This window comes from Pseudomonas sp. PB3P13 (assembly GCF_054897735.1).
On sequence record NZ_CM142702.1, the window covers coordinates 1,490,460 to 1,716,441 of the forward strand.

The 225,982-nt window shown below is 58.1% G+C and carries 209 protein-coding genes, 6 tRNA genes, 7 pseudogenes and 1 riboswitch (2 of these 223 only partly in view); of the genes and pseudogenes, 127 read left to right on the top strand and 95 right to left on the bottom strand.

Going from position 1 to position 225,982, the window contains the following annotated elements:
* On the bottom strand, positions 1-382 hold the 5' portion of the coding sequence (locus tag ACYZT1_RS06645; RefSeq protein WP_462018225.1) for a short chain dehydrogenase. Its footprint begins 218 nt before the window's first position; only the first 382 of its 600 coding nucleotides appear in the window; it begins with the start codon at positions 380-382; the stop codon falls past the left edge of the window.
* A gap of 106 nt (positions 383-488) precedes the next feature.
* Here ACYZT1_RS06645 and ACYZT1_RS06650 point away from each other — a divergent pair, with 106 nt between their 5' ends.
* Complete coding sequence (locus tag ACYZT1_RS06650) at positions 489-1,403, top strand: LysR family transcriptional regulator (protein WP_462018226.1); 915 nt, start codon at positions 489-491, stop codon at positions 1,401-1,403.
* 205 nt (positions 1,404-1,608) lie between these two features.
* Here ACYZT1_RS06650 and ACYZT1_RS06655 read toward each other — a convergent pair whose 3' ends face one another.
* The 5 genes from ACYZT1_RS06655 to ACYZT1_RS06675 all read right to left on the bottom strand — a co-directional run bounded on the left by ACYZT1_RS06655 (position 1,609) and on the right by ACYZT1_RS06675 (position 6,610).
* Positions 1,609-2,310, bottom strand: a complete 702-nt coding sequence (locus ACYZT1_RS06655) for an ABC transporter ATP-binding protein (RefSeq protein WP_462018227.1) — start codon at positions 2,308-2,310, stop codon at positions 1,609-1,611.
* Positions 2,311-3,078: a high-affinity branched-chain amino acid ABC transporter ATP-binding protein LivG gene (livG, locus tag ACYZT1_RS06660; RefSeq protein ID WP_462018228.1), complete on the bottom strand. Its 768-nt coding sequence runs from the start codon at positions 3,076-3,078 to the stop codon at positions 2,311-2,313.
* Positions 3,075-4,331: a high-affinity branched-chain amino acid ABC transporter permease LivM gene (locus tag ACYZT1_RS06665; protein ID WP_462018229.1), complete on the bottom strand. Its 1,257-nt coding sequence runs from the start codon at positions 4,329-4,331 to the stop codon at positions 3,075-3,077. Before ACYZT1_RS06665 ends, livG begins: the two co-directional genes overlap by 4 nt.
* Positions 4,328-5,251 carry a high-affinity branched-chain amino acid ABC transporter permease LivH gene (gene livH / locus ACYZT1_RS06670; protein WP_462018230.1) on the bottom strand — a complete coding sequence of 308 codons (924 nt, stop codon included), beginning with the start codon at positions 5,249-5,251 and terminating at the stop codon, positions 4,328-4,330. The genes ACYZT1_RS06665 and livH overlap by 4 nt, the downstream gene beginning before the upstream one ends.
* 231 nt (positions 5,252-5,482) lie before the next feature.
* Positions 5,483-6,610 carry a branched-chain amino acid ABC transporter substrate-binding protein gene (locus tag ACYZT1_RS06675; protein WP_462018231.1) on the bottom strand — a complete coding sequence of 376 codons (1,128 nt, stop codon included), beginning with the start codon at positions 6,608-6,610 and terminating at the stop codon, positions 5,483-5,485.
* Positions 6,611-6,948: 338 nt separating this feature from the next.
* Between ACYZT1_RS06675 and ACYZT1_RS06680 the strand changes: the two genes are divergently transcribed.
* Positions 6,949-7,254, top strand: a complete 306-nt coding sequence (locus tag ACYZT1_RS06680) for a DUF2288 domain-containing protein (protein ID WP_462018232.1) — start codon at positions 6,949-6,951, stop codon at positions 7,252-7,254.
* Between the two features lie 298 nt (positions 7,255-7,552).
* Here ACYZT1_RS06680 and ACYZT1_RS06685 read toward each other — a convergent pair whose 3' ends face one another.
* The gene (locus ACYZT1_RS06685) at positions 7,553-9,754 is read right to left on the bottom strand and encodes a hypothetical protein (RefSeq protein ID WP_462018233.1); all 2,202 of its coding nucleotides are present in this window, start codon (positions 9,752-9,754) and stop codon (positions 7,553-7,555) included.
* Between the two features lie 193 nt (positions 9,755-9,947).
* Here ACYZT1_RS06685 and ACYZT1_RS06690 point away from each other — a divergent pair, with 193 nt between their 5' ends.
* Complete coding sequence (locus ACYZT1_RS06690; RefSeq protein ID WP_462018234.1) at positions 9,948-10,844, top strand: NAD(P)-dependent oxidoreductase; 897 nt, start codon at positions 9,948-9,950, stop codon at positions 10,842-10,844.
* Here the strand turns inward: ACYZT1_RS06690 and ACYZT1_RS06695 are convergent.
* Complete coding sequence (locus tag ACYZT1_RS06695) at positions 10,735-13,017, bottom strand: putative bifunctional diguanylate cyclase/phosphodiesterase (RefSeq protein ID WP_462019200.1); 2,283 nt, start codon at positions 13,015-13,017, stop codon at positions 10,735-10,737. The genes ACYZT1_RS06690 and ACYZT1_RS06695 overlap by 110 nt on opposite strands.
* A gap of 281 nt (positions 13,018-13,298) precedes the next feature.
* Between ACYZT1_RS06695 and ACYZT1_RS06700 the strand changes: the two genes are divergently transcribed.
* On the top strand, positions 13,299-14,648 hold the full coding sequence (locus tag ACYZT1_RS06700; RefSeq protein WP_462018235.1) for a spinster family MFS transporter: 1,350 nt from the start codon (positions 13,299-13,301) through the stop codon (positions 14,646-14,648).
* 167 nt (positions 14,649-14,815) lie between these two features.
* On the opposite strand, the gene rapA is transcribed toward ACYZT1_RS06700, so the two are convergent.
* Positions 14,816-17,662, bottom strand: a complete 2,847-nt coding sequence (gene rapA / locus ACYZT1_RS06705; RefSeq protein WP_462018236.1) for an RNA polymerase-associated protein RapA — start codon at positions 17,660-17,662, stop codon at positions 14,816-14,818.
* Between the two features lie 229 nt (positions 17,663-17,891).
* Here rapA and ACYZT1_RS06710 point away from each other — a divergent pair, with 229 nt between their 5' ends.
* The 3 genes from ACYZT1_RS06710 to ccoM all read left to right on the top strand — a co-directional run bounded on the left by ACYZT1_RS06710 (position 17,892) and on the right by ccoM (position 18,722).
* A complete protein-coding gene (locus tag ACYZT1_RS06710; protein WP_462018237.1) occupies positions 17,892-18,233 on the top strand; it encodes an aspartate-semialdehyde dehydrogenase in 342 nt (113 codons plus the stop codon).
* 69 nt (positions 18,234-18,302) lie between these two features.
* A complete protein-coding gene (locus ACYZT1_RS06715) occupies positions 18,303-18,464 on the top strand; it encodes a hypothetical protein (RefSeq protein ID WP_462018238.1) in 162 nt (53 codons plus the stop codon).
* A 144-nt stretch (positions 18,465-18,608) separates the two neighbouring features.
* Positions 18,609-18,722, top strand: coding sequence for a cytochrome c oxidase subunit CcoM (gene ccoM, locus ACYZT1_RS06720; RefSeq protein ID WP_462018239.1), 114 nt, complete (start codon positions 18,609-18,611; stop codon positions 18,720-18,722).
* Positions 18,723-18,973: 251 nt separating this feature from the next.
* Here the strand turns inward: ccoM and ACYZT1_RS06725 are convergent, their stop codons facing one another.
* Together ACYZT1_RS06725 and ACYZT1_RS06730 are read right to left on the bottom strand one after the other, a co-directional pair.
* Positions 18,974-20,449 (bottom strand): inorganic phosphate transporter, encoded by a 1,476-nt coding sequence (locus ACYZT1_RS06725; RefSeq protein WP_462018240.1) that lies wholly within the window; start codon positions 20,447-20,449, stop codon positions 18,974-18,976.
* Between the two features lie 376 nt (positions 20,450-20,825).
* Positions 20,826-21,026 carry a hypothetical protein gene (locus ACYZT1_RS06730; protein ID WP_084321752.1) on the bottom strand — a complete coding sequence of 67 codons (201 nt, stop codon included), beginning with the start codon at positions 21,024-21,026 and terminating at the stop codon, positions 20,826-20,828.
* Between the two features lie 640 nt (positions 21,027-21,666).
* On the opposite strand from ACYZT1_RS06730, the gene pcaR reads away from it, so the two are divergent.
* The 10 genes from pcaR to pcaC all read left to right on the top strand — a co-directional run bounded on the left by pcaR (position 21,667) and on the right by pcaC (position 31,411).
* On the top strand, positions 21,667-22,509 hold the full coding sequence (gene pcaR / locus ACYZT1_RS06735; protein ID WP_462018241.1) for a pca regulon transcriptional regulator PcaR: 843 nt from the start codon (positions 21,667-21,669) through the stop codon (positions 22,507-22,509).
* A 126-nt stretch (positions 22,510-22,635) separates the two neighbouring features.
* The gene (locus ACYZT1_RS06740; RefSeq protein WP_462018242.1) at positions 22,636-23,982 is read left to right on the top strand and encodes an aromatic acid/H+ symport family MFS transporter; all 1,347 of its coding nucleotides are present in this window, start codon (positions 22,636-22,638) and stop codon (positions 23,980-23,982) included.
* A gap of 265 nt (positions 23,983-24,247) precedes the next feature.
* Positions 24,248-25,105 (top strand): CoA transferase subunit A, encoded by an 858-nt coding sequence (locus ACYZT1_RS06745; protein ID WP_462018243.1) that lies wholly within the window; start codon positions 24,248-24,250, stop codon positions 25,103-25,105.
* Positions 25,105-25,884 carry a CoA-transferase subunit beta gene (locus tag ACYZT1_RS06750; RefSeq protein WP_462018244.1) on the top strand — a complete coding sequence of 260 codons (780 nt, stop codon included), beginning with the start codon at positions 25,105-25,107 and terminating at the stop codon, positions 25,882-25,884. Before ACYZT1_RS06745 ends, ACYZT1_RS06750 begins: the two co-directional genes overlap by 1 nt.
* A complete protein-coding gene (pcaF, locus tag ACYZT1_RS06755; protein WP_462018245.1) occupies positions 25,881-27,086 on the top strand; it encodes a 3-oxoadipyl-CoA thiolase in 1,206 nt (401 codons plus the stop codon). Before ACYZT1_RS06750 ends, pcaF begins: the two co-directional genes overlap by 4 nt.
* 36 nt (positions 27,087-27,122) lie before the next feature.
* Entirely contained in the window at positions 27,123-27,827 is a 705-nt protein-coding gene (pcaH, locus tag ACYZT1_RS06760) for a protocatechuate 3,4-dioxygenase subunit beta (protein WP_462018246.1), read from the top strand.
* A 1-nt stretch (position 27,828) separates the two neighbouring features.
* Complete coding sequence (pcaG, locus tag ACYZT1_RS06765) at positions 27,829-28,395, top strand: protocatechuate 3,4-dioxygenase subunit alpha (protein WP_462018247.1); 567 nt, start codon at positions 27,829-27,831, stop codon at positions 28,393-28,395.
* Positions 28,396-28,855: 460 nt separating this feature from the next.
* Positions 28,856-30,205: a 3-carboxy-cis,cis-muconate cycloisomerase gene (locus ACYZT1_RS06770; RefSeq protein WP_462018248.1), complete on the top strand. Its 1,350-nt coding sequence runs from the start codon at positions 28,856-28,858 to the stop codon at positions 30,203-30,205.
* Between the two features lie 11 nt (positions 30,206-30,216).
* On the top strand, positions 30,217-31,008 hold the full coding sequence (gene pcaD, locus ACYZT1_RS06775; RefSeq protein WP_462018249.1) for a 3-oxoadipate enol-lactonase: 792 nt from the start codon (positions 30,217-30,219) through the stop codon (positions 31,006-31,008).
* A gap of 10 nt (positions 31,009-31,018) precedes the next feature.
* Positions 31,019-31,411, top strand: coding sequence for a 4-carboxymuconolactone decarboxylase (gene pcaC / locus ACYZT1_RS06780; protein ID WP_462018250.1), 393 nt, complete (start codon positions 31,019-31,021; stop codon positions 31,409-31,411).
* Between the two features lie 139 nt (positions 31,412-31,550).
* Here pcaC and ACYZT1_RS06785 read toward each other — a convergent pair whose 3' ends face one another.
* The 4 genes from ACYZT1_RS06785 to ACYZT1_RS06800 all read right to left on the bottom strand — a co-directional run bounded on the left by ACYZT1_RS06785 (position 31,551) and on the right by ACYZT1_RS06800 (position 38,918).
* The gene (locus ACYZT1_RS06785; protein WP_462018251.1) at positions 31,551-32,828 is read right to left on the bottom strand and encodes an OprD family porin; all 1,278 of its coding nucleotides are present in this window, start codon (positions 32,826-32,828) and stop codon (positions 31,551-31,553) included.
* A gap of 307 nt (positions 32,829-33,135) precedes the next feature.
* The gene (gene emhC, locus ACYZT1_RS06790) at positions 33,136-34,596 is read right to left on the bottom strand and encodes an efflux RND transporter outer membrane subunit EmhC (RefSeq protein WP_462018252.1); all 1,461 of its coding nucleotides are present in this window, start codon (positions 34,594-34,596) and stop codon (positions 33,136-33,138) included.
* Positions 34,593-37,757, bottom strand: a complete 3,165-nt coding sequence (emhB, locus tag ACYZT1_RS06795; RefSeq protein ID WP_462018253.1) for an efflux RND transporter permease subunit EmhB — start codon at positions 37,755-37,757, stop codon at positions 34,593-34,595. Before emhB ends, emhC begins: the two co-directional genes overlap by 4 nt.
* A 3-nt stretch (positions 37,758-37,760) precedes the next feature.
* The gene (locus ACYZT1_RS06800) at positions 37,761-38,918 is read right to left on the bottom strand and encodes an efflux RND transporter periplasmic adaptor subunit (RefSeq protein ID WP_462018254.1); all 1,158 of its coding nucleotides are present in this window, start codon (positions 38,916-38,918) and stop codon (positions 37,761-37,763) included.
* Positions 38,919-39,182: 264 nt separating this feature from the next.
* Here ACYZT1_RS06800 and emhR point away from each other — a divergent pair, with 264 nt between their 5' ends.
* Positions 39,183-39,824, top strand: coding sequence for an efflux system transcriptional repressor EmhR (emhR, locus tag ACYZT1_RS06805; RefSeq protein ID WP_462018255.1), 642 nt, complete (start codon positions 39,183-39,185; stop codon positions 39,822-39,824).
* Positions 39,825-39,947: 123 nt separating this feature from the next.
* Here emhR and ACYZT1_RS06810 read toward each other — a convergent pair whose 3' ends face one another.
* Complete coding sequence (locus tag ACYZT1_RS06810) at positions 39,948-40,433, bottom strand: GNAT family N-acetyltransferase (protein WP_462018256.1); 486 nt, start codon at positions 40,431-40,433, stop codon at positions 39,948-39,950.
* A 139-nt stretch (positions 40,434-40,572) separates the two neighbouring features.
* On the opposite strand from ACYZT1_RS06810, the gene ACYZT1_RS06815 reads away from it, so the two are divergent.
* From ACYZT1_RS06815 to ACYZT1_RS06830, 4 genes are all read left to right on the top strand, one after another.
* Positions 40,573-40,998, top strand: a complete 426-nt coding sequence (locus tag ACYZT1_RS06815) for a YybH family protein (protein WP_462018257.1) — start codon at positions 40,573-40,575, stop codon at positions 40,996-40,998.
* A gap of 71 nt (positions 40,999-41,069) precedes the next feature.
* Complete coding sequence (locus tag ACYZT1_RS06820; RefSeq protein WP_462018258.1) at positions 41,070-41,414, top strand: YciI family protein; 345 nt, start codon at positions 41,070-41,072, stop codon at positions 41,412-41,414.
* A gap of 27 nt (positions 41,415-41,441) precedes the next feature.
* On the top strand, positions 41,442-41,930 hold the full coding sequence (locus ACYZT1_RS06825; protein ID WP_462018259.1) for an SRPBCC family protein: 489 nt from the start codon (positions 41,442-41,444) through the stop codon (positions 41,928-41,930).
* Positions 41,930-43,165, top strand: a complete 1,236-nt coding sequence (locus ACYZT1_RS06830; protein ID WP_462018260.1) for an RNA polymerase sigma factor — start codon at positions 41,930-41,932, stop codon at positions 43,163-43,165. Before ACYZT1_RS06825 ends, ACYZT1_RS06830 begins: the two co-directional genes overlap by 1 nt.
* Positions 43,166-43,344: 179 nt before the next feature.
* Here the strand turns inward: ACYZT1_RS06830 and ACYZT1_RS06835 are convergent, their stop codons facing one another.
* Complete coding sequence (locus ACYZT1_RS06835) at positions 43,345-44,367, bottom strand: transporter (RefSeq protein WP_462018261.1); 1,023 nt, start codon at positions 44,365-44,367, stop codon at positions 43,345-43,347.
* 289 nt (positions 44,368-44,656) lie between these two features.
* Here ACYZT1_RS06835 and ACYZT1_RS06840 point away from each other — a divergent pair, with 289 nt between their 5' ends.
* Positions 44,657-46,282, top strand: coding sequence for a methyl-accepting chemotaxis protein (locus ACYZT1_RS06840; RefSeq protein ID WP_462018262.1), 1,626 nt, complete (start codon positions 44,657-44,659; stop codon positions 46,280-46,282).
* Between the two features lie 83 nt (positions 46,283-46,365).
* Here the strand turns inward: ACYZT1_RS06840 and ACYZT1_RS06845 are convergent, their stop codons facing one another.
* The 4 genes from ACYZT1_RS06845 to ACYZT1_RS06860 all read right to left on the bottom strand — a co-directional run bounded on the left by ACYZT1_RS06845 (position 46,366) and on the right by ACYZT1_RS06860 (position 49,226).
* On the bottom strand, positions 46,366-46,671 hold the full coding sequence (locus ACYZT1_RS06845; RefSeq protein ID WP_462018263.1) for a PepSY domain-containing protein: 306 nt from the start codon (positions 46,669-46,671) through the stop codon (positions 46,366-46,368).
* 155 nt (positions 46,672-46,826) lie between these two features.
* Positions 46,827-47,132 carry a PepSY domain-containing protein gene (locus ACYZT1_RS06850; protein ID WP_462018264.1) on the bottom strand — a complete coding sequence of 102 codons (306 nt, stop codon included), beginning with the start codon at positions 47,130-47,132 and terminating at the stop codon, positions 46,827-46,829.
* 134 nt (positions 47,133-47,266) lie between these two features.
* Positions 47,267-48,394: a glycerophosphodiester phosphodiesterase gene (locus tag ACYZT1_RS06855; protein WP_462018265.1), complete on the bottom strand. Its 1,128-nt coding sequence runs from the start codon at positions 48,392-48,394 to the stop codon at positions 47,267-47,269.
* A gap of 223 nt (positions 48,395-48,617) precedes the next feature.
* Complete coding sequence (locus ACYZT1_RS06860) at positions 48,618-49,226, bottom strand: TetR/AcrR family transcriptional regulator (protein WP_462018266.1); 609 nt, start codon at positions 49,224-49,226, stop codon at positions 48,618-48,620.
* A 214-nt stretch (positions 49,227-49,440) separates the two neighbouring features.
* Between ACYZT1_RS06860 and ACYZT1_RS06865 the strand changes: the two genes are divergently transcribed.
* Entirely contained in the window at positions 49,441-50,487 is a 1,047-nt protein-coding gene (locus ACYZT1_RS06865; protein ID WP_462018267.1) for an MBL fold metallo-hydrolase, read from the top strand.
* Positions 50,488-50,532: 45 nt separating this feature from the next.
* On the opposite strand, the gene ACYZT1_RS06870 is transcribed toward ACYZT1_RS06865, so the two are convergent.
* Positions 50,533-50,850: a helix-turn-helix domain-containing protein gene (locus ACYZT1_RS06870; protein WP_462018268.1), complete on the bottom strand. Its 318-nt coding sequence runs from the start codon at positions 50,848-50,850 to the stop codon at positions 50,533-50,535.
* A gap of 173 nt (positions 50,851-51,023) precedes the next feature.
* Complete coding sequence (locus ACYZT1_RS06875) at positions 51,024-51,998, bottom strand: hypothetical protein (protein ID WP_462018269.1); 975 nt, start codon at positions 51,996-51,998, stop codon at positions 51,024-51,026.
* 400 nt (positions 51,999-52,398) lie between these two features.
* Between ACYZT1_RS06875 and bglX the strand changes: the two genes are divergently transcribed.
* Positions 52,399-54,645 carry a beta-glucosidase BglX gene (gene bglX, locus ACYZT1_RS06880; RefSeq protein ID WP_462019201.1) on the top strand — a complete coding sequence of 749 codons (2,247 nt, stop codon included), beginning with the start codon at positions 52,399-52,401 and terminating at the stop codon, positions 54,643-54,645.
* Between the two features lie 197 nt (positions 54,646-54,842).
* Entirely contained in the window at positions 54,843-55,046 is a 204-nt protein-coding gene (locus ACYZT1_RS06885) for a type II toxin-antitoxin system Phd/YefM family antitoxin (protein ID WP_462018270.1), read from the top strand.
* A 133-nt stretch (positions 55,047-55,179) separates the two neighbouring features.
* On the opposite strand, the gene ACYZT1_RS06890 is transcribed toward ACYZT1_RS06885, so the two are convergent.
* Positions 55,180-55,689 carry a BRO-N domain-containing protein gene (locus tag ACYZT1_RS06890; protein WP_462018271.1) on the bottom strand — a complete coding sequence of 170 codons (510 nt, stop codon included), beginning with the start codon at positions 55,687-55,689 and terminating at the stop codon, positions 55,180-55,182.
* A 575-nt stretch (positions 55,690-56,264) separates the two neighbouring features.
* Here ACYZT1_RS06890 and dcm point away from each other — a divergent pair.
* From dcm to ACYZT1_RS06905, 3 genes are all read left to right on the top strand, one after another.
* Complete coding sequence (gene dcm / locus ACYZT1_RS06895) at positions 56,265-57,701, top strand: DNA (cytosine-5-)-methyltransferase (RefSeq protein ID WP_462018272.1); 1,437 nt, start codon at positions 56,265-56,267, stop codon at positions 57,699-57,701.
* Positions 57,702-57,785: 84 nt separating this feature from the next.
* Positions 57,786-59,099, top strand: coding sequence for an MvaI/BcnI family restriction endonuclease (locus ACYZT1_RS06900; RefSeq protein ID WP_462018273.1), 1,314 nt, complete (start codon positions 57,786-57,788; stop codon positions 59,097-59,099).
* Positions 59,100-59,124: 25 nt separating this feature from the next.
* A complete protein-coding gene (locus ACYZT1_RS06905; protein WP_462018274.1) occupies positions 59,125-59,583 on the top strand; it encodes a very short patch repair endonuclease in 459 nt (152 codons plus the stop codon).
* A gap of 34 nt (positions 59,584-59,617) precedes the next feature.
* On the opposite strand, the gene ACYZT1_RS06910 is transcribed toward ACYZT1_RS06905, so the two are convergent.
* The 3 genes from ACYZT1_RS06910 to ACYZT1_RS06920 form a co-directional block, all read right to left on the bottom strand.
* On the bottom strand, positions 59,618-60,610 hold the full coding sequence (locus ACYZT1_RS06910; RefSeq protein ID WP_462018275.1) for a DUF4062 domain-containing protein: 993 nt from the start codon (positions 60,608-60,610) through the stop codon (positions 59,618-59,620).
* Between the two features lie 249 nt (positions 60,611-60,859).
* Complete coding sequence (locus tag ACYZT1_RS06915; protein WP_028622416.1) at positions 60,860-62,110, bottom strand: ribonucleotide-diphosphate reductase subunit beta; 1,251 nt, start codon at positions 62,108-62,110, stop codon at positions 60,860-60,862.
* Between the two features lie 531 nt (positions 62,111-62,641).
* Complete coding sequence (locus ACYZT1_RS06920) at positions 62,642-62,905, bottom strand: DUF2790 domain-containing protein (RefSeq protein ID WP_462018276.1); 264 nt, start codon at positions 62,903-62,905, stop codon at positions 62,642-62,644.
* A 371-nt stretch (positions 62,906-63,276) separates the two neighbouring features.
* On the opposite strand from ACYZT1_RS06920, the gene acs reads away from it, so the two are divergent.
* From acs to ACYZT1_RS06955, 7 genes are all read left to right on the top strand, one after another.
* On the top strand, positions 63,277-65,232 hold the full coding sequence (gene acs, locus ACYZT1_RS06925) for an acetate--CoA ligase (protein WP_462018277.1): 1,956 nt from the start codon (positions 63,277-63,279) through the stop codon (positions 65,230-65,232).
* Positions 65,233-65,931: 699 nt separating this feature from the next.
* A complete protein-coding gene (locus tag ACYZT1_RS06930; RefSeq protein WP_462018278.1) occupies positions 65,932-66,705 on the top strand; it encodes an ABC transporter substrate-binding protein in 774 nt (257 codons plus the stop codon).
* 91 nt (positions 66,706-66,796) lie between these two features.
* On the top strand, positions 66,797-67,486 hold the full coding sequence (locus tag ACYZT1_RS06935) for an ABC transporter permease (protein WP_462018279.1): 690 nt from the start codon (positions 66,797-66,799) through the stop codon (positions 67,484-67,486).
* Complete coding sequence (locus tag ACYZT1_RS06940) at positions 67,483-68,181, top strand: ABC transporter permease (RefSeq protein WP_462018280.1); 699 nt, start codon at positions 67,483-67,485, stop codon at positions 68,179-68,181. The genes ACYZT1_RS06935 and ACYZT1_RS06940 overlap by 4 nt, the downstream gene beginning before the upstream one ends.
* A gap of 1 nt (position 68,182) precedes the next feature.
* Complete coding sequence (locus ACYZT1_RS06945; RefSeq protein ID WP_462018281.1) at positions 68,183-69,295, top strand: succinylglutamate desuccinylase/aspartoacylase family protein; 1,113 nt, start codon at positions 68,183-68,185, stop codon at positions 69,293-69,295.
* A 27-nt stretch (positions 69,296-69,322) separates the two neighbouring features.
* Positions 69,323-70,087 (top strand): ABC transporter ATP-binding protein, encoded by a 765-nt coding sequence (locus ACYZT1_RS06950; RefSeq protein ID WP_053156092.1) that lies wholly within the window; start codon positions 69,323-69,325, stop codon positions 70,085-70,087.
* Between the two features lie 245 nt (positions 70,088-70,332).
* A complete protein-coding gene (locus ACYZT1_RS06955; RefSeq protein ID WP_462018282.1) occupies positions 70,333-71,313 on the top strand; it encodes a GlxA family transcriptional regulator in 981 nt (326 codons plus the stop codon).
* Between the two features lies 1 nt (position 71,314).
* Here the strand turns inward: ACYZT1_RS06955 and ACYZT1_RS06960 are convergent, their stop codons facing one another.
* Positions 71,315-76,027: a dermonecrotic toxin domain-containing protein gene (locus ACYZT1_RS06960; protein WP_462018283.1), complete on the bottom strand. Its 4,713-nt coding sequence runs from the start codon at positions 76,025-76,027 to the stop codon at positions 71,315-71,317.
* A gap of 286 nt (positions 76,028-76,313) precedes the next feature.
* Between ACYZT1_RS06960 and ACYZT1_RS06965 the strand changes: the two genes are divergently transcribed.
* From ACYZT1_RS06965 to astE, 7 genes are all read left to right on the top strand, one after another.
* A complete protein-coding gene (locus ACYZT1_RS06965; protein ID WP_462018284.1) occupies positions 76,314-77,534 on the top strand; it encodes an aspartate aminotransferase family protein in 1,221 nt (406 codons plus the stop codon).
* A gap of 193 nt (positions 77,535-77,727) precedes the next feature.
* Positions 77,728-78,747, top strand: coding sequence for an arginine/ornithine succinyltransferase subunit alpha (gene aruF, locus ACYZT1_RS06970; RefSeq protein ID WP_028620568.1), 1,020 nt, complete (start codon positions 77,728-77,730; stop codon positions 78,745-78,747).
* Positions 78,748-78,819: 72 nt separating this feature from the next.
* The gene (gene astA / locus ACYZT1_RS06975; protein ID WP_461993325.1) at positions 78,820-79,845 is read left to right on the top strand and encodes an arginine N-succinyltransferase; all 1,026 of its coding nucleotides are present in this window, start codon (positions 78,820-78,822) and stop codon (positions 79,843-79,845) included.
* Complete coding sequence (gene astD / locus ACYZT1_RS06980; protein WP_462019202.1) at positions 79,842-81,311, top strand: succinylglutamate-semialdehyde dehydrogenase; 1,470 nt, start codon at positions 79,842-79,844, stop codon at positions 81,309-81,311. The genes astA and astD overlap by 4 nt, the downstream gene beginning before the upstream one ends.
* A 159-nt stretch (positions 81,312-81,470) precedes the next feature.
* Positions 81,471-82,817 (top strand): N-succinylarginine dihydrolase, encoded by a 1,347-nt coding sequence (gene astB / locus ACYZT1_RS06985; RefSeq protein WP_462018285.1) that lies wholly within the window; start codon positions 81,471-81,473, stop codon positions 82,815-82,817.
* 59 nt (positions 82,818-82,876) lie between these two features.
* Entirely contained in the window at positions 82,877-83,167 is a 291-nt protein-coding gene (locus ACYZT1_RS06990; protein WP_018926388.1) for a hypothetical protein, read from the top strand.
* Between the two features lie 11 nt (positions 83,168-83,178).
* Positions 83,179-84,186 carry a succinylglutamate desuccinylase gene (gene astE / locus ACYZT1_RS06995; protein WP_462018286.1) on the top strand — a complete coding sequence of 336 codons (1,008 nt, stop codon included), beginning with the start codon at positions 83,179-83,181 and terminating at the stop codon, positions 84,184-84,186.
* Between the two features lie 39 nt (positions 84,187-84,225).
* On the opposite strand, the gene ACYZT1_RS07000 is transcribed toward astE, so the two are convergent.
* Together ACYZT1_RS07000 and ACYZT1_RS07005 are read right to left on the bottom strand one after the other, a co-directional pair.
* A complete protein-coding gene (locus tag ACYZT1_RS07000) occupies positions 84,226-85,176 on the bottom strand; it encodes an IS110 family RNA-guided transposase (RefSeq protein ID WP_462015984.1) in 951 nt (316 codons plus the stop codon).
* A 299-nt stretch (positions 85,177-85,475) separates the two neighbouring features.
* Positions 85,476-85,985 carry a 6,7-dimethyl-8-ribityllumazine synthase gene (locus ACYZT1_RS07005; RefSeq protein WP_462018287.1) on the bottom strand — a complete coding sequence of 170 codons (510 nt, stop codon included), beginning with the start codon at positions 85,983-85,985 and terminating at the stop codon, positions 85,476-85,478.
* Between the two features lie 103 nt (positions 85,986-86,088).
* A riboswitch (FMN riboswitch) is annotated at positions 86,089-86,259 on the bottom strand.
* Between the two features lie 197 nt (positions 86,260-86,456).
* On the opposite strand from ACYZT1_RS07005, the gene ltaE reads away from it, so the two are divergent.
* The 7 genes from ltaE to ACYZT1_RS07040 all read left to right on the top strand — a co-directional run bounded on the left by ltaE (position 86,457) and on the right by ACYZT1_RS07040 (position 92,417).
* Positions 86,457-87,461, top strand: a complete 1,005-nt coding sequence (ltaE, locus tag ACYZT1_RS07010; RefSeq protein ID WP_462018288.1) for a low-specificity L-threonine aldolase — start codon at positions 86,457-86,459, stop codon at positions 87,459-87,461.
* Positions 87,462-87,606: 145 nt separating this feature from the next.
* Positions 87,607-90,228, top strand: coding sequence for an alanine--tRNA ligase (gene alaS, locus ACYZT1_RS07015; RefSeq protein WP_462018289.1), 2,622 nt, complete (start codon positions 87,607-87,609; stop codon positions 90,226-90,228).
* A gap of 90 nt (positions 90,229-90,318) precedes the next feature.
* On the top strand, positions 90,319-91,560 hold the full coding sequence (locus ACYZT1_RS07020) for an aspartate kinase (RefSeq protein WP_462018290.1): 1,242 nt from the start codon (positions 90,319-90,321) through the stop codon (positions 91,558-91,560).
* A 183-nt stretch (positions 91,561-91,743) separates the two neighbouring features.
* Positions 91,744-91,932, top strand: coding sequence for a carbon storage regulator CsrA (gene csrA, locus ACYZT1_RS07025; RefSeq protein ID WP_002554426.1), 189 nt, complete (start codon positions 91,744-91,746; stop codon positions 91,930-91,932).
* A gap of 62 nt (positions 91,933-91,994) precedes the next feature.
* Positions 91,995-92,085 (top strand) — tRNA-Ser (locus ACYZT1_RS07030).
* 107 nt (positions 92,086-92,192) lie between these two features.
* Positions 92,193-92,269 (top strand) — tRNA-Arg (locus ACYZT1_RS07035).
* A gap of 71 nt (positions 92,270-92,340) precedes the next feature.
* Positions 92,341-92,417: transfer RNA gene (locus ACYZT1_RS07040), tRNA-Arg, on the top strand.
* Positions 92,418-92,436: 19 nt separating this feature from the next.
* Here the strand turns inward: ACYZT1_RS07040 and ACYZT1_RS07045 are convergent.
* Entirely contained in the window at positions 92,437-92,955 is a 519-nt protein-coding gene (locus tag ACYZT1_RS07045; RefSeq protein WP_462019203.1) for a cell envelope protein SmpA, read from the bottom strand.
* 322 nt (positions 92,956-93,277) lie between these two features.
* On the opposite strand from ACYZT1_RS07045, the gene mgtE reads away from it, so the two are divergent.
* A complete protein-coding gene (mgtE, locus tag ACYZT1_RS07050) occupies positions 93,278-94,720 on the top strand; it encodes a magnesium transporter (protein WP_462018291.1) in 1,443 nt (480 codons plus the stop codon).
* A 101-nt stretch (positions 94,721-94,821) separates the two neighbouring features.
* Here the strand turns inward: mgtE and ACYZT1_RS07055 are convergent, their stop codons facing one another.
* The 3 genes from ACYZT1_RS07055 to ACYZT1_RS07065 all read right to left on the bottom strand — a co-directional run bounded on the left by ACYZT1_RS07055 (position 94,822) and on the right by ACYZT1_RS07065 (position 96,024).
* Entirely contained in the window at positions 94,822-95,148 is a 327-nt protein-coding gene (locus ACYZT1_RS07055) for an Arc family DNA-binding protein (protein WP_462018292.1), read from the bottom strand.
* Between the two features lie 440 nt (positions 95,149-95,588).
* Positions 95,589-95,768: a PA3371 family protein gene (locus ACYZT1_RS07060; protein WP_462018293.1), complete on the bottom strand. Its 180-nt coding sequence runs from the start codon at positions 95,766-95,768 to the stop codon at positions 95,589-95,591.
* A 22-nt stretch (positions 95,769-95,790) separates the two neighbouring features.
* Positions 95,791-96,024 carry a hypothetical protein gene (locus tag ACYZT1_RS07065; RefSeq protein WP_462018294.1) on the bottom strand — a complete coding sequence of 78 codons (234 nt, stop codon included), beginning with the start codon at positions 96,022-96,024 and terminating at the stop codon, positions 95,791-95,793.
* Between the two features lie 292 nt (positions 96,025-96,316).
* Here ACYZT1_RS07065 and ACYZT1_RS07070 point away from each other — a divergent pair.
* From ACYZT1_RS07070 to ACYZT1_RS07090, 5 genes are all read left to right on the top strand, one after another.
* Positions 96,317-96,393, top strand: a tRNA-Arg gene (locus tag ACYZT1_RS07070).
* Between the two features lie 207 nt (positions 96,394-96,600).
* The gene (locus ACYZT1_RS07075) at positions 96,601-98,205 is read left to right on the top strand and encodes a response regulator (RefSeq protein ID WP_462018295.1); all 1,605 of its coding nucleotides are present in this window, start codon (positions 96,601-96,603) and stop codon (positions 98,203-98,205) included.
* Positions 98,202-98,894 carry a sensor histidine kinase gene (locus tag ACYZT1_RS07080; RefSeq protein WP_462018296.1) on the top strand — a complete coding sequence of 231 codons (693 nt, stop codon included), beginning with the start codon at positions 98,202-98,204 and terminating at the stop codon, positions 98,892-98,894. Before ACYZT1_RS07075 ends, ACYZT1_RS07080 begins: the two co-directional genes overlap by 4 nt.
* 199 nt (positions 98,895-99,093) lie before the next feature.
* Positions 99,094-100,335, top strand: coding sequence for a glutamine synthetase family protein (locus tag ACYZT1_RS07085; protein WP_462019204.1), 1,242 nt, complete (start codon positions 99,094-99,096; stop codon positions 100,333-100,335).
* Between the two features lie 70 nt (positions 100,336-100,405).
* A complete protein-coding gene (locus ACYZT1_RS07090) occupies positions 100,406-101,770 on the top strand; it encodes an MFS transporter (RefSeq protein ID WP_462018297.1) in 1,365 nt (454 codons plus the stop codon).
* A 75-nt stretch (positions 101,771-101,845) separates the two neighbouring features.
* Here ACYZT1_RS07090 and ACYZT1_RS07095 read toward each other — a convergent pair whose 3' ends face one another.
* The 4 genes from ACYZT1_RS07095 to flgA all read right to left on the bottom strand — a co-directional run bounded on the left by ACYZT1_RS07095 (position 101,846) and on the right by flgA (position 104,452).
* Positions 101,846-102,592, bottom strand: a complete 747-nt coding sequence (locus ACYZT1_RS07095; RefSeq protein ID WP_462018298.1) for a flagellar brake protein — start codon at positions 102,590-102,592, stop codon at positions 101,846-101,848.
* Between the two features lie 92 nt (positions 102,593-102,684).
* Positions 102,685-103,152 carry a flagella synthesis protein FlgN gene (locus ACYZT1_RS07100; RefSeq protein ID WP_462018299.1) on the bottom strand — a complete coding sequence of 156 codons (468 nt, stop codon included), beginning with the start codon at positions 103,150-103,152 and terminating at the stop codon, positions 102,685-102,687.
* Positions 103,153-103,200: 48 nt separating this feature from the next.
* Positions 103,201-103,527, bottom strand: coding sequence for a flagellar biosynthesis anti-sigma factor FlgM (flgM, locus tag ACYZT1_RS07105; RefSeq protein WP_462018300.1), 327 nt, complete (start codon positions 103,525-103,527; stop codon positions 103,201-103,203).
* A 169-nt stretch (positions 103,528-103,696) separates the two neighbouring features.
* The gene (gene flgA, locus ACYZT1_RS07110; RefSeq protein ID WP_462018301.1) at positions 103,697-104,452 is read right to left on the bottom strand and encodes a flagellar basal body P-ring formation chaperone FlgA; all 756 of its coding nucleotides are present in this window, start codon (positions 104,450-104,452) and stop codon (positions 103,697-103,699) included.
* 83 nt (positions 104,453-104,535) lie between these two features.
* On the opposite strand from flgA, the gene ACYZT1_RS07115 reads away from it, so the two are divergent.
* The 6 genes from ACYZT1_RS07115 (at position 104,536) to flgE (ending at position 109,701) form a co-directional block, all read left to right on the top strand.
* A complete protein-coding gene (locus ACYZT1_RS07115; protein WP_462018302.1) occupies positions 104,536-105,468 on the top strand; it encodes a chemotaxis protein CheV in 933 nt (310 codons plus the stop codon).
* 47 nt (positions 105,469-105,515) lie between these two features.
* A complete protein-coding gene (cheR, locus tag ACYZT1_RS07120) occupies positions 105,516-106,343 on the top strand; it encodes a protein-glutamate O-methyltransferase CheR (protein ID WP_462018303.1) in 828 nt (275 codons plus the stop codon).
* Between the two features lie 417 nt (positions 106,344-106,760).
* Positions 106,761-107,168: a flagellar basal body rod protein FlgB gene (gene flgB / locus ACYZT1_RS07125; RefSeq protein ID WP_150579815.1), complete on the top strand. Its 408-nt coding sequence runs from the start codon at positions 106,761-106,763 to the stop codon at positions 107,166-107,168.
* Positions 107,169-107,171: 3 nt separating this feature from the next.
* Positions 107,172-107,615: a flagellar basal body rod protein FlgC gene (gene flgC / locus ACYZT1_RS07130; protein ID WP_150579816.1), complete on the top strand. Its 444-nt coding sequence runs from the start codon at positions 107,172-107,174 to the stop codon at positions 107,613-107,615.
* Between the two features lie 15 nt (positions 107,616-107,630).
* Positions 107,631-108,353, top strand: a complete 723-nt coding sequence (gene flgD, locus ACYZT1_RS07135; protein WP_462018304.1) for a flagellar hook assembly protein FlgD — start codon at positions 107,631-107,633, stop codon at positions 108,351-108,353.
* Between the two features lie 31 nt (positions 108,354-108,384).
* Entirely contained in the window at positions 108,385-109,701 is a 1,317-nt protein-coding gene (gene flgE, locus ACYZT1_RS07140) for a flagellar hook protein FlgE (protein ID WP_462018305.1), read from the top strand.
* A 311-nt stretch (positions 109,702-110,012) separates the two neighbouring features.
* Here flgE and ACYZT1_RS07145 read toward each other — a convergent pair whose 3' ends face one another.
* Positions 110,013-112,907, bottom strand: a complete 2,895-nt coding sequence (locus ACYZT1_RS07145; RefSeq protein ID WP_462018306.1) for a ribonucleoside-diphosphate reductase subunit alpha — start codon at positions 112,905-112,907, stop codon at positions 110,013-110,015.
* Between the two features lie 730 nt (positions 112,908-113,637).
* Here ACYZT1_RS07145 and ACYZT1_RS07150 point away from each other — a divergent pair.
* On the top strand, positions 113,638-114,360 hold the full coding sequence (locus tag ACYZT1_RS07150) for a response regulator (RefSeq protein WP_462018307.1): 723 nt from the start codon (positions 113,638-113,640) through the stop codon (positions 114,358-114,360).
* Complete coding sequence (locus ACYZT1_RS07155) at positions 114,357-115,967, top strand: ATP-binding protein (protein WP_462018308.1); 1,611 nt, start codon at positions 114,357-114,359, stop codon at positions 115,965-115,967. The genes ACYZT1_RS07150 and ACYZT1_RS07155 overlap by 4 nt, the downstream gene beginning before the upstream one ends.
* A gap of 94 nt (positions 115,968-116,061) precedes the next feature.
* Here the strand turns inward: ACYZT1_RS07155 and ACYZT1_RS07160 are convergent, their stop codons facing one another.
* Together ACYZT1_RS07160 and ACYZT1_RS07165 are read right to left on the bottom strand one after the other, a co-directional pair.
* On the bottom strand, positions 116,062-116,949 hold the full coding sequence (locus ACYZT1_RS07160) for a dihydrodipicolinate synthase family protein (RefSeq protein WP_462018309.1): 888 nt from the start codon (positions 116,947-116,949) through the stop codon (positions 116,062-116,064).
* A 27-nt stretch (positions 116,950-116,976) separates the two neighbouring features.
* Positions 116,977-117,759, bottom strand: coding sequence for an aldolase (locus ACYZT1_RS07165; RefSeq protein ID WP_462018310.1), 783 nt, complete (start codon positions 117,757-117,759; stop codon positions 116,977-116,979).
* Between the two features lie 159 nt (positions 117,760-117,918).
* Here ACYZT1_RS07165 and ACYZT1_RS07170 point away from each other — a divergent pair, with 159 nt between their 5' ends.
* Positions 117,919-118,461 carry a helix-turn-helix domain-containing protein gene (locus ACYZT1_RS07170; RefSeq protein WP_462018311.1) on the top strand — a complete coding sequence of 181 codons (543 nt, stop codon included), beginning with the start codon at positions 117,919-117,921 and terminating at the stop codon, positions 118,459-118,461.
* A gap of 121 nt (positions 118,462-118,582) precedes the next feature.
* Positions 118,583-119,833, top strand: coding sequence for an IS256 family transposase (locus tag ACYZT1_RS07175; protein WP_462015873.1), 1,251 nt, complete (start codon positions 118,583-118,585; stop codon positions 119,831-119,833).
* A gap of 211 nt (positions 119,834-120,044) precedes the next feature.
* On the opposite strand, the gene ACYZT1_RS07180 is transcribed toward ACYZT1_RS07175, so the two are convergent.
* Entirely contained in the window at positions 120,045-121,064 is a 1,020-nt protein-coding gene (locus tag ACYZT1_RS07180; protein ID WP_462018312.1) for a DUF4917 family protein, read from the bottom strand.
* Between the two features lie 87 nt (positions 121,065-121,151).
* On the opposite strand from ACYZT1_RS07180, the pseudogene ACYZT1_RS07185 reads away from it, so the two are divergent.
* Positions 121,152-121,536 (top strand): annotated as a pseudogene (locus ACYZT1_RS07185) (iron-containing alcohol dehydrogenase); the annotation flags it as partial.
* A 63-nt stretch (positions 121,537-121,599) separates the two neighbouring features.
* On the opposite strand, the gene ACYZT1_RS07190 reads toward ACYZT1_RS07185, so the two are convergent.
* The 4 genes from ACYZT1_RS07190 to ACYZT1_RS07205 all read right to left on the bottom strand — a co-directional run bounded on the left by ACYZT1_RS07190 (position 121,600) and on the right by ACYZT1_RS07205 (position 124,196).
* The gene (locus tag ACYZT1_RS07190) at positions 121,600-122,766 is read right to left on the bottom strand and encodes an MFS transporter (protein WP_462018313.1); all 1,167 of its coding nucleotides are present in this window, start codon (positions 122,764-122,766) and stop codon (positions 121,600-121,602) included.
* Positions 122,767-123,152: 386 nt separating this feature from the next.
* Positions 123,153-123,611, bottom strand: a complete 459-nt coding sequence (locus ACYZT1_RS07195) for a DMT family transporter (RefSeq protein WP_462018314.1) — start codon at positions 123,609-123,611, stop codon at positions 123,153-123,155.
* A 71-nt stretch (positions 123,612-123,682) separates the two neighbouring features.
* Positions 123,683-123,967, bottom strand: coding sequence for a type II toxin-antitoxin system RelE/ParE family toxin (locus ACYZT1_RS07200; protein ID WP_462018315.1), 285 nt, complete (start codon positions 123,965-123,967; stop codon positions 123,683-123,685).
* The gene (locus ACYZT1_RS07205; protein WP_462018316.1) at positions 123,957-124,196 is read right to left on the bottom strand and encodes a CopG family ribbon-helix-helix protein; all 240 of its coding nucleotides are present in this window, start codon (positions 124,194-124,196) and stop codon (positions 123,957-123,959) included. Before ACYZT1_RS07205 ends, ACYZT1_RS07200 begins: the two co-directional genes overlap by 11 nt.
* A 189-nt stretch (positions 124,197-124,385) precedes the next feature.
* Between ACYZT1_RS07205 and ACYZT1_RS07210 the strand changes: the two genes are divergently transcribed.
* Together ACYZT1_RS07210 and ACYZT1_RS07215 are read left to right on the top strand one after the other, a co-directional pair.
* On the top strand, positions 124,386-125,024 hold the full coding sequence (locus ACYZT1_RS07210; RefSeq protein WP_462018317.1) for a LysE family translocator: 639 nt from the start codon (positions 124,386-124,388) through the stop codon (positions 125,022-125,024).
* A gap of 117 nt (positions 125,025-125,141) precedes the next feature.
* A complete protein-coding gene (locus ACYZT1_RS07215) occupies positions 125,142-125,645 on the top strand; it encodes a DUF4142 domain-containing protein (RefSeq protein WP_462018318.1) in 504 nt (167 codons plus the stop codon).
* A gap of 49 nt (positions 125,646-125,694) precedes the next feature.
* Here the strand turns inward: ACYZT1_RS07215 and ACYZT1_RS07220 are convergent, their stop codons facing one another.
* The gene (locus ACYZT1_RS07220) at positions 125,695-126,105 is read right to left on the bottom strand and encodes a low affinity iron permease family protein (protein WP_462018319.1); all 411 of its coding nucleotides are present in this window, start codon (positions 126,103-126,105) and stop codon (positions 125,695-125,697) included.
* A 171-nt stretch (positions 126,106-126,276) separates the two neighbouring features.
* On the opposite strand from ACYZT1_RS07220, the gene ACYZT1_RS07225 reads away from it, so the two are divergent.
* Together ACYZT1_RS07225 and tam are read left to right on the top strand one after the other, a co-directional pair.
* Positions 126,277-126,423: a hypothetical protein gene (locus ACYZT1_RS07225; RefSeq protein WP_177326958.1), complete on the top strand. Its 147-nt coding sequence runs from the start codon at positions 126,277-126,279 to the stop codon at positions 126,421-126,423.
* Between the two features lie 60 nt (positions 126,424-126,483).
* Positions 126,484-127,299 (top strand): trans-aconitate 2-methyltransferase, encoded by an 816-nt coding sequence (gene tam / locus ACYZT1_RS07230; protein WP_462018320.1) that lies wholly within the window; start codon positions 126,484-126,486, stop codon positions 127,297-127,299.
* 153 nt (positions 127,300-127,452) lie between these two features.
* Here the strand turns inward: tam and ACYZT1_RS07235 are convergent.
* From ACYZT1_RS07235 to ACYZT1_RS07255, 5 genes and pseudogenes are all read right to left on the bottom strand, one after another.
* A pseudogene (locus ACYZT1_RS07235) lies at positions 127,453-128,733 on the bottom strand (Fic family protein); the annotation flags it as partial.
* A gap of 352 nt (positions 128,734-129,085) precedes the next feature.
* A tRNA-Gly gene (locus ACYZT1_RS07240) sits at positions 129,086-129,159 on the bottom strand.
* Between the two features lie 189 nt (positions 129,160-129,348).
* Positions 129,349-130,233, bottom strand: coding sequence for an alpha/beta fold hydrolase (locus ACYZT1_RS07245; RefSeq protein WP_462018321.1), 885 nt, complete (start codon positions 130,231-130,233; stop codon positions 129,349-129,351).
* Between the two features lie 312 nt (positions 130,234-130,545).
* Complete coding sequence (locus ACYZT1_RS07250) at positions 130,546-131,238, bottom strand: pseudouridine synthase (protein ID WP_462018322.1); 693 nt, start codon at positions 131,236-131,238, stop codon at positions 130,546-130,548.
* 32 nt (positions 131,239-131,270) lie between these two features.
* On the bottom strand, positions 131,271-131,489 hold the full coding sequence (locus tag ACYZT1_RS07255) for a cysteine-rich CWC family protein (protein ID WP_462018323.1): 219 nt from the start codon (positions 131,487-131,489) through the stop codon (positions 131,271-131,273).
* Between the two features lie 220 nt (positions 131,490-131,709).
* On the opposite strand from ACYZT1_RS07255, the gene ACYZT1_RS07260 reads away from it, so the two are divergent.
* Positions 131,710-132,156, top strand: a complete 447-nt coding sequence (locus ACYZT1_RS07260; RefSeq protein WP_462018324.1) for a hypothetical protein — start codon at positions 131,710-131,712, stop codon at positions 132,154-132,156.
* A 48-nt stretch (positions 132,157-132,204) separates the two neighbouring features.
* Here ACYZT1_RS07260 and ACYZT1_RS07265 read toward each other — a convergent pair whose 3' ends face one another.
* The gene (locus ACYZT1_RS07265; RefSeq protein ID WP_462018325.1) at positions 132,205-133,317 is read right to left on the bottom strand and encodes an enoyl-CoA hydratase/isomerase family protein; all 1,113 of its coding nucleotides are present in this window, start codon (positions 133,315-133,317) and stop codon (positions 132,205-132,207) included.
* Between the two features lie 132 nt (positions 133,318-133,449).
* Between ACYZT1_RS07265 and ung the strand changes: the two genes are divergently transcribed.
* Positions 133,450-134,142, top strand: coding sequence for a uracil-DNA glycosylase (gene ung, locus ACYZT1_RS07270; protein ID WP_462018326.1), 693 nt, complete (start codon positions 133,450-133,452; stop codon positions 134,140-134,142).
* Between the two features lie 101 nt (positions 134,143-134,243).
* Here the strand turns inward: ung and ACYZT1_RS07275 are convergent, their stop codons facing one another.
* From ACYZT1_RS07275 to ACYZT1_RS07290, 4 genes are read right to left on the bottom strand one after another with little or no spacing between them, the layout of a single operon-like run.
* Positions 134,244-135,278 (bottom strand): AbrB family transcriptional regulator, encoded by a 1,035-nt coding sequence (locus tag ACYZT1_RS07275; protein WP_462018327.1) that lies wholly within the window; start codon positions 135,276-135,278, stop codon positions 134,244-134,246.
* Positions 135,271-136,785: a tripartite tricarboxylate transporter permease gene (locus tag ACYZT1_RS07280; RefSeq protein ID WP_462018328.1), complete on the bottom strand. Its 1,515-nt coding sequence runs from the start codon at positions 136,783-136,785 to the stop codon at positions 135,271-135,273. The genes ACYZT1_RS07275 and ACYZT1_RS07280 overlap by 8 nt, the downstream gene beginning before the upstream one ends.
* 1 nt (position 136,786) lies before the next feature.
* Entirely contained in the window at positions 136,787-137,245 is a 459-nt protein-coding gene (locus ACYZT1_RS07285; RefSeq protein ID WP_462018329.1) for a tripartite tricarboxylate transporter TctB family protein, read from the bottom strand.
* A gap of 59 nt (positions 137,246-137,304) precedes the next feature.
* Positions 137,305-138,282: a Bug family tripartite tricarboxylate transporter substrate binding protein gene (locus ACYZT1_RS07290; RefSeq protein ID WP_462018330.1), complete on the bottom strand. Its 978-nt coding sequence runs from the start codon at positions 138,280-138,282 to the stop codon at positions 137,305-137,307.
* A gap of 399 nt (positions 138,283-138,681) precedes the next feature.
* Here ACYZT1_RS07290 and ACYZT1_RS07295 point away from each other — a divergent pair, with 399 nt between their 5' ends.
* Complete coding sequence (locus tag ACYZT1_RS07295) at positions 138,682-139,353, top strand: response regulator (RefSeq protein WP_028622230.1); 672 nt, start codon at positions 138,682-138,684, stop codon at positions 139,351-139,353.
* A complete protein-coding gene (locus ACYZT1_RS07300) occupies positions 139,346-140,734 on the top strand; it encodes a sensor histidine kinase (protein WP_462018331.1) in 1,389 nt (462 codons plus the stop codon). The genes ACYZT1_RS07295 and ACYZT1_RS07300 overlap by 8 nt, the downstream gene beginning before the upstream one ends.
* A gap of 179 nt (positions 140,735-140,913) precedes the next feature.
* On the opposite strand, the gene ACYZT1_RS07305 is transcribed toward ACYZT1_RS07300, so the two are convergent.
* Entirely contained in the window at positions 140,914-141,735 is an 822-nt protein-coding gene (locus tag ACYZT1_RS07305) for an HDOD domain-containing protein (RefSeq protein WP_462018332.1), read from the bottom strand.
* 33 nt (positions 141,736-141,768) lie between these two features.
* Positions 141,769-142,710, bottom strand: a complete 942-nt coding sequence (gene ygfZ / locus ACYZT1_RS07310; RefSeq protein WP_462018333.1) for a CAF17-like 4Fe-4S cluster assembly/insertion protein YgfZ — start codon at positions 142,708-142,710, stop codon at positions 141,769-141,771.
* A gap of 149 nt (positions 142,711-142,859) precedes the next feature.
* On the opposite strand from ygfZ, the gene ACYZT1_RS07315 reads away from it, so the two are divergent.
* Together ACYZT1_RS07315 and ACYZT1_RS07320 are read left to right on the top strand one after the other, a co-directional pair.
* Positions 142,860-143,114 (top strand): FAD assembly factor SdhE, encoded by a 255-nt coding sequence (locus ACYZT1_RS07315; RefSeq protein ID WP_028624454.1) that lies wholly within the window; start codon positions 142,860-142,862, stop codon positions 143,112-143,114.
* Positions 143,098-143,550 (top strand): protein YgfX, encoded by a 453-nt coding sequence (locus tag ACYZT1_RS07320; RefSeq protein WP_462018334.1) that lies wholly within the window; start codon positions 143,098-143,100, stop codon positions 143,548-143,550. Before ACYZT1_RS07315 ends, ACYZT1_RS07320 begins: the two co-directional genes overlap by 17 nt.
* Here ACYZT1_RS07320 and nadB read toward each other — a convergent pair.
* Entirely contained in the window at positions 143,519-145,135 is a 1,617-nt protein-coding gene (gene nadB / locus ACYZT1_RS07325; RefSeq protein WP_462018335.1) for an L-aspartate oxidase, read from the bottom strand. The genes ACYZT1_RS07320 and nadB overlap by 32 nt on opposite strands.
* Before the next feature lie 556 nt (positions 145,136-145,691).
* Between nadB and rpoE the strand changes: the two genes are divergently transcribed.
* From rpoE to ACYZT1_RS07345, 4 genes are all read left to right on the top strand, one after another.
* Positions 145,692-146,273, top strand: coding sequence for an RNA polymerase sigma factor RpoE (rpoE, locus tag ACYZT1_RS07330; protein WP_003172477.1), 582 nt, complete (start codon positions 145,692-145,694; stop codon positions 146,271-146,273).
* Positions 146,274-146,303: 30 nt separating this feature from the next.
* Complete coding sequence (locus tag ACYZT1_RS07335) at positions 146,304-146,891, top strand: sigma-E factor negative regulatory protein (RefSeq protein ID WP_462018336.1); 588 nt, start codon at positions 146,304-146,306, stop codon at positions 146,889-146,891.
* 8 nt (positions 146,892-146,899) lie between these two features.
* The gene (locus ACYZT1_RS07340; RefSeq protein ID WP_462018337.1) at positions 146,900-147,859 is read left to right on the top strand and encodes a MucB/RseB C-terminal domain-containing protein; all 960 of its coding nucleotides are present in this window, start codon (positions 146,900-146,902) and stop codon (positions 147,857-147,859) included.
* A gap of 178 nt (positions 147,860-148,037) precedes the next feature.
* Positions 148,038-149,465, top strand: a complete 1,428-nt coding sequence (locus ACYZT1_RS07345; protein ID WP_462018338.1) for a DegQ family serine endoprotease — start codon at positions 148,038-148,040, stop codon at positions 149,463-149,465.
* A 63-nt stretch (positions 149,466-149,528) separates the two neighbouring features.
* On the opposite strand, the gene ACYZT1_RS07350 is transcribed toward ACYZT1_RS07345, so the two are convergent.
* Positions 149,529-150,962, bottom strand: a complete 1,434-nt coding sequence (locus ACYZT1_RS07350; protein ID WP_462018339.1) for a M48 family metalloprotease — start codon at positions 150,960-150,962, stop codon at positions 149,529-149,531.
* Positions 150,963-151,059: 97 nt separating this feature from the next.
* On the opposite strand from ACYZT1_RS07350, the gene ACYZT1_RS07355 reads away from it, so the two are divergent.
* The gene (locus tag ACYZT1_RS07355; protein ID WP_028621876.1) at positions 151,060-151,299 is read left to right on the top strand and encodes a sulfurtransferase TusA family protein; all 240 of its coding nucleotides are present in this window, start codon (positions 151,060-151,062) and stop codon (positions 151,297-151,299) included.
* A 10-nt stretch (positions 151,300-151,309) separates the two neighbouring features.
* Here the strand turns inward: ACYZT1_RS07355 and ACYZT1_RS07360 are convergent, their stop codons facing one another.
* Together ACYZT1_RS07360 and ACYZT1_RS07365 are read right to left on the bottom strand one after the other, a co-directional pair.
* On the bottom strand, positions 151,310-151,783 hold the full coding sequence (locus tag ACYZT1_RS07360; protein ID WP_462018340.1) for a peroxiredoxin: 474 nt from the start codon (positions 151,781-151,783) through the stop codon (positions 151,310-151,312).
* 9 nt (positions 151,784-151,792) lie between these two features.
* The gene (locus ACYZT1_RS07365; protein WP_150579860.1) at positions 151,793-152,353 is read right to left on the bottom strand and encodes a glycine cleavage system transcriptional repressor; all 561 of its coding nucleotides are present in this window, start codon (positions 152,351-152,353) and stop codon (positions 151,793-151,795) included.
* A gap of 324 nt (positions 152,354-152,677) precedes the next feature.
* Between ACYZT1_RS07365 and dapA the strand changes: the two genes are divergently transcribed.
* The 5 genes from dapA (at position 152,678) to ACYZT1_RS07390 (ending at position 156,367) form a co-directional block, all read left to right on the top strand.
* Positions 152,678-153,556, top strand: coding sequence for a 4-hydroxy-tetrahydrodipicolinate synthase (gene dapA, locus ACYZT1_RS07370; protein ID WP_462018341.1), 879 nt, complete (start codon positions 152,678-152,680; stop codon positions 153,554-153,556).
* Positions 153,557-153,573: 17 nt separating this feature from the next.
* Complete coding sequence (gene bamC, locus ACYZT1_RS07375; RefSeq protein ID WP_462018342.1) at positions 153,574-154,689, top strand: outer membrane protein assembly factor BamC; 1,116 nt, start codon at positions 153,574-153,576, stop codon at positions 154,687-154,689.
* 4 nt (positions 154,690-154,693) lie between these two features.
* On the top strand, positions 154,694-155,452 hold the full coding sequence (locus ACYZT1_RS07380) for an MBL fold metallo-hydrolase (protein ID WP_462018343.1): 759 nt from the start codon (positions 154,694-154,696) through the stop codon (positions 155,450-155,452).
* Positions 155,453-155,480: 28 nt separating this feature from the next.
* A complete protein-coding gene (purC, locus tag ACYZT1_RS07385; RefSeq protein WP_462018344.1) occupies positions 155,481-156,194 on the top strand; it encodes a phosphoribosylaminoimidazolesuccinocarboxamide synthase in 714 nt (237 codons plus the stop codon).
* Between the two features lie 83 nt (positions 156,195-156,277).
* Positions 156,278-156,367, top strand: a tRNA-Ser gene (locus tag ACYZT1_RS07390).
* Between the two features lie 118 nt (positions 156,368-156,485).
* On the opposite strand, the gene copD is transcribed toward ACYZT1_RS07390, so the two are convergent.
* The 4 genes from copD to ACYZT1_RS07410 are packed head-to-tail and all read right to left on the bottom strand — an operon-like array spanning position 156,486 to position 160,508.
* A complete protein-coding gene (gene copD, locus ACYZT1_RS07395) occupies positions 156,486-157,421 on the bottom strand; it encodes a copper homeostasis membrane protein CopD (protein ID WP_462018345.1) in 936 nt (311 codons plus the stop codon).
* A 3-nt stretch (positions 157,422-157,424) separates the two neighbouring features.
* Positions 157,425-157,808, bottom strand: a complete 384-nt coding sequence (copC, locus tag ACYZT1_RS07400) for a copper homeostasis periplasmic binding protein CopC (protein WP_462018346.1) — start codon at positions 157,806-157,808, stop codon at positions 157,425-157,427.
* Positions 157,809-157,864: 56 nt separating this feature from the next.
* A complete protein-coding gene (locus ACYZT1_RS07405) occupies positions 157,865-158,728 on the bottom strand; it encodes a copper resistance protein B (protein ID WP_462018347.1) in 864 nt (287 codons plus the stop codon).
* 10 nt (positions 158,729-158,738) lie between these two features.
* Positions 158,739-160,508, bottom strand: a complete 1,770-nt coding sequence (locus tag ACYZT1_RS07410; protein WP_462018348.1) for a copper resistance system multicopper oxidase — start codon at positions 160,506-160,508, stop codon at positions 158,739-158,741.
* Positions 160,509-161,009: 501 nt separating this feature from the next.
* Between ACYZT1_RS07410 and ACYZT1_RS07415 the strand changes: the two genes are divergently transcribed.
* From ACYZT1_RS07415 to ACYZT1_RS07455, 9 genes and pseudogenes are all read left to right on the top strand, one after another.
* Complete coding sequence (locus ACYZT1_RS07415) at positions 161,010-161,201, top strand: YegP family protein (protein ID WP_462018349.1); 192 nt, start codon at positions 161,010-161,012, stop codon at positions 161,199-161,201.
* Positions 161,202-161,342: 141 nt separating this feature from the next.
* A complete protein-coding gene (locus ACYZT1_RS07420; RefSeq protein WP_462018350.1) occupies positions 161,343-162,269 on the top strand; it encodes a LysR substrate-binding domain-containing protein in 927 nt (308 codons plus the stop codon).
* Between the two features lie 57 nt (positions 162,270-162,326).
* Positions 162,327-162,692: a 5-carboxymethyl-2-hydroxymuconate Delta-isomerase gene (locus ACYZT1_RS07425; protein WP_028621862.1), complete on the top strand. Its 366-nt coding sequence runs from the start codon at positions 162,327-162,329 to the stop codon at positions 162,690-162,692.
* Positions 162,693-162,739: 47 nt separating this feature from the next.
* Positions 162,740-163,105: pseudogene (locus tag ACYZT1_RS07430) on the top strand (glutamine synthetase family protein); the annotation flags it as partial.
* 163 nt (positions 163,106-163,268) lie between these two features.
* Positions 163,269-164,918 (top strand): phosphoethanolamine transferase, encoded by a 1,650-nt coding sequence (locus tag ACYZT1_RS07435; protein ID WP_462018351.1) that lies wholly within the window; start codon positions 163,269-163,271, stop codon positions 164,916-164,918.
* 67 nt (positions 164,919-164,985) lie between these two features.
* Positions 164,986-166,119 (top strand): ribonuclease D, encoded by a 1,134-nt coding sequence (rnd, locus tag ACYZT1_RS07440; protein WP_462018352.1) that lies wholly within the window; start codon positions 164,986-164,988, stop codon positions 166,117-166,119.
* Positions 166,116-166,409 carry a YcgL domain-containing protein gene (locus ACYZT1_RS07445; protein ID WP_007898694.1) on the top strand — a complete coding sequence of 98 codons (294 nt, stop codon included), beginning with the start codon at positions 166,116-166,118 and terminating at the stop codon, positions 166,407-166,409. Before rnd ends, ACYZT1_RS07445 begins: the two co-directional genes overlap by 4 nt.
* Positions 166,410-166,529: 120 nt before the next feature.
* Complete coding sequence (locus ACYZT1_RS07450; protein WP_462018353.1) at positions 166,530-167,462, top strand: D-2-hydroxyacid dehydrogenase; 933 nt, start codon at positions 166,530-166,532, stop codon at positions 167,460-167,462.
* A gap of 109 nt (positions 167,463-167,571) precedes the next feature.
* Positions 167,572-168,021, top strand: coding sequence for a YcgN family cysteine cluster protein (locus ACYZT1_RS07455; RefSeq protein ID WP_462018354.1), 450 nt, complete (start codon positions 167,572-167,574; stop codon positions 168,019-168,021).
* Between the two features lie 169 nt (positions 168,022-168,190).
* Here ACYZT1_RS07455 and ACYZT1_RS07460 read toward each other — a convergent pair whose 3' ends face one another.
* The 4 genes from ACYZT1_RS07460 to ACYZT1_RS07475 all read right to left on the bottom strand — a co-directional run bounded on the left by ACYZT1_RS07460 (position 168,191) and on the right by ACYZT1_RS07475 (position 170,447).
* Positions 168,191-168,568 carry a YgaP family membrane protein gene (locus tag ACYZT1_RS07460; RefSeq protein ID WP_462018355.1) on the bottom strand — a complete coding sequence of 126 codons (378 nt, stop codon included), beginning with the start codon at positions 168,566-168,568 and terminating at the stop codon, positions 168,191-168,193.
* 90 nt (positions 168,569-168,658) lie between these two features.
* Positions 168,659-169,129: an RNA methyltransferase gene (locus ACYZT1_RS07465; protein ID WP_095171660.1), complete on the bottom strand. Its 471-nt coding sequence runs from the start codon at positions 169,127-169,129 to the stop codon at positions 168,659-168,661.
* A 210-nt stretch (positions 169,130-169,339) separates the two neighbouring features.
* The gene (locus ACYZT1_RS07470; protein WP_007898702.1) at positions 169,340-169,711 is read right to left on the bottom strand and encodes a YajD family HNH nuclease; all 372 of its coding nucleotides are present in this window, start codon (positions 169,709-169,711) and stop codon (positions 169,340-169,342) included.
* Between the two features lie 49 nt (positions 169,712-169,760).
* Positions 169,761-170,447: a spermidine synthase gene (locus ACYZT1_RS07475; RefSeq protein ID WP_462018356.1), complete on the bottom strand. Its 687-nt coding sequence runs from the start codon at positions 170,445-170,447 to the stop codon at positions 169,761-169,763.
* Positions 170,448-170,540: 93 nt separating this feature from the next.
* On the opposite strand from ACYZT1_RS07475, the gene ACYZT1_RS07480 reads away from it, so the two are divergent.
* Complete coding sequence (locus ACYZT1_RS07480; RefSeq protein WP_462018357.1) at positions 170,541-170,831, top strand: hypothetical protein; 291 nt, start codon at positions 170,541-170,543, stop codon at positions 170,829-170,831.
* Here ACYZT1_RS07480 and ACYZT1_RS07485 read toward each other — a convergent pair.
* Both ACYZT1_RS07485 and ACYZT1_RS07490 read right to left on the bottom strand, forming a co-directional pair.
* Positions 170,828-171,301, bottom strand: a complete 474-nt coding sequence (locus tag ACYZT1_RS07485; RefSeq protein WP_462018358.1) for a Crp/Fnr family transcriptional regulator — start codon at positions 171,299-171,301, stop codon at positions 170,828-170,830. The two genes, ACYZT1_RS07480 and ACYZT1_RS07485, sit on opposite strands and share 4 nt — an antisense overlap.
* Positions 171,302-171,516: 215 nt before the next feature.
* Positions 171,517-173,571 carry a S9 family peptidase gene (locus tag ACYZT1_RS07490; RefSeq protein ID WP_462018359.1) on the bottom strand — a complete coding sequence of 685 codons (2,055 nt, stop codon included), beginning with the start codon at positions 173,569-173,571 and terminating at the stop codon, positions 171,517-171,519.
* Positions 173,572-173,840: 269 nt separating this feature from the next.
* Between ACYZT1_RS07490 and ACYZT1_RS07495 the strand changes: the two genes are divergently transcribed.
* The 6 genes from ACYZT1_RS07495 (at position 173,841) to ACYZT1_RS07520 (ending at position 178,406) form a co-directional block, all read left to right on the top strand.
* Positions 173,841-174,338: an MFS transporter gene (locus ACYZT1_RS07495; RefSeq protein WP_462018360.1), complete on the top strand. Its 498-nt coding sequence runs from the start codon at positions 173,841-173,843 to the stop codon at positions 174,336-174,338.
* Positions 174,339-174,364: 26 nt separating this feature from the next.
* Positions 174,365-175,141 carry a class II glutamine amidotransferase gene (locus tag ACYZT1_RS07500; RefSeq protein WP_462018361.1) on the top strand — a complete coding sequence of 259 codons (777 nt, stop codon included), beginning with the start codon at positions 174,365-174,367 and terminating at the stop codon, positions 175,139-175,141.
* A gap of 12 nt (positions 175,142-175,153) precedes the next feature.
* On the top strand, positions 175,154-175,696 hold the full coding sequence (locus ACYZT1_RS07505; RefSeq protein ID WP_462018362.1) for a DUF2937 family protein: 543 nt from the start codon (positions 175,154-175,156) through the stop codon (positions 175,694-175,696).
* Positions 175,697-176,029: 333 nt separating this feature from the next.
* Complete coding sequence (locus ACYZT1_RS07510; RefSeq protein ID WP_462018363.1) at positions 176,030-176,782, top strand: 5-oxoprolinase subunit PxpA; 753 nt, start codon at positions 176,030-176,032, stop codon at positions 176,780-176,782.
* Entirely contained in the window at positions 176,779-177,483 is a 705-nt protein-coding gene (gene pxpB, locus ACYZT1_RS07515; RefSeq protein ID WP_462018364.1) for a 5-oxoprolinase subunit PxpB, read from the top strand. The genes ACYZT1_RS07510 and pxpB overlap by 4 nt, the downstream gene beginning before the upstream one ends.
* The gene (locus ACYZT1_RS07520; RefSeq protein WP_462018365.1) at positions 177,480-178,406 is read left to right on the top strand and encodes a 5-oxoprolinase subunit C family protein; all 927 of its coding nucleotides are present in this window, start codon (positions 177,480-177,482) and stop codon (positions 178,404-178,406) included. The genes pxpB and ACYZT1_RS07520 overlap by 4 nt, the downstream gene beginning before the upstream one ends.
* Positions 178,407-178,521: 115 nt before the next feature.
* Here the strand turns inward: ACYZT1_RS07520 and ACYZT1_RS07525 are convergent, their stop codons facing one another.
* From ACYZT1_RS07525 to ACYZT1_RS07535, 3 genes are all read right to left on the bottom strand, one after another.
* Entirely contained in the window at positions 178,522-179,835 is a 1,314-nt protein-coding gene (locus ACYZT1_RS07525) for an IS4 family transposase (RefSeq protein WP_462015893.1), read from the bottom strand.
* Positions 179,836-179,954: 119 nt separating this feature from the next.
* The gene (locus ACYZT1_RS07530) at positions 179,955-181,133 is read right to left on the bottom strand and encodes a vWA domain-containing protein (protein WP_462018366.1); all 1,179 of its coding nucleotides are present in this window, start codon (positions 181,131-181,133) and stop codon (positions 179,955-179,957) included.
* An 18-nt stretch (positions 181,134-181,151) separates the two neighbouring features.
* The gene (locus ACYZT1_RS07535) at positions 181,152-181,997 is read right to left on the bottom strand and encodes an AAA family ATPase (RefSeq protein WP_028620815.1); all 846 of its coding nucleotides are present in this window, start codon (positions 181,995-181,997) and stop codon (positions 181,152-181,154) included.
* 200 nt (positions 181,998-182,197) lie between these two features.
* Between ACYZT1_RS07535 and ACYZT1_RS07540 the strand changes: the two genes are divergently transcribed.
* The gene (locus tag ACYZT1_RS07540; protein WP_462018367.1) at positions 182,198-182,428 is read left to right on the top strand and encodes a DUF4160 domain-containing protein; all 231 of its coding nucleotides are present in this window, start codon (positions 182,198-182,200) and stop codon (positions 182,426-182,428) included.
* Positions 182,416-182,919, top strand: a complete 504-nt coding sequence (locus tag ACYZT1_RS07545) for a DUF2442 domain-containing protein (protein ID WP_462018368.1) — start codon at positions 182,416-182,418, stop codon at positions 182,917-182,919. Before ACYZT1_RS07540 ends, ACYZT1_RS07545 begins: the two co-directional genes overlap by 13 nt.
* On the opposite strand, the gene ACYZT1_RS07550 is transcribed toward ACYZT1_RS07545, so the two are convergent.
* On the bottom strand, positions 182,916-183,992 hold the full coding sequence (locus ACYZT1_RS07550; protein WP_462018369.1) for a DUF748 domain-containing protein: 1,077 nt from the start codon (positions 183,990-183,992) through the stop codon (positions 182,916-182,918). The genes ACYZT1_RS07545 and ACYZT1_RS07550 overlap by 4 nt on opposite strands.
* 126 nt (positions 183,993-184,118) lie before the next feature.
* Between ACYZT1_RS07550 and cysK the strand changes: the two genes are divergently transcribed.
* Both cysK and ACYZT1_RS07560 read left to right on the top strand, forming a co-directional pair.
* Positions 184,119-185,096: a cysteine synthase A gene (gene cysK, locus ACYZT1_RS07555; RefSeq protein ID WP_462018370.1), complete on the top strand. Its 978-nt coding sequence runs from the start codon at positions 184,119-184,121 to the stop codon at positions 185,094-185,096.
* Positions 185,097-185,300: 204 nt separating this feature from the next.
* Entirely contained in the window at positions 185,301-186,239 is a 939-nt protein-coding gene (locus ACYZT1_RS07560; RefSeq protein ID WP_462018371.1) for an aspartyl/asparaginyl beta-hydroxylase domain-containing protein, read from the top strand.
* Positions 186,240-186,484: 245 nt separating this feature from the next.
* Here ACYZT1_RS07560 and ACYZT1_RS07565 read toward each other — a convergent pair whose 3' ends face one another.
* On the bottom strand, positions 186,485-186,862 hold the full coding sequence (locus tag ACYZT1_RS07565; RefSeq protein WP_462018372.1) for a hypothetical protein: 378 nt from the start codon (positions 186,860-186,862) through the stop codon (positions 186,485-186,487).
* Positions 186,863-187,457: 595 nt separating this feature from the next.
* On the opposite strand from ACYZT1_RS07565, the gene ACYZT1_RS07570 reads away from it, so the two are divergent.
* Positions 187,458-188,321 carry a DMT family transporter gene (locus ACYZT1_RS07570; RefSeq protein ID WP_462018373.1) on the top strand — a complete coding sequence of 288 codons (864 nt, stop codon included), beginning with the start codon at positions 187,458-187,460 and terminating at the stop codon, positions 188,319-188,321.
* 45 nt (positions 188,322-188,366) lie between these two features.
* Here ACYZT1_RS07570 and ACYZT1_RS07575 read toward each other — a convergent pair whose 3' ends face one another.
* From ACYZT1_RS07575 to ACYZT1_RS07590, 4 genes are all read right to left on the bottom strand, one after another.
* Positions 188,367-189,308 (bottom strand): LysR family transcriptional regulator, encoded by a 942-nt coding sequence (locus ACYZT1_RS07575; protein ID WP_462018374.1) that lies wholly within the window; start codon positions 189,306-189,308, stop codon positions 188,367-188,369.
* A 69-nt stretch (positions 189,309-189,377) separates the two neighbouring features.
* Positions 189,378-190,907, bottom strand: coding sequence for a tripartite tricarboxylate transporter permease (locus ACYZT1_RS07580; RefSeq protein ID WP_462018375.1), 1,530 nt, complete (start codon positions 190,905-190,907; stop codon positions 189,378-189,380).
* On the bottom strand, positions 190,904-191,437 hold the full coding sequence (locus ACYZT1_RS07585) for a tripartite tricarboxylate transporter TctB family protein (RefSeq protein ID WP_462018376.1): 534 nt from the start codon (positions 191,435-191,437) through the stop codon (positions 190,904-190,906). The genes ACYZT1_RS07580 and ACYZT1_RS07585 overlap by 4 nt, the downstream gene beginning before the upstream one ends.
* Positions 191,438-191,489: 52 nt before the next feature.
* Positions 191,490-192,506, bottom strand: coding sequence for a tripartite tricarboxylate transporter substrate binding protein (locus tag ACYZT1_RS07590; RefSeq protein ID WP_462018377.1), 1,017 nt, complete (start codon positions 192,504-192,506; stop codon positions 191,490-191,492).
* Positions 192,507-192,932: 426 nt separating this feature from the next.
* On the opposite strand from ACYZT1_RS07590, the gene ACYZT1_RS07595 reads away from it, so the two are divergent.
* The 3 genes from ACYZT1_RS07595 (at position 192,933) to araD1 (ending at position 196,431) form a co-directional block, all read left to right on the top strand.
* A complete protein-coding gene (locus ACYZT1_RS07595; RefSeq protein ID WP_462018378.1) occupies positions 192,933-193,937 on the top strand; it encodes a 4-hydroxythreonine-4-phosphate dehydrogenase PdxA in 1,005 nt (334 codons plus the stop codon).
* A 272-nt stretch (positions 193,938-194,209) separates the two neighbouring features.
* Positions 194,210-195,385, top strand: a complete 1,176-nt coding sequence (locus ACYZT1_RS07600) for an L-rhamnonate dehydratase (protein WP_462018379.1) — start codon at positions 194,210-194,212, stop codon at positions 195,383-195,385.
* 50 nt (positions 195,386-195,435) lie between these two features.
* Positions 195,436-196,431, top strand: coding sequence for an AraD1 family protein (gene araD1, locus ACYZT1_RS07605; protein WP_462018380.1), 996 nt, complete (start codon positions 195,436-195,438; stop codon positions 196,429-196,431).
* 142 nt (positions 196,432-196,573) lie between these two features.
* Here the strand turns inward: araD1 and ACYZT1_RS07610 are convergent, their stop codons facing one another.
* Entirely contained in the window at positions 196,574-197,482 is a 909-nt protein-coding gene (locus tag ACYZT1_RS07610) for a DMT family transporter (protein ID WP_462018381.1), read from the bottom strand.
* A gap of 179 nt (positions 197,483-197,661) precedes the next feature.
* On the opposite strand from ACYZT1_RS07610, the gene aceK reads away from it, so the two are divergent.
* Both aceK and hrpA read left to right on the top strand, forming a co-directional pair.
* Positions 197,662-199,383, top strand: coding sequence for a bifunctional isocitrate dehydrogenase kinase/phosphatase (aceK, locus tag ACYZT1_RS07615; protein ID WP_462018382.1), 1,722 nt, complete (start codon positions 197,662-197,664; stop codon positions 199,381-199,383).
* Between the two features lie 187 nt (positions 199,384-199,570).
* A complete protein-coding gene (gene hrpA / locus ACYZT1_RS07620; protein ID WP_462018383.1) occupies positions 199,571-203,482 on the top strand; it encodes an ATP-dependent RNA helicase HrpA in 3,912 nt (1,303 codons plus the stop codon).
* A gap of 138 nt (positions 203,483-203,620) precedes the next feature.
* On the opposite strand, the gene ACYZT1_RS07625 is transcribed toward hrpA, so the two are convergent.
* The gene (locus tag ACYZT1_RS07625) at positions 203,621-204,463 is read right to left on the bottom strand and encodes an IS3 family transposase (RefSeq protein WP_462019180.1); all 843 of its coding nucleotides are present in this window, start codon (positions 204,461-204,463) and stop codon (positions 203,621-203,623) included.
* The gene (locus ACYZT1_RS07630) at positions 204,460-204,768 is read right to left on the bottom strand and encodes a transposase (protein ID WP_462016930.1); all 309 of its coding nucleotides are present in this window, start codon (positions 204,766-204,768) and stop codon (positions 204,460-204,462) included. The genes ACYZT1_RS07625 and ACYZT1_RS07630 overlap by 4 nt, the downstream gene beginning before the upstream one ends.
* 279 nt (positions 204,769-205,047) lie before the next feature.
* Between ACYZT1_RS07630 and ACYZT1_RS07635 the strand changes: the two genes are divergently transcribed.
* Positions 205,048-206,169: a beta-ketoacyl-ACP synthase III gene (locus ACYZT1_RS07635; protein WP_462018384.1), complete on the top strand. Its 1,122-nt coding sequence runs from the start codon at positions 205,048-205,050 to the stop codon at positions 206,167-206,169.
* 325 nt (positions 206,170-206,494) lie between these two features.
* Here ACYZT1_RS07635 and ACYZT1_RS07640 read toward each other — a convergent pair whose 3' ends face one another.
* Positions 206,495-207,811 carry a putative porin gene (locus ACYZT1_RS07640; RefSeq protein WP_462018385.1) on the bottom strand — a complete coding sequence of 439 codons (1,317 nt, stop codon included), beginning with the start codon at positions 207,809-207,811 and terminating at the stop codon, positions 206,495-206,497.
* A gap of 280 nt (positions 207,812-208,091) precedes the next feature.
* Here ACYZT1_RS07640 and ACYZT1_RS07645 point away from each other — a divergent pair, with 280 nt between their 5' ends.
* Positions 208,092-209,216 carry a GNAT family N-acetyltransferase gene (locus tag ACYZT1_RS07645; RefSeq protein ID WP_462018386.1) on the top strand — a complete coding sequence of 375 codons (1,125 nt, stop codon included), beginning with the start codon at positions 208,092-208,094 and terminating at the stop codon, positions 209,214-209,216.
* 14 nt (positions 209,217-209,230) lie between these two features.
* On the opposite strand, the gene aqpZ is transcribed toward ACYZT1_RS07645, so the two are convergent.
* The 5 genes and pseudogenes from aqpZ to ACYZT1_RS07670 form a co-directional block, all read right to left on the bottom strand.
* On the bottom strand, positions 209,231-209,926 hold the full coding sequence (gene aqpZ / locus ACYZT1_RS07650; RefSeq protein WP_462018387.1) for an aquaporin Z: 696 nt from the start codon (positions 209,924-209,926) through the stop codon (positions 209,231-209,233).
* Between the two features lie 161 nt (positions 209,927-210,087).
* Positions 210,088-211,920, bottom strand: coding sequence for an ABC transporter ATP-binding protein (locus ACYZT1_RS07655; RefSeq protein WP_462018388.1), 1,833 nt, complete (start codon positions 211,918-211,920; stop codon positions 210,088-210,090).
* 84 nt (positions 211,921-212,004) lie between these two features.
* Positions 212,005-212,562, bottom strand: coding sequence for a peptidylprolyl isomerase (locus tag ACYZT1_RS07660; RefSeq protein ID WP_462018389.1), 558 nt, complete (start codon positions 212,560-212,562; stop codon positions 212,005-212,007).
* Positions 212,563-212,565: 3 nt separating this feature from the next.
* Positions 212,566-213,371 (bottom strand): annotated as a pseudogene (locus ACYZT1_RS07665) (alpha/beta fold hydrolase).
* A 14-nt stretch (positions 213,372-213,385) separates the two neighbouring features.
* On the bottom strand, positions 213,386-214,309 hold the full coding sequence (locus ACYZT1_RS07670; protein ID WP_462018390.1) for a LysR family transcriptional regulator: 924 nt from the start codon (positions 214,307-214,309) through the stop codon (positions 213,386-213,388).
* A gap of 48 nt (positions 214,310-214,357) precedes the next feature.
* On the opposite strand from ACYZT1_RS07670, the gene ACYZT1_RS07675 reads away from it, so the two are divergent.
* The 3 genes from ACYZT1_RS07675 to ACYZT1_RS07685 all read left to right on the top strand — a co-directional run bounded on the left by ACYZT1_RS07675 (position 214,358) and on the right by ACYZT1_RS07685 (position 216,648).
* The gene (locus ACYZT1_RS07675; RefSeq protein WP_462018391.1) at positions 214,358-214,672 is read left to right on the top strand and encodes a 3-phosphoglycerate kinase; all 315 of its coding nucleotides are present in this window, start codon (positions 214,358-214,360) and stop codon (positions 214,670-214,672) included.
* Between the two features lie 166 nt (positions 214,673-214,838).
* Positions 214,839-215,438, top strand: a complete 600-nt coding sequence (locus ACYZT1_RS07680; RefSeq protein WP_462018392.1) for an FMN-dependent NADH-azoreductase — start codon at positions 214,839-214,841, stop codon at positions 215,436-215,438.
* 343 nt (positions 215,439-215,781) lie between these two features.
* Complete coding sequence (locus tag ACYZT1_RS07685; protein ID WP_462018393.1) at positions 215,782-216,648, top strand: carboxylate/amino acid/amine transporter; 867 nt, start codon at positions 215,782-215,784, stop codon at positions 216,646-216,648.
* 107 nt (positions 216,649-216,755) lie between these two features.
* Here the strand turns inward: ACYZT1_RS07685 and ACYZT1_RS07690 are convergent.
* A pseudogene (locus ACYZT1_RS07690) lies at positions 216,756-217,364 on the bottom strand (mechanosensitive ion channel family protein); the annotation flags it as partial.
* 349 nt (positions 217,365-217,713) lie between these two features.
* Positions 217,714-218,223 (bottom strand): helix-turn-helix domain-containing protein, encoded by a 510-nt coding sequence (locus tag ACYZT1_RS07695; protein WP_462018394.1) that lies wholly within the window; start codon positions 218,221-218,223, stop codon positions 217,714-217,716.
* A gap of 820 nt (positions 218,224-219,043) precedes the next feature.
* Between ACYZT1_RS07695 and ACYZT1_RS07700 the strand changes: the two are divergent.
* From ACYZT1_RS07700 to ACYZT1_RS07710, 3 genes and pseudogenes are all read left to right on the top strand, one after another.
* Positions 219,044-219,770: pseudogene (locus ACYZT1_RS07700) on the top strand (metallophosphoesterase family protein).
* A 64-nt stretch (positions 219,771-219,834) separates the two neighbouring features.
* A complete protein-coding gene (locus ACYZT1_RS07705; RefSeq protein ID WP_462018395.1) occupies positions 219,835-220,239 on the top strand; it encodes a DUF6957 family protein in 405 nt (134 codons plus the stop codon).
* Positions 220,240-220,288: 49 nt separating this feature from the next.
* Positions 220,289-220,645, top strand: coding sequence for a hypothetical protein (locus ACYZT1_RS07710; protein ID WP_462018396.1), 357 nt, complete (start codon positions 220,289-220,291; stop codon positions 220,643-220,645).
* Positions 220,646-220,748: 103 nt separating this feature from the next.
* Here ACYZT1_RS07710 and ACYZT1_RS07715 read toward each other — a convergent pair whose 3' ends face one another.
* Positions 220,749-221,048, bottom strand: a complete 300-nt coding sequence (locus ACYZT1_RS07715) for a hypothetical protein (protein WP_462018397.1) — start codon at positions 221,046-221,048, stop codon at positions 220,749-220,751.
* 160 nt (positions 221,049-221,208) lie between these two features.
* On the opposite strand from ACYZT1_RS07715, the gene ACYZT1_RS07720 reads away from it, so the two are divergent.
* Positions 221,209-221,544: a hypothetical protein gene (locus ACYZT1_RS07720; RefSeq protein ID WP_462018398.1), complete on the top strand. Its 336-nt coding sequence runs from the start codon at positions 221,209-221,211 to the stop codon at positions 221,542-221,544.
* Positions 221,545-221,830: 286 nt separating this feature from the next.
* Here the strand turns inward: ACYZT1_RS07720 and ACYZT1_RS07725 are convergent, their stop codons facing one another.
* A complete protein-coding gene (locus ACYZT1_RS07725; protein ID WP_462018399.1) occupies positions 221,831-222,325 on the bottom strand; it encodes a GNAT family N-acetyltransferase in 495 nt (164 codons plus the stop codon).
* Positions 222,326-222,508: 183 nt separating this feature from the next.
* Between ACYZT1_RS07725 and ACYZT1_RS07730 the strand changes: the two are divergent.
* The 5 genes and pseudogenes from ACYZT1_RS07730 to ACYZT1_RS07750 all read left to right on the top strand — a co-directional run.
* Positions 222,509-222,775: pseudogene (locus tag ACYZT1_RS07730) on the top strand (DNA polymerase V subunit UmuC); the annotation flags it as partial.
* A gap of 315 nt (positions 222,776-223,090) precedes the next feature.
* Positions 223,091-223,261, top strand: a complete 171-nt coding sequence (locus tag ACYZT1_RS07735; RefSeq protein WP_462019205.1) for a type II toxin-antitoxin system PrlF family antitoxin — start codon at positions 223,091-223,093, stop codon at positions 223,259-223,261.
* Positions 223,262-223,397: 136 nt separating this feature from the next.
* Entirely contained in the window at positions 223,398-223,763 is a 366-nt protein-coding gene (locus ACYZT1_RS07740; protein ID WP_462018400.1) for a histone-like nucleoid-structuring protein, MvaT/MvaU family, read from the top strand.
* Between the two features lie 338 nt (positions 223,764-224,101).
* Entirely contained in the window at positions 224,102-225,118 is a 1,017-nt protein-coding gene (locus ACYZT1_RS07745) for an AraC family transcriptional regulator (protein ID WP_462018401.1), read from the top strand.
* A gap of 380 nt (positions 225,119-225,498) precedes the next feature.
* On the top strand, positions 225,499-225,982 hold the 5' portion of the coding sequence (locus ACYZT1_RS07750; RefSeq protein WP_462018402.1) for an MFS transporter. The gene runs 695 nt beyond the window's last position; only the first 484 of its 1,179 coding nucleotides appear in the window; its start codon is at positions 225,499-225,501; its stop codon lies off the right edge, out of view.

The following is a 225,982-nucleotide window of genomic DNA, read 5'->3' on the forward strand; positions in this document are numbered from 1 at the left end:
CCAGCGCTGCCGATGCGCCGCTGCGGATCGGATCGTGGCTTAGCACGCCCGTGGTGAAGGTGAACGAAGCGCCGTCGTTGGCGAAATCGCGACCGGTCAGCAGCAGGTTGACCTGGCCCATCAGCTTGTCCTTCAGCCCCAGCGCAAAACTGTCTTCATTCATTTCACCAAGCGGCGCGAAGGTCACGTTGCCGGCAGCGCAGACCAGCGCATCGAACTTGCCGGTTCGCTCGAACAGCCTGCCAATCGAAGCGCTGTCGCTGATATCGACCTGAAGGTCACCGCCGTTGCGGCCAACGCGGATAATTTCGTGGCGCTCTGACAACTCTTTGGCGATTGCAGAACCGATGGTGCCGCTGGCGCCTATCAATACAATTTTCATTAACGTTGTTCCTTGAGCTAGTTGAACGAGATCTCAGTCTAGGGTGTTTTTTTTCGCGGATAAGCGCACTAATGGGCAACCTTTGGTTTTCAAATGGAAACAATCCATGAGCGAGATGGATGATCTGGCAGCGTTCGCGGTGTTGATTGAAGCAGGCAGTTTCACCCAGGCGGCCCAGCAATTGGGTTGCAGCAAAGGTCAGTTGTCCAAGCGAATCAGTTCGCTGGAGGCGCAGTTCTCGGTGGTGTTGCTGCAACGGACCACGCGTCGTTTGAGCTTGACGGCGGCGGGCGCTGCGTTGTTGCCGCAGGCTCAGGCGCTGGTGGCCCAGGTGGAAAGGGCGCGTCAGGCTTTGGCTCGACTCAAAGACGACATGGCCGGGCCGGTGCGTATGACGGTTCCGGTATCGCTGGGGGAAACGTTTTTCGACGGCTTGTTGCTGGAATTTTCCCGGCAATATCCCGACGTGCAGATCGAACTCGACCTGGGCAATGCCTTTCGTGATTTGTCCCGCGACGGCTTCGATCTGGCGGTTCGCTCCGAGGTCGGCAATGACGAGCGCCTCGTCGCTCGCCCCCTGTTGGCCTGGCACGAGATGACCTGCGCCAGCCCGGCGTATCTCGAGCAGTACGCAGAGCCAGCCACCCCGCAGGACCTGGCTCAACACCGTTGCCTGCTCAATAGCCATTACAGCGGGCGGGAAGAGTGGCTGTATCACCAGCAACACGAGTTGATGCGGGTGCAAGTGTCGGGGCCGTTTGCGAGCAACCATTACAGTCTGCTGAAAAAAGCTGCATTGGCCGGAGCAGGCATTGCGCGTCTGCCGTCCTACTTGCTGCAAACGGAATTGGCTGACGGACGTTTACGCTGGCTCCTGCGCGACTTTCAGACGCGGACCATGCCGATGTACCTGGTGCACCCGTATCAGGGTGGTTTGCCCAAACGCACGCAGGTATTGGCGGATTATTTGATTGGATGGTTCAAGCGCAGTGGGGAGGCTTTGGATCGGCTACAGCAATAGTGCCTGCCGTGAATCAAAACCTGTGGGAGCGAGCTTGCTCGCGACGACTGAGGGGCAGTCGACATTGGTTTGGACTCTGACACGGCTATCGCGAGCAAGCTCGCTGCCACTGTGATCTCCTTTCCCACGGCAATCTCTTTTGTCATTCAATTTGTGACACGCATAAAAAACGGCCCGAAGGCCGTTTTATGTTTACCGCACTGACTCAACCGCCGAGGTACGCTTCGCGCACTTTCGGATCAGTCAGCAGCGACTCACCCGTACCCTGCATCACTACGCGGCCGTTCTCGAGGACGTACGCGCGGTCGGCGATTTTCAACGCCTGGTTGGCGTTCTGCTCGACCAGAAACACCGTCACACCGTCCTTGCGCAGCTGTTCGATGATGTCGAAAATCTGCTGGATGATGATCGGCGCCAGGCCTAGTGAAGGCTCGTCGAGCAGCAGCAGCTTCGGCTTGCTCATCAGCGCACGGCCGATGGCAAGCATTTGCTGTTCGCCACCGGACATCGTGCCGCCGCGTTGGGCAAAGCGTTCTTTCAGGCGCGGGAAAAGTTCGAGAACCTTGTCCATCTGTTCCTGATAATCGCCCTTGTCAGTGAAAAATCCCCCCATGGCGAGGTTTTCTTCGACGGTCAGGCGAGCGAACACCCGGCGACCTTCCGGCACGACCGCAATGCTTTTGCGCATGATCTGCGACGAATCCTGGCCGACGAGCTCTTCACCCATGTAGCGGATGCTGCCGCTGTGGGCTTGCGGCGAACCGCAAAGCGTCATCAACAGCGTCGACTTGCCAGCACCATTGGCGCCGATCAGCGTGACGATTTCGCCCTGACGGATTTCGACGTTGACACTGTGCAAGGCCTGGATCTTGCCGTAGAAGGTGGAAACGTTTTCGAATTGCAGCATTTACGCTTCCCCCAGGTAGGCTTTGATCACTTCAGGATTATCGCGGATCTGTTCCGGTGTGCCATCCGCCAGCGGGGTGCCCTGATTGATCACGACAATGTGGTCGGAAATGCTCATGACCAGCTTCATGTCGTGTTCGATCAGCAGCACGGTGACGTTGTGCTCTTCACGCAGCATGCTGATCAGCGCTTTCAGGTCCTCGGTTTCCTTCGGGTTCAGGCCGGCGGCCGGTTCGTCGAGCATGAGGATCCGCGGGCGGGTCATCATGCAGCGAGCGATTTCCAGGCGACGTTGCTGACCGTAGGCGAGCGTGCCGGCAGGGCGATTGGCGAATTCCGTCAGGTGCACCTTATCGAGCCAGTACTCGGCGAATTCCATCGCCTCGCGCTCGCTCTTGCGGAAACCGGGCGTCTTGAACAGACCGGACAGGAAGTTGGTATTCAAGTGACGGTGCTGCGCGATCAACAGGTTCTCGACGGCAGTCATGTCCTTGAACAACCGCACGTTCTGGAACGTACGCACCACGCCTTTGAGGGCAATTTTGTGGCCAGGCAGGCCCTGGATCGGCTCGCCGTCCAACAGGATGCTGCCGCCGCTCGGCTTGTAAAAACCGGTCAGGCAGTTGAACACGGTGGTCTTGCCGGCGCCGTTGGGGCCGATCAGTGCAACAACCTGTTTTTCCTTGACGGTCAGGGCGACGCCGTTGACCGCCAGCAAGCCGCCGAAGCGCATGCTCAGATTTTCGACTTTAAGGATCTCGCGACTCATTTACGCAGCTCCATGTGAGGACGTTGCATAGGCAGCAGGCCTTGAGGACGCCAGATCATCATCAGCACCATCAGGGCGCCGAACATCAACATGCGGTACTCACTGAACTCACGCATCATTTCAGGCAGAAGGATCATCACCACGGCCGCCAGGATCACGCCCAGTTGCGAGCCCATGCCACCCAGTACGACGATGGCGAGGATGATCGCAGACTCGATGAAGGTGAAGGACTCCGGCGTGACCAGACCCTGACGGGCGGCGAAGAAGCTGCCGGCGAAACCGGCGAAGGCGGCGCCCAGGGTGAAGGCCGACAGCTTGATGACCGTAGGATTGAGACCCAGCGCACGGCAGGCGATCTCGTCTTCACGCAATGCTTCCCACGCGCGGCCGATGGGCATGCGCAGCAAACGGTTGATCACGAACAGTGCAGCCAGGGCCAGCAACAGGGCAACCAGGTACAGGAAAATCACCTTGTTGATCGAGTTATAGGCCAGGCCGAAGTACTCGTGAAACGTCTGCATACCTTCTGCCGCTTTGCGCTCGAAGGTGAGCCCGAAGAACGTCGGTTTCTCGATGTTGCTGATGCCGTTCGGGCCGCCGGTGATATCGGTGAGGTTACGCAGGAACAGACGGATGATTTCACCGAAGCCCAGGGTCACGATGGCCAGGTAGTCGCCGCGCAGACGCAATACCGGGAAGCCGAGCAGGAAGCCGAAAGTGGCCGCCATCAGGCCGGCGATCGGCAGGCAAATCCAGAAGCCCAGACCCAGATAGTGCGACAACAACGCGTAGCTGTATGCCCCGACGGCGTAGAAGCCGACGTAACCCAGGTCGAGCAGGCCGGCCAGGCCGACCACGATGTTCAGGCCAAGGCCAAGCATCACGTAGATCAACACCAGCGTCGCGATATCCACCGCACCGCGAGAGCCGAAGAACGGCCAGACCAGAGCACCTACGATCAACGCGATGATGATCCAGCGCTGGGTGGTCGGCAGGGTCAGGAAGTGGCTGGTCTTGGCCGGGATCAACGGCATGTTGGGTGAGGAACGCCAGGCCGAGCTGATCTGCTGGTCAAACAGCACCCGCAAGAACATCAGCACCGAACACACCGCAATAGTGATCAGTGTGGCACTGCTGGTGCCGTGCACTTCGAGGTGGATGCCGACGATGGTCAGTTTCAGACCCAGTACCGGGTAAGCCACAGCCCACACCAGCAAGGCACTGAACAGTGCCTGTTTAAGATTCCTAGTCATACTTTTTCAACCTCCGGACGGCCCAGGATGCCGGTCGGCCGGAACAACAGAACCAGAACCAACAAGCCGAAAGCCACGACGTCCTTGTACTGGTCGCCGAAGATATCGGCACCAAAGGCTTCCGCCACCCCTAATACCAGCCCGCCGAGCATGGCGCCGGGGATGCTGCCGATACCGCCCAATACCGCTGCGGTGAACGCCTTGAGGCCAACGAGGAACCCGGCGTTCGGGTTGATCACCCCGTATTGCATGCTCAACAGGACGGCCGCGATGGCTGCCAATGCGGCACCGATGACGAAGGTCAGGGCGATGATGTTGTTGGTATTGATACCCAGCAGGTTGGCCATCTTGATGTCTTCGGCACAGGCGCGGCAGGCACGTCCGAGGCGAGAGCGGGAGATGAACAGTGTCAAGCCGAGCATGGCGACAAAGGTCACCACGAATACCACGATTTGCATGTAGGAAATCAGCACTTCCTGTGCACCACCTGGCCCGAAGGTAAAGTTGCCCGGGATCAGGTTGGCGATGGATTTGTCCTTGGAGTCTTGCGCCAGCAGAACCGTGTTCTGCAGGAAAATCGACATGCCGATGGCGGAAATCAGCGGGATCAGACGGTTGCTGCCGCGCAAGGGGCGGTAAGCGACGCGTTCGATGCTGTAGCCGTAGGCACTGGTCACGACGATGGTCGCGATGAAAGCCGCGGTAATCAACAACGGCACGCTGTCGAGTCCCAGCATGGCCAGCCCGGCGATGGCGATGAACGCCACGTAAGAGCCGATCATGTACACCTCGCCGTGGGCGAAGTTGATCATTCCAATGATGCCGTAAACCATCGTATAGCCGATGGCAATCAGGGCATACGTGCTGCCAATGGTCAGGCCATTAACCAGCTGTTGGAGGAAGTGATAGATGTCAGGCATTACAGCGCTCCTAAAAACCTGATACGCATTTCACTGGTGGAGTCATTTTCCCGCTCGAGCCCCGTGGATCTGCACCCACTTCGAACGCGAGGATTGCCAGCGAACCGCTGATGACGGTTTTGAGATTTTCAGGTGGGGAGACTGGCGGATCACGCCAGCACGGCCCAATACATTCGTAAAACAAAGCCCACGGCACGCCGTGGGCTTTATTGGCAGTCAGTCGGCAAGGCCTTACTGAGGTTTTGCTTCAGTTTTTGGTTTGCCGAAGTGCCACTCGTAAACCACAAATTTGAAGTCTTTCAGGTCGCCCTTGGCGTCGAAGCTCAGGTCGCCAGTCGGGGTTTTGAAATTGCCTGCGTGGATGGCTTCAGCCACTTTGGCACTGTCTTCGCTCTTCGCCGCTTTGATGCCTTCTGCAATCACCGTTACCGCCGAGTAGGACGGGAACACGAACGGACCGCTCGGGTCTTCTTTCTTGGCTTTGAATGCGTCAGCCAGGGCAATGTTGGCCGGATCCTGGTCGAAGGATTTCGGCAGGGTCACCAGCAGACCTTCGGAGGCCTTCTGAGCGATCTGCGAGATCGAGTCGTTCCCCACGCCTTCCGGGCCCATGAATTTGGCTTTCAGGCCTTTTTCATCAGCCTGACGCAGGATCAGACCCAGCTCAGGGTGGTAGCCGCCGTAGTACACGAAGTCAACGTTGGCTTGCTTGAGTTTCTGGATGATCGAAGAGAAATCCTTGTCGCCAGCGTTGATGCCTTCAAACACGGCAACCTTGGTGCCTTTGGTCTCGAGCGTTTGCTTGACGGCGGTAGCGATGCCTTCGCCGTATTGTTGCTTGTCGTGCAGCACGGCAACGATTTTCGGTTTGACGTGATCGGCAATGTAGTTACCGGCGGCAGGGCCCTGGGCGCTGTCCAGACCGATGGTACGGAAGACCATTTTGTAACCACGGGAAGTGATGTCCGGGCTGGTCGCAGCCGGGGTGATCATGATCACGCCTTCGTCTTCGTAGATGTCCGAAGCCGGTTGAGTGGAGCTGGAGCACAGGTGCCCGACCACGAACTTGACGCCATCGTTGACGACCTTGTTCGCTACAGCCACGGCTTGTTTAGGATCGCAGGCATCATCGTATTCAACGGCTTCGAGTTTTTTGCCGTCGACGCCGCCCTTGGCGTTGATTTGTTCGATGGCCATTTTTGCGCCACTGAACTGCATGTCGCCATATTGGGCTACAGGACCGGTCTTGGGGCCGGCGATGCCGATCTTGATGGTGTCAGCTGCGAACGAATGGCTGGCAACGCCTGCCAGAACCATAGCGGCAAACAGTTTGGAAATCTGCTTAGTAGCCTTAGTCATAGTGCTCCACTCTTACTGTTGTAGTTTTTATAGTCCTGGCGCCGTAGCAGCAGAACCGGGTCGGATATTGTGGATATCCTCCGGAAAATGCCCCCGGCAACTGTACCGGTACAGTGTAGAGCGCCGATTGTCAGCCTGGGAAGCTGGCGTCGGGGGGCAAAATCAGAGGGTGTCGCTTATTTGAAAGAAAAAGACAGAATCGCGGCGGGGGTTATAGCTGCCTGTCAGCAATCCTTGGCTCTCCTGCGTTTTTCATTCGGTCACTCAATTGCATCCGGGTTTTTCTGGCGGACCACCGACGCTATCATTCACGTCGATTTCTTCTCCGGACAGGACCCATGACTCAAGAACCTAGCACCCTCTATGCCAAGCTGCTTGGTGAGACCGCATCGATTACCTGGAAAGAGCTCGAACCGTTCTTCGCCAAAGGTGCCCTGTTATGGGTCGATTCTGCACTCGATTTGATTGCGGCGGCTGAAGCCGTAGCCACGGACGACGATCAGAAAGTCGCTGCCTGGCTGGCTGCCGATGAAGTTGCCAAGCTGTCTGAAACACGGGCGCTGGATCTTTTCGAGCGCGATCCCGAGTTGTGGGCGGTGGTGGTTTCCCCCTGGATCCTGATTCAGGAAAGGGCGACGAACTGACTGCGCGCACCGCTTTGGTGCTCGCTGCCCGCAGAAGAAAGTGTGTAGGCGAGTAGCGTGATGGCATGTTGCCGTGGAGAAAGGCCACAGGGGCTATTGGCATAACGGTGACGTAAACGTAACGGGAACAGTTGATGAGGTAACCTATAAGGTGCTTAATTGTTTCTGGATATTAAAGTTTACGTGCTATGCGCTGTCCCCATCGCGAGCAGGCTCTCTCCTACATTGGATCGCCTCCTTCCTGAAGAAATGCGATCCCTGTGGGAGCGAGCCTGCTCGCGATTCGGGCAACAGTGTTTCAGGCCGAAAACGACTTACCCGTATGGTTGTTCAACGAAATCACCTTGGTCTTGCCAATCCGGTGACGGTAAATCTCGCGCAGATACTTGATCGATTTTTTCACGCAGTCACGCGACAAGCGAATGTCGTTGATGGAGACGAACTTGTCCTTGTCGTTGATCAACTCGCGGTACTTTTTCTCGTACATCGGCTTGATCGCATACCAGTTGGTATCAAGAATCTTTGCCGGGTTTTCGAACTCGTTCAGAAGCTCGTCGATGCGGTCTTCATCGAAGTCTTCATTAATGATGAAGTCGAGAATCGAGTTGTCCAGCGTATCGTCAAATCGGTACGGCGTTTTAGCGAAGCAGCGCTTGATGAATGCCACGATCAGCGTCAGGAAATCGTCTGACAGGCATGGGCTCTTGGCAATCAACGTGGTCAGCGACAAGTTGGCCGACGCGCCGATCACCAGCGCATAACGCTTGAGCGTGGTATTCGGGAACAGGCTGTTGAGGTGCGTCTTCAACCGGTTCAAGTCCATGTAGGACAGTTTGTAATCTTTGGGTAGCGACACGATCGACACCACCGACGAGCAGTTTTTAAAGAAATGCAGGTCGTGCAACGCGGCCGCGTCATAACCGGAATTCTTGTACTGCTCCAGCGAAGCGCGATAACGCTTGGATTCAATCGGTAACAGGCTGATGCCTTCGATCGCCTGAGTCACTTTGTTGAAGTGCGGCAAGTCGATCGAGCGGAAGAACAGATCATCGATGTTCAAGCGCTGCGGCTCTTTCTCGAAGACCTTGAACTTGTCGTTGCTCGGCGGCGGTGTTTCTGGCACGACGGACTCGGCGTAGGCAATCGCCACTGGCCCCGCCAGGCTCATGAACAGATCGTTGGCGTCGAGGCGGATGGTTTCGCCAATGTCGATACCGGCGCGACGGAAGTAGTTCTGGTCGTAGTCCGTCGTCACCGCCTGCGCAGTCAGAATGTTGAAAATCTGTTGCGAGATGTATTGGTTGGCATGCTTTTCCATCGCGTTGACGTCGATGTTCTGGATGTTGCCGTCATCGCTTTCTTCGGCGTAACGCATGATGTCGTTGGAGATCAGCATCATCGCGTTCCAAGGGCGGATGCGACCCATGACGCTGGCTTCGCTGCTGTCTTCGTTGGCAAAGTTGTAAGAGAAGTCCCACTCTTCTGACAGGTATTTACACAGCAGGCGCCCGGCGTTGATGTGCAGCGCCTCGGACATTTCGCTGCGGTGATCGGAAATGTTCGGCAGTACGCAGATGCCGCTGGTGAAGATCGGCTCGAAGACGAAGGAGTGCCCGCTCTTGCTGTCGTGCTCATCCATCGGTTTGGTGTCGAACGTTTTGTTCATGTAGGAATGCTGCTGAGCCAGGCCGAACTCCGAAGCCATGCCCGAACCCGTACCGCCACCGGCACTGAAAATCGAAAAATACAGGCGCGACTGGTTGGCCTTGATACCGCAGCTGTCGATCAGGTATGAGTGAATCATTTTCCAGTCCGGGCTGGAAAAACGCTGGGTGTCCTTGTTCAGGATAATCTTCGCCAGGTACTGGCCAAGGATCGGCGCGTTACCGGCGCCACCGGCGTGGACTTCCGACAAGTCCATGATTTTCATCTTACTGTAGTCGCGCAGAAAACCGCTTTTCTCGCCCTTGCGAGAGAAACGAATGCGCCCGGCAATGTCTTTGTCGAGGTCGCCGAGCATCACCAGCGGCTCCACCAGAAATACCGGTTTGGCCGCTTTGCCCGAACCCAGGCGCAAGTTGTTGCGAATCCACTGGGCCGGGCTATAGCCCTTTTCGGCGTAGCGTTTGTCTGGCGAAGGGCGGTCTTCGTTATTGAATTCGTTGAGGTAGAACTTGCGGGCGTTGTACACCAGCTCGGCGACGTCCAGCGCAATGTTCGAACCGCAGCGACCCAGGCCGATCAGGCACACCGACGGGAATTCCTGATCACTGTGCGGTTCGCTGTCGCCTTCCAGATGCGCAGGGCGCGGGAACACCATGTCGCGCAGCCCGTCGAGGTTGTCGAGGATGCGGTCGGTGTTGGTTTCGGTGAAGTACAGGTATTGCTGGCTGGCCAGAGGTCGCGCCGGGCTCGTCGGTTTCAGGGACGAGGGACTGTTTGCCGCAGGGCTGAGTGTCAGGTCGGATATCGCGGTGGCCGGATTATTTTTGGAGGTCATTGTGCGCCATGTACCTGGACTAGTCGGTCGGCGACAGTGTCGTCGAACCGTCACGGATTGGGTCTCGCGTCTGTTTTCAGCGAGTGTTTGGCCCAAGCGTCAGGTTGTGAGCCTGAGCATCACTGGGGGAATCCTTTCCTTGGTCTGGATGAATCGGCCACTATTCAGCGATCTTTAATCAAAAGGAGGCGAAATGATGTCAACCATCCCTTCGTTGGGTTTTGCCGGAATCGGCCTCATGGGGCTGCCGATGTGCCGGCGATTGCTGGCTGCGGGGTATTCATTGACGGTATGGAATCGCAACCCGGACAAATGCGCACCGTTGGTTGAAGCGGGGGCGCGCCAGGTCGGCACGCCGGCGGAACTGTGCGAGCACGCCGACGTGGTGATGTTGTGCCTAGCGGACACTTCGGTGGTGCGTGAAGTGGTGTTCGGCTCGGGCGGGATTGCCGACGGTGCGAAAAGCGGCCAGTTGCTGGTGGACTTTTCCAGCCTGGAGCCCACCGCCACGCGGGAAATGTCCGCGCAGCTTGTCAGTCAAACCGGCATGACCTGGCTCGATGCGCCGGTGTCTGGCGGAGTGGTTGGCGCCGAGGCGGGTAGCCTGGCCATCATGGTCGGTGGCGAAACGGCTGATCTGGAGCGTGTGCGGCCGGCATTACTGACCTTGGGTCAGCGCGTAACGCACATGGGCGGCGTCGGCGCTGGCCAGGTGACCAAGGCTTGCAATCAGATGATCGTTGCCTGCAATGCCCTGGTGATTGCTGAAGTGGTGGCATTGGCCGAACGTTCCGGAGTTGACGCCGGGCTGATCGCCGAAGCGCTGGCGGGTGGCTTTGCGGATTCCAGACCCTTGCAGATCCTGGCTCCGCAGATGGCACACAGTGAGTTCGAACCGGTGAAATGGCACGTGCGCACGTTGCTCAAAGACCTCGATACGGCGGTCAAATTTTCCCGTGAACAAGGCTCCGCCACCCCGATCAGCGGATTGGCCGCACAACTGATGCGCCTGCATGGGGCGCAGGGTTATCTGCAAAAGGACCCGTCAACGTTAGTGCGGCTGTACCGCCAGCCAGACTCAGCGGATTGACTCGGCGCAAAGATTTGCGCAGATCGATGTCGATCAGTGTCGAGCGTACTTCCCCCAGTGGCACGGGTCGACCGAGCAGGTAGCCCTGGACGAAGTCGCAGCCGTTGCGTTCGAGAAACTCGAATTGCTCGACGGTTTCGACACCTTCGGTGACCACTCTCAAATTGAGGGTGTGGGCCATGGCGATAATTGCCTGGACGATTTCCATGTCCTGAGTTGCACGGGGGATGTCCTGGATGAACGAGCGATCGATCTTCAGCGTGTTCAGTGGCAGGCGTTTGAGGTAAGCAAGTGAGGAATATCCGGTGCCGAAATCGTCGATCGACAACGAAACGCCGAGGGCGCGAATTTGCCGCAACAACACCAGGGTGTTGGCGATGTTGCCCATCAGCGCGTGCTCGGTGACCTCCAGTTCCAGGCGATGCGGCGGCATCCCGGTGCGTCGCAGCGCCTGCTCGATTTCCCCGGGCAGGTCTTCCCTGGCCAGACTCAGCGGTGAACAATTGACCGCAATGATCAGGTCGTCGCACTCCTGATGCGACAGTTGCGCAAGGTCTTCGCAGGCTTGGCGCAGCACCCAATTGTCCAGTTCGGCAATCAGGCCATTGGCCTCGGCGATGGCGATGAAGCGGTCCGGCATGAGCAGCCCGTGCACCGGATGTTGCCAGCGAACCAGCGCCTCGATTTTGCCGACCCGTGCGGTTTTCAGGTCGTAAATCGGTTGGTAACAGAGCATCAGGCCACTGTTTTCGCGCAAGGCGTGGCGCAGTTCTTCTTCGAGTTGCAGCTCTAGGCTGGCGCGTGTTTTCAGGCCGGCGTTAAAAAAATTCAAACTGTTGCGGCCGCAGCCTTTGGATTGATACAGCGCCAGATCGGCGTGCTTGAGCAATTCCTCGCAGGTGGTCCCGTCTTCTGGAAACAGGCTGATGCCGATGCTGGTGGTCATGACCATGCGCCGCCCGGCCAGCTCGATCGGCTCCTTCAGATTCGACATGATGCGCTGCGCCAGGTAGCGTGCTTCTTCAGGCTCGTGCAGGCCGATCAGCAGGCAGAATTCGTCACCGCCGAATCGCGCCACCACATCCTCTTGACTGCGCATCGAAGCCTTGATGTGGCTGGCCAGAGCCTTGAGCAATTCATCGCCGGCGTCATGCCCGAGACTGTCGTTGATTCGCTTGAAATGGTCGATGTCGAGAAACATCACCGCCAATCTGCCGCCGTCCCGGGTTTTCTCGCTGAGCTTTTCGGCAAAGATCTGGTTGAAACCGCGGCGGTTGAAAAGGTTGGTGAGGGCGTCGTAATGCGCCACATGTTGCAGTGACAGGCGTGCCTGATCGAGTTGCTCCAGCAGGGCATTGACGCGCTGCAGATCGCGTTCCTTGTGCTGCAGTTTCTTGTCTGCCAGTGCCGCACTGATGCTGCTGCCGATAATCAGGAGCGTCATCGTTGCCACGGTCAACCCCAGTTGCAGATGATTATTGTCGCCGGGCAGCGTCTGCAGACTGCCGGTTGGCATGACCAGACTGAGCGCGGCCATGCCGGTGAAGTGCATGCTGATGATGCCGGCTCCGAGGATCAGGCTGGCGCTGTATTTGAGCAGTTGATGAACAAGGCCGCTGCCGTTACGCAAATGGCTCGACACCACTAGCGCCGCCAGGCTGGCGCCGATGGCAATCGCGATGGACAGCGCAAATAATCCGGGGTGGTAATAGGCCTGCGCATTCGAACGCATCGCCGCCATGCCCACGTAATGCATGGTGGCAATGCCCAACCCGATGCATATCGCCGCCTGGACGTATTGCCACAGGTTGAGATGAGGATGACTGAGCGTGTGCATCGCCAGCCATGAAGCCAGCAGCGCGATCAATAGTGAAAGCAGGGTGATGGGCAGTTCGTAGTGGATTTCAATGGGCGCCTCAAACGCCAGCATGCCGATAAAATGCATCGCCCAGATTCCGCCCGCCAGGCACGCCGATCCGACGCCGCGCCAGAGCCATTGCGAGGCGGGCTTGTCCGAATGCCGCAGCCGTTCTGCCATGTCCAGCGTGGCAAAACCACCCGCGCACGCCACCAGATAGGCCAGGAGCACGAGAAAAAAGTCATGTGTGCAATTGAGTATTACCTGCCCGTCGCTCGGTAGCTCGGTAATAAAATGAAAACCAAGCCACTCCATAGCAATCCCCGTCGCCATCTTCGCGTTTACATTGCGCCAGCCAATAATCTCCTCGGAGTATAGAAGCGAGTTCAAGCAGTGATGGCACTTTGTTGGCATTTATTTTGGAATGAGGATTAGCACGATACGAAATAAATTGTTGCGTTGCCCGTTTGTAAAGCCATGGTCGGGTATCAGCTTTACGAATAATTACAGACAGCTTGAACGCGCGTGACTAGATTGCATGCTCCGGGCTCGATGCATCGGCAGTGAAGCCCCACTAACAATAAAGAGACGGACCCATGCAGAACTCGACCCAAGCGGCGAATGCCTGGCGCATTCTGTTCCTGCTGTTCCTGGCCAACCTGTTCAATTTTTTCGACCGCACCATTCCGGCCATCATCATCGAGCCGATTCGCATGGAATGGTCCCTCAGCGACTTTCAGCTAGGGATCATCGGCACCGCATTCACTATCGTTTACGCCATCGCAGGCCTGCCCCTGGGGCGCATGGCTGATACCGGCTCGCGCGCCAAACTGATGGGCTGGGGCCTGGCGGCATGGAGCGGGCTGACAGCGGTCAACGGACTGGTGGGCAGTTTCTGGACCTTCCTGATCGTGCGCATGGGCATCGGCATTGGCGAAGCCAGCTACGCACCGGCCGCCAACTCGCTGATCGGCGATCTGTTCCCGGCCCACCGTCGCGCACGTGCGATGGGCATCTTCATGCTCGGTCTGCCGCTGGGTCTGTTGCTGGCGTTCTTCACCATCGGCTGGATGGTCAAGGCGTTCGACAGCTGGCGCGCACCGTTCTTCATCGCCGCGGTGCCTGGGCTGATCCTGGCGGTCTTCATGTTCTTCATCAAAGAACCCAAGCGCGGCGCTGCGGAAGCGGTGCAGGTATCACAGGAGCGCGTCGACCGGCCGATCCGTCGGGTGCTGGCGGTGCCGACGTTCCTGTGGCTGGTGATGGCGGGGCTGTGCTTCAACTTCGCCACCTATGCCTGCAACTCGTTTCTGGTTCCCATGCTGCAACGCTACTTCCTGATGCCGTTGCATGAAGCAGCGGTAGCGACCGGCATTATTGTCGGCGTAACCGGCCTGTTCGGATTGACGCTGGGTGGCTGGGTCGCGGACAAGATTCATCAGCGGGTTGCCAATGGCCGACTGCTGTTCGCCGCGTTCAGTCTGATCATCTCGACCGTCTGCACCGGTTGGGCGCTGCATGCCGGGCGCATCGAAATCGGCCTGTTTGTCGGTGTGTTCAGCCTGGGCTGGTTGTTCGCTTACAACTTCTACACCTGCGTTTACACGGCGATTCAAGACGTGGTCGAACCGCGCTTGCGCGCCACGGCCGTGGCGTTGTTTTTCGCCGGGCTGTATTTACTGGGCGGTGGTTTGGGCCCGGTGGTGGTGGGTGGTTTGTCCGATCACTTCGCGCACACGGCGATGCTGGCGGCCGGTGCCGGGCAAATGACTGAAGCGTTCAAAGCGGTCGGGCTGCACGACGCGATGTACCTGATCCCGGTCGCACTGCTGCTGACCATGGTATTTCTGTTCATGGCATCGCGCAGTTTTGTGCGCGATGCCCAGCGGATGAAGGATGGGTTGGTGGCGGTGGTAGAGCCCGGGGCTGCTGCGGCGACTGCTTGATCGCCATCGCGAGCAAGCTTGTCCCCCAGGGATTCTGTAATGCTCACCATCCTGTGGGAGCGAGGCTTGCCCGCGAAGAGGCCATCAGCAGCACAGGTGCAGTCAGTCCATGATAAAAAAGGCCCGCATCGCTGCGGGCCTTCTTTTTCACCGGTGGAGCAGGGCGCTTAACCCGCGACCAATACCCGAATCGCTTCCAGTCGCAACGCCGCTTTATCCAGCATCGCCAGACCTTGCTCGCGCTGTTGGCGCAGGGCAACCAGCTCGCTGTCGCGTACTGTCGGGTTGACGGCTTGCAACGCGGTCAGACGCGCCAGTTCTTCATCGGTGTCGGCGGCCAGACGACGCTGCGCTTCAGCCACACGTTCAGCGTGACGCGGGAAGATTTTCTGTTCGCCGGCATTGATCCGCGGCGTCAGCTGATCGCGCTGGGCCTGGATGAACTTGTTGGCGCTGGCACGCGGCACGCTTTCCAGCTGCTCGTTCAGCGTCTCGAACGCTACGCGCGCCGACAAGTCATTGCCGTTGGCATCCAGCAGGCAACGCAGGGCGGCCGGCGGCAAGTAACGCCCCAGCTGCAGTGAACGCGGTGCAACCACTTCGCTGACGTAAAGCAGTTCGAGCAACACGGTTCCCGGTTTCAGTGCCTTGTTCTTGATCAGCGCCACGGCGGTATTGCCCATCGAGCCCGACAGGACCAGGTCCATGCCGCCCTGAACCATCGGGTGCTCCCAGGTGATGAACTGCATGTCTTCGCGAGACAGCGCCTGGTTGCGGTCGTAGGTGATGGTCACGCCTTCGTCGTCGCCCAGCGGGAAACTGGCATCGAGCATCTTTTCACTCGGCTTGAGGATCAGGGCGTTTTCCGAATGATCTTCGCTGTCGATGCCAAACGCGTCGAACAGGGTTTCCATATAGATTGGCAGGGCGAACTGGTCGTCTTGCTCAAGAATGTCCTCGACCAGCGCATCGCCTTCACCCGCGCCGCCGGAATTGAGTTCCAGCAAACGGTCGCGGCCGGTGTGAAGCTCGGCTTCCAGACGCACGCGTTCGTCGCGGGCTTCGTCGATCAGCGCTTGCCACTCGCCGTCATCGGCGCTTTCCAGCAGCGGCAGCAGGCGTGCGCCGAACTGATGTTGAAGCGCGTTGCCGGTCGGACAGGTATTGAGGAAGGCGTTCAGCGCTTCGTGGTACCACTGGAACAGGCGCTCTTGCGGGCTGGTTTCCAGGTACGGCACGTGCAGCTCGATGATGTGCTTCTGGCCGATGCGATCGAGACGGCCGATGCGCTGTTCCAGCAGGTCCGGATGCGACGGCAGATCGAACAATACCAGGTGATGCGAGAACTGGAAGTTGCGGCCTTCACTGCCGATTTCCGAGCAGATCAGCACCTGCGCGCCAAATTCTTCGTCGGCGAAGTAAGCGGCAGCGCGGTCACGCTCCAGGATGTTCATGCCTTCATGGAACACCGTGGCCGGGATGCCGGAACGTACGCGCAGGGCGTCTTCCAGGTCCATGGCGGTTTCGGCGTGGGCACAGATCACCAGCACTTTGGTGCGTTTGAGCATTTTCAGTGTGTCGATCAGCCATTCGACGCGAGGGTCGAATTTCCACCAGCGCTCTTCTTCGTTGACATCCGGCTGTGCCTGGAAGCTGACTTCCGGGTAGAGCTCGGCGTGCTCACCCAGCGGCAATTCGAGGTATTCGTCCGGGCAGGGCAGCGGGTAGGGGTGCAGTTTGCGTTCCGGGAAACCCTGCACCGCCGCGCGAGTGTTGCGGAATAACACGCGGCCGGTGCCGTGACGGTCCAGCAATTCACGCACCAGACGCGCGCTGGCTTCGGTGTCGCCATCGTTGACGGCGGTCAGCAGCGCCTCGCCTTCATTACCCAGGAAACCGTGAATGGTCTTGTGCGCTTCGGGGGACAGACGCCCCTTGTCCATCAGCTCCTGAACGGCCTCGGCCACCGGGCGATAGTTTTCGCTCTCGGCGCGAAAGGCGTGCAGGTCATGGAAACGGTTCGGGTCAAGCAGGCGCAGACGGGCGAAGTGGCTGTCCTGGCCGAGCTGTTCCGGAGTGGCGGTCAGCAGCAGGACGCCAGGAATCACTTCGGCGAGTTGTTCGACCAGCGAATATTCTTTACTGGCTTTCTCTTCGTGCCAGACCAGATGATGGGCTTCGTCAACGACCATCAGGTCCCAACCGGCGGCGAACAGCGCGTCTTGCGCCTTCTCGTCTTCGACCAGCCACTCGAGCGCAACCAGGGCGAGCTGAGTGTCTTCGAACGGGTTGGTGGCATCGCTTTCGATGAAGCGTTCTTCGTCGAACAGCGCAACCTGCAGGTTAAAGCGGCGGCGCATCTCTACCAGCCACTGGTGCTGGAGGTTTTCCGGAACCAGAATCAGCACGCGGCTCGCACGGCCCGAGAGCAGTTGGCGGTGGATCACCAGGCCGGCTTCGATGGTTTTGCCCAGGCCCACTTCGTCCGCCAGCAACACCCGTGGCGCGATGCGGTCGGCGACTTCACGGGCGATGTGCAATTGGTGCGCGATGGGTTGCGCACGCACGCCACCCAGGCCCCAGAGCGAGGACTGCAATTGGCGGCTGGTGTGTTCCAGCGTGTGGTAGCGCAGGGAAAACCAGGCCAGCGGGTCGATCTGCCCGGCGAACAGACGATCGCTGGCCAGACGGAACTGGATAAAGTTCGACAGTTGGGTTTCGGGCAGCGTAACGACTTCGTTCTGTGCGTTGAGGCCGTGATAAACCAGCAGACCATCGACGTCGTCGACTTCCTGGACGGTCAGCTTCCAGCCTTCGAAATGCGTGATCGAATCGCCCGGCGAGAACCGCACGCGGGTGAGGGGCGCATTCCGTAGCGCGTACTGGCGAGTGTCGCCAGTAGCCGGATAGAGCACGGTCAACAAGCGGCCGTCCTGTGCCAGAACGGTGCCCAAACCCAGCTCGGCTTCGCTGTCACTGATCCAGCGTTGCCCCGGTTGATACTGCTGCGCCATGCTGCCTGACTCCCACCTTGAAAAAGCGGGCTATCTTAACGGAATGCAGGCTTCAGGGCCAAAGGAATAGGTGCAACGGCAAGCTTTAAGCGGCAAGCTGCAAGGAAAGGCTGACCCAGATATCGATCGAAAAATGCACCAATGAGTGCCAATCAGGTCACAGTTTGCGACCGATGGCTCAAGTCGCCATCCGCGCAGCCGACAGACTGCTGACAGGAGACCCATAATCATGTTGCCACCCATGCTCCCTCTGAGCGCCGTGCCCATTACTTCCCAACAGGATCCGGTGCGTCAGCGCCCGGAGATACCGCCCGTCGTGCCGGTGCAGGAAAGCTCCAACGAAAGCACCATCGACCTGCAACAACGCGATGCGGAAGAAGCGGCCTACCAATTGCGCGAGGAACAGCGGCGCAAGCAGGAGCGCGACAAGCGTCGCCGTGAAGCCGATGAAGATCCGGAACAACATCTGCCGATTCCGGGCCACGTTCTCAATGCCGACAATACGGTGCCGGTCGCGCCGCTGATTGACAATGAAGAACGCCAGGGCCTCTGGGTTGATATACAGGTTTGAGCCTGTGGCTGGTCAGCGCAGTCGCCGTGCCGCATTATTGTAAAAAACCCAAGCGATGCACTGAACGCCATGAGCCAAGATGACAAACTGATCGACCTCAATTCCGAACGCGCCAAGCGAGTTCATGACCTCAACGAAAAACGCCTGAACGAAGTACGCCAGGCTTTTGAGCAGGCCATGCCATTGGGCAAAGCCAAGAAAAAAAACAAGAACAAACCGAAAAAGCGTTGAAACACCCTGCATGAATTGATGCAGGTCAGTTTTACCCCCTCCTTTACGTTCATTATCGAGCGACATTGACCCCGGTCAATTTTCTTTCCTGCCTGATTGGTTAACCTGGCCCTATCGCAACAGGGCAAGTGCTGGAGGCCAGTCATGTTTTTCGACAATGTGGTGATCGCCGGAGTGCTGACCGTCAGCCTCATGGTTGTATTCTTCGCAGGATTTGGATTTTTTATCTGGAAAGATTCGCACAAGCGCAAGCTGTAGAGCTTTCGGGATGTATTGAGCACGCAAGGCATTTTGGGCAACTTCGGTTGCCCTTTTTTTATCTTGGATTCTTGGTAGGAGCGAAGCTTGCTCGCGAAGGCGGCGTGTCAGCCGTTGTCGATGGTGAATGTAAAACCGTCTTCGCGAGCACGCTTTACTCCTACAACAAGCGGGCGGTGTCTGCGATATTTGTGCAGGCACAAAAAAGGCGCGGACCTCACGGAACGCGCCTTTCTCGTTGCGGCGATGGATCAGCTGCCCAGGGCCTTCGACGCCAGCCAGAACAGGCCGGCCGACAGCCCTACGGTCGCTGGCAGGGTCAGGACCCAGGCCAACAGGATGGTCTTCACCGTGCCGCCTTGCAGGCCGCTTTTGTTAGCGACCATGGTGCCGGCCACGCCTGACGACAGCACGTGGGTAGTGGACACCGGCAAGCTGAAGATGTTGGCCATACCGATCAGGCTGGCGGTGGTGATCTGCGCCGACATGCCTTGGGAATACGTCATGCCTTGTTTGCCGATTTTCTCGCCAATGGTCAGCACCACGCGTTTCCAGCCGACCATGGTGCCCAGGCCCAAGGCCAGTGCCACCGCCAGAATGACCCAAAACGGCGCGTATTCAGTGGTGGCCGTCAGGTCTTTGCGCAGCTTGTCCAGGTCCGCTTTTTCGCGAGCCGCCAAAGTAGGCAGCTTGCCGACTTTCTTCGCGGTGTCGTCCAGGCAGAGCAGGTAACGACGTACCTCAATGCGGCTGTCGGGCGGCAGCGAGTGGTAATCCGCAACGCCTTTGAGCGTCTCCAGCAGGGCGGCAATGGTCGGTTCTGTCTGTTGCGGGTTGCAACGGAATTTCTCCGGCAAGTCGCCTTCGACGCTTTTGCCAAGGGCCAGGTATTCACCCAGCGTGTCGGCATTGCGCTTGTAGAACTGACTCAGGTGCAGGGTCGCATCGCGGGTCCGTTCAATCTGGTAAGTCGAGCTGCCCAGGTCCAGTACGAACTGCGCGGGAACAATGCCGATCAGCACCAGCATGATCAGGCCGATACCTTTCTGACCGTCGTTGGAGCCGTGCACGAAGCTGACGGCCATGGCCGAGATCACCAATACCAGGCGATTCCAGAATGGTGGATGCTTTTTGTCGTCGATCTTGCGGCGTTGTTCCGGCGTCTTGTGCATTTTTGACAGCGGACGCCACCACTTAAGCCCGATCAGAATCAGCGCAGCGACCAGGAAACCGGCCATCGGCGAGAATACAAGAGAGGCGCCGATATCAATCGCCTTCTGCCAGTTCACACCATCGGCCAACGGAATGTCGTTGATCAACGCATTGGCCAGGCCGACACCGAGGATCGAACCGATCAGCGTGTGAGAGCTGGAGGCCGGGATACCGAAGTACCAGGTGCCCAGGTTCCAGGTGATGGCGGCGGCGAGCAGCGAGAAAACCATGGCCAGTCCGTGACCGGTATTCACATTGATCAGCAGTTCTACCGGCAGCAGATGGACGATGGCATAGGCCACGCCGACGCCGCCCAACAGCACGCCGAGAAAGTTGAACACACCGGAAGAGAACACGGCCAGATGCGGCGGCATGGCTTTGGTGTAAATAACGGTGGCCACCGCGTTAGCAGTGTCATGAAAGCCGTTGATGAACTCGAAGGCGAGGACAAAGGCGAGGGCGAGCAAGAGGCTCACAAGCACCCAAGCATCCAGTCCGCTGAATAAATCGATCATGAAGGTTTTCTGACCCGGTCGTAAGGGGGCGCGATTATGCCAGAAAAGTGTGAAAATCGATGCACTGAGTGCTCGTCGGTAACATTCTTCAACGAATTAATTTGCAACACCACCCTGTGACCCCAGGGTTTGGCTGGCCTTGCAAGTGGTTGAATTTATTTCAAAAGCAAACAGGCAACAGTGTTTTGCTCGCGTCTGCGAGAAGCTAACAGCGCGTGAGAAATTTCTGAGAAGCGGGCCGGAAATGGGCCGTCGGCCTCATTCGATAGATGAGGTCGCCGCTGCCCGCTCGTAGCTGGCAGCGTCGGGCTGCGCTGTTGCTTCCCGCTTTCAACGAGGGCAAACAGCGGCTCCGTCAGGAAGTCAGACCGAGGCTTCAAGGCTCTTCGGCTTTGAGTTCCTTTTCCATCTTCTGTAATTCCTGGGTAAAAGCCTGATCCTGAACGGTGGCGCGTTTACGCCAGGGTTTGCGTTCCGGTTCGGGCTGAGCGGCGTAGGTGGTGACTTCCCCGCCGTAAACTTCCTTGTAACGTTGTTCCTGGCGCTCAAGTTCCGCGCGCAGTTCTTCTTTCGTCACAGTGCTACCTGATAGGTTGAGATTAAATTCTGGTTATACGCGCTGCATCAAACGTATCGGCCGCATTCGCCGAAGGTCGACGTCCATAACGACATCGATCAACAGTAATACGATCAAATACTTCCATGTTGCAGGCGGCCACGGCACCAGAGTAAACAGCTGACGTAGCATCAGTATCCTGTTTCAGCGCGCGCAGTGATGCAGGTAAAAGGACAACAAGGCGCGAGCTGAAGGCAGCGGCGATGGACCATCGCGCTACCCGCGGCAGGACCGGCAAATAGAAACCGGGCCACCACTGAATTGCATTATAGCGGTCGATTGGGAGAACACTATCTCCAATCAGTTAAAAATAGATCTTGATGTGTGATTGATACCTTACTTGCAAGTTTCGCAATACGATGACTTTTTGGCGTCATTAAGTCGAACCAACTTGCGTGATAAATGGGGGCGCTTATTTCTGTTTTCAAGCCTGCGCAAAAACCTGGATGGCTTCAGCGCAAACGGCGATGTTCATCGTAGCCTGCACGGGTGATCGTTTGCGATAATCGGCCAGGAGTTCGATAATCGCCCGTACGTCGGCGGCGTTGCCGCACTACGCCCAATTCACCTGCAATCGATTTCTTTCGGAAAAGGACCTGGCATGAACGACCAGATGCGCAATTCCTTCGCTTCAGTGGCGCCACCCATTGTCGCGTCGCCGGCCAAGCGGATTCAGGCCCTGACCGGTGATCCGGATTTCATGACGTCCCTGGCCCGTGGCCTTGCCGTGGTGCAAGCGTTCCAGGAGCGCAAGCGGCACCTGACGATTGCGCAGATCAGTCATCGCACGGAAATCCCCCGCGCAGCAGTTCGCCGTTGCCTGCACACCTTGATCAAGCTGGGCTACGCCACCACCGACGGCCGTACCTATTCTTTATTGCCCAAAGTGTTGACGCTCGGCCATGCGTATCTGTCCTCGACGCCGCTGGCGGTTTCTGCCCAGCCGTATCTCGACCGCATGAGCGAGCAGTTGCACGAGGCCTGCAACATGGCCACCCTCGAAGGCGATGACATTCTCTATATCGCGCGCTCGGCGACGACTCAGCGCCTGATTTCGGTCGATTTGTCGGTGGGTGGGCGTCTGCCGGCCTATTGCACGTCAATGGGCAGGATTCTTCTTGCCGCGCTGGACGATACTACTTTGCGCGAATACCTCGATCATGCCGATCTGCAAGCCAAAACGAGCCGCACCCTGCACACACCAGAAGCCTTGCTCCAATGCCTGCAAGAAGTGCGTCAGCAAGGCTGGTGCATCGTCGATCAGGAACTGGAGCAAGGCCTGCGTTCGATTGCCGTTCCGGTGTACGACGCTTCCGGGCAAGTCGTCGCGGCGCTGAATGTCAGTACCCACGCCGGTCGTGTCAGTCGCAATGAGCTTGAACAGCGCTTCCTGCCCGGGCTGCTGGACGCCAGTCGTAACCTCAGTTCGCAGCTGTTTGCTTAAGCTGTTCGATAATCGCACAGACTTGCGTTTATCGAATTGAGGTCTTTCCCCAGGATCACTAATGTCGCGGCAGCGTCAGCCCAGGCTGACACCGTCCCGACTGCGTACTTGCGTGGAATAAAAATAATGAACCAACCTCAGTCTGCTGTAGGAAGCTGCCTCGACGTGCAGTCCTTCATCAATGCTCAACCCATTTCGCGCTACCAATGGCGGGTGGTGATCCTTTGTTTTTTGATTGTCTTCCTTGACGGCCTCGACACCGCGGCAATGGGCTTCATAGCCCCGGCGTTGTCCCAGGACTGGGGCATTGACCGCGCCAGCCTCGGTCCGGTGATGAGTGCAGCGCTGATAGGCATGGTGTTCGGCGCGCTGGGCTCCGGCCCTCTGGCTGACCGCTTCGGTCGAAAAATCGTACTGGTGGGCGCGGTGTTGTTGTTCGGCGCGTTCAGCCTGGCATCGGCCTATGCGACCAATGTCGATCAATTGCTGCTGCTGCGTTTCCTCACCGGCCTGGGCCTTGGCGCCGGCATGCCCAATGCCACCACGCTGTTATCGGAATACACCCCGGAGCGCAAAAAGTCGCTGCTGGTGACCAGCATGTTCTGCGGCTTCAACCTTGGTATGGCTGGGGGCGGATTCATTTCGGCCAAGCTGATTCCTGCATACGGCTGGCATAGTTTGCTGCTGATCGGTGGGATTCTGCCGTTGATCCTTGCGGTTGTACTGCTCTTCTGGTTGCCGGAATCGGCGCGCTACCTTGTAGTCCGAAACCGCGGCACCGACAAAGTGCGCAAAACCCTATCGCCGATTGATCCGACCGTCGTCGCTCAGGCATCCAGCTTCAGCGTCCCGGAACAGACATCCGTGAAGGCACGCAACGTCTTCGCCGTGATCTTCTCCGGCACCTACAGCGCCGGCACCTTGCTGTTGTGGCTGACCTATTTCATGGGGCTGGTGATTGTTTACTTGCTGACCAGCTGGTTGCCGACGCTGATGCGTGACAGCGGCGCGAGCATGGAGCAGTCCGCGTTCATCGGCGCGTTGTTCCAGTTTGGCGGTGTGTTGAGTGCGGTCGGGGTGGGATGGGCGATGGACCGGTTCAATCCGCACAAGGTCATCGGCATTTTCTACTTGCTGGCGGGGGTGTTTGCCTACGCGGTGGGGCAGAGTCTGGGCAACATCACGCTGTTGGCGACCTTGGTGTTGGTAGCGGGGATGTGTGTCAACGGCGCGCAATCGGCGATGCCTTCTCTGGCGGCGCGGTTTTATCCGACGCAGGGCAGGGCGACCGGTGTTTCGTGGATGCTTGGGATCGGAAGGTTCGGCGCGATACTCGGTGCGTGGATGGGCGCGACGCTGCTGGGGTTGGGTTGGAATTTCGAACAGGTGCTGACGGCTCTGGTGATTCCGGCAGCGCTGGCAACCACGGCGGTGGTGATCAAAGGCATGGTCAGTCATGCGGATGCAACCTGATCACTGAGCAGGTATCTCAGCGAATATGAGGGCCTCTTCGCGGGCAAGCCACGCTCCCGCACGAGTTCGACTCATCTGTAGGGGCGAGGCTTGTCCGCGAAGCTTTTATGATCTTCAGCTAGCAACAATATGTTCGATAAACGAACGGTTAGTCGATTATCGGATTGTTTGGCGATTTTCAGAGGCTTAACCTCCATTCATTCCGGCGCCGAACCTCGCGCCCTTTTTATCCATTGTCGGTTAGTCAAAAACGGGAGCCTGCCCCATGGCTGAAATCATCTCGCTGCACGATGCGGTGAAGCAATTCGTAAACGACGGCGACACCGTTGCCCTCGAAGGCTTTACCCATTTGATTCCTACGGCCGCAGGGCATGAAATCATTCGACAGGGCAAGAAAGATCTGACGCTGGTGCGGATGACGCCTGACCTGATCTACGACCAATTGATCGGCGCCGGTTGTGCTCGCAAGTTGATTTTTTCCTGGGGCGGCAATCCGGGCGTCGGCTCCCTGCACCGTTTGCGTGACGCGGTCGAGAAACAGTGGCCGCACGCGCTGGAGATTGAAGAGCACAGTCACGCTGACCTGGCGAATGCCTACGTCGCTGGCGCTTCCGGCCTACCGTTCGCAGTGCTGCGTGCCTACGCCGGCTCGGACCTGCCGAAGGTCAACCCGCTGATCAAGACGGTCACTTGCCCGTTCACCGGCGAAGTATTGGCTGCCGTGCCTTCGGTGCGTCCAGACATCACCGTGATTCACGCACAAAAGGCCGATCGCAAGGGCAACGTTCTGCTGTGGGGCATTCTCGGCGTGCAGAAAGAAGCGGCGCTGGCAGCCAAACGCTGCATCGTCACCGTTGAAGAAATCGTCGACGATCTCAACGCGCCGATGAATGCCTGCGTGCTGCCGACATGGGCCTTGAGCGCGGTCTGCCACGTCCCGGGCGGTGCACATCCGTCCTACGCGCACGGTTACACCGAGCGTGATAACCGTTTCTATCAAGCCTGGGATCCGATTGCCCGCGATCGTGAAACCTTCACCGCATGGATCGAAGAATACATCCATGGCTGCGCTGACTTCAGCGAGTTTCAGGCCAAGCTGGCTACCGCTTCGGAGGCGAAGTAATGACGTACACCACCAATGAAATGATGACCGTCGCCGCCGCTCGCCGTCTGAAAAATGGTTCCGTGTGCTTTGTCGGCATCGGCCTGCCGTCGAAAGCGGCCAATCTGGCGCGGCTGACGTCGTCGCCGGATGTAGTCCTTATCTATGAATCAGGTCCGATCGGTGCCAAGCCGAGCGTACTGCCGCTGTCGATTGGTGACGGTGAACTGGCCGAGACTGCAGACACTGTTGTTCCGACCGGTGAGATTTTTCGCTACTGGTTGCAGGGCGGACGCATTGACGTCGGCTTCCTCGGCGCTGCGCAGGTTGACCGCTTTGGCAATATCAACACCACCGTTGTCGGTGATTATCACCAGCCGAAAGTGCGGCTGCCCGGTGCCGGTGGCGCGCCGGAAATTGCCGGATCGGCGAAAAGCGTGCTGATCATCCTCAAACAGTCGGCGCGCTCGTTTGTCGACAAACTCGACTTCATCACTTCGGTGGGGCATGGCGAGGGCGGCGATTCGCGCCAGCGCCTCGGGCTCCCGGGCGCCGGCCCGGTCGGCATCATTACCGACCTGTGCATCATGGAACCGGAAGTCGATACCCATGAATTTGTGGTCACTGCGCTGCACCCCGGCGTGACCCGTGAGCACGTGGTGGCAGCCACCGGTTGGGCGATCCGTTTCGCCGAGCAGGTAGAACACACGGCCGAGCCGAGCGAGGTTGAACTGAAAGCGCTGAGGGATCTGGAAGCCCGCACAGCCGCGGCCCATGGCCAAGCACCCGGAGAAGCGTGATGCGTGAGGTTTATATCTGCGACGCCATACGCACACCGATCGGCCGCTTCGGCGGTGGCCTGGCGGCCGTCCGCGCCGACGATCTTGCCGCGGTGCCCCTCAAGGCGTTGATGGCGCGCAACCCGTCGGTCGACTGGAACGCGGTGGACGAAGTGTTCTTCGGTTGCGCCAACCAGGCCGGTGAAGACAACCGTAACGTGGCGCGCATGGCGCTGTTGCTGGCGGGCCTGCCGGAAACCATTCCAGGGGTGACGCTCAATCGCCTCTGCGCCTCAGGCATGGATGCCATCGGGACCGCCTTCCGTGCCATCGCCAGCGGTGAAATGGAACTGGCAATTGCCGGCGGCGTCGAGTCGATGTCCCGCGCGCCGTTCGTCATGGGCAAGGCTGATGCGGCGTTCTCGCGCAGCATGAAACTTGAAGACACTACCATTGGCTGGCGTTTCATCAACCCGTTGATGAAGGCGCAGTATGGCGTCGACGCGATGCCGCAGACCGCCGATAACGTGGCGGACGATTACGAAATATCCCGCGAAGATCAGGACGCTTTCGCACTGCGCAGTCAGCAACGTACTGCTGCGGCGCAAGCGGCAGGATATTTCGCTGAAGAAATCGTAGAAGTGCGGATTGCCCACAAAAAAGGTGAAACGGTGGTCAGCCAGGACGAGCATCCTCGCGCCGATACATCGCTTGAAACCCTGGCCAGACTCAAACCGGTCAACGGTTCGGACAAAACCGTTACTGCCGGCAACGCCTCGGGCGTCAACGACGGCGCCGCAGCACTGATTCTGGCCTCCGCCGAAGCGGTGAAAAAGCACGGTCTGACCGCTCGCGCGAAAGTGTTGGGCATGGCCAGCGCCGGTGTTGCGCCGCGTGTGATGGGCATCGGCCCGGTGCCGGCGGTGCGCAAACTGACCGAGCGTCTTGGCCTGGCGGTGAGCGATTTCGACGTGATTGAACTCAACGAAGCGTTCGCCAGCCAGGGTTTGGCGGTACTTCGCGAACTCGGCCTGGCGGACGACGCGGCTCAGGTCAACCCGAACGGCGGTGCGATTGCCTTGGGTCATCCGTTGGGCATGAGCGGAGCACGTCTGGTGCTGACGGCCCTGCACCATCTGGAAAAAACCGGCGGCAAGAAAGGTCTGGCGACCATGTGCGTCGGCGTTGGTCAGGGTCTGGCCCTGGCAATCGAGCGCGTCTGACGTGCAGCTGTGACAATAAGAACAGAGGAAAGCGAAATGACTGACAAGCCTGGTTATCGTCGCCCGCAAGAGGGCACCCAGCCGGACTACCTGCACCCGGCCTATCAATCGACCAACCGGCGCTCGCCGTCGAAGCCGTTGGTGTTTTTGCCGCATTCGTTGTCGGAGATTACTGGCCCTACCATTGGCGCCGATCGTATCGATGAGAAAGACAGCGACCTGACGGCGCAGCACAAAGGCCAGCCGCAGGGTGAGCGAATCATCGTCCACGGCCGCGTGCTGGATGAAGACGGTTTGCCGGTCCCGGGAATTCTGGTGGAGATCTGGCAAGCCAACGCCGCCGGCCGCTACAACCATGATCGCGATCAGCACGATGCGCCACTCGATCCGAACTTCACGGGCACCGGCCGCACCGTGACGGACGCCGATGGCTGGTATCAATTCCAGACCATCAAACCCGGCGCCTATCCGTGGGGCAATCACCACAATGCCTGGCGTCCGGCGCACATCCATTTTTCGTTGTTCGGGCCGAGCATCCTGACGCGGCTGGTCACGCAGATGTATTTCCCCGGCGATCAATTGCTGGCCTACGACCCGATCTACAACTGCGTGCCGGACACCCGTGCCAAGGAACGTCTGATCGCCACGTTCGACCTGGAAAAAACCGTCCCTTCCTACGCCCTCGGTTATCGCTGGGACATCGTCTTGCGGGGCCGCGACGCCACGCCGATGGAGAAATAAGATGACGCTGAACGCGACCACGTCCCACACCGTCGGGCCGTATTACCACATCGGCCTGACCTGGCTGAACCGCGAAAACCTGACCGTAGAACAAACCGTTGGCGAGCGCGTGTCGATCACCGGGCAAGTTGTCGACGGTAACGGCGATTTCGTCAACGATGCGATGCTCGAAGTCTGGCAGGCCAACGCTGCCGGCAAATACGACCATCCCGAAGACGATCAGGACAAGCCGCTGGACCCCAACTTCGAAGGTTTTGGCCGTGTACCGGTGGACGCCGAAGGGCGCTTCCGTTTCACCACAATCAAACCGGGCACCGTGCAAGGCCTCAAAGGCACGACCCAAGCGCCGCATCTGGTGGTGCTGGTGTTTGCGCGCGGGCTGGTCAAGCACTTGCTGACGCGTATTTATTTCGACGGGGAGGCCGCCAATGTGGGGGATTCGCTGCTGGAATGCGTACCGGCCGAACGACGTCAAACCTTGCTGGCGAAGCAGGATGCGTCCGGTGTTTATCAGTGGAATGTGATCCTGCAGGGCACTGATGCCGAGACAGTGTTTTTTGATTATTGATTGAGCACCGTGCCTCTGTGGTGAGGAAACTCCTGTGGCAAGCGGGCTTCGGTGGCAAGAGAGGTTCTGTGGCAAGCGGGCTTCGGTGGCAAGAGAGCTTATGTGGCGAGGGGGCTTGCCCCCGTTCGGCTGCGCAGCAGTCGTCGGCTGCCAGGGCGGCTCCATCTGCCCAGTCAACTTTGCCAGGATGGGGCTGGTTCGCAACCCGGCGGGGGCAAGCCCCCTCGCCAAAGCGTGAGAGGCTTCTGTGGGAGCGGGAATGTTGCAAAGCGTGGCTAGACTCTCACCGGTCCCCAAAGAGTGAAAATCCATGACAACCTTACCTCCCACTACACGGGCGATGAACGCCAACAGCGCATCTTCGCGATTGTCGGTGCTTCGTCGGGCAACCTTGTCGAACTGCACCACGACCTGATCCACCCACGTGGGCCGCACCGGCCCACGCTTGCAAGGATTGTTTATGAACCAGCTGTTCGATACCTACTTCACTGCCCGTGATATGCGTGAGGTGTTCTGCGATCACGGTCGGGTTCAGGCCATGCTCGATTTCGAGGCCGCGCTGGCCAGGGCAGAGGCTCGGGTCGGGTTGATTCCGCAAAGCGCCGTCGCGCCTATCGAAGCGGCGTGCCGGGCCGAGCACTACGACTTTGTGGCACTCGGTGAAGCGATTGCCACAGCGGGCAACTCGGCGATTCCACTGGTCAAGGCCTTGGGCAAACAGCTCGCGGCAACCGATGCCGAATCCGAGCGTTACGTTCATCTGGGCGCGACCAGCCAGGATGTGATGGACACCGGCCTGGTGCTGCAAATGCGTCGGGCGTTGGCGTTGATTGAACAGGACCTGGCGCAGCTCGGCGAAATTCTGGCGCACCAGGCCGTACGCTATGTCGCCACGCCGCTGGCCGGGCGTACCTGGTTGCAACACGCGACGCCGGTCACGCTGGGCATGAAAATCGCTGGCTGGCTGGGTGCGGTGACCCGCAGTCGGCAACGCCTGCAACAACTCAAACCGCGCGTGCTGGTGCTGCAATTTGGCGGCGCTTCCGGGACCCTCGCGGCATTGGGCGACAAGGCCATGCCGATTGCCGAAGCGCTGGCGCAGGAGTTGCAGCTGACGTTGCCCGATCAGCCGTGGCACACCCAGCGCGATCGTCTGGTGGAATTCGCTTCGGTGCTTGGATTGATTGCCGGCAGCCTCGGCAAACTCGGTCGCGACATCAGCCTGTTGATGCAGACCGAGGCAGGCGAAGTATTTGAACCTGCGGCGCCGGGCAAAGGCGGCTCCTCGACCATGCCGCACAAACGCAATCCGGTGGGCGCGGCGGTGTTGATCGGCGCGGCGACACGGGTGCCGGGTCTGCTGTCGACGCTGTTCAGCGCGATGCCGCAAGAGCACGAGCGCAGCCTCGGTCTGTGGCATGCCGAGTGGGAAACCCTGCCGGAGATTTGCTGCCTTGTGTCCGGTGCATTGCAGCAAGCGCTGCTGGTCGCTGAAGGGTTGGAGGTCGACGCCGAGCGCATGGCCCGTAATCTCGACCTGACCCAAGGCCTGGTGCTGGCCGAAGCGGTGAGCATCGTCCTCGCACAACGGGTCGGCCGTGACACCACGCATCATTTGCTCGAGCAATGCTGTAAACGCGCCGTGGCCGAGCAGCGGCATTTGCGTGCGGTCCTCGGCGACGAGCCGAAGGTCACTGCCGAACTGTCTGCCGATGAACTCGATCGTTTGCTGGACCCCGCCCATTACCTCGGCCAGGCGCACACTTGGGTCGAGCGGGCGGTGGCTGAACATTCTGCATTCACTGCCTGAAGGAGATTGCTGTGGCTTTCGTACAACTCGCCGAGGGCGAACTGCACTTCCAAATCGATGGGCCGGCCGGCGCGCCGGTGTTGGTGCTGTCCAACTCTCTGGGCACCAACCTGCACATGTGGGATGCACAAATGGCCGCGTTCACCGAGCATTTTCGCGTGCTGCGTTTTGACACCCGCGGGCATGGTCAGTCGCTGGTGACGCCGGGGCCGTACAGCATCGAGCAGTTGGGGCGCGATGTCCTGGCCTTGCTCGATGCCTTGCATATCGACCGGGCGCACTTCTGCGGTCTGTCCATGGGCGGCTTGATCGGCCAATGGTTGGGAATCAACGCCGGTGATCGTTTGAACAAACTTGTGGTGTGCAATACCGCGGCGAAAATCGGCGATGCATCGGTGTGGGACCCGCGCATTGAAACTGTCCTGCGTGACGGTTCGGCGGCCATGGTCGCGCTGCGCGATGCATCGATTGCGCGCTGGTTCACTGCGGATTTCGCTCAAGCCAATCCTGCGGCGGCGAAGCAGATCACTGACATGCTGGCGGCAACGTCTCCTGAAGGTTACGCGGCCAATTGCGCGGCGGTACGCGATGCCGATTTGCGTGATCAGCTGGATTCGATCAAGGTGCCCTTGCTTGTGATCGCTGGCAGCGAGGATGCCGTTACGCCGCCGTCGGGTGGACATTTCATTCAGGAGCACGTGCAGGGCGCCGAGTACGCCGAATTCTACGCCGCGCATTTGTCCAACGTGCAGGCGAGCAAAGCGTTCAGCGAGCGTGTTGTGGCATTCCTTTTGGCCCGTTGAGGATTTTTCCGTGGACGAGAAACAGCGTTACGAAGAAGGCATGACCGTGCGCCGCGCAGTGCTCGGCGACGCTCATGTCGACCGCAGCCTGAATGCGCTGACCGAGTTCAACTCGGAATTTCAGGAAATGATCACCCGCCACGCCTGGGGTGACATCTGGACCCGCCCGGGCCTGCCGCGCCACACCCGCAGTCTGATCACCATCGCCATGCTGATCGGCATGAACCGCGGTGAAGAACTCAAACTGCACCTGCGCGCCGCCGCCAACAACGGAGTCAGCCGCAGCGAGATCAAGGAAGTGATCATGCAAAGCGCGATCTACTGCGGCATTCCGGCGGCCAACGCCACATTTCATCTGGCAGAGTCTGTGTGGGATGAGTTGGGAGTTGAATCGCGGGAATAACGTTCGGGATTTGTACTGTTTGAACTGACGCCAATCGCGAGCAGGCTCGCTCCCACAGGGTCATGATGCGAACGCAGGTTTTGCATTCGCCGAACATCCCCTGTGGGAGCGAGCCTGCTCGCGATGGCGTCTTTGCGTCTTACAGCAAACTGACCGGATAGCTGACGATCAGCCGGTTCTCGTCGAATTCGTTGTTGCTGAAGTCCCGGCGCATCGTCGAGTTGCGCCATTTGACGTTGAGATCCTTGAGGGCGCCGCTCTGCAACGTGTAGCCCAGCTCGCTTTCCCGGCCCCATTCCTTGCCGTCAGTGACGGTGCCGGTGTGTACGTTATCGCCGCTGATGTAGCGGTTCATCAACGTCAGGCCGGGGATGCCGACGGCGACAAAATTGTAGTCGTGGCGCAATTGCCAGGACCTTTCCTGCGCATTGTCGTAGCTGGCGTTATAACTGTCGTTGGCCAGCGTGCCGCCGCTGGTGCCGTTGACCCGCATCCACGCGCTGTCGCCAGTGAGTTTCTGCAGCCCGACGTAGAAGGTGTGGCCGCCATACCTGGCCGAGAGCAGGCCTGACCAGGTCTTGTTTTCCATATCGCCGGCGCGGGCGCTGCCGTCTTCTGTGCCATAAAAGAACCCGAGGTTGGCACCGAGCGTCCAGTCACCGACAGGCTGGCTGTGAATCAGGTTGAAGTATTGCTGACTGTAGATGTCCTTGAGCTGCGCATTCCACACACCAATCTGCGTGCGCTTTTCGTTGAACGCGTATTCGCCGCCCTGAAAGTTGAAACGGTCGGAGGTGAACGTCGTCCGGCCGGTCATCGACATGTCGCTCATGCTGCTGTCGTCGCGGGGGCTGTTGGCGCGGAACTGACCGCCGTAAAGCGTCAGCCCGGCGATTTCCTTCGAAGTGATCTGACCGCCACGGAAGGTTTGCGGCAACGAACGACCATCGTCCGAGCGGAGGATCGGCAGCACCGGCATCCACTCGCCGACCTTCACTTCGGTCTGCGACAGCTTCGCCTTGAACGCCACGTTGGTGCGACCGAAGTTATCCGCCGGGCGACCGTCGCTGTCCAGCGGCAGCAGTTGTGTCCCGCCGGTACCTTGGCCACCGTCGAGCTTCACGGAGTACAGCCCGAGCACGTCCATGCCGAAACCGACTGTGCCTTGGGTGAAACCGGATTTGGCATCGAGGATAAAACTCTGCGTCCACTCTTCAGCCTTGCCCTGAGCCTTGGTCGGGTTGGTGAAATTGCGGTTGATGTAGAAATTGCGCAGGTTGAGATTGACCTTGGCGTCTTCGACAAATCCCGATTCTTCGGCGGTGGCGGGCAGCGCCGCAGCGCACAGCGCGAGCGTCATCAGGCTGGGGAAAAGGCAGGGCGGAGTGGGACGCGATGGGGAAGGGCGTTTGGGCATGGAGTCGAACCTGGTGTTATTGATTTTGTGCGGGAATGGTCGACGAATGTACTGGACGGTTCAATTAGTGGTGGCTGGTTTTGGGCGGTTATCGAACACAAGATGAGTCGCCAATTTATGCCGCTCATGCGGGTCTCATCGCGGGCAAGCCTGCTTTCAGAGGTTCAGCGCTGCCCGGAAATTCTGTGCGCAAACGCCGACCTTGTGGGAGCGCGCTTGCCCGCGATGAGGACAGTCCGGTCAACGGACCTTTCCCCGCAGCAAAAACAAAGCCCACCAAAAGGTGGGCTTCGTGTTCACAGCAGCATCAGAACAATTTCAGTTCCGGCGCTTGTTCTTTCTGTCGCTGGACCTGGGCCGTCTGATCATTCCAGCCGCCGCCCAGCGCCTTGTACAAATTGACGGCACTGTTGAGCTGCGCCAGGCGATCGGTGATCAGTGACTGTTGAGCACTGAACAGCTGGCGCTGGGCATCGAGGAAGGTCAGGTTGCTGTCGACACCGATGCGATAACGACGCTCGGCCAGACGGTAGTAATCCTGGTTGGCCTGGACGAAATCACGCTGAGCCTGCAACTGCTCGGTGTAGGTCTGGCGGGCGGCGAGACCATCGGCGACTTCCTGGAAGGCCGTCTGAATGGACTTCTCGTAGTTCGCCACGCTGATCTCTTTCTGGATTTTCGAGTAATCCAGGCTGGCGCGCAGGCTGCCGGCGTTGAAGATCGGCAGGTTGATCTGCGGCTGGAACAGCCAGGTACCCGACCCCCCCTTGAACAGGCCGGACAGGTCCGGGCTGAGCGTGCCGGCATTGGCGGTGAGGCTGATGCTCGGGAAGAATGCCGCCCGTGCCGCACCGATGTTGGCGTTGGCCGCTTTCAGGTTGTATTCGGCCTGAAGAATGTCTGGACGACGCTGCAGCAGATCCGATGGCAGGCCGGGCGGTACTTCGCTCAGCAAGTCATCGGACAGCGGCTTGGCCGGTTGCAGACTGGCCGGGATCCCTGTGCCGAGCAGCAACACCAGGCTGTTTTCATCCTGAGCGACCTGACGCGTGTAGCGGGCCAGCTGCGCCCGGGCGTTTTCCACCGAGGTGCGCGACTGGGCCAGGTCCAGCGCCGAGGCGACACCGACTTCGTTGCTGCGCGAAGTGAGCTTCAGGCTCTCTTCAAATGCACCCAACGTATCTTGCGTCAGCTTGAGCAGCTCTTTGTCCGCCTGCCAGGTCATGTAGGCATTGGCGACGTTGGCCACCAGACTGATCTGCGTACTGCGGCGACCTTCTTCAGTGGCGAAGTACTGTTGCAGCGCTTGTTCACTGAGGCTGCGAACCCGACCGAACAGGTCGAGTTCGTAAGCGCTGATCCCGACGGTAGCCGAGTAGGAACTGGTGATGCCCGCTTCACCGGTCTGCGACGCCCGGGCCGGAACCCGCTGGCGGCTGCCGGTGCCATTCGCCGAAACGGCGGGGAACAGGTCCGCACGCTGGATGCGGTACTGCGCCGCGAAAGCATCGATGTTCAGCGCCGCGACACGCAGGTCACGGTTGTTTTCCAGTGCCACCTGAATCAGTTGCTGCAACGCCGGGTCATGGAAAAACTGCTTCCAGCCCTGTTCGGCAGCGGCCTGGCTCGGCGCCTGGGCTGGCGAATAGGCCGGCCCCTGTGGATATTGCTGCGCCACCGGTGCGGCGGGCTGCTGATAATCAGGTATCAGCGAGCAACCGCTCAGCACGAAGGCGGCGACGGCGAGGGAGAGTAGCGACTTGCTCATTGGCCAGCCTCTTTTGGAGTTTCAATAGCATCATCCTGCTCGGCTTTTTTGCGCTGGCCGATGGACGACACGGTGACGAAGAACAGTGGTACCCAGAAGATCGCCAGGACCGTGGCCGTGATCATACCGCCAATAACGCCGGTACCGATCGCATGTTGGCTACCCGACCCTGCACCTGTGGAAATTGCCAGGGGCACCACACCGAGCACAAACGCCAGCGAGGTCATGATAATCGGGCGCAGACGCATCCGGCACGCTTCAATCGCCGCTTCGCGCAGGGTGCGCCCTTGCTCATGAAGTTCCTTGGCGAATTCGACGATCAGAATGGCGTTTTTCGCCGCCAGACCGATGGTCGTCAACAGGCCCACCTGGAAATAAACGTCGTTGGACAGGCCGCGCAGGCTGGTCGCCAACAATGCACCGATAATCCCCAGCGGCACCACCAGCATCACCGCGATGGGGATTGACCAGCTTTCATACAACGCCGCCAGACACAGGAACACCATCAGCAGCGACAGCGCGTACAACGCCGGCGCTTGCGAGCCGGACAGGCGTTCTTCGTACGACAGACCGGTCCAGGAAATGCCGACACCCGTTGGCAGTTTCTTCGCCAGAGCCTCGACTTCGGCCATGGCTTCACCGGTGGAATAACCCGGCGCCGGAGCCCCGAGGATTTCCATCGCCTCTACACCGTTGTAACGCGAGAGCTTCGGCGCGCCGTAAATCCACTCGCCCTTGGCGAATGCGGTGAACGGCACCATGGTCCCGGCGCTGTTGCGCACATACCACTTCTTCACGTCTTCGGGGCTCATGCGCGCATCGGGCTGACCTTGCACGTAAACCTTCTTCACCCGACCGCGGTCGATAAAGTCGTTCACATAGCTACTGCCCAAGGCAATCGACAACGTGTTGTTGATGTCGGTGAGCGTCACGCCGAGGGCGCTGGCTTTCTCGTCATCGATTTCCAGCTGGTATTGCGGCTCGTCGTTCAGGCCGTTCGGACGGACTTGCGAAAGCACTTTGCTCTGCGCGGCCATGCCAAGGAACTGGTTACGCGCTTCCATGAGTTTTTCGTGACCGATACCGGCGCGGTCCTGCAGGAACACGTCGAAACCGGTGGCGTTACCCAGTTCGAGCACTGCCGGCGGTGCAAAGGCAAACACCATGGCGTCACGGAACGTGAAGAAATGCTGTTGCGCCCGGGCTGCCAGACTGGCCACGCTGTTGTCGGCGTTCCGCTCGTCCCACGGTTTGAGCATGATGAACGCCATACCCGAACTCTGACCACGGCCGGCGAAGTTGAAGCCTGTCACGGTAAAGACCGAGGCCACCGCATCGCCTTCACCACCATCCTTGGTCGGGCGCAGGAGGAATTCACGCATTTCGTCCACGACCACCTGGGTGCGCTCGGCACTGGAACCGGCCGGGGTTTGCACCTGGGCGAACAGCACACCCTGGTCTTCTTCCGGCAGGAACGCGGTTGGAATGCGGGTGAACAGCCAGATCATGCCGACCACGATAATCAGATACGCCAACAGGTACGGCGCCTTGTGCGTGAGCATGTTGCCGACGCCGCGTTCGTAACTCCTGACGCCACGGTCGAAGCTGCGGTTGAACCAGCCGAAGAAGCCGCGTTTCGGCGTGCCGTGCTCGCCTTTTGGAATCGGCTTGAGCATGGTGGCGCAGAGCGCCGGGGTGAAGATCAGCGCAACCAGAACCGACAGGGCCATCGCCGAAACGATGGTGATCGAGAACTGCTTGTAGATCACACCGGTGGAACCGCTGAAGAACGCCATCGGCAACAGAACCGCAGACAGCACCAGGGCGATACCGACCAGTGCACCCTGGATCTGCCCCATGGATTTCTTGGTGGCTTCCTTGGGCGACAAACCTTCTTCGCTCATGACCCGTTCGACGTTTTCCACCACAACGATGGCGTCGTCCACCAACAGGCCGATGGCGAGCACCATGCCGAACATGGTCAGGGTGTTGATGCTGAAACCGAATGCCGCGAGGATCCCGAACGTACCGAGCAATACCACCGGCACGGTCATCGTGGTGATGACGGTGGCGCGGAAGTTCTGCAGGAACAGGAACATCACCAGGAACACCAGCGCAATCGCTTCGACCAACGTGTGCACCACGCCTTTGATCGACTCGGTCACCACGGGGGTGGTGTCGTACGGGAACACCACTTCCATGCCTTCCGGAAAGAACGGCTTGAGGGTTTCGATGGTGTTGCGCAGGGCTTTCGCCGTGTCGAGGGCGTTGGCACCGTTGGCCAGTTTCACTGCCAGACCGGACGCCGGGCTGCCGTTGAACTGGGCGCTGATCGAGTAGTTTTCGCCGCCCAGCCCGACGTCAGCGACATCGCCGACGCGTACCTGCGAACCGTCGCTGTTGACCTTGAGCAGAATCGCCTTGAACTGCTCGGCAGTTTGCAGACGGGTCTTGCCGATGATCGTGGCGTTCAACTGCTGGCCTTGCACCGCAGGCAAACCACCGAGCTGACCGGAGGACACCTGGACGTTTTGCGCGGCGATGGCGGTTTTCACGTCAACCGGGGTCAGGTTGAAATTGTTCAGCTTGGCCGGATCGAGCCAGATGCGCATCGCATACTGGGCACCGAAGACCTGGAAGTCGCCGACACCGGCGGTCCGCGAGATCGGGTCCTGCATGTTCGACACGATGTAGTTGGACAGGTCGTCCTTGGTCATGCTGCCGTCGCGCGAGACCACGCCGATCACCATCAGGAAGTTTTTCACTGCCTTGGTCACGCGGATGCCCTGCTGCTGTACTTCTTGCGGCAGCAGCGGAGTGGCCAGGTTCAGCTTGTTCTGCACCTGAACCTGCGCAGTGTCGGAGTTGGTGCCCTGCTCGAAGGTCGCGGTGATGGTCATGCTGCCGTCGGAGTTACTTTCCGAAGACACATAACGCAGGTTGTCGATGCCGTTGAGCTGCTGCTCGATGACCTGAACCACGGTGTCCTGCACGGTTTGTGCAGAGGCACCTGGGTAGGTCACGGAAATGGCGATCGCCGGAGGCGCAATGCTCGGGTATTGATTGATCGGCAACTTGAGGATCGAGAGTGCCCCGACCAGCATGATCACCAGGGCGATTACCCAGGCGAAAATCGGACGGTCGATAAAAAATTTCGACATGGTTTACTCCCCTTTGCCGCTGGAAGCCTTGTCAGCTGCCTGTGCGGGGGCCGGGTTTTTGGTGCCGACGTTGGTCGCTTCAGTGGCTTTCACTTCGGCTCCTGGTTTGACGTATTGCAGCCCTTCGGTGATCAGTCGATCGCCCGCCTTCAAGCCGTCTTCGATCAACCACTGACTGCCGACGGTGCGGCTCGCCTTGAGCTGACGCAGTTCGACCTTGTTGTCCGGGCCAACGACCAGTGCGGTCGGTGAGCCTTTAAGGTCGCGGGTCACGCCTTGTTGTGGTGCCAGAATTGCCGCCGCATTCACGCCGGCCTGCAATTGCGCATGCACGAACATGCCTGGCAGCAACGTGTGATCGGGGTTGGGGAACACGGCACGCAGTGTGACGGAGCCCGTGGTCTGATCCACCGACACTTCGGAAAACTCGAGCTTGCCGACCTGCTTGTATTCGCTGCCGTCTTCGAGGGTCAGCTTGACTGCTGCGGCAGTGTCGCCGGCCTTTTGCAGACGACCGCTTTCCAGTTCGCGGCGCAGCTCGAGCAGTTCAACCGACGACTGCGTCACGTCGACGTAAATCGGGTCGAGTTGCTGGATCACTGCCATTGCGTCCGTCTGACCGTTGGTCACCAGCGCGCCTTCAGTGAATGAAGAACGACCGATGCGCCCGGAAATCGGCGCGTAAACCTTGGTGTAGCGCACGTTGATCTGCGCGCTCTGCAGGCTGGCTTCCGATTGCATGCGGTTGGCCAGGGCGGTGTCGTATTCCTGACGGCTGACGGCTTGTTCGTCGACCAGTTGCTTGTAGCGATCGGAGATCGACTTGGTCTGCTGGAAGTTGGCCTGCGCGCTTTTCAGCGTGGCTTCGTAAACGGCCGGATCGATCTGATACAGCTGCTGGCCGGCTTTGACGTCGCCGCCTTCCTTGAACAGACGCTTGAGAATGATGCCGTTGACCTGTGGGCGAACTTCGGCAATGCGGAACGCGCTGGTGCGGCCCGGCAGTTCGGATGTCAGGGTGAAGGCTTGAGGTTGCAGGGTAACGACGCCGACCTGAGGAGGTGGTGCGGCAGGCGCCGCTTCTTCCTTTTTACATCCGCTGAGCAGCGATGCCAGGGCGACGGCAGTGACCAGAGCGGTAACAGCTGGCTTGAATTGCATGAAAATCCTCGGGTCAGGCGCGCTGTATGCGCACTCGAAATGTGAAGGGTTAAAAAATGAGCGCTGAGTGGATAAGTAGCTTGCTAAGGAATATACTTACGTTCATGGTTGTTTGTAAATACCTTTGCTGCGTATCCTCATCGTTACGAAAGCCGTGCAAAGGTTCGAATTGTAGGCCGGGGACGACGCCCAAGAGCGCGCGCTCCACTTTTATTCAGCTGATATTCAGACATCGCTGAGCACCCTGATTGAGGTTGTACTGCCATGGTCCGTCGGACTAAAGAGGAAGCTCAAGAAACACGTAGCCAGATACTCGAAGCGGCAGAGAAAGCCTTTTTCGAGCGGGGCGTGGCGCGCACGACGCTGGCGGATATCGCCACCCTCGCTGGTGTGACACGCGGCGCCATCTACTGGCACTTCAGTAACAAGGCCGATCTGGTGCAGGCCATGCTCGACACACTGCATGAGCCGCTGGACGAAATGGCCAAAGCCAGCGAAAGCGAAGATGAAATCGATCCGCTGGGCTGCATGCGCAACTTGCTGATTCATTTGTTTCAACAAGTTGCTTTGGATCCGAAAACCCGGCGCATCAATGAGATTTTGTTCCATAAGTGCGAATTCACCGACGAAATGTGCGATCTGCGCCAGCAGCGACAGACGGTCAGCCTCGATTGCAATGTACGCATCGCTCTGGCGCTCACCAATGCAGTGAATCGCGGCCAGTTACCGGCGGACCTCGACACGGCCCGCGCGGCGATCAGCCTGCACGCGTACATCGACGGCATGCTCTATCAGTGGCTGCTGGCTCCGGACAGCTTTCACTTGCACATCGACGCCGAGCGTTGGGTCGATACCGCGCTGGACATGCTGCGCTTGAGCCCAAGCCTGCGGATGCGGTCTCCCTGACGCGACAAGGATGCTTTTATATACGCACGCGCCCCCCGATGACAGGGCGCGGTCCCGGTATTTTGTAGGAATATTGTGCCGTTCGCGTCAGAGCGGGTTAGCTGCAGCTACAGAAATAGCCTGTTAGAGAGTCAGGCTCATGCGCCGCTCATAGCCAATCCGACCCTTGTAGGCTTCGCCGCGATCCACCCAGCCGAAGCTCGCATACAGCGCAATGGCTGCGGCGTTATCCGCATCTACCGATAACTCCAGCGCCTTGATTTGCGGAAACGTCTGACGTGCCGCCTCGGGTAACGCAAGCAGGCAGGCCTTGCCATAGCCTTTGCCCTGCGCACGCTGATCCACTTGCAAGGCATGCAACGTGGCGCTGTGCTCATCGGCCCACGCCGGCAGTGCGGGCGGACGCTTGAGCAGCAGGAACGCCACCGGGATCTCCGCAACCAGCAAGGCAAACCCTTTCACCCCGGGGCCAGGCCTGGACAACAGGGTGTGCAACGCACCGTGAATATCGCCGCTGAATCTCAACTGTTCCTGATGAACTTCAATGGTCTCGACGTGCTGGCGTTGCAGCTCGTTCAGGCTTTCGTAGGGCGCGAGTCTGGCTGTCACGGGTTTGTCCTTTTTCCTACATCAATAAGCCTCGGATTCTAGCGAGTTTGCGTTCATGGATTATTGTTAATTGTCTGTCGATCCGGCTTCTCGCCAGACGACAAAGGGTGTCTTCACACAATAACAACGGAGAAACACCATGAACGCTACTCACGAAATCGAGAGTCTGATCAACACCTATCGGCAGGCGGTCATCGCCAAGGATGTCGAGCAGCTCATGGCCCTCTATGGCGATGACATCGTTTCCTACGACGCGGTCAAGGCTCTTCAATTTCGCGGCAAACCCGCCTACCGCGCGCACTGGCTCGAATGCATGGAAATGTGCCAGGGCGCGCACATGATCGACTTCGACCAGGTCAACATCGTCGTCGACGAACACATCGCTTTCGCCCACTGGCTGGCCCATTGCGGCGGCACCAATGAACAGGGCGAAACCCAGGCCTGCTGGATGCGCGTAACCGCCTGCTATCGGCGCGACGCCGGGCAGTGGCGCATCGTCCACGAACACTGGTCGGCACCCTTCGACATGATGAGCGGCACGGCGTTGTTCGACTTGCAGCCGTGATCGTTTATCGGGAAGCGGCGCCGAATCGCCGATCTGAGCCATAGTTGATCAGCTGGATTGCGGAGGGTGACATGAAGTATTTATGCCTGGTCTACAGCAACGAGCAGCAATTGCACGGGCTGCCGGAAAGCCCCAAGGATGCCGAATGCATGGCCTACGCCGAAGCGATTCAGGGCAGTGGCCGAATGCTCGCCTCCGAGGCGCTGGAGTCGGTGCAGACCGCCACCACCGTGCGCATGCGCAACGGCAAAATGTCGATCACCGACGGACCGTTCGCCGAAACCAAAGAGCAGTTGGCCGGCTTCTACCTGATCGATGCCAAAGACCTCAACGAGGCCCTCCACGTCGCCGGCCACATTCCGGCGGCGCGGGTCGGCAGTGTCGAGGTGCGACCCGTTCGCCAGTTGAATCCCTGAATAAAAATCACAACACAGGAGTTCCCCATGAGCCCGCCACCCGTGTCATGCAAACCCGCTTTCGAGTTGTCCATCAGTCGCCTGATCGACGCCCCGCGCAGCAGACTCTTCCGTGCCTGGACCGAGCCGGCGTTGCTCGCGCAATGGTGGGGGCCGCACGGAATGACCACGCCCGAATGCGAAATGGACCTCTGGGTCGGCGGCCAGTTTCGCACGCTGATGCGTGCGCCGGACGGCGCGGAGTACCCGACCATGGGGGTTTTTCTGGAAATAGTCGCGCCTGAACGGCTGGTGTTCACCGACGCTTTTATTCCCGGCTGGATTCCGTCGGGCAAACCGTTCATGGCGGCCGAGGTCACGCTGCACGAGCAGGGCAGCCAAACGCTGTACACCGCACGCGCCATGCACTGGTCCGAACAAGACCGCCAGGCCCACGAAGCGATGGGCTTTCATGACGGCTGGGGGCAGAGCCTGGATCGACTGGAAACCCTGGTGACCCAAGGCATGTCGGACTGATGCCTGGCCCGTTGGTGTCGGCTCGGGTCGAACAGGTTTATCGCGAAGAATCGCGGCGAATTCTGGCGACGCTGATCCGTTTGCTCGGCGATTTCGACCTCGCCGAGGAGGCCTTGCACGAGGCCTTTTTCGTCGCGGTCGAGCGTTGGCAGCGTGACGGTGTGCCAGACAATCCGCGCGCGTGGCTGGTCTCCACGGGGCGGTTCAAAGCGATCGATGTACTGCGACGGCGCGCACGTTTTGCGGCATCGCGGCCGCTATTGATCGCGCAACTCGAAGAGCTGGAGCAGGCCGACTGGAGTGACGAAGATGTGGAAGACGATCGCCTGCGCCTGATTTTCACCTGCTGTCACCCGGCGCTTGCGGCCGATGCCCAGGTGCCGCTGACGTTGCGCGAGGTCTGCGACCTGACGACGGAGGAAATTGCCCGAGCGTTTCTGTCGGCACCCAGCGCAATTGCCCAGCGCATCGTTCGCGCCAAAGCAAAAATCCGCGACGCGAAAATCCCCTACCAGGTGCCCACCCGCGCGGAACTGCCTGAACGCCTCGACAGCGTGTTGCGGGTGATTTATCTGGTGTTCAACGAAGGCTATTCGGCATCTGTCGGCCCAGAACTGACCCGCGAGGACTTGACCCGCGAGGCGATTCGACTAGGCCGTTTGCTGATGGAATTGTTGCCGGAACCGGAGGTGATGGGGCTGTTGGCGCTGATGCTGCTGCACGAATCGCGGCGGCCGGCCAGGACTTCTGCAAAGGGTGAGCTGATAGTGCTCGATGAGCAGGACCGTTCGCTGTGGGATGCCGGATTGATCGGCGAAGGCTGTGCGCTGGTGGAGCTGGCGCTGAGCCGGCGGCGCTTCGGGCCTTACTGCCTGCAAGCGGCGATCGCGGCGGTGCACGCGGAGGCATCGTCGGCAGGTGAGACCGACTGGATGCAGATTGTCGGCCTGTATGACGCGCTTTTGCGGGCGGTCCCATCGCCGGTCATCGAGCTGAATCGCGCCGCCGCGATTTCCCGGCGCGATGGGCCGCTGGCCGGGCTGGCGTTGATCGAGGGGATTCTGGCGCGCGGCGAACTGCTCGATTATCACTTGGCCCACTCCGCGCGTGCAGATTTCTGTCGGCAACTGGGGCGTAACGACGAAGCACGTGCGGCTTACGAAAGGGCGCTGGAGCTGACACAGCAAATGCCGGAGCGACGGTTTATAGAGGCACGGATCAAGGCGCTGCGCTGAGGCGAGTGAACGCGCAAACCCTGTGGCGAGGGGGTTTACCCCCGTTGGGGCGCGAAGCGACCCTAAATCCCGTCAATCACATGTCCCTGACACACCGCGAGTAACGGGTTTTATCGACTGCTGCGCAGCCGGACGGGGGTAAACCCCCTCGCCACAATGGATTAATGTGGCTTTCAAGATCAATAATCCTGCCGCTTGCGAAATGCCCAGCGCCCGGCAACAACGGTAAACGTCGCCACCAGCGCAACCAGGATCCAGAACCCATGCGCATCATCCGCCAGCGGCACGCCGCCGACGTTCATGCCAAAAAAACCGGCAATGATGTTGATCGGCAACGCTAGCACCGTCACCACCGTCAGGGTGAACAGCGTGCGGTTGCTTTGTTCATTGAGGTTGGCGGCGATCTCTTCCTGCAGCAATTTGATCCGCTCGCCCAGCGCCGTGAGGTCGTTGATGATCAGTGCAAATTCCTCCGTGGATTTTCGCAACTCTTTGACGTCCTCCTTCTGCAGCCATTGCGGTGGGCGATTGAGCAGCCGCAGCAACGAGCCCGGCTCCAGCGCCAGCAGGCGTTGCAGACGCACCAGCACCCGGCGATTGGCCCCCAGTTCGGCGCGGTTGGTCGACAGGCGCGACGACAACAACTGATCTTCGATGTGATCGACGCTGAGGCTGGTCTTGCGCACGATCTGGGTCAGCACCTCGCCCTGATCACGCAGCAAATGCACCAGCAATTCCAGCGGTGAACGAAAGCGTTCACCAGCCTTCACCGATGAGCGCAACTTGTCCACCGAGTGCAGCGGTTGCAGGCGCGCGCTGATGAGCAGGCGACTGCGGGCGCAGACCCACAGCGTCGACACATCCGAAGAGACCATGCTGCTGAGGTTGAACACCACATCGTTGACCACTGCCAGCAATGCCGAATCGACATGCTCGATACGCGTCGAACGCGAGCCCTCGTGCAAGGCTTCGAAAAATTCATCGGGCAATTGCAGGTGATTTTTCATCCAGCGCTCGCACGCGGCGTGGGCCAGGTTGAGGTGCAGCCAGAGAAATTCATCGCTGTCGTCCGCTTGCTGCAGGCAGCGCAACGCCTGTGCCGAATCGATCTCCCGACCGCGCTCGCCGGGACGAAAAACAAAACCGTACAGCAGACCGAACAGGTCCGGATCGCGATGACTTTGGTCAATGCTGTAGTTCATGGTTTCTCGCAAAAGGGGAGGCGCGCTCGTCAGCTGTTTTTTCCGAATATTTCAGGTTCACGTCGGCCGCATGATCGCAACTGCGCATGACGTTTTTGTGACAAGAAAGTGATTGAAAAACACGTGCTACCGACGGTCGGATTTAACTCAAGAACCGCTCTGGCACGCCGATTTCGCATAGGTTAAGTTGTGCGGCACCGGTCCGGTTCGCCGCCGCAGAAAACAGGGATGTTCAGACAATTCCCACGCCTTTTTCAGGCGTGCCTCACTTCTGTCATGAGTACCGTCCATGTTTTTGCAAAAGTCGTTACGAGCGCAAATTCTCGCCCTGCTGAGTGGCAGCCTGTTGGCGATATTGTTGATTGCGCTGGCCTGCTTCCACTTTCTTTCAGACGGCGTGCAAGGCTATGCCAACCTGATCCAGGGACCGCTGCGCACTTCGCAACTGATCGATGAGGCCAACCTGCAATTCAAGGTGCAGGTTCAGGAATGGAAAAACGTTTTGTTGCGCGGCAAGCAACCGGCAGACCTGGACAAATACTGGAAACAATTCCAAGACCGGCAGCGCGATGTGCAGGGCATCCTCGGGGAACTGGCCGCGCAGAAAGGCATCGAGGCGCAATTGAAGACGCGCATCGAACGCTTGCGTGACGAACACCGTCAGTTAGGTGCGGCCTACCAGAAAGGTCGTGACGCCTTTGTCGCGGCGGGTGGCGAACCGACGGCGGGCGACACGGCCGTGAAGGGCGTGGACCGCGCCACCAGCGAGCAGATGAGCGAGTTGGTCAACGAGTTGCGTCGCCAGGGCACCGAGCAGTCGCAATCGATCAGCGCCAGTGCCGATCGCACGGTGTTTCTCGGGACTCTCGTCATGCTCGTTTCCGGCTTGTTGATTGGCCTGTTCAGCCTGTGGCTGGTCAACCGCAACCTGGTCGGCCCTATCCGCCAGCTGATCGAATACGTTGCGCAACTCAGCCAAGGCAAGTTCGCCGAGCGCGTGGCCAGCACCCGTCAGGATGAACTCGGCAAATTGGCGATTGCCGCTAATACGCTGCGCGATTTCCTCGCCGATACTTTCAGCCGTCTGCAGGCCAGCGCCAGGAACCTGGACAGCGCCAGTGGTGAGCTGCAATCAATCGCCGGCCTCATGGCCAGCGGCACCAATGAGCAATTCAGCCGCACCGATCAGGTGGCCACGGCGATGAACGAAATGTCCGCCACCGCGCAGGAAGTCGCGCGTCACGCCGCCGACGCCGCGCGCGCCGCCGATGATGCCGACCAGTCCGCGCAACAAGGCGAAAAGGTCATGCAAGGCACCATCCACACCATCACGCAGATGCGCGGTGAAATCGCCAATACCGCCACGGTGATCCGTCGTCTGGAAACTGACAGTGGACGTATTGGCAAAGTGCTGGAAGTGATTCGCGGCATCGCCGAACAAACCAATCTGCTGGCGCTGAACGCCGCTATCGAAGCTGCCCGTGCCGGTGAGGCCGGGCGCGGTTTTGCGGTGGTCGCAGATGAAGTGCGCAGCCTGGCACAGCGCACGGCGGCGTCGATCATCGAGATCAATCAGATCATCCAGACCGTGCAGACCGGTGCAGTGGACGCCGCGCAGGCCATCGAAAGCGGGCAGTCGCGCAGTGAAGAAAGTGTCGAGCAAGTGACTCAGGCCGGCGCCATGCTTGAGCGCATCACCCAGGCAGTGGAAGCGATTCGCGACATGAACCGGCAGATCGCCACGGCGGCCGAAGAGCAGACCTCCGTCGCCGAAGACATCTCGCGCAACCTCACTGAAATCACCAGCATTGCCAGCACCAACCTGGACAACGTCCAACGTACTGAAGCGGCCAGCCACAACCTGCATGGGTTGTCCGGGCAATTGAACGAAGTGACAGCGCGGCTGAGCGCCTGATCGCGGCTTAACGGTTTTTTCAGGACGAAAAAAAAACGCACGATAGTTCGATCGTGCGGCTTTGCGAGGCGCGTTAGCGGGTCTTATTTGTCGCTCAGGACTTCGCCAGTCGCGGCCAATATATCGACATTTCGCTTGACCTTTTTCGGGTCAAGCCTTTCGACTTCATAGATGTAACCCTTGAGACGGTGCTCCAATTGGGTGCTAGTGATCTTCGAACCCGGGTGTAAGTTCAGCGCGACCTGGTTCAGCTCTTCCAGCGGCTTTACCTTGCCTTCCTTTAGTAGCTCAGGAATATGGTGAAGCAGTACGTTGTCTTCGACGGCCTGGGCCAAGCCGATAGTGAGAGTCAGGGTTGCAGCGGTGAACAAGGCAGTTATTGTTTTCATGGGACTTAATCCTTGGGTAGGTAAGTAGCGAGGCACACGTTATTCGTCGCTGCTTAACCAATTCTTAATTTTTTCCCGTTGAATCAAAGTCTTACAATTGGCCAGATGCAAAAAAGCCGCACGGTCCGAAGAGGTGCGGCTTGTTGTGCGGTGTATCAGGTGTCTTGTTTGTCGCTCAGTACTTTGCCAGTGGTGGCATCGAAGTCCACGTCAAATTCTTTACCATCAGCGGTTTTCAGTTCCACTTCGTATTCATAGTTGTCGAAGTGGTTGTCCAGGTCCGTGTCGGTGATGGTCGCCCCCGGGTGCAATTTCAGAGCCGCCTGGTTCATTTCTTCCAGTGGCTTGATCTTCCCGCTTTTGACCAGCTCAGGGATCTGGTCGACGCGAACATCAGCTTGCGCCACGCCAGCGGTGAGTGTCAGGGCAGCAGCGGTGAACAGGGCAGTTAATGTTTTCATCGGTTCATTCCTTGGGTTGCTGTTTAAGTGAGTCCACAGTAACTGGGGCAACTTAATCCACCCTTAATTCCCGGATACATTCGGTTTTAATGTTGGAGCAAGGCTTGCCCGCGATGCAGGCACCCCGGTCTCAATCAATATCCGTTATTCGTCAACAACTGCGCCACGCTCGCCGCTGCCGGCCGTTTATAAAATTTGAGCAATTCGCTGGCGCGGTTGGTGAAAATGCCATCGACCCCGGCATCCATGACTTTCTGATAATCCACCGCATCGTCAACGGTGTACACGTGCACCAATAGCCCCTGATCATGGGTGTATTGGTTCATCCACGGTTTTACCAGGTCCGAATAACTTTGATCGCCACCCTTGGTCAACGCGGCAGAAGGGCCGGTGCCGATGGCACCCTGGGCCTTGGCATAATCGACCCAGCGCTGGAATTCGGCTTTATCCTTCGGTTCCTGTTTGGCGTAGTAAGTCGCCTTGTCCTTGTCGCCGGACTCGGCAAACTTAACTGTCGACTTCGGCTCGATGCTGCCTTCGCCGACCCACAACAGAAGTATTTTCGGCACTTGCGGCATCTCTTTTTGCAGGAGTTCGAGGCTACTCTTCTCGAACGTTTGCAGCACCACTTTGCCTTTGCCCTGGCCGACGCCGAGAGCGCTCTTGGCCAGTTTCGAGCCAGTCGGGCTCAACCAGCCGCGATCATGCAGTTTTTCCTTGAGGTCGCGTTCGAGCCCGGGAAACTGCTTCGGTTCTTTGGTTTCGATGTACAGACCGGGTTTGTGCAGCGGGTTGCCTTGGGCGATGTCGATGATTTCATCGAGGGTCAGGACTTTCAGGCCCACGTACGAAGGGCGCGCGCGATCCGGATACGCCGTGTTGAACCAGCTGCCGGCGTCCAGTGTTTTCAATTCGGCCATGGTGAACGCGTTGGCCGGGCTGTCCTTGCGCTCGGGGAATTTGCTCGCGACATCAGTCGTGCGTTGCAGGTTGTCGTCATGCAACGCAAACAGCACGCCGTCCTTGCTGCGCTGCAGGTCCAGCTCGAGGTAATCGACGCCCAGGTCGCGCGCCAGTTTGTAGGCAGGTGCGGTGGATTCCGGAGCATCGAACGACGCGCCACGATGAGCAATCACCGCCGGGTGCGGAATGCCGGAACGGGTGGCCAGCGCAGTCGGGCTCGGTTCGTTGGCGGCGTGGGCCTGGCCGATGCCGAGCAGCACGCTCAGCAGCAGGGCGCTCTTGGTAAAGATGACAGGCATGGTCGAGATCCTTTCGCAGAATGTTCAAAGACGTCCTTTTTAACAACTGAGCGCCGCTTGCGCTATCGCAAGGCCGACATTAACCCTTTCAAATAGGTTTTTTCAGTCGTTTTGTGCGGCGCTTTGCAGTCCTCTTCGACCTGGCAGTTTGCTCCGCAGGGAACGCCCTTCCTTGCGTGTAAATCCTCGGTCACTTTTCAGGTCGGGGAGGCGGGGTCCAGATTCAAACTTCATGACAGGCGAGAAACATGTCCAGCGCCGACTCCACGACGGAGGTCTGCATCTCGGGCAAAAGGCCGGGCAGCCCCATGGAAATCTGCGGCCAGAAGGCGAAGGATTTGAGCATTCCATGAATCTGTTGGGCGGCAAACTCGGGGTCGCCCGGCTTCAATCTTCCATCGGCCTGCGCCGCGCGAATCCACACGGTCAGGCCTTCTTCACGTTGCCCCATCCTTGCGACCATATCTTGCGCACGCTCCGGGGAATGGATCGTGGCCGCGATGGCGACGCGTGCCAGGTCAAGAAAATTGTCATCGGCCAGCATCTGCATTTTCGCCATCAACATCAGACGCATCTGATTGCGAAGCGGCAGATCGGGGCGGTAGGGCGTTTCCTGTTCTGCCGTCACCCGGGCCCATAACTGATTGAGGATTTCGGCGAACAGCGCTTCCTTGCTCGGGAAGTGGTTGTACACCGTGCGCTTCGACACGTCAGCGCGGGCGGCAATCCTGTCCATGCTGGTGATGTCGAAACCGTGCGCACGGAATTCGGCAATCGCCGCCTGGATGATCGCTTCGCGTTTTCGGTCGGTCAGGCGCTGTGGGGCTGTCATAAGTACGCTTCGGCAAAATGGGGTAAGAACTACACTTGGCAGTTTACTTGTGATCGGCTTTGATGCAACCTTGAAACTACACTGTGCAGTGTAACGTTTCGTTAATGCTGTGCAGCCAACAATAGAGTCTCCGGCTGATGCGTGCATGCCTTGGCCAATTTTCGTCCTACCGCTGAAACCGCGTAATCGTGCGGTTCCCTGGAGTCATTCAGTCATGGCCACTGCCAAAAATGTCGCTGAACCGGAAGCTTCCCGTCGGGCACAGGGGCAATTCAAAAACCATGCGCCGGTGCAACGTGAAGGTGTTGGAAAAATGCTTCGGATCATGTGGAACATGATCTTTCACAAACCGCCAAGCACCCGGCCGAGCACCGCTGTTTCGGTGCAACGCCTGACTCGCGACGCGTTGATCGCCGCACCCAATCACAGTGTTTATCGCCTTGGCCATTCCACCGTATTGCTGAAAATGCAAGATAAATTCTGGATCACCGATCCGGTCTTCGCCGAACGTGCCTCGCCGGTGCAGTGGGCCGGACCGAAGCGCTTTCACCAGCCACCGATCAGTCTGGAGGACCTGCCACCGGTTGAGGCGGTGATCCTGTCCCACGATCACTACGACCACCTCGATTATCAGGCTGTTCTGGCGTTGGCGCAGAAGACTCAGTATTTCCTCACCCCGTTGGGTGTTGGCGACACCTTGATCAAGTGGGGCATCGACGCCACCAAAGTGCGCCAGCTGGATTGGTGGCAGGGCACCGAAGTTGCCGGCATCCAGTTTGTCGCCACGCCGTCGCAGCATTTTTCCGGCCGCGGCCTGTTTGATGGCAACAGCACCCTGTGGGCTTCGTGGGTGATGCTCGACGGTGACACGCGCATCTTTTTCAGCGGCGACAGCGGTTACTTCGACGGCTTCAAACGTATTGGCGAACAATATGGTCCGTTCGACCTGACGCTGATGGAAACCGGCGCCTACAACGTGGAGTGGCCGCATGTGCACATGCAGCCCGAGCAAACCCTGCAAGCGCACATCGACCTCAAAGGCCGCTGGCTAATGCCGATTCACAACGGCACATTCGATTTGTCCATGCACCCCTGGTACGAACCGTTTGACCGGATACTTGCGCTGGCCTGGGAGCGCAGTGTGTCGATTACCACACCCCAAATGGGTGAGGCGTTCAACCTGATGTATCCGCAGCGAGGTGGTGCCTGGTGGACGGAAGTAACGGATGTAGGCGATCGAGGCGAAATTCAAAGCGCCTGACGTTCAGAATCCAAGCCGCTTGGATACAAGCGGCCGGACTGTACGTTACTCACCCATTGCATATTCCGCCCTTACCCCTGCATCCGCCACGGCGCCTTTCCCACTCATCCCACGCCCCGGCGCAAATCCCGGGAAAAACACCAAACCCTCGGACTCGAACCGATATGCCAGCGCCAGTCGCTGCGCATCCGAGACGTCACGCCGGGCCTCGAATCGCTCAATCGCGTCTACCGACACGCCAGACTCTCGCGAAAGCTGCTCGACGCTCCAACCCAGCATCGCTCGCGCCTGGGCGCTGTGAGCCGGGGTGAATTGGAAGAGGGCGATACGTTCCAGGGTGATTTTCATCGCATAAGAGGCCATGGTGTTCTCCGGGCTCAAGAGTGCTTATCCAAAAGTACTGTGATTTTGTACAGTTGTTTTGCGGCCGGATCAAACTCATTTTTTAATTTTTGCTATTTTGGCCCTGCCATCCAGACGGACGGTGAGTACCCCTAACGCAAGCCGATCAGCCATTTTTCGAACCCTGAAATGGATTACCGGTCTGCAAAGCCCGGCGCTTCCCGAATAATCAGGTGATCCAGGTTCTCGATATTCGCACTGAACACCCCGAACGTTTGCTCGGGGTTGTTCTTGCTCGGCACCTGCTTCAACTCAGGCGTCACACCGTAGAAAAAACAAAACAACTCTTTCTCGCTGTCGACGGCGTGTTTGATTTCTTGCAGAAATGCTTTGCGCTTTCGGTAGTTCTCGATCAACTTTTTGCTCAAATAAACGTTGACTGAGTAAGGCTTCTTCTTCGACTCGTCTGCCTGCTTGAACCAGACCTTCTGCTCGAAATCGATGCGAAAGCTCTGCGTGTAATCCTTGATCTCCTTGATCTTGCCCCAGTAAATCAGCCCTTTGTTGTCCGTCAGGTACTCGATCTTTTTGAAGAACGACGAATACGGCGCCGTGTGGTCGCCGATCTTCAGCGGCATGCGCTTGAGCAGGTCTTTGTCTTCAAAGTTGGAAACGAAGCACTCCACCGGATGGGCGAAAACGCTCGTCTTGTCTGGCGCCGTTTCAGGGCCTGAATGCACTGCGTGGTTGTCTGCAAAACGGCTTTCCGGAATATCCCGACATGCATCCTCTGCGGCCGCTGGGCTTGATGGCTTGCGCACATACTGACGCCGGGTCAGTAACAATTCCGACGGGAAATGCTCCTCACGGACGTCATCCGTTTCCACATCGGAAGCCGGCGTTTTGAGACTGACATAAGGGCAATCCGCCACATGCCGGGTGCCGGGCGTGTTCTTGAAGTGCGGCGTGCGGATGTAATTGACGTTCTTGGCGTTGAACGTCGTCAACACATTCGCCGCCTCGAACGCCGCTCTGCAGGCGTCATTGGGACATTGGAAATGTTCCTTGGCGGAATCGAACTCCATCGTCTCGTCAAAATTCAAATCGCGCACGTCATAGATCGACAGCTTGGTGTCGAGGCTGAGGCAGTAGGCGAGGTCGAATTTCATGGTGGGCTCGGGTCCTGAGTAGGGAAGGGTATTAATAGCGGGACGCGGGGCGGGTTGCACTGAATGTTTTAACGCAGCGCAAATCTGCCGGCGTACACGCCGAGCAGACGGAGCGACGCTCTGACAAAGCCCCTTGGGCAACTGTGTTCAGAGCCTGCGGATTCTTCAAGTAATGAATTTGGCGCAATTGACCTGTAAGAAATGGCAGTAGACGGTTGTTGTTTTTTGCAGGACCTTTACAAGCAGGTGGTTTATTCGCCCATCAGAGTAGAGAAAGGAAGTTTGCGGCAGGTCTTTAGTTATTTTTCCTCCCAAGGCCAGGGGTGCAGCGCGATATTTCGCGCAGTGCCTTTTTGCAATCCAGTGGAAGGGCAATGTGAAAAAAATTATTGCGTCCGGTGTGCTTGGTCTTTTGTTGGGTCATCCTGCTTTCGCGGGAGCGCTAGCGAGTGCCGACCCCAAAGAGAAATTTGTAGAGCATTTACTTGAACAAATGACGCTGGAAGAAAAGATTGGGCAACTACGGCTGATCGCTATTGATGACAGCATGACTCCCGAAAGGATCCGCCAAGAGATCACCGCCGGGCGAATTGGCGGTACATTCGGCTCTGTGGCCCGTTACCTGAACCGCCCATTGCAAGACGCGGCTCAACGTAGCCGCCTGAAAATACCGATGTTTTTCGGCTGGGACGTATTACACGGTCATCGAACCATTTTTCCCATTGGCCTGGCATTAGCCTCCAGTTGGGATATGGCCGCTATTGAGTTGAGCGGTCGAACGGCGGCGAAAGAAGCCAGTGCGGACGGTATCGATTTAACCTTTGCGCCGACAATAGACATTGCCCGTGATCCTCGTTGGGGGCGCACCTCCGAAGGCTTTGGTGAGGACACCTATCTGGTTTCGCGTATTGCCAAAGTGATGGTTCAGGCTTACCAAGGCAAAAGCCCAGATGCACCGGACAGCATCATGGCCAGTGCCAAACACTTTGCGTTGTATGGTGCTGTCGAGGGTGGGCGCGACTACAACAGTGTCGACATGGGCTTGGTCAGGATGTATCAGGACTACCTGCCGCCTTATCGTTCGGCGATTGATGGTGGAGCGGGCGCTGTGATGGTGGCTCTTAATACAATAAATGGTGTGCCAGCAGCGTCCAATACATGGTTGATGCAAGATCTGCTTCGCAAGACGTGGGGCTTCAAGGGACTGGTCATCGGCGACCATAGTGCAATTGCCGAGCTGGTTCAGCACGGTGTCGCGAAAGATCATCGCGAAGCTGCCATGCTCGCAATCAGGGCTGGCATTGATATGAGTATGAACGACTCATCTTATGGTCAAGAGCTGCCGGGGCTGCTTGAAACAGGATCTATTTCTCAGAGCCATATTGATAACGCGGTGCGGGAGGTACTGGGTGCCAAGTACGATATGGGACTGTTCGAAGACCCTTATCGGCGCATTGGCATTGCCGCGCAAGACCCCGCGGACAATAACGCCGAAAACCGTCTGCACAGAGCTCAGGCCCGTGATGTGGCCCGCAAGACATTGGTGCTTTTGAAGAATGAGAACCGGCTGTTACCGCTAAAAAAAGAGGGTGTGATTGCGCTCATAGGTCCATTGGCAACAAGTTCCGTCGACATCATGGGCAGTTGGTCTGCGAGCGGTGTGCGCGCGCAATCGGTAACGATCTACGACGGACTGAAAAGCGCAATGAACCAGGGCTCGTTGACCTATGCCCGGGGTGTCAATCTCACAGAGGATCTGGAGGTTATTAAATACCTGGGAGCGTCCGAAGTTGACAATGACCCTCGTGCGGCTAAAGAAATGATCGACGAAGCGGTCAAGGTTGCACAGCAGGCCGATGTCGTCATTGCAGTCGTGGGTGAACCCCGCAGCATGTCTCACGAAGCGGCCAGTCGAACCAGCCTCGATCTCCCTGGGCGCCAAAGTGAGCTGATCACGGCGCTGAAAGCGACGGGCAAGCCGTTGGTGCTGATATTGATGAACGGCCGGCCACTTTCCATCGGCAAGGAGCAGGAGCAGGCCGATGCGATTCTGGAAACCTGGTACAGCGGTACCGAGGGAGGTAATGCAGTTGCCGATGTGTTGTTCGGCGACTACAACCCGTCCGGCAAATTACCCATCACCTTTCCGCGCTCCGTCGGGCAAATCCCTAATTACTACAGCCACCTGAACACCGGTCGACCCTACCTGCCGGGTGGCCCACGCAACTACAGGTCTCAATACTTCGATCAACCCCATGGCCCGCTTTATCCCTTCGGCTATGGGCTGAGTTATACCGATTTCAGCCTGTCTGAAATCTCCCTCTCGACTCAAGTGCTCAAGAGCACAGGCCACATCAATGCCAGCATCACCGTGCGAAATATTGGCCAGCGCGATGGCGAAACGGTGGTTCAGCTTTATATCCGCGATGTCGTTGCGTCCATCAGCCGTCCAGTCAAAGAACTAAAGGACTTTCAAAAAATCATGCTCAAGGCTGGAGAGGAGAAAGTGGTTCATTTCAGCATCGATGAGAGCGACTTGAAGTTCTTTAACGCACAGTTGAAGTACGCCGCCGAGCCGGGCGAGTTCCGGGTGCAAATCGGTCTGGATTCCCAGGATGTGAAAGAGCAGAGTTTTGAATTGCTATAGGGTCAACGCAGTGGCTGATGGGATGTACGGTCCCGTGTAGGAGCGAAGCTTGCTCGCGAATGATCCTGAGTGCACACCAAATATCTGGTTTAGGCATTATCATCCACAACCTTCGACGAACATCGTCAAAAGCAGAATCGTCATAGCGTTCGAATTCTCCAGCTTCAGCTCGCGTGACCCAATCTACAGAGGTGCATATGACTGAACGGCTGCATGTAAGCATGCACGAAGCGCAATCCCAGCTCGCCAAACTCGCTGAACGTGTTTGGCAGGGCGACGCGGTTGTTATCACCAAAGACGGCAAGCCCTATCTGAATCTGCTGCCTCATGTTGCTGCAGCTCGGGCGCGTGAGCCTGGGCGTTTGAAGGGAAAATTCGAATCTCTGCGGAATTTGATATGACCACCGAGAGCACCATCAATGGATTCGAAAGTCACCTGTGATTTGGAAGCGAGCCGCAAAGGCCTCAGTGGATACACCACAAAAAATCCACTGTCTGAAATTCAAACAGCGGATTTTTTAACGGCGTTAACTATCAGTACTCTCGCAACACCCGTGACAACTTCCTCCACCACGACCCGCGCTGATTGAATGGATCATCCGCCAATACACACGGCATATCCCTCAACCGAATCCACGGTTCATCCTGCCAGTGCAACATGCAGAGAGACATCTTCGGCCAGTCCAGCACACTCAACTTCGGACGCTCATCCGACCGGGATGGACGCGCATCACGCAGCGCTGGCACGACCAAATGAGTCAGCCATTCCCGCAGCAGCCGATACTCAGGGCAATAGTGATAAACCAGCAATGCGTAAACGCCGGATTCGCTGATCATCAGCCGTTCCTCCGCGGTTCCATGAGCCTGCAGGAGCATCATCTGTCGCTGGTCTGGATCGAGCTTGCGAGACATTCGTTCGTCGAGATATTTCCCCATCAATCGCCCAATGTCGTGAGCGCAGAACCAAGCCTGGTTTTCCAGGAGCAGCGCATGAAGATGTCTGCCGTGACGAGTGAATACAGTTGGGATGAGGCAATCAGGCATGGTGTACCTCCAGACCCGGAGGTGAGCAATCGAAAGTACGGGTACGGAGATTCACCTTCTTCATGAAGGTTGGATAGTCAGGCATTTCCTTTACCTCTGGCTGCTTTCTTAGGGCATTCGTTATGGGTGTCGGGAGCTAAGAAACCCACCAGAGACGGGCCGGACATATTCCCCTTTCGGGTCTTGTATTCGCCCACTCCCGACATAACGGGGATTTTCTCGCAGGCGTAGAGGAACCGCAGACGAAAAAAAGCCGCATGACTGTCGGGTGCGGAGGACCGCTCTGGTTTGAAGAGTTTCTTAGGCTCGGAGACGAGGGTAGGTGGATCAGAGGCAGTCGTCAATCGGCGACTTTTCCTACCTCTTGAGAAACAAAACGAAATCTGGACAAAGGCGGCGAGTAAATTATGCTGTGTTTATATCCAGTATTGGCCGCATTATTTTTTAGCCTTGTTTTCATACCGTGCTGCTATGTCTCGTATCACGATACCAAAGAAATTTCATTTACTTTGAGGTTTCAAGGGCTAGAATGGTGACCAATCGTCACAGCTTTGACCCAGAGGAATTTCGGGCTCATGAATCTTTTTGAAACGCCATCTTTTGAATCTCTGAGCGAAATGACTTCAGGCTCGCATGAGCCGGCCACTCATCCTGTGACTGATCTTGCCCTGCTGCATAAGTTGCTTGAGATCTATGATCAGGGGCAGCTTGCCGAGATTCTCAACGATGTGAGCCCAACCCATTGGTGCCGTGAAACGATCAACCGCTGGGTTAAAGGCAAGGCGTCGCCGAAGCTTTCCCACATTGAATTCACTCGCCTGGAAGCGCTGCTACCCAAGCGTTTGAATCACAAACCCTCCTTTACCTTCATCGATCTTTTCGCAGGCATTGGCGGCATCAGAAAAGGTTTTGAAGCCATCGGTGGCGAATGCCTTTTCACATCCGAGTGGAACAAGTACGCGGTCAAAACCTACAAGGCCAACCACTTCTGTGATCCGGTTCGCCATCGTTTCAATCTCGATATTCGCTCGGTTACGCTTTCAGACAAACCAGAAATCAGCGACGAAGAAGCTTACGAAAACATCAGACGCGAGATTCCTGATCACGATGTCCTCTTAGCAGGCTTTCCGTGCCAGCCATTCTCCCTTGCCGGTGTTTCCAAGAAGAACTCTTTGGGGCGTAAGCACGGTTTCGAGTGTGAGACCCAAGGCACTCTGTTCTTCGACGTAGCCCGCATCATTGCCGCGAAAAGGCCTGCCGCGTTCCTGCTTGAAAACGTGAAAAACCTGAAAAGCCATGACAAGGGCAATACTTTCCGGATCATTTGCGAAGCGCTGGATGAGTTGGGCTATGAGGTCGCAGATGTAAATGCGCCGAAGGGTTCAGACCCCAAGGTCATCGATGCCAAGCATTTCGTGCCGCAGCATCGTGAGCGAATTGTGCTGGTAGGTTTTCGTCGTGACCTGAATGTCCACCAAGGCTTCAGCTTGCGTGATATCAGTAAACTGATACCGAAGCAGCGTCCCAGCTTTGGTGATTTGCTTGATAAGAATGTCGATGAAAAATACATCCTTACGCCGAAGCTTTGGGACTATCTCTATCGGTACGCCGCGAAGCACCGTGAGAAGGGCAACGGTTTTGGCTTTGGCTTGACTCGTCCAAACGACGTGGCGCGCACGCTATCGGCGAGATATCACAAGGACGGTTCGGAAATCCTGGTTGACCGTGGGTTTGTGGAAACCTTGGACTTCGACAGTGATCTGAATCAAATCAATCGTCCCCGGAGGCTCACTCCGCATGAGTGCTCGCGACTGATGGGTTTTGATAAGCCTGGGGAAAGCAAATTTGTGATTCCTGTTTCTGATACCCAAGCCTATCGGCAATTTGGTAACTCGGTAGCGGTGCCGGTTTTTGAAGCTGTGGCTCGGCTAATGAAAGATCGTATTCTTGCTGCAAAGGAAAAAAATCACGATGTAGAGCAGCCGCAATTGGAAATTACGCTTGCCAATTAGCCTTGGCTTAGTGATATTTAGCCACTATTGCACGTTGGAGTACGGATTCTTCTCCATCGTGGGCGATATCACAGGAGATTGGGCGTGTCTGGGGCTATCGAAACACCGTTAGAGCAGGTTTCCAGCCTGATGCGTTCCTACGGGGCAAAGCGAGTTCTCTTCAAACTTTTGGCGAATAACGACAATTCCAAGCAACAAATATATTTTGGTAGTGACTTCGACGTCTTACGTTTATTACCTCATGGTGATTTAGTCGGAGAGCCTGCAGGAGACAGGGGGCTAATGTACAAAGCCCCTATCAGTTTAAGCTGGGTTAGTATGGAGGGGGGCGATCCTACCCCAGCGCTTGGGGCCCAACTTATACTCTATCCTAAGTATCCAGAAGTTCGTTTGTCAGGCTTTCTAAGAGGCTCAGCTTTAGCGCCCTCCAAGTTGATGTCTCCACCGTCTCCGGAGGAGCGAGCGACGCGCGAGGGTATGCATCGTTGCTTGATTCTAGGGATATGCGAGGATGATACTGTGCTCGCGTATTGTGGAACATGGGATGGTTTGCTTAGTCGTGACGCGAATTTTCGCATAAATAAAGGCCTTCCTAAAGTCGCCTCTGTTTTTTATGAGCTGGAACAGCCTGTTCAACAAGGACGTATTCTTCTCCTAAATAAGCTCTCAGAAATATATCGCGCTGGCCCTATTAGGTCTTGCCGCTTGAATTCATCTGGGCAGTTGATGGAGTACCAAGCCAAGAATGGTGCTGGTTATACCTTAGAGAGTCTTTTTGGAATTATGCCAAATGGTCGATCTGAGCCGGATTTTCATGAGTGGGAACTTAAATCCCACAGCTCTGGCGCGGTGACATTGATGACGCCTGAGCCTGATTCTGGAATTTACCGAGAGGACTTGGCGTACTTTTTAAATGAGTATGGTCGTAATGATTCTATGCGTAGAGATTTTACTGGTCGCCACTTGGTCAATAGCATGAATAAGGATAGTCAACTTACTCTTAGGATGGAGGGTTATGATCCTTTACTTGCAGAAGTTATAGATCCTGAGGGTGGGATTTTTCTTCGTGATCGAAGAGGGGTTCTGGCTGCAGGTTGGTCTTTCAATAAGATTTTAACTCATTGGTCTAGAAAGCACTCAAATACAGCGTACGTCAGCTACTCTGTGGATGAAAGGGATGTTCGTTATTATCACTACGGACCAAATATTTACTTGTGTAGTGGTGCCGGCCTCAAACCTTTTCTACAGGCGTTATACGGGGATGTTGTGTACTATGACCCGGGCGTAAATATGAAATTGGGTAAAGCTGGATGGGTCTCGAAGAAACGAAATCAGTTTAGAGTTGGGTGGAAGAACATTAATCAGTTGTACAATAAAACTGAATTAATTGTGCTTTAAAATCGAAGAAGGGCAGGAGGTCGTATTGGTTGATATTGTCGATCGCTCGACTAGATCACGGATGATGTCGGGTATAAGGGGGAAACATACCAAGCCCGAGTTGATTCTTCGGCATTATCTTCATGCTAGAGGACTTAGGTATAGGCTTCACCGTAAAAACTTACCGGGCCAGCCGGATTTGACTTTGCCAAAATACAATCTTGTGATTTTTGTGCATGGGTGTTTTTGGCATTGTCACCCTAATTGCAGCTATGCTACAACTCCTGCATCTAATCTTGAGTTCTGGAATGAAAAGCTGAAAGGAAATTTCGAACGTGACCATAGAGTTGCTGAAACGCTTCTCTCTTTAGGCTGGAGGGTACTAACCGTCTGGGAGTGCGGGCTAAAACACTGTGGTGGAGATCTTGATAAGGTAGTTGATTTAGTTACTTCGGATTTAAAGTCAATGTGTTGGCCTTTCTCGCCTCCAAAGCCAAAAAAATAGATTTTAGATCGGCGGGTTAAACCTGCTTTCAATGTTAAAGTGGCTTGTAGCTTTCATCTTGATAATCGTCTTCCATTTCTTCCAAATTTTCTATAAATGGTTTTAGGCTGACAAATTCGGGTTGCCACTGCTCTGGCGTGAAGATTTTTAACTTTCCAAGATTGTCGAATATATCAGTTCGTATTTTTAACAGTAGATTTGGTTTTTCTTGATTGTTGATCCACTCAAAAGCATGCTCATTGTCTTTTGCTTTTGTTGGTACTTCCTTGAAATTATTAGAGGATAGTAGTTCGTTTAGCTCCGTTTGCGTAGAGAAAAAGATCCTATGGTTTATATTTAAACTGTTTCTGATTGAACTGAATATTGGATGGTTGGTTAATAGTATTTCCTTGAATGCTTGGTCGCCTGTTTTTCTTTCTTCAGTTAATAAGGTCACTAGTTGGTTCAACGTTTGAGCTGTTGCCTTTATTTCATTTAATACTTGAAATTCTTTGTGTTTTGAGTTTTCGGCTAGCAGGCGTTGAAATAAACCTGCCCATTGCTCTTTGAGGTAGTTGGTTATGTCTGAGCTTGTTTCAAAATTGGCGATAGGGTTGTTTGCTGGAAGCGCTTGGATTTCTTCAATGAATTTAAATATGCGTTTGTCATCCACGGAAGCGTACGACATTTGGTCGAGATGTTTATTCATCGCATAGGTTCTAAGTTCTAAATGCACTTCCTTCGAAATAAAAATGTATACCTGCTTTCCAAGCTCTATGGCTGTTTTTAATTCGGTGTTTGATATTGAGTGGTCATTTACTTTTGATTGACTGCCGTACCTACCTCCGATAATCGAAACTAGAATATCTGCCGAATGAATTTCTTTATAGCAGTACTCTTCAAGCTTCTCGTCGTTACCATATGGTATGTGTCCGCGTTCGTTTAGTACGGGGTCATAGCCTTGGTCTGAAACGAAGCGCTCTAAGTCTGCTCGGATGTTTTTCAAGTCAAAATATGTGGAACTGATAAAGACTTTAGGCTTTGCCATGCTATCTTCCGTAAACCCATTTTTAGGATTAATGGCTGTAAAATTATCAGGAAGAGTTTATAACATGTCATTGAGCCATCATCAATGTTTGATTTTTGCTGTTGGATGGGAGGCGAGTTTGAATACTCCGACGCTTGGTTTTTAGAGCGTTCTATCCAGCTATAGATTTTAATTAAAGGCGATTGATCCGCAAAAAAAGCCAGAGAAAATTCTCTGGCTTTTTTTAATCTTGAAGAAAAGTTCTGGCTATCAATCCCAGCTCAACGCCCCACCCGTCTGATACTCAATAACCCGCGTCTCAAAGAAATTCTTCTCTTTCTTCAAGTCCATAATCTCGCTCATCCAAGGGAACGGATTCGTCGTCCCCGGGTACTCTTCTTTGAGACCGATCTGAGAAAGACGACGGTTAGCAATAAACTTGAGGTAATCCTCCATCATCGCCGCATTCATGCCGAGAACCCCGCGAGGCATGGTGTCGCGAGCGTATTCGATCTCCAGCTGAGTGCCCTGCAGAATCATCTGCGAAGCTTCTTCCTTCATCTCGGCATCCCACAAGTGCGGGTTTTCGATTTTGATCTGGTTGATCACGTCGATGCCGAAGTTCAGGTGCATGGATTCGTCGCGCAGGATGTATTGGAACTGCTCGGCGACGCCGGTCATTTTGTTGCGGCGGCCCATGGAGAGGATTTGGGTGAAGCCGCAGTAGAAGAAGATGCCTTCCAGGACGCAGTAGTAGGCGATCAGGTTGCGCAGCAACTCTTTGTCGGTTTCGACGGTGCCGGTTTCGAACTTCGGATCGGAGATCGAACGGGTGTATTTGAGGCCCCAGGTGGCTTTTTTCGCGACCGACGGGATCTCGTGGTACATGTTGAAGATCTCGCCTTCATCCATGGCCAGCGATTCGATGCAGTACTGGTAAGCGTGGGTGTGGATCGCTTCTTCGAAGGCCTGGCGCAGGATGTACTGGCGGCATTCCGGGTTGGTGATCAAGCGATAGACAGCCAGCACCAGGTTGTTGGCAACCAGGGAGTCGGCGGTGGAGAAGAAGCCGAGGTTGCGCATGACGATGCGACGCTCGTCGTCGGTCAGGCCTTCCGGGTCTTTCCAGAGGGCGATGTCGGCGGTCATGTTGACTTCTTGCGGCATCCAGTGGTTTGCGCAACCGTCCAGGTACTTCTGCCAGGCCCAGTCGTACTTGAATGGCACGAGCTGGTTGAGGTCGGCGCGGCAGTTGATCATGCGTTTTTCGTCAACGGCGACACGGGCGGAGGCGCCTTCGAGTTCGGCGAGGCCTTCGGCGATGTCGAGGTTGTCCAGGGCAGCCTTGGCGCGAGCGATGGCGGCGGAGTCGGACGCGGTGACAGCGCGAGCTTCTTGGGCGGCAACACCGCCGGCGGTGTCGAGGCGGTCCATGTTGGCTTCAGTCGCGTGGCCGGCGTTGGCGCCTTTGACCACGGTTTCAGCGCTGTCTTCTTTGTCGAATTCGTCCCAGCTCAGCATGACGTGTCGTCTCCTGCGTGAGGGCCAGCTTGCCCGTGTGATGGTTTGTCACACGACCGCTTTGGCCGCATTGGATAAAGGTCGTTTTTCAGCAGCTATACGCAGGCATCAAACAGAATTTTGTACGGGGTTCCGAGAGCCACTGATGGGCGCAGGCTGCGATGGACGCTGCTGCGGGGCTTCAGACTGGCTTTTCGCCCTGTAAGGGAATATTGCAGTCCCGTTTAAGCCGGCATTATAAGGAAGTTTTCGCCGGCGTGGTGCGGCGAATCGGCCCATGGAGCGGCCGCAAGGGAGGGTTTTTCGAGCAAAGCGAGGCAATACAGGGCTTTGGCTGATGCAAAAAATTTTTCGGTGATTTTGACGTCGTGCGGAAGTTGTGCAAAAAACGTCCAAAAAATGCGTTTTTCACTACATCTAGTGTTTTGCAATGACTTTTTGCGCTTCTCAACACAACTGAGCCCGGCCGAAGCCGGGCTGTAATCGACCTGCAGCGGCACGCTGACAGAGGGCGATTGGGCGCAGTCTTTATCAGCCGCTGGAGCAGCCGTTACCCATGACGCTGTAGCGCAGAATGTGGCGTTGGCCCTTTGAGTCGTCGTATTCCATTGTCGCTGGAACAACTTCGCAGACGTTGGGGATTTCACTCACGGAGATAACGTTGGCGATGTCCAGGTGAGTGGAGTAAGTGTATTGCTCGATTGCCGGTTGTTGCTGGGCGACATCAGTCGGGACCTCGTCTGCCATGGCGGTTACGCACAGGCTGGAGAGGGCCAGAACCCATAAAGCTTTCATTTCGGAGTTACCTTTTTTGAGGTCGAAAGGGGTCACGCAGTCTTTTTGGGGCTGCGTGTGGAACTTGGTAATGGGTTATTTGATTAACTGCCTTGGTGGGGGCTGTTACTTGGTTAATCAGGGTTTGCCTTGTTGGCGAGGCAGATTTTAGGCGTGGGGGATGTATTCATATAGGTGGGGTTTTGATAAACACTTTTGACAGATTTTGTAACAATCATCCAATAGCTGAGCCTTCCTGCGGTTTTTTGTAACAGCCGCTATCCACGACATTTTGTAGGGCCTTGTTACTACCATCGTCGAATGGTTCTATAGGCCCGGCCCCGTTACAACTGGGCCCATACAAAAACAACTATTCCACCGAGGTAAGAAAGATGAGTGCGGCTTCTCTGTATCCCGTTCGTCCCGAGGTAGCAGCCAACACGCTGACCGACGAGGCAACCTACAAAGCCATGTACCAGCAGTCGGTCGTCAACCCCGATGGCTTCTGGCGCGAGCAAGCCAAGCGACTCGACTGGATCAAGCCTTTCACCGCGGTGAAACAGACTTCCTTTGACGATCACCACGTCGACATCAAGTGGTTCGCCGATGGCACGCTGAACGTTTCCTACAACTGCCTCGACCGTCATCTGGCCGAGCGCGGCGATCAAATCGCGATCATTTGGGAAGGGGATGACCCGTCCGAAAGCCGCAACATCACCTACCGCGAGCTGCACGAACAAGTCTGCAAGTTCGCCAACGCCTTGCGTGGCCAGGATGTGCACCGCGGCGACGTGGTGACTATCTATATGCCGATGATCCCCGAAGCCGTGGTCGCCATGCTGGCCTGCACCCGCATCGGCGCGATTCACTCGGTGGTGTTCGGTGGTTTCTCGCCGGAAGCCCTGGCCGGTCGCATCATCGACTGCCGTTCCAAAGTGGTGATCACCGCTGATGAAGGCATTCGTGCGGGCAAGAAAATCCCGCTCAAGACCAACGTCGACGACGCGCTGACCAACCCGGAAACCAGCAGCATCCAGAAAGTCATCGTGTGCAAGCGCACCGGTGGCGACATCAAGTGGAACCAGCATCGCGACATCTGGTACGAAGACTTGATGAAAGTGGCGGGCAGCGTTTGCGCCCCCAAAGAAATGGGGGCCGAAGAGGCGCTGTTCATCCTTTACACCTCCGGCTCCACCGGCAAACCCAAAGGCGTGCAACACACCACCGGCGGCTATCTGCTTTACGCCGCACTGACTCACGAGCGGGTGTTCGACTACCGCCCGGGCGAAATCTACTGGTGCACCGCCGACGTCGGTTGGGTTACCGGCCACACTTATATCGTCTACGGCCCGCTGGCCAATGGCGCGACCACGGTGTTGTTCGAAGGCGTGCCGAACTATCCGGACATCACCCGGGTGGCGAAGATCGTCGACAAGCACCAGGTCAACATCCTCTACACCGCACCCACCGCGATCCGCGCGATGATGGCGTCGGGCACCGCTGCTGTTGAAGGTGCTGACGGCAGCAGCCTGCGATTGCTCGGTTCGGTCGGTGAGCCGATCAACCCGGAAGCGTGGGACTGGTACTACAAGAACGTCGGAAAATCCCGTTGCCCGATCGTCGATACCTGGTGGCAGACCGAAACCGGCGGCAACATGATGAGCCCGTTGCCGGGCGCACATGCCCTGAAACCGGGTTCTGCCACACGACCGTTTTTCGGTGTGGTGCCAGCGCTGGTCGACAACCTGGGCAACATCATCGAGGGCGCTGCCGAGGGTAACCTGGTGATCCTCGATTCCTGGCCAGGTCAGGCGCGCACGCTCTACGGTGACCATGACCGTTTCGTCGATACGTACTTCAAGACCTTCCGCGGCATGTACTTCACCGGTGACGGCGCTCGTCGCGATGAAGACGGTTATTACTGGATTACCGGTCGTGTGGACGATGTGCTGAATGTGTCCGGCCACCGCATGGGCACGGCCGAGATCGAGAGCGCGATGGTTGCGCACCCGAAAGTCGCCGAGGCGGCCGTGGTGGGTGTGCCACACGACATCAAAGGGCAGGGCATTTACGTCTACGTCACGTTGATCGGCGGTGAGGAGCCAAGCGAGCAACTGCGCATCGAGTTGAAAAACTGGGTACGCAAAGAGATTGGTCCGATTGCTTCGCCTGATGTGATTCAGTGGGCGCCAGGACTGCCGAAAACCCGTTCGGGCAAGATCATGCGCCGCATTCTGCGCAAAATTGCCACGGCGGAATACGATGGGCTGGGCGATATTTCGACCCTGGCAGATCCGAGCGTGGTGCAGCATTTGATTGAAACGCACAAGACGATGAATGTGGCGTAAGCGCTGCTTCTGAGTGAGTGGAAAACCCTGCCGGGTGTGAGCCTGGTGGGGTTTTTTATTGCTTGAAGGTTTGTTGCCTGGATGGGTCCCATCGCCAGCAGGCTGGCTCCCACAGTGGAATTGAGTCGTGCACAAATTCTGTGTTCGCTGAAAATCTATTGTGGGAGCCAGCCTGCTGGCGATGGCGGTCTGTCAGGCACCCGATAAACATCAACCAATAATTATCGACATACCCTGTAGTCTATTTCCCTCTGTTACCCGCCACCCCTCAAGTAACCAAATGTGTAACCACCCACGCCAAACCGGGGCGATGGGAAACGCGCTGCCCCAACAGGAACCCTCTATACTGGCCGCGCAAAATAAGTCCGCACGCTACGCTTGCCGGATTAGAAGGGTTTGCCAATAATAGGCCCGCAATTTGCAGCATAGATCGGTTTAATGTCTTTTGGCTCTGCATGAAAATGCAGGGCTGTCAATGTGCCCAAACGGCTTTCTCGGTGCTTCTGTAACTTGTTGTCGCATTCAAGAAATATCGGCTTCGGGCCTGTCGTTAGAATGCCGATCACTTGCTCGTCGTCGTGTGTGTTGAAATCAACGTACGCCTGGCATGACGTTGCAGCCGCTTTGCGGTCCCACTCACTCGCATATTGGGCTGTCGCTCACTCTGCCGTTTTAGCCCTTTACCGATGGAGTTCAAAGATGAAGAAACTCGTGCTGCTTGGCGCCCTGGCACTGTCCGCGCTGTCCTTGCCAACCTTCGCCGATGATAAACCTGTAAAGATTGGTATCGAAGCGGCTTACCCTCCATTCGCGTCCAAAGCACCGGACGGCGGCATCGTTGGTTTCGACTACGACATCGGCAATGCCCTGTGTGAAGAAATGAAGGTCAAGTGCGTTTGGGTCGAGCAAGAATTCGACGGCCTGATCCCGGCGCTCAAAGTGCGCAAGATCGACGCCATCCTGTCGTCGATGTCGATCACCGAAGACCGCAAGAAATCCGTGGACTTCACCAACAAGTATTACAACACCCCGGCGCGTCTGGTAATGAAGTCGGGCACTCAGGTCAGCGATGGTCTGACCGAACTCAAGGGCAAGAACATCGGCGTACAGCGCGGTTCGATCCACGAGCGTTTCGCCCGCGAAGTCCTGGCCCCGCTGGGTGCCGAGATCAAGCCGTACGGTTCGCAGAACGAAATCTACCTCGACGTGGCTGCCGGCCGCCTCGACGGTACCGTCGCAGATGCCACCTTGCTGGATGACGGTTTCCTGAAAACCGACGCCGGCAAAGGTTACGCCTTCGTTGGCCCGGCCTTCACCGACGTCAAATACTTCGGCGACGGCGTCGGCATCGCTGTTCGCAAGGGTGACGCGCTGAAAGAGAAAATCAACGCCGCGATCACGGCCATTCGCGAGAACGGCAAATACAAGCAAATCCAGGACAAGTACTTCGCCTTCGATATCTACGGCAAGTAACAACGTCCCGGCGACAGTCCGAAATGGCGCAAGCAACAGGATCTCTGAGGTTTGCGCCATTTTTTCATCCGAACATTCGAGGACCTGAATCATGTTGAAAGGCTACGGGGCTGTCATCCTCGATGGCGCATGGCTGACGCTTCAGCTCGCCTTGTCGTCCATGGCCCTGGCCATCCTTTTGGGTCTGATCGGTGTGGCCTTGCGTTTGTCGCCAGTGCGCTGGCTGGCCTGGCTGGGCGACCTGTACTCCACGGTCATCCGCGGTATTCCCGATCTGGTGCTGATCCTGCTGATTTTCTACGGTGGTCAGGACTTGCTCAATCGTGTGGCGCCACTGCTCGGTCATGACGACTACATCGACCTGAATCCGCTGGCTGCCGGTATCGGCACGCTCGGTTTCATCTTTGGTGCGTACCTGTCCGAGACTTTTCGCGGCGCATTCATGGCGATCCCCAAAGGTCAGGCCGAAGCGGGCATGGCGTACGGCATGAGCAGTTTTCAGGTGTTCTTCCGGGTGTTGGTGCCGCAGATGATTCGCTTGGCGATTCCGGGTTTCACCAACAACTGGCTGGTATTGACCAAGGCGACCGCGCTGATTTCGGTGGTCGGTCTGCAAGACATGATGTTCAAGGCCAAGCAGGCGGCAGATGCCACCCGCGAACCTTTCACCTTCTTCCTCGCAGTGGCGGCCATGTACCTGGTGATCACCAGCGTCTCGTTGCTGATACTGCGTCAACTTGAGAAGCGCTACTCGGTAGGCGTAAGGGCGGCTGATCTATGATCTTCGACTACAACGTCATTTGGGAGGCCTTGCCGCTGTACTTCGCCGGTTTGCTGACGACCCTCAAATTGCTCGCGATCTCGCTGTTTTTCGGCTTGCTGGCGGCCTTGCCGCTGGGGCTGATGCGCGTCTCGAAAAACGCCGTGGTCAATATGTCGGCCTGGCTGTTCACCTACGTGATTCGCGGCACGCCGATGCTGGTGCAGCTGTTTTTGATCTACTACGGTCTGGCGCAATTTGAAGCGGTTCGTGAAAGCTTCATGTGGCCATGGCTGTCCAGCGCCACGTTCTGTGCGTGCCTGGCGTTCGCCATCAATACCAGCGCTTACACCGCAGAAATCATCGCCGGCAGCCTGCGCGCAACGCCGAACGGCGAGATCGAAGCGGCCAAGGCGATGGGGATGTCGCGCTTCAAAATGTACAAGCGTATTTTGCTGCCATCGGCCCTGCGCCGGGCGCTGCCGCAGTACAGCAACGAAGTGATCATGATGCTGCAGACCACCAGTCTGGCGTCCATCGTCACGCTGATCGACATCACCGGCGCCGCGCGCACCGTCAACGCACAGTTCTATCTGCCGTTCGAGGCGTACATCACCGCCGGCGTGTTCTACCTGTGCCTGACCTTCATTCTGGTGAAGCTGTTCAAACTGGCCGAGCGCCGCTGGCTGGGCTACCTGGCCCCACGGAAGCACTGATATGCAACGCATCGATCATGCATTGCCGTGGAACAATCTGGGCAGCGAACGGCAGATTTCGGTCTTTCGCTTCGGCGGCGGCGAGCGCAAGGCCTACATTCAGGCCAGCCTGCACGCTGATGAGTTACCGGGGATGCGCGTGGCGTGGGAACTGAAAAAACGCCTGAGCGAACTCGAAGCCCAAGGCTTGCTCAACGGTATGATCGAATTGGTGCCGGTGGCCAATCCACTGGGCCTGGGTCAGTTGCTGCAAGGCAATCACCAGGGGCGTTTCGAGGCGGGCAGCGGCAAGAATTTCAATCGTGATTTTCTCGAACTGAGCGCCCCGGTCGCGGCTGCGCTGGACGCGCGCCTGGGCGATGATCCGCAGGCCAATATCCGCTTGATCCGCCAGACCATGAGCGATGTGCTCAATGCATTGCCGCCGGCCGCGAGCCAGTTGCAAGGGATGCAGCGCATCTTGCTTGGCCATGCCTGCACCGCCGACGTCGTGCTGGACCTGCATTGCGATACCGACGCCGCCCTGCACATGTACGCCTTGCCGCAACACTGGCCGCAGTGGCGCTCGCTCGCCGCGCACCTGGGTGTGAAGGTCGGCCTGCTGGCGGAAGATTCCGGTGGCAGTTCGTTCGACGAAGCGTGCTCGCTGCCGTGGCTGCGTCTGTCGCGCCTGTTTCCGGATGCGCAGATTTCGCTGGCGTGCCTGGCGACGACCATCGAGCTGGGGGGGCAGGCCGACACGGGACGCGCAGATGCCCAAGCCTGCGCTGAGGGCATCCTGGCGTTTCTTGCCGAGCAGGGACTGATCAACGGCGACTGGCCGAAACCTGCGCAAGACGCCTGCGAAGGTCTGCCGTTCGAGGGCACCGAGTTGCTGTTTGCGCCGCATCCGGGCGTGATCAGCTTTTTGCGTAAGCCCGGCGAATGGGTTGAGACCGGTGACGAAATTTTCGAAGTGATCGATCCGTTGGCGGATCGCGTCAGCACCGTATGTGCTGGTACGTCCGGGGTGCTGTTTGCCATTGAACGGCTGCGCTATGCCCAACCCGGTTTTTGGCTGGCCAAGGTGGCGGGGCGCGAAGCGCTGCGTCACGGGCGCTTGCTCAACGACTGACTGACTGTTTTTGTGAGAACCGACCGCATGTACAAACTTGAAGTCCAAGACCTGCATAAACGCTATGGCAGTCACGAAGTGCTAAAGGGCGTGTCCCTCAAAGCGGCCGCCGGCGATGTGATCAGCATCATCGGCTCCAGTGGCTCCGGCAAAAGTACGTTCCTGCGCTGCATCAACCTGCTTGAGCAGCCGCACGCGGGCAAGATTCTGCTCAACAACGAAGAGCTCAAACTGGTGGCGAACAAGGACGGTGCGCTGAAAGCAGCCGACCCGAAACAGCTGCAGCGCATGCGTTCGCGCCTGTCGATGGTGTTCCAGCATTTCAATCTGTGGTCGCACATGACCGCCCTGGAAAACATCATGGAGGCGCCGGTCCATGTGCTCGGCATCTCCAAGGCCGAAGCCCGCGAGAAAGCCGAGCATTACCTGAACAAGGTTGGCGTGGCGCATCGCAAGGACGCGTACCCGGGCCACATGTCCGGTGGCGAACAACAGCGTGTGGCGATCGCACGTGCTCTGGCAATGGAACCGGAGGTGATGCTGTTCGACGAACCAACCTCGGCACTCGACCCGGAGCTGGTCGGCGACGTATTGAAGGTCATGCAGGCCCTGGCCCAGGAAGGCCGGACCATGGTGGTGGTGACCCACGAAATGGGCTTTGCCCGTGAAGTGTCGAACCAGCTGGTGTTCCTGCACAAAGGCATCGTCGAAGAAAGCGGCAACCCGCGTGAGGTGCTGGTCAATCCACAGTCCGAACGCCTGCAACAATTCCTCTCGGGCAGCCTAAAGTAACCCGGACTCCCGTTGCGTACCTGGATCGTGCATGCTTCGCAACCCTTGGGGGCTCACGAAATACCCTGTAGGAGTGAGCCTGCTCGCGATCGCGGTGTAACAGTCAACATCATAATTGTCTGAACCACCGCTATCGCGAGCAGGCTCACTCCTACAATGGATATGCGCTGTCTTGTGAATTTCGTTGATTTACGGGCTAGCATTGGCCCATGCCTTCATCACTGTTTGAGTTCGGATTGCCCGCCATGACTGCCCATCGAATTGGTTTCCTGATTTGGCCCAGCACCAAAGCACTGACGCTTGCGCTGGCTGAGGAGGCCCTGCGCGTTGCTCAGCGTGTGCATCCGGACGTGGTTTACGAACTGTCGTTTCTGCAAGCCGAGCCGCCAATTGACGGCGCCTGGCAATTGCCGGGCGAGCCGTGGACCGGCAAGCTGGAAAACTTCCAGAAACTGTTCCTGTTGGCCGATGAGCCGCCGACGACTCTGGCGCCGGCGCTCAGCAGTGCGCTGAAACAGCTGGTGCGCGCCGGTTGCGTGATCGGCGGCTTGTCGGCCGGTGTCTATCCGTTGGCGCAACTCGGCTTGCTCGACGGTTATCGCGCCGCCGTGCACTGGCGCTGGCAGGACGATTTTGCCGAGCGTTTCCCGAAAGTCATTGCCACCAGTCATTTGTTCGATTGGGATCGCGATCGCCTGACCGCGTGCGGTGGCCTGTCCGTACTGGACTTGTTGCTGGCCGTGCTGGCCCGTGATCATGGGGCTGAACTGGCCGGTGCGGTTTCCGAAGAGCTGGTGGTCGAACGCATCCGCGAAGGCGGTGAACGTCAGCGCATTCCCCTGCAAAACCGTCTCGGTTCCAGCCACCCGAAGCTCACGCAAGCGGTGTTGCTGATGGAAGCCAACATCGAAGAACCGCTGACCACCGACGAAATCGCCCAGCATGTGTGCGTATCCCGTCGGCAGCTGGAGCGGATTTTCAAGCAATACCTCAACCGCGTGCCGAGCCAGTATTACCTCGAATTGCGCCTGAACAAAGCCCGGCAAATGTTGATGCAAACCAGCAAGTCGATCATCCAGATCGGCCTGTCGTGTGGCTTTTCTTCAGGGCCGCATTTCTCCAGCGCCTACCGCAATTTCTTCGGCGCCACACCGCGCGAAGACCGTAACCAGCGGCGCAGTAGTAGCCCGTTCGAGTTGTCGTCGGTGCCGTCCGAGCGCGGCTGATTCATTCCTCGACCTCGGAACCTTCAGACGTCGAAATGTCCATTTCACCCTGGTTGATCACCTCTTCCACCCCAAAGTCCAGGCGGGTGCGTTCGTAGTAATTGATCAGGCTTTCCAGGCTTTGCGCAGAAAACGGGTTGCCTCGCAGAGTGTTGTTTGCCGCCGTTTCCATGGGCAGCTCCATCAAGTCACTGGGGATTTCGGTGATTGCATTCGTGCTCAGGTCTGCCCAGTCCAGTTGCTCAAGTTGAAGCAATCCCGGCGGTATGTCGGTAATGCCGGTGTCGTTGAGCAGAACGGTCGACAGGTCCGGCATCTGCCTCAAATCAGGGGTATGCCCGAGTGGGTTGTAGCCCAGATCGAGGTAGTTCAGGTGTTCCATTCCCGCCAGTGCGTTAGCCGATTCCGCTGACAACGTGACACGACAGTGTGTGAGTGACAGTGAGCGCAGTTGACCCATCTTGAAGACGGCTTCGGGCACATCGCCCAGATGAATTTCCTGCAGGCGCAGGGTTTTCAGATTGGGGAAAGCTTGCAGGAATCGCCCGATGCGCGTCGCGCCATTGACACTGCGCATCTCCAGCGTGGACACATGGCCGAAGTCGGCACTGAGGTTGGGTAATTCTCCATTTACAGGTTCGACGATACGCAGTTCAAACATTGGCTCAAGCGACTCATTGAAATCATCCAGCTCAGATTCATGGCGCCAGCAGCGCTCCAGTGCTTGCCTGAAACCGTCGCGATTGGTGTGCTCGATAAGCAACTGCGCGTCGGTGAACGGTTCACCTGTCAGCGGATGCCGGGCCGGCACGTCAGTCGTCCAGGTAACCAGGTCGTCGCTCAATTGCGAGAGTTCTGCTTCCAGCTTCGTCAGTTCGGTGCGGCCCTCTGCCAGGGTGCCCGGCAATTCGTAGACGAAGTCGCTGGCCTGCTGAAATTCCAGAGTTGGGTACAGCGCCTGGACGCGTTGGACATCCGCATCGGGCGCCGACACATCCAGATCAAACGACGTCTCGAAGTAATACTGCTTGATCAGGTCTCGTGACGCTTCGTTGATCGGGTTGTCTGCCAGATGCACGCCGCGCTTTTCATACACCGGGCTCTCGAACAGTTCGGCAGGCAACTCGGTGATGTTGTTGTTCATTAACAGGAGCATGTTGAGGCGAGTGCTTTGCAGGGCACCGTGGGGGATGCCGGTCAGCCCGGTGTGGCTCAGGTCCAGATGAATGAGTTCTGGCATCGAATCGATCTGCGGCACGCTCTGGACCGGATTCTGATGAAGATCCAGCACCCGTAGTTTTTTCATTGATGACAGCTTTGACCAGGCGATGGCATCAAGATTGATTGCGCAGCCGCTCAGCACCAATGTCTCGAGATGTGCCATTTGTCCAATCGCGTCGGGAAGCGAATTGAGGGCGAAACGGCGCAACTCCAGTCGCCGCAGCCCGGGGAATTGCTGGAGAAAACCGGGTACGCCCTGCATGGCATAATTGCCTTCACGTGCGCCTTCAAGTGCCAGCAGCGACACATGACTGAAGTCTGCCGTCAGGTTCGGCAGGTCTCCGGGAACAGGCTCCGCGAACCGCAGCACATAACGTTCCGCGTCCTGCGGCACATCAAAGTCCCGCTCGGTCTGGCGTCGCCAGCTTCGCTGGATTTGCTGGGCCAGCAACCGGCGATTGTGTTGTAGTCCACGCCGTGCCGGTTCGCTGAGCGCGAGCCCGGTTTCAGGATGGAGGGTCGGGGCCTCGTTGACCCAGCGTCCCAGATCCTCATGCAATTGCTCGAGTTCACGGGCCAGGCGCGACAGCTCTGCTCGCGGGCCATGGGGGTGCCGTTGCAGATCGGAAACGACCGAGCGCAATTCCTCCGCAGTCAAACCGGGATAAACCTCGCGCACCCGATCAGCGAGCGTCGGTGTTGCGGTGTGGCTTCGGCGGTAACCCTCCGCGCCGCCGGGCAGGCGCATGGTTGTCGGATCGTAAAAGGGTTTTCGATGAGGCTTTTTGGCGAACAGCGTGCGCAACTGAGTTTGAGTGATCGCGTGCTCGGCGAGGCGTTGTTTGAGTGTTTCGGCGTCTTCGGCAGAAAACCCCAGGGCGGTGCGCTCCGTCTCGGGCAGCGCCTGTAGCAAGGCGTGATAGAAGTCGACGCAGGGCTGGCCGTCGCCGTAAACCTGGTAAGTGCCGTCATCCGCGTTGATGAGGGTTTTGAGCAGTGGCGCGTCGCTCGATCCAATGTGATCGCGCAACGATCCGGTTTCGGAAAATTCCCTGATCTCGATCCGCAGTCGGGCCGACCAGCCAGGCATCGATTCGAGGCTGTGCAGCGCGAGTCGGTGCGTGTCCGCCGTGTCCATACTGTCGAAAAAGAAACCTTCATAAGCCCTGGCGACGCGTACGGCTTCCATGGCTTTGGCGGCCACGTTTTTCAGACGTTGCGGAACACGCCCCTCGTGCAACTGCATAAGCTCGGTGCCGGAACAGTTGTCCACCAGCTCTTGCGCGATGTCGGTTGGCAAGCCTCGTACTTCACCTTGCAGCAGCAGAACCTGACGATCAGCGGTTTTTTCCAGTTCGCGGTAACGGGATTCAAACAGCGACAGAGGCTGAGCCAGCGCCTGAGAGTGATCGGGGTGGCTGGGTTGCTCAGCCAGCGCCTGAATATCGCGATTGAGGGTGTAGCGTTTGATCGTGTCGGTGAGCAGGGAAGGAGGGCGCTGGTTCTCGACATGGCTTTCGCGCAATACGTTGTCGTGGAAGCCGCTGATGCGCAGGATTTGCTCGCGCTCGACACTGTTGAACGACTCGACGCTGTGCCCGAGGCGGCGCATCACGGTTTCCCGGTCCCATGTCAGGGGTTGGTCCAGTAATGTTTGCCAGGCGCCGTGATGGTTATGCCGCAGCAGCACGCCATAGGCATCGGCACGGTCGGGATGCTCAAGCTCAAAACCACCGGTTTGACTGTTGAGCTTGACGGCATGGAGCCTGTCCTCGAGACGCAGCAGCGTTTTACCGTCTTGGTGATATAAACCCAGCTGATCGGGCCTGGCGGTTTTCGGCAAATCGGCAGGATACTCATAGGGCGCGAGATCCGGTTTCCAATAGCGGATTTTGCCACCGACGGTTTCCACCGGTTTTAGCCCGCAGAACAGTGCCACGGCTTCGCTGGACATCAAGCGGCTGAGCGTACCGGCCGCCAGGGCGCCGCCCACCGCGAACGTCCCGAGTTGCACGACCGATTCAACCAGGCTCATCACGTGCCCAAACGCTTCGGTCTTCAGGCCTTCGGCCCAGTCGACGATGCCCTCGAAGGTGTCGTCGAGAAGCTGCCAGGCCATGTAGGCCAGCATCCACTCACCCAGAAACGGCACAAAGGGCAGGGCGACGAATGTGGCCACCTCAAGAAGGCTGGTCGCGACTTTGCCGAAGGCATCCCACCGCGCCCAACGTGCCGCACGGTCTGCGCTGGCAGTGGAAACGGCCTGGGTGCGTGCATCATTGAGGATTTTGTTCACTTGCTGTTGGTAAAGATGGGTCCACAGATCGGTGTTGATCGGAGTCAACGAAAATTGCAGGTTGGGTTTGTCGACGGGGGTGTCGCGCCAAACGGGTCGCGGATCGCCGTAGGGGCGCTCATGCCAGGTCACGCTGGTCAGTCGCCGGGAGAGGTCGGCAAAAAAATACCCACGTTCGTGATGATCGACAAATCGGCTGAAAAACACTTGGTAAGCGGGGGCGCGCAGCTTGCGGGTCAGGTCCTTGATGAACGTCAACGAGTCGGGATAGCGTTTGAGAGGGTGCTCCGGATCGTCGGGGATGTAGACAATGATCGGCGATGCCTGCCGCGAGCGTTCGAGTTCGGAGGCGAACACCACAATGCCGGTCAACGATGAGGACATGATAGTCAGGTCGTGACCCTGCATCGCTTGAGCAGGTCGGGGCGTGCCCGCAGGACCTTCGCAAAGATCCAGCATCAACTTGATCGGCAGGTCTCCCCGCACATCCGCCCGTTCCAGCTCTACCCGCAAAGCGGCCTTGTGCGTACTGATGACTTCAGATCTCAGGACCGCAGCGGCCACCGGCTGGGTCACGCCGAGATAGTTTTTCAGATACGCCTCATATTGGCCGCCGATATCCAGTTCCCGACACAGCCGGGTGAAGTCCTGAACAGTCAGGCGGCGTTTGATCGCGGGCAATGTGTCGAATTGCCCGCTGGGGGAGGGCCGGGTGGTGAACGTCGAGGCGGACTCGTAGGCGTCGGCTTTGGTTTCGGCGTCCTCAAAGTTGTGCAGCGCGGCGTCGAGCAGCGATACCGTCCAGGTGCGCGCTGCGCCGGACTTGATTGGCAACCAGGGGATGTTCTGCGGGATGTACAGGCGCAGGAAGGTGGTCTTGACGTTCAGCTCAAGGTCGAAGCGCGATTTCAATGCCGCCCGCAGAAGCGATTCGGCAAAGTCCCTGGCGTTTATCAGTCTGGACATCCTCGCGTCCAGACGATTGCGCCGGGTCCAGTATTGCTCGCTGACCCTTTTCAATGACTGATGCTGTTGGCGCGTCGCTCGGGTGTGCCAGTCCGGCATTCGTAGCGGGGCGCTCTTCAGCGCGTTGCGCGTAGCGGGTGAGGCTTTTAATACCCAGTCGGGCAAGTGGGTGAACGCGTGATGAAAATGCGCGTCCGGCGGAGCCGTAAAGTCGGGTTCTTGCTGATTCATTGCGCCAGTCCATTAGCATTGGGTCCAAACCTCAGCAAAACAAATGATGACGCCGGGCCTGCGGTACATATTTATTGCACTGCACGACAAGCCTGCCCGTAACCGGTGGCGGCGGTTAAACTGCGCCTTTGCGACGCTATATGTCGCATTGCCGTAAACCCGGCTGAAACCGGGGTTGGCGCTATAAGAAGTTGTCGCTTGGCGGCAAGGCCGGGCTGAAAACTGTCCTTACAATCCCCCCATCGCTCGCCAGTTTCCGGCGAGTGTTCCTCTTCAGGAGACTCCGATGTCCGTTGAGCACGCTGCGGTAGAACGCGCCGATTTCGACCAGGTAATGGTTCCCAACTATGCGCCTGCCGCATTCATTCCCGTGCGTGGCGCCGGTTCCCGCGTGTGGGACCAGTCTGGCCGCGAGCTGATCGACTTCGCCGGCGGCATTGCTGTCAACGTATTGGGCCATGCGCACCCGGCGCTGGTTGGTGCCTTGACGGAGCAGGCGAACAAGCTGTGGCACGTGTCCAACGTGTTCACCAACGAGCCAGCCCTGCGCCTGGCACACAAGCTGATCGACGCGACCTTCGCCGAGCGTGCGTTCTTCTGCAACTCCGGCGCCGAAGCCAACGAGGCCGCGTTCAAGCTGGCCCGTCGCGTCGGTTTCGACCGGTTCGGCAGTGAGAAGTACGAAATCATCGCCGCCCTCAACAGCTTTCACGGTCGTACCTTGTTCACTGTGAACGTTGGCGGCCAGTCGAAATATTCCGACGGTTTCGGTCCGAAAATCACCGGCATCACCCACGTGCCTTACAACGATCTGGCCGCGCTGAAGGCGGCCATTTCCGACAAGACCTGCGCCGTCGTGCTGGAGCCGATTCAGGGCGAAAGCGGTGTGATTCCTGCCGAACTCCAATACCTGCAAGGCGCTCGGGATTTGTGCACCGCCCACAACGCGCTGCTGATTTTCGATGAAGTGCAAACCGGCATGGGCCGTAGCGGCAAACTGTTCGCCTATCAGCATTACGGCGTGACGCCGGACATCCTGACCAGCGCCAAGAGCCTGGGCGGTGGTTTCCCGATCGCCGCAATGCTGACCACCGAAGACCTGGCCAAACATTTGGTCGTCGGCACCCACGGCACCACTTACGGCGGTAACCCGCTGGCGTGCGCAGTGGCGGAAGCGGTGATCGACGTGGTCAATACCCCTGAAGTGTTGGCGGGCGTGAACGCCAAGCACGACAAATTCAAGGCACGCCTGGAGCAGATCGGCGAGAAATATGGCCTGTTCACCCAGGTCCGCGGCATGGGCCTGTTGATCGGCTGCGTGTTGAACGACGCCTGGAAAGGCAAGGCCAAAGACATTTTCAACGCCGCCGAGCGCGAAGGCCTGATGATTCTGCAAGCCGGCCCGGACGTGGTGCGTTTTGCGCCTAGCCTGGTGGTTGAAGACGCCGACATCGACGAAGGCCTGAACCGCTTCGAACGCGCTGCGGCAAAGTTGACGCAAGCCTGATAGACCTTTCGACGCCTGACATGTCAGGCGTCGATCAAAATTTTATGCCGGGCCTGATTTTTGTTGTAGGAGTGAGCCTGCTCGCGATGGTGTGTCAGTCGACATCAATGTTGCTGATCCACCATCGCGAGCAGGCTCAGTCCTACAAGGGTTCGGCTTATTTCCCTCAAGAGTATGAGAAAGGAGTGACACCATGCTGGTGATGCGCCCCGCGCAAATGGCTGATCTGGGCGAGGTACAGCGTCTGGCTGCGGACAGCCCGATTGGTGTCACTTCCTTGCCGGACGATGTCGAGCGCCTGAGTGACAAGATCGCTGCAAGCGAAGCTTCGTTTGCCGCCGAAGTCAGTTTCAACGGCGAAGAAAGCTACTTCTTTGTCCTTGAAGACAGCGCCACCGGCAAATTGGCCGGCTGCTCGGCCATCGTCGCTTCGGCCGGGTATTCCGAGCCGTTCTACAGCTTTCGCAACGAAACCTTCGTGCACGCTTCCCGCGAGCTGAAGATTCACAACAAGATCCACGTGCTCTCGCAGTGCCACGACCTGACCGGCAACAGCCTGTTGACCAGTTTCTACGTGCTGCCGGAGCTGGTGGGTTCGGCCTGGTCGGAGCTCAACTCGCGCGGGCGCCTGCTGTTTGTCGCCAGCCACCCGGAGCGCTTCGCCGATTCCGTAGTGACCGAAATTGTCGGCTACAGCGACGAGAATGGCGACTCGCCATTCTGGGATGCGATCGGGCGCAACTTTTTCGACCTCAACTACGCCGCTGCCGAGCGTCTGTGCGGTCTGAAGAGCCGCACCTTCCTCGCCGAACTGATGCCGCACTATCCGATCTACGTGCCATTGCTGCCGGACACCGCGCAAGAAGCGATGGGCCAGGTGCACCCGCGTGCGCAGATCACGTTCGACATCCTGATGCGCGAAGGCTTCGAGACTGATCACTACATCGATATTTTCGACGGCGGCCCGACCTTGCATGCACGTGTCTCGGGCATCCGGTCGATCGCGCAAAGCCGCGTGGTGCCGGTGAAAATCGGCGAGACGGTCAAAGGCGTCGGCCGCCAGTACCTGGTGGCCAATGCGCAGCTTCAGGATTACCGCGCGGTGTTGCTCGAGCTCGATTACGCGCCGGGCAAACCGGTGGTTCTGGACCTGGAAGCGGCCGAAGCCCTGGGTGTCGGTGAAGGTGCCAGCGTGCGCCTGGTGGCGGTTTGACGCCTGCTGTAAAAAATGCTGAAAAGTAGCGAGTTTCACGGGTGGCGCAAGCGGCCCGTTTGAGGAGATAGCATGATCGTTCGTCCCGTACGCAGCAGCGACTTACCCGCTCTGATCACCCTGGCGCGCAGCACCGGCACAGGCCTGACCACGTTGCCGGCCAACGAAGAGCGTCTGGCCCACCGGGTCGGCTGGGCCGAAAAAACCTTTCGCGGCGAAGCCGGGCGGGGCGATGCGGATTACCTGTTCGTACTCGAGGACGATGAGGGTCGCGTGGTCGGCATTTCCGCCATCGCCGGCGCCGTCGGCCTGCGCGAGCCCTGGTACAACTTCCGCGTCGGCCTGACCGTCAGCGCCTCGCAGGAACTGAACATCTATCGCGAAATTCCGACGCTGTTCCTGGCCAACGACCTGACCGGCAATTCCGAACTGTGCTCGCTGTTCCTGCACGCCGATTACCGCAACGGCCTCAACGGCCGCATGCTGGCCAAGGCGCGGATGCTGTTCATCGCCGAGTTCCCGCAATTGTTCGGTAACAAGATCATCGCCGAAATGCGCGGCGTGTCTGATGAAGCCGGGCGTTCGCCGTTCTGGGAAAGCCTGGGTCGGCACTTCTTCAAAATGGAATTCAGCCAGGCCGATTACCTGACGGGCGTGGGCAACAAGGCTTTCATCGCCGAGCTGATGCCGAAATTTCCGTTGTACACCTGTTTCCTGTCGCCGGATGCGCGCAACGTGATCGGCCAGGTCCATCCGGATACCGAGCCGGCGCTGTCGATGCTCAAGAGCGAAGGGTTCAGCTATCAGGGCTACGTCGATATCTTCGACGCCGGCCCGGCAGTGGAGTGCGAAACCGGCAAGATCCGCGCCGTGCGCGACAGCCAGGCACTGGTGCTGGCCATCGGCACGCCGGGTGATGACGCCACACCGTTCCTGATTCACAACCGCAAGCGCGAAGACTGCCGGATCACCGCTGCACCCGCACGCTTCGCGGCCGGTACGTTGGTGGTCGATCCGCTGACCGCCAAACGTCTTCAACTCAACGCCGGCGATCAAGTGCGCGCCGTTCCGTTGTCCGCAGCACGGGAGTCGAAATAATGAATTCGCTATACATCGCAGGTGAGTGGCTGGCCGGTCAGGGCGACGCGTTTCAATCGCTGAACCCGGTGACCCAGCAAGTGCTGTGGGCCGGTGAAGGTGCGACCGCGGCGCAGGTCGAATCGGCCGTGCAAGCCGCGCGTCAGGCCTTTCCGGGGTGGGCGCGACGCACGCTGGACGAGCGCATCGCGGTGCTGGAAGCCTTCGCCGCTTCGTTGAAAAGTCACGCTGACGAACTGGCGCGCACCATCGGCGAAGAAACCGGCAAACCGCTGTGGGAATCGGCCACCGAAGTCACCAGCATGATCAACAAGATTGCCATCTCCGTGCAGAGCTATCGCGAGCGTACCGGCGAGAAGAGCGGCCCGTTGGGCGACGCGACCGCTGTCTTGCGCCACAAGCCGCATGGCGTGGTGGCAGTGTTTGGCCCGTACAACTTTCCCGGTCACTTGCCCAACGGCCACATCGTGCCAGCATTACTGGCGGGTAACAGCGTGTTGTTCAAGCCGAGCGAACTGACCCCGAAAGTCGCCGAGCTGACGGTCAAATGCTGGATCGAAGCGGGCCTGCCGGCAGGCGTGTTGAACCTGCTGCAAGGCGCGCGCGAAACCGGGATTGCCCTGGCGGCGAACCCGGGTATCGACGGGTTGTTCTTCACCGGCTCGAGCCGAACCGGCAATCATCTGCACCAGCAATTCGCCGGTCGCCCGGACAAGATCCTCGCGCTGGAGATGGGCGGCAACAATCCGCTGGTGGTCGATGAAGTGGCCGATCTCGACGCCGCTGTGTACACGATCATTCAGTCGGCGTTCATTTCTGCCGGTCAGCGCTGCACCTGTGCGCGGCGCCTGCTGGTGCCCCAAGGCGCCTGGGGTGACTCGCTGCTGGCGCGTCTGGTTGACGTCAGTTCGACGATTGAGGTCGGCGCATTCGATCAGCAACCGGCGCCGTTCATGGGCTCGGTGATTTCCCTCGGAGCAGCAAAAGCCTTGATGGATGCGCAAGAACATTTGCTGGGCAATGGCGCGGTGGCCTTGCTGGAAATGACCCAGCCACAAGCGCAAGCCGCGTTGCTGACGCCTGGCATCATCGACGTCACTGCCGTGGCTGATCGTCCTGACGAAGAGCTGTTCGGTCCGCTGCTGCAAGTGATCCGCTACGCTGATTTTGAAGCGGCGATCGCTGAAGCCAATGGCACTGAATATGGTCTGGCGGCGGGTTTGCTGTCAGATTCCGAAGCGCGTTATCAGCAGTTCTGGCTGGAAAGCCGCGCCGGTATCGTCAACTGGAACAAACAGCTGACGGGCGCCGCGAGCAGCGCGCCATTCGGTGGCGTCGGCGCCTCGGGCAACCATCGCGCCAGTGCCTACTACGCCGCAGATTACTGCGCGTACCCGGTGGCGTCGCTGGAAACGCCAAGCCTAGTGTTGCCGGCGGCACTGACGCCCGGCGTGAAAATGGCGTGATGCCCATCGCCAGCAGGCTGGCTCCCACAGGTTCGGTGGTGTTCATACATTTCATGTACGACGCAACCCCTGTGGGAGCCAGCCTGCTGGCGATGACCGCGCCTCGGTCTTACTGAATTGTTACCCGCCTAAACACCCGATTCCCGTGGAGCCTCGCTGATGAAATCCTGTGAAGTCAATTTTGACGGTCTAGTGGGGCCGACCCATAACTACGGCGGTTTGTCCTACGGCAACGTCGCGTCCCAGAGCAACAGCCAGCAATCTTCGAACCCGAAGGAAGCCGCGCTGCAAGGCCTGGCAAAAATGAAAGCACTGATGGAAATGGGCTTTCAACAAGGTGTGCTTGCGCCGCAGGAACGTCCCGACGTTGCCGCGCTGCGCCGCCTCGGCTTCAGCGGCACCGACGCTCAGGTCATCGAAAAAGCCGCGAAGGATGCGATGCCGTTGCTGGTTGCCAGTTGCTCGGCGTCGAGCATGTGGGTGGCCAACGCTGCCACCGTCAGCCCAAGCGCCGACACTGCCGATGGCCGCGTGCATTTCACTGCCGCCAATCTCAACTGCAAATACCACCGCAGCATCGAGCACCCGACCACCAGCCGCGTGCTCGGCGCGATGTTCGCCGATCAGAAACACTTCGCCCATCACGCCGCGTTGCCGGCGGTGGCGCAGTTCGGTGACGAAGGCGCGGCCAACCACACGCGTTTCTGCCGGGACTATGGCGAAGCGGGCGTCGAGTTTTTCGTGTTCGGCCGCAGCGCTTTCGACAACCGCTACCCGGCGCCACAAAAATACCCGGCGCGCCAGACTCTCGAAGCTTCGCAAGCGGTGGCCCGCCTGCACGGCCTGAGCACGGACGGCGTGGTCTACGGTCAACAGAACCCGTCGGTGATCGATCAGGGCGTTTTCCACAACGACGTGATCGCGGTGGGCAACGGCGAGGTGTTGTTCTATCACGAGGACGCGTTCCTCGACACCGAACAGATGCTGGACGAACTGGCACGCAAACTCGCCAAAGTCGGTGGGAAATTTCAGTCTGTGTGCGTGCCACGTTCCGCCGTCACTGTGGACGACGCGGTTCGGTCCTACCTGTTCAATAGCCAGCTGCTGTCACGTGCTGATGGCTCGATGCTGTTGATCGTGCCGGAAGAATGCCGCGCTAACGAACGCGTCTGGCAATACCTGCAGGGTTTGACCAGCACCGGCGGGCTGATTCGCGAAGTGAAGGTTTTCGATCTCAAGCAAAGCATGCAGAACGGCGGTGGCCCGGCTTGCCTGAGGTTGCGCGTTGCCCTGAATGAAACCGAACTGGCGGCCGTCAACCCAGGGGTTATCATGACGGCACCGTTGTACGGCACGCTGACCGAATGGGTCGACAAGCACTACCGCGACCGCATGGCCGAAAGCGATCTTGCCGACCCGCAATTGCTGCTTGAATGCCGGACGGCACTGGATGAACTGACGCAAATCCTTAAACTGGGCGCGGTTTATCCATTCCAGATCAATTGAAAACCGGCGCGCGTTGCCTTCCTGCGCGCCGCTTTATTTCCAGATGAGAGCGTAAAAACATGAGCGATACCCTGCAGCTGATCCTTGAAGACACCGACGGCACGCAACTGGAAACCTCCTGCACCCGCGTCGCGGTCATGTGGCAAGGCAAAGAGCTGTGGATTCAGCAGGACGGCCGTGGCCAATTGCTGATCGGCGTGGACGTGGAAGAAGGTGACGCTGAATACGCCAACCTGCTGCTGCGTCCATTGGCGACTAATCTGGTAAGTCTGCAACTGGAAATGGAACCGGCCGACCTCGGCGACGACGAGGACCACGTGCACGGCCCGGATTGCAATCACGACCATTAAGGAATCACTCTATGCTCGCCCTCGGCAAATTGCTTGAACTGACCCTCGCCGGCCGCGAACCGGCGGAGAAGACTCAACTGACTGTCGAAGGCGTGCGCATGCGCTGGTTGAGCGAAGGTGCGCTGGAAGTCCGGCCACCGCAAGCGCGCGACAATGGCCTGGACTTGCTGCTGTCCGCCGGCATCCACGGCAACGAAACAGCGCCGATCGAATTGCTCGATCGCCTGTTGCATGACATCGCTCGCGGCGATCTGAAACCGCGCGCACGCATTCTGTTCCTGTTCGGCAACCCCGAAGCGATCCGCAAAGGCGAGCGCTTCATCGAACAGGACGTCAATCGGCTGTTCAACGGCCGTCACGAGCAAAGCAGCGGTTTCGAAGCCTTGCGCGCCTGTGAGTTGGAGCGGCTGGCCGCGAGTTTCTTCAGCCTGCCTGACCGTGAGCGTCTGCATTACGATTTGCACACGGCCATTCGCGGTTCGAAAATCGAGCAGTTCGCCTTGTACCCCTGGGCAGAAGGTCGCCAGCATTCCCGCCAGCAACTCGCTCGCCTGCGCGATGCCGGGATGGAAGCGGTGCTGCTGCAGAACAAGCCATCAATCGTTTTCAGCTCTTACACCTACGACAAGCTGGGTGCCGAGTCTTTCACGCTGGAGCTGGGCAAGGCGCGGCCGTTCGGGCAAAACGACGGGGTTAATGTCGATCTGCTGGGAACCAGACTCAAGCAAATCATCGATGGCACCGAACCTGAAGGTGAGCAAGGGCTGGACGGTTTGCAGCTGTTCAGCGTGGCCCGGGAAATCATCAAGCACAGCGACAGTTTCCGCCTGAACCTGCCCGCGGACATCGAGAATTTTTCCGAATTGGAGACGGGTTACGTGCTGGCTGAAGACATCGCACAGACGCGCTGGATCATTGAGGAAGAGGGCGCCCGAATCATCTTCCCCAACCCCAAGGTCCAAAATGGCCTGCGGGCGGGCATCCTGATCGTGCCGGCTACCGACGAAAACCTCGCCTGAGTTCACCGCAAACCAATGTGGGAGATTCTATGGTTTTGATCAAGCCATAACCGGCCCTTTGGTGCGGTACTCGCTCTGATTTTTCATCAGGGCGAATGCCACACGAGCGAGCTTACGAGCCAGCATCACCAGCACCTGGGTAGTCGCTTTTCCACGGCCTCGTTGATACTCGTAGAACTCTTTCCACGCCAGCGTTCGACTGGCCGACATCGCTGCGTTATGTAGCAGTCGGCGTATTTCTGAACAGCCACGCTTGGTCAGAAATCTGCGGCCATTCTTTTGGCCTGAATCTGAAACTCTCAGATCCATGCCCAAAAAAGCAATGTAGGCGTCACTACTGGTAAAGTCGCCTCGGTTATAGGCCATCACCAAGGCTGCGGCGGTCAGAAAGCCGATGCCCTCTACGGCTTGGCAACGAGCAACTTGCTCAAGCAGGCCAGCCTCGCGCAGCACATCTTTGATTTTCTTTTTAACCAGTAAATCCAATCTATCAATGGACTTAACGAAAGTTGCAAATGATGACTTCAAACTCGCATCATTTGACCAGCTTTGGGTCAGGCTGGTTTTGGCCTGAATCAGCGAAGCCCGCCGCCGTAGAAGGCTTTGCAGCTTGCCGTAGACGGCTGGAGGTGGGGTCCATGGGCGTAGATGCTCCCCTTCGTTTTTTAGAAAACGGGCAAGAAGACGTGCATCGGATGCGTCTGTTTTACTCCGGCCACCGACGCCTTTGCGGTAATTACTCAATTGAAAACCATCGATGATGTAAACATCGAAACCAGACTCGTACGCCAGCTCGATTAAATCGATGTGATAAACATTTGTCGCTTCAACAGCAATGGCGGTAGCTGCAGGCAATGTCTTAAGCCAGCGCTTGATTACAGGCTTTTCATTATCTATCGAGGTGAGCAGATCCAAGTCTGCCTGGTAGGTAACGAGTTCAACTTTGGCGACATCGACACCCGTGATTGACTGTGAAACGCGCATTGCCATGGGCACTTCTCCACGCTAAGGTTTTACGGCTTGTAGGGGTTCACCCAGAGGCGCAGGCTTGTTTCTATCGTCGCTAGAACGAAGCATTCTTTATCGGCGCTTTTGGTGGAAGGGGTGGGGCGAGGTCTCCCACGGTCTGTACTGTTGCAGCAGTCAGATGCTAGCTGTTCGTCCCACCACCCCTTCAAGTCTAACCATACAAGCTAGCCTGCTAGCGATTACAATGAGTCAGTCACCCTAGGTGTCGACTGATACTCCGCTATCGCCAGCAGGCTAGCTCCCACAGTTATGTCCGGTGTTTAGACAGCTACCGCGCGGTGCTCGCTGCGGCGCAGCGCGCGAACCTTCTGCAGCGTATCCGCACACGTCTTCGCCGCTTCCTGACCCTTGTGCACAAAGTGCTCGAAGAAGAACTTCTGATGCTCTTCGCCGGCATGGAAATGATGCGGGGTCAGCACTACCGAGAACACCGGCACTTCGGTTTCCAGCTGAACCTGCATCAGGGCGCTGATGACCGACTGCGCGACGAATTCGTGACGGTAGATCCCGCCATCGACCACCAGGCCAGCCGCGACAATCCCGGCATATCGCCCGGTCTTGGCCAAGAGCTTGGCGTGCAGTGGAATTTCGAATGCGCCGCCGACTTCGAAAAAATCAATCTCCGATTCCTGATACCCCTGAGCGATCATTTCGGCGACGAAGCCCTGGCGGCTCTGATCGACGATTTCCTTGTGCCAGCAGGCCTGGATGAACGCGACGCGTTCGCCCTGATGGTTCTTGCTTTTGCTGTCGATGGCGGTGGGTTGCATGTTCTGACTCCTGTTCATGAAAGAAACAGGGCATATGAATCGAAGGGGACTCGAGGGTACGCACGGCTCGCATGAATGCGCGCGGACGGCCCTCTGGTGTCAATCCCGTTCTCTCTTCATCCGGACTATGACCGTCGGCCCCGGGATCACACCGGGTCTGCTGACCTTGCCACCGGACACCGCCTAAACCGTGCCTGCCGCAAGCGCTCGCGGGCTATGCGCATCGCGCGCAATTACCGCCGGTGGGGAATTACACCCCGCCCTGAGAACGTTTTTTACCGCCGGAAAGTGTGGCGGCGCAGCGTTTTTAACACATATTCCACGCACCTGCATTGCGCCTGGTTGATGATTGCTATCGACTTTTCCGGTACCAATCAGCCTTTTCCTGCTCAGGAGCTTGATTAATCGTCGGCAAGGCCGCAGTAATTCATTCCTGACAAGCATTTTTCATTGTTCAAAGAGGCCGGATTCATGAGCGTTATCGATCTTCGCAGCGACACCGTCACCCAACCGTCCGCCGGGATGCTCGACGCAATGGCCGCAGCAGCCACCGGTGACGACGTGTATGGCGAAGATCCGACGGTCAATCAGCTGGAAGCGGAGTTGGCCAAGCGGCTCGGTTTTGCCGCAGCGTTGTTCGTGCCGACGGGCACCATGAGCAACCTGCTCGGGTTGATGGCGCATTGTGGGCGCGGGGACGAATACATCGTCGGCCAACAGGCGCACACCTACAAGTACGAGGGCGGTGGTGCGGCGGTGCTCGGATCGATCCAGCCGCAACCGCTGGAAGTGCAGGCCGACGGTTCGCTGGACCTGAATCAGGTGGCGGCGGCCATCAAGCCCGACGACTTCCATTTCGCCCGCACTCGTTTGCTGGCACTGGAAAACACCATGCAGGGCAAAGTGCTGCCGCTGGAGTACCTGGCCGAGGCACGCCGTTTCACCCGTCAGCATGGGTTGCAGTTGCACCTGGACGGCGCTCGGCTTTACAACGCAGCGGTCAAACTGGGTGTCGATGCCCGCGAGATCGCGCAGCATTTCGATTCGGTGTCGGTGTGTCTGTCCAAGGGACTGGGCGCGCCGGTCGGATCGGTGTTGTGCGGCTCGGCCGAGTTGATCGGCAAGGCGCGGCGTTTACGCAAAATGGTCGGTGGCGGCATGCGTCAGGCAGGCATTCTGGCCGCTGCAGGTTTATATGCGCTCGACCACAACGTGCAGCGTCTGGCTGACGATCATGCCAATGCGCAATTTTTGGCTGACGAACTGCAAAAGGCGGGTTACGAAGTTGAACCGGTACAGACCAACATGGTTTACGTGCAAATGGGCGACCGGGCCGAGGCGCTCAAAACATTCGCCGCCGAACGCGGGATCAGGTTGAGTGCTGCCAGTCGCTTGCGCATGGTCACGCACATGGACGTCAGCCGGGCGCAAATCGAGCAGGTCGTCGCGACATTCGTCGAGTTTTCCCGCAACTGATCGCGTTAGCGGTCCAATTGACTGTTTCTATCGCATAAACACGCTGTACCCCGCGCGCAGGGCCGATATAATGCGGCCCTTTGCCGTCGCTTCGTCTGTTGACGTTTCGCACAGGCCCTTGGCCGCAGCCTCCGTGGAAGAACCTATGAAAAGCGCAGAAATCCGTGAAGCCTTCCTTCGCTTCTTCGAAGAGCAAGGCCACACCCGTGTAGCCTCCAGCTCTTTGATTCCGGGCAACGATCCAACCCTGCTGTTCACCAACGCGGGGATGAACCAGTTCAAGGACTGCTTCCTGGGCCAGGAAAAGCGCGCGTACACCCGCGCCGTTTCGAGCCAGAAATGCGTGCGCGCCGGCGGCAAGCACAACGATCTGGAAAACGTCGGTTACACCGCCCGTCACCACACGTTCTTCGAAATGCTGGGCAACTTCAGTTTCGGCGATTATTTCAAGCGCGATGCGATTACCTACGCCTGGAACTTCCTGACCTCGGACCAGTGGCTGAACCTGCCGAAGGAAAAGCTCTGGGTCACCGTTTACGCCAGCGATGACGAAGCGTACGACATCTGGACCAAGGACATCGGCGTCCCGGCCGAGCGCATGGTTCGCATCGGCGACAACAAAGGCGCGCCCTACGCCTCCGACAACTTCTGGACCATGGGCGACACCGGGCCGTGCGGCCCTTGCACCGAAATTTTTTACGATCACGGCGCCGACATCTGGGGCGGCCCTCCGGGCTCACCGGAAGAAGACGGCGACCGTTACATCGAAATCTGGAACAACGTTTTCATGCAGTTCAACCGCACCGCCGATGGCGTGTTGCACCCGCTGCCAGCGCCGTCGGTCGATACCGGCATGGGCCTTGAGCGCATCAGTGCCGTGCTGCAGCACGTTCACTCGAACTATGAAATCGATCTGTTTCAAAGCCTGCTGACCGCCTCGGCCAAGGCCATCGGTTGCACCAACGACAACCAGGCGTCGCTGAAAGTCGTCGCCGACCACATTCGTTCGTGCGGCTTCCTGGTGGCCGACGGCGTGCTGCCGTCCAACGAAGGTCGCGGCTACGTGCTGCGCCGCATCATCCGTCGCGCCTGCCGTCACGGCAACAAACTGGGCGCCAAGGGCAGCTTCTTCTACCAGATCGTTGCCGCATTGGTCGCCGAGATGGGCGAAGCCTTCCCTGAACTGAAAACCCAGCAAGCGCACATCGAGCGCGTGCTGAAGGCTGAAGAAGAGCAGTTCGCCAAGACCCTGGAACAGGGGCTGAAGATCCTCGAGCAGGATCTGGCCGAACTCAAAGGCGACGTGGTACCGGGCGACGTGGTGTTCAAACTCTACGACACCTATGGTTTCCCGATGGACCTGACCGGCGACATCGCTCGCGAGCGCAACCTGACCCTCGACGAAGCCGGTTTTGAACGCGAGATGGAAGCCCAGCGCGTCCGTGCCCGTTCCGCCAGCTCCTTCGGCATGGACTACAACAGCCTGGTCAAGGTTGATGTGGCCACCGAGTTCACCGGTTACAAAGCCACCAGCGGTTCGGCGAAAGTGGTTGGCCTCTATAAAGAAGGTCAAGCGGTCGACGTATTGAGTGAAGGCGAAGAGGGCGTGGTCGTTCTCGATCAAACGCCGTTCTACGCCGAATCCGGCGGCCAGATTGGCGACAGCGGTTATCTGCAAGCCAGCGGCGGTCGTTTCGACGTGCGTGACACCACCAAGACCGGTGGCGCGTTCCTGCACCACGGCGTGTTGGCATCGGGCAGCCTGACCATCGGCGCACCGGTCGAAACTCACGTGGAAGCGGAAGTCCGCAACGCGACCGCGCTCAACCACTCGGCCACCCACTTGCTGCACGCCGCTTTGCGCAAAGTGCTGGGCGAGCATGTTCAGCAGAAAGGCTCGCTGGTTGACAGTCAACGCCTGCGTTTCGACTTCAGCCACTTCGAAGCCATCAAGCCTGAGCAGATCAAAGCACTGGAAGACATCGTCAACGCCGAGATTCGCAAGAACTCCCCGGTGGAAACCGAGGAAACCGACATCGAAACCGCCAAGCAGAAAGGCGCCATGGCGCTGTTCGGCGAGAAGTACGGCGACAGCGTGCGCGTACTGAGCATGGGCGATTTCTCGGTGGAGTTGTGCGGCGGTATCCACGCCAATCGTACCGGGGACATTGGCCTGCTGAAAATCATCAGCGAAGGCGGCGTGGCGTCGGGTGTGCGTCGTATCGAGGCCATCACCGGTGCTGCGGCACTGGCTTACCTGAATGCTGCGGAAGAACAACTCAAGGAAGCGGCCAACCTGGTCAAGGGCAGCCGCGACAACCTGATCGACAAACTGTCGGCTGTGCTAGAGCGCAACCGTCTGCTGGAGAAGCAACTCGAGCAGTTGCAGGCCAAGGCAGCCAGCGCGGCGGGCGATGATCTGTCGGCTACCGCTGTGGATGTCAAAGGCGTGAAAGTGCTGGCCGTGCGTCTGGACGGTCAGGACGGCAAAGCGCTGCTGGCGCTGGTCGATCAGCTGAAAAACAAACTCGGCCGCGCAGTGATCCTGCTCGGCAGTGTCCATGAGGAAAAGGTCGTTCTGGTTGCAGGCGTAACCAAAGACCTGACTGGCCAACTCAAAGCCGGTGATTTGATGAAGCAAGCCGCTGCGGCAGTGGGCGGGAAGGGCGGTGGTCGTCCAGACATGGCGCAGGGCGGCGGTATCGACGCTGGCGCACTGGATGCTGCATTGGCCCTGACCGTTCCATTTGTAGAGCAGGGTCTATAAGGCAGCGTTGCAACCCGCGGTCCAGTCGCGGGCCGCAACGCTGTTCGAGTGATTATTTGGGCGCCCTTCATGGGCTGAGGCGGCTTTGAAATGGCTTTGATCGTACAGAAATTTGGAGGCACCTCGGTCGGCACTGTCGAGAGAATCGAGCAGGTCGCCGACAAGGTTAAGAAATTCCGCGATGCTGGCGATGACCTGGTGGTTGTGCTGTCTGCAATGAGCGGCGAGACCAACCGTCTGATCGATCTGGCCAAGCAAATCAGTGGCGACGACCAACCCGTTCCGCGTGAACTGGATGTCATCGTTTCCACCGGCGAGCAGGTGACGATTGCACTGTTGGCCATGGCGCTGATCAAACGCGGTGTGCCGGCGGTGTCTTACACCGGTAATCAGGTGCGGATTCTGACGGACAGCGCGCACAATAAAGCGCGTATCTTACAGATTGACGATCAGAAAATTCGCGGTGACCTGAAGGCCGGTCGCGTGGTGGTTGTCGCCGGTTTCCAGGGTGTCGACGAGCACGGCAACATCACCACCCTCGGTCGTGGCGGTTCCGACACCACCGGCGTGGCGCTGGCAGCAGCCTTGAAAGCTGACGAATGCCAGATCTACACCGATGTCGACGGCGTCTACACCACCGACCCGCGCGTTGTTTCCGTGGCTCAGCGTCTGGACAAGATTACTTTTGAAGAGATGCTGGAAATGGCCAGCCTCGGTTCCAAGGTGCTGCAGATCCGTGCGGTGGAATTCGCCGGCAAGTACAACGTACCGCTGCGCGTTCTGCACAGCTTCAAGGAGGGTCCGGGCACCCTCATTACTATTGATGAAGAGGAAACCATGGAACAGCCGATCATTTCCGGCATCGCTTTCAATCGCGATGAAGCCAAGCTGACCATCCGTGGCGTGCCAGACACCCCGGGCGTTGCGTTCAAGATTCTCGGCCCGATCAGTGCCGCGAACATCGAAGTCGACATGATCGTGCAGAACGTTTCGCACGATAACACCACCGACTTCACCTTCACCGTGCATCGTAACGACTACCAGGCTGCAGAAGCCGTGCTGAAGAAGACGGCAGACGAAATCGGTGCTCGTGAGGTGGTGGGTGATACCAAGATCGCCAAAGTCTCGATCGTCGGCGTCGGCATGCGTTCGCACGCAGGCGTGGCCAGTCGCATGTTCGAATCCCTGGCGAAAGAAAGCATCAACATCCAGATGATCTCAACCTCGGAAATCAAGGTGTCCGTGGTCATCGAAGAGAAGTACCTGGAACTGGCCGTGCGCGCTCTGCACACGGCTTTCGAACTGGACGCTCCGGCCCGACAGGGCGAGTGATGCGTTTGCCGAAGGGCGCGGTATACCGCGCCCTTTTTGTTTTCTTGAGCGGCGCGGCGACCTGTTCTTTTGCCCGCGCTGGTCAATACTCAGGCATGCAGGCTGCGACCGCTCAGGTTGTGGGTCGAGTGCCTTTTTTTTGCAGACTGTTGTCCCTGAAATGAAATGCGTGAGGAGAAAGGTATGCTGATTCTGACTCGTCGGTGCGCAGAAAGCCTGATTATTGGTGATGGCGAAATCACCGTGACCGTGCTCGGCGTTAAAGGAAATCAAGTGCGCATCGGTGTCAACGCCCCGAAAGAGGTTGCGGTCCATCGTGAGGAAATTTACCTGCGTATAAAGAAAGAGAAGGACGAAGAACCAAGCCATTAATTTTTATCGTTTTTTATGTTTGCAAACGGGGAGGAAGCTGGTTAATATACGCCCCGTGTTGCGGAGAGCTGGCCGAGTGGCCGAAGGCGCTCCCCTGCTAAGGGAGTACACCTCAAAAGGGTGTCGGGGGTTCGAATCCCCCGTTCTCCGCCATTATTTGCGTAGTACGTTGTAATCTGGCTTCTTCGGTAAGTTGTTGAAACTACTAGAAAAAGTGCTTTACAAAAAGATTCGGCGGCCTATAATGCGCGGCAACAAATGCACTCGTAGCTCAGCTGGATAGAGTACTCGGCTACGAACCGAGCGGTCACAGGTTCGAATCCTGTCGAGTGCACCATTTAAGAGTTGTTTGCAGTAATGCAAAAGACTTGGCTTCAACCAGTTGTGATCTGGTATAAAACCACATATGCACTCGTAGCTCAGCTGGATAGAGTACTCGGCTACGAACCGAGCGGTCACAGGTTCGAATCCTGTCGAGTGCACCAAACACCAAAAAGCCTGCGTCTAACGCGGGCTTTTTGCTGTCCGGGATTTGGCTTTTTCCTTGGTGCAACCTCTCTCATCAAATTCGATGTGCGCGCTACGACCTCGTTTGGTGTCGTACCGGTAGTGGGTAGCGGAATTGCGGATACTGACCTTGTCGGGTTTGCCCAATGCGCTCTCCACATCTTGCAGGCTCATGCCGGCGACAATCCGCCGATGGATGATTGCATCGCGTCGTTCCCTGGCGCTGATCAGGTTGCCGCATTTGTCCTCGCTGCGGCCGACGACTGTTGGTTCTCTCCTTTTGATTGCACTGCCTGATCTTTCGCGGGGCTCTGCTTCCGGCATCATCCCCACGATGCTTTCCGGCGTGAAGGTGCGCACCTCCTGAATCAACAAGTTTTCCCCGACAGCACAACTTAATGTCGTAAACGTGACGCGCCCATCGCTTGCTTCACATCGGTGAACACTGCTGGCACTTGCTGCAAGCGCCAGGCAGAGCAGGGTTGTGAGCACAAGGCATTGGATAATCAGCGGCATTCGAGCGTCCTCCATGACGATTTGCTGCAAAGCGTAGCCGCTGAATTTTTTAACGCCTGTGTGTTTTCTTTTCAGGATGAGTCGTCGCATTTGCGGGGATCAGGAGGCTGCTCAGGTTTGTCTCGCAAGCGCTTGTTTCAGCCACGATTTTTTAACCTTAAAAACCGTCGGGCGGTGTATCATTGCGCCCGTCAGCCCCGCCGGGGCTTGTGGAATACCTCCATGGACTTACCCAGTAGTTACTCAGTAAACCGTTGTTCCAATCATGAATTAACTGATTGATCCTTCCGGCGTGCCCCGCTGCTGGGAGTGGAGTTCGCCTATGTCCGAAGTTGAAGTAAAGAAAACACAAGAAAGCCTGCAGGACCGCCTCGCTCAAGTTGTTGAGCTGTTGCAGCGTCAGCGCGTGGTCGAAGACCTGACGCATCGTCAGGAAGGTCCGCACCACGAGCGGGTTGAAAACCTGGTTCATCGGCAGAACCTGGTCGAGCTGCAACGCAAGCTTGATGATTTGCACTCCGCCGACGTCGCCTACATCCTCGAAGCCCTGCCGCTGGACGATCGACTGACGCTTTGGCAACTGGTCAAAGCTGATCGCGACGGCGATATCCTGCTCGAAGTGTCTGACTCGGTGCGTGAAACGCTGATCGCCGACATGGACGATCATGAGCTGCTGGCCGCCGCCAAAGACATGGACGCCGACGAACTCGCTGACCTGGCTTCCGAGCTGCCGCGAGATGTCGTCCATGAGCTCATGGAAACTCTCGATAGCCAGCAGCGCGAGCGCGTGCGCTCGGCCTTGTCCTATGACGAGGAGCAGGTCGGTGCGCTGATGGACTTCGAGATGGTGACGATCCGTGAGGACGTCAGCCTCGAGGTGGTTTTGCGCTACCTGCGCCGACTCAAGGAACTCCCGGGGCATACTGACAAGCTGTTTGTGGTCGATTACGACGGCGTGCTCAAGGGCGTGTTGCCGATCAAGCGTCTGTTGGTCAACGACCCGGAGAAGCAGGTGGCTGAGGTCATGGCCAGCGACCCGGTGAGTTTTCATCCTGACGAAGATGCCTACGATGCTGCGCAGGCATTCGAGCGTTATGACTTGATCTCGGCCCCCGTCGTTGACAAGAACGGCAAGCTCATCGGCCGTCTGACCATCGATGAAATGGTCGACCTGATTCGTGAAGAGAGCGAAAACGAAGTGCTCAACATGGCGGGTCTGCGTGAAGAGGAAGACATTTTCGCCTCGGTCTGGAAATCCCTGCGTAACCGCTGGGCCTGGCTGGCGGTCAATCTCGTTACCGCTTTTATCGCTTCTCGAGTCATCGGTCTGTTTGAAGGTTCGATTGAGAAACTGGTGGCGTTGGCGGCGTTGATGCCGATTGTGGCCGGCATCGGCGGTAACTCGGGTAACCAGACTATCACCATGATTGTGCGGGCCATGGCGCTGGATCAGGTGAGTACCGGCAATACATCACGTCTGATGCGCAAGGAGTTGGCGGTCGGCTTGATCAATGGTCTGGTGTGGGGCGGGGTGATCGGTATCGTTGCCTACCTGCTTTATGGCAGCTGGTCCCTCGGCGTGGTGATGACTGCAGCAATGACCCTCAATCTGTTGCTCGCCGCTTTGATGGGGGTATTGATCCCCATGACGTTGGTGCGGCTGGGTCGCGACCCGGCGATGGGCGCCAGCGTGATGATTACCGCCATGACCGACAGCGGCGGCTTCTTCATTTTCCTGGGGCTGGCGACGATCTTCCTGCTGTGATTTGAAGCGCCCAAAAACCTGCTCAAAAGGCAGGTTTTTTTGCGCCTGAATTTCAGACAAAAAAAGCCGGCAATTAAGCCGGCTTGGAGTGTTCGATTAGATCAGGAAGCGTCTGCGGCCAATTCTGCGTCATGTGCAATCAGCGAAACCAGAGCATTTTGCTGACGATGCGACAGTTGACGGAAACGTTGCAGCAGTTCGCGTTCGTGGAGTGAAAGCTCCGGGCTGTCGAGGCGCATGCTCAATTCATCGCCCAGTGCGCCTTCCTGAATGAGGCTTTGTTCAAGGCGCGCGATGATTTCGGAGTTCATGCTGCGATGATGATTGCGAGCCACCTCGGCAATGCGTTCACGCATTCCGTCTGGCAGACGTACGACGAACTTGTCAGCCGTACGGCTGGAATAAATTGCCTGTTTCAATGGGCGCATATATTTAACCGGTTAGTTCAGGGGAGCGGTTCTCGGGATTGGCCGCAGGATGTCTGATACGACAAGAACTCTGGCCAAATGTTCAACCTGAATTGATAAGGACTCGCATCATGCCTTAAAGAAGCCAGTTCATTGGCGTCAATTCTGTGACAAATATTGAACTGGATGAAGGCATTATGCCAGCACCCATTGTCAGAAATGCGGACTGGTTAGATAACTGACACCCGACCGTATTGCCGCCGCGTCCGGTTGCACTGTGAAAACGCCAAAAGACGTCCAGGGTGCACGCTATGCAGATTCGACCACTGTTCCCTACAACGTTGAGAATAGTGGCAAATGGCCGATTTACTAGTGGCATTTTGGCAAAGGCGGGAAATTGCGATGGATGGCAAAACGCGTAATCAGGGTGACCGAAGGCTAATGCCTATTGGGGCATAGTTTCAGCGCAGAACCGGATCAAATTTGAATTTGCGCCCGGCGATCAGCGCGAGGAGGAAGAACCCAGAGAAAATGCCGCACGCGATCAGGGGCAGGGTCAGCACGGAAGTCTGAACGACGGCAAAATGGATCACGCCGCTCAAAAGCGCCAAAATGAAAAAGCCTGCTGCTGATTTCGACATACTGCACTCCTGAAAATATGAATCAAAATACCAAACGGTCGGAAGATGGCGCGACCGCAGGCATGCTTTGCTGACTGACCTCCTGGCCGATAAATCCATGGTGATCATTCATGACAGCCAGTTGGGGCGCCTTTTGTACCTGGAGGTAATGCGGCATGTGCTGCGCAACCGAATCGTTACTGTTCTCTGGGGCAAAATGAAAACCCACTAAAACCGCCAGTGCGACTGCATTCGAGAGTAAAAGCGCGCTGTTCATGAGGCAGACCTCCGTTGTTCTTGGTGAACAGCTGAAGCAGCCTCCGTGCCAAAAGTTTACCGCTTATTAAACCCTTTAAAAACAGGCATTTAAAGCATTTTGAGAAGCGTTGTTCATTGCGATTTGCATGGCGTCCATCCGAGGGTCATGCATTTTGCACGGCGGACGGTTTCTGCATGGATGTCTGCCTCTTGCCTACACTTAAAGGGCACCACGGACTACATGACAAAAAAAGCCCTGGCCGTTACCATGCACGCCGTCCGTCGCTGCTCACTTTTGCGTGGCGACTTGTGTCTCAGTAGCTCAATTGGATAGAGCATCCCCCTCCTAAGGGGAAGGTTGCAGGTTCGAACCCCGCCTGGGACACCATCACATCATCAGCCGTGTCGCTGTAAAAATGCCCCGTCGGAGCTCATCTCTCACGGGGTTTTTTTTGGCTGACGTTCCCGGTGACGCACACCGGCCCCGGCCCGCATCCGCATGCACAATCGCATCCCTGCGACTTCAATAAATGCACCTGCTGGCCGATAACCCGGACAGTTATGACTTCTCCAATAAATTGTCTGGAAATCCTCGATGCTGTCGTATCACCAAAAGCGTTTTCTGATCGTCGACGATTTTTCGGATTTTCGCAGTTCCGTCCGGTCGATGTTGCGCGAGCTGGGCGTCAAGGACGTGGACACGGCGGACACCGGCGAGCAGGCGCTGCGCATGTGTTCGCAGAAGGCCTACGATTTCATCCTGCAGGATTTCCACCTGGGCGATGGCAAGAAGAACGGGCAGCAGGTGCTCGAAGATTTGATGATCGAAAAACTGATCAGCCATGAAGCGGTGTTCGTCATGGTCACTGCCGAAACCAGCCAGGCGATGGTCCTCAGTGCCCTGGAGCATGAGCCCGATGCTTACCTGACCAAGCCGTTCAACCGCGCAGGCCTTGCGCAACGGCTGGAGCGGCTGGAGCAGCGCAAGACGTTGCTCAAGCCGATTCTGCAAGCGCTGGATCGCGGCAAACCGGTGGACGTGTTGAACGCTTGCATTGCCTTGTGCAAACAGGACGCGCGCTATTCGCCGTTGTGCCTGCGCTATCGCGCCGATGCGCTGCGTGATCTGAATCAGCACGAGGCGCTGGAGCGTCTTTACGACGGCATCATCGCCGATCGACCGTTGCCATGGGCGTTTGCCGGTTTGGGCAAATTGCTGTTCAAGCGCGGTCAGATCAGCCAGGCCAAAGGCGTCTACGAAAAAGCCCTGAAAGTGTTTCCGATGATGCCGGCGCTGTATGACGGCATGGCCGATGTGCTGATTGCCGAAGGCGACAGCAAGGCTGCGCAGGAGATTCTGGAGGAGGCGATCCGCTTGTCGCCGCTGGCCGTGCGTCGTCAGGCACTGCTGGGCAAACTGGCGATGGCCAACGAAGATTTCGAGACTGCCTCCAAGGCCTATCGGCAGGCTGTGAGCCAGGGCGCGCAATCGCGTTTCAAGGATGCGGAAAGCAACCTCGGCCTGGCCCACGCCCTGATCAGCAAAGGCAGTGACAAGGGACTGGACACCCGCACCCGCCTGGAGATCAATACCACGCTGAGTGCGGTGGCCAAGGACAACCCGACCGATCCCGGCCTGCAGATTCGTGCGCGACTGATGAAAGCCACCAGCCTGTTGCTCAACGACGCCGAAACTGCCGAGAAGCTCACCGAGCAGGCGATGCAGCGCCTCGATGGCATGGAGCAGTTCATGAGTGCCGAAGCGGCACTGTTGGTGGCCAGGCAGTTGCAGGTCCTTGGCCAGCCTGAAGCGGGTCATTCGATGTTGAAGAACTGCGCGGAAATTTACGGTGACGATCCAACGGTGATGCAGGGCATTGCCAAGCTGACCGACGACCCGAGCATTCTCAATTCCGGCAACGCCGCAGCGGACCTCAATCGGCAGGGCGTGCGCGTGTACAAGGCCGGCAATCTGGTGGAGGCGCGTGAGGTATTCCGCAAAGCGCTGGCGCTGCAACCGAAGAACATCAGCATCGCGCTGAACATGGCCCAGTCGCTGCTGCACGGCACCGACACCCGTGTGCCGTCGGCCGAGCTCGAAGAATGTCGGGCCTGCTTGCAAACGGTTGGCCTGATGCCAGATACCGACGCGCGTTATGCGCGCTTTCAGAAACTGAAACAAAAGGCGTTTGGCGCATGAACCACGACGACCCGGCACTCGATTTTTCCACGGTGATTGCCTCCACCGTGCACGACATGAAGAATTCTCTGGCGATGCTGATGCAGGCCCATAGCCAATGGCTGTCGCGCTTGCCTGATCCCGCGCGCAATACGCCGGAGCAGGGCGTGATCGATTTCGAATTCGCCCACCTCAATGGCATGTTGGTGCAACTGCTGGGGCTGTACAAACTCGGCGTCAATCAGATGCCTTTGCAACCGGCTTACCACGAACTGGACGACTTCATCGAAGCGCAACTGGCCTGCCATCAGGACGTGTTTGCCAGTCGCGGGATCATGGCCACTTATGACGTTGATCCGCTGTGCCCGCTGGGCTTTTTCGATCGCGAATTGATTGCCTCGGTGCTGGCAAATACCATCAACAACGCCATTCGTTTTGCGCGCAATGCGGTGCTGATCAGCGTCAGCGACGAGGCCGGGCAACTGCTGCTGACCGTCAACGACGATGGTGAGGGTTATCCGCCAGAGATGATCGAGCGGCAGGCCGATTACGTGCAGGGCATCAACCACAGCAGTGGCAGCACGGGATTGGGATTGTATTTCGCCGGGCGCATTGCTGCGTTACATCAGCGCAATGGCATGGGTGGGCACACCGAAATCAGCAATGGCGGACCGTTGGGCGGCGGCGTGTTCCGCCTTTGTCTGCCTTGATATTTCTTTTTGTTTGAGCTGCTTGATATTCCGAACACGCGCAGCCTATTTTGTGCGAGTCGCCGTTCGCGGCTCGTACAACAACAAGGATTGCGTCATGACAACCGATGGCCAGCGTTCACTCGCGCAGCGATTGACCGGCATTGATGAGATTGAATGTGTCACGCCGGATTTGAACGGCGTACCACGCGGCAAGGTAATGACCGCCGAGGGTTTCCTGGAAGGGCGGCGTCTGCAGCTGGCGCGAGGCGTATTGCTGCAATGCATCATGGGTGGATATCCGCCCGCACGTTTTTACGGCAGCGATGACGGCGACCTCGCGTTGATCGCCGATCCTGCGCAGATCCACCGCTTGCCCTGGAGCCAGCAGCCACGGGCGCTGGCCATTTGCGACGCCGATGAGCTGACCGGCGAAAGCTCCAACCTGTCGACCCGTGGCCAGCTCAAAGCGGTTATTGCCCGTTACGCAGCGCTGGGCCTTGCGCCGGTGGTGGCGACCGAATTGGAATTTTTTGTGTTTGCGCCGAACACCGATCCCTGCCAACCCTTCCAGCCGCCGGTCGGTCTGGACGGTCGGCGCGAGGATGGGCATTCGGCGTTCAGTATCAGCTCCAACAACGGTTTGCGCCCCTTCTTCAGTGAGGTCTATGAGTGCATGGCGGCGCTCGGTTTGCCCCGCGATACATTCATGCACGAAATGGGCGTCAGCCAGTTCGAAATCAATTTGCTGCACGGTGATCCACTGCTGCTGGCCGACCAGACCTTCCTCTTCAAGCATTTGCTCAAGGAAGTCGCGCTCAAGCATGGCCTGACGGTGGTCTGCATGGCCAAGCCGCTGGCTCACACCCCGGGCAGTTCGATGCACATTCACCAGAGCATCGTCGAGATCGGCAGCGGGCGTAACGTGTTCAGTAGCGACGACGGCGAACCGACCGCGACCTTCCGTCACTTTATAGGTGGTCAGCAGGCCGCCATGGCGGACTTTACGGCGTTGTTTGCGCCGAACGTCAACTCGTATCAGCGCCTGTGCCATCCCTTCGCATCGCCGAACAATGCCTGCTGGTCGCACGATAACCGCGCGGCGGGTTTACGCATTCCGGCCAGTTCGCCGGCCGCTCGTCGGGTCGAGAACCGTTTGCCGGGCGCCGACGCCAATCCGTACCTGGCAATCGCGGCGAGCCTGGCGGCCGGTTTACACGGTATCGAGCACAAACTGGAACCTGGCGAGGCGATTCAAGGGGAATTCGAGGTACCGGACAATCTTTCCTTGCCGTGTACCTTGCACGCGGCTCTGGAACGTCTGAAGCGTAGCCAATTGGCGAAGGAACTGTTCGGCAAGGAGTTCATCGAAGGCTACGTCGCTTCGAAGTCCATGGAGTTGACCAGCTTCTTCGATGAAATTACTCCCTGGGAGCGCCGCGTTTTAGCAGCCCAGGCCTGACGATCCGTCGTCTTCGGGCTATCTTCCGGGATAGCCCGATTCTTACTGCAAGGAGCCGCTCGGAACGCCGATGCGCCAAATCTGGAAACCTTTTCGAGCGCTTTATTTTTCTTCGCTGATGATGCTGATCGGCTCTGGTTTGCTCAGCACGTACCTGGCCTTGCGCCTGGCCGCCGACAATGTCGACAGCCTGTGGGTCGGTGCGTTGATGGCGGCCAATTATTTTGGCCTGGTGCTGGGCGGCAAGATCGGCCACCGGCTGATCGCCCGTGTCGGGCATATTCGAGCGTACTCGGCCTGTGCCGGGATCGTGGGCGCGGCAGTACTGGGCCATGGCCTGGTGGATTGGCTGCCAGCCTGGATTTTTCTGCGGGTCATCGTCGGCCTCGGCATGATGTGCCAGTACATGGTCATCGAAAGCTGGTTGAACGAACAGGCTGAAGCGTCGCAACGCGGGGCGGTGTTCAGCGGGTACATGATTGCTTCCTATCTGGGGCTAGTGCTGGGTCAGCTGATTCTGGTCATGCACCCTGGGCTCGGTCCGGAACTGCTGATGCTGGTCGCGCTGTGCTTTGCTCTGTGCCTGGTGCCGGTGACGCTGACCCAACGCATTCACCCGGCAGCGCTGCACCCGGCGCCCATGGAACCGCGGTTCTTCATCAAACGCGTGCCGCAGTCATTGAGCACGGTGATGGGCGCGGGGTTGATCATCGGCTCGTTTTACGGTCTTGCGCCGCTGTATGCCTCGCAACAAGGGCTGACGACGGAACAGGTCGGGCTGTTCATGGGTAGCTGTATTTTTGCCGGGCTGCTGGTGCAGTGGCCGTTGGGCTGGCTGTCCGACCGTTATGATCGGGCCCTGTTGATCCGCTGCTTCGCCGTGGTGCTGGCCGTCGCGGCCTTGCCGCTGGCGATCATGAAAGAAGTGCCGCTGCAGGTGTTGTTCATCACTGGTTTCATTTGTTCATTGGTCAAGTTTTGCCTGTATCCACTGGCTGTGGCGTTCTCCAATGACCATGTCGAGGCGGATCGCCGGGTTTCGCTGACGGCCATGCTGCTGGTGACTTATGGCGTTGGCGCCAGCATCGGTCCGCTGGTGGCGGGTGTGCTGATGAAAGTATTGGGCAGTCAGATGCTTTATGCCTTCTTCAGTTTTTTCGCGCTGGTACTGGTTTGGCGGATCCGCCCGAAAGCGGTCACCAACCTGCATCAGGTCGAAGATGCGCCGCTGCATCACGTCGCCATGCCGGACAGCATGTCAAGTTCGCCGCTGGTGGCGTGCCTTGATCCGCGAGTGGATGAGCAAGTGGTTCACGAGCAAATGCACAACACGGTCGAGCCGGAATCAGAGGCGGAACCTTCACCGCAGACGCAAACGCAGCCCGACGACCCGGAGGCGGGCCGCGAGCAGAGTTTTACCGAGGCCAGGCCTTAACGATCACCCAAAAAGCGGACATGAGAAAACGGGCAGTCACCGCAAGGGACTGCCCGTTTTTCATGGGGCGGCGTATCAGAAATCGTCTTTGTCGAAGCGCCGTGCTTCACGCTGCAACTGGTAGACGAAACGCTCGACCTGACGCTGCACCAGGCCGCTCATGTTATGAAAACGGACGCCGGCGAAGGTGGTGGAGATTTTTTCTTCGAAGTGCAGGTAACGCAATTCGACCGGAGCAGTCATCTTGCCAAACGGCAAATCGACGGCGAAGCGGTCATACACCTGGCCAAGTTGCAGGCTGCCAGTAATGTCGCCTTCGAAGCGCAATTTGCAACCGGTAGCGGAAATGTCCAGCAGCTTGCCGCTGATCGGTTTCCTGAGCTTTTCACCGTCCAGATCGACGCTCACCAATTGCGCGAGTTTCAATGCTGCGCGAAACGCATTGCGACGTTGGTGGTAAACCACTTCGTCCGGCAGGGGCCCACGGTAGCAGCGGCTGTCGCCCGACTCATCGAGGGTCAATGGACCGTTACTGTCCCAGGCGATGCGCACACCGTCGTGAAAACCTTCGACCTTGAACGGTTCGCCGGCCAGCAGAAAGCGTTCGCCATCACGCGGGATCATTTCGTCGAATGCGATGGTGGCGCTGTCCCGGTCAACATCGACCAGGTAGCTTTGGAAACGCTGAGTGCGCTCAAGAAACGTGATGATCAGTGGATCATGACTGTCTTGCAGCTGGCGCAGGTTGCCGGAGATTTCCAACGGTGTGCTAAGTACCTTGGGCGGCTGCGGCGCATCTTCCGCATTGAGGGCATTGGACACGGTTCATCAATCTCCAGACAAAATATGACTACGGCTGGCCAGTATATTGCCAGCATGTTGCGCGTCTTGGTAGGGCGAGGTCAGTAACAGGGTCAAGCCTGACTGAGCGGCCGAGGCTTCGCCAGCTTGGCGGTTGATCCGCGGGCATCATAAAGTGCTGGCGGTTCACCGCCGGTAAGGATTTTCAGCTGATTGGCGGTCGCCGCCTGCTGGACCAGAATCGACTGGCCATTGTTGCCGTTTGCGGCCTGACATTGAGCCAGAAGATCGGTCAGCACGTCGCTTTGCGCCAAGAGCTGATCGCCGATGCTCGACTGACTGGCGAGTTGCTCCAGACCACTGCGGTTGGTCGGCAGGTTCAGGCTGGCGAGGATTTCACTGCGCTTGCGGCCATGCTGTTCAAGCAGAATGATCAATGCCTGCTTCTGCGCCAGAATCTCTTCGAGCAGCGGCATGTCGCGACCGTGCAAAGCGAGAGATTCGGTTTGCAGCAATTCCAGCAAGTGTTGCGCTGTAGCAAAGTCGTCGGTGATCAGTTGCAGTAAATTAGTGTCGTGCATGGCTGGCCTTGGGTTTTAAGCGTCCAAAAGCCTGGCGCAGGCGATGGCCTAGCGCTGGGCTTCGAAGTTGAGCAGTTTGCTGGCTACACGGTTGCTGTCGACTTTATAGCTGCCATCAGCAATCGCGGCTTTCAACTCGGCCACGCGGGCTTTGTCTACGGCGGGCTGATCGCGCAGCTTGTCAGTGACCTTCTGCAACTGTTGAGCCTCATTGCTGAGGTGTACCGATTCCCCGCTCTTGGTGGCACTGGCCTGTTCGGCCGGGGTAGTCAGCGGCGCGGATTTGCCGGCTTCGGCAACGTCCTTGGTGGCGCTGGTACGTGTGGTGCCCGCAAGTGACGAGGAGCTGTTTAAACGGCTGAAATCAATGACCATGATTGGAAAAACCTCTGAGTATTTGGACGCTTGCCATGTTTTCGGCTCTCCCTTTGAAAACTTTAGGCTCATTTTTCAAGAAATGAGCCCGCACGCGCCTGCATTTCTCTGCATAGGCACAGTTTAGGGAACAGCCTCGGGCAACGCCACTTTTCACCGGCAGAGAATCCTACATGGACACTTCCACTTGGCCAGGCGCGGTGACTTGCGCCTTGATGACTCGCTTCGAGTTGAGGTTTTTTACGCGAATCTGCTCGCTCATGCCACCGTTGGCCATTGCCTCGCCGGGCATGCGCACGCTCAGTGTGCCGCTGCGGGCAGTAATAACCACCTGATCACCCTTGCGAATGACTTCCGCCTGCTCCAGGTGCACCAGCGTAATCACCTGATCGGCGACCATTGGTCGGGTCAATCTCTGTCCGATCGCCTGGTCCAGCGTGGTCAGATAGCCTTGGCTGATCAGGCTGATATCCCGCTCCCGCAGACCTACATCTTCAGGCTGGACGATGTCGGCGCGCCTTAACGGACGAGTGGTCGTCACAATGTCGCGAAACAGCCGGACTTGAGCAGGTACGAACACCGTCCAGGGTGACGAGCCTTCGCAGCGAACCTTGACAGTTACCCGTCCCAGCGGCTTGGCCGGACTTTCCAAAGACGCTGTCAATTCCTTGTCGCACATGGGCATGCGCAGCCTTGGATCGAGCTGGTTGACCTGGATCTCGTAGCGGCCCTGCGTTTGACTGGTTGCCAGATAGTCCTCTACGGTGAATTCAAGAAAGCCTTGGGTCACGCCGATAAGCATATCAGGCAAGGTGACCGGGTCAGCAAGGGCAGGGCTGCCAGCGTTGAACAGGCAAACGGCCGACATCGCACAGAGCAGTCTGCGCAACGTTGAGCGTCGGGAAAATGTCGGTTCTGGGTTCATACGGGTTAAAAAGCAAGCGCCGTGCCGTTTAGTGATGAATGTGCGTCGCAACACACTTAGAGCGTTGGTGTAGGAGTCTGGGCATGGCTGGTGTAATGGATTCGGTAAACCAGCGCACGCAACTGGTAGGGCAGAATCGCCTGGAGCTGTTGTTGTTTCGTCTGGACGGGCAGCAGCTGTACGGGATCAACGTGTTCAAGGTTCGTGAGGTGCTGCAATGCCCCAAGCTGACCCTGATGCCCAAGTCCAGTCCTGTCGTGTGCGGTGTGGCCAGTATTCGGGGGGCGACCATTCCGATCCTTGATCTGGCGATGGCGACCGGTGCGGGCGCGCTGAAAGATCAAAGCAATCCGTTCGTGATCATCACGGAATACAACACCAAGACGCAGGGTTTCCTGGTGCGGTCGGTGGAACGTATCGTCAACATGAACTGGGAAGAGATCCATCCGCCGCCCAAGGGCACCGGACGCGATCACTACCTGACGGCTGTGACCCGGGTCGACAATCAGTTGGTCGAAATCATCGACGTCGAGAAGGTGCTGGCTGAAGTCGCGCCAACACCGGAAGCGATTTCGGTGGGCGTGGTGGATGTTGAAACCCAGCACAAGGCGTTGTCGCTGCGGGTATTGACGGTCGATGACTCATCGGTGGCACGAAAGCAGGTCACGCGTTGTCTGCAAACAGTCGGCGTCGAAGTGGTGGCGTTGAACGACGGTCGGCAAGCGCTGGACTACCTGCGCAAACTGGTCGACGAGGGCAAGAAGCCGGAAGAAGAGTTCCTGATGATGATTTCCGACATCGAGATGCCGGAGATGGACGGGTACACCCTCACGGCTGAAATCCGCAGCGACCCACGCATGCAAAAGCTGCACATCATCCTGCACACTTCGTTGTCGGGCGTATTCAATCAGGCGATGGTCAAGAAAGTCGGTGCCGATGACTTTCTGGCCAAATTCCGTCCTGATGACCTGGCATCCCGGGTAGTCAACCGGATCAAAGCAGCAGATAACAGCTAGGGACCTTCTGTTCCTGGTGGTCAACACGATTTTGAGAGGCGGTATCTTTGTCTACGGGTAATTTGGATTTCGAACAGTTCCGGGTCTTCCTGGAAAAAGCCTGTGGCATTCTGCTCGGTGAAAACAAGCAGTATCTGGTCTCGAGCCGTCTCAACAAATTGATGGAGCAGCAAGGCATCAAGTCGTTGGGTGAATTGGTTCAACGCATCCAGACCCAGCCGCGCAGCGGTTTGCGCGAGATGGTGGTGGATGCCATGACGACCAACGAAACCCTGTGGTTTCGGGACACCTATCCATTCGAAGTGTTGAAGAACAAGGTGCTGCCGGAAGCGATCAAGGCCGCTCCCGGCCAGCGTCTGCGAATTTGGTCGGCGGCGTGCTCGTCGGGGCAGGAGCCGTATTCGCTGTCGATGTCGATCGATGAGTTCGAACGGGTCAACATGGGCCAGTTGAAGGCGGGTGCGCAGATCGTTGCCACGGATTTGTCCGGCACGATGCTGACCAACTGCAAGACCGGCGAGTACGACAGCCTGGCGCTCGGCCGCGGTTTGTCGCCCGAGCGTCTGCAGCGTTACTTCGATCCGAAAGGGGCGGGGCGCTGGGCGATCAAGGCGCCGATCAAGAGCCGCGTCGAGTTCCGCTCGTTTAACCTGCTGGACAGCTACGCGAGCCTCGGCAAGTTCGACATCGTATTCTGCCGCAACGTGTTGATCTACTTCTCCGCCGAGGTGAAGAAGGACATTCTGTTGCGAATCCACGGTACGTTGAAGCGCGGTGGTTATCTGTTCCTTGGCGCATCCGAAGCGCTGAATGGTTTGCCAGATCACTACCAGATGGTCCAGTGCAGCCCGGGGATTATTTACCAGGCGAAGTGATAGGTCATCGGTACGAAAAACGGGAGTCCTCAGAGGGCTCCCGTTTTTTTATGCCTGCCGTTCTTTCGAACACACCACTTAACCTGTGGGAGTGAGCCCTGTGGCGAGGGGGCGTGCCCCCGTTCGGCTGCGAAGCAGTCGTAAATGCCATTTAACTTTGAAATTTCGGGGCCGCTTTGCGACCCAACGGGGGCAAGCCCCCTCGCCACAGGGCTTACTCCTACAAAGGGTAGGAGGTGTTCTTTGGAGGGTGATAAGCGGCAGAAAAGCGGCATTCGAAGGACATCCGTTGCCGCTTTTCTGGCATTGCCGCTTCGCCGCTGCCCGCAAAGCCCCGGTTTCCGGGCTTTTGCAGATTGGCACGCGGCTTGCTATGTCCCTGTTACGAAAATTCAGGTCACCCGAAGGTTTCCCGACATGAGCATCAGCTTCGATAAAGCGCTCGGTATCCACGAACAGGCCCTGGGCTTCCGCGCCCAGCGTGCCGAAGTCCTGGCCAACAACATCGCCAACGCCGACACCCCGAACTACAAGGCTCGGGATCTGGACTTCTCCAAAGTGCTTGCCGCACAAAGCGAGAAGACCAAAACCGGCTCCTTCGCCTTGAACATGACCAATAGCCGTCATATCGAAGCCGAAGGTCTGGGCAACGGCGACGAGTCGCTGATGTATCGCACGCCGATGCAGCCATCCATCGACCAGAACACCGTGGACGCTCAAATCGAGCAGTCGAACTATGCGGAAAACGCGGTCAACTTCCAGGCCAGCTTTACCCTGCTCAACAGCAAATTCAAAGGGCTGGTTTCCGCCCTTCGTGGAGAGTAATTCATGTCCCTCGCCAGCGTTTTCAACATTGCCGGTAGCGGCATGAGTGCCCAGACCACTCGCCTGAACACCGTCGCCAGTAACATCGCCAACGCCGAGACCGTCTCGTCGAGCATCGACCAGACCTACCGCGCGCGCCATCCGGTATTCGCCACCATGTTCCAGGGCGGTCAGGCCGGCGGCAGCGATTCGCTGTTTCAGAACCAGGACGCTGCGGGGCAGGGCGTGCAGGTGCTGGGCGTGGTCGAAGACCAGAGCAATCTGGACGCACGCTACGAGCCGAATCATCCATCGGCCGATGCCAAGGGCTACGTCTACTACCCCAACGTCAACGTGGTGGAAGAAATGGCTGACATGATTTCCGCGAGCCGTTCGTTCCAGACCAACGCCGAAATGATGAACACCGCCAAAACCATGATGCAGAAGGTCCTGACCCTCGGTCAGTGATAAGGGGCGACTCAGATGAGTGTTACCGATTCCACCAGCGGCGTTAGCCTCAACGACATCCTGGCCAATTCGTCGATCAAGACCACCACCAGCAGCGATAGCCTGGCAACCGCCACCGGCACCGCTACTGGCAAGAAGGAACTGGGCAAGGATGCGTTCCTGCAGTTGCTGGTGACACAGCTGAAAAACCAGAACCCGCTGGAGCCACAGGATAACGGTGAATTCGTTGCCCAGTTGGCGCAGTTCAGCAGCCTGGAAGGCATCACCACACTCAATGACACCGTGTCCGGGATTGCCGGCAACTACAACTCTTCCCAGGCATTGCAGGCTTCGTCGCTGGTCGGGCGTTCGGTCATTGCCCCGGGCGACAAGGCCGTGGTCGATACCTCCAAGAGTTTGAGCGGCACCGTTGTCGTGCCTGTCTCGGTGGACCCGGTGACGCTGAAGATCACCAACGCCGAAGGCAAGGTTATCCGCACCATCGACATGGGCAGCCAGACAGCAGGCAACGCCAGCTTCATCTGGGACGGCAAGACCGATGCGGGCGAAGTGGCACCGGCGGGTACGTATACCTTTGCCGCCACCGCCAACATCGATAACACGGCGACCTCGCTGATCACCAATCTGCCAGCGACCGTCAGCAGCGTAACGATCAGCCAGACGGGCGGTGAATTGATGCTCAATCTGGCCGGGCTGGGCAGCATTGCCCTGTCCAAAGTTCAAACCATTGGTATGTAGAGCCGACTAATCCGGCAAAAAGGAGTGGAATATGTCTTTCAATATCGGCCTTAGCGGTCTCTATGCAGCCAACAAACAACTGGACGTGACCGGCAACAACATCGCCAACGTGGCGACCACCGGTTTCAAATCGTCCCGTGCAGAATTCGAAGATGTCTACTCGGCGACCAAGCTGGGTTCGGGCAGCAAAACCGTCGGCAGCGGCGTGCGCCTGGCCAACGTGGCCCAGCAGTTCACCCAGGGTGACATCAACAACACCGGCAACGTGCTGGACATGGGCATCAACGGCTCCGGTTTCTTTGTGTTGAACGACAGCGGTTCGTTGTCTTACACCCGTTCCGGCACGTTCAAGGTCGACAAGGAAGGCTACGTCACCAACAGCGACGGTTCTGCGCGTCTGCAGGGTTATGGCGTGGATGCCAATGGCAAGATCCAGAACGGCATCCTGACTGACTTGCGCATCGATACGTCGAACCTGGCGCCGAAATCCACCAGCGTGGTATCGTCGACTATCAACCTGAACTCCACCGCACCGGTGATCGATCAGGCCGTTGTCACCAACCAATTCGATCCGACCAAGACCGAGACTTTCACCAAGCAGTTCAGTACGCCGGTATTCGACAGCCAGGGCAACCAGCACCAGATGGACCAATACATGGTCAAGACGGGCGCGAACACCTGGGACACTTACACGCTGATCGATGGCCGCAACCCTGACGGCAGTGATCCTAAAGTGACCGGCCCAGTGCCTTCGACCATGGTGTTCGACACTTCGGGCAAACTGGTTTCCGTCACCACGCCGGCCACTCCGACCCCGATCGTCAGCCCGGATCTGCAAGTTACGGGTTGGGTCCCAGGCACCGTCACCGACGGTGTATGGACGGCCAACGGCGCAGCGGCGAACCCGGATGGTGTGACCATTTCCATGAGCAACACCACCCAGTTCAACGCCGACACCGCGCGTTCGATCCCGGCGCAGAACGGTTATGCCACTGGCCAGATCACCAACCTGACCATCGATGGCAGCGGTGTAATGCTGGCCAACTTCAGCAACTACCAGACCAAGCCGATCGGCCAGATCTCGCTCGCCAGCTTTACTAACGAACAGGGCCTGCAAGCGGTGGGCGGCACCAGCTGGAAAGAAACCTACGCGTCGGGTATCCCGGGCTACGATGCGCCGGAAACCGGCACCCTGGGCCAGATCCGCTCCAACTCGCTGGAAGAGTCCAACGTCAACCTGACCAGCGAGCTGGTCGACCTGATCAAGGCGCAGAGCAACTACCAGGCGAACGCCAAGACCATCTCCACCCAAAGCACCATCATGCAGACCATCATTCAGATGGCCTGATGCTGGTTGGCTGCAACGCTGCACAAGGAGCCCCTCGCAAGAGGGGCTTTTTTTTTGTAGGCGGAAATTTTATGGCGGGGACAGGATTTGGGTTGTCGGGGGAGGGCCTTTTCGCGGGCAAGCCATGCCCCACAGGATTTGTGGTGCTCACACATCCATCAAACGACACGAAATCCTGTGGGAGCGCGGCTTGCCCGCGATGGCGTCAAACCGGTCACCACATTTCCATGGGCAAAAAGAAAACCCCCGACCATCAACACGACTGATCGGGGGTTTCGAGGTCAGCGCCTTGCAGCGCTTACCGGCTCAGCTTATTGGCAAGCTTCGCAATCCGGCTCGTCGATGGCGCACGCCTTCGGCACTGGAGCAGGGCCGGCTGGCGCTGCCAGGACCGAATCGTCACCGTGGTTGCCGCCGCTGGAAACAGCGTTCAGCTTGCCCGTGTTGATGGTCGACTTCTCGGTGCTGGTCGCGGCCAGGGCACGGAGGTAATAAGTGGTTTTCAGACCACGGTACCAGGCCATGCGGTAGGTCACGTCGAGCTTCTTGCCCGAAGCACCGGCGATGTACAGGTTCAGCGACTGAGCCTGGTCGATCCACTTCTGACGACGGCTGGCGGCGTCAACGATCCACTTGGTGTCCACTTCGAACGCAGTTGCGTAGAGCTCTTTGAGTTCTTGCGGGATGCGCTCGATCTGCTGCACCGAACCGTCGTAGTACTTCAGGTCGTTGATCATGACCGAGTCCCACAGACCGCGAGCCTTCAGGTCGCGAACCAGGTACGGGTTGATCACGGTGAATTCGCCCGACAGGTTCGATTTCACATAGAGGTTCTGGTAGGTCGGTTCGATCGACTGCGAGACGCCGGTGATGTTGGCGATGGTCGCGGTCGGTGCGATGGCCATGATGTTGGAGTTGCGAATGCCTTTCTGCACACGGGCGCGAACCGGTGCCCAGTCCAGGGATTCATTCAGGTCAACGTCGATGTACTTCTGGCCACGTTGCTCGATCAGGATCTGTTGAGAATCCAGCGGCAGGATGCCTTTGGACCACAGCGAACCCTGGAACGTCTCGTAAGCGCCACGCTCGTCAGCCAGGTCGCAGGACGCCTGGATCGCGTAGTAGCTGACCGCTTCCATCGACTTGTCGGCGAACTCGACGGCAGCGTCGGAACCGTAAGGAATGTGCTGCAGGTACAGCGCATCCTGGAAGCCCATGATGCCCAGACCGACCGGACGGTGCTTGAAGTTGGAATTCTTCGCTTGCGGCACCGAGTAGTAGTTGATGTCGATGACGTTATCGAGCATCCGTACGGCGGTGTTCACGGTGCGTTCCAGCTTGGCGGTGTCCAGCTTGCCGTTGACGATGTGGTTCGGCAGGTTGATCGAACCCAGGTTGCAGACGGCGATTTCGTCCTTGTTGGTGTTCAAGGTGATCTCGGTGCACAGGTTCGAGCTGTGAACCACGCCGACGTGCTGCTGCGGGCTGCGCAGGTTGCACGGGTCTTTGAAGGTCAGCCATGGGTGGCCGGTTTCAAACAGCATCGAGAGCATTTTGCGCCACAGGTCTTTGGCCTGAATGGTCTTGAACAGCTTGATCTTGCCCGGGTACTGGGACAGGGCTTCGTAGTACTCGTAGCGCTCTTCGAAGGCCTTGCCGGTCAGGTCGTGCAGGTCCGGCACTTCGGATGGCGAGAACAGGGTCCACTGGCCGTCATCGAAGACACGCTTCATGAACAGGTCAGGGATCCAGTTGGCGGTGTTCATGTCGTGGGTGCGACGGCGATCATCACCGGTGTTCTTGCGCAGCTCGATGAACTCTTCGATGTCCATGTGCCAGGTTTCCAGGTAGGCACACACCGCGCCTTTGCGCTTGCCACCCTGGTTGACCGCAACGGCGGTATCGTTCACCACTTTCAGGAACGGCACGACGCCCTGGGATTTGCCGTTGGTGCCCTTGATGTAAGAACCCAGCGCACGAACCGGCGTCCAGTCGTTGCCCAGGCCACCGGCGAATTTCGACAACATGGCATTGTCGTGGATCGCGTGGTAAATGCCCGACAGGTCATCCGGCACGGTGGTCAGGTAGCAGCTGGACAGCTGTGGACGCAGAGTGCCGGCGTTGAACAGGGTCGGGGTCGAGGACATGTAGTCGAAGGACGACAACAGGTTGTAGAACTCGATCGCACGGTCTTCCTTGTGCTTCTCCTCGATTGCCAGGCCCATGGCCACACGCATGAAGAAGATCTGCGGAAGTTCGAAGCGGATACCGTCCTTGTGGATGAAGTAACGGTCGTACAGGGTTTGCAAGCCCAGATACGTGAACTGCTGATCGCGCTCGTGGTTGATCGCCTTGCCGAGTTTTTCCAGGTCGAAGGTGGCCAGGATCGGGTTGAGCAATTCGAATTCGATACCCTTGGCGATGTACGCAGGCAAGGCCTTGGCATACAGGTCGACCATTTCGTGGTGGGTCGCGCTTTCGGCGACTTCGAGGAAATTCAGGCCTTCGGCACGCAGGGTGTCCATCAGCAGGCGGGCGGTGACGAACGAGTAGTTCGGCTCACGCTCGACCAGGGTACGGGCGGTCATCACCAAGGCGGTGTTGACGTCGGTCAGGGCCACGCCGTCGTACAGGTTTTTCAGGGTTTCGCGCTGGATCAGGTCGCCGTCGACTTCTTCCAGGCCTTCGCACGCTTCGGTGACGATGGTATTCAGGCGGCCCATGTCCAGCGGCGCAAAAGTGCCGTCGGCGCGGGTGATGCGGATCGACGGGTGAGCGTTGACCGCTTCTTCGGCCGGCGCGTGGGCAGCGCGTTCTTTGGAACGACCGTCACGATAGATAACGTAGTCGCGCGCCACTTTCTGCTCACCGGCACGCATCAGGGCCAGTTCGACCTGGTCCTGGATTTCCTCGATGTGGATGGTGCCGCCCGAGGGCATGCGACGCTTGAAGGTCGCGGTGACCTGCTCGGTCAGGCGTGCCACGGTGTCATGGATTCGCGACGAAGCGGCAGCGGTGCCGCCCTCAACTGCGAGAAACGCTTTGGTGATCGCGACGGTGATTTTGTCGTCGGTGTAAGGAACGACAGTGCCGTTACGCTTGATCACGCGCAGCTGGCCAGGCGCGGTGGCGGACAGATCCGAAGTCGAATCAGCGGCCTGCGGCAAGGTGCCTTGCGGGTTCTCGCGAGTTGTGTCGGTTTGCATGGGGGGTTGTCTCCACATTCTCTATGTTTGTTTGGGCACCATGACGGTGCTCACCGTTCTGTCCTGAAGCACTACAACCGACGGGCGTCGGGCATAACCACTTCGGGACAGTAGGAAAAAGCTAATGATGCCGCTTCCGTGCCGAAGTCTTTGGCCACGAGCCTGGGCCCGGAACCGATTCCTTTCAGGGTGTGAGTCTTGACTGCAACACCCGTACCGTTTTGGCCATTCTTGCCTTTAAAAACGGTGCCATCCGCAGGGGCGGTCTGGTCTAGAAAAATCACGCTGGTCAACCATGAACTGGCAATTAAAGCGCTTGAGTTTCTGGTCTGAAATGTGGTTGGTCTTTTAAGCTAAAACCCTACATGTAGGGTTTTTTTTGCGCCGGGCTACAAGATAATGCGTTTTGGGGGGTGTTGCAACGTACTACCTGTGGATAAGCCTGTGCGTAAATTGTGTGTGAAAGGTGGAACGCGCGTGTAAGCCGCGACGCTGCTGGAGCCGACCCTTTTTCGGGGTTTTTCAGTGATTGGAAACGGTCCGTCGGATTTTCAAGGGCGCGAACCCTATCACAAAAAACTGCCCTCTCTGCGCGCATTTATCGGCTTGTGTTCTCGGCGGCTGGCGTTTATACAATCGGCCAGTGCGCACGCATTCTTATCCTCCCCAATCATTACAAAAAGACGGGCGGATCCTTCCTTATCCATGTTGCAGGCAAGCAGAGGTCACCGTGGAGCAAGAAGCCTGGCAGGTATTGATTGTCGAGGACGACCAGCGGCTGGCCGAGCTGACACGCGATTATCTGGAAGCCAATGGCCTGCGCGTGGCGATCGAGGGCAATGGTGCGCGGGCGGCGGCGCGCATCATCAATGAGAAACCGGACCTGGTGATCCTCGATCTGATGCTGCCCGGCGAAGACGGCCTGAGCATCTGTCGCAAAGTACGCGACCGCTATGACGGGCCGATCCTGATGCTCACGGCGCGCACCGACGACACCGACCAGATTCTCGGGCTGGACCTGGGTGCCGACGATTATGTGTGCAAACCCGTGCGCCCCCGCCTGTTGCTGGCGCGCATTCAGGCATTGCTGCGGCGCAGCGAGGCACCGGAAGCGGCGCCGGAAAAACAACGGCGTTTGCAGTTTGGGCCGTTGGTCGTCGACAACGCCTTGCGCGAGGCCTGGTTGAATAACAGTGGCATCGAACTGACCAGCGCCGAATTCGATCTGTTGTGGCTATTGGTCGCGAACGCCGGACGCATCCTGTCTCGCGAAGAGATTTTCACCGCCCTGCGCGGCATCGGTTACGACGGTCAGGACCGCTCCATTGACGTGCGCATCTCGCGCATCCGCCCGAAGATTGGCGACGACCCCGAGCATCCGCGCCTGATCAAGACCATCCGCAGCAAAGGCTATCTGTTCGTCCCTGAAGCCTGCGTAGACGCTTCGCTGTGAACTCGATCTTCCTGCGCATTTACGGCGGCATGTGCGCCGCGCTGATTCTGGTGGCGGTGCTCGGCGTGCTGGCCTTGCATCTGCTCAATCAGGTGCGCGGCGAGCAATACCGTGAGCGCCTGGCCCACGGCACGTTTTCGCTGATGGCCGACAACCTGCAACCGATGAACGAAACCCAGCGCCACCGCGCGATTCTGGTGTGGGAGCGCTTGTTGGGGATTCCATTGGTGCTGAAGACTTTCGCCCAGACCGATCTCGATCTGACTCAGCGTACCCGTGTGCTGCGCGGTCAGGCGCTGGTGGAGCAAACCGGCCCGCACGCGGCGAAGGTCTACCGGCTGGTCAGCGAAAAGGAACAGCTTGTGCTCACCGGTGAGGTGCAGCAGATCAGCGAGCAACTGGCACGGGCGACTATTTATCTGTTGGCCGACGAATTGGTGCGCGTGCCCGTGCCCGATCAGCCCAAACGGCTCGCGCAGATAAAGAAAGAAAAGGGCTTCGGCTTTGATTTGCGCCTGGTCACGGTGGACCAGGCCGATATGGACGAAGACCAGAGCCGCCGGGTGTCCGAGGGCGATACGGTGATGGCGCTGGGCAAGGGCGGCGATTCGATCCGTGTTGTTGCCGGCATGGTCGGCACTCCTTGGGTTCTGGAGATGGGTCCGCTGTATCAGATGAACCCGTATCCGCCGGAATGGCTGGTGTTGATCGCGGCGCTCGGTCTGTGCCTGATCGGGTTGATTGTCTATTTGCTGGTGCGACAACTGGAGCGTCGCTTGCGCGGTCTCGAAGCCGCCGCCACGCGCATCGCCAAAGGCAGCCTGGAAACCCGCGTACCGACGCGCGGTGCCGACTCGGTCGGGCGACTGGCTTCGGCGTTCAACGGCATGGCCGAACATCTGCAGCAATTGTTGGCGATTCAACGCGAACTGGTGCGCGCCGTGTCCCACGAATTGCGTACGCCGGTGGCACGCCTGCGTTTCGGCCTGGAAATGATCGGCTCGGCCACCACCCCCCAAGCCCTGGAAAAGTACCGTGAGGGCATGGACCACGACATCGAGGACCTCGACAAGCTGGTCGATGAAATGCTCACTTACGCACGGCTGGAGCAGGGCTCGCCGGCGCTGAATTTCCAGCGCATCGATCTGGATGCGCTGGTCAATCAGGTGATCGAAGAGCTCGCGCCGTTGCGCGCCGACGTCAGCGTGCAGCGCGGTTTGTGCCTGTCGGCGGCCGATTGCGACGACGCCTGGGTCGAGGCCGAGCCGCGTTACTTGCACCGCGCGATTCAGAACCTGGTGGGCAACGCCATGCGCCATGCGCATTCGCGGGTGACGGTCAGTTATCAGGTCGGCCAGCAACGTTGTCGGGTGGACATCGAAGACGACGGGCCAGGCGTGCCGGAGTCGGCGTGGGAAAAAATCTTCACGCCGTTCCTGCGTCTCGATGACAGCCGAACCCGGGCGTCAGGCGGGCATGGGCTGGGGCTGTCGATCGTGCGACGCATCATTCACTGGCATGACGGGCGCGCGTTGATCAGCAAGAGCAAAAGCCTGGGCGGGGCGTGTTTCAGCCTCAGCTGGCCAAGGAATCAGGAGCGGCGCTGAGGTAGCAGGGGAAAGGGATGAATTTCCCTGGGGGGAGGTGATATCGCTCGCGAAAACAACTGCGAGGCTTACACCTCGCAGCGTCGTCAGGCTATCACCGCAGCGCTTTCAACAAACTTTGCAATTGATTGCAACCCGCCTCACTCAATGGAAACACCGGCAGCCGTGGATCGCCCACTTCCAGACCGGTCGCACGCAAGCCCGCCTTGATAGTCGCCGGCAAGCCACCCTTGAGGATGAAATCCAGCAGCGGCAACTGGCGATAGAACAGTTCTCGCGCCTTGCCCAGATCGCTCGAAAGAGTTGCCTCGTACAGGTCGAGATTGAGCTGCGCAATCAGGTTTGGCGCCGCCGTGCACCAGCCTGCCGCGCCCGCCGCGAACGCTTCCAGTGCCAGTGGATTACAGCCGTTGTAGAACGGCACCTGGCCTTCGCCCAGCAGTTGCAGTTTGTGCATGCGCTGAATGTCGCCGGTGCTCTCCTTGACCATGGTCACGTTTTCCACGCCGTTGACGATCCGCAGGATCAGGTCGACGGACATGTCGGTGCCGCTGGTGGCCGGGTTGTTGTAGAGCATGATCGGCACGCCGATGCTGTCGCCGATGGCGCGGTAGTGAGCGAGGATTTCCGCTTCGGTGAGCTTCCAGTAGGACGTCGGCAACACCATGACCACGTCGGCACCGTGGGCCTCGGCAAACCGCGCGCGGCGTACGGCTTTGGCGGTGGTCAGGTCGGATACGCTGACAATCGTTGGCACGCGTTTGGCCACGTGCTTGATGCTGAATTCGCTGACCTGATCCCACTCGGCATCGCTCAGGTAAGCGCCTTCGCCAGTGCTGCCCAGCGGGGCGATGGCGTGGACGCCACCTTCGATCAAGCGATCGATGGAGCGCCCCAGTGCATCGAGGTCAACGCCTTCGCCATTGGGGCCAAACGGGGTGATGGTGTAGCCGATGATGCCGTGAATAGTTGGGGTGGACATTGTGTCTCTCCTTTGAAAAAGGTGGGTTCAGTTCAGGCAATCGGCGTGTTGGCGCAGGTTCTGCCGGGCGTAATAGTTGAAGGCAGCGGCGTGGCGCTTGGGCCGGGCAATCCAGTCGTGAGCTTCGCGGCCGAGTTCGGGAATGATCGGCTTGATCGTGCCGGCGCTCATCGCCAGAAGCTGCAGCTTGGCGGCACGTTCGATCAATTGCGCGATGACACACGCTTCTTCAATAGTGGTGCCGGTGGACAGCTGGCCGTGGTGCGAGAGCAGCACCGCTCGTTTGTCGCCGAGGGCCCCGGCGATCAGATCGCCTTCTTCATTACCGACCGGTACGCCGGGCCAGCCTTCGAGGAAAGCGCAATCTTCGTAGAGCGGGCAGAGGTCCATGTGGGAAATCTGCAGTGGTACTTCGAGCATCGACAACGCCGCGATGTGGGTCGGGTGCGTGTGAATGATGCAGTTCACGTCTGGCCGGGCACGGTAGACCCAACTGTGGAAACGGTTGGCCGGATTAGGCATGCCGTGACCTTCAAGCACTTCCAGATCTTCGTTGACCAGCAGCAGGTTGCTGGCGGTGATCTCGTCAAAACCCAGACCCAGTTGTTGAGTGTAATAGGTGCCAGGCTGCGGGCCGCGGGCAGTGATTTGCCCGGCCAGGCCAGAATCGTGACCATTCTCGAATAAAATACGGCAGGCCAGGGCCAGCTTTTGCCGGTCGGTCCACGTATTATCCGCCAGGGTGTTGTGCATCTGCGTCAGGGCTTGTTTGACCAGTTGCTCTTTGGGTAGTGCTAAGGTCTTGGCCATATCGGTGTCCTTTGGTGCGTTCAATGGACGTCGGACTTGCCGTTCACTCGTTGCTCGCAAAGTCTTGGGTGAATGCAAATGACACCAAAGATGCTATATGACACCTTGTGTCATTAGCAAGGGTGAGTCGTTATTTCCTTGATGGATTAATCGCTGCGCATGTCTATCCGTTTGAAACTATTGAGAAAAAAACTTGGCGTGACGCTGGAGGCTTTGGCCGAAAAATCCGGCATGACCAAGAGCTATCTGTCGAAAGTCGAGCGAGGGCTGAATACGCCGTCAATTGCGGCCGCGTTGAAACTGGCCAAGGCGCTGAATGTGAAGGTCGAGGAGTTGTTTTCCGAAGACAACGTCAGCCTCGACAGTTACAGCCTGGTTCGCAGCCACGAACGGCAGTCGCTGGCGGCCAACGATCAGAGTCCCGGCTATGCGGTGCTGGCGCATCAGGTGAGTGAGCGCAGCTTGCTGCCGTTCATTATTTACCCGCCGACCGAGTTCACCGACAAGGCGTTCAAGGAGCACCTGGGCGAGGAATTTCTGTTCGTTCACGAAGGGCAGGTGGAAGTGGATTTCATGAACGAGCGCGTGCTGTTGGAGCGCGGCGATGCGTTGCACTTCAATGCGCAAAAACCGCACCGGCTGCGCTCAGTGGGCGCAGTGCAGGCGCAGTTGTTGGTGGTGGTGCATAGCAGCGAAGAATAATGAGCCACATATGGCTGCGTGGTGAGTGGCCTTGGTGGTGAGAGGGCTGGTGTGGGTAGAGGGCTTTAGGGGACTGTCAGAAATTTTGTGTTCGGGCATAACATGAGCAAGAGGTGCATGTATGCCAACCAAAAAGAAACCCGCGTTGCGAGAATTACCAAAAATACCGAAAGAGCTGCTCGAGCAGTTTGCTGACGGGCCGATGACCGCTGAAGCCATCGAGGATGCGTCTGCGGCGTTCAAGAAGGCTCTGATCGAGCGAGCCTTGAACGCCGAACTCGGCCATCATCTGGGCTATCCGCCGGGCGCGCAGCGCCCCGAGGATGAAACCAACCAGCGCAATGGTAAAAGCGCTAAGACGGTTCTGACCGGTGACGGCCCGCTGCGGCTGGATATTCCCCGCGACCGAGACGGTAGTTTTTCACCCATTCTGATTCCGAAACACGAGCGGCGGTACACCGGCTTCGACGACAAGATCATCGCCATGTATGCCCGTGGAATGACTGTCCGGGAAATCCGTGCATTTCTCTCCGAGCAATATGGGACGGATGTCTCGCCTGACTTCATCAGCTCTGTCACCAGCGAAGTCATGGACGAAATCACTTCGTGGCAACAGCGGCCTTTAGAACCGATGTACCCGGTCATTTTCTTTGATGCCCTGCGCGTCAAAATCCGTGAAGAGGGCTTGGTGCGCAACAAGGCAATCTATTTGGCATTAGGGGTTTTGCCCGATGGAACGCGCGATATTCTGGGGATCTGGATCGAGAACACTGAGGGTGCAAAGTTCTGGATGAAGGTTTTCAACGACCTCAAGACACGCGGCGTCGGTGATGTGCTGATCGCTGTAACAGACGGCCTAAAAGGCATGCCAGAAGCCTTGAGCGCGGTGTTTCCGGCGACGACGTTGCAAACCTGCATCGTTCATCTGATCCGCAATAGCCTTGATTACGCGGCGTGGGATAAGCGCCGGGAACTGGCCAAAGCGCTCAAGCCGGTCTATCAGGCAGTCACCGCCGAAGCGGCCGAACAGGCGCTGGATGCTTTTGAAAACGGTCCATGGGGCAAGCAGTATCCGACGGTAGTGGCAGCCTGGCGGCGCGCTTGGGATCGAGTAATTCCATTCTTCGTCTTCCCGCCCGCCATTCGAAAAGTGATCTACACAACCAACGCAATCGAGAGCATCAACGCTCAGCTACGCAAGATCATCAAGACCCGCGGGCACTTCCCAACCGACGATGCGGCAACCAAGCTGATCTGGCTGGCACTACAAAACATCACCGCCAATTGGGGCAGCGCGGCGCACGACTGGAAGAGTGCAATGAATCAATTTGCAATTCTGTACGGAGACAGATTTATCAGGCTGACCTGGTAAAAATACGGCCTGCCTGACGGCAGGCCATTACCGGCCCGCACACAAAAAATCTGATACTCCCGGCTTTAGTGGTGAGGGGGCTTGCCCCCGTTGGGCCGCGAAGCGGCCCTGAAAATTTACGACTGCTCCGCAGCCGAACGGGGGCGAGCCCCCTCGCCACAGGTTTAGGCCACGAGCGGAACCGGGAGCTTCGCCCCACTCACCACAGGTTTCAGACCTCGACTGGCACCGCCAGCTTCGAGCTCCCCAACACATGCGTCTTCGAATCAAAAAACCGCAACTCACTCCCGGTCCCCTCAAACACTTTCGCGTAATGCCGCTTCTGATGCTGAATGAACGCCTTGCTGCGCGGATAAATCGAGATGGCCACCACTTTCGGTTTCGCTTGGCGTAGCGCGTGCACGATGTGGTCATCCTGTTCGCCCAGCGCGTGACCAAACACGCACAAACCGTCGCCGTGCCCCAGCAACTGCTCGTAGCAGAACGACAGATAATCCGAGCTGCGAATGGTCTTGAGTTTGTCGGCGCTCGGCCCTTCGTTAACAAACAGCGGCACGTCATCCAGCGTCTTGATCGTGTTATTGATCGCAAAACTGCCAAGCAACGTGCCCTCGGTCGACATCAATTTGCGTGCGGTGCCGTCCTGATTGCGCACCAGGTGCAGGCCGCCATGCAGGTACAGCAAACGGGACTTGTCGGTGGTCGTCGCGCTCAAATCAAAACCCGGCTCAGGCCCCTGAAACAGATCGGTGATCGCCTCGGGTTGCTGCTGAATCGCCCAATAACTGAGCAAGTCATAGTTAGTGGTGAACACCGTGCGGTAGCGACCCAGTTCCTGACTGATCGTCGCCAAGGTTGCCGGCACTACCAGCCGCCATGGAATGTGCACCGCGTGCACAGTGTTGATCAGCGCTTCCTTGATCGCGTAGTAGCGGTTACGCGGTGCGGCCGAGCTGACAGCCAGCGCCTTGTTGACCCGGCTGGTGATCTTCAACGCGCTGAGCACTTGCTCGAAACTGCGTGTCTGCAAGGCGTCAAACACGCTGAGCTCGGACTGGCTCAGGGGTTTTTCTTCAACGGTGCGGGCGTTTTCGAACAGCGAGTCGTAGCCGAAATCGTCCCACACCGCACGGCTGGCACCGTTGCCCACCAGCAGACCGCTGAACGAAGCGGTGGTGCGCAAGGCGTTCCAGTCTTCGAGTTGCGCATCAACATCCTGGAAATCGGTCATCGCGTTGGTTTTCTCAAAACTGAAGGTCGGATGGGCGGCGACTTTATCACGACGCAGACTTGCGCCAGATCAACATCCGCTGCTGCGGGTGTGCTCAAGGAAAGTCACTGCGATTTCGTGGTGTCGCTGGGGCGGTGGCTCGCCCTATGACTGTGCCAAAGGCATCGCCTTGTGCGCGACGAATGGCGGGCAGATCCGCGATTACGAAGGTGTTGATCAATCGAGCAAACCACAGCTGCCACTGATCGCCATCAATACCACTGCCGGCACCGCCAGCGAGATGACACGCTTGTGCATCATCATCGACGAATCGCGCCACTTGAAAATGGCCATCGTCGACCGCAACGTCACGCCGCTGCTATCAGTCAATGATCCGGCGCTGATGGTCGCCATGCCGCAAAGCCTGACTGCCGCCACCGGCATGGACGCCTTGACCCACGCGATCGAAGCCTACGTGTCGACTGCTGCCAACCGGTGTCACCAATCCAAGTGTGGCGGATCAGCGGCAGATCGAGGAAATATTCCGCAGCGCTTTTTAAGAACTGTCCCGAGTGGGCGCGAGCTTGACGCAGAGCAGCGCGCCCATTGCCAGCAAGGTGCACAACAACGACAGCGGCCATGCCTGCGGGCTGGCGATCAAGCTGGCGATGCCGCCAATCATAGCGGCCATCAGTTGATGAATGAATCCGCTCAACGCCATCGCGTAAGTGCCGCCGACCGGCGCACCGTCGTTGGCCAGCGACAGGCTGACCGGGTAGTTCAGTGACTGCCCGAAAACCGCAATGCAGTAGGGCAACCAGAACAGCAGCGCAATCGAAGTGGCCGCCATACTGCCCAGCAACATCAAGGCACTGCCGGCGAGGACCAGCCCCACGCCCACCACCATCATTCGACGCTGACCTGTGCGCACCACCAGCGCATTGACCCCCAATGCCCCAAGAAAATAAGCCGCACTGATCGGCCATCCCAACAACCCGTACTCCGCCGCCGACCAGTTGAACGGCCCTTGCAGAATCAACGGTGCAGCGGTATTGAACGCGATGATCACGCCATAACCGAGCCCACCGCCGAGTGCCGGTAGCAGGAAAGAACGGGCACGCAGAATGCGCCAATAGCCCGGTGAGGCAGCCTGCTGAATTTCGGTTTCCTTCTGCATGGGAAATGTGACGCCTGCAACTAATATCGCCAGGACAAGGGTCACAGCGCCTAGCAGGTAAAAGATCGCTGGCCAACCCAGGCCGATCTGGATGACCGAGCCCAGGTACTGTCCGATACCCAGGGCCACCACGAAAGAGATCGACATCCACGACAAGGCCTTGGCCAGCAGCTCCCCACGAAAACTGTCGCGAATCAGCACCCGGGCCATGACCGAAATGCCGCTGGCCCCGATGCCCTGAATCAGTCGAAAAATCAGAAACGCCTCAAGGGTCTGACTCAGCGGCAGCGCAAGGTTGGCCAAGCCGTAAACACCGAGCGCCGCCATCAACACCGGTTTGCGGCCGATGCGCTGACCAAGGCTGCCCCACAACAGCATCGGTGCGCCCATGCCAATCAAATACACCGCCAGCCCCCACGCCAATTGCGAGGCATCGCCTGACAAGTCCCGCGAAATCTCCGGTAACGCCGGCAGGTAAATGCTCATGCCCAGTTGTGCGAGGAACACTGTGCTGCAGGTGATCAGGAGCGTGGTGCTGGTTTTCATGGCATGGCCAGTTCTGCTTTTCCGCAGAAAAGTAGCCGAATTGCTTGGTAGGCACGAAAGTGGAAGCGATCCATTGATTGAAGCGTTCGGCGTGCCAGGCAAAATTTACAGGGTATGACTTGGGTTATTGAATCAGCTGTTTCCGGTACCGTTGAGTGTTACGAGTGATAAACGTGTAGGGCGATGCCCGGTAGATTGTGGGTCAAAAGCATAATCGAGCGTCCCCCCGACCCAGATTGCATCGACATTGCACGCCAACCTTAATGACGCTGCTGTGGGTTGCCGCAGAACCTGCGCATACCCAATAAGATTGAAAGATCGCAGCATTCGGCAACTCCTAACGGAGCAAGTGTCTCGCGGGAGTCGCAGAGGCCGCTATCTCCTGGTCATCCCGCCGCCGCCAGCGCCTTGCCCATCGAATCCCCGAACTGAATCAAGACCACTCCCGCAATCAACAAGAGCGCCCCGAACAACCGTGGCAAGGTCACCTGATGTTGCATCAGCCCGAACCAGCCAAAGTGATCCAGCAACAGCGATGCCACCACTTGCCCGGCCAGTGCCAGCGCGATGAATCCCGACGCGCCAAGCTTGGGCAGCAGCACCAAGGCCAGCGAGATGAAGACCACCCCGAACGCGCCGCCGGTCCACATCCACAACGGCGCTTTGCTGATGAAACCCAGTGACGGCAAAGGCAGGCGCAACGCCAGAATGATCGGCAACAACACCAACACGCTGATCAGTAACGAAGCCAGGGTCGCCCAAAGCGGGTGGCCCAGACCGCGCGTGAGATTGGCATTGATCGCACTTTGAAACGGCACCACCGCGCCAGCAATCACTGCCAGCATCCTGAATTGGTTGAGCGGGCGGATTGGGGAGGGTATGAAAACCCTGTAATTTCGGTGTCGCTTGTTGTCTATTACCAGAGGTTGGGTGGCAGGCGTCGAGTGTGAAAAACTCTAAGCACCTGCAAGCGGTTTTGGCGAACTCTATAGGGAATCAGGTAGGGCCGATCAGCCAGCAGCCATTCACGTGTACCGGGCAAGCGTCCTTCTCGGCCCGCTGCTGGAAATCGAGCCAAATGTTCGACGCTGTCGCGAATGGCTTGAACGAAATCGGCGGCGGCTTTGGGATTTTCCTTCGCTATATAGGTCGCTTCGTCGTCGAGGTTCTTTAAGGCAGTACGTAGCCACTCAACGCGCATTGACTGCCCATTTTTTGGCAACCTCATTGACTTCATCTTCAGTGGCGAAGTCACCGGCATCAGCTTCCAGTATCGCTTTCTGGATTTCTTCTATTTGCCAGGCCTCGCGAGCGAGGTATTCACGCAACGCATCGACTGCAAGGAATGACTTGCTACGACCAGTGGCCTTGGCAAGACTGGCAAGCGTGTCGGCAACTTCGTCTGGCAGGCGCAAAGACATGACTGACATGACAACCTCGGCGTAGTGGTTTGTAATACACCATACTACAGCGTCACTTGTCCGCGAGACTGCCCGCTCGTCAGTCGTAACAATTACCCGAAGAGGCACTGCCCGCTGGCATAAGGTCCTTCAGACGTAAAACGCCAAGCTCGGGATAAACTCCTTAGCACCCACCCATCCGCCTCAACAGGATTGCCAATGACCGCATCGCTGCTAATGGCCGTGCTCGCCTCGGGCTTTATTTACGGCATCACGCCGGGGCCGGGTGTGCTGGCGGTGTTCGGAATCGGCGCGGCGCGTGGACGGCGGGCCGGGGCGGGATTTTTGTGCGGTCACCTGCTCGGCGACGTGATCTGGTGCAGCGCGGCGTTGATCGCGATTGTCGGCGCCAGGGAAGTCGGCAGCACGGCGTTCGATGTGTTGGGCATCATCAGCGGCGTGTACCTGTTCTGGCTTGGCCTGCGCGCGGTCCGGGCCAGGCGCAACACGGCCCAGACGCCCCAAGGTCCGGCGCGCCAGCCGTTCTGGCACGGCATTGTGTTTGGCTTGACTAACCCGAAGGCGTACCCGGTGGCCGTCGCGACCTTCACCGCGCTGCTGTCGAGTCGCGCCGAATTGCTTCACTGGTCGATGCTGCCGTGGTTGATTGCGTTGAGTTTCGTTGGCGGGGTGCTGGCTTACGCGATTCTGATCGGCATCGTCGGCGCGCGGCAGGTGCGCTCGTTGTACCAGCGACATGAGCTGGCGATCACTCGTCTGTGCGGGGTGATGTTCATCGGGTTTGCGCTCAATGCGCTGGTCCACGCGGTGCCGGGTTTGTTTGCTTCCAAGGCTTGAGCGGTTCCACCGTTCGTCGCGTCGGCAGCCGATTTTCGAACCTTTGCCCTGAAGAAAATTCTCAACCTATGCGGGTTTTCTGCCCGCATCGAATTTCTTCAGGAGGAGGGCGCGACCATGAGCCGGATGGCCACCCGTTTACGCAGTACCATTTTGGCTTCGTGTCTGGGCCTGTGCGCGACCAGTGCTTTTGCCCAGTCACCGGCCGAATTCATCAATGATGCCTCGGCCAAAGGCATGGCCGACATCGAAGCCAGTCGTTTGGCGCATCAGAAATCCGAGTCCCAACAGGTCAAGGATTACACCATTGTCGTCATCAACGACCGTACTACCGCGAACCAGCACCTGGCGAAAATAGCCAAGCAACTGGACCTGCCGGTGGCCCCGCGTGAAGTTGTTGTCGATAAAGCCAAGACGTTGATGCCGGAAGTGAAGGACGGTACGACTTTCGATCAGGCTTACGCCGCGAGTCAGGTGAAGACGACGCAAGAAGCGATCGAACAAATTGAACAGGTTGCGCAGAACACTGACGTACCTGAAATCAAAGCGTTCGCTGAGGAAACCCTGCCCAAGTTGCAGAATCACCTGCAGATGGCGCGGGCACTGCAAGCCAGTCGTTGATAGCCTATAAGAAAAACGGCGCGGGATTCAGGTCTCGCGCCGTTTTTATTCAGCATTCCTTCCACTTGGGCTTTTGCTTGCTGGCGGACACCAGGCCTTCGAGCTCGAATACTTCACTTTCGCCCATCGCACGATAGTGTCTGCGCAGTGCTTCAAGTTGCTTGAGGTCAAGTAATTCCAGGCCCAGCATGGCGTTTTTCGCCTCTTTGTTAACTCTCAACAGTTCATCGATTTTCAGGTGCAGGATATCGGTGTCGCGGTTTTGTGTGTTCTGAATCAGGAACACCATCAGGAACGTGATAATGGTCGTCGACGTGTTGATGATCAATTGCCAGGTGTCGTTGTAATTGAATATCGGCCCGCTCAAGCCCCACGCACCAATCAGAATCAATGCGCCCATGAACGTCTTCGGACTGCCGGCCCACAGGGCGAGTTTCTGCGAGATCTTTGCAAATTTCATTGCCGTCTTCCTTATTTGGGGTGCGCCTGAATTTCAGACAGCATGGCGATCTGGAAAATTCTGCTTACATATTCATATTCTGAGATAGGCATGGGTTGGCTCCGGGCATTCAGTGCAACCAACCAGAGAAGAACGGGTCACTACATCAGGTCCATCAATCCGGAGAACACCATGAACCTCGCCCGTCTGCTCTGCCTGTGCGGTTGCCTGTTCGCGCTGCAAGGCTGCTTCGACAATTCCGATAATGAAACCAAGGACAACACCGACGGCACCAAGTCATCGGTGCAGATGCAGGACAAGGACGCCGCAGATAAGTAGAAGCCGGCTCGCTCGGGTATGGTGAGCGACTCGCTTGCCATGCCTCGACAGGAGAACCCGATGAGTTGGTCCGCCAAGCAATACGTCGCTTTTGAAGATGAACGCACTCGCCCGGCCCGTGACTTGCTGGCGGCGATTCCCGCTGCGGACGTGCGTTCGGCCATCGACATCGGTTGCGGCCCGGGCAATTCCACCGAGTTGCTGGTCGAGCGCTTTGCCAGTGCCGAGGTGCGCGGGCTGGACAGTTCGACCGACATGATCGAGGCCGCCCGCAAGCGCTTGCCGCAGGTGCGATTCGACGTCTCTGATATTGATTGCTGGGATGAGAGCGGGCCGTTCGACGTGATTTTTGCCAACGCCGTGCTGCAATGGGTGCCGGATCATGCGACGCTCTTGCCGTCGCTGGTTAGCAAGCTTGCGCTCGGTGGCAGCCTGGCAATGCAAATGCCCGATAACCTCGATGAACCGACACACCGCCTGATGCGCGAAGTCGCGGCCAATGGGCCGTGGGCGGAGAAGCTCGCAGGCGCCGCCGGGTTACGAACGAAGAGAGAGAGCGCCAGCGCCTATTATTCGATGCTGAATTCGCACTGCGCGCGGGTCGATGTCTGGCGCACCACCTATCACCATCCGCTCGCAGGTGGCGCGGCGGCGGTGGTTGAATGGTTCAAGGGCAGCGGCTTGCGGCCGTTCCTCCAACCGCTGAATGACGCTGAGCAAGTTCAATACCTGCAGCAGTATCAGGCGGCAATCGAACAGGCGTATCCGACGCTGGAAGATGGCTCGGTGCTGCTGCCGTTTCCGCGTTTGTTCATCGTCGCGACTCGCCAGGCTTCCAAGTCCCCCACCGACATCCGCCCAGTCGCACTTTTGTAGCAGCCGTCAAGCCAGAAGGCGCGGTATTTCTGGCGACCTCACGCTCAGGTTGACGACGGCTACATTCGAACGCGATTCCTGCCAGACGCAGGCTTCGCCAGATGCTACAGATCGGGTGCCTTTGGGTGCGCGTTTAAACGCGAAGGGCGCCCCTCAAGGCGTTTCTTCAAACGCCGAACGTACAGCCTCCACAACGCGTTGTGCAACACTGTCATCGTCAAGTTGCGGATAGCCTTTCTTCAACTTCCCGGAGACCTTCCAGCCATTCTCTTTGATCGAGCGAATGATCCGGTTCGCATCCTGATTGGGCATCTCGAGCACTTCTTTCAACTGTTCCTGAGCTCGCTGAAAGATCACCAGCACCCTGGCTTCGTCCGCCATTTCCGTTCGAATGGTGTGCTTTACGACGTTTGCGGTGTACAGAACGTGTTCGGTCAAATCGGGATATCGCCAGGCAAAGCGCGCGTCTTCGTACTCATCAAAGATGAAGTTGCTTGGCGTGCCATCCTCGTACGTCACGAGTTCGTCGAACCGATAGGCTGTCGCGTAACGACGCATGAACGGTCGCGAGAACACTTCGAGCGTTCGATCGTAGCCGGCCCTGAAATCGATCGAACTGGTGATGGTGGCTGACACCGGCAGGATCACACCGTCCGGCACCGCTTTATCTCGAATGAGGGTGTCGTTGATCAGGAAACGATGAATTCGACCGTTGCCATCGCGCATGGGATGGATATACACGAAGCCAAATGCCAACACCGCAGCACGTGCAAGTGACTCCGCTCCACGGGTGGCGACCTCGAACTCGTTAAGTCCTGCCAGTAACTGCGCGAGGTCGGCGCAATGGGGGGCAATGTAATGAACGATGTCTTCGCGCATCGTCGCTTGACCGACAAACACAGGCGAGCGTCGCAAGCCCAGTCCGATCGCGTCCTGCCCCAGAATTCCGGCTTGCAGGGATTGCAGGCTGGCGTCGCTCAACGGGTGTTCAATATGCCCGCAGTGCTGAGCGATGACATGCGCAAACCGCTGGATGCGGTCGGCCTGGTCAGCCTCCTTTTCGATGAGAAAGCTCGCGCGCGATTCCTTGAACGTCAGCCAACTGGCGGTCCGCAGCAAAATATCGGGGCCGAAGGTTTGATCCAGCTCAGCCAGTGCTGCGCGCAGATCAAATTGCAAAGCTTCCTGCAACGCTCCGGTGCGCCGCACCACGGGGCAAAACTCAGCCGTCCCGGGCAGGTTGTTATTGACTCGCCAACGTCGCGCTCGTATTGGGTCACGGCGAGTCAGGTAACTTTTTGAAGAAATGGCGTCGACGTAGCCGCCATTGGTCACGTCTGGCACATCCAGACGTTCTCCTCTCAGCCATTCGTAAAGGAACCCGGTGCGACGAGCGTACTGGCCGAAAGGCTCCCGTCGACACCAGTCTTCTATAATTCTGGTGGGGATTAAAACGCTAACAGGATGTAAAAATTGATACTAATTTAGGTGGTTTACGGGAAAACGCTAACAAACAGAGTCTCATGGTTATTGGGCACAGAAGCCTGGTCGCCCATTTCGAGCATCGTTCGAGTATGCGTTTAACGCGAGGGGCGCCTTCTAACGGCGCCCTGATAGACGATCTACTTTTCTGCATCCATCCACGCGCAGACGCGCCACTACATCCAGCACATCGCAACCATCACGCACGGTATGCAAATTTCAGACACAAAAAAACCGGCTATTTAAGCCGGTTTTCCTTAACCTCATCCCCCGTCAAAAAAACAACGTAAGACAAAAATTCGATTGGAGCGGGTGAAGGGAATCGAACCCTCGTTATCAGCTTGGGAAGCTGGAGTAATGCCATTATACGACACCCGCTCAGAGCGGCTGACTTTGTACCAGATGTGCGCGTGGAAATGAAGTTTTTCTTTGTGCCGAGTGCTTTAGCATCGGGTTGTATCCACGCGAGGACCGTGTGGCCGTTCGCGGGCAAGCCGGGTGCCGCACCACTTGCTCCCACAGAAACTCATTGTGTGCAGGAACAGGCTTGCTCGCGATGACGCGGTTTCAGATGGACAATGCATGTTGGTCCTGAACGTGGTGGTAACGCGGTCGGCTTGCTGGTGGCGCGGGCTTCAAAAAGCTCATCAGCGCAGTGCGACTGTCGCGGCAGGCGGCTTTGTGTTCCATGTCGAGAAAGTGGCCGGTGGCTTCTACGGTCGTAAACGAAGCGTGCTGCACGTGGTTGGCAAATAACCGGGCGCCGTCGGCGGAGGTGTATTCATCCCATTCGCCGTTAACGAACAACACCGGCACTTTGATTCTCTGCGAAGCCTTGAGAAAGCACTGCCGGTCACTGTGCAGCAAATCGCTGATGTGGAAGTGCAGCTGCCCGTATTCGTGCTCGGCCAGGCTGCTGACGTGCCGGTAGTTGAAGCGCTTGAACAGCGGCGGCAAGTGTTTGCCGATGGTGCTGTTGACCAGAGTGCCGACCCGGCCACCGTCCCGGCTGCCGAGGTAATCGACGCCACGCTCGAGGTAATCGAGCATGTGCGCGTTGATTTCCGGCGAGAACGAACTGATGACTGCTTTTTCGATCCGTCGTGGCTGCTGGGCGAGGGCGACCAGTGCCGCGGCGCCACCCCAGGAAAACGACAGCACGTGTTCGGCGGCGAAGTGGTCGATAAGCTCCAGAAGGATCTGCCCTTCGGTTTCCTTGGTCAGCATTTTTTCATGCAGGTTGTGCGCCTTCGACCGACCCCCATAGGGTTGGTCGTAGCAGACCACATTGAATTCCGGGTGCAGGTTTTTAACGGTTTGTGAAAACGACGCAGTCGTGGCCATCGAGCCGTTGACCAGAATAATGGTCTTCTCTGCGGCATCTGCGCGATAGAACTCCGTGTAAACCCGAAACTGACCCTGTATATCCAGCACAGCGATTTCTGGCCTCATGTCATATGACTCCTGGCAAGCGGGTATGCGCACAATCGAGATTGCACGAGCTTTGTGACAGGTAGGCATATGCCTGAGAGTTTCGGGGGCCCATGTCGATCCATTGCAATCCGGTCGACGGGTATTGTTATTGGCGGGCAGTCTGCCGGCGCAAATCGGAACCTGAGGGTTCGCGAACGGCAAAAAGTTTCTTAGAGGTATGGGGTGACTCGTCATTCACGCTTCAGCTGACGACCTGATTCAAGCAGTGGCCAAGGGACTTCGCAAGTGCCATTGGTAAATTGTTCGACATTCTGCTGAGCGGTATTTCGTTTAGATCAATTCGATCTCATCTGCCCGCAAAGCGCGGTATTCACCGGGTTTCAGCGTGGGATCGAGCGCCAGCGGGCCCATACTTTCGCGGTGCAGGCGCAAGACTTTGTTATTGAAGTGGCCGAACATCCGCTTCACCTGATGATAGCGACCCTCGACGATACTCAGTCGCGCCGATTTCGGCCCCAGCAGGTTCAACTCAGCAGGTTGGGTGGTGAGGTCTTCGAAGGCGAAGTACAGCCCCGCGTTGAACGTGGCCGCGTAGTGCGGGCCAATTTCCTGTTCGGTCTCCACGTAATACACCTTGGGCAGCTTGGTCTGCGGCTGCGTCAGGCGACGCGACCAGCTGCCGTCGTTAGTGATCAGCATCAGCCCGGTGGTGTTGAAGTCCAGGCGTCCGGCGATGTGCAGCTCGTCCTTGTCGGGCTCATGGATCAGGTCAAGCACCGTCGGGTGCTCGGGATCGCGGGTGGCACTGACGCAGCCTGCCGGTTTGTGCAGCATGAAGTGGCGCAGCGGTTTGCCGGCTTGCAGGATTTCGTCATCGACTTCGACGCGGCTGAATTCGCGCACCTCGGCATGGGGATCGCTGACGATTTTTCCGTCGACCCGGACGCGCTTTTCCACCAGCAACAGACGAGCCTGCTGACGGTTGAAGCGCGGCAGATTACTGAGGAATCGGTCGACACGCATGACGGAAGATCGGCAAGAAGGGGCTGCGCATCTTACGTGATCGGCCTGGCGGCTGCTTGCAGCTGTGCCTCGACCTGTGCGCAGCGCGGACACAGGCACGAGGCATCGCGCAGCTCGGCCGGCAGTTTTTCGAGCACTGCCGGATCGATGGTTACGCTGTAGCACCAACAGGCGCGAGCGGCGGTGCGCGGGTCGGCCAGGGTGCAGGCGTTGGAAGCGCCGCAGGCCGGGCAAAGGTCGGGGGTTTTCATTGTTGGTCATCATCACGGGTGTATCAGGATTCTACACAGACCGCGTTAAGAGGAATCGCAGACTGACCGATGAAAACCCTTTCATCGGCTACTTGTTTCAACGTATTGCGAGAACGCACCAGATTCTGAAATCGATGTCTTATCTTTCGACAGTCCCAGATTGTTTGACTGTCGCCCGCCAGCGTCGCTGGTGTGGTCACTCGCGGTCCAGGAGGCCGCCATGTATCGCCGACTTCTTCTGATTGCTGTACTGGGTTTGTCCATTGGTGGTTGTGCCGATGGAGGAGTCAGCTATTACAGCTCCGAGGTTTACACATCCCCGGCGCCGTATTATTCCAATGGCGGGACTTATTATTCCAGCGGCGGTTACTACACCGCGCCGCGCCGGTATTACGCACCGCCTGCGCGTTACTACCAACCGACCCCGCGCTATTACCACCAGCCGCGGGTTTATCAACCGGCTCCGCGTTACTACCAGCATGCTCCACGGGCCGATTACAGGGTCCATCATAATCGTGGCTGGGAGGGTCGCAGTCGTGGCGGTTGGGAGGGGCGTGACCGCGGTGGGCGTAACGACTATCGAGGCGGCCATGGTGGACGTGATAACCGGGGTGGACGGGGTGATCACAATGGTCGTGGTGGCGATGGGAGAGGCGGGCACCGCTGACAGGTCAAAAAAAACGGCGCGCGAAGCGCCGTTTTTTATGCCCGGATTTCAGTACTCCGTCAAATCCGCCAGCGGATGCCGACCTTCCCACGCCTTGTGAAAATGCGCCTCCACCACCGCATCCGGCACATTATTAACATCCGGCCAATGCCAGTGCGGCTTCTGATCCTTGTCGATCAACCGCGCTCGCACACCCTCGCTGAACTCCGGATGGCGGCAGCAATTGAGGCTGACCGTGTATTCCATCTGAAAGACCTGCGCCAGCGACATATGGCGAGCGCGAACGATCTGTTCCCAAACCAGATGAGCGGTTAACGGCGAGCCTTCGCTCAGCGTTCGCGCCGCGCGACTCAGCAGCAGGTCCGCGTCATCGCGCAACGGGCTGATGGCTTTCCAGGCGCAACGCACGTCACTGACATCAAGCAACTCATCAATACGCTCACGCCGCGGCAACCACTGCGCTGCGGGCATCTGCGCCCGCGCTTCCTGTTGCAGTGCCTTGAGCAAACTGTTGAGTTGCATCGACGTCTGTTCCTGCCAATTCAACTGCAACAAGCGTTCGATCAGTTGCTCCTGCTGTTCATCGAGCAGGAAGCGATCAGCGAGGTCCAGATCGATCGCGTCGCGACCGTTCATGTGCGCGCCAGTCAGGCCGAGAAACAAACCAAGCTTGCCCGGCAGCCTTGAAAGAAACCAGCTGGCGCCGACGTCAGGGTAAAGCCCGATGCTGATTTCCGGCATTGCCAGGCGACTGCTCGGCGTGACGATGCGGATGCTCGCGCCTTGCAGCAGGCCCATGCCGCCGCCCAGCACATAGCCGTGGCCCCAGCAGATCAGCGGTTTCGGGTAGGTGTGGAGGTTGAAATCGAGTCGATATTCCGCCGCGAAGAAATTCGCGGCCAGCGGCGGCACTTCGCCGGGTGTCGCGCGGCAGGCTTCGACCAGGCTGCGCACCTCGCCGCCGGCACAAAAGGCCTTGGCGCCATTGCCGCGCAACAATACGCAAACGATCTGCGGTTCTTTGGCCCATGCGTCCAATTGGTCGCGCAAAGCGTTGATCATCGGCAAGGAAAGGGCGTTGAGGGATTTCTCGGCGTCCAGCGTGGCGATACCGATGCGAGCGCCGTGGGTGCCGGTGAGTTCTTCGAAATGCAGATTCATCGTGACCTCAATCGGGTGTTCGAACGATCAGTATGATCGCTGTTCAGGAAAGTGCCGGATCTGCGTCAGATCAATTGACAAGCGCGACGGGCTTTCCTAGGGTTCGCCCCATTGTCTTTGCCGGATGTAACCATGACTGCTGACGACCGTATCAAACTCGAACCGAGCTGGAAGGAGGCACTGCGTGCTGAGTTCGACCAGCCGTACATGGCGGAGTTGCGCAACTTTCTGCAACAGGAGCGTGCGGCAGGCAAAGAGATTTATCCACCCGGCCCGCTGATTTTCAACGCGCTCAACTCGACGCCGCTGGACAAGGTCAAGGTCGTCATTCTTGGTCAGGACCCTTATCACGGTCCGGGGCAGGCGCATGGCTTGTGCTTTTCGGTGCAACCGGGCGTGCCGGCGCCGCCGTCGTTGGTGAACATTTATAAAGAGTTGAAGCGCGACCTGAACATCGACATTCCCAGCCACGGTTATTTGCAAAGCTGGGCCGATCAGGGCGTATTGATGCTCAACACCACCATGACAGTCGAGCGCGCCAACGCCAATGCGCACAAGGATAAGGGCTGGCAGTTTTTTACCGACCGGATCATAGAAGTCGTCAGCCAGCAGCAGCCGCATCTGGTGTTCATGCTGTGGGGCGCGCATGCGCAGAGCAAGCAGAAACTGATCGACGCGACCAAGCATCTGGTGTTGACGTCGGTGCATCCGTCGCCGTTGTCGGCGTATCGCGGGTTTCTGGGCTGCGGGCACTTCGGTCGGGCCAATAAATTTCTTGAGCAGAATGGCGAGGCGCCGATCGAATGGCGGTTGCCGCCGGTTTGATGTGATGACAGCACCAGCCCCATCGCGAGCAGGCTCACTCCCACAAGGTCAGTGCTGATCCTGTGGGAGTGAGCCTGCTCGCGATGGAGTCGACTCGGTTTTTAAACAGAGTCCCGATTCCAATACCTGAACAACGGCTCCGCCAGAAACAACACAAACAACAACCGCATCACCTGCATCGCTGTCACCAGCGGCACTGACAATTGCAGGGTCTCGGCCGTCAGGCTCATCTCGGCAATCCCGCCGGGCATCATGCCCAGCGTCAGCGAGCGCAGGTCCAGGTGCGTCAACGCACTCAGCCCCAGTGCCGCCACGGTCGCGATCAGCATGGTCAACACGGTGCCAAGTAACGTCCGCCCCATGAACGACGGCGCACGACGGAAGAACTGCCGATTGAAATGACAGCCCAGTCCGCTGCCAATCAGCAACTGACCAATCTGGCTGCCACCGTTTGGCAGGCCGATGTGCAAATCCCACCCGATACTGACCGCCGCGCTGACCAGCAGCGGCCCGAACAGCCACGGGTTGGGTTGCCGAAGACGCTCCCAAACCAACGCTGCCAATGCGCCGGCCGGTAACAGCAGGGCCAGCCACCACCAGTTGACGGCGGCCGGATGAAACATCGGCGCGCCGTCACCCAGCAGATATTTGAAAGCGGCCGGCACGCAGAGGACCACCACCAAAACACGCAAGCTTTGCCCCGCCGCGACGCGACTGAGCACTGCGCCGTTACGTGCGCCGAGGTTGACCATCTCGCCGGAGCCGCCAGGCATGCTGGAGAAAAATGCCGTGGCGCGATCCTCACCGGTGCGCCGCATCAACCAGACGCCAACGACTGCCGAGAGACTGGTGATCAACGCACCGAAGAAGATCAAGCCAAAGTGGCTCAGCACTTGCTCCATCACCACCGGGGTGAAGTGCAGTCCTATACCAATGCCGATCACCCATTGGCCGCACTTGCGACCGCCGGGGATTTCCGCCAACTGCCAGGGCGTCAGGCAGCGCACCAGGATGATCGCCAGTAATGAGCCGACCATCCACGGTAGCGGCCAGCCAACCAGACTGGCGAGGTAGCCGCCCAGCGCGCCAACCAGCGGCGTCCCCCACCAGGCGTTGAACGGTGTTCGATCAGACATCGGCGAGGGTGCGTCGGGCAGCCGAACGTTTGCGCCAGATCCGCACAAGCGGCATCAACAGCATGATGACGGTCAGCACCCAGACCCCGAAAGTGATCGGGCTTGACCAGAGGATCTCCAGCGCACCGTTGGAAATCGACAGCGCGCGACGCAGGTTTTGCTCCATCAAACCGCCGAGGATGAAACCCAGCAGTACCGGCGACAATGGGAAGTCCAGTTTGCGCAGGATGTAGCCGAAGATGCCGATTCCGATCATCAGGAACAGATCGAAGGTGGTGGCATGCACCGCGTAGACGCCGATCCCGGTAATGATCGCGATTACCGGCACCAGCGCCCAGTTCGGCACGGCAAGAATGCGGGTGAAGATGCGGATCATCGGGATGTTGAGGATCACCAGCATGATGTTGGCAACAAACAACGAAGCGATCAGGCCCCAGACGATGTCTGGTTGTTGCTGAAACAGCAGCGGACCTGGCGTGATGTTGTACAGCGAGAGCGCGCCGATCATCACCGCTGTAGTGCCCGAACCGGGAACGCCGAGGGTCAGCATCGGCACCAGCGCGCCGCACGCTGCGCCACCGATGGCGGTTTCCGGAGCGGCGAGGCCGCGCATGTCGCCCTGGCCGAACGTGCCCTTGGCGCCGGCGATGCGTTTCTCGGTCATGTAAGCCACGGCGCTGGCCAGCGTCGCCCCGGCGCCCGGCAACACGCCCATGATGAAGCCCAGCACGCCGCAACGGACGTTCACCGCAAACACCGCAGAGGCCTCTTTGAAGTTGAACATCATCCGGCCGGTGGCTTTCACCGCTTCCTGACCCCGGTGGGTTTTTTCCAGCAGCAGCAGGATCTCGCTGATGGAGAACAGGCCCAGCACCAGCACGACGAACTGAATGCCGTCAGTCAGATGGATGTTGTCACCGGTAAACCGGTACACGCCGCTGTTGGCGTCGATGCCGACGGTCGACAGAACCAGTCCGATCAGTGCTGCGATAAAGGTCTTCAGCGGACGATCACCGGCCATGCCGCCAAGGCAGACAATTGCGAACACCATCAGGACGAAATATTCCGCCGGGCCGAAGGCAATCGCCCATTTCGCCAGCAGCGGGGCGAACAGCACCATGCCGCAGGTCGCGATAAACGCACCAATGAACGAGCTCCACGCCGACAACGACAGTGCCACGCCGGCCTGGCCTTTGCGAGCCATCGGGTAGCCATCGAGGGTGGTCATTACAGTGGAGGCTTCGCCCGGAATGTTCAGCAGGATCGAGCTGATCCGGCCGCCGTATTCGCAACCCAGGTACACCGCCGCCAGCAGGATCAGCGCCGACTCCGGCGGCAGGCCCAGGGCGAATGCGATCGGAATCAACAACGCCACGCCATTGATCGGACCGAGTCCCGGCAACAGCCCGACCACGGTGCCAATGAGGGTGCCGCACAAAGCAGTCACCAGATTGTACGGGCTCAGCGCGACGCCGAAGCCTTGACCCAAATAACCAAGCGTATCCATGTCAGTTCTCCAGAACGTCGAGCACGCCCAATGGCAGTGGCACGTCCATGACTTTGTCGAACAGCAGATAGAGACCGATCGCCACCAGGCTGATGATCACGGCACTGGGCAGCCAGCGTCCGCCGTACAGGCGAGCCATCGGTATGCCGATCAGGATGCTGGCGACGATGAAGCCGAGGGGTTCGAAGGTGCCGGCGAAGATCAGCAGCAGGACGACGCAGATGCCGATCTTGATCAGCGTTTCGCGGTCGAGTTGCGGGTCATCGTCGCTGTGCACGATCGGTGTCGGACGAAACACCATGTACAACAGACCGAGGCCCATGAGGCCAAGCATCAACAGGGGAAACGCCCGAGGCCCGACCGGTTCGTAGGAAAAAGCCGCCTGGTACGGCCACGCCATGAGTGCCAGGACTATGCAGGCCAGTAGCAGCACCGAGGCGAAAATGCGTTGTAAGAGCATGGGAAACTCCTGCGCCGCGACCCCGATCACTCGGAGCCGCAGCGGCTAGACAGGGACGATCACTGGATCAGGCCGAACTCTTTGGCCAGCACTTTGTAGTCGGCAACCTGCTTCTTCACGTAGGTGTCCAGCTCCGGGCCAGTCATGGCGAACGGGAAGAGTTCACGCTGATCACGCAACTTGGCGAACTCGCCGGACGCGAGCATTTTGTCGAAGGCATCTTTCCACCAGGCGTAGTCTTCGTCGCTGACCTTAGGCCCAAGGTAAAAACCGCGAACCACGGGCCAGACGATGTCGTAGCCTTGCTCTTTGGCGGTCGGAATGTCTTTCATTTCCGGCTCGTCCAGACGATTTTCGGAGAACACTGCCAGCAGGCGCATGTCGCCGCTCTGGATGTGCGGCATGGAGTCGGAGATGTCCGTACTGCCAACCTGAATGTGGCCACCCAGCAAGGCAGTAGCAATTTCGCCGCCGCCTTCAAGGGCGACATAACGCAGGTCGCGCGGGTTGATCCCGGCGGCTTTGGCGATCAGCGCGGTTTGCATCCAGTCCTGGCTGCCGACAGTGCCGCCGGAACCGATGACCACGGAGCTCGGATCTTTCTTCAACGCTTTAACCAGATCGTCCAGCGTCTTGTAGGGCGAATCCGCTTTCACTGCGATGGCACCGTAGCTGGTGCCGACTGCCGCGAGCCAGCGCACGGCGTTTTCATCGAAACGACCGAACTTGCCCTGGGCCAGGTTCAGCAGTGACCCGCTGGACCATGCCACCAGCGTGCCGGCGTCGGCCGGGCGTTGCGCAACCACGGCGTTGTAAGCCACGGCGCCGACACCGCCAGGCATGTACGTCACCCGCATCGGTTTGCTCAGCAGTTTTTCGTTCACCAGTGCGCTCTGCACCAGTTTGCACGTCAAGTCAAAACCGCCGCCCGGGGAGGCCGGGGCGATGCATTCAGGTCGTTTAGGCTCGGCCATCAGGTGGCCAGCAAACAGCACACAACCGGCGGCGAGGGCGAAACGGCGCATTGATCGGTTCATGGTTGTCTCCAGGGGAGTTGTTGTTTTTGGGAATGTGTCAGGTGCGACGATTTCGCGTTGCGCAGCCATGGCCGGCGCTCGCAAACGTGGTTGTTGAACCAGGGGGAAAGGGATAGGGCGGGCAAGCCTGAAGCTTTTCAGCCAGCATGATGCGTACCTCGTTTTATTGTTCTTATTGGCGAAAACGCTTCGTGGCGTTTTTCGGGAGCTACATTTCAAAGCACGGTCGATGGTTCGCTGAATCCATCGTGGTCCGACTGTAACGGGCGAACCTTTCAGCAACCTTTCATCAGCCTTTCAACGCGAGATTCACGTTTTTCGGGCTCCACAGCGACGTACTCGGCTGTAAACTCCGCGCCAAACAATGGCGTCGAACATCCCTGAATGAGGTAAAGATCCATGCGTGTTCTGCTCGTCGAAGACCATCTGCAACTGGCCGACAGTGTCGCCCAGGCGCTCAAGAGCACCGGTTTGACCGTGGATGTGTTGCACGATGGCGTCGCGGCCGATCTTGCCCTGAGCAGCGAGGAGTACGCTGTGGCGATCCTCGACGTCGGCCTGCCGCGCATGGATGGTTTCGAAGTGCTGGCGCGTTTGCGGGCGCGAGGCAAAAACCTGCCGGTGCTGATGTTGACCGCGCGCAGCGACGTCAAGGACCGGGTGCATGGTCTGAACCTGGGCGCCGATGATTATCTGGCCAAACCCTTTGAGCTCACAGAACTGGAAGCCCGGGTCAAAGCCCTGCTGCGCCGCAGTGTGCTCGGTGGTGAACGTCAACAGACCTGCGGCGTGCTCGCCTACGATCTGGACACCCGGCGCTTCACCCTCGGCGATGAATTACTGACCCTGACCTCCCGCGAGCAAGCCGTGCTCGAGGCTTTGATCGCCCGTCCCGGTCGCGTGATGAGCAAGGAGCAACTCGCATCCCAAGTGTTCGGCCTTGACGAAGAGGCCAGCCCCGACGCCATCGAGATCTACGTCCATCGTTTGCGCAAGAAACTCGACGGGCAGCCGGTCGCCATCGTCACCTTCCGTGGTCTTGGTTATTTGCTGGAAAGTCGCGATGCATAAGGCCAGCAGCCTGCGTTGGCGCTTGCTGTGGAACCTGGCCGTTTTGCTGGTGGTGTTGATGCTCGCCAGTGGTTTGAGCGCCTACTGGAATGGTCGCGAAGCCGCCGATACTGCCTACGACCGGACGTTGCTGGCCTCTGCGCGAACCATTGCCGCCGGCCTCTCCGAACGCGATGGCAGCCTCAGCCTCGACGTGCCGTATGTGGCGCTTGATACCTTCGCGTATGACAGCGCCGGGCGGATTTTCTACCTGGTCAACGACATCAATCAGAAGCTGATTTCCGGTTACGAAAACCTGCCGCCTCCGCCGCCGGGAACGCCGCGCACCGATGACTACCCGGCACTGGCACGTTTCTACAATGCCGAATATCAGGGCCAGAATGTCCGTGTGGTCAGCCTGCTTAAACCCGTCAGCGAACCCAACATGAACGGCATGGCGGAAATCCGCGTGGCGGAAACCGATGAGGCCCGGGTCAGCATGGCTCGCAGTCTGGCAGCGGACACGTTGCTGCGACTGGGCATGCTGGCAATCGGAGCCTTGTTGATGGTGTGGTTTGCGGTCAGTGCGGCGTTACGTCCGCTGGAGCGTTTGCGCACGGCGGTGGAAGAGCGCCAGCCCGACGATTTGCGGCCGCTGCCGCTGGTGGAAGTGCAGCATGAATTGTGGCCACTGGTCAGCGCACTCAATCACTTCACCGAGCGACTGCGCGGGCAGTTCGAGCGTCAGGCGCAGTTCATCGCCGATGCCGCGCATGAGTTGCGCACCCCTTTGGCGGCACTCAAGGCGCGGCTGGAACTGGGATTGCGCGCGACACAAGCCGACACCTGGCGCGAGACCCTGGAAACAGCAGCGCAGAACACTGATCGCCTGACCCATCTGGCCAATCAGTTACTCTCGCTGGCGCGGGTCGAGAACGGCGCCCGGGCGATTGCCGAGGGCGGTGCACAGTTGCTCGACCTGAGTCAGTTGGCGCGCGAACTCGGCATGGCCATGGCGCCGCTGGCGCACAAGCGGGGTGTGGCGCTGGCACTGGAAGCGGACGAGCCAGTGTGGCTGCGCGGCGAGCCGACCTTGTTGAATGAGCTGCTGAGCAACCTGGTGGATAACGCGCTGGCTCACACGCCACCGGGCGGCAACGTGATTTTACGGGTGTCGTCGCCAGCGGTGCTGGAAGTTGAGGATGACGGCCCGGGCATTCCGCTTGAAGAACGGGAGCGGGTGTTCGAGCGGTTCTATCGGCGCAATCAGCAAGTCGCCGGGTCAGGGTTGGGTTTGGCGATTGTCGGCGAGATTTGCCGCGCGCATCTGGCGCAGATCAGTCTGCACGATGGCGAGCAGGCGGGCTTGATCGTGCGTGTGAGTTTCCTGGCCGGCGACTAACGCGACCCTGTGGCGAGGGGGCTTGCCCCCGTTCGGCTGCGCAGCAGTCGTGAAAGCGATTAATTCGTTATTCAGGAAACCGCGGCAGCCGTTTTGTGACTGCTGCGCAGTCCAACGGGGGCAAGCCCCCTCGCCACAAGATCAGTAGAGCAACGGGGGCAAGCCCCCTCGCCACAAGATCAGTAGAACATCGACCGCGAGTCTTCCAGATCTCTGCGCATGTCCTCATGCTGCGGATCAATCTTCAGCTTCCTGAATGCCGGCACGCTCAACGCATCGATGCGGGCGAGGGGATGATCGGTATATTTGTGGCAATACAAGCTGGCGACTTGTACCAGGTCAACGTAATCGACCCGCTCGGAATCGCGCTCGAAATCCAGATACTGCCCCGGAACCTTCACCAGCTTTTCCGGAAAATCCCAGACCCGCAACAGCTTGTCACCGATTATCGGATGAATCTGGTCGATCACATGGTTCAGGCTGACCGGATCTGCCAGCAGTTCATTGTGATCCTCGGCGTAGGTCAGAATCGGCAGAACGCCGATCTGATGCACCAAACCACCGAGGGCCGCTTGATCGGGCTTCAAGTCAGTGTAGCGACGGCACAAGGCGTAACTGACACCGGCAATTTCCAGGCTCTTGCGCCAGACATCGCGCATTTTCTGCTCCACCACCTCGGAGCGCGCGTTGAATATCTGTTCCATCACCAGGCCGATCGCCAGGTTGCTGCTGTAGTTAACACCCAGGCGCGTGATGGCGGTGTGCAGGTCCGTGACCTCCTGCGTTGCACGCAGCAGCGGGCTGTTGACGATTTTGATCAGGCGCGCCGACAGCGCCGTATCCCGGCCGATCACTTTGCTCAAGGCGCTGACACTGATTTCCGGATCCTCCGCAGCCTTGCGAATCTGCAGGGCAACTTCCGGTAACGTGGGCAACACCAGGTCATCATTACTGATAGCCGCAACCAAATCCTGTTGGACCTTATCCGCCAGTTCGCTCATTTCGTTTCTCTAGGGATTACGGCAAATGTTGCATTAGCGCTGGATTTCGCGATCACGATCCAGGTCGTAAGGCAGGTCGAGCAGGTGCAGGGCGGGCCCTTCGAGCGTGCCAAGATGGACATCGCCACCTTCTGCGGCTTCGGCTTGCAGGACTGCAAGGAGCTCATTGTCTTGCTCCGCGCGCGCAGCAATAACCACTTCACCGATCGAACTGCCATGCGACGGGGAAAACAGGAGTGTACCCGGCTCCGGCAATTGCCCGGCCGGCAGGCTCAGGCGATATAAACGACGCTTCAATTTGCCCAGGTATTGCATCCGCGCGACGATTTCCTGGCCGGTGTAGCAACCCTTTTTGAAGCTCACACCGCCGACGGCCTGCAGGTTGAGCATTTGCGGGATGAACAATTCGCGGGTCGCCGGCATCACCTGGCCGATCCCTGCGCGGATCTGACCCAGCAACCATTGATTCAGATCGGCTTGCGCCAGCACCGCAGACAGCTTGCCTTTGACGGCATCGGCTTGATCGGCAGGCACCCAGAGTTCTGCGCGGTGCGGCGAGACGCGCACGGCAACAAGGCCGTCGTGGCGCGCGACGCTGTCGGTGTCTGCCGGCAGTTCAAGTCCGCAACCTGCCAGCGCGGTGTCGCCCTGCACGATGCCGAAGCGCACCCACGCGGCGCTTTCATCGGTGAGCTTCGATTTGGAGAACACGGCGTACTTTTTCAAGTCCGCCAGCTGCGGCTCCAGCAACTCGCTGGCCATGGCCATCAGCACGCCATCACCTTGCAGCAGAATGCGAAAACTCGATTGCATCCGGCCTTTCTGAGTGCAGCGCGCGCCGAGGCTGGCCCGGTGTTCATTCAGGTAATCGAGGTTACAGGTCAACTGTCCTTGCAGGAATTTGCCGGCATCGGCGCCGCGGACCGCGAGTACGCCTTCGTGAGACAGGGTGCAGAAAAAAGCAGAATCGGCCATGGGTCATCGCAGGGTAAAAGAGTCTGGGGCACATCATAAGGGTGTGCCCGTGAAATGGGTAGTTTCCAAAGGTGGCTGATGCCCGACCAAAGCCGACTGTTCGAGGGGGACCGGGGCTGTATACTTGCCGCCTATTTGAGGAGTGCTCCATGGTCGAAGATGTTGAACTGAATCGCCTCTACTGGCACAGCCGCCGCGGCATGCTTGAGCTTGACGTGTTGCTGGTGCCTTTTGTCAAAGAGGTCTATCCGCACCTCAACCAGGTTGATCGCGACTGCTATGTCCGCCTGCTCGAATGCGAAGATCAGGACATGTTCGGCTGGTTCATGGAGCGCGCCGAATCGGAAGATCCGGAGCTTCAGCGCATGGTTCGGATGATTCTGGACCGTGTCCAGCCCAAGTAATGTGTTCGAATGCCGCTGGCATGCCTCGCGGCAGTTGCTGGCGGCATATTCGTTGGCCCAGTTGTTCGCGCTGGGCTCGCTGGTTCTACTCTCCATTCCCGTCTGGGCCAGCGTGCTCGGCATTTTCTGCTGTCTGGTGCATGGCGCGTGGACATTGCCGCGTCAGATTTTGCTGACTCATCCCCAGTCGTTCAGTGGCTTGCGTCGCGATAGCGAGGGCTGGCACTTGTGGAGCCGCGCGTCCGGTTGGCAGCCTGTACAGCTGAGGCCGGATAGCCTGGCGCTGCCGTTGATAGTCGTGCTGCGTTTCCGTCTGCGGGGCGAGCGGCGGGTGCGGTCAATGTGTGTGCCGCGCGATTCGCAGGCGGCTGATCTACACCGTCGCCTGCGAGTCCGGCTCGCATTCAGCCGGCGTAGGTGGGAGGCACCAGAATAGTGTCGAGCGCCTCGGGCAGCATGTCCGGATAATCGAGGGTGTAATGCAAACCCCGGCTTTCCTTGCGTTCCATCGCTGACAGAATCATCAGTTCCGCGACCTGAGCCAGGTTGCGCAGCTCGATCAAATCCCGGCTGACTTTGTAATTGCTGTAGAACTCGTCAATCTCGTCCAGCAGCAGACGCACGCGGTGTTGTGCCCGTTGCAACCGCTTGTTGGTGCGCACGATGCCCACGTAGTCCCACATGAACCGTCGCAACTCATCCCAGTTATGCGCAATGATCACGTCTTCATCTGAATCGGTAACCTGGCTGGCATCCCAGACGGGCAGGGTGACGGGCGTTGAGATGTGCGGCAATTGTTCAAGAATGTCCGCGGCCGCCGAGCGAGCGTAAACGAAACATTCCAGCAAAGAATTGCTCGCCATGCGGTTGGCGCCGTGCAAACCGGTGAAACTGGTCTCCCCGATGGCGTAGAGGCCTGGCACATCGGTGCGCCCCTGCTGATTCACCATCACCCCGCCACAGGTGTAATGCGCCGCCGGAACGACCGGAATCGGTTGTTTGGTGATGTCGATGGAAAACTCGAGGCAGCGTTCGTACACCGTCGGGAAGTGCGCTTTGATGAAGGCTTCAGGCTTGTGACTGATGTCCAGGTATACACAATCGATACCCAGGCGCTTCATTTCATGGTCGATGGCGCGCGCGACGATATCGCGCGGTGCCAGCTCGGCACGCGGGTCGAAACGCTGCATGAAACGTTCGCCATTGGGCAGCTTCAAATGTGCACCTTCGCCGCGCAGTGCTTCGGTGACCAGAAAGCTCTTGGCCTGCGGGTGATAAAGGCAAGTGGGGTGGAACTGGTTGAATTCCAGATTTGCCACTCGGCAGCCCGAACGCCAGGCCATGGCGATACCATCACCGCATGCCCCATCGGGATTACTGGTATAGAGGTAGACCTTGGCGGCGCCGCCGGATGCGAGGATGACAAAACGGGCCCCGTAGGTATCGACTTCGCCGGTGCCGCGATTGAGTACGTAGGCGCCGAGGCAGCGTTCGCCTTCCATTCCCAGTCGTTTTTCGGTGATCAGATCGATGGCGACGCGTTGTTCCAGCAATTCAATGTTAGGGCGCTGTATGGCCTTGTCGAGCAAGGTTTTGAAAATGGCCGCGCCTGTGGCATCGGCGGCGTGGATGATGCGCCGATGACTGTGACCGCCTTCACGGGTCAAGTGGAACTCAAAGCCACCGTCTTCTGTGCCGGACTGTTCGTCGCGGGTGAACGGTACACCTTGGTCGATGAGCCACTGAATGGCTTCTTTACTGTGCTCGACGGTGAAACGCACGGCGTCTGCATGACACAGGCCACCGCCGGCGCTCAGGGTGTCATCGACGTGGGACTCGACGGTATCGGTATCGTCCAGCACGGCGGCAACTCCGCCCTGCGCCCAGAACGTCGAACCATTGGCGAGGTCCCCTTTGCTGAGTACTGCAATGCGCAAATCACCGGGCAAGGTCAGCGCAAGGCTCAAACCGGCCGCGCCGCTGCCTATTACCAGGACATCGTGTTGGAACTGTTGGCTCATTTCGAAATTCCGCTCAAGCGACCCGGATCGGGTTGGTGCACGATTAGTGTACCGGCGAGGCCATGCAACCACACAGCCCACTAGTATATAGAGGGGGGGAGCGGCACAATAGCCGGACACATATGGCAATGTGAAACTACGGTGGACTGAAAATGGTTGACGCTTCGTCGGATGGTTTTTCGGCCGGTTCGGCGACACGGCGACTGTATCGTGGATTTAACACTGATTTTGCGTTCAAGGTTGCACACTGTAGCGCGGGCACGGCCAGAAATAATTGGAACTTTTGCCAAAGGCCCAAGATCAATAGCCCGTTGCCTGAATCAAGGGACAGCATCGGATACGTGCGGGGTTGTGGTCTGATCCGCGCCGCCGATCCGATGACAAGATTATTCGCGCAGCCGGATTATTTCGAGCTGCGTTTTTCGTGCGTGCCAAATCAGAGCCCGCAGGAAACTTGCTTGGAAGGGGGAGAACTTTTGCGAAAAGCCCGAGTCTATGTTTGCAAGTCTGGTCGTTTAGTTATGCAAGCTTCCTCCGAGCTTATCGAGGAGAGTTCATGCTAACCCAGGAAGAGGATCAGCAGCTGGTCGAACGCGTTCAACGCGGTGACAAGCGAGCATTCGATCTGCTAGTGCTGAAATACCAGCACAAAATTCTCGGGTTGATCGTGCGTTTTGTGCACGACACCCATGAAGCCCAGGACGTGGCGCAGGAAGCCTTTATCAAGGCGTACCGTGCGCTGGGAAATTTTCGCGGAGACAGCGCGTTTTATACGTGGCTTTACCGTATCGCCATTAACACGGCGAAAAACTATCTTGTTTCACGCGGTCGTCGGCCGCCGGATAGTGATGTCAGTTCCGAAGATGCCGAGTTCTACGATGGCGATCATGGCCTCAAGGATCTCGAATCTCCAGAGCGTGCATTACTGCGGGATGAAATCGAAGGAACAGTCCATCGAACCATCCAGCAACTGCCAGAAGATTTGCGTACAGCTTTAACTTTACGTGAATTCGATGGTCTGAGTTACGAGGACATTGCGAGCGTCATGCAGTGTCCGGTGGGTACCGTGCGCTCCCGGATTTTCCGCGCTCGGGAGGCCATCGATAAAGCCCTGCAGCCGTTGTTGCAGGAAAACTGAGACAGCGGCGATAGCCAAGAGAGGAACGCCATGAGTCGTGAAGCCCTGCAGGAATCGCTGTCCGCAGTGATGGACAACGAAGCGGACGAACTGGAACTGCGTCGAGTGCTTAACGCCTTTGACGACGTTGAAACCCGTGAAACGTGGGCTCGTTATCAAATCGCTCGGGCAGTAATGCACAAGGACTTACTGCTTCCACGTCTGGATATTGCAGCGGCAGTTTCCGCTGCGCTTGCCGACGAAGCCGTACCGGCAAAAGCCACCCGTGGTCCATGGCGCAGTCTGGGTCGTTTGGCGGTTGCTGCGTCGGTTACCGTTGCAGTATTGGCGGGTGTTCGTCTGTACAACCAGGACGATATCGCTGGTGTTGAGTTGGCTCAGCAGTCCGCTCAGCAAGGCCTGGCGGCTCCGCAGGTCAAAGGTCCGGCAGTGTTGGCCGGTTACAGCGAGGGTTCGGAAACCACGGGTCCTATGGCCAATGGCGTCTTGCAAGGTCAGCCAGGCTGGCACGATCAGCGCCTGCCAGGCTACCTGCGTCAGCATGCGCAACAAGCTGCACTCAAAGGTACCGAGAGCGCTCTGCCTTATGCACGTGCGGCAAGCCTGGAAAACCGTTAAGGAGGATCATGCGCGCCATACCTCTACTTACGCTTCTGTTCGGCGGCTGGTTCGTTGTTCCAGCCCACGCCGACGAAGCTCAGGACTGGTTGACTCGTCTTGCTCACGCTGAGCAAAAGCAAAGCTTTCAGGGTACTTTCGTTTACGAGCGAAGTGGCAGTTTCTCGACCCACGACATCTGGCACCTCGTTCAGGACGACAAGGTCCGCGAGCGATTGCTTCAGCTCGACGGATCTGCGCAGGAAGTTGTGCGCATTGATGGACGCACGCAATGCGTCAGCGGCACTTTGATCTCTGGTCTTGGCGATTCCCCCAGCGCTGCAGCTCGCGCACTCGATCCAAAAAAACTCAAGAACTGGTATGACCTGGCCGTCGTTGGCACGTCACGCGTGGCGGGTCGGCCGGCAGTCATAGTTTCCCTGATACCCCGCGATCAACACCGTTACGGGTTTGAGTTGCACCTGGATAAAGAAACCGGACTGGCCCTCAAGTCGCTGCTGCTGAACGACAAAGGGCAGTTGCTGGAGCGATTCCAGTTCACTCGCCTGGAAACCGCCGGCGTTCCTTCCGACATTGATCTACGTCCGGGAGCCGATTGCAAGGCGGTCACCTTCAACAAGGACAAGGCCTCTTCGGCCAAGGTCGCGCAGGTCTGGCATTCGGATTGGTTGCCGCCCGGCTTCGAGCTGATTAACAGCACCGCGCGCAAAGATGCGTCTACCAAAGCTCAGGTCAATAGCCTGATGTACGACGATGGTCTGGCCCGGTTTTCGGTGTTCCTCGAGCCGTTGAATGGCGCCTCCGTTACCGATACCCGCACTCAGCTGGGGCCGACCGTTGCAGTTTCCCGGCGTGTGACGACGCCGCAAGGCGAAATGATGGTCACTGTTGTCGGTGAAATACCGGTTGGCACCGCTGAAAGAGTTGCCTTGTCCATGCGAAAAGATGCTGCCGCCGACACGCATTGAGTCGAAATCGAAATGTTTGGTGAGCATTTCCGTTTGCAAATTCCGCCCATTTTTCTTATAGGTCAGAGCCTCGCGGGTCTGGCCTTGTTTTTTGTTCCCGGAACAAAAATACCGGCGTATTGTTCCGGTGTTCCTTTGCTCCAAACCGCTCAACCATGCTCGTCGTAACGGGAGCCGTATGTCGATACCACGCTTGAAGTCTTACCTTTCCATTTTTGCCACCGTGCTGGTGCTCGGTCAGGCGGTCGCTGCTCAGGCAGTCGAATTGCCTGACTTCACGCAACTGGTCGAACAGGCTTCGCCTGCAGTAGTCAACATCAGTACCACGCAGAAACTACCGGACCGCAAGGTCAACCAGCAGATGCCCGATCTCGAAGGCTTGCCGCCGATGTTGCGCGAGTTCTTCGAACGCGGCATGCCGCCGCAGCCGCGTTCGCCTCGTGGCGGTGGTCAGCGCGAAGCCCAATCCCTGGGCTCGGGCTTCATCATCTCGCCAGACGGCTACATCCTGACCAATAACCATGTGATCGCCGATGCTGACGAAATTCTCGTGCGTCTGGCCGATCGCAGTGAACTGAAAGCCAAACTGGTTGGCACTGACCCGCGTTCCGACGTGGCGTTGCTGAAGATCGAAGGCAAGGACCTGCCGGTGCTCAAGCTGGGTAAATCCCAGGACTTGAAGGCCGGGCAATGGGTCGTGGCGATTGGCTCGCCGTTTGGTTTCGACCATACCGTGACTCAGGGTATCGTTAGCGCCATCGGTCGCAGCCTGCCAAATGAAAACTACGTGCCGTTCATTCAGACTGACGTGCCGATCAACCCGGGCAACTCCGGTGGTCCGCTGTTTAACCTGGCGGGCGAAGTGGTTGGCATCAACTCGCAAATCTATACCCGTTCCGGTGGCTTCATGGGTGTTTCGTTCGCGATCCCTATCGATGTGGCGCTGGACGTGTCCAATCAGCTTAAAAGCGGTGGCAAGGTCAGTCGTGGCTGGTTGGGCGTGGTAATTCAGGAGGTCAGCAAAGACCTGGCCGAGTCGTTCGGGCTGGAGAAACCGGCCGGCGCACTGGTAGCGCAAATCCAGGAAGACGGCCCGGCCGCCAAGGGTGGTCTGCAAGTGGGCGACGTCATCCTGAGCATGAATGGTCAGGCAATCGTCATGTCCGCTGATCTTCCGCACCTGGTCGGCGCGCTCAAGGCGGGTTCGAAAGCCAACCTGGAAGTTATCCGCGAAGGCAAGCGCAAGAATGTCGAACTCACGGTCGGTGCGATTCCCGATGAAGGCGACGAACAAAGCTCACTGGCCAAATCAAATGCCGAGCGCAGCAGTAATCGTTTGGGCGTTGCCGTAGCCGAACTGAGTGACGAACAGAAGAAAACCTACGACCTGAAAGGCGGCGTGGTTATCAAGGAAGTTCAAGACGGTCCTGCTTCCCAGATTGGTTTGCAGCCTGGCGACGTGATCACTCACCTGAACAATCAGGCGATCGGCTCTTCCAAGGCGTTCACGGATATCGCCCAGGCATTGCCGAAAAACCGCTCGGTTTCGATGCGGGTCCTGCGTCAAGGTCGTGCCAGCTTCATCACCTTCAAACTGGCTGAATAATCCGGATTGAAGTCGAATAAAAAAACCGCCTCGAATGAGGCGGTTTTTTTTGTGCGCAAAATGTCAGCCCATCATGTCCTTGACCATTCGCTCCTGTTCCATCAGTTCGCGTTGACGTGCATCGATACGCGACGAAAGCGGGAAGTTGGTCCCGGCCTTGCGCTTGGCGAAATCCAGTTGCTGAATGGCCTGGCGATAATCGCCGACCAGGGCAAAGTACTCGGCGCGGGCCTGGTGCAGGCCGATGATGTTGCCGGAAAGGCCGCGGGTTTCCGCGACCATGTACCAGACGTCCGGGTCGTCGGGGCGGCTCTTCAGCAAACTCTCCAGCGCTTTTTCGGCTTCCGGTGCGCGGTTCTGTTTCAGCAGCAAATCAACCCGAACCGAGTTCAAGGGGTAATTACCTGGATACGTCGTCAGCAGGCGGTCGACACGGGCCTGCGCATCGGGCAGGCGATTGTTCGTGATGTCGAGATCGACCTGGGCGAGGTTATAGATAATTTCGTTAGGCGACTTCTCCAGCAGTGTCTTGAGGTTCTCCCTGGCCTCGTTCAACTGCCCACCCTTGATCTGGGCAATGGCTAAACCGTAGCGGGCCACATCGTTTTTCGGATTTTCATCCAGTTGCGCACGGAAGCGCTTGGCGCCCAATCCCGGCGTTTCTTCGTAGATCAGCTGCACCCGCGCACGAATCAGCTGGTACCGCACGGTGTCTTCGATGCCGCCTGCTCTGGCCTGTTCGGCACGGTTACGGGTGTCGGCAATTCGCGATTCGGTAACCGGGTGAGTCAGCAGGAATTCTGGCGGTTTGGCATCGAAGCGGTATTGGCGCGCCAGCCGCTCGAACATGGTCGGCATCGACCGTGGATCGTAGCCGGCCTTTTCCAGGTTGAGGATGCCGATGCGGTCGGCCTCCTGCTCGTTCTGGCGCGAGAAGCGTCGTTGCTCCTGGATGGCCGCTGCCTGCGAGCCAGCTATCGCCGCGATCCCGGCATCGCCGGCACCGGCCGCCGCAATCACAATCCCCGCCAGCAGCGCAGCCATCATCGGCACCTGCATGCGCTGTTGCGCTTCAACACCGCGGGCGAAGTGTCGTTGGGACAAGTGAGCCAGTTCGTGAGCGAGCACCGAGGCGTATTCGCCTTCGGTCTGGGCGTTGAGGAACAAACCGCCGTTGACCCCGACAATGCCGCCCGGCGCCGCGAAGGCGTTGAGCTGCGGACTGTTGATCAGGATGAATTCCAGGCGCCGGTCGTTGACCTGGCTGGTCTCCACCAGTCGATAGACACTGGACTCGACGTAGTCCTTGAGTTGCGGGTCGTTAAGCTGAGAAACCTGGCTGCGCAGCAGTGCCAGCCAGGCCCGGCCCAATTGGTATTCCTGTTGCGGCGAGACAATGGCAGAACTGGCGTCGCCGAGTGACGGCAGGTCGTCGGCGAAGCCCGGTGAGGCGAGCAGGCAAGCGAGCGTCAGCAGGGTAGGGCGCAGAAAAGTCATGCACAAAGCCTTAGTCGACAAAGACCTTACTGTAGCCGGACAGTACGCCCGGGACCAGATATTCTAAGCGGCTCGACCCCCGACCCGGAGTGATTCAATGACCGATGCTGTAGCCCATGACGCTGAACTCGATGCCAGTGGCCTGAACTGCCCGCTACCTTTGCTAAAGGCCAAACTGGAACTCAATCGAATGGCCAGCGGCGCGGTACTCAAGGTGATCGCCACTGACGCGGGCTCCCAGCGCGACTTCCGCACCTTCGCCCGATTGGCCGGTCATACGCTGCTGCGCGAAGAAGACGAGGCGGGCGTTTACCGCTATTGGTTGAAAAAAGCCTGAGACTTGCAGCTCAAGCCTTATCGAGGGCCTGAGCCGCCGCCAAAACCGCGTCCACATGCCCCGGCACTTTCACGCCACGCCATTCGTGACGCAGCACGCCATTCTTGTCGATCAAAAACGTGCTGCGGTCAACGCCCATGTATTCCTTGCCATAAAGCTTCTTCAGCTTGATCACATCGAACAGCTGACACAGCGCCTCTTCCTTGTCGCTGATCAATTCAAACGTGAACGCCTGCTTTGCCTTGAAGTTTTCATGGGACTTGAGACTGTCGCGCGACACGCCGAAGACTTCGGTGTTTGCCGCTTTGAACACATCCAGCTGATCGCGAAAGCCCTGGCCCTGAGTCGTGCAACCCGGGGTGCTGTCCTTCGGATAAAAGTAGATCACCACTTGCTTGCCTTTAAGGCTCGCGAGGTTGACAGTCTGCCCGCCGGTGGCAGGTGCTTCGAAGTCGGCAACCGGTTGGTCGATGGCAACGGCCATTAAGCATCCTTACATTGGGTTCTGTGGGCGCCACGGTTCGATCAGGGCGTCGAGGTTCAGCGCGTCGGCGAAATCGAGGAACTGATCACGCAGCCAGCTGATCTGCACACCCGCCGGCAACGTCACGGTGAACGTGGCATTGAGCATGGTGCCGCCTGTCTGTGGGGCCTGATAGGTATCGCAGGTGAGGTTTTCCAGCTCGACGTTGTGGTCCATGAAAAACTGGCACAACTCGTTGATGATGTCCGAGCGGTAGGCTGAGCTGACATACGCGACGTAAGGCAGTGCCTGAGGACGGTTTTCCAGGGCGGCGCTGCGCACCACGTTGACCGTGAAGGCGTGTTTTTTGGCCAGGGTCGGCAGGCTGCCTTCAAGACGCGCAAGCGCATCCCAGCTGCCGGAAATCTCGAGGACCAATGCACTGCACTCGCCATGACGGGTCAAGCGGGAAGTGACCACGGCGCAGCGGTTTTCATGGCTGGCGCGGCACAGGACGTTAGTCAGCTCCATGGGGTTGGCGCCGAGGGCACTGATGACAAGGAATTGTTCGCGAACTGTGGGGGTGGACATGCAGCATTCCTAAAGCGATGAGCGGTCGGTAGGTAAGGAGATCGTTTGCCGGAACACCTGCGCAGGCCCGATCAGAAAACCCCGATCGTGCATCGTGACTTGCTCCATTAATAGCAGGAGCGCGCTGATACGACGCTGGCACGGGGCCTGGAAGGCCAAAAAGGAAGGCTGTAACCCGACGAACAAGCTGATCTGTACCGATCAAAGTCTGAAGGGTAGCGAAAAGCAACGCCGAGGGGAATGGCGGCGGCGCAGTACTTTGCTTGTGCAAGCAACTTGGCGCCAGTACCATTACCGCTCTCTTTTTCCGGCAGGAGCGGTTTCATGATTGCGGGCAGTATGGTGGCACTGGTCACTCCCATGGATGCACACGGGCGTCTTGACTGGGACAGCCTCAGCAAACTCGTGGACTTCCACCTTGCAAACGGCACTCATGCCATCGTCGCGGTCGGTACCACCGGCGAGTCGGCGACCCTTGATGTGCAAGAACACATTGAAGTCATCCGTGCCGTGGTCAAGCAGGTCAACGGGCGCATTCCGGTCATTGCCGGCACCGGCGCCAACTCGACCCGCGAAGCCGTCGAGCTGACCCGCAACGCCAAGGAAGCCGGGGCCGATGCGTGCCTGCTGGTGGTTCCTTATTACAACAAGCCGACTCAGGAAGGTCTTTACCAGCACTTCAAGCACATCGCTGAAGCGGTCGACATTCCACAGATTCTCTACAACGTTCCCGGCCGCACCTCCTGCGACATGCAGGCCGAGACCGTGATTCGCCTGTCCACCGTGCCGAACATCATCGGCATCAAGGAAGCCACCGGCGACCTGAAGCGTGCCAAGGCAATCATCGATGGCGTGAGCAAGGATTTCATCGTGCTTTCTGGCGATGATCCGACCGCTGTCGAATTGATTCTGCTGGGCGGCAAGGGCAACATTTCCGTCACCGCCAACGTCGCCCCGCGCGAAATGGCCGACCTGTGCGAGGCCGCGCTCAAGGGCGACGCCGACACCGCACGGGCCATCAACGAAAAACTGATGCCGCTGCACAAGGACCTGTTCATCGAAGCCAACCCGATTCCGGTGAAGTGGGCTTTAGTCGAAATGGGCCTGATGCACGAAGGCATTCGCCTGCCGCTGACCTGGCTGAGCGCACCTTGTCATGAAACGCTGCGCACGGCTCTGCGCCAGTGCAGCGTCCTGGTTTAATTGAGGAACTACGACGCATGAAGCGATTGGCCGGACTTTCCGCACTTGCCTTGATTATCTCCAGCACCAGTGGCTGCGGATGGGTCTGGGGCCCGGAAGGTTATTTCCGTGACCGTGGTAGCGACTACCTGGAAGCGCAACAGACAGCACCCATGCAACTGCCGACGGACGTGAGCACCGCCAAACGTCTGGATCCCTTGCTGCCGATCCCGCGCAACGTTGCCGACGACAGCGTCAAGGGCGAATACATCGTGCCGCGTCCACAGCCGTTGACTGCGGGCGCCGACGCCAGCGCCTACTCGCTGCACAAAAGCGGTGATACCCGCTGGATCGTCGCGCAAAACCCACCGGCCGAAACCTGGCCAGTGGCGGTGCAGTTCTTCCAGGACAACGGTTTCCGTCTGGATGAGCAGCGTCCGCAAACCGGTGAGTTCACGACCACCTGGCAGCACTCCGACGAATTGTCGGCCGCGATGGCCAAGCGTTTGAGCGCAGCCGGTGTCAGCACCGACAGCGAGGTTCGTGCACGCGTTCGCATCGAACCAGGCGTGCAGCGCAACACCAGCGAAGTCTATGTGGTGACCGCAGAACGTCCTGCCGGCAGCACTGCCGATGTGGCTTTCACCAATCGTTCGGTCAACGCCGGCCTCGACGCAGCGCTGGTCGACGACATGCTCGCGAGCATGAGCCGTATTGCCGAAAAGGGCGGTTCGGTGTCGATGCTGGCCTCGCGTGATTTCGATACGCCGAGTCGCGTCAGCCTGAGCGAAGACGGCAGTGGCAACCCGGTTCTGAACGTCGGTCCTGACCTGGATCGTGCCTGGTCGAGCGTCGGTCGTGCACTGGAGCAGGGTGAATGGCGCGTTGAAGACATCAACCGCAGCCTGGGCCTGTACTACCTCAACCTCGCTGAAAAAGCCGAGAAACCCGAAGACAAACCCGGCTTCTTCAGCAGCCTGTTCGGCAGTGCGCCAAACAAGGAAGAAGTTGAAGCCCGCGCCGAGCGTTATCAGGTTCGCCTGAGCAAGGTGGGTGAAAACGTTCAGGTCACCGTCGAGAAGAACATCAACACCGTGGCGCCGGCTGACGTGGCGCGCAAAGTGTTGAGCGTGATTCAGGACAACCTGGGCTGACCACATGCGTTTTGCCGTTCTCGGCAGCGGTAGCCAAGGGAACGGCACGCTGATAGCCAGTGCTGATACGTACGTGCTGGTGGATTGTGGTTTTTCCCTGCGGGAAACCGAAAAACGCTTGCTGCGCCTGGGTGTCCATCCTGCGCAGTTAAGCGCGATACTCGTGACCCACGAGCATGCCGATCACGTGCATGGCGTGGGTTTGCTGTCTCGGCGCTACAATCTGCCGGTCTACCTCAGCCGCGGCACCCTGCGCGGGATGCGCAAACCGATTGAACCGGCCGGCCTGCTGGCAGGCGGTGAGCAACTGCAGATCGGCAGTCTGGACATCGGCGTGATTGCCGTGGCCCATGATGCGCAGGAGCCGACGCAATACGTGTTCAGTGACGGTGAGCGGCGCTTCGGTCTGCTGACCGATCTTGGCTCCTATTGCGACACAGTGCTGAACGGTTATCGTGACCTCGATGCGTTGATGATCGAATCCAACCATTGCCGTGACATGCTGGCTCGCGGTCACTACCCGTACTTTCTGAAGCAGCGGGTGGGCGGCGAACATGGACATTTGAACAACCATCAGGCGGCATTCCTGGTGGCGGAGTTGGGCTGGCAAGGCCTGCAACACCTGGTCCTGGCCCATCTGAGCAGCAAGAACAACCTGCCGCAGCTGGCCCGGCAATGTTTTGTCGACACCCTCGGGTGCGATCCGGACTGGCTGCAACTGGCCGATCAAGATTCAGGGCTCGACTGGCGCCACATCGCCTAGCCCATCTACTTAGCAAGCGGAGCCCATGATGGAAAAACGTGAAGAACTCTACCGCGGCAAAGCCAAATCGGTTTTCAAGACCGACGACGCTGACCGCTTGATCCTGCTGTTTCGCAACGACACCTCGGCGTTCGATGGCAAACGCATTGAGCAGCTCGACCGCAAAGGCATGGTGAACAACAAGTTCAACGCCTTCATCATGCAGAAACTTGAAGCTGCCGGCGTGCCAACTCAGTTCGACAAGTTGCTGGGCGACAACGAATGCCTGGTGAAAAAACTCGACATGATTCCGGTCGAGTGCGTCGTGCGTAACTACGCGGCCGGCAGCCTGGTCAAGCGCCTGGGCGTTGAAGAGGGCATGAAGCTCAATCCTTACACCTTCGAGCTGTTCCTGAAGGACGACGCCAAGGGCGACCCGTTCATCAACGAATCCCACGTTGTTGCGTTCGGTTGGGGCACTGCCGAGCAACTGGTTCGCATGAAAGAACTGTCGCTGAAGGTCAACGAAGTCCTGAGCAAACTGTTCGACGACGCCGGCCTGATGCTGGTCGACTTCAAACTTGAATTCGGCGTGTTCTCCGACGGCTCGATCGTCCTGGGCGACGAGTTCAGCCCGGACGGCTGCCGTCTGTGGGACAAGGCCACCGGCAAGAAAATGGACAAGGACCGCTTCCGTCAGGGGCTCGGTGACGTCATCGAAGCCTACGAAGAAGTCGCCACTCGTCTGGGCGTACCGCTTTAAGCGACGCAAGCATCTGATAGCACGGAAAAATTTCGCTTTGGGGGTTCGCTTCCGGCAAAAGTGTTGTTATGATGCGCGCCGTTGGAGAGATGCCAGAGTGGCCGAATGGGACGGATTCGAAATCCGTTGTACCTTCACCGGTACCTAGGGTTCGAATCCCTATCTCTCCGCCATTATTGAACAAGACTAAGCCCCTGTAATCGTTGAAGATTACAGGGGCTTTTTCGTTTCAGGGGTTTACCCCATCCACTGTGCTCATTTAACCGATGTGCTTTTACACATCTGGCAACACTACCAGGATGCTATCGCCATTTCGGGATTCAGGGTTCCCAACCAAGCCACTAGCCCCACGATTAAAACCGCCGCCGATAATTCAACCCACACGCTGCGCCTTAACGAAGTAGCTACCGCCCGATACTGGCCCTTGTGTAATGACCTCTGCAAAAACGGGCCAAGGTGAAACCGGTTGAAGGCGGCCAGCGCCAGCATTGCGGCAAACAACGCCACTTTGATGATCAGCAAATTCCCATAAGTGCTGAGGTAGACGTCATCGAGTTTTGGGCCCACGATGAACAGGTAGTTCACGACGCCTGTAACCGTGATGAGGACTACGATCAAAGCGCCCACCGATTCGAATCGGGTCACGGCCCTGGCCAGCAATCTGATGCGTTCTTCGGTTTTCAGCGTGTCGAGCCTTGCCATCCAGACAAATGCGACTAACGCGCCGAGCCACGCTCCCGCCGCCAGCAGGTGCAGTATGTCCGTTGCAAAATGCCAAAAACGACGACTGCCTTCATCCATCGCACCGTGACCGTTCCAGGCCAGACTTGCGAGGGCGATACCCCCGGCAATAGCTGCGACCAACAAGCTGAGGCCCGGTGCGCGTTGGTGAGGTATCACCGCTAAACCGCCAACGATCAACGCGATGATTCGCACGACGCAGGCCCGCCCTACATCCGTCTCAAATACCATCGTCTCAATATGCGGACGCAGCTCAGCGAAGTCTGACTCCCCACTCATGGAGCTCGCCATCATCACCATACTGGCGACAGACACCAGCACACCAAGCGCCGACGTTCCCGCCCCCAGCGACCAAAACGGCAACACTCTACCCGATACGCGCTCTCGTCCTTCCAGGCTGTACAACCCGAAAAGCGCTACGCCGAACAGGAGCATCAAATCCATGTACAAGCCGAAGCGCAGGGCAATGCTGGCCCAATCGCTCATCGATTACTTCACTTTGAACGTAACGTTGCCGGTGATCGGGTGGGTGTCCGATGACACCGCGCGCCATTCGACTTTATAGCTGCCAGCAGGCAAAGGAGAGAGCGGCGTGATAACCATGGTTTTCGGGTCGCTGCCGCCGGAGACTTTGGCCTTCATGGGCATCGGGGAGTGGGCCATACCGGGCATTTCGGTCATGATCAGTTTCGCGCCGGAAAACTGCGTCATGAGGTTTTCGGAAAAGTGCAGTTCGATCTTGGCGGGCGCCGCGCCGTCCTCGCCCTGCTGCGGGGTAGAGGAGAGCAATTTCGGGTGCGCGTGAGCAAATGTGCTCACGAGTAGTCCTGTGGAAAGTGCGATGGCAACAACGGTGGTTTTGATTGGGCGCATACAGGACCTCTCACCGCTTTAAGCGGTAATTTTTGTGATTGTCAGGTTGACGCGTTCTAGAACCACAGTCGTACGCCAAGGACGAGACGTGCTTCACTGCGATCCTCGCCGTCGTCGTGGGCATAATCAGCTGTTTTGCCGTAGGTGCGGTTCCAGGTCACGCCGATGTAAGGCGCAAACTCACGGCGGATTTCATAACGCAGGCGCAGGCCCGCTTCAGTGTTGGACAGGCCAGAACCGATGCCTCGTTGCGGATCGTTTTTGCTGTAAAAATTAAGTTCGGCGGTTGGCTGCAAAATGAGTCGATTGGTCAGCAAGATGTCGTAGTCGCCCTCCAGGCGCGCGGCGGTTTGGCCACCTTCACCAATGAACGCCGTGGCTTCGGTTTCGAAGTTGTACAGAGCCATGCCTTGCAAGCCGAACGCCGCCCAGGTTTGGGGATCGCCGGGTTTGAAATCCTGCCGGACGCCTGTTACCACGTCCCACCATGGGGAGAGGGCGTGGCCCCACAGTGCCTGGACTTGCGCATCTTCGGTCTTGCCGTTGGTGCGTTCGCCTTCGGAGCGCAGCCACAGACGGTCAATGTCCCCCCCGATCCAACCGGAGACATCCCAGGCCAGGGTGCTGCCGTCATCGGCGTCCTGCCATTCAAGCTTTTCTGCGAGAAAGTAAGTGTTGAGCGCGGAGTCGTGCACGTGATGCCCATCCGGGCTTACAAACACAGCGGCGCGATCGGCATCGGTCAAGGCGGGAATCGGCGTACGACTTTCAGTCGGCGCAGCGGGCTGCATCTGGCCATCGTCCATGCCCTGCATCTGGCCATGATCCATGTTCTGCATGTCGTCCGTGGCCGCCATCGCCGAGGAAAGTGTCAGGCTCGCGGTCACGAGCACCAAAGAAATCGGAGTGATCCTGCTCATGGGTAGCGCCTCATTCTTCCACGCGAACTTCACGGAACATGCCCGTTTCCATGTGATACAGGAGGTGGCAGTGATAGGCCCATCGGCCGAGCGCGTCGGCGGTTACCCGATAACTGCGCCGTGAGCCTGGCGGCATGTCGATGGTGTGTTTGCGCACCATGAACTGGCCGTTTTCGTCTTCGAGATCGCTCCACATGCCGTGCAGATGGATGGGGTGAGTCATCATCGTGTCGTTGACCAGCACAATGCGGATACGCTCGCCGTACTTGAGGCGCAGGGGTTCGGCATCGGAGAACTTCACGCCGTTGAATGACCAGGCGAACTTTTCCATGTGGCCGGTGAGGTGCAGTTCTATGGTGCGGCCGGGGTCGCGGCCGTCCGGGTCTTCGAAGGTACTGCGCAAGTCGGCATAGGTCAGGACGCTACGCCCGTTGTCACGCAGGCCGAGGCCAGGGTCATCAAGCTTGGGCGAGGTGATCATGGCTTGCATGTCCACCAGCGGATTGTTGCTTTCCGACGCGGGGTGGGACTGCATTTCGCCCATTCCAGCCATGCCGCTGTGATCCATGGCGTCCATGCCTTGCATTGAACTGTGCTCCATACCTGTCATCTGGCTGTGATCCATGCCCGCCATGTCGCCACCCATACCGCCGTGATCCATACCGCTCATGCCCATGTCAACCATGGTCACCAGCGGTCTCGGGTCCAGTGGTGGTATCGGCGCGGACACCCCCGTCTTCACTGCCAGCGTGCCACAGGCATAGCCAGTGCGATCCATCGCCTGGGCGAACAAGGTGTAGGCATTCCGGGTCGGCTCGACGATCACATCGAACGTCTCCGCCACCGCGATGCGAAATTCGTCTACGCTCACCGGTTTGACGTGCAGACCGTCTGCGGCGACCACCGTCATTTTCAGACCGGGAATGCGTACGTCGAAGTAGGTCATGGCGGAGCCGTTGATGAAGCGCAGGCGCAGTTTCTCGCCGGGCCGGAATATCCCCGTCCAGTTCATGGCAGGCGACTGGCCGTTCATCAAGTAGGTGTAAGTCGCGCCGCTGACGTCGGCCAGGTCCGTGGGATTCATCTTCATTTGCGCCCACATCTTCCGGTCTGCGACCGTGGAACCCCAACCTTTCTCACTGACGTCGTGGATGAAGTCGCCCACGGTGCGCTTGTTGTAGTTGTAGTAATCCGACTGTTTTTTCAGCGTCTGCATCAGGCCGACTGCGTCTTCGTCGGTCCAGTCGGTCAGCATCACCACGTAATCCCGGTCGTATTGAAACGGCTCCGGCTCCTTGGCATCGATCACCAACGGGCCATAAACGCCGGACTGTTCCTGAAACCCCGAATGACTGTGATACCAGTAAGTGCCGTTCTGCCGCACCTTGAACTGATAGACATACATTCCACCCGGTTCAATGCCATGAAAGCTAAGGCCCGGCACACCGTCCATGTTGGCCGGCAGCAGAATGCCGTGCCAGTGAATGGAGGTGTCGGCGTTGAGTTGGTTCCTCACCCGCAACGTGACCGTGTCGCCTTCACGCCAGCGCAGCAGGGGGCCGGGTATGCCGCCATTGATGGTCATCGCGGTGCGCGCGTTACCAGTGATGTTGACCGGGGTTTCGCCGATGAACAGGTCAAAATCGGTACCGGCCAGGACATTTGCCTCGCCGGGGCTGGTAGTCGCCCAGACAGGTGCGTGCCATAGCCCGAGGCCGCCGAGAATCCCGCCGGCGGCGAGTCCCTTCACAAAAGTTCGTCTTGATGTTTCAGGGGGCATGGCGCTTCGTTCCCAGTCAGTCGGATGACAGAGCAAACAGGAGATACTGCCAAGTTCGATGATGAGGGGTGCAACCTTTCAGAAGGCTGAGCGAAAGATTACGGTTTTGTCAGCTTCACCCGCCGCTCTAGCCACGACCCACTCAAATTCTGTCTTGCGCGGTCCTGTTTCTGCGTGAGCATGCGCATCAGGGAATGGAGGGGCTGGCAACGTCATCCTGGGCAACTGTCACCATCAGGGCCGCCGCGTGGCGGAATTTGACGGGCAGGGCGTCAGCCGGACCACTGCAATTGCGTAGGAAAAATAAGCCTGTTCTCAGGAAAAATTCCTCCATCCCGTCATGCTTTTCTCCAAGCCTCGCCTTTATTAGTTGCCTCGCAAATACTGGTTTTCTGGTCGAAATATTCCCTGACATTGAATGTCCTCACCCCGCCAAAACCTCATCTACTCTGTTTTCGCAGGTCCCGATCTGCCGTTATCACCCATCGCAAGGAGCGAACCATGTATTTTGAGATTTACCGGCAAACCCGAGGCACCGCGAGGACTGGACAAGGCCAGTGGCGCTGGCGTTTGAGGGCTGGCAATCATGAAACCATTGCCAGTGGCGAGTCGTACATCAACAAGGCGGATTGTGTGCACGCCATCAGCTTGATCAAGGGGACTCAGGATCAGACGCCCATCAAGGAAATCTAGACTGCACACCCTAAAGCTGCTCGACCAGAGCAGCTTTTCCATACCCCTCGCGCCAGGCTGAAGGTCTACCGTCCATGTCCCATGGACGGCGCTTGCGCCACCTACCTAAACTGTCGCCAGTCCTGGCATTGGGGTTAACGGATGAATCGCAACGAGCTACGCAAGGCCGACATCAATTTGATAATGGTGTTTGAAACACTCATGCATGAACGCAATGTCACGCGGGTGGCGGAGAAATTATTTCTCGGTCAGCCAACCATCAGCTCGGCGCTGAACCGTCTGCGCGCGATGTTCAATGACCCGCTGTTCATTCGCGTCGGTCACCGGATGGAGCCGACCGCCAGGGCCGAGGAGTTGATTCAGTATCTGTCGCCGGCGCTGGACTCGTTGTCGATCGCGTTGAGTCTGACTCATGATTTTGACCCCGCCAGCAGCACCATGACCTTTCGCATCGGGCTGTCGGACGACGTTGAATTCGGACTGCTGCCGCCATTGCTCAGAGCGCTGCGGCAGGAGGCGCCCAACGTGGTGTTCGTTGTGCAGCATGTCGATTACTGGCGAATTCCGGATTTGCTGGCCTCGGGCGACATCACGGTAGGGATCAGCCAGACGCGCGGCTTGCCGGCCAATGCCAAGCGCAAGTTGCTGCGGCATATCCAGCCCAGCGTGTTGCGCGCCGATGCATCCGACACGCCGCTGACACTCGATGAATATTGTTCCCGCCCGCACGTGCTGGTCTCTCATACCGCCAACGTCAGTGGCTACGCCGATGAATGGCTGGCGGAAATCGGCAGAACCCGCCAGGTGGTGTTATCCGTGCCGCAATACAGCGCATTGCCTGCCTTGCTTGCCGGTACCGATCTGATCGCCAGCCTGCCGGATTACACCGCAGAGGCCATGGCTGCCTCCGGACTGTTGTTCCAGGAGCCGTTCCCTTTCAAGACACCGACGCTGGATTTGTCCATGGTCTGGCTCAGCCACGTCGACACTGATCCCGCCGAACGGTGGCTGCGCTCGCGTCTTGAAGGCTTCATGAGTGAGCGTGCCGTCTTGCCGTTGCCCGAGTGATTGGGGCAATGCTGTGTTATATCTACGACCCTTCCACCTAATTTCAGGAGCCGAGTCATGCCTCACCTGCACATGGAATACACCGCCAATCTGTCTGACCTGAACGCCGACGTGGCGTTGATCAGGCTGAATAATGCGCTGGTGGCTTCTGGACAGTTTGCTGCCGAGTTCGACATCAAGAGCCGTGCGGTGAAGCTCGAAACGTTCAAAGTGGGCACGGCGATGAGCGAGCGTGCGTTTGTGCACGTAAAACTCGCTTTGCTCAGCGGACGCTCGCCGCAGATCAAAAAGCAGCTCTCCGAGAGCCTGTTGGCGGTGGTGCAGGATCTTTGCCAGTGGCCTGCAGGCGTCGAGGTGCAGCTCGCAGTGGAGCTGCTGGACATTGATCGCGAGTCGTACAGCAAAGTGGCTATCGGGCACTGAGCTTCAAGTATGGCCAGAGTTGTCGCGTCGGGATGAACCACTGCGTCCGCACCGTGAGCTTGCGCGTACCCGGCGGTCCGGCGTTTTCCCGGCATATCGAACACCGCATTTGCGGGGCCGATGCCATCCCCTATCTGGCGGCGGCAGCCATTTTGGCCGGTATTCATCGCGGGATCCGCGAACAGCTCGATCCAGGCGCGCCCGTGGAAGGTAATGGGTACGCCCAGGCCACGGATTTGCTACCGACCGACTGGCTGACCACCTTGCGCGCACTGGAAGGTTCGAGCTGGGCGAAAGAAGCGTTCGGCAGTGAATTACTCGGCGTGTATCTGGCAGTTAAAAGAGCTGAGTATCGGCAGTTCATGGGCGAAGTCGGGGAGCAGGACTGGCGGTGGTATCTCAATCAGGCCTGAACCATTCCCAAATACGCTTTAAGTTTTATGTTAAAAAAAAGGCCAACTAATCGTTGGCTTCTTTTTCACAAAAAATTGATGGTTGGCTGCCTAAAGTTTGTGCTGTCGCGGCATGTAAATTTTACAGTGCCGGAGACACTTCTTTCAGGAATACCCCATCATCATGCTGAAGATTAATGCCGTGCGCCCTGAATGGCTGACGTTAGTTGCCAGTGCTTTTCTTTTAGCGGGATTCAACGTTGTCTTATGGCAGCATCTATTTGCTGTCACAGCGCCGGACATCCATGGCCTGGCCATGCGCGTGGCTTTTGGTGTGATGCTTCTGGCCGTTTTCAACGTTGCGCTAACACTGCTCGCGTTCCGGTACGTATTGAAACCTGCCATCACGCTGATTTTTATAATCAGTGCCGGCGTTACATATTTCATGAATCAATACGGCGTTTTGTTGGACGCCGGCATGCTCAGAAACTTCGCCGAAACGAATGTCACGGAAGTCCGCGACTTATTATCGATAAAGTTACTCGTCTATATAGTTTTGCTGGGTGTACTGCCGTCGTGTCTGATGTGGGTTGTTCCAGTCAGCTATCGTCGCTGGCAGCGCGAGATTTTAACCAAGGTGCTGGTCAGTCTTGCGTCTGTGGCAGTGCTCGGTGGCGTCGCCCTCCTGAATTATCAGGGGTTGTCGTCATTGTTTCGTAACCATCATGAGTTGCGATTGATGGTAGTGCCCAGTAATTACATCAGCGCTTCTTTCAGTTATCTGCGGGAGCAAGTCGCTTCGGCGAAGCAGCCTTTCGTCAAGATCGGAGAAGATGCACAGAGGACCGCGACCTTGCAAACCCGTGGTCGCAAATCCCTGACCGTTCTGGTCATCGGGGAAAGTGCCCGTGCGGAAAACTTCGGCATCCTCGGTTACGGCCGTGACACCACGCCGACACTGGAGAAGGAAGCCGGCTTGATTGCATTCAGCGACGTGTACTCCTGCGGCACAGAAACAGCAGTTTCCGTTCCTTGCATGTTTTCCAACATGGGCCGCAAAGCTTACAACGCGGGCCAGGCAAAAAATGAAGAGGGGCTGCTGGATGTACTCAAACATGCCGGCCTCAACGTTATTTGGCGGGATAATCAGTCAGGCTGCAAAGACACCTGCAATCGGGTCACGCTGGAGGACGTCAGCAAGTTGAAAGATCCGGTGCTGTGCGCTGACAGCGAATGTCGCGACGAAATACTCCTGCAAGGCTTGCAACAGTTCATCGATACCCTGGATAGGGATACGGTGTTGGTCTTGCACCAGATGGGCAGTCACGGCCCGGATTACTACAAGCGTTATCCAAAGGAATACGAGCACTTTACCCCGGTGTGTGAGAGTAACGCTCTGAACGATTGCACTCGCGAAAGCATCATCAACGGCTATGACAATACCTTGGTGTACACCGATCACGTCTTGTCGGCATTGATCGACCTGTTACGCAGCAACCAGGACAAGCTCGACACCGCGATGCTGTATGTGTCGGACCACGGCGAGTCGCTGGGTGAATACAATTTGTTCCTGCACGGCACGCCGTACATGCTGGCACCGGATCAACAAAAGCACGTCCCAATGCTGGCCTGGTTCTCCGACAACTTCCAAAAGTCGTTTTCGGTGGACACCCACTGCCTGCAAATGAGCCGTGACAAGCCGTTGAGCCAGGACAACCTGTTTCATTCCATGCTTGGTTTGCTGGAGATCAGCAGCAAGGTTTACCAGCAGGATCTGGACCTGTTCGCCGGTTGTCGCGGCGCGGTGACCGAAGGGGTGCTCGCCAAAGAATGAATGAGTGGACGCGCGTAAAACGTCGGTAGCGATATATACTGCGCGCCATTCTTCAAGGGAGAGCCGTGTGGCCATCGATATTCACTGGATTCGCGACAACGATAGCCTCGGTCAGTTTTGCGCCGAGTGGCAACAGCTGCCGTTCGTTGCCCTCGACACCGAATTCATGCGGGTCGATACCTTTTATCCGATCGCAGGCCTGCTGCAGATCGGCGATGGCGTACGCGCTTACCTGATCGACCCGTTGAGCATCGATAACTGGCAACCCTTGGCGGCGCTCCTGGAAAATCCGGCCGTCGTTAAAGTCTTGCATGCCTGCAGCGAGGACCTTGAAGTGCTGCTGCGTCTGACCGGTAGCCTGCCGGCGCCGCTGTTCGACACACAATTGGCCGCCGCTTACCTGAACCTCGGTTTCTCCATGGGCTATTCGCGGCTGGTGCAGGAAGTGCTCGGCATCGACTTGCCTAAAGGCGAAACCCGCTCCGACTGGCTGCAACGTCCGCTGTCCGAAACGCAGATCAGCTACGCCGCCGAAGATGCGCTGCACCTTGCGGAAGTTTTCGTACAACTGCGTCCGAAGCTGTCTGACGATAAATACGTCTGGGTCCTGGAAGACGGCGCGGAGCTGGTGGCAAACCTGCGCCGCGAAATCGATCCCTACGAGGTCTATCGCGACGCCAAACTGGCGTGGAAACTATCCCGCGCGCAACTTGCCGTGCTGCGTGAACTCTGCGCCTGGCGCGAGCGTGAAGCCCGCGCCCGTGATCTGCCGCGCAACCGCATTGTCCGCGAACATTCGCTGTGGCCGCTGGCGCGAACTCAGCCCGACAACTTGGGCGCACTGGGGAAAATCGAAGACATGCACCCGCGCACCGTGCGTCAGGATGGCGAGTTTCTGCTGGAACTGATCAAAAGCGCGGGTAATGTTCCTCCCGAGCAATGGCCGCCCGCTGTGCCGGAGCCGTTGCCGGTGGAAGCCGCCGCGCTGGTCAAACAATTGCGCGCCATCGGCCAGGCTGAAGCAGAACGCCTGAACATCGCACCTGAACTGATGCTGCGCAAGAAAACCCTGGAAGCCTTGCTCAAAAGCGGCTTTCCGAACGGTCCTTACCAATTGCCTGATTCGCTGCGTGGCTGGCGCCGCGAATTGATGGGCCAGGCGCTGCTCGACAGCCTGGCCGCCCCCGGAGAACAGCCTTGAAACGTATTTGCTCCATCTATCGAAGCCTGAAGAAAAACGAGATGTACCTCTATGTGCTCAAGAGCGATGCACTGGAGCGCGTGCCGGAAAGTCTGATGGCTGCCTTTGGCAAACCGCATCATGCCTTCGATCTGGTGCTGACGCCTGAGCGCAAGCTGTCGCGCGAAGACATCACCGTGGTCCTGGAAAACCTCGAGAAGCAGGGCTACCACCTGCAAATGCCGCCGGCCGAGGACGAGTACATCGAGCACTTGCCGGAAGAATTGCTGCGGCGCAACGATCCGATGTGATCGGCAGACAGGTTCTGTTCAGAATCTGCCTGAAACACTGGAATGATTTTGGCGATGGCCGCTGCGCTGGAGAACCGCTCCGCCGGCGGCCGTTTGCACTGTTTTTGAAAGGTTTGAAACATGCGCGTTCTGATTGCTGAACACGATCACCCTGTGTACGCCCAATTGCTGCGTCAGGCGGCACCCGATCTGGAAATCCTCACCAGCGGTGATTCTGCGGAGCTGGCCAGTCAGGCCGCCGATTGCCCGATCTGGCTGGGTCAGCCGGACTTGCTGGCAACCCTGCTGCGTCAGGGCCACCAGCCACTATGGCTGCAATCGACCTGGGCCGGCATTACCCCGCTGCTGGCCGATGGTCTGCCACGGCATTATCGGCTAACCCGGGCGGTGGGGATTTTCGGTCAGGTGATGGCTGAATACGTGCTGACTTATCTGCTCGGCCATGAGCGCGAAGTACTGCCGCGTCTGGTTAGCCAGGTCGAGCGCAAGTGGGACAGTCGTCAGGGCCAGGGTCTGACCGGGCGCAAAGTCCTGATCGTCGGCACGGGCGACATCGGGCAGACCGTCGCCCGCTTTTTACTGCCGTTCGGCGTCGAGTTGTACGGTATTGCCAGCGAAGCGCGAGCGCTGGCGCCGTTTGTCGAAGTGGGGACGCTCGCGGACCTGCCGCGCCTGGTCGGCGAAGTGGACTATGTGATCAATCTGTTGCCGAATACGCCTAACACTCACGACCTGTATGACGCGACGCTGTTCAAGCAATTCAAGCCCACCGGGTTGTTCATCAATGTCGGACGCGGCGTCGCGGTGGTGGATGCGGATCTGGTTGAAGCTTTGAAAGAAGGGCATCTGGCGGGCGCAGTTATTGACGTCTGCCGTCAGGAGCCGTTGCCGCAACGCCATCCGTTCTGGACGGCCTGGGGATTGCTGTTGACCGGCCACAGCTCGGCTCCGACCTCACCTTCATTGATGGTGAGCTTGTTTGTCGAAAATTTGCGGGCGTACCAGGCGGGCGAAGCGTTGCGAGGGGAAGTGGATTTCGATCGCGGGTATTGAATCTCCCTTTCCAGCCTCGACCTTACCGGCAGTCGCCAATGCTTGGCCGACAGACACCTTGGCACTAGACTGGCGGCCTTTTCACCACCTTGATGTTGATGCTTGAGCCATGGCCGCCAAAGTCGAACCGTTCTGGATACGCAAAACCCTGGATCAACTCGATCAGCAGGAATGGGAATCGCTGTGCGACGGCTGTGGCCTGTGCTGCCTGCAAAAGCTCGAGGATGAAGACGATAACAGCGTCTATTACACGCGCATCGCCTGCAAACTCCTGGACCTGAACACCTGCCAGTGCAGGGATTACCCAAACCGTCGGGCGTTCGTGCCGGACTGCATTCAGCTCACACCGGGCAAGGCCGATGAGTTCAAATGGCTGCCGCCGACCTGCGGCTACCGACTGGTCAGCGAAGCCAAGGATCTGCCTCTATGGCATCACCTGGTGTGCGGCGATCGCGACGCGGTGCACCACGAACGAATTTCACAATCGGGGCGCATGCTCGCCGAAGGCAGCGTTGACGAAGACGATTGGGAAGACCATCTGATATTCCGCGCGGGCTGAGCATTTACAAAGCCTTCGACGGTACCTCAGGAGCCGGTTGATTCGGTAATACCGCCTGCACTAGCAAGCTTCGCTCCCACGAAGAGTCTGCGTGAGACGCAGTCCTGCGGGAGCGAGAGCGCTGCGATTGGTCCGCGAAGAGGCCATAGGGCTCTGCGCAAAGCGCGAATCAGATCCCGGTTTTTGGCGAAGTCAGCGCATCATTCCCGGTCACCGTCGCCGTGCTGGTCGCCGCCTCGGCATTGGCCTTCAAACGAGTCAGATCATCCCCGGCGCGCTCGATTTTTGCGCGCACGGTGTTCATTTCATGCCGACTCTTCTCCAGCAGACTTTTGGCCGAGCAATGCCCGGTGATGCCGCGCGCCAGTGCCACGCCACCGATGGCGAGTTGGATCAGGCCAAATATGCCGCCGCGACGCAGGCCTTTGCCCATCATCACTACGCCACCTGCCAGAGAACCAGCGCGTTCCCAGCCGTGAACGTTGCGCTCTGATTGACTCTGGAACGGAGTGGATTCGATACGTTCTACGCGTTTGAAGTCGGTCATGATCTGTCTCCTGGCGAAAAGTGCTGTTTCAAGAATAGATAGTTAAGCTGACTGCCGGGGCGGGAGGCTTGTTCCATCGAATTTCGTCGTTCAGCGAAATTTCGGCCCGGAGCGGGTATTCAGGCCTTTGGCCATCCGATCGTAGAGCACGACGTTGACGGTGGCTGCGAGGTTCATGCAACCGGTGGTCGGGATGTACACGACATCTTCACACCAATCGCGAATCTCTTTATCCAGCGAGCCGTCCTCTGGACCGAAGATGTACAACGCGCGGTCCGGATGCGTGTACTCGGGCAGTGAGCGCGCGCCTTCGACCAGTTCTACAGCGACGGGTACGCAGCCCAGCGGCAGGATTTTTTTCAGGTCGTCGATGCCGATCAGCGGGATGTCGTAGTGCACGCGCTTGGTGTCGGTGACGAAGTCGGCGGCGCGCTCGTATCGCTTGCCGGTGTAAAACACCGACGCCACACCATAACAGCCAGCGGCGCGCATCACCGAGCCAACGTTTTCCGGTGATTTGGGGTTATACAAGCCAATGCAGCTGTACCGTTTGTCTGCCACGAGCGGGGTGCCTTCGAGGGAAAAGCGGCGATTATACGGGGATCGGGGGAGGGGTGTCCGGTTTGGAGATTGGTGGTGTCTGGTCGGCCGCCTTCGCGAGCAAGCTCGCTCCCACAGGGATTGTCGGTGAACGCAATATTTGTGGTCACTTCAATCAATTGTGGGAGCGAGCTTGCTCGCGAAGGGGCCACTCGAAACACTGACGAGACTTCAGTCTTCTTTCTTCATCAACCCCGCCAGCGCCGCAAACGGGTTGTGCGTCGCCTTGGCGATCTTCGGCGTGCTCAGCGAGCCTTCGTCGAAATACTGCTGGTCGGTATACCGCGAATGCTCGTTGTCATGGCAATACAGGCACAACAACTCCCAGTTGGAGCCGTCCTGCGGGTTGTTGTCGTGATTGTGGTCGCGGTGATGCACAGTCAGTTCGCTCAGACGCTTGCCGGAAAATTCACGGGCGCATCGACCGCAGACGTGCGGGTACATCTTCAGGGCCTTGTCGCGGTAACCCATTTCCTTGTCGCGCTGGTTGTCGGCGAGAATGCGGTCCAGTTTCGACGTGTTGGTCGGCGTTGACGAACTCATGGGTTCACCTTTGTAAAAGACTAATGACGGTTATGAGAGGGAGTTTAGCTCAGCCCTTGAGCTTCTCGGCAATCCAGATGGTGTGGCGGGTGCCTTTGTTGCCATGGGCGAACACCTGCACTTCCTCGGCCTTGAATCCGGCCTTCTTCAGTTTGTCCGAAAACTGCTTGTCAGCGCTGGCTGACCACACGGCCAGAATGCCCTTGGGCCTCAACGCCTTGGCGCAGGCACTCAGCCCACCTGCAGAGTAGAGCCAGCTGTTGGCCCGTTGCGTCAGCCCTTCAGGGCCGTTGTCGACGTCGAGCATGATTGCATCGAAACCTTGCGGCTCGGCCTGCAGGACTTTCGCCACGTCTTCCATGCGGATCACCGTGCGCGGGTCGAGCAGCGGGTTGCCGGATTTCGCGCCCAGCGGCCCGCGGTTCCATTCCACAACGCCGGGCACCAGTTCGGCGACCACCACTTCGGCGGTTTTGCCCAGATGCTTGAGGGCCGAGGCGAGGGTAAAGCCCATGCCCAGACCACCGATCAGTACTCGCGAGTTCGGGCGTCCGGCAACTTTGCGGCAAGGAATCTCTGCCAAAGCATCTTCCGAGCCGTGCATGCGCGTATTCATCAGTTGCCCACCATCGCCACCCTGAATCTTGATGACGAAATCCTCACCGTATTCGAACAGGCACAGGGCACCGCCGTTTTCAGGAATGGGCGCGGTGTCGAGCAGGACGAAACGTTTCATGGGGCTCACTTGAGAAGAAAAGGTATTGGGTAGGGCGAACGAACGCAGTTGGGAGTAGCCTGCAAACAGACAACAAGGCCAACGGAGCCATTGATGAAGCGCACCATTCTAACGGTCATTACCCTGGCCGCGCTCTCGATAACTGCCGTGCAGGCTGCGGATCTCCAAAACATTCCGACCACGCCTGCGCCGTTGCCCGGCTCGCCTGGCACAGCGACGCCGACGCCATACCCGCAAATCACGCCCAACAGCGTCCCCAAGGCTGGACCGGGAAGCGGTGGCCCGCCGATGTTGCCGCCGATCATGGTGCCAAACCCGCCCAAGGATCAGCCGTTGCCGGGCCTTGAGCAGGACAGCACAAAGGTCAAATCGCCAGGTGGCTAGACTTGCTGGGAGAGCAGTTGACCGTCTGCCATGCGCAGGCGTTTGGACAGCGAGACCGCCAGCGCTCGGATGATCTTGGCGGCGATTTTTGGCGCATCGTTGAGCATTTTTTCCAGTGAATCCTTGCCCAGGTTCAGTAACTGGCAATTGCTCGCGGCCACGCAAGTGGCCGAACGCCGTTCACCGTCGAGCACGGCCATCTCGCCGAAGGCGCGACCGCTGCGCAGAATGGCCATGGTCACCGCTTGCCCTTCGCTGTTGGTCTTTTGCACCGCCACCTGGCCGGTGTGGATGATGCACATGAAGCTGCCGGCATCGCCCTCATGGAAGATTTCTTCGCCTTCAGCCACGGTGCTGATGCTGAAATAGCCCGAGGCCGCTGCAAAATCGGCGGGCAGCAATTGATCGAACAGGCCACAGTCCATCAGCCAGTAGCGAATTTCGTTGTTCAGTAAGCTCGGTTCTGACATGTCGTCACGTTCTGATTTTTGTGGTGTGTTGCGGTTCGGCGTTGGGGCTCACTGCCAGTCCCTTGTGGCAGCGAGCTTGCTCGCGATGGCGGTGTACCGGACGACAATGATGTCGGCTGACACGCCCTCATCGCGAGCAAGCTCGCTCCCACAGGGTATGGGTTGTCGTGGGCCGGACATTCAGGTGTTAAGACCGGGTCACTCGTCCAAGTTCCTCAGGCAATTCCCAAAACCCTGAAAACAAATGCATATTCGAGTGCTACGTCACGCAATCCCTGATACCGCCCGCTCATCCCGCCATGGCCGGCGCCCAGTTCGGTCTTGAGCAGCAAAGGATTCATATCGGTTTTGGTAGCGCGCAATTTCGCCACCCACTTCGCTGCTTCCCAATACTGCACGCGAGTGTCGTTGTAGCCGGCAATTACCAACGTGGCCGGATACGCCTGCGCGGTGACATTTTCGTACGGCGCGTAGGCCTTGATCCGATCATAAACGTCCGGCTCTTCAGGATTGCCCCATTCGTCGTATTCCGTCACGGTCAATGGCAGATCGGGGTCGAGCATGGTGTTGAGCACATCGACGAACGGCACTTCGGCGATCGCCGCACCGAACAGTTCAGGACGCATATTGAGCACTGCACCGATCAACAAACCGCCAGCGCTGCCGCCGCTGATCGCCAGTTGTTCCGAAGTGGTGTAGCCGTTGTCGATCAGGTGCTCGGCGCACGCGATGAAGTCGCTGAAAGTATGGTGCTTGTGTTCCTGCTTGCCGGCGCGATACCAGGCTTCACCCAGTTCACCGCCGCCACGCACATGCGCGATCGCGAAAGCCACACCGCGATCCAGCAGGCTCAGGCGAGCGTGGGAAAACCACGGGTCGAGGCTCTCGCCATAGGCACCGTAGCCGTACAGGTAAAGCGGCGTTGGCTGACCGAGCGCTTCGCGTTTGACTACAAGGCTGATCGGCACTTGCGTACCGTCCGGCGCCGTTGCCCACAGGCGCTGGCTGACGTAGGCATCCGCGTCGAACGGACCGAGCACCGGTGTTTGCTTGAGCACTGCCTGCTCGCCGCTGGCCAGCGTCAATTGACGGATCTGCGCCGGACGGTTCAACGCTTCGTAGCGCAGGCGAATCCTGTCGCTGACGAATTCCAGGCTGTTCTGCACGTGCAGGCTATACGCGGCATCCGGCAACTGAACGCGGTAACCCGGCAGATCTTGCGGGTGGACTTCGATGATCGGCAAGCCGCCTTCACGCAGACTGAGGGTCATCGCCCCGGCATTGAGGCTCATGCCGTCGATCATCGTCGTGTCGCGATGGGGGATCAGGTTTTGCCACTGCGCCTCGGTCGGCGCGATGCCGGTATCGACCGCCGTGTACAACGCAAAGTTGATACCGTCGCGGTTGGTGCGGATGAACCAGGTCCATTCGCCATCCCGTACGCCGTGATCGACGTCGTATTCGTGGTCTTCCACGCGTGGCGCAATGCAGGTAAACGGCTGCTGTGGCTGGAACGCGTCGAGTACCCAGACTTCGCTGGTGGTCTTGCTACCCAAGGCCAGCAGCAGTTGCTGCTCGGAGCTCGAGCGGTAGCAATGCAGAAAGAAGCGACCGTCCGACTCATGGAAAACTTCCTCGGCCGCCGTGCCGTCCAGCCGATAGCGGAACAGTTTGTGCGGGCGATGGGTTTCGTCCAGGACGCCGAAGAACAGGGTCAGGCTGTCATTGGCCCAGGTCATGCTGCCGTCGCAGTCTTCGAACTCCAGTTCGCTGACGCGGCCGCTGGATAATTCCTTGACGAACAGCGTGTAAATCTCATCGCCTGCAGCGTCGATGCTGTAGGCCAGGCGCTGATGGTCGGGGCTGATGCTGAATGCGCCGAGGGAGAAGAACCCGCCGTTGGCCAGTTCGTTCGGGTCCAGCAATAGCTGTTCGCGGCTTTCGTCGAGTTGCAGGCTGTCATCGGCCGGTCGCGGGCAGCGGTAGTGGCGAGCGTATTCATCGCCTGCCGTGGTCCGCGTGTAATACAGGTACGGACCCCAGGGCGAAGGCAGCGACAGATCGGTCTCGAGTATGCGCCCCTTGATCTCTTCGAAGAGGGTTTCACGCAGTGCGGCCTGATCGGCGGTTTGCGCTTGCTGATAGCTGTTTTCCGCTTCCAGGTAATCGAGCACCGCAGGGGTGTCGCGGTCCTGCAGCCACGCGTATGGATCAGAACCTTCAGCCTTGTGGGCAATTGGAGCGCTGGTGACGTTGGCGGGTACGGGCATGAATGGCTCTCGAACAATGAACGGAATATGGATCCGCACCGTGCTGGTGCGGACTTGTGGCGAGGGGGCCTGCCCCGTTCGGCTGCGAAGCAGTCGTCAACCGGTCACTGCGATTGGACGATATGGCGGTGACTGTTTTAAGGGCCGCTTCGCGACCCAGCGGGGGCAAGCCCCCTCGCCACATAAGCTCGCTCCCTCGGGGCTTGTGCTTGGGACAAGCCGGACAGGCGAAAAGTCGTTACTATAAGCGCCTCTTTGCCTGCCTTGCCATGGACACCATGACCGAGAACGACTATCTGATCGCTTGGGGCCTTTACGCCTTTGCCGCTTTAGGCTGCCTGCTGGTGTGGATGCGCATCACCCGCTGGATGTGGCGCTGGCTGCGTGAACCGCTGCGGCTGCTGGTTGCCGTGTTGCTGTTCAGCCCGACCATCATCGACCCGGTGAAGGAAAAGATCGCCCCAGCCATCGCCATTACCGCGCTTGATCTCATGTTCAAGGTCGGCAACAACGCCTGGCGGGCGATCTCCGATCTGTTCATGTACGGCATGATTGCTTTCGGCGCCTATCTGGTATTTGTGGCGATCCGGTTCCTGATCGAGCGCGCCTCCAACGCTCGCAAGGAACAAGCAGCCACTGCCCAGACTGCCGTGCGCGCCGACGGGCCGGAAGACGATCAACCTTTCGGCGGTGCCGGCGATGATCGCTACGGTCGCCCACCCGTGCCGAGCAACCCCCAGCGCATGCGGGTCGAACCCCGTTTGTAAGCCGGCCCTGAAGCGAGAGTCCGAACATGTGTGAGTTATTGGGCATGAGCGCCAACGTGCCGACCGATATCGTGTTCAGCTTCACCGGGCTGATGCAGCGCGGCGGCCGTACCGGGCCGCACCGGGATGGTTGGGGCATCGCTTTCTACGAAGGCCGTGGCCTGCGATTGTTTCAGGACCCTGCCGCCAGTTGCGAGTCGGAAGTGGCCAACCTGGTCCAGCGCTATCCGATCAAAAGCGAGGTGGTGATCGGGCATATCCGCCAGGCCAATGTCGGCAAGGTCTGCCTTTCCAATACCCATCCATTCGTGCGCGAGTTGTGGGGACGCAACTGGTGTTTCGCGCACAACGGACAACTTGCCGGTTTTGAGCCGATCAAGAGTTTCTACCGTCCGGTCGGCGACACCGACAGCGAAGCGGCCTTCTGCGATCTGCTCAACCGGGTGCGCGGTGCGTTCCCGGAGCCGGTGGAAATCGAAGAGTTGCTGCCAGACCTGGTCAGCGCCTGCGCCGAATATCGCGGTAAAGGCGTCTTCAACTGCCTGCTGAGCGATGGCGACTGGCTGTTCTGTTATTGCTCGACCAAACTGGCCCAGATCACCCGTCGCGCGCCGTTCGGCCCGGCGCGTTTGAAGGATGTCGATGTGATCGTCGACTTTCAGGCCGAAACCACGCCCAACGACGTGGTGACCGTAATCGCCACCGAACCGTTGACCGAAAACGAAACCTGGACCCGTTACGAACCGGGCCAATGGAGCCTGTGGCGGCGCGGTGAATGCGTCAGCCAGGGCAAGACCGAATAAGGATTGTCCTTCATGTTGCTCAGTTATCTACGGCTGGTGTTGTTTGCGGCGGGCCTGCTGATCGGTGTCCAGGTACCGGGGTTCATCAGCGATTATGCCAAGCGGGTTGAAGCGCATCTGCTGGAAGCGCAGACCGCTCTGAGTGGTTTTCAGGGCACGGCCAATCAGTTTTTCAAAGGTGACATGCAGGCGTTGGTCGCCCATTACCGCGCCAGCGAAGACCCGATTTTTCGCAGCGATGCCGACAGCCTGAGCAACATGCTCAATCGCCAGCTGGCGCTGGATAAACAGTTCCAGGCCATGCAAGGCCCTTGGTACATCCGTTTCCTGCAAGTGGTGCTGGCGGCCGATCCGGATATTCGCAAGGAAACCTGGAATGGCTACAGCTATCAGATTTTGCTGACACCGCAAGCGATGATCTGGGGCATGAGCGGCGCATTGCTGTTGTCGTTCGGCATTGAATGCCTGTTCCGTTTGATCGATTGGGTGGTGCTGGGCGGCAAGCGCCTGCGCCAGAGCCGGCCGATTGAAGACCGCGATGTGCGAGGTCTGTAGCGAAAGGGCTCGTGCGGCAGACGGATCGTGTGGCAAGACGGCTAGCGTGGCAAGACGGCTAGTGCGGCAAGACGGCTAGTGCGGCAAGAGAGCTTCTGTGGCGAGGGGGCTTCTGTGGTGTGGAAGGCTGTTGTGGCGAGGGGGCTTGCCCCCGTCCGGCTGCGCAGCAGTCGTAAGATGTTCGCCTCGCGTCGATCTCGACCACCTGGCGCACGCGGCGGTTATTCCGCTATCACTGGCGGCCCCAAGCCTGCCGGAAACCCGTGGCAAACAACTCGACGCGCAGTAATCTACCTGCATTCAAAAGAAATAAAACCTACAGGAGTGTTCGCCGTGAGCCGCCTGCTTTTGAACTGCGACATAGGCGAGAGTTTTGGCAACTGGACCATGGGTCTGGACGCCGAAGTGATGCCCTTTATTGACTGCGCCAACATCGCCTGCGGGTTCCACGCCGGCGACCCGAGCATCATGCGCCAGACCGTCAAACTGGCCTTGAGCAACGGTGTGCAGATTGGCGCGCATCCGGCTTATCAGGATCTGGTCGGTTTCGGCCGACGTTCCATGGCCTATCGCGCCCAGGAACTTCAGGACATTGTGCATTACCAGATCGGCGCCCTCGACGGGATCTGCCGCGCTCAGGGCGGTCGCGTCAGTTACGTCAAACCCCATGGCGCGATGTACACCGACATGATGGCCAACCCGGCGCAATTGCGCGCCGTCCTGCAAGCCGTGGCGTCCTATGATCGGACGTTGCCGCTGATGCTGATGGCGACGCGGGACAACAGCGCTGCGCAGCGATTGGGTGATGAATACGGCGTGACGCTGTGGTTTGAAGCGTTCGCCGATCGCGCCTATGACAGCGCCGGCATGCTGGTCTCGCGGCAACTGCCGGGGGCGGTGCATCATGAGTCGCAGGTCATCATCGATCAGGCGTTGACCATTGCCCGTGGCGACGACCTCACCGCCAGCGACGGCAGTGCCTTGCGCCTGCAGGCCAACACCCTTTGCGTGCACGGCGATAACGCCAGTTCGGTGGCAGCGGTCCGGCGAATCCGCGAAGCCCTCGACCGGCAGAGCGAACCATGAAACCGCGTGTGGAAGTGGTGGCGCTGGATTGCCTGATGGTTCGATTGTTCGATGAGATCAACGAAGCCAACATGCCGTGGATGCTCGCGGCCAGTGAAAAGCTGCGGATCGCGTTCGCTACGCATTTGATCGATCTTGTGCCGTCCTATACGACGTTGATGGTGCATTACGATCTGAGCGCGCTGAATCCGGCGCAGGCTAGGGAGTTGATCGCCCAAGCGTTGATCGACCTGTCGCCCAATGCGCGTGCGCACGGCAAATCCCATGTATTGCCGGTGTGGTATGACCTGAGCGTCGGCCCGGAATTGAGTGTGTTGGCGCTGCGCAGCGGACTCGCGGTGCAAGAGGTGATTCGCCGTCACAGCGAGCGTGAATATCAGGTATTCGCTTTGGGCTTCGCGCCGGGTTTTGCCTTTATGGGGCTGGTCGAAGAAGCGTTGGCTGCACCGCGCCTGGACACGCCACGCAAGAAAGTCGCGGCTGGCAGTGTCGGCATCGCCGAGCGGCAAACCGCTGCCTATCCGGTGGTATCGCCGGGCGGCTGGAACCTGATCGGGCGCACGCCGACGCAGTTGTTCGACCGAGACCGCGACGGTTACAGCCTGATGCGGCCGGGCGACACCGTGCGCTTTGCGGCGGTGAGTCATGCCGAGTTCATCAACCTGGGCGGTGATGACACGCCGCTGGAGGCGCAGGCATGAGTCGACTGACGATTGAAGCCAGCACGCCGCTGTGTTTGTTGCAGGATGGCGGTCGTTTCGGGGTTCGGCATTTGGGAGTCACGCAGGGCGGGGCGCTGGATTGGCGATCAATGTCTTGGGCCAACTGGCTGTTGGGCAATGACCTGGATGTGCCCGTAATCGAAATCACCCTCGGCGGATTCGCTGTCGTGGCCGAGCAGGATTGCTTGCTGGCGCTGGCCGGCGCGGACCTTGGCGCGCAACTGGAGGGCCAGACACTGGCACCGTGGCGCAGCTTTGAATTGCGCAGAGGCCAGCGTTTGCGATTCACTCAACCGTTGCTGGGCGCGCGCGCATACCTTGCGGCACCGGGCGGGTTTGATGCGCCAAAGGTGTTGGGCAGCAGTGCAACAGTGGTCCGCGAAGCGCTGGGTGGGCTAGATGGCATGGGCAGGGCGCTGGCCACGGGAGCTTTGCTAAGCTACTCGACGGAAGCGCCGTTGCAGATGCCTGAATTACCGCGTGATCAGCTGCCCGATTTCACGTCCGATGCGCCGTTGGACGTCGTGCTCGGGGCGCAGATCGGCGATTTCAGTGGGCAGAGTTTGTTCGATGCATTCAACAGCGTCTGGACCCTCGACAGTCGTGCCGACCGCATGGGCATTCGTCTGCTGGGCGCTGGGCTGGAATATCAGGGTAAACCGATGATTTCCGAAGGCATCCCGTTGGGCGCGGTGCAGGTCCCGCCGGACGGGCAGCCGATTGTGTTGCTCAATGATCGGCAGACCATCGGCGGCTATCCGCGTCTGGGAGCGCTGACACCGTTGGCGCTGGCGCGCCTGGCGCAATGCCTGCCGGGGGCCGGGGTGCGGTTGCGGCCGGTGGTTCAGGAGGTTGCGCATCGGGAGCACGTTGAGTATTTGTGCCGGTTTTCGAACCGCTAAAAGCTTCGTCGGATCGCCGCCCGGAGCAAGCCCGGCTCCCACAGGATTTGATGGTGTTCACAAAATGTGTATATCACCTCAGATCCTGTGGGAGCCGGGCTTGCCCTAATGCCAGTCAGTTAAGCCCTCCAGCCTTCTTTTTGGGATATTTGACTGGTCTAGGCTTGACCACCCTTGGGTAACTTCGCTGTCGTCTGGCAGGTAGCATGAAGTGTTGAGCCTGGACTCTCAGCTCTGCCAGTCGTTTAGGGATCGTACCTGGCGTTTCAAGCGGGCAGAAACGCAGCGCGTTGCTGACCGCTTGAGCCAACCAGAGAAAGCTCAAACGTTGTGGTACCACCTTTATTTCTTCAGCCATCAAGCGCATCTCCTGGCGGATCAGGTTGTAGGCCAGCAGAGCTCCCCACAGTTCTTGGCGCACCAGATCAGGCTGTTTACTGCGCAATTGCTCTCCTTTGAGCAGGTTTTGCTTGATCTCGCGGTAACCCAATTCGATTTCCCAGCGTTCGTTGTAGTGCCCTGCCACCTGATGGGCAGGGTAACGTTCGGCATCGATCAACGAGGTGAGATAGCGGCGGGGTTTGTCGTCTATCGAGTACTCAATCAGTCGTGCCTGCCAATGGCTAGGAAGGTCGGGACGTTGCTTGAGTGCATCTCTGGAAACAGTCAGTCGCACAAGCCAATCACCGGCGCCCAACTCTTTGATCACCTCGTATTTAAGCGGTTTGCGTGCCCGCATGAGCCAGTGCCGTTCGGTTCCGCTTTGCTGCCAGTCAAGCAAGAGCGCTGCCGAGTAGTAGGCACGGTCAAAAATCGTCACCGAGTGATCGCTTACCGATTTCTCAAGACCTTTGGCATGGCGAAGTTCGCCGACCGAAAACTCGCCAAAACAGGCGTCCCGAATCAAGTGACTATAGGTATCCATCAGGCAAACACCGCGCACTTGTGGCCAGGCTCCGTCTCCCGAGTGAGTCCGCCCGCCACCGAAGGCTTGGCGGTTTTCCGGTGTGTCGGGGGTAGACCACACCACGCCGTCTACCGCAAAGCTGCGTAACCCTAAAAAGCCAGCCGAAGCTGGCTGCTCAGCACCGCCCCATGACTCTGCCAATTGCTTAAACAGTGCCGCCAGAGGCTCTGATCCAAGCCGTTGCCGGGCCTGGACTGCGGCGCTAGGCACAGGCACCTTTGCTTCGCCCAAAGCCAGTCCCAGCTGCTGCACGATGAGCCAAATCGGCTCGTTCTTGAACAAGGCCAACCCCACCACCAACCAGACAATGCGCTCGGCCGGCAGGCGTCTGCGGCGCAGGGAAACAGTTCCGGTCGAAGCCAGCGCTTGCTCGATCCACAGGGGATCGATCAATTGCGCGAAGCGTTCGAAAGAGATCGGATTGAGTTTGGTAACTTCTTGAAGGGCGTTTTGCAGGGACATGAAGCGGACTCATAAAAACATAAACCCGTTTCTATTACTGCTGGGCGGGCAAGTCAATTCCTTAACTGACTGGCATTAGGGCTTGCCCGCGAAGGCGGCTTCCCGGACAACGAAGAGCTCTATTTGGAAAGAAACCGCATCCCTTCTTCCAGCCCCCGCAACGTCAGCGGATACATCTGATCGTCAATCAGATCCCGCACGATATTGGTCGAGGCCGTATAGCCCCACGTATCTTTCGGATACGGATTGATCCAGATGAGCTTCTTGTATTTCTCCCTGAACCGTTGCATCCACACATAACCGGCTTCTTCGTTCCAGTGCTCGACACTGCCGCCAGCCTGAGTGATTTCATAGGGCGCCATCGCCGCGTCGCCAATGAAGATGACCTTGTAATCAGCGCCGTATTTGTGCAGCAAATCCTGGGTAGACGTGCGCTCGGAAGTGCGGCGCATGTTGTTCTTCCACACCGACTCATAAACGAAGTTGTGAAAGTAGAAATACTCGAGGTGCTTGAACTCGGTCTTGCACGCCGAAAACAATTCCTCGCAGATCTTCACATGCGCATCCATCGAGCCGCCGATGTCGAACAACAGCAACAACTTGACCGTGTTGCGGCGCTCGGGTCGCATCTGGATATTCAGCAAGCCAGCGTCCTTGGCGGTGTGATCGATGGTGCCATCGATGTCCAGCTCTTCCGCTGCGCCTTGACGGGCGAATTTGCGCAGGCGCCGCAAGGCCACCTTGATGTTGCGCGTGCCCAGCTCCACCGAGTCGTCGAGGTTCTTGTACTCGCGTTGATCCCAGACCTTGACCGCTTTGCCCTGACGTTTGCCGGCGTCGCCCACCCGGATGCCTTCCGGGTTGAAGCCACCGGAACCGAACGGGCTGGTACCGCCCGTGCCGATCCATTTATTGCCACCGGCGTGGCGTTCTTTCTGCTCTTCGAGGCGTTTTCTGAATTCTTCGATCAGCTTGTCGAGTCCGCCAAGGGACTGGATTGCGGCGCGCTCTTCGTCCGTCAATGAACGCTCGAATTCCTTGCGCAGCCAGTCCTCGGGAATCAGGGCTTGAAGGTGATCGTCGAGTTTTTCCAGGCCGTTGAAATAGGCCCCGAACGCGCGGTCGAACTTGTCGAAATGCTTTTCGTCTTTCACCAGAATCGCCCGGGACAAGTAATAAAACTCGTCCATGTCGGCGAAGGTCACGCGCTGTTTCAGCGCGTTGATCAGGTCGAGCAATTCGCGCACCGAGACCGGCACCCTGGCGGCGCGCATTTCATTGAACAGGTTGAGCAGCATGGCTATCGTCTCAAATGATCAGCGAGTACCACGACGGCTCATGAACGCCAGACGCTCGAGCAACTGCACGTCCTGTTCGTTCTTCACCAGCGCACCGGCCAACGGCGGAATCGCTTTGGTCGGATCGCGTTCACGCAGTACCGCTTCGCCAATGTTGTCGGCCATCAGCAACTTCAGCCAGTCCACCAGTTCCGAAGTCGATGGTTTTTTCTTCAGGCCTGGCACTTTGCGCACGTCGAAAAACACGTCAAGTGCTTCGCTGACCAGGTCTTTCTTGATGTCCGGGTAATGCACGTCAACGATTTTCTGCAGCGTGGTGCGATCCGGGAATGCGATGTAGTGGAAGAAGCAACGGCGCAGGAAGGCGTCCGGCAATTCCTTTTCGTTATTTGAAGTAATGATGATGATCGGACGTTTTTTTGCCTTGATGGTCTCGTCGATCTCGTAAACGTAGAACTCCATCTTGTCGAGTTCTTGCAGCAGGTCGTTGGGGAACTCGATGTCGGCCTTGTCAATTTCATCGATCAGCAGAATCACCCGTTCTTCCGATTCGAAGGCCTCCCAGAGCTTGCCCTTTTTCAGGTAGTTGCGAACGTCGTGGACCTTTTCGGTGCCCAGTTGCGAATCGCGCAGGCGGCTGACCGCGTCGTACTCGTACAGGCCCTGATGCGCCTTGGTGGTGGACTTGATGTGCCAGGTGATCAGCTTGGCGCCGAAGGACTCTGCCAGTTGTTCGGCGAGCATGGTTTTACCAGTGCCCGGCTCACCCTTGACCAGCAACGGACGCTCCAGGGTAATGGCGGCGTTGACCGCCAGCTTCAGGTCATCGGTGGCAACGTAGGCCTGAGTGCCTTCGAACTTCATCTGCTAATCCTCGAACGGTGATGCCGACCTGAGCGAGGCAGGGCGGGGCGCAATATGGTTTGCCCGACTATAACGCGCCGCCCGGTCGACTGTGAACGCAGACGGCCTATTCAGTCTCTGAATGGCACGTCACATCTTGACTTGGTCTGGGGCGATGGCCAGCATTGAGGTATCGCCATGTTGGCGATAGCCTGCTCGACATGTCTACTAAATATCGATTTCGCGATACATACCGTATTCAACTGCGCGAGAAAGACCACCCGCCGCCCCATGTTCATCTGACCGGCGGAGGCGTTGACGTCATGCTCAGCCTGGAAACGGTCGAAGTCTTGGCTGGCAAGGCCCCGCCATTGATCATCAAGGAAGCGTTGAAATGGGTCAGAGCCCATCAGGCGCAATTGCTGGAGGACTGGAAACAATGTTACCCATGAAGCGACCACGGTTATCTGCGGTGCAGGCATCTCCCGACTTTCGTCTGGGCCTGAGCTTTATCGACGGGCAACAGCTGACCCTCGATCTGAAGCGTGATCTGGAAGCCTACCCCGCGTTGCAGCCCTTGCTGGACGCACGCGCTTTCGAGGCGGTGACCTTGGGTGATGACGGCTGGAGCGTTGAATGGCCTGCACAGGATATTCAGATCGGCGCCGACACCCTCTATCTGGACGCGCTCGCGCAAAACGCTGCAGATGAAAACACCCGTATTTTCATTGACTGGCGCGCGCGAACCGGGTTGCCCTTGACCAAGGCAGCGCAAGCGTTAGGCATCAGTGCTCGCAGCATTACGCGATACAGCAGCGGACGAGAAGCCGTGCCTCGTTCATTGGCACTGGCTTGCCTGGGTTGGGACTGGTTGCAGCAGCAAGCTCACCCGGCGAGAGCGGCCGAGGAGACCGGCCGTTACACCGTCATCCGCAAGCGTTAACCGGCATCCGGTTTCGGCCGCTCGTACCGTGCGTTGAATGCCTGCACAAACCCGTTACGCAAAATCTGCAAGAAAGCCTCAAAGGCGTTGACGTCCTGCTGGTGTACATTCCCGCTCAGTTCGACGCGAGTGGCAAACTGGTTTTTCTGCTGGTTCTTGAGCACGGTTTCGGTGCCGCCGACCAACGCCTCCCAGACAGAACGAAACAGTCCTTTCTTGTCGTTTTCGACATCCTGCTGCCAGTTGAACACATCGACATCACGCAGCAGCGGCTTGATATAGCCCTTGAGCTGTCCTTTGTTGGCCTCCGCTTCAATGACTACATCACCGTGGCCTGCGTTGAAATCAAACTTGCCATAAGCCGAGGCAAAGTCGTTCATGCGCTTGAGTTCGATGCCTCTGGCGCGCAAGCGGAAATCGAAGTCTTCAAAGTCGCTCAACGGGTCGAATGTAGCCGTGGCTTCCAGCGGCGCATGTCCCAACAGCAACGCCTTACCTTCGAATCGGGCGTCGCGCTTGCCTTCGGTGTCGACAACGTTGGTCAGGTTGAAAATGCTCGCGTTGATCTGCGTCGCGTTCATGTTCACCGGGGGCTTGGAATTGAAGTTGCGAAAGCTGATCTTGCCATCGTTAATGCGCACTTCGTTCAAGGTTATCGGCGCCAGTTTGCTCAATTGTTCACGCCAGTCGGTGCCTTCACCGGTCTGGGAGTTCTGCTTGTTGGCGCCGCCGTCGACGAAGTTGACCTCGGGGTTGAAGAACTGCACCTCGGCCACCACGGCGCGGTCATACCAGAGCGAATGCCAGCTCACAGCCAGTTCGATCACTGGGGCATTGACGAAGGGAACCGGGACTTTCCCGTCCACTTTGACGATTTTCAGGCCGTTGATCCTGTAGGCGCCGCGCCACAGCGCCACATCGACATCCGTGACCTGGCCCCGGTAGTCGCCCATGTCCGCCAGCTTGTCGTTCAGGTAATCGCGGACCAGGTAGGGTAAAGCAATATGCAGTGCGATCAGCAGCACGACGAGGCCGGCAAAGACCCACAGGGGCCAACTGTATCTGCGTTTCATAGTGGCAATTCTCCAGCGATGTAAAAGCATTGACTGCGCGTGTCGCTGGACGTTCGACTGACTGGACGACCACGGGCAACAGGCATACCGTTATGGGCCTCTCCAACGCTGCACAAGGACCCAGCCATGAGCCGTATTTTTGCTGACAACGCCCACTCCATCGGCAACACCCCGCTGGTGCAGATCAACCGCATTGCTCCGCGGGGCGTGACCATTCTGGCCAAGATCGAGGGGCGTAACCCCGGTTATTCGGTCAAGTGCCGGATCGGCGCAAACATGATCTGGGACGCCGAAAGCACCGGGAAACTCAAACCTGGCATGACCATTGTCGAACCGACCTCGGGCAATACCGGCATCGGTCTGGCGTTCGTCGCCGCCGCGCGCGGTTACAAACTGATGCTGACCATGCCGGCATCGATGAGCATCGAACGACGCAAGGTACTCAAGGCCCTGGGTGCCGAACTGGTGCTGACCGAGCCGACCAAGGGCATGAAAGGCGCCATCGAAAAGGCGGCCGAACTCGTTGCCAGCGACCCGTCCACCTACTTCATGCCAGGCCAGTTCGACAACCCGGCAAACCCGGCGATCCACGAGAAAACCACCGGCCCGGAAATCTGGAACGATACCGACGGTGCCGTCGATGTATTGGTGGCCGGCGTCGGCACCGGCGGGACGATTACCGGTGTGTCGCGGTATATCAAGAATACGCAGGGCAAACCGATCCTGTCGGTCGCGGTTGAGCCGGTGTCTTCCCCTGTCATCACGCAGGCGCGGGCGGGTGAGGAAATCAAGCCGATTGCACCGCACAAGGTGCAGGGCATCGGCGCCGGTTTTGTACCGAAGAACCTGGACTTGTCGATGGTAGACCGGGTTGAGCTGGTCACCGACGAGGAATCAAAGGCCATGGCCCTGCGCTTGATGCAGGAAGAAGGGATTTTATGCGGCATCTCCTGCGGTGCGGCGATGGCGGTGGCTGTTCGACTGGCCGAGACACTGGAAATGCAGGGCAAGACAATCGTGGTAATCCTGCCCGACTCTGGTGAGCGCTATTTGTCCAGCATGCTCTTCAGCGATCTGTTCACCGAGCAGGAGAACCAGCCATAACCCGGCACGAACCTTAATCCAGGGGGATTGATTCACGTCAGTCCCCGTTCAGCCACCGTGTGTTAACAAGGGGTTTGTTGCGCATTCCTCAACGCTGTATATGAAAAGTGCAGGTTTTTCCGCTGGCCTTGAGTCTCTAACATGGCTGGCTGCCGCGTCGGGTAAATGGCGTTGAGTAAGTTGTTTACGATCAAGGAGTTGTTGATGAACGTTTCATTTGCCGCGAAGGGGTCTTTGTTGCTGCTGTTTCTGGGCAGTACGCTGTATGTGCATTTGCGTGGCAAGGCGCGCTTGCCGGTCCTGCGCCAATTCGTTAACCATTCCGCTCTGTTCGCACCTTACAACGCCTTGATGTACCTGTTCTCCAGGGTACCCTCCAAACCCTATCTGGACCGCAGCAAGTTTCCCGAACTTGATGTGCTCAAGGACAACTGGGAGGTGATCCGCGACGAGGCGATGCACCTGTTCGACGAGGGCTACATTCGCGCCGCCGAGAAGAATAACGACGCCGGTTTCGGTTCTTTCTTCAAGAAAGGCTGGAAGCGTTTTTACCTCAAATGGTACGACAAGCCATTGCCGTCGGCGGAGGCGCTCTGCCCAAAAACCGTGGCATTGGTCAGCAGCATCCCCAACGTCAAAGGCGCGATGTTCGCCTTGCTTCCTGGCGACAGCCACCTCAATCCGCATCGTGATCCGTTCGCCGGTTCACTGCGTTATCACTTGGGGCTTTCCACTCCAAACTCCGATAACTGTCGTATCTTCGTCGATGGCCAGGAATACGCCTGGCGCGATGGCGAAGATGTGATGTTCGACGAGACTTACGTGCACTGGGTCAAGAACGAAACCGGTACGACCCGGGTCATTCTTTTTTGCGATGTCGAGCGGCCGCTGAGCAATCGTGTCATGACCCGCATCAACCGCTCGATCAGCGCCTTCCTCGGCCGCGCCACCGCGCCGCAAAACGTCGATGAAGAAAGGGTTGGTGGCATCAATCGGGCCTACGCCTGGAGCAAGCGCTTCAGTGACACCTTCAGCGGCGCGGTCAAACAGTGGAAGCGTCGCTATCCCAGGGCTTACCGGGTGATGCGCCCGGTGCTGGCAGGGGTGATGCTGATGTTGTTGGGGTATTGGCTGGTGGGATGATGATCTTGCAAAAAAAACCGCTCGAATGGCGTTTTTATGCCTGAAATTTAGCGGCGCCCTGCGAGCACGTTGGGTTCTTCGCCTTCAATGCCCGTCGCAAGGATCTGGAGCAACTGTCGCTGACTAGCAGTGGGCTTCAGAGCTATCTGCTTCCTGGGCAAGGCGGATAAGCGTTTTGTTGTAGAGGTTCGGCTGGTTGATTTACCCATTTTGCCTCCGTATAGAGGTTAAGGATCAGGTGGTTTTTAAGATAATAGGCTTTCCGATACTTTGACAAGTCGGCCCTCGGCATCGAAATAGAACCCGTGTTGTTGGTAAATGGAAATTGCGCCCTTTAGCGGCTCCTGTACTTCAACAAAATGACTACCAATGATAGTAGCGTAGTGCTCAAGAGCCAAAATGGACAACGTCAAAATGCGCTTTTTCAGAGGATGGTTTTCTGGCCGGCCCTCCAGTCGCACGATGCGGATTCGTTGCCGACTTTTGTTTGGGTTTGCGAAACAAAGTCCGCACAGCTGGTCATCAAACCAGATAGACAGATCCAGCGCCAGAGGTTCTTTCGCTTTCCAGCCCGCAACTTCATGCCATAAAAAAATGCGGCTCGTCCCACGCCGCAAAGGCATTCAATGCTCCCGCGTCTATCGGTTCAAATCGTACCTTTGATAAATCAGGCACGGATGAGCCAAACTGTTCGTTGGCCTTCTGCAATTGAGCAGTGCTGACCGCTGCAAGCTTCCTGGCCCTGGACTTTTGCAATTGGTACCGAAGTAACGTCCGATCCCTTGGCATGTGATCTCTTGCATTCCATGTCCCTACGGCGGGTGATTCATTTGTCCTCAGAGTAAGCCGCTGACTGGTCACTGTCGTTACTGGCCCCTTGTCCAAGTGATTGCAATCCATGTCACACGCAGGTTATTGTCGGCGCTCCCGTTCCACCCCTCTCAAAAAAGATCAGCCCATGCCAGTTCCTTCCTCCAAAGCGGTAGTCGATTCAGCGGTCAACGCTGGCGTCGTGCCGTGCGGGAATCGGCAGCCTGTGCAGATCAGTCATTACCCTCCACCTGTCCGTAGCACGCCGGTGTGCGCAGTCGTATCACCGCCGGGCGTTGGCGTTTCGGGCTGATCCGCTTTTCTTGCCGATCCCTGCGCCCGCCTGAAAAAGCTACTGGATTTCAGCTTCGGCTGAGTTGGCTTCTTGCCTGACTACAGGTGGTATTCATGTTTGTCCTTTCGAAAAAATCCGCGCTCGCGGCGGCGTCCACGAGCCTGTTCGTTCTGCTGTGGAGCAGCGGCGCGATCTTCTCCAAATGGGGCCTGGCCCATGCTTCGCCCTTCGCCTTTCTGCTGATTCGTTTTGTCATTGCCCTGTGTGGACTTGTGGTACTGGTGCCGCTTCTTGAATTGAAGCTGCCCAAGGGCGGCAAACCGATGCTGTTTGCGATAGCCACGGGCGTGGTGCTGTTGGGGGCTTATCAGATTTTCTATCTGCTGGCCCTCGACCTTAAAGTGACGCCCGGGGTGATGGCGACGATCATGGGCGTGCAGCCGATTCTCACGGTGGTGATCATGGAGCGGCAGCGCTCCATCCGCCGGATGTTCGGGCTGGCGCTCGGCCTGGCCGGTTTGGTCATGGTGGTTTACCAAGGCATCGGACTGGCGGGCATGTCGCTGGCCGGGATGCTCTTCGGATTGCTGGCGCTGGCGAGCATGACGGTTGGCTCGATCATGCAGAAGCGCATCACCGATAACCCGCTCGGCACACTGCCGGTGCAATACCTCGCCGGACTGCTGCTGTGCGGGATCTTCGTGCCGTTTCAGCCATTCCACTTCGAGCACAGCAGCGGCTTTATCGTGCCGGTGTTGTGGATGGGGTTGGTTGTGTCGGTAGTGGCAACCTTGTTGCTGTATCGGCTGATCGCACGGGGCAATCTGGTGAATGTCACCAGCCTGTTCTATCTGGTGCCGGCGGTGACGGCGGTGATGGATTACCTGATCTTCGGCAATCGCCTGGCAGCACTGAGCGTGCTTGGCATGCTGCTGATTGTCGTGGGTTTGATGTTCGTCTTCCGTAAAAACGCTTAAGCAATAACAATGACGAAAGGCCCGGAGCCTCTGCTTCGGGCCTTTTCATTTGACCAGCGCATGCTCTGCGCGCACCGAATTCATGAATGCCTGCATCGCTGAAGACTGAATGCGATGGCGCCGGGTGATCAGGCCGAAGGGCGGCAGGCGCGCCTCGAACTTGATCGGCAGCACCGCCAGCAAATCGCGCCCGGGATAATCCTCGACCACCGACACCGGCGTGACGCCTAGCATGTCGGTCTGCTGCACTAACGAAAGCAATGTCATGATCGAGGTGGTTTCGACGATGCTGCTGGGGATATCGACCCGCGCATTGTGGAACACCTGATTGATGATCGCGCGCATCGGGCTCGGGTGTTGTTGCAGCACCCAGGTCATGTTCTGCAACTGCGCCCAGCTCAGTTGTGTTTCCTGCGCCAGCGGGTTTTGCGCACCGGCGATCACGCACAAGGCTTCTTCACCGAGGCTGTCGAACAACAGTTCTTCGGCCCGCGCGCCGGCAGGAATCCGCCCCAATACGATATCCAGCTGATCCTGCAACAACGCCTGTACCAGCACGTCGCTGGTGTCGACCTGGATGCTCATGGACAGGCGCGGATGGCTTTGCTTCAAGGTCGCGATGGTGCGCGTCAGCAAGCCCGAGGCCAAGGCCGGAATGGCGCCGACGGCCACCCGGCCAAGGTTGCCGGATTCGAGCGCCACCAGCTCTTCGCGCATGCCGCTGAGTTCGGCGAAGACCATGCGAGCGTAGTACGTGACGGTTTCCCCGAACGGGGTAGAGCGCATGCCGCGCGGCAATCGCTCGAAGAGTTCGACGCCGAGCAAGTCTTCGGCTTCGTGCAGCATTTTGGTGGCGGCCGGTTGGGTCATGCCGATGTGATCGGCGGCGCGGCGAAGCGAGCCGAATTCCTGCAGCGCCAGCATCAGCCGCAACTGGCGCAGACGCAGGCGACTGTGGATCACATTGGCATCAGGAATTCGGGTCATGGGCCGCGCTCGCAAAAAGGACTGCGGCAAGCCTGACAACAAATGTCAGGCGTTGCCAGCATTGCCGTATCACAGCACCGATTCAGGTTTGGCGAGGCGAGATTTGCGCAGGCCCAGTACGGTTTGCAGGGCTTTGGAAATCAGCGGCCAGAACAGCATCAGCAGCGCCGCCGTGGTCAGCCCCCCCACCAACGGGTTGGACCAGAAGATGCCGATGTGCCCGTCCGAAAACAGCATCGACTGACGGAACGCATCTTCGGCCTTGTCGCCCAGCACTGCCGCCAACACCAGTGGTGCAATCGGGTAGCCCAGTTTCTTGAACAAATAACCCAGTGCGCCAAAACCCAGCATCAGCACCACGTCGAAGAACGAATTGTGCACCGAGTAAGCACCGATGGCGCACACCATGATGATGATCGGCGCAATGATCGAGAACGGAATGCGCAATATCGAAGCAAACAGCGGCACGGTGGCCAACACCACGATCAGGCTTACCACATTGCCCAGGTACATGCTGGCGATCAGGCCCCAGACAAAATCATGCTGCTCGACGAACAGCGTCGGTCCTGGGTGCAAGCCCCAGATCATCAGGCCACCGAGCATTACCGCAGCGGTCGCCGAACCGGGGATACCCAGGGTGAGCATTGGCAGCAGCGCGCTGGTGCCGGCGGCGTGGTCGGCGGCTTCCGGGGCGATCACGCCTTCCAGTTCGCCCTTGCCGAAGTTCTCGCGGTTCTTCGAAAAGCGTCGCGCCAGGCTGTAACTCATGAACGACGCCGCTGTCGGCCCGCCCGGGGTAATGCCCATCCAGCAACCCACCAAAGTGCTGCGAACGATGGTCCACCAGTAACGTGGCAACCTGGCCCACGTGCGCAAAATCACCATGGGGGTGATGCGCGCATGCTCGCCGCGAAACACCAGGCCTTCCTCGACCGTGCAGAGAATTTCACCGATACCGAACAGGCCGATCACGGCCACTTCGAAGCTGATGCCGGTCATCAGGATCGGTTGGTCGAAGGTCAGGCGCAGATTGCCGGACACCGTGTCCATGCCGACCGCCGCCATGGCGAAACCGATCATCATCGCCACCACGGTTTTCAACGGCGGATTTTTGCTCATGCCGATGAACGTGCAGAACGCCAGCAAGTACACCGCGAAGAACTCCGGTGAGCTGAACGACATGGCGAATTCGGCAATGCGCGTCGACAGAAACGTCAGCAGCAACACCCCGGCCAGCGCGCCGATCAGGGCGGAGCTGAACGCCGCCGTCAGCGCTTCGGCCGCACGGCCTTCGCGGGCCATCGGGTAACCGTCGAAGGTGGTCGCCACGGATGAGGGCTCGCCGGGTATGTTGAACAAAATCGAGGTGATCGAGCCGCCGAACAGCGCACCCCAATACATGCATGACAGCAGAATGATCGCCGACACCGGCGACATGGTGAACGTCAGCGGCAGCAGCAGCGCCACGCCGTTGGGGGCGCCGAGGCCGGGCAGTACGCCGACCAGAATACCCAGCAGCACACCGATCACCATCAGGCCAATGTGGCCCGGGGTGAGGATCAGGTTCATGCCTTGTAGCAGAGAATCGAACTCGCTCATTTGAAGTGTCTCCCGGCCTGCGCAATCCAGTCGCCTAACGGACCGGCATCCAGCGGGACCTTGAACCACAGCGCGAAAATCAGGTAGCTGGCGAGCACGGCACCGAGGGAGATGCAGGCAATTTTCCATTTGCTGTACGGGGTGGTACGCGCCTTGTCACTCCACATGAACCACGCGATGAAGCAGGCCGAGGCCACGTAGAGGCCCACGAACGGCATCGCCGCGACAAACAGGGCAATCGGGATGAACACCGACAGCACTTGGCGAAACGCGCTGCGGCTGACGAAGGAAATGCTCAGGGCTTTCCAGCGCACCAGCGTCAACACGCCGTTACCCAGGCTGGCCGCGCTCAACAGCAGGCCGATGTAGAAGGGGAAATAACCCGGCTCTGGGCCGGAGTCGCCCCAGCCGATACCCTGTTCGACGCTGCCGAACATCACCACCACACCGATCAGCGCGGTGAAGAGTGTCAGGCCGAGCTCGACCCAGCGGGTACCGACCAGCGCCGGTGAATCCGAAGATTGGGACATCGCACACCTCCAGCGGATGGCGGCCGGGCGCGGTCGCGCGGCCGCAGTCGACTCAGTTTTTCAGCCAGCCGGCTTCCTTGAAGACCGGGGTGACGCGAGCGGTGTCTTTCTCGATGTAGGCGGTCAACGGCTCGCCTTCGAGGAAGGTCGGCACCAACGCGTTCTGTTTGACGTACGCCTTGAACTCGGGTGTCTCGGTGACTTTGCGCATCAACTCGACATAGAACGCACGCTGTTCAGCGCTGACTTCGCCGGGCATGAACACTGTGCGCGGGAAGCGGTATTGATCGATGCCCAGACCCTGTTCGTGACAGGTTGGAACATCGGCCCAGGATTTGTCGCCGGCGACTTTCTCGGTGTAGGCCATGCGCTCTTTACTGAACACACACAGCGGTTCGATCTGATTGCCGCGCCATTGACTGATGCTTTCGCTGGGATTATTGACGTTGGCGGCAATGTGTTTGCCGGCCAGTTGCGTGGCGGCTTCACTGCCGCTCTTGAACGGGATGTACACCAGTTTGCTGTGATTGGTCTGATTGAGCAGCAGGGTCAGGGTTTGATCGACATCCTTGGACTGACTGCCGCCCATGCGCATTTTTGCCGGGTCAGCCTTGGCCGCTTCGTAGAAGCTTTTGGCATCTTTCCAGGGCGCATCCTTGTAGCTCCAGAGAATGAAGTCATCCTCGGCCACGGCGGCAACTGGCGTCAGTTCCTGCCATTGATAGCCGAGCTTGGACACCAGCGGCAAGAGATAGATGTTGTTGGTGCCGATCACCAGTTTTTCCGGATCGCCCTTGTTCATCTTCAGGTCGAGGAAAGCTTCGGCACCGTTGCCGCCGCCCTTGTTGAGGACGATCGTGTTGACGTCGAGCAGCTTGTGCGTGGAAATGATCGACTGGATCAGCCGACCGAGCTGGTCGGTGCCGCCACCGGGACCACCGGCGACGACGATTTCGACGTTCTTGTCAGGCTGCCAGGCGGCGTTGGCGAGTGCCGGGAGGGCGCCGGCGGCGGCCAGCGAGCAACCGAGCAACAGACGGGACGTGCGACGGACGAATGCATTTCGCATGGAAGGGCCTCGTTTTCATGTTTTTGTATTTGTTATGAGCGACTTGTCAAAGCGCCAAGCCGCAAGCCTGGAGTGAGTGTGGGAAGGACAGCGCCCCGCGTCTAGTCAAAACAATACATACACCGATAGCCTGGGGTTATACCTGGGTTTATCGGAAACCCCTGGGACCCCCGAAGCTCCGAGCCAGAGCGATCGGAGTGGAAACGGGGGCGCAGCGCGATACGCCGGAAGAGCCCGCAAAACAGGCTACGGCATAACCTGTGGCTATCGGCGTATTTCAAGTTTTGATTGGACGGTTATCGCTGCGCCTTCGATAGTGCTGGCCAACGCCGTTTTTTTGCGGTGAATTGCACTCAGAAAAACAACAAGTTCGAGGTCCGCACCATTCCTTGACCGGACACGGCCTGAACCCTTGAGGAGTGAAGCATGAACAAGACATCCATCGCCATGGTGCTCGGTGACCCGGCTGGGATCGGCCCGGAACTGATCGCACGGTTGCTCGCCGAGGCTGAAGTACGCAGCCAGGCCAACGTGATCCTGATCGCCGACGAAGCGCAAATGCTGCGCGGCATGCGCATTGCCGAGGTGGAGTTTCCTTACCGTCGCGTCGAGTCTCTTGAGCAGTTGGCGTTTGTCGACGACACGCCGCTGTTTTACGATTTTCGTGGCGACACGGTTGGCGAGTTTGCACGCAGCGAGGCCAGTGTCATTGGCGGGCGCTATAGCCTGGCTACGCTGGAAAAAGCCTTGCGGTTGACCGAAGCAGGCGTCACCGATGCGGTGCTGTTCGGGCCGTTGAACAAGACTTCTCTGCACATGGCCGGCATGGCTCACAGCGACGAGCTGCACTGGTTCGCCGAGTTGCTCGGGTACGACGGGCCGTTCTGCGAATTTAACGTGCTGGATAATCTCTGGACTTCACGCGTGACCTCTCACGTCGCGCTGGCCGATGTACCGGGCCTGCTGAGCGAAACACGGGTGATGGAGGCGATCCAGTTGATCGACACGGCACTCAAGCGCAATGGCCTGGAAAAACCGCGTATCGGCGTGTGTGGTCTCAACCCGCACAACGGCGACAACGGCTCGTTCGGCCGAGAAGAACTGGACATCATCGGCCCGGCCGTACGCTCGGCCCAGGCGCTGGGCATTGCCGCCGAAGGGCCGTACCCGGGCGACACGATTTTCCTCAAGGTTCAGGGTGATTCCAGTGCCTTCGACGCGGTCGTGACGATGTATCACGACCAAGGCCAGATCGCGATCAAACTGATGGGTTTCTCCCGTGGCGTGACAGTGCAGGGTGGCTTGCCGATCCCGATCACCACCCCGGCACACGGCACCGCGTTCGACATTGCAGGGCAGGGCAAGGCCAACGTCGGCGCCATCCGCCAGGCGTTCGAAATTGCCTGCCGGATGGGCGCCAACAACTACTAATCGCTGTAGATCAAAAGATCGCAGCCTTCAACAGCTCCTGCAGAGCTACCGAAGGCTGCGATCTTTTTGCTTTTAACCTGATAACCCTTTCCAGGCAGAAATCTCTGCCTGCGATCACCCCAGGTTATCGACGGATGTGCATAAGTGATTATCCGATATCCCCGGGCGCTGGCTAAAGTCGCTGCATCGAATGCCGGAACCCGCGCTCCAGCGGCTCTGCGCACACGACCCAGACAACTATAAGAAGCCGGCAGCGCAAGGAATCCGTATTCATGAAAATCAAAGCCATCCGTACCCGTGTTTTCGAGTGGAAGGGCAAAGTCGTTCCCCCTCAAGCGCACTTCTGCACCAACGCCAGTGACATCCTGTTCGAGCGCGGCGACGCCATGGGCTCGTTCCGTTTTCACGGCTGGCTGGTGGTGGAAGTCGAGACCGATACCGGCCTTGTCGGTATCGGTAACTGCGCCCTGGCGCCACGTGTCGCCAAGGAAATCATCGACACTTATCTGGCACCCATCGCCATCGGCGAAGACCCGTTCGACAATGAATACATCTGGCAGAAAATGTACCGTCAAAGCCACGCCTGGGGACGCAAGGGCATCGGCATGGCGGCGATCTCGGCGATCGACATTGCCATCTGGGACATCATGGGTAAAGCGGTCAACAAACCCGTGTTCAAACTGCTGGGCGGTCGCACCAAAGAAAAGATCTGGACCTACGCTTCCAAGCTCTATGCCAATGACAACCTCGACCTTTTCCTCGAAGAAGCCCAGGGCTATTTGAATCAGGGTTTCACCGCGCTGAAAATGCGCTTCGGCTACGGTCCGAAAGAGGGTCCGGCGGGCATACGCAAGAACATCGAACAAGTGCGCGCGCTGCGTGAACTGGCCGGCCCGGACGTTGACATCATGCTCGAATGCTACATGGGCTGGACCCTCGAATACGCCCGACGCATGCTGCCAAAACTGGCTGAGTTCGAACCGCGCTGGCTCGAAGAACCGGTGATTGCCGACGACATCGAAGGTTATATTGAACTGAAAAAAATGGGCATCATGCCGATCTCCGGTGGCGAACACGAGTTCACTTCCTACGGCTTCAAGGACCTGCTGGAACGCCGCGCAATCGACGTGATCCAGTACGACACCAATCGCGTCGGCGGCATCACCGCCGCGCGCAAGATCAACGCCATGGCCGAAGCCTGGTCGGTGCCGGTGATTCCGCACGCCGGGCAGATGCACAACTACCACCTGACCATGTCCACCACCGCATCGCCGATGGCCGAATTCTTCCCGGTGTTCGACGTCGAGGTCGGCAACGAACTCTTCTACTACGTGTTCAAGGGCGAGCCGCAACCAGTCAACGGTTACATCCAGCTCGACGACAACACCCCGGGGCTGGGCCTGGAAATCTCCGATGAATACCTGAGCGATTTCAACATCATCGAATGACCTTCAGGTGCCGCCCACGGGCGGCATCATCAACGATTTTGGAGGCTGACATGCGCCTGATTCAATTCGAAACCACCGAGGGTCAACGCCGGGTCGGCGTGGTCGACGGTGCGAACGTCCAGGTACTGAAAGACACCTGCAACACCCGCGAACTGGCCCTTGCAGCGATCCGCGCCAAGCGCAGTTTGCAAGACGAGGTCGCGACACGCGGCACCCGGCCCGGCCCGGATTACGCGCAGCTGTTGCAGGAACGCCGGGTGCTGCCACCGCTGGATCATGCAGACCCGGCGCACTGCCTGATCAGCGGCACCGGCCTGACCCATTTGGGCAGCGCCTCGGCGCGGGACAAGATGCATCAGCACGAAGGCGCAGTCGAAGCCGGCATGACCGATACCATGCGCATGTTCAAGTGGGGCGTGGAGGGCGGCAAACCTGAGCCCGATCAAGTCGGCGCGCAGCCGGAATGGTTCTACAAAGGCGACGGCAGCATCGTCGTGCGCCCCGGTGCGGACTTGCCGTTGCCGCCGTTTGCCGAGGACGCTGGCGAAGAACCGGAGCTGACCGGGCTCTACGTGATTGGCGATGACGGCCTGCCGTACCGCGTCGGGTTTGCCTTGGGCAACGAGTTTTCCGACCATGTGATGGAGCGGCGCAATTACCTCTACCTCGCCCATTCGAAACTGCGTTTTTGCGCCTACGGTCCGGAGCTGCGGGTGGGCGAATTACCCAGGCACCTGGCCGGCACCAGCCGCATCCTGCGCAACGGTCAAACGCTCTGGGAAAAAGAGTTTCTCAGCGGCGAAGACAACATGTGCCACAGCCTCGCCAACCTGGAATTCCACCATTTCAAATATGCCCAGTTTCTGCGCCCGGGCGATGTCCATGTGCATTACTTCGGCACCGCTACATTGTCGTTTGCCGACGGTGTGAAAACCCGACCGGGTGATCGCTTCCAGATCAGCCTCGACGAATTCGGCGCGCCGCTGGAAAACGGCATCGGCGAAAGTGCTCAGCCGCTCCCCATCGGCCAGGTGCGCACACTCTGACCCTGGAGGAGCTGGCCTGATCCGACATATCGCCGGCAGGCCAGCTCCCACATCGATTGGGGTGTGCCCGGATTCCGGGAGCAATTCCATACCCTGTGGGAGCTGGTCTGCCAGCGATGGCGCCTTGAGCCTCACCACACTTTTATCTGGATGCCACCCCGACAGGCTTCACCACCGCAGGCTTCAACACCAGCCACAACGCCGCCGCAATCAACATTCCGCCATAGATATGCGCCATCGACAACGGCTCATCCAGCAGCATCGCCCCCCACAACACGCCGAACGGCGGAATCAGGAAAGTCGTGGTCATCGATTTCACCGGCCCGATCGAGCTCAGCAGGCGGAAGTAAATGATGTACGCCAACGCGGTACATATCAGCCCCAACCCCAGCAACGACAGCCACACACTCCAGCCGCCCCAGCTCGCCGGGGGCTGTGTGATCACGCTGTAACCAAACAGCGGCAACAAAAACAATGTCGCCCCGAGCATGCTGCCCACCGCCGAAAGACGACTGTCCAGCCCACCGGCCTGATCCAGCCAGCGTCGTGCAAGGAATCCGGCGAAACCGTAGCAAGTGGTGGCGAGCAGGCAGGCGAGGGCGCCCATCAGCAGTTCCAGGTCGAACGCCACCGGTCCGGCGCGGGTCAGGATGCCGACGCCGAACAGCCCCAGGCACACTCCCCCAAGCTTGGCCGCAGTGAGTTTTTCATGGAAGAACAGGCCGCCGATCAACACGCCCATCAGTGGCGTCGTCGCATTGAAAATTGCCGAGTAGCCGGCGGGCAGCACTTGCGCCGCCACAGAATACAGGGTCGCCGGGATGCCCGAGTTGATCACACCCAGCAGCATCACGGTCTTGAGCTTGCCTTTGAAATCCCAGCTGATGCGCATCAGCCCAAGGATCACCAGCAAGCCGGCCGCCGCAATCGACACGCGCAAAAACGCGGTGGGGACGCTGCCGATCACCGGCGCGATGATGCGCATGAACAGGAAGCTCGCGCCCCAGATCGCTGCCAGCGACAGTAATCGGACGATATCGACAGGGCTCACGGTGCACTCCTTCCTTGATCAGGACGAGAGTGTTGCCGAGTGTGTCGTTCGTGGCAACCGTAAAACGAGCATTTAATTCCTATGGGCAACGACCGTAATGCGCGGCAAAAATTACGCTTCTCCTGCACCCGGTTCACTGGCTAAGCTCAGGACTCACGAATGCCCGCAGAGGTCTCACCATGCCGCAGCAATGGCCAGCCACCGACATCGCCCGCACAATCCTCGATGGCTTTGACGATTACCGCGAGCATTTCCGGCAGATCACCGACGGCGCCCGGGCGCGGTTCGAGCAGGCGCAATGGCAGGAAGCGCAAACCGCTTCAGCGGCGCGCATAAGCCTGTACGAAGAAAAAGTCGGCGAAACCATCGGGCGGCTGCGCGCAGCCTTCGACACCGACACATTGATGGACATCAGCTGCTGGCCACTGGTGAAAAGCGCCTACATCAGCCTGATCGACCTGCGCTTCGACGATGAATTGTCCGAGACCTGGTACAACTCGATCTTCTGCGGACTGTTCAGCCACGACCTGATCAGCGACGGCTGCATGTTCATCCACACCACCCGGCCCAGCCTGCGCCGGGCCCGCGCTGCGCAAACCCGCACCTACAAGCCGCAGGGCCAGTTATCGGTGATGCTGGCGAGCATTTTTGCCGACTACCGCTTCAATGAGGACTACGCCGACCTGCCTGGCGATCTCTGTCGCCTCGAAGCGCAATTGCGCGAGAACCTGCCGGACTGGGTGTGCAAAGATCCAGAGCTGAGCGTCGAGCTGTTTTCTTCGGTGCTCTACCGCAACAAGGGGGCGTACCTGGTCGGCCGGATTTACACCCGGGACGAACAGTGGCCGCTGGTGATTCCGCTGCTGCACCGCGAAGGGCGCGGGATTCAGATTGATGCGCTGATCACCGATGAAGCGGAGGTGTCGATCATCTTTTCGTTCACCCGCTCCTATTTCATGGTCGATGTGCCGGTGCCGGCGGAGTTTGTCGGTTTTCTGCGGCGCATCCTGCCGGGCAAGCACATCGCCGAGCTGTACACCTCGATCGGTTTCTACAAACACGGCAAATCGGAGTTCTACCGCGCCCTGATCAATCACCTGGCCAACACCGACGATCAGTTCATCATGGCCCCCGGCGTGCGCGGCATGGTCATGAGCGTGTTCACCTTGCCGGGGTTCAACACCGTCTTCAAAATCATCAAGGACCGCTTCTCGCCCTCTAAAAACGTCGACCGCGCCACGGTGATCGAAAAATACCGGCTGGTGAAAAGCGTCGATCGTGTGGGACGCATGGCTGATACCCAGGAGTTTGCCGACTTTCGTTTTCCGCTCAGCAAATTCGAACCGGCGTGTCTTGAGGAACTGCTCGAGGTGGCGGCGTCCACCGTATCGGTTGAAGGCGACACCGTGCTGATTCGCCACTGCTGGACCGAGCGGCGGATGACGCCGCTGAACCTGTATCTGGAAAATGCCAATGAAGCCCAGGTGCGCGAGGCGCTGGAAGATTATGGGCTGGCCATCAAGCAACTGGCGGCGGCGAACATTTTTCCCGGCGACATGCTGCTGAAGAACTTCGGCGTGACCCGGCACGGGCGCGTGGTGTTTTACGACTACGATGAGATCTGTTTCCTGACCGAAGCCAACTTCCGTCACATCCCGCAGCCGCGCACCCCGGAGGATGAGATGGCGTCGGAGCCGTGGTATTCGATCGGGCCTCTGGACGTGTTTCCCGAAGAATTTCCGCCGTTTCTGTTCGCGGACTCGGGGCAGCGCAAATTGTTCGACCAGCTGCATGGCGAGTTGTACAACGCCGACTACTGGAAAAGCCTGCAGGCGGCGATACGAGAAGGGAAGGTGATTGACGTGTTCCCGTATCGGCGCAAGGGGCGGGATAGCGAGTAGTTCTCTGCGATTGCTGCGCAATCGATCGCGAGCAGGCTCGCTCCCACATTTGATCGTGGTGCCCCCGTTTTTGTGGTCGCTATAGATCCAATGTGGGAGCGAGCCTGCTCGCGATCGGCCGCGCAGCGGTCGTAAAATCTGCGACAATCGCCCCCCTGCGCCACTAGACCACTGAATTGCGTACCCGATGACCGACGAATCGCCTTCCATCGACAAACTGCTGAAAAACCTCGATCACGCCATGCTCGCCGACCGCCACCGGCTGCGGCGGCAGTTGCTCGAGCTGCGCAAGAAACCCGATGAGGCCAAGCTGGCCCAGTGGGTCACGCGCATGCAGGCATCCTGTGATCAGGTGCTGGCGCGACGCGCCAGCCTGCCGGTGGTGCGTTATGACGACAGCCTGCCGATCGCCGCAAAACGTGACGAGATCAAGGCAGCGCTGCTCAAGCATCAGGTGCTGATCATCGCGGGCGAAACCGGTTCGGGTAAAACCACCCAGTTGCCGAAGATCTGCCTGGAAATCGGTCGTGGCCAGCATGGCCTGATCGGCCACACCCAGCCGCGTCGAATTGCGGCGCGCAGCGTCGCCAGCCGGGTGGCCGAAGAACTTGGTACGCCGCTGGGCGCGCTGGTCGGTTATCAGGTGCGGTTCGAGGATCAGAGCGATTCCAACACCCTGATCAAACTGATGACTGACGGCATCCTGCTCGCGGAAACCCAGAACGACCGCTACCTGGAGCGCTACGACACGATCATCGTCGACGAAGCGCATGAACGCAGCCTCAACATCGACTTCCTGCTCGGCTATCTGAAAACCCTGCTGCCGCGCCGCCCGGACCTGAAAGTCATCATCACGTCGGCGACCATCGACCTCGAGCGCTTCTCAAAGCATTTTGACGATGCGCCGATTGTCGAAGTCTCCGGCCGCACGTTCCCGGTAGAAACCTGGTACCGCCCGCTGACGCTGGAACAGGACGAGGAGGGCAACCGCGTCGAGGATGACCTGACCGTGGACCAGGCGATCCTCGCCACCCTCGACGAAATCGCCGCGTTCGAACGCAGCGAGCGCAAGAGCCCCGGCGACGTGTTGGTGTTTCTGCCCGGCGAGCGCGAGATTCGCGACGCCGCCGACATGCTGCGCAAGGCGCAACTTAAACACACCGAGATCCTGCCGCTGTACGCGCGTTTGTCGCCGGCCGAACAGCAGCGAATCTTCCAGTCGCACCCGGGCCGCCGTGTCGTGTTGGCCACCAACGTCGCGGAAACCTCGCTGACCGTGCCGGGCATCCGGTACGTGATCGACAGCGGCACCGCGCGCATCAGCCGTTACAGCTATCGCGCCAAAGTGCAGCGTTTGCCGATCGAAGCGATTTCCCAGGCCAGCGCCAACCAGCGCAAAGGTCGCTGCGGACGGGTCGAGCCGGGGATTTGCGTGCGCCTGTTCAGCGAAGAAGATTTTCTCGGACGTCCGGAATTCACCGACCCGGAAATCCTGCGCACCAACCTCGCGGCGGTGATCCTGCAGATGCTCCATCTGCGCCTCGGCGAGATCACCGATTTCCCGTTTATCGAGCCACCGGATGGCAAAGCCATCAGTGACGGTTTCAACTTGCTGCAAGAGCTTTCAGCGGTGGACCGCAACAGTCAGCTGACCCCGCTTGGTCGCCAATTGGCGCGGCTGCCGGTCGACCCGCGCATGGGTCGCATGCTGCTGGAAGCGGCCAAACTGGGCAGCCTGCAGGAAGTGCTGATCGTCGCCAGTGCCATGTCGATTCAAGACCCGCGCGAGCGACCACCCGAACGCCAGCAAGCGGCGGATCAGGCACACGCGCAATGGAAAGACGTCGACTCGGACTTCGCCGGGCTGGTCAATTTGTGGCGCGGTTTCGAAGAACAGCGCCAGGCGCTGACCGCGAGTCCGCTGCGCAATTGGTGCCGCAAGCATTTCCTCAATTACCTGCGGCTGCGCGAGTGGCGCGATTCGCACCGTCAACTCAGCCTGATCTGCCGCGACATGCAGCTGAGCCTGAACAAAGAACCGGCGGATTACCCGAAGCTGCACAAAGCCGTGCTGTCAGGATTGCTCAGCCAGATCGGCCAGAAAACCGAAGACGGCGATTATCTGGGCGCCCGGCAGCGGCGCTTCTGGATACATCCGTCATCGGGCCTGGGCAAGAAGCGCCCGCAATGGCTGATGACCGCCGAACTGGTGGAAACCACCAAGCTCTACGCGCGCATGGTGGCCAAGATCGATGCCGACTGGATCGAGCCGCTGGCCGGGCATTTGATCAAGAAAAACCATTTCGAACCGCACTGGGAGAAGAAGCGCGGCCAGGTCGTCGCGTTCGAGCAGATCACCTTGTTCGGGCTGATCGTGGTGGGTCGGCGGCCGGTGCATTACGGCCCCATCGACCCGGTGGTGTCGCGAGAATTTTTCATTCGTGAAGGTCTGGTGCGCGGTGAGATCCAGTCCCGAGCCAAATGCCTCACGGCTAACAAGCACCTGCTGGAACAGCTCGACGAGCTGGAAGCCAAGGCGCGTCGCCGTGACATTCTGGCCGACGAAGAAACCCTGTTTGCGTTCTACGACGCCCGCCTGCCGGCCGACATCCACCAGACCGCGACCTTCGACAGCTGGTACCGGGTTCACAGCCAGAAAGACCCGCAACTGCTGATCATGCGTGAAGAAGACGTGCTGGCTCGCGAGGCCAGTGAAGTGACCGCGCTGCACTATCCGGACACGCTGCACATTGGCGATCTGGAGCTGGCCCTGAGTTACCACTTCGAGCCCAACCACCCGCGTGACGGCGTGACCCTGCGCGTGCCGGCACCGTTGCTGCCGATGCTGCCGCCGGAACGTCTGGACTGGCTGGTGCCGGGCGTGATCGAAGCCAAGTGCATTGCGCTGGTGCGCAACCTGCCGAAGGCGCTGCGCAAAAACTTTGTGCCGGTGCCGGACTTCGTCAAAGCCGCCTTGCAGCGCATGACGTTCGCCGAAGGTTCGCTGCCGCAAGCATTGGGCCGCGAGTTGCTGCGCATGACCGGAGCAAGGGTCAGCGACGAAGCCTGGGCCGAAGCGGCGCAACAGGTCGACAGTCATTTGCGCATGAACCTGGAAATCGTCGACGGGCAGGGCAAGTTTCTCGGGGAGGGGCGCGATCTGGCCGAGTTGACCGCGCGTTTTGCCGAGGCCAGTCAAGCCGCGCTGGCGGTGCCGCAAACCGCGAAAAGTCAGCAGCCTGTGGAGGCGAAAGTCTTCGCCCCGGTTGCACAGAAGACTCAACAGAAGATCGCCGGGCTGTCGATGACGGTCTATCCGGCGCTGGTCGAAGAGGCCGGCACGGTCAAGGAAGGACGCTTCTCGACGCCGGCCGAGGCCGAGTTCCAGCATCGTCGCGCCCTGCAACGTTTGCTCATGCAGCAATTGGCGGAGCCGGCGAAGTTCCTGCGTGGCAAGTTGCCGGGGCTGACCGAGCTGGGCCTGATGTACCGCGAGCTGGGGCGCATCGACGGCTTGGTGGAAGACATTCTGTTGGCCAGCCTCGACAGTTGCATCCTTGAGGGCGAAGACCCGTTGCCGCGTGACGGCGCTGGACTGGCGGCGCTGGCCGAACGCAAACGCGGCGGCTGGACGGAACATGCCGAGCGGTTGGCGAAATTGACGCTGGAGATTCTCAAGCTCTGGCACGGGCTGCAAAAACGCTTCAAGGGCAAAATTGACCTGGCGCAAGCCGTGGCTTTGAACGACATCAAGCAGCAGTTGAGTCATCTGGTGTACCCGGGTTTTGTCCGGGAAACGCCGATGCAGTGGCTCAAGGAACTGCCGCGTTATCTGAGAGCGGTCGAGCAGCGCTTCGAGAAAATCGGTGCGCAGGTGCAGAGGGATCGGGTCTGGAGCGGCGAATTGTCTGGCCTGTGGGCGCAATATCAAACCCGCGCCAACAAACTTGCCCAGGAAGGCAAACGCGATCCGCAGCTGGAACTCTATCGCTGGTGGCTGGAGGAATACCGGGTTTCGTTGTTCGCCCAGCAACTGGGGACCAAGGTACCGATCTCCGATAAGCGGTTGAGCAAGCAGTGGAGCCAGGTCGAACCGTAGGCCCGAGGCTTGCGCAATTCCTGTGGGAGCGAGCCTGCTCGCGATGGGGCCATCACATTCAACATCCTTGTTGCCTGTCAGGACGCCATCGCGAGCAAGCTGTTCTGGTCAAGTTTTTCCGGACACCGATTACGGTGATCAAGCTGCCTGTTGTTCCGTTGCTATTGGCGACAGGTAGCCGTTGTAACTGTGGAGCCTGATTCGGTTGTAGCGCATGAAGAAGCTGGTCATGTCCTTTCTCGCTTCTTCGATCTCTGTATAACCCCTGACAGGCACCCATTCTGATTTGAGCGTGCCAAAGAATCGCTCCGTTGGTGCGTTGTCCCAGCACTGGCCTCTGCGGCTCATACTTTGGATGATGCCGTGTTCAAGCAGTTCTGACTGGAAGCGTTGGCTGGTGTACTGGCAGCCTTGATCCGAATGGAACATCAAACCCGTATGCCTGCCTCTTACTTCAACCGCCATCCTTAGCGCCTTGGTGACCAGGTTGGCGTCATTGATCAGCGAAAACGCCCACCCGACGACCCGTCGGGCGAACAGGTCAATGACCACAGCCAGGTGATACCAGCGCTTCCCAACCATCAGGCTGGTAACGTCGCCGCACCAAACCTGATTGATTGCTGCTGGCTGGAAGTTACGTTCGAGCAGATTCCTGGCCACAAATGCCTCAACACCTCTGGAGCGGTACTGGTGGCGACGACGCTGCCTGCTGGTCAGGTTCGCCTCGGCCATGAGCTTTCCAGCCAGAAACCTTCCAACCCTGAACTGCTGGGCCTTCAAACACTTGGAAATCATTCTCGCACCGGCGCTTTCCCTGCTTTCAGCATGCAATTGCACGACCTTCGCCCTGAGCGCATCACGTTTGGCATTCGGTGCTGAGCGACGATGAAGCCAGTCATAGAACGCGCTGCGGGAAACGCCAAGGACGTCGCAAAGCTGGCTAGTCGGATACGAGCCCGACTCTCTCAGTTCCTCGATCAGGAAAAACGATCGGGATCCGACATCAAGAGAGCGGTAGCCTTTTTTAAGATTTCGGCCTCGGTCTCAAGGCGTTTGATCTTGGCACGTAGCTGCTGGAGTTCACGCTGTTCATCACTGATCGCCATGGTGCCTGCGACTGGCTGTCCTTTTTGACGTTCTTTACGAACCTGATCAACCCAGCGGCGCAGAGCCGTAGGGCCGACTTCCATTGATGCGCAGACGTCGGGAACCGAACAGTTGTCGTCAAGAACCATGCTGGCAGCACGTCGCTTGAACTCGCGGGTATAGGTCTTTCGTTCTTGCATGGAACCTCCTGATTGGGCTAATCATATCGCCCTTAAGAGGTGTCCGGGATCATTAGGCCAGTTCAAGCTCGCTCCCACCCGTTTTGTGCTGTCTGGAAGTGGGAGTCATCCAGCAAAATAGGGCGAAAACCCGACGTTTATGGCAAACTTCGCGCCTTCACGGTTCGAGTGGATCGAAATAAAGCGATGCCTTGCGGGCTTCCGGGACGGGAGCAGCCCATTTGTGTGTTGGTACGTCGGTGCCAGCGCTTTCTGCCTGAACAGATTAGAGAAACGACCATGCATAACGTCGTCATCAGCGGCACCGGCCTGTACACCCCGGCCAACAGCATCTCCAACGAAGAGCTGGTGCAGTCTTTCAACGCCTACGTCGCGCTGTTCAATGCCGACAATGCTGACGCCATCGCGCGCGGTGAAGTGGCCGCACTGACCGATTCCAGTGCCGCGTTTATTGAAAAGGCTTCCGGCATCAAAAGCCGTTTTGTCATGGACAAGGACGGCATTCTTGATCCTCAGCGCATGGCGCCACGCCTGCCGGAACGTTCCAACGACGAATGGTCGGTGCTTTGCCAGATGGCCATTGGCGCCGCTGAGCAAGCCCTGCAGCGTGCCGGCAAAACCGCCGCAGACATCGACGGCGTGATCGTCGCCTGTTCCAACCTGCAACGCGCGTACCCGGCCATCGCCATCGAAGTTCAGGAAGCACTGGGCATCGCAGGTTTCGGTTTCGACATGAACGTCGCGTGCTCCTCGGCGACTTTTGGCATTCAGGCTGCGGCCAACAGTGTGCAATTGGGCCAGGCCCGCGCGGTGTTGATGGTCAACCCGGAAGTCTGCACCGGCCACCTGAATTTCCGTGACCGCGACAGCCACTTCATTTTTGGCGACGCGGCTACCGCAGTGATCATCGAGCGCGCCGATCTGGCGACGTCCGCTCACCAGTTCGATGTGGTCAGCACCAAACTGCTGACCAGGTTCTCCAACAACATTCGCAACAACTTCGGCTTCCTCAACCGCGCGGCGGAGGAGGGCATCGGTTCGAAGGACAAACTGTTCGTGCAGGAAGGCCGCAAGGTGTTCAAGGAAGTCTGCCCGATGGTTGCCGAGCTGATCGCTGCGCACCTGGAAGAGAATCAGCTCAATGTCGGCGATGTGAAGCGCTTCTGGCTGCACCAGGCCAACCTGAGCATGAACCACCTGATTGTGAAGAAACTGCTGGGCCGCGAAGCGACCGAAGAGGAAGCACCGGTTATCCTCGACACCTATGCCAACACCAGCTCTGCGGGGTCGGTCATTGCGTTTCACAAAAATCAGGATGACCTGGCGGCCGGTTCGCTGGCAGTGCTCAGCTCGTTCGGTGCCGGGTATTCGATTGGCAGCGTGATTCTGCGCAAGCGTTGATCCGCTGAGTCCGCAGTTGCAACGGGTTCCCCTGTGGCGAGGGGGCTTGCCCCCGCTGGACTGCGAAGCAGTCCCAGAATATACCATTCAAAACATCTGTAACTTCCTGTTTACCAGTATTGGGACCGCTCCGCGCTCCAACGGGGGCAAGCCCCCTCGCCACAGGCAAGCCCCCTCGCCACAGACATCCCCCCTCGCCACAGGATGGGCTCGACAAGCACAAAAAAACTCGCGCTGCTGCATCGGTCAGATCAAGGACCGTCACACCAGCGCGAGTTTTTGAAGGCAGCCCGGACATCCTTATCCGGGCTGTACAACCGTCAAATCAGAACTTGGCTTCAGCATCCAGTTGCAGGGTGTTGATTTTCGAGTCCCGCAGCGTGGCGTTGGTGTAATCGGATTTCGCCATCAGGTAAGTCGCGCCCAACGAGAAGTTCTTGTCCAGCTCGTAGCTGACTTTGAACTTGCTGCCGCGCGAACCGGTGAAGCCGTTGGCGAAGTCGGAATCGGTGAAGGCACCGACTACAGCGTTACGCTGCACGTCGCGGTAGTTGTAATCCAGACCGAAGCCGTAGATCTTGGACTTCACGCCAGCCAGCCAGGCCATGTCCTGATCGTTGCTGGCATCGTCGTTGTTGACGACCTGACCGTACAACGACAGAGGCATTGGCAGACCGCCGATGTCCAGCTGACCAAAGCCTTCGTACAATTTGAATTCTTCGTTCGGGCTATTGCCGTTGACTGCCAGTGCGGCCGGAATGGTGGTGCCACCCGCGGTGATGTCGTCGTCGTTGTCGTAACCGTAGACGCTGCCGCCCACAGTCAGTTTCAGGTTGTCAGTGATTGCGAAGCGTGCGCCCAACTGGCCAGCGTACAGACGCAGGTCGTGCTTGAACTGCACGCCGTCGCCATCGACGTTGTCTTTGAGGGTGTAGTGACCGGCGCTGCCGAACAGCTCGGTGCTGCCGCCCAGTGGATATTTGTAGGTAACCGCCAGGCCTTCAGGGCTGATGTCGGTGTCCCAGATGATGTCGCCCATGCTCACCCATTGCTGAGGCATCTTGCCGCCAACGATGTGCAGGTTCTTGATCGCATCGGGGTGATAGTCGACGTAACCCTGGTCGAGCCAGATGGTCTTCTTGTCGAAGTAGTTGTCCAGGCTCTGGTTGGTCGAACGCGCGTCGTCGTTGTTGCCGGTAGCAATACGGATGCCGGTGTCGACTTGCGGGTTGATCTCGGTGTAAGCACCCAGGCGGGCACGAACGCGCTGACGATCCTGGTCGCGGTTGTTCGACACGCCATCGTTCTTGACCATCTCCTGACGGAAGCGCACGTCACCCTTGAACTGGGTCTTGGCAGCCCACGCCAGTTTCTGGTCGAAGCTGCTCAGTTCATTGGTCTTCTTCGCGGTGGCGGCGATTTGCTCGTTGGTCTCCTGCTGAGCCTGACGGGCGATTTGCTGTTCTTTCTGGTCGCGGGCGAGCTCGGCCTGCAGCTCGCTGTGCTGGGCGGCGCTGATCGAGCCGTTCGCCCTGAGCATGTCGAGCAGTTTGGCGTCGACTGCGGCACTGGCCGGAACGCTAAGGGCCAGCAGCAAACCGCCACACAAGGCTGCCGCAGTTTTCGTGGAAGCAAGACGCATATCAATCTCCGAATATGAAGAGGATGACGAATCATCCAGGGCACAACCGACCGTTGTCGGACGGAAAACAGGGGCCGAGTTAGAACCCGACGCTCTAAAAACTGGCGCCAGTATCGCGATGGTTTATGACAATGCGGTGGCAAACTGATGGCTTCTCGATGACGATGTTGGGCGTCCGTGAACTTTTGTCAAAGCACCCTGTCGGCCGATGGGAGGTGTCTAACCGGCGGTGATAGGCGATACTCGCCGGGCAGTTATGTGATGAACGGGAAGAATATCGATGCCATTGCAACGTCTGGAAACCATGTCCGATATCGGCCCGCACACCTGGGACGCCCTCGTGCCAGAGGCGCAACCGTTCCTGCGGCATGCATTTCTGAGTGCTCTGGAAGACAGTGGCAGCGTGGGTCCTCGCTCCGGCTGGCAGCCTGAGCATCTGTTGCACATCGAAGGCGGGCGCCTGATCGCGGCGTTGCCCAGCTACCGCAAATGGCATTCCTATGGCGAGTACGTGTTCGACCACGCCTGGGCCGACGCCTGCGAACGTGCCGGCATCGACTATTACCCCAAATTGCTGACGGCGGTGCCGTTCAGTCCGGTCAGCGGGCCGCGCTTGCTGGCGGCTACGGTTGAGGACGGTGTCGAACTGCTGAAAAGCATTCCGGGCTACCTCGAAATCGAAGGACTCTCCAGCGCCCACATCAACTTTACCGACCCGTTTACCGACGCCGCACTCGCCGAGCAGTCGGGCTGGTTACAGCGGATTGGCTGCCAATACCACTGGCATAATCGCGGCTATCGGGATTTTCAGGACTTTCTCGACGTGCTCAGTTCGCGCAAACGCAAACAGATGCGCAAAGAGCGTGAGCAAGTGGCGGATCAGGGAATTGAATTCGAATGGCTGGAGGGCCGGCAGCTGGATCAGGCGCAGTGGGATTTTGTTTACGCCTGTTACGCCAATACCTACGCAATACGTCGGCAACGGCCGTACCTGACGCGAGAATTTTTCAGCCTGTTGGCCGAACGCATGCCCGATGCGATCCGCGTGGTGCTGGCCAGACAAGGATCACGTCCGGTGGCCATGGCCTTCAGCCTGGTGGGCGGGGATAGTTTTTATGGGCGCTACTGGGGTTGCCTGGCGGAGTTCGACCGCCTGCACTTCGAGACCTGTTTTTACCAGGGCATGGATTACGCGATCACCAACGGTTTTCAGCGCTTTGATGCCGGGGCGCAGGGCGAGCACAAATTGATCCGCGGATTTGAACCGGTGATCACCCACTCCTGGCATTACTTGCGCCATCCCGGACTGAAAGGGGCGGTGAAGGATTTCCTGCAGGAGGAGCGCGTCGGGGTACTCGCTTATGCCGAAGAGGCGCGGACGGCCTTGCCCTATCGGCAAGGCTGAAGCGCGTCTTCGCATCAGGTGCCTTCCTTGCTCAGCCCTCGATACGTGACACCGCCGATTACCGCTCCGAGCAGCGGGGCGACCCAGAACATCCACAGTTGCGAGATGGCCCAGCCCCCGACAATGACGGCCGGGCCAGTGCTGCGTGCCGGATTGACCGAGGTGTTGGTGATGGGAATCGAGATCAGGTGAATCAGTGTCAGGGCCAAACCGATGGCAATGGGTGCCAGCCCGGCGGGTGCACGTTTGTCGGTGGCGCCGAGGATGATCAAGACAAACATCGCCGTCATCACCAGCTCACAGACAAAGCCTGCGGCTAGCGAGTACTTGCCCGGCGAATGCTCGCCGTAACCATTTGATGCCAGACCGGCGGAGAGATCGAAGCCTTCTTTACCGCTGGCGATGAAGTAGATCAGCGCCGCGGCGACGATACCGCCAATGATCTGGGCAATGATGTAGGCGGGCAGCTCCCTTGCCGGGAAGCGACCCCCGACGTACAGCCCGACCGATACGGCGGGGTTGAGATGGCAGCCGGAAATGTGGCCAATGGCGAACGCCATTGTCAGCACCGTCAGACCAAATGCCAGGGCCACGCCCAACACCCCGATCCCCAGCGGTGACGACGCGGCCAGCACCGCACTGCCGCAACCTCCCAATACCAACCAGAACGTACCTAACAACTCAGTGACTGAACGTTTGAACAGCGACATAAGAGCGTCCTTGACAGTTTTCCCTGTCCAGACTGTATCGAGTAATGCTTCCTGCAGACTGACTACAGGCTCCTCTCCAGAACCTTGGCTCAGTACAGCAGGCTTTTTGCAAAATTCCAGCGGAAAGCAGCGTGGAGCGGGTGATCCACGCTGCTATGCAGTCAATCAATACCCACAAACCCGCCTGTCTGGTGCTGCCACAACCGTGCATACAACCCGCCGTGCGCCAGCAGCTCGGCGTGGGTGCCGGATTCGGCGATGCGGCCTTTTTCCAGGACCACCAGGCGGTCCATGCGGGCGATGGTGGAAAGCCGGTGGGCGATAGCGATCACGGTTTTGCCCTGCATCAGGGTCTCCAGGCTTTCCTGAATAGCCGCTTCGACCTCCGAGTCCAGCGCCGAGGTGGCTTCGTCCATGATCAGGATCGGCGCGTCCTTGAGCAGCACCCGCGCAATGGCGATCCGTTGACGCTGGCCGCCGGAAAGTTTCACCCCGCGCTCACCCACGTGCGCGTCAAAACCGGTGCGACCTTCGGCGTCCGACAGCAGCGGGATGAACTCATCGGCACGGGCCTTGTGCACCGCCTCCCAGAGTTCGGCGTCGGTGGCGTCGGGTTTGCCGTACAACAGATTGTCGCGGATCGAGCGGTGCAGCAGCGACGTGTCCTGGGTGATCATGCCGATGCGCTCGCGCAGGCTTTCCTGACTCACCTCGGCAATGTTCTGGCCATCGATGACAATTTGCCCGCCCTGCACGTCGTAGAGGCGCAGCAGCAGATTGACCAAAGTCGATTTACCGGCGCCGGACGGGCCGATCAAGCCAATTTTTTCACCGGGTTTGATTGTCAGGTTGAGGTCGCCGATGATCCCGCTCTTCTTGCCATAGTGGAAATCCACCTGCTCGAAACGCACTTCGCCCTGGGCCACGGTCAGCGGTTTGGCCTGTTCGCGATCAGTGACGCTGACCGGTTGCGAAATGGTCTGCAAACCGTCCTGCACCATGCCGATGTTCTCGAAGATGCCAGTCACCACCCACATGATCCAGCCGGACATGTTGACGATGCGGATCACCAGACCGGTCGCCAGCGCGATGGCGCCCACGGTGATCAGCGAATGCGTCCACAGCCACAGCGCCAGACCGGTTGTACCGACAATCAGCAAGCCGTTCATGCTGGTGACGACAATGTCCATGCTGGTAACGACGCGGCCAGCCAGCTGCGCCTTGACGGTCTGTTCTTCGATGGCTTCCTTGGCGTATTGCTGTTCGAAATTGGTGTGCGCGAACAGCTTCAGCGTGGTGATGTTGGTGTAGCCGTCGACGATTCGCCCCATCAATTTGGAGCGTGCATCCGAGGACACCACTGAACGTTCCTTGACCCGCGGCACGAAATAGCAAAGGGCACCGATGTAAGCAGCGATCCAGGTCAACAGCGGAATCATCAGGCGCCAGTCGGCTTCAGCGAACAGCACCAGCGCACTGATCGCGTAGATCAGCACGTGCCACAGTGCATCCACTGCCTGCACCGCCGAATCGCGCAACGAGTTGCCGGTCTGCATGATGCGTTGGGCGATGCGTCCGGCGAAATCGTTCTGGAAAAAATTCAGGCTCTGCTTGAGCACGTAACTGTGGTTTTGCCAGCGGATCATGCTGGTCATGCTGGGGCTCAGGGTCTGGTGCACCAGCAGGTCGTGCAGGCCGACAAACACCGGGCGCAGGACTAACGCCACCACCGCCATCCACGCCAGTTCCAGACCGTGGATTTTGAAGAAGTCAGCGTTTGGACTGCCCTGGGTCAGGTCGATGATGCGGCTCAGGTAACTGAACAGCGCAACCTCAATCAGTGCGCCGAACAGGCCGACAGTCAGCAGCGCGGCAAAACTGGGCCACACCTGCTTCAGGTAGTAGGCGTAGAAGGGGAAAACCCGATCGGGCGGTGCGGCAGTCGGAGCGTCGCGGAAGATGTCGATCAGTTTTTCGAAACGGCGATAAAGCATCAGTTCTCCGCCCGCGTACGGGCTCTCCATTGAACAATTGAGCGGTGGCGCCACACGCCTCCCGCTCAGAACATCCCGCGTTGCTTAGTCGATGCGCTTGGCCGACTTGATGAACACAGGATCAGCCGGTACGTCTTTCATGCCGCCGCGGGTAGTGGTTGGCGAGTTGACGATGATGTCGACCACATCCATGCCTTTGACCACTTTGCCGAATACTGCGTAGCCATCACCCTGGTCAAGGAAATCGTTGTCCTTGACGTTGATGAAGAACTGGCTGGTGGCCGAATTCGGATTGGAAGTGCGGGCCATCGACAAAGTGCCACGGACATTGTGCAGACCGTTTTTCGATTCGTTGGTGATCGGTGCCTTGGTTTCTTTCTGATTCATCTGCTGCGTGAAGCCACCGCCCTGAACCATGAAACCCGGAATGACCCGGTGAAAGATCGTGTTGTTGTAAAAGCCGCTGTCGACGTACTCGAGGAAGTTCTTGGTACTGATCGGCGCCTTGACCGCGTCCAGTTCGATTTCGATCTGACCGTTGGTGGTTTCCAGCAGCACGTGCGGCGCCTTGGCGGGCGTGGCGGCCATCAGGTTGGCGGCGAACAGAACGGAGCCGGCGACGAGGGCGATTTTTTTCAGCATGGGTCAGTGATCCTGATTGAGGTTTTGTCGACTGCGGTGAGGAACTCGAGCAGCGTCTGATTGAAGGTTTCGGGTTGATCCAGCGGGGTGGCATGGTGCGAGTCGGCGATGACCACCAACCGCGCATCGGGCAGCAGTTTTACATAGGTTTCTTTCAGCGACACCGGGGTGTAGTCACGGTCGGCGCTGATGATGAGGGTTGGACAGGACACTTTCGAAAGTCGTTCCTGAACACCCCAGCCGACGATCGCATCGAAGCTGGAGAGATAAGCATGTTTGTCATTTTTTGCCCAGCGTTCGGTCATCTTTTGCCGCAAATCCGCCTGCTCGGGCTTGGGGAACAGCTTGCTGCTCAGCGCTTTGCCGACCGTGTGCAGGCTGAGCACACGCATCAGGCTCCAGCGCTTGAACCATTGCCAGTAATCATCGCGGCTGCGCAGTTTGACTTCCGGCCCGCTGTTGACGATGCACAGGCTCTTGAGCAGTTGCGGCTGATCCACGGCCAGTTGAAAGCCGATCATGCCGCCCATCGAGAGCCCCGCGTAATGCACCGGCCCGAGGTTCAAATGTTCGATCAGCGCAATCAGGTCGGCGCTGAACCCGGCGATGCTGTAGCGCTCGCGGGGTTTGTCCGAACGGCCATGGCCGCGTACATCCGGCACGATTACCCGGTAACGGGCAGACAGCGCGGGGATTTGCATTTCCCAGTCCAGGGTGCTGGAGCCCAGGCCGTGGACCAGCAGCAACGGCGTACCATGGCCATATTCCTCATAGTGCAGGTTGCAACCTTCGTGTTCGAAACAGGCCATGCGGTCACTCCATGTCAGGCTTGTTCAGGGGCGGCGAAAGGCGCATCCAGCGGCGCGGTGTCGAAGGTGCGCAGCAGCTCGATCAGGATCTGCGTCGCCGGACCCAGCGGTTTGTCCTTGTTCGAGTAAAGATAGAAGCTGGGATTACGGCTGCCACCCTGATCCAACGGTAGCAGCTTGAGCGTGCCTTCCCGCAGTTCCCGTTCGATCATGTGCCGCGGCAACCAGGCAAACCCCAGGCCGCTGCTGACAAACGTCGCAGCGGTGGCCAGGCTGCCGACGGTCCAGCGCTGTTCGGCGCCAAGCCAGCCGACGTCGCGCGGTTGCTGGCGGCCCGAGTCACGGATCACCACCTGCATCTGGCTTTCCAGATCCTGGAAATTCAACTCGCGGTTCAATCGATGCAAAGCGTGTTCGGGGTGCGCAACGGCGACGAATTCGACATCGCTCAGTTCCGCGCCCAGATAGCCGGGGATGCTAAAACCGGTGATCGCCAGGTCCGCGACCCCTTCGAGCAGTACTTCCTCGACGCCTGACAACACTTCTTCGCGCAGACGCACGCGACAGCCGCGGCTTTGCGGCATGAAAGCCGTCAGCGCACGCACGAGGGGCGCGCTCGGGTAGGCGGCGTCGACCACCAGCCGCACTTCCGCTTCCCACCCTTGTTCCATGTGGTGGGCCAGGTCTTCCAATTGACTGGCCTGTTTTACCAGTTGCCGGGAGCGGCGCAGCAGCACGCCACCGGCCTCGGTCAGCACGGCTTTGCGCCCATCGATGCGCAGCAATGGCACGCCGAGTTGATCCTGCATGCGCGCAACGGTGTAACTGACCGACGACTGCGAGCGATGCAGCGCTTCGGCCGCCTGGGCGAAACCACCATGGTCGACCACGGCCTGCAACGTTCGCCATTGATCGAGGGTCACGCGGGGTGCTTTCATGAACAGCTCCTCTTGTCTAAGCTGGCAGTCCTAACTGGAGACAGCCGAATGAGAAAATTTTGTTGTGTGGTTTTGGCGATGCTGCCGCTGACTGCGATTGCGTATCCGATCGACGTTGAAAAACAGCTGAACGGCCTGAGCATCGACTACGAAGCCTTCGACACGGATGAAGACATTGCGTCGATTCAGGTCAACAACTTCGGCAACACGGACGCAGTCTGCTCGGTGGTCTTCAGCAATGGACCGGAAGCACCGCGAACCCGCAAAATCGAGGTCGCGGCCGGTAAACACGCCATCGCCACCGCCAAGTTCAACCGCACGATCATCAAGATGCGGATGAAGCTGACCTGCAATCCGAAGTAAAGCCAAAACATTGTGGGAGCAGGCTCGCTCCCACAATGGCTGATGCGTAGCTTATAAACGAATTTATTGATGGGTTATAGCAGTTATTTGCGCTTTTTCATCGATATGACACTGTTTAACCTTCACTCCATCGCCCTACAGCATTCTCAGATGGAGGCTACATCCCATGTCCCGCGTTCTGATCATCGAAAGCAGTGCCCGTCAGCAAGACTCGGTTTCCCGTCAACTGACCCAAACCTTCATCAATCGGTGGAAAGCCGCGCACCCGCACGATCAGATCACCGTGCGTGACCTGGCTGTCAATCCGGTGCCGCACCTGGACATCAACCTGTTGGGCGGCTGGATGAAGCCTGCCGAGCAGCGCAATGACATCGAGCAGATTTCGCTGGAGCGCTCCAACCAGTTGACCGACGAGTTGCTGGCCGCCGACGTGTTGGTGATGGCCGCGCCCATGTACAACTTTGCAATCCCCAGTACCCTCAAAGCCTGGCTCGACCACGTGCTGCGCGCCGGAGTGACCTTCAAATACACCGAGACGGGCCCCCAGGGTTTGCTCACCGGCAAACGCGCCTTCGTGCTCACCGCCCGCGGCGGGATTTACGCCGGCGGTTCGGCGGATCATCAGGAACCGTACCTGCGTCAGGTCATGGGTTTCATCGGTATTCACGACGTGACCTTTATTCACGCCGAAGGCATGAACCTGGGGGGCGACTTCCAGGAGAAAGGCCTGAACCAGGCCAATGCTCGACTTTCGCAAGTTGCCTGAACCGTTAATCGCCAGATAATCGCGAATTGTTTTAGTGACCTGGCGCAACCCTTCAAGCCTGTACGCGCATAGACCTCCCTTTGCACTTGTTGCTCCTGAGTGCCGTAGCCCGATTGAACGCATTGGCGAGATCGGGCTTTTTTTTGCCTGGGATTTGTTGGGCGGACACCAACTTTGTGGGAGCGAGCTGGCTCGCGATAGCGGTGGCCCATGAAGGATTAATGTCGGCTGTCACGCAGCCATCGCGAGCAAGCTCGCTCCCACCGGGATTTGTGTGCGGGCAGGTTCTCGCGATAACCGGCAAAACCCGCTATCGTCGCCGCCCATTCAGAACGAGGCGAGCATGGGCTATCTACTTTTTGTCACGCTGATTCAGGCGTTTTCCTTCAGCCTGATCGGCGAATACCTGGCCGGTCATGTCGACAGTTATTTCGCCGTGCTGGTGCGCGTGGTACTGGCGGGGCTGGTGTTCATTCCATTGACCCGCTGGCGCTCGGTCGAACCGGCGTTCATGCGCGGCATGCTGCTGATCGGCGCGTTGCAATTTGGCGTGACCTACGTCTGCCTGTACCTGAGCTTCCGCGTGCTGACGGTGCCGGAAGTGTTGCTGTTCACCATCCTCACGCCGCTGCATGTGACGTTGATCGAAGATGCGCTGAACCGACGGTTCAATGCTTGGGCACTGATTGCAGCGCTGGTGGCGGTGATGGGCGCGGCGGTGATTCGCTTCGACCGCATCAGCCCGGACTTCTTCATGGGTTTCCTGCTGTTGCAACTGGCCAACTTCACCTACGCCGCCGGGCAGGTGCTTTATAAACATCTGGTGGCGCGCCATCCGAGCGATCTGCCGCATTACCGACGGTTCGGATACTTCTACCTCGGCGCACTGGCGGTGGCGTTGCCGGCTTTCCTGCTGTTCGGCAAATCGGACTTCTGGCCTGAAGCACCACTGCAATGGGGTGTGCTGCTGTTTCTCGGCCTGGTCTCGACGGCGTTGGGTTTGTACTGGTGGAACAAAGGCGCGTGCCTGGTGCACGGCGGCACGCTGGCGGTGATGAACAACTTGCATGTACCGGTGGGGTTGCTGATCAACCTGCTGATCTGGAATCAGCATGAAGAACTGGGGCGGCTGTTGCTCGGTGGGTCAGTGATTTTGCTGGCGGTGTGGATCAGTCGGTTGGGTGTGCGCAAATCGGCAACTTCACCCTGAACCCCTGTAGGAGTGAGCCTGCTCGCGATGGCGGTGGGTCAGGCGATATCAATGTCGACTGACCCACCGCTATCGCGAGCAGGCTCACTCCTACAGGGGATTGTGGGTTACATGATGTGTTTCTCGGGCTCGGGAATGTGGCTCGCGCCTAACATGGCCGGCAACAACCCCGCGCGTAAATCCCCGCCGCTCGGCTGCTGATACAGACTCAACCCGAACTCCGGTAGCACCGCCAGCAGATAATCGAAAATATCCCCCTGAATCCGCTCGTAATCCGCCCACGCCGTGGTGCGGGTGAAGCAGTAGATTTCCAGAGGAATGCCCTGCGCGGTGGTTTGCATCTGTCGGACCATGCAGGTCATGTTCGGCTGAATCTCCGGGTGGCTCTTCAGATAGGCCAGCGCATAGGCGCGGAAGGTGCCGATGTTGGTCATTCGCCGACGGTTGGCCGACATTGCCGCGACGTTGCCCTGCGCCTCGTTCCACGCCTTGAGCTCGGCCTGTTTGCGGCTGATGTAGTCGGTCAGCAAATGGACCTGTGACAGTTTTTGCTCTTCATCATCGCGGATAAACCGCACGCCGCTGGCGTCGATGAACAGGCTGCGCTTGATCCGCCGTCCGCCGGATTGCTGCATGCCGCGCCAGTTCTTGAATGATTCGGACATCAATCGCCACGTTGGAATCGAAACAATCGTTTTGTCGAATGGCCGCACCTGTTACATATCCCCTGATGGACAGATTAAATAGCGTTTAAAATCAATTACTTATGTTGATGATCGATTGTCCATCAATTGGGGAGCTGAAATGGACAAGTTTGAAAGCAGTCTAAGTCCAGCTAGCTTGCCCTCGGGTTTCGGACGGGCCTGCTGCCCGACAAAAGCGAAGCTGCGAGCTTCTAACACACGGCTTCTCTACGGCCCCAAGCAGAGATCTTATGGCTGTGCTAAAGGTGGAAGACTTCAAAAAATTAAGTGGATGAGAAGCGAGGCGCCAACACAATGTGGCCTGAAGGCACGTTGTGGATGTAACCACTGAACTTCATTTGGTGGGATAGGGTATTTGTCCCTACGAATTTTTCTTGTGCCAAAGCCGCCCGACTGTTGATTTCGGAAGTCCCAAAATCTCTACAACCTCAGCTTGGCTACGCCCTTCTTTTTTCAGCACCTGGACTGCTTCCCATTTTTTCTCCGCTGCTACCGTCTGCGGATGGGACAGCTTTTCAGGCTGAATAGGGAGAGAAGCATCCAGCAGTTCAATTGCGTCCAACTCCTCCAGAGCTATCTGCAGAATTTCCCGAGCTGTTCTTTGGTCTTGGGCTGCATGAACGAGTGTTAGTAACGATACGGCATGCAGATGCAGAGCTTCGGCTAGCTCTTGGCTGACTTCCAATGTTGCCGACGTTTTGACCGCTTCGAGTTGGCTCACATGAGACTGCGTTACGGTCGTCGCAATGTCGTGCTGTGAGAGACCCTGTCGAGCCCTCAATAGCTGTAGCACTGCTGCGTACGCCTTGCGAAGCAACATCCTGACTCCCCTTCTAAAGCAGGACGGTATGCCGCGTTTGCGTAATCCCATTCAAATCTATATATTTATCTAAGTGGGATTTGGTTGGTGCGGTTTACGATTTCAACCAGCGTTGCTTCAATCACTTCAGTGCCGGTGAAGCCTGCAAGGCCGGTTGCCACTACCGGTAACTACCCTAAGCATCAGCACCAAAATCCGAATCGTCCTACTAAACAATAGCCATAAATTGTCAGAACGTTGGGGGGGATAGATCTGCCTGAATTCAGGTTGCACAGCTTGAGAGAGGTGATGAGCTGGTAATCACCAACCCCATCTTCACGTGACAAAATTTTTACCCAGCCCACCGTATTTCGAACTGCTGCACCGTGCTACGAGGAACCCCGCGTCATGTTTATTTCAGATAAAACTTTTTCGATTGGCCCGCCTGGATTCCCAGGGCCAGGCCAATCGGCTTGGCGAATGGTCGAGCGCGAATTGGAGGTTCCTTGGTACCACGTCCGCTGGCGGATTCGTGACGGAGGCCGATCTTGGCCTAAATGGTGTATGCCAGCAGACGCCTCCGTTCTGGAGCACTTACTTTCGCTGCGGAGTCCAGATCAAATGATCGAAGAGGTGCAGGTTGTGACCGCGCCCTATGTGAATGGAACTACTTCTGACCGCATGGAGACGTTGACCAGTCTGGTGGTTGGTTACGACCAAAATGGAGGGCGCGTTCTGCTTCACAAGGTCGCTAGCGGAGCTGTGTACAGCAGCGCTCACAATTGTCTCGATGTCAGTTTGCTCACCAACACTCGAACAATCTACGAGGATACGAAGAGTGCTCATTCACCAGTTCAGGAATGTGCCGAGCACTGAATAGCAGGTGACTTTGATGAAGCTACAAATCTATTCAGATCTACACATCGAGTTCGCTCCCTTGGAGCACACTCCAGGCGAAGCGGACGTAGTGATTCTCGCCGGTGATATCGATATCAAATCACGGGGCGTTAGTTGGGCCAACGATGTGTTCCAGTGTCCTGTGATCTATGTATGTGGCAATCACGAGTTTTACGGTGGCCATCTCGATCACACGCTGCTTAAGATGAAAGAAGCGGCAACGCCCCATGTCAATGTACTCGAAACGAAGTGCTGATTCTTGATCAAACTCGTTTCTTGGTTACGACAGCATGGACGGACTATTCGTCAACCGGCGATGCCGTTGCTTCAAAACGTGCTGCCTGGGAATGCATGAATGACTTCGCCGTGATTAGAGCGGATGAGAGCTATCGACGTCTGTCCCCGGATGACTTAATCGGCAAATCCAGGGCTGCCTATACCTGGCTAACTCAAGAGTTGGAAAAGCCATTCGACGGCAAGACTGTTGTAGTCACGCACCATGCTCCTGCCTTGGATCACGTGGGCGATGACCATCCTAAAAACTGATTGCAGCCTATGCCAATGACTGGCCGGAGCTTCTAGGTATGGCCGATCTTTGGGTCTATGGGCACACTCACGTAGCAGCAAACTTCACCAAATGTGGATGCCATGTGGTTTCAAATCCTCGCGGTTACCCTGGGCAGAACACTGGGTTCAATCCTGATTTTTTGATCGAGCTTTGATGCCAGGGCTGGTAGATGGCAAGCTCACATGGTTGACCAGGTTCGACGAGATGGAGGATTTTTGATGGTGACGTTGGAAGAAATCTCGAAACTCTTTTACGGCGCGGGGGAAGAAGTTCTTGGCTGGCAAGGCTCTCAAGAAGACCTGATTTCCTCAACGGCAAAGGCGTTCCCTGGCAAAGCATTTTGCGTCGTGCGGCAGTGGATTTTGATCGACCTCACCGTAACGCCAGATGAAGGCGAAAAGCTCACGAATCTCGGTCTGCTTCCCATGACGCTTTTCGCCCATGAGGTAGTCTTGGACAGCAAGGGCCGATTCGAGCCGAGCATGTGGGTGCGCAGCAACTTTGGACAATCCTTCACGGAAAGCTGCATGTTTGAAACCAAAAATACGGTTTACCTGCTCCTTGCAGCTGGCCAAAGAAAAGTAGCAAGCGTAGCTGCCGCATTTTCGATGTCCGTCGGGTGAGCGGTGACGTCGCACAACAAATATTGAGTCGATTTGGAGCTATGGCCGGATGCCTGAAGAAATTGCAGTCGAGATCCACGGTAAGGATGTGAGTGACTTTCAGTTGGGTCGATTGGTGCGAGCGAGCCATCGAAAGTACAGCGTGCCGATTACCGCTTTTATCAGTGACGCTTTTATCGCTGAGGATACGTGTGCAGGTGTTTCTTTTGATCACGCAGAGAGACACGAGGGATACAGCAAGGCAGATGGCGCCATCCTTCGAACGGGAAAAATTCACACCGTACGGAAAGAAGGGCGTTTCTGGCTGCTTGAAGCACGAGATGGCAATTACGTCATTGGTAGCTTTTTGCGAGGCGTTGGACGTGGAACCTTTCTTAAGTTTTTGAGCACCGGCGAGCGCATCTGAGCATTCAACCAAAGAGCCCCGACCGCAATCGGAGCTCTTCATTGTTAGCTCTACTTCGTGATCCCTCACCTATCTCCCACTGTCACGAGGCTAAAGACTGGGCTCAGTAGCCGAACTCGTTCAGCAGTTTCTGCAACAACTCGCGCCGCCTTTGCACTATGCACAAGATCAGATAATCCCGGTCGGTATCTTTCGTCGACAGGTGCCCGGCATCCACCAACCCATGGATGTAGCCCTCAGCTTTGCCTCTGGCTTCGAGTAAGGCTTCAATGGAAGTGCTTTTGTAGATGTCACCAGCGATGAGTTGCCACCGCTGCTTTTGTCGGCGACCAGTATCATCGTCCGAAAATTTTGGTGCGCTGATCAGTTTTTCGAAATCGTTAGGTTCGTTGAGTGTGCTCAATGCAGGGTCTCACAACAGTGATATCTGACTGGAGGCTATCATGCGCACACTATATAGCCTGTCTTTAGCTAGGTTTTTAGGCGCTGGCGCGAAGGGGCGATTTCATTGATGGCCCACGCCAAACCCTCGCGTCCTGAACATCAGTTGGAAGGTACATACAGTGCTCTCCAGCGATAATTTTTCTCTGGAGCACGATATGGGACACCTCAGCTTGGAGGACATTTACCCCGATGACGTGAAGGAGTACGGTCATATGCGGGTGGGTATGACCGACCTCTATGTGAAAGAAAATTACGTCATACATGGAGCTACTACGCTGGGTGAGTGCCGCGATTTGACCAGCCGGTTGTTGCGCGACGAAACAGTGCAAATGATCATCAGCGCGAAGCTCGCCGCGTTGCCCCATGACTATGATCCGTGGATCTGGCGGATCAACCGCCATCGCGCCCTGCACGCCAAGTACGGGGACAGATTCGACCCTTGGAGCGACGACTGACAGCTCCGCGTTCACTCACAACGGCAGAGCCATGACTGCCCGAGCGGTTAAGCCATGTCGCACGCCAAGCCCATTTGATCTCCCACAGCTACGACCAATTAACCCCGCTGTTGCAAGCGAGGTTGAGGCCTTTGTTCTGTTTGGAGCATCCAAGCCAAAAAGCTAGGCGCTTACGCGAAGAAGCGACTGCATCATGGCTGGACTGGTGGCAGGCACACTGTTAGATCGGTGAATGGGCCGGGGTGGCTGCATTGACAGTCATTACGCCGATCCTGTGCCAGAAGGCTTACAATACCAACGCGTAAAAGCGCCTATCGACCACCATCAAAGGAAAACTGGCTGGTAGATCCTGCTGGCCTATCAGCTTGAAGCCGTGCTTTTCATAGAAGCGATGAGCAGCTAGAAACCTCTCCGTGGTACCTAAATAAATCCGTTTTACGCCACGCTCTTTCGAGGCTTCAATTAGGATTTCAAGCATCTGTCTGGCTACACCAAATTCGCGCCCTCGCCAAGGCGCTGCAACGAACATCTTGCGCAAAGCGACTTCGCCATTACCAATGTCCTTCAGACCAATCGTTCCGATCACTTCACCCTGTCTCCGGGCTAACCAAAAGTCACCTGTACCGGTCTGGTAGAACGACTTGATTTGCATTAAGTCTGGTTGATCCTCAGCGGAAATTTCAATTCCGAACTCCTCACGTTGGATAGGCACGATCAAAGTCATTACATCTTTCTCGTCGCCTGGCGCGTATCGATCAATGCTGATGTCATTCATAGTCATCGCTCTCTAGCGTTCGATCAAAGCCCAAACAATGCCCGTTCCGTTACGTTTTGGCGATAGGCGCATCGAGCAGCTACTGAGCCTTGGATAAGCGTCACGTCAATACCTTCCGAACGTTGGCACTAAGGCCTTGGAACAGAAAGGAATGTTTCCCGGACGAAATGGGTAACCGCTTTTGCATAGCCAATTGACGATGTGCGATTGATGACCAAGGCTGCAGTAGAGGCGGTGGATAGGATCTTTCGACCAGGTTTTAAATACAGCAAGGCAGAGGTTCTCCTTGTAAACCTATGTCCGAAGGGTGAATACACCGACGACCTTCCCAAAGCTACCGAGAAAGTCATGAGAGTGTTGGATGTAAAAACTGGGAGGTGGGGCAGGTGGACATTGCGTGTTGCCAGTGTGCCCACAGATCCAGACTGAGTGATGCCTCGCGAGATGATGAGCTAGAGCTATACGGCGCGGGTTGATCAGCTGTGGACGGTGTGCTGCAAGTGAGGCGACGGTGGCAATGACAAGACCGATCGAAAAGTCGGGAACCGAATTATTCCAAATTATGGCTAAGCCATAATTATTGCTGAGCGATAATTTTCGGCTTTGAAACGGTTCTGTCTAGGCTCCTGAGCGACATGCCGCCAGGAAGCTCCCGCACTTGCTGTGATGTCGAGCAACAGATAAGGTTTGACCATGAATAGCCCTCGTATCTCCTACATCACGTCCGCGAACCACGTTCAGGGTAAGAGCTCGGCGTCACTTACTGAACCGATGGAAGCCCATCTCTCCACATCCCGAACTCTCGAATTATTGGCGACTGAGATGGATGAGCATCCGGAGCGAATACTGTCAGTGGAGATGTGTTTGGTCGCTCGCATCAATTCCCTGGTTGGTCAGGTTGACATCGACCTCAATTCACCGCTCTCAGCGGAAAACGCATGAGTCAAGCGGCAAACCTAGGCCCGCATGCTTTACAGAGTGGAACTGCAGCAACGTTTGCATTTCACCGGAATCGCTGCTCTTAATCGAATTGCAGGATTTGGTGTATTGTTAGGCGACTAACTACGTGAGATCCACCATGTCCAAGCTCGCAGAATTCCGCCAACTCGAAAAACACCTCGCCGAACAGCTACAAGCGCTCGAAGCTCTCAAAGGTGATGCTGGCCTAAAGCAGGAAATTGAATTTGAAACCAAGCTTCGCGCCTTGCTTGCTAAGTATGGCTATAGCTTGAAAGACATCATCAACCTGCTTGATCCCCAAGCCGGTCGTCGTGCTCCGACTTCCCAGCTGCAATCGAGCACGCGCAAGCCCCGGGAGGTGAAGGTCTACAAAAACCCTGAGTCCGGCGAAGTGGTGGAAACCAAAGGCGGCAACCACAAAATTTTGAAGGAATGGAAAACGAAATACGGTTCCGACAAAGTCGAGTCTTGGCTAATCAAGTGATTTTGGTTTGAGTACAAAAAAGGCCCGCGAGGGCCTTTTTTGTAGCTCATAAAGGAGTATTGAATCCGATGATAGTCAGCTTACGCATTCAGTACCTCATTTGAAGAAGTTATGCTCTAAACGCATACGGTGCCGTCTTCGGCCTGATTTGTGAGAGGATTGATGACTTTTCATGGCTAAGCTCAAATGCAATGGCTTAGGCCTAAGCGGGGATAAACAGATGCCAGAAAGAAGCTACAGGACATCGACTTCTCGAGAGTCGAAGTCATAACAAGTCATCACTACATCCTGTACCTTAAGGGCGTATTATCGTCCAGCCAGCCTAATGGAGGCAGTCCGTGAGTATCTATTCTAAGAAGGCTGAATCGTTGACGCCTATTCACACGACGGCACGTGTGGTGAGGTATTTGATGACGCGCGGTGTCGCTCTGGATGCTCTCCTGGCACACAGTGGGCTGGTAGCCAAGGATATTGATCTCCCTTCTCGGATGTTAAACCTCTGGCAAGAACAAACGGTTTTAAATAATGCCTTGAAAGAGGCAGATACTCCTGTGTTAGGTATCGAGATAGGCTTAGAAGTCAGGCTTTCTGCTGTGGGTTTGCTCGGCTACGCGATGCTGACTGCCCCTACATTAGGGGAGGGGCTTGAAGTACCGTTGCGTTTGCCTGCTCTGCTGGGAACATACTTTGATATTAGATTGGAGCATGACGAAGGTACGGCATATCTGATAATTGAAAATTGCCGCGCGCCTGAGTCGTTAGAGCATTGTTTGTCTGAAATATGTTTAAGTGCATTCAAATCCATGATGGAAGATATGCTTTACGAGGAAATAAAGCTTTCCACTGTACATCTTGCATATTCTGCAAGTGATGAAGTGAAAGAGGCATACCGGGTTGGCTTCGGTACGGACGTCGCGTTTGAGCAGCAGCAAACTAAAATGTCGTTCCCAGCGGTGCTTTTGAGTCGGAAGCTGAGGCTTTCCGACACTTTGTGTCATGAGAATGTGTTGGAGCATTGCTATTCGCAGAATCGAGAGCTCGCGGCTAACCGGGAATGGTTAGAGCGACTCCGGGGCCTAATCTCTACCAACTTACTGCATCCGCCGTCACTAAATGAGCTTGGCCACATGATGCACTGCTCACCTCGGACGCTGCGTCGGCAAATGCAGCTTCAGAACACGAGCTACCGAGCCTTGCTTGATGAACTTCGATTCCTCAAGGCGAAAGAGCTGCTGAGAAACTCGGACATGAACATCGAAAGCATCGCCGAGAACCTTGGTTTCAGTGATGGCGCGGGTCTGCGTCGCGCATTCAGACGCTGGTCGGGCCATTCGCCGAAAATCTTCAGAGGGTAAACTCGCCTTCGAATCTAGAGGCCCCTGAGCCTTCGATATAGCGGCCTAGAGGCTCTTCGTGGTTCCCGTTACGCAGCAAGAACATCACTCAAACGAGTGGTTTCTGATGCAAAATTCGGCCGCGCGATTGGCCTTCAGGGCCCGATCTTGGCCGTTGTAGCCGTTTGTTACGAAAACCTTGCGGCGCAGAATGGCAGTCGCCCGGGTCGGTTGACATTCGCAATAAAGCTTAGTTTTACCGACCCAGATAATGGTGGAATGCTATTTAGCAACAAGTAGCTTATAGCGAATAGAATAAGAAAGGATCATCTTTTCTCTGTCCATTAAAAGTATGGATTTCTCACTGCCATCTAATAAAATTGATAAAAAGAGGCTTCGAGATGACAGCATTTACTAGCGGTCAGTATGCGGCTCGGCCGTTGCAAAAAATTGCAGCATTGATTGTCCCATGCCTTGCAAGTTTGTCGATTTTTGCAATGCCATTTATATTCAGCGCCATGATTGAGGCGCATGCTTTAGATTTGAGAAGGGCCACCTTTGCTACCAGTGCTGAGATCTCGCTAATAGCACTTGGGTCAATCGCTGTTTCTTTTGCTCTAAAAATTCTATCTCCGAATAAAACTTGCATCATCAGTGTTTTGATGATTTGTCTCGGTCAGTTGGGGACGATTTATCTAAGTAACTATTCAGAGCTTTTGTTTTCTAGAGCTATTGTAGGTTTAGGTGAAGGTCTATGCATGGGAGTTGGGTTCTCATGTCTAGCTCAAATGAATGGTGGCGCAAAGCTTCTTTCATGGTGTACAGGCATTGTAGCTGCACTTTCCCTGGTTTCATTTATTCTAATTCCTGAATTTCAGCCGTATC

What these genes read in the sequence shown, in the direction of transcription:
- aceK (WP_462018382.1), top strand. Translation starts at nt 197,662, where the DNA reads ATGCCGCAGCAATGGCCAGCCACCGACATCGCCCGCACAATCCTCGAT.
- ACYZT1_RS06680 (WP_462018232.1), top strand. Translation starts at nt 6,949, where the DNA reads ATGACTCAAGAACCTAGCACCCTCTATGCCAAGCTGCTTGGTGAGACC.
- ACYZT1_RS06870 (WP_462018268.1), bottom strand. Translation starts at nt 50,850, where the DNA reads ATGGCCTCTTATGCGATGAAAATCACCCTGGAACGTATCGCCCTCTTC.
- ACYZT1_RS06885 (WP_462018270.1), top strand. Translation starts at nt 54,843, where the DNA reads ATGACTGAACGGCTGCATGTAAGCATGCACGAAGCGCAATCCCAGCTC.
- ACYZT1_RS07295 (WP_028622230.1), top strand. Translation starts at nt 138,682, where the DNA reads ATGCGTGTTCTGCTCGTCGAAGACCATCTGCAACTGGCCGACAGTGTC.
- livH (WP_462018230.1), bottom strand. Translation starts at nt 5,251, where the DNA reads ATGCCTGACATCTATCACTTCCTCCAACAGCTGGTTAATGGCCTGACC.
- ACYZT1_RS06745 (WP_462018243.1), top strand. Translation starts at nt 24,248, where the DNA reads ATGGCTGAAATCATCTCGCTGCACGATGCGGTGAAGCAATTCGTAAAC.
- ACYZT1_RS07365 (WP_150579860.1), bottom strand. Translation starts at nt 152,353, where the DNA reads ATGTCCACCCCCACAGTTCGCGAACAATTCCTTGTCATCAGTGCCCTC.
- flgB (WP_150579815.1), top strand. Translation starts at nt 106,761, where the DNA reads ATGAGCATCAGCTTCGATAAAGCGCTCGGTATCCACGAACAGGCCCTG.
- ACYZT1_RS06965 (WP_462018284.1), top strand. Translation starts at nt 76,314, where the DNA reads ATGTCCGTTGAGCACGCTGCGGTAGAACGCGCCGATTTCGACCAGGTA.
- livG (WP_462018228.1), bottom strand. Translation starts at nt 3,078, where the DNA reads ATGAGTCGCGAGATCCTTAAAGTCGAAAATCTGAGCATGCGCTTCGGC.
- ltaE (WP_462018288.1), top strand. Translation starts at nt 86,457, where the DNA reads ATGAGCGTTATCGATCTTCGCAGCGACACCGTCACCCAACCGTCCGCC.
- ACYZT1_RS07060 (WP_462018293.1), bottom strand. Translation starts at nt 95,768, where the DNA reads ATGTCGAAATCAGCAGCAGGCTTTTTCATTTTGGCGCTTTTGAGCGGC.
- aqpZ (WP_462018387.1), bottom strand. Translation starts at nt 209,926, where the DNA reads ATGTCGCTGTTCAAACGTTCAGTCACTGAGTTGTTAGGTACGTTCTGG.
- ACYZT1_RS06990 (WP_018926388.1), top strand. Translation starts at nt 82,877, where the DNA reads ATGAGCGATACCCTGCAGCTGATCCTTGAAGACACCGACGGCACGCAA.
- ACYZT1_RS06890 (WP_462018271.1), bottom strand. Translation starts at nt 55,689, where the DNA reads ATGCCTGATTGCCTCATCCCAACTGTATTCACTCGTCACGGCAGACAT.
- ACYZT1_RS06930 (WP_462018278.1), top strand. Translation starts at nt 65,932, where the DNA reads ATGAAGAAACTCGTGCTGCTTGGCGCCCTGGCACTGTCCGCGCTGTCC.
- ACYZT1_RS06855 (WP_462018265.1), bottom strand. Translation starts at nt 48,394, where the DNA reads ATGCCTGTCATCTTTACCAAGAGCGCCCTGCTGCTGAGCGTGCTGCTC.
- csrA (WP_002554426.1), top strand. Translation starts at nt 91,744, where the DNA reads ATGCTGATTCTGACTCGTCGGTGCGCAGAAAGCCTGATTATTGGTGAT.
- ACYZT1_RS07560 (WP_462018371.1), top strand. Translation starts at nt 185,301, where the DNA reads ATGAACGTTTCATTTGCCGCGAAGGGGTCTTTGTTGCTGCTGTTTCTG.
- ACYZT1_RS07405 (WP_462018347.1), bottom strand. Translation starts at nt 158,728, where the DNA reads ATGAGCAGGATCACTCCGATTTCTTTGGTGCTCGTGACCGCGAGCCTG.
- emhC (WP_462018252.1), bottom strand. Translation starts at nt 34,596, where the DNA reads ATGAGCAAGTCGCTACTCTCCCTCGCCGTCGCCGCCTTCGTGCTGAGC.
- ACYZT1_RS07415 (WP_462018349.1), top strand. Translation starts at nt 161,010, where the DNA reads ATGTATTTTGAGATTTACCGGCAAACCCGAGGCACCGCGAGGACTGGA.
- ACYZT1_RS07085 (WP_462019204.1), top strand. Translation starts at nt 99,094, where the DNA reads ATGACCGCCGAGGGTTTCCTGGAAGGGCGGCGTCTGCAGCTGGCGCGA.
- ACYZT1_RS07685 (WP_462018393.1), top strand. Translation starts at nt 215,782, where the DNA reads ATGGGCTATCTACTTTTTGTCACGCTGATTCAGGCGTTTTCCTTCAGC.
- ACYZT1_RS06700 (WP_462018235.1), top strand. Translation starts at nt 13,299, where the DNA reads ATGCAGAACTCGACCCAAGCGGCGAATGCCTGGCGCATTCTGTTCCTG.
- ACYZT1_RS06960 (WP_462018283.1), bottom strand. Translation starts at nt 76,027, where the DNA reads ATGAATCAGCAAGAACCCGACTTTACGGCTCCGCCGGACGCGCATTTT.
- ACYZT1_RS06750 (WP_462018244.1), top strand. Translation starts at nt 25,105, where the DNA reads ATGACGTACACCACCAATGAAATGATGACCGTCGCCGCCGCTCGCCGT.
- nadB (WP_462018335.1), bottom strand. Translation starts at nt 145,135, where the DNA reads ATGAGCCAACAGTTCCAACACGATGTCCTGGTAATAGGCAGCGGCGCG.
- ACYZT1_RS07305 (WP_462018332.1), bottom strand. Translation starts at nt 141,735, where the DNA reads ATGAGCGAACTGGCGGATAAGGTCCAACAGGATTTGGTTGCGGCTATC.
- mgtE (WP_462018291.1), top strand. Translation starts at nt 93,278, where the DNA reads ATGTCCGAAGTTGAAGTAAAGAAAACACAAGAAAGCCTGCAGGACCGC.
- flgD (WP_462018304.1), top strand. Translation starts at nt 107,631, where the DNA reads ATGAGTGTTACCGATTCCACCAGCGGCGTTAGCCTCAACGACATCCTG.
- ACYZT1_RS07520 (WP_462018365.1), top strand. Translation starts at nt 177,480, where the DNA reads ATGAGTCGACTGACGATTGAAGCCAGCACGCCGCTGTGTTTGTTGCAG.
- ACYZT1_RS06865 (WP_462018267.1), top strand. Translation starts at nt 49,441, where the DNA reads ATGGCCACTGCCAAAAATGTCGCTGAACCGGAAGCTTCCCGTCGGGCA.
- ACYZT1_RS07215 (WP_462018318.1), top strand. Translation starts at nt 125,142, where the DNA reads ATGAGCCGGATGGCCACCCGTTTACGCAGTACCATTTTGGCTTCGTGT.
- ACYZT1_RS06850 (WP_462018264.1), bottom strand. Translation starts at nt 47,132, where the DNA reads ATGAAAACATTAACTGCCCTGTTCACCGCTGCTGCCCTGACACTCACC.
- ACYZT1_RS06665 (WP_462018229.1), bottom strand. Translation starts at nt 4,331, where the DNA reads ATGACTAGGAATCTTAAACAGGCACTGTTCAGTGCCTTGCTGGTGTGG.
- ACYZT1_RS07145 (WP_462018306.1), bottom strand. Translation starts at nt 112,907, where the DNA reads ATGCAAACCGACACAACTCGCGAGAACCCGCAAGGCACCTTGCCGCAG.
- ACYZT1_RS07670 (WP_462018390.1), bottom strand. Translation starts at nt 214,309, where the DNA reads ATGAAAGCACCCCGCGTGACCCTCGATCAATGGCGAACGTTGCAGGCC.
- ACYZT1_RS07180 (WP_462018312.1), bottom strand. Translation starts at nt 121,064, where the DNA reads ATGACCGATTTCCAGGATGTTGATGCGCAACTCGAAGACTGGAACGCC.
- aruF (WP_028620568.1), top strand. Translation starts at nt 77,728, where the DNA reads ATGCTGGTGATGCGCCCCGCGCAAATGGCTGATCTGGGCGAGGTACAG.
- ACYZT1_RS07695 (WP_462018394.1), bottom strand. Translation starts at nt 218,223, where the DNA reads ATGGGATTACGCAAACGCGGCATACCGTCCTGCTTTAGAAGGGGAGTC.
- purC (WP_462018344.1), top strand. Translation starts at nt 155,481, where the DNA reads ATGGAAAAACGTGAAGAACTCTACCGCGGCAAAGCCAAATCGGTTTTC.
- ACYZT1_RS07225 (WP_177326958.1), top strand. Translation starts at nt 126,277, where the DNA reads ATGAACCTCGCCCGTCTGCTCTGCCTGTGCGGTTGCCTGTTCGCGCTG.
- ACYZT1_RS07160 (WP_462018309.1), bottom strand. Translation starts at nt 116,949, where the DNA reads ATGTCCACCCCAACTATTCACGGCATCATCGGCTACACCATCACCCCG.
- ACYZT1_RS07675 (WP_462018391.1), top strand. Translation starts at nt 214,358, where the DNA reads ATGAGAAAATTTTGTTGTGTGGTTTTGGCGATGCTGCCGCTGACTGCG.
- ACYZT1_RS06825 (WP_462018259.1), top strand. Translation starts at nt 41,442, where the DNA reads ATGAGCCCGCCACCCGTGTCATGCAAACCCGCTTTCGAGTTGTCCATC.
- ACYZT1_RS06875 (WP_462018269.1), bottom strand. Translation starts at nt 51,998, where the DNA reads ATGAAATTCGACCTCGCCTACTGCCTCAGCCTCGACACCAAGCTGTCG.
- ccoM (WP_462018239.1), top strand. Translation starts at nt 18,609, where the DNA reads ATGTTTTTCGACAATGTGGTGATCGCCGGAGTGCTGACCGTCAGCCTC.
- ACYZT1_RS06820 (WP_462018258.1), top strand. Translation starts at nt 41,070, where the DNA reads ATGAAGTATTTATGCCTGGTCTACAGCAACGAGCAGCAATTGCACGGG.
- ACYZT1_RS07495 (WP_462018360.1), top strand. Translation starts at nt 173,841, where the DNA reads ATGGACACCATGACCGAGAACGACTATCTGATCGCTTGGGGCCTTTAC.
- ACYZT1_RS07475 (WP_462018356.1), bottom strand. Translation starts at nt 170,447, where the DNA reads ATGAAACGTTTCGTCCTGCTCGACACCGCGCCCATTCCTGAAAACGGC.
- flgE (WP_462018305.1), top strand. Translation starts at nt 108,385, where the DNA reads ATGTCTTTCAATATCGGCCTTAGCGGTCTCTATGCAGCCAACAAACAA.
- ACYZT1_RS07735 (WP_462019205.1), top strand. Translation starts at nt 223,091, where the DNA reads ATGGAAGCCCATCTCTCCACATCCCGAACTCTCGAATTATTGGCGACT.
- dapA (WP_462018341.1), top strand. Translation starts at nt 152,678, where the DNA reads ATGATTGCGGGCAGTATGGTGGCACTGGTCACTCCCATGGATGCACAC.
- ACYZT1_RS06710 (WP_462018237.1), top strand. Translation starts at nt 17,892, where the DNA reads ATGTTGCCACCCATGCTCCCTCTGAGCGCCGTGCCCATTACTTCCCAA.
- ACYZT1_RS07545 (WP_462018368.1), top strand. Translation starts at nt 182,416, where the DNA reads ATGTTACCCATGAAGCGACCACGGTTATCTGCGGTGCAGGCATCTCCC.
- ACYZT1_RS07210 (WP_462018317.1), top strand. Translation starts at nt 124,386, where the DNA reads ATGACCGCATCGCTGCTAATGGCCGTGCTCGCCTCGGGCTTTATTTAC.
- araD1 (WP_462018380.1), top strand. Translation starts at nt 195,436, where the DNA reads ATGCGCCTGATTCAATTCGAAACCACCGAGGGTCAACGCCGGGTCGGC.
- acs (WP_462018277.1), top strand. Translation starts at nt 63,277, where the DNA reads ATGAGTGCGGCTTCTCTGTATCCCGTTCGTCCCGAGGTAGCAGCCAAC.
- ACYZT1_RS07410 (WP_462018348.1), bottom strand. Translation starts at nt 160,508, where the DNA reads ATGCCCCCTGAAACATCAAGACGAACTTTTGTGAAGGGACTCGCCGCC.
- ACYZT1_RS07190 (WP_462018313.1), bottom strand. Translation starts at nt 122,766, where the DNA reads ATGAAAACCAGCACCACGCTCCTGATCACCTGCAGCACAGTGTTCCTC.
- ACYZT1_RS07435 (WP_462018351.1), top strand. Translation starts at nt 163,269, where the DNA reads ATGCTGAAGATTAATGCCGTGCGCCCTGAATGGCTGACGTTAGTTGCC.
- ACYZT1_RS07175 (WP_462015873.1), top strand. Translation starts at nt 118,583, where the DNA reads ATGCCAACCAAAAAGAAACCCGCGTTGCGAGAATTACCAAAAATACCG.
- ACYZT1_RS07275 (WP_462018327.1), bottom strand. Translation starts at nt 135,278, where the DNA reads ATGTCTGATCGAACACCGTTCAACGCCTGGTGGGGGACGCCGCTGGTT.
- ACYZT1_RS07300 (WP_462018331.1), top strand. Translation starts at nt 139,346, where the DNA reads ATGCATAAGGCCAGCAGCCTGCGTTGGCGCTTGCTGTGGAACCTGGCC.
- emhR (WP_462018255.1), top strand. Translation starts at nt 39,183, where the DNA reads ATGGTCCGTCGGACTAAAGAGGAAGCTCAAGAAACACGTAGCCAGATA.
- rapA (WP_462018236.1), bottom strand. Translation starts at nt 17,662, where the DNA reads ATGGCGCAGCAGTATCAACCGGGGCAACGCTGGATCAGTGACAGCGAA.
- ACYZT1_RS06920 (WP_462018276.1), bottom strand. Translation starts at nt 62,905, where the DNA reads ATGAAAGCTTTATGGGTTCTGGCCCTCTCCAGCCTGTGCGTAACCGCC.
- ACYZT1_RS06840 (WP_462018262.1), top strand. Translation starts at nt 44,657, where the DNA reads ATGTTTTTGCAAAAGTCGTTACGAGCGCAAATTCTCGCCCTGCTGAGT.
- ygfZ (WP_462018333.1), bottom strand. Translation starts at nt 142,710, where the DNA reads ATGGCCGATTCTGCTTTTTTCTGCACCCTGTCTCACGAAGGCGTACTC.
- ACYZT1_RS07315 (WP_028624454.1), top strand. Translation starts at nt 142,860, where the DNA reads ATGGTCGAAGATGTTGAACTGAATCGCCTCTACTGGCACAGCCGCCGC.
- astA (WP_461993325.1), top strand. Translation starts at nt 78,820, where the DNA reads ATGATCGTTCGTCCCGTACGCAGCAGCGACTTACCCGCTCTGATCACC.
- ACYZT1_RS07640 (WP_462018385.1), bottom strand. Translation starts at nt 207,811, where the DNA reads ATGCGTCTTGCTTCCACGAAAACTGCGGCAGCCTTGTGTGGCGGTTTG.
- ACYZT1_RS06800 (WP_462018254.1), bottom strand. Translation starts at nt 38,918, where the DNA reads ATGCAATTCAAGCCAGCTGTTACCGCTCTGGTCACTGCCGTCGCCCTG.
- ACYZT1_RS07460 (WP_462018355.1), bottom strand. Translation starts at nt 168,568, where the DNA reads ATGACCGACTTCAAACGCGTAGAACGTATCGAATCCACTCCGTTCCAG.
- ACYZT1_RS07340 (WP_462018337.1), top strand. Translation starts at nt 146,900, where the DNA reads ATGCGCGCCATACCTCTACTTACGCTTCTGTTCGGCGGCTGGTTCGTT.
- pcaR (WP_462018241.1), top strand. Translation starts at nt 21,667, where the DNA reads ATGAACGACCAGATGCGCAATTCCTTCGCTTCAGTGGCGCCACCCATT.
- ACYZT1_RS07250 (WP_462018322.1), bottom strand. Translation starts at nt 131,238, where the DNA reads ATGCGTGTCGACCGATTCCTCAGTAATCTGCCGCGCTTCAACCGTCAG.
- ACYZT1_RS06675 (WP_462018231.1), bottom strand. Translation starts at nt 6,610, where the DNA reads ATGACTAAGGCTACTAAGCAGATTTCCAAACTGTTTGCCGCTATGGTT.
- ACYZT1_RS06690 (WP_462018234.1), top strand. Translation starts at nt 9,948, where the DNA reads ATGATGTCAACCATCCCTTCGTTGGGTTTTGCCGGAATCGGCCTCATG.
- ACYZT1_RS07080 (WP_462018296.1), top strand. Translation starts at nt 98,202, where the DNA reads ATGAACCACGACGACCCGGCACTCGATTTTTCCACGGTGATTGCCTCC.
- ACYZT1_RS07115 (WP_462018302.1), top strand. Translation starts at nt 104,536, where the DNA reads ATGGCTGGTGTAATGGATTCGGTAAACCAGCGCACGCAACTGGTAGGG.
- flgC (WP_150579816.1), top strand. Translation starts at nt 107,172, where the DNA reads ATGTCCCTCGCCAGCGTTTTCAACATTGCCGGTAGCGGCATGAGTGCC.
- ACYZT1_RS07045 (WP_462019203.1), bottom strand. Translation starts at nt 92,955, where the DNA reads ATGCCGCTGATTATCCAATGCCTTGTGCTCACAACCCTGCTCTGCCTG.
- copC (WP_462018346.1), bottom strand. Translation starts at nt 157,808, where the DNA reads ATGCGCCCAATCAAAACCACCGTTGTTGCCATCGCACTTTCCACAGGA.
- cysK (WP_462018370.1), top strand. Translation starts at nt 184,119, where the DNA reads ATGAGCCGTATTTTTGCTGACAACGCCCACTCCATCGGCAACACCCCG.
- ACYZT1_RS07355 (WP_028621876.1), top strand. Translation starts at nt 151,060, where the DNA reads ATGACCGATGCTGTAGCCCATGACGCTGAACTCGATGCCAGTGGCCTG.
- ACYZT1_RS07540 (WP_462018367.1), top strand. Translation starts at nt 182,198, where the DNA reads ATGTCTACTAAATATCGATTTCGCGATACATACCGTATTCAACTGCGC.
- ACYZT1_RS06835 (WP_462018261.1), bottom strand. Translation starts at nt 44,367, where the DNA reads ATGAACTACAGCATTGACCAAAGTCATCGCGATCCGGACCTGTTCGGT.
- ACYZT1_RS07600 (WP_462018379.1), top strand. Translation starts at nt 194,210, where the DNA reads ATGAAAATCAAAGCCATCCGTACCCGTGTTTTCGAGTGGAAGGGCAAA.
- ACYZT1_RS07550 (WP_462018369.1), bottom strand. Translation starts at nt 183,992, where the DNA reads ATGAAACGCAGATACAGTTGGCCCCTGTGGGTCTTTGCCGGCCTCGTC.
- ACYZT1_RS07705 (WP_462018395.1), top strand. Translation starts at nt 219,835, where the DNA reads ATGGTGACGTTGGAAGAAATCTCGAAACTCTTTTACGGCGCGGGGGAA.
- ACYZT1_RS07065 (WP_462018294.1), bottom strand. Translation starts at nt 96,024, where the DNA reads ATGAACAGCGCGCTTTTACTCTCGAATGCAGTCGCACTGGCGGTTTTA.
- ACYZT1_RS06910 (WP_462018275.1), bottom strand. Translation starts at nt 60,610, where the DNA reads ATGGCAAAGCCTAAAGTCTTTATCAGTTCCACATATTTTGACTTGAAA.
- ACYZT1_RS07350 (WP_462018339.1), bottom strand. Translation starts at nt 150,962, where the DNA reads ATGACTTTTCTGCGCCCTACCCTGCTGACGCTCGCTTGCCTGCTCGCC.
- ACYZT1_RS07595 (WP_462018378.1), top strand. Translation starts at nt 192,933, where the DNA reads ATGAACAAGACATCCATCGCCATGGTGCTCGGTGACCCGGCTGGGATC.
- ACYZT1_RS07500 (WP_462018361.1), top strand. Translation starts at nt 174,365, where the DNA reads ATGTGTGAGTTATTGGGCATGAGCGCCAACGTGCCGACCGATATCGTG.
- ACYZT1_RS07245 (WP_462018321.1), bottom strand. Translation starts at nt 130,233, where the DNA reads ATGAGGCCAGAAATCGCTGTGCTGGATATACAGGGTCAGTTTCGGGTT.
- ACYZT1_RS06785 (WP_462018251.1), bottom strand. Translation starts at nt 32,828, where the DNA reads ATGCCCAAACGCCCTTCCCCATCGCGTCCCACTCCGCCCTGCCTTTTC.
- ACYZT1_RS07290 (WP_462018330.1), bottom strand. Translation starts at nt 138,282, where the DNA reads ATGAACCGATCAATGCGCCGTTTCGCCCTCGCCGCCGGTTGTGTGCTG.
- ACYZT1_RS07660 (WP_462018389.1), bottom strand. Translation starts at nt 212,562, where the DNA reads ATGCTGAAAAAAATCGCCCTCGTCGCCGGCTCCGTTCTGTTCGCCGCC.
- ACYZT1_RS07565 (WP_462018372.1), bottom strand. Translation starts at nt 186,862, where the DNA reads ATGCCTTTGCGGCGTGGGACGAGCCGCATTTTTTTATGGCATGAAGTT.
- ACYZT1_RS06940 (WP_462018280.1), top strand. Translation starts at nt 67,483, where the DNA reads ATGATCTTCGACTACAACGTCATTTGGGAGGCCTTGCCGCTGTACTTC.
- ACYZT1_RS07480 (WP_462018357.1), top strand. Translation starts at nt 170,541, where the DNA reads ATGAAGCGCACCATTCTAACGGTCATTACCCTGGCCGCGCTCTCGATA.
- ACYZT1_RS07000 (WP_462015984.1), bottom strand. Translation starts at nt 85,176, where the DNA reads ATGGCAATGCGCGTTTCACAGTCAATCACGGGTGTCGATGTCGCCAAA.
- ACYZT1_RS07535 (WP_028620815.1), bottom strand. Translation starts at nt 181,997, where the DNA reads ATGAAGTTCGAAGGCACTCAGGCCTACGTTGCCACCGATGACCTGAAG.
- ACYZT1_RS07450 (WP_462018353.1), top strand. Translation starts at nt 166,530, where the DNA reads ATGCGCGTTCTGATTGCTGAACACGATCACCCTGTGTACGCCCAATTG.
- ACYZT1_RS06950 (WP_053156092.1), top strand. Translation starts at nt 69,323, where the DNA reads ATGTACAAACTTGAAGTCCAAGACCTGCATAAACGCTATGGCAGTCAC.
- ACYZT1_RS07530 (WP_462018366.1), bottom strand. Translation starts at nt 181,133, where the DNA reads ATGCTGCTCAACCTGTTCAATGAAATGCGCGCCGCCAGGGTGCCGGTC.
- ACYZT1_RS07165 (WP_462018310.1), bottom strand. Translation starts at nt 117,759, where the DNA reads ATGGCCAAGACCTTAGCACTACCCAAAGAGCAACTGGTCAAACAAGCC.
- ACYZT1_RS07335 (WP_462018336.1), top strand. Translation starts at nt 146,304, where the DNA reads ATGAGTCGTGAAGCCCTGCAGGAATCGCTGTCCGCAGTGATGGACAAC.
- ACYZT1_RS06725 (WP_462018240.1), bottom strand. Translation starts at nt 20,449, where the DNA reads ATGATCGATTTATTCAGCGGACTGGATGCTTGGGTGCTTGTGAGCCTC.
- ACYZT1_RS07195 (WP_462018314.1), bottom strand. Translation starts at nt 123,611, where the DNA reads ATGCTGGCAGTGATTGCTGGCGCGGTGGTGCCGTTTCAAAGTGCGATC.
- ACYZT1_RS07425 (WP_028621862.1), top strand. Translation starts at nt 162,327, where the DNA reads ATGCCTCACCTGCACATGGAATACACCGCCAATCTGTCTGACCTGAAC.
- ACYZT1_RS07005 (WP_462018287.1), bottom strand. Translation starts at nt 85,985, where the DNA reads ATGCAACCCACCGCCATCGACAGCAAAAGCAAGAACCATCAGGGCGAA.
- ACYZT1_RS07580 (WP_462018375.1), bottom strand. Translation starts at nt 190,907, where the DNA reads ATGAGCGAGTTCGATTCTCTGCTACAAGGCATGAACCTGATCCTCACC.
- copD (WP_462018345.1), bottom strand. Translation starts at nt 157,421, where the DNA reads ATGAGCGATTGGGCCAGCATTGCCCTGCGCTTCGGCTTGTACATGGAT.
- pxpB (WP_462018364.1), top strand. Translation starts at nt 176,779, where the DNA reads ATGAAACCGCGTGTGGAAGTGGTGGCGCTGGATTGCCTGATGGTTCGA.
- hrpA (WP_462018383.1), top strand. Translation starts at nt 199,571, where the DNA reads ATGACCGACGAATCGCCTTCCATCGACAAACTGCTGAAAAACCTCGAT.
- ACYZT1_RS07655 (WP_462018388.1), bottom strand. Translation starts at nt 211,920, where the DNA reads ATGCTTTATCGCCGTTTCGAAAAACTGATCGACATCTTCCGCGACGCT.
- ACYZT1_RS06740 (WP_462018242.1), top strand. Translation starts at nt 22,636, where the DNA reads ATGAACCAACCTCAGTCTGCTGTAGGAAGCTGCCTCGACGTGCAGTCC.
- ACYZT1_RS07205 (WP_462018316.1), bottom strand. Translation starts at nt 124,196, where the DNA reads ATGTCAGTCATGTCTTTGCGCCTGCCAGACGAAGTTGCCGACACGCTT.
- ACYZT1_RS07525 (WP_462015893.1), bottom strand. Translation starts at nt 179,835, where the DNA reads ATGTCCCTGCAAAACGCCCTTCAAGAAGTTACCAAACTCAATCCGATC.
- ACYZT1_RS06770 (WP_462018248.1), top strand. Translation starts at nt 28,856, where the DNA reads ATGAACCAGCTGTTCGATACCTACTTCACTGCCCGTGATATGCGTGAG.
- ACYZT1_RS07200 (WP_462018315.1), bottom strand. Translation starts at nt 123,967, where the DNA reads ATGCGCGTTGAGTGGCTACGTACTGCCTTAAAGAACCTCGACGACGAA.
- ACYZT1_RS07645 (WP_462018386.1), top strand. Translation starts at nt 208,092, where the DNA reads ATGCCATTGCAACGTCTGGAAACCATGTCCGATATCGGCCCGCACACC.
- alaS (WP_462018289.1), top strand. Translation starts at nt 87,607, where the DNA reads ATGAAAAGCGCAGAAATCCGTGAAGCCTTCCTTCGCTTCTTCGAAGAG.
- ACYZT1_RS07635 (WP_462018384.1), top strand. Translation starts at nt 205,048, where the DNA reads ATGCATAACGTCGTCATCAGCGGCACCGGCCTGTACACCCCGGCCAAC.
- ACYZT1_RS07285 (WP_462018329.1), bottom strand. Translation starts at nt 137,245, where the DNA reads ATGCTCTTACAACGCATTTTCGCCTCGGTGCTGCTACTGGCCTGCATA.
- ACYZT1_RS07575 (WP_462018374.1), bottom strand. Translation starts at nt 189,308, where the DNA reads ATGACCCGAATTCCTGATGCCAATGTGATCCACAGTCGCCTGCGTCTG.
- ACYZT1_RS07455 (WP_462018354.1), top strand. Translation starts at nt 167,572, where the DNA reads ATGGCCGCCAAAGTCGAACCGTTCTGGATACGCAAAACCCTGGATCAA.
- ACYZT1_RS07590 (WP_462018377.1), bottom strand. Translation starts at nt 192,506, where the DNA reads ATGCGAAATGCATTCGTCCGTCGCACGTCCCGTCTGTTGCTCGGTTGC.
- ACYZT1_RS06685 (WP_462018233.1), bottom strand. Translation starts at nt 9,754, where the DNA reads ATGACCTCCAAAAATAATCCGGCCACCGCGATATCCGACCTGACACTC.
- ACYZT1_RS07260 (WP_462018324.1), top strand. Translation starts at nt 131,710, where the DNA reads ATGTATCGCCGACTTCTTCTGATTGCTGTACTGGGTTTGTCCATTGGT.
- ACYZT1_RS06935 (WP_462018279.1), top strand. Translation starts at nt 66,797, where the DNA reads ATGTTGAAAGGCTACGGGGCTGTCATCCTCGATGGCGCATGGCTGACG.
- ACYZT1_RS07100 (WP_462018299.1), bottom strand. Translation starts at nt 103,152, where the DNA reads ATGCACGACACTAATTTACTGCAACTGATCACCGACGACTTTGCTACA.
- pcaH (WP_462018246.1), top strand. Translation starts at nt 27,123, where the DNA reads ATGACTGACAAGCCTGGTTATCGTCGCCCGCAAGAGGGCACCCAGCCG.
- dcm (WP_462018272.1), top strand. Translation starts at nt 56,265, where the DNA reads ATGAATCTTTTTGAAACGCCATCTTTTGAATCTCTGAGCGAAATGACT.
- flgA (WP_462018301.1), bottom strand. Translation starts at nt 104,452, where the DNA reads ATGAACCCAGAACCGACATTTTCCCGACGCTCAACGTTGCGCAGACTG.
- ACYZT1_RS07710 (WP_462018396.1), top strand. Translation starts at nt 220,289, where the DNA reads ATGCCTGAAGAAATTGCAGTCGAGATCCACGGTAAGGATGTGAGTGAC.
- ACYZT1_RS06845 (WP_462018263.1), bottom strand. Translation starts at nt 46,671, where the DNA reads ATGAAAACAATAACTGCCTTGTTCACCGCTGCAACCCTGACTCTCACT.
- ACYZT1_RS07570 (WP_462018373.1), top strand. Translation starts at nt 187,458, where the DNA reads ATGTTTGTCCTTTCGAAAAAATCCGCGCTCGCGGCGGCGTCCACGAGC.
- ACYZT1_RS07585 (WP_462018376.1), bottom strand. Translation starts at nt 191,437, where the DNA reads ATGTCCCAATCTTCGGATTCACCGGCGCTGGTCGGTACCCGCTGGGTC.
- ACYZT1_RS06655 (WP_462018227.1), bottom strand. Translation starts at nt 2,310, where the DNA reads ATGCTGCAATTCGAAAACGTTTCCACCTTCTACGGCAAGATCCAGGCC.
- astB (WP_462018285.1), top strand. Translation starts at nt 81,471, where the DNA reads ATGAAATCCTGTGAAGTCAATTTTGACGGTCTAGTGGGGCCGACCCAT.
- ACYZT1_RS07090 (WP_462018297.1), top strand. Translation starts at nt 100,406, where the DNA reads ATGCGCCAAATCTGGAAACCTTTTCGAGCGCTTTATTTTTCTTCGCTG.
- ACYZT1_RS06650 (WP_462018226.1), top strand. Translation starts at nt 489, where the DNA reads ATGAGCGAGATGGATGATCTGGCAGCGTTCGCGGTGTTGATTGAAGCA.
- ACYZT1_RS07680 (WP_462018392.1), top strand. Translation starts at nt 214,839, where the DNA reads ATGTCCCGCGTTCTGATCATCGAAAGCAGTGCCCGTCAGCAAGACTCG.
- ACYZT1_RS06695 (WP_462019200.1), bottom strand. Translation starts at nt 13,017, where the DNA reads ATGGAGTGGCTTGGTTTTCATTTTATTACCGAGCTACCGAGCGACGGG.
- ACYZT1_RS07075 (WP_462018295.1), top strand. Translation starts at nt 96,601, where the DNA reads ATGCTGTCGTATCACCAAAAGCGTTTTCTGATCGTCGACGATTTTTCG.
- ACYZT1_RS07740 (WP_462018400.1), top strand. Translation starts at nt 223,398, where the DNA reads ATGTCCAAGCTCGCAGAATTCCGCCAACTCGAAAAACACCTCGCCGAA.
- ACYZT1_RS06945 (WP_462018281.1), top strand. Translation starts at nt 68,183, where the DNA reads ATGCAACGCATCGATCATGCATTGCCGTGGAACAATCTGGGCAGCGAA.
- flgM (WP_462018300.1), bottom strand. Translation starts at nt 103,527, where the DNA reads ATGGTCATTGATTTCAGCCGTTTAAACAGCTCCTCGTCACTTGCGGGC.
- ACYZT1_RS06815 (WP_462018257.1), top strand. Translation starts at nt 40,573, where the DNA reads ATGAACGCTACTCACGAAATCGAGAGTCTGATCAACACCTATCGGCAG.
- ACYZT1_RS07265 (WP_462018325.1), bottom strand. Translation starts at nt 133,317, where the DNA reads ATGAATCTGCATTTCGAAGAACTCACCGGCACCCACGGCGCTCGCATC.
- ACYZT1_RS07360 (WP_462018340.1), bottom strand. Translation starts at nt 151,783, where the DNA reads ATGGCCGTTGCCATCGACCAACCGGTTGCCGACTTCGAAGCACCTGCC.
- ACYZT1_RS06860 (WP_462018266.1), bottom strand. Translation starts at nt 49,226, where the DNA reads ATGACAGCCCCACAGCGCCTGACCGACCGAAAACGCGAAGCGATCATC.
- ACYZT1_RS06955 (WP_462018282.1), top strand. Translation starts at nt 70,333, where the DNA reads ATGACTGCCCATCGAATTGGTTTCCTGATTTGGCCCAGCACCAAAGCA.
- ACYZT1_RS07505 (WP_462018362.1), top strand. Translation starts at nt 175,154, where the DNA reads ATGTTGCTCAGTTATCTACGGCTGGTGTTGTTTGCGGCGGGCCTGCTG.
- emhB (WP_462018253.1), bottom strand. Translation starts at nt 37,757, where the DNA reads ATGTCGAAATTTTTTATCGACCGTCCGATTTTCGCCTGGGTAATCGCC.
- ACYZT1_RS07490 (WP_462018359.1), bottom strand. Translation starts at nt 173,571, where the DNA reads ATGCCCGTACCCGCCAACGTCACCAGCGCTCCAATTGCCCACAAGGCT.
- ACYZT1_RS07470 (WP_007898702.1), bottom strand. Translation starts at nt 169,711, where the DNA reads ATGAGTTCGTCAACGCCGACCAACACGTCGAAACTGGACCGCATTCTC.
- ACYZT1_RS07630 (WP_462016930.1), bottom strand. Translation starts at nt 204,768, where the DNA reads ATGCAAGAACGAAAGACCTATACCCGCGAGTTCAAGCGACGTGCTGCC.
- ACYZT1_RS07280 (WP_462018328.1), bottom strand. Translation starts at nt 136,785, where the DNA reads ATGGATACGCTTGGTTATTTGGGTCAAGGCTTCGGCGTCGCGCTGAGC.
- ACYZT1_RS06715 (WP_462018238.1), top strand. Translation starts at nt 18,303, where the DNA reads ATGAGCCAAGATGACAAACTGATCGACCTCAATTCCGAACGCGCCAAG.
- ACYZT1_RS06830 (WP_462018260.1), top strand. Translation starts at nt 41,930, where the DNA reads ATGCCTGGCCCGTTGGTGTCGGCTCGGGTCGAACAGGTTTATCGCGAA.
- ACYZT1_RS07345 (WP_462018338.1), top strand. Translation starts at nt 148,038, where the DNA reads ATGTCGATACCACGCTTGAAGTCTTACCTTTCCATTTTTGCCACCGTG.
- ACYZT1_RS07255 (WP_462018323.1), bottom strand. Translation starts at nt 131,489, where the DNA reads ATGAAAACCCCCGACCTTTGCCCGGCCTGCGGCGCTTCCAACGCCTGC.
- pcaG (WP_462018247.1), top strand. Translation starts at nt 27,829, where the DNA reads ATGACGCTGAACGCGACCACGTCCCACACCGTCGGGCCGTATTACCAC.
- bamC (WP_462018342.1), top strand. Translation starts at nt 153,574, where the DNA reads ATGAAGCGATTGGCCGGACTTTCCGCACTTGCCTTGATTATCTCCAGC.
- astE (WP_462018286.1), top strand. Translation starts at nt 83,179, where the DNA reads ATGCTCGCCCTCGGCAAATTGCTTGAACTGACCCTCGCCGGCCGCGAA.
- ACYZT1_RS07380 (WP_462018343.1), top strand. Translation starts at nt 154,694, where the DNA reads ATGCGTTTTGCCGTTCTCGGCAGCGGTAGCCAAGGGAACGGCACGCTG.
- ACYZT1_RS07420 (WP_462018350.1), top strand. Translation starts at nt 161,343, where the DNA reads ATGAATCGCAACGAGCTACGCAAGGCCGACATCAATTTGATAATGGTG.
- ACYZT1_RS07725 (WP_462018399.1), bottom strand. Translation starts at nt 222,325, where the DNA reads ATGACTATGAATGACATCAGCATTGATCGATACGCGCCAGGCGACGAG.
- ACYZT1_RS07485 (WP_462018358.1), bottom strand. Translation starts at nt 171,301, where the DNA reads ATGTCAGAACCGAGCTTACTGAACAACGAAATTCGCTACTGGCTGATG.
- ACYZT1_RS07170 (WP_462018311.1), top strand. Translation starts at nt 117,919, where the DNA reads ATGTCTATCCGTTTGAAACTATTGAGAAAAAAACTTGGCGTGACGCTG.
- rpoE (WP_003172477.1), top strand. Translation starts at nt 145,692, where the DNA reads ATGCTAACCCAGGAAGAGGATCAGCAGCTGGTCGAACGCGTTCAACGC.
- tam (WP_462018320.1), top strand. Translation starts at nt 126,484, where the DNA reads ATGAGTTGGTCCGCCAAGCAATACGTCGCTTTTGAAGATGAACGCACT.
- ACYZT1_RS06915 (WP_028622416.1), bottom strand. Translation starts at nt 62,110, where the DNA reads ATGCTGAGCTGGGACGAATTCGACAAAGAAGACAGCGCTGAAACCGTG.
- ACYZT1_RS07020 (WP_462018290.1), top strand. Translation starts at nt 90,319, where the DNA reads ATGGCTTTGATCGTACAGAAATTTGGAGGCACCTCGGTCGGCACTGTC.
- ung (WP_462018326.1), top strand. Translation starts at nt 133,450, where the DNA reads ATGACTGCTGACGACCGTATCAAACTCGAACCGAGCTGGAAGGAGGCA.
- ACYZT1_RS07055 (WP_462018292.1), bottom strand. Translation starts at nt 95,148, where the DNA reads ATGCGCCCATTGAAACAGGCAATTTATTCCAGCCGTACGGCTGACAAG.
- ACYZT1_RS07220 (WP_462018319.1), bottom strand. Translation starts at nt 126,105, where the DNA reads ATGAAATTTGCAAAGATCTCGCAGAAACTCGCCCTGTGGGCCGGCAGT.